This is a genomic window from Rhizobium sp. YIM 134829, from assembly GCF_046546455.1.
Genome location: NZ_JBKHKI010000006.1, coordinates 57,672 through 280,984 on the forward strand (window position 1 = coordinate 57,672; position 223,313 = coordinate 280,984).

The window sequence follows — 223,313 nt, forward strand, 5'->3', positions numbered from 1 at the left end:
TCGCCGCGCTCGATATAGCCGGCCCAGGCGACGATCGACAGGGCGCCTTCGCCCTTGCCAAGTTCCTTCAGCGGTTCCTGAGCCATGGCAGCGGTCGTAAGGCTCAAGGAGAGGGCAAGCACAGTGCAGGATTTGAGGATGGTCTTCATCGGTCGGCTCCCGGTTTGGCGGCCGCTTTGCGGCTCGTTCGTTCCCGAGAGGAAAGGTGCCTCGCTTGCCGAGCCTTCGCAAATTCATTTAACAGAACGGCGATATCGGAAAAACCGAAGGATCAGCGCGCCCGCCCGCTGCGCAGTGCCTCTGCGACGCCGATGAAGTCGCGGGCGGATTGCGGCAGGCTGGAGCCCTTGCGCCAGACCATGCCGACCTGGACGACCGGCAGGGCGCCGGAGACGTCGCGGCTCTCGATCCGGTCGCCTTCGAGCGACCAGGGGCGATAAACGAGGTCGGGGAGCAGCGCGATGCCGGCGCCGGTCGCGACCAGGCTGCGCACGGCCTCGACCGAGCGCGTGCGGAAGGCGACATGCGGACGGGCGCCGAGCGCGGTCAAGAGCTTGCCGGTGTTCTCCTCAATCTCGTCGACGGTGAGCATGATCAGGGGCTCGCGCGCAACATCGGCGATCGAGATGATGTCGGCCGAGACAAGCGGATGGCCGAGCGGCAGCCAGAGCCGGTAGGGCGAGGTCTCGATGATTTCGGCCTGGAGCGCCATGCGGTCGCGCAGGTTGGAGATGACCATGACCGCGACGTCGAGCTCGCCGCCGACGAGGAGATGTTCGAGATAGGAGCCATTGTCCTCGATGGCGCTGACATCGACCGCCGGGCAGGCGCGGCGGAAGCGGGCGAGGAGATCGGACAGCACATAGCCGGCGACGAGCGAGGTGACGCCGAGATTGAGCCTGCCGCCCTCGGCGGTGGCCTCGACCGTGCCGAAGGAGCGCCGCGCATCCTGCACGCCGGCAAGGATCTTCGTCGCGTGGCGCAGGAACTGATGGCCGTTATGGGTGATGTGCAGGCCGCGCGGATGGCGCTCGAACAGCGCCACTCCCAGATCGCTCTCCAGCTCCTTGATCGCCTCGGTGATCGAGGATTGGGAGATGGAGAGGCTCTGCGCCGCGCGCGTCACCGACCCCTGTTCGGCGACGGCGACGAAATATTGCAGCTGGCGAAGTGTGAAGGCCATCGCCGCTTATCACAAGCCCGCGCAGGGCCGGCAAGGTCTCGGGGCGCGCCCTCCCATCAAAAAGCGCCGCCTCTTCGGCGACGCTGATGATGGCCTGCGCTTTCGGCAAGACGTGACGCGTTCGTTCAGGACGACTCAGCGCGGCCCGAGTTGGGCGACATTGGCACCGATCTTGCCGGCCACCGCCTTCGGCATCGCAGTCGGATCGACTCGGGCAATATGGCGGTAGCGGGCCTCGATCAGGCTGTAGGCACCGAAGGCGAAGAGGCCGAGGGCGGCGAGGGCGTAGAGGATGCCGCCGAAGGGCAGGCCGCGCACCCAGTCCATGGCATCGGCCAGGCTGCCGGCCTGGCTCGGGTCCACCCGCCAGGCGGCATAGAGGAAGAAACCGCCGGTGATGAGGAAGACCGCGCCGCGGGCGATGAGCCCGAAGGTGCAGACCGGCTCGAGGAAGCGGCGCTTGTCGAGCGGGATGGAGATATATTTGCTGTAGCCCTTCTTCACGCCTTTGGCGATCTGGGCGATGCCGGCGCCCAGAATAGCGAGACCTGCAAGCAGCGCCAGGATACGGCCGAAGGGCTGGCTCATCAGCCAGGCGGCCAGGCTCTGTTCGCCACTGCCGCCGCCATCGGCGCCGAGCGAGAGGGAGAGCGCATGGCTGGCGGCATAGAGCGCCAGGCTGAGATAGGTGATGGCGCTGACGGCGAGCCCGGCACGAATGGAATAGCCCTTCGAACTGTCCGGCTGGCGGTCGGGATTGTAGACGGCCTGGACCACGCGCCAGAGCACGAAACAGAGAAGGCCGACCGCGACAAGGCCCAGCCAGATCCAGCCGAGCGGCTGTTCGAGAATCACATCGAGCGCGGATTTCGAATCGACCTGCCGTCCGCCGCCGATCGATCCGAACAGCGCCATGGCACCGACGAGCAGATAGACGATGCCGCGGGCGCTGTAGCCGAGCTTGGCCAGCATCTCGGCCTTGTGCATGTGAAGGGGGTTCATGGCAGTCTCCAGCTTCCACCGGCGGGTTCAAACCGGCTCAACGAAACGTGATCGCAGCGGCTGGGTTCCCGATGCGCAGCGTCAATCGCCGCTAACACGTAAGAATCGCGCAAGGCTCCAGCCTCGGGCAGGGAAGGGAGTTTAATTCTTTGTTAACCATTCGATCCCTAAAACAAAGCAACGATTTCTTAACCTCGATGAACGAAGTGCTAACAGATCCCCGCTCCATCCGTATCAAGGGCCGTTCTTTCCTTGCGGTCGTCCTGTCTCCGGATTTGCCGCTGGATCAATGGCTTGTGCGCCTCGATGACCTTGCGGCCCGCTCGGCCGGCTTCTTCTTCGGCCGTCCGGCGGTGCTCGATGTCGCCGATCTCCAGCTCGACAAAGCGGGTCTGAAGGCGCTGCTTGCCGAACTCGCGGCCCGCAATGTCAGCATCATGGGCATCGAGGGTGCGCGGCCTTCGCTGATCAGCCCCGGCATGCCGCCGGCGCTGAAAGGCGGCCGCCCGGCCTCCGATTTCGAGGTGAAGCAGAGCGATCCCGCCGAGCCGGCAGGGGCCGAGGAGTCGCCGCGGGTGATCGAACCGCCAGTATCCGAGATGCGGACCAGCACCCCGTCACTCGTCATCAACGAACCCGTAAGGTCCGGGCAATCCGTGATCTTTACAGAAGGAGACGTGACCGTGATCGGGTCCGTCGCCTCGGGCGCCGAAGTGATCGCCGGCGGTTCCGTCCATATTTACGGCGCGCTGCGCGGCCGGGCCATGGCGGGATCGATCGGCAATGCCGGAGCGCGCATCTTCTGCCGCAAGCTCGAAGCCGAGCTGGTGGCGATCGACGGAGTCTACAAGGTGGCCGAGGATATCTCGCCCAGTCTGCGCGGCCAGCCCGTGCAGCTCTGGCTGGAAGACGACGCCATCAAGGCAGAACAACTCAATTGAGCCGAAACGGCCAGCAACAGGAGAGCAAGATGGGGAAGGTTATTGTCGTGACTTCCGGCAAGGGCGGGGTTGGCAAGACAACCTCGACGGCCGCGCTCGGCGCAGCGCTTGCGCAAAGGGGCGAGAAGGTCGCCGTCGTCGATTTCGATGTCGGCTTGCGCAATCTCGATCTGGTCATGGGTGCGGAGCGCCGCGTGGTCTATGACCTCATCAACGTCATCCAGGGCGATGCCAAGCTGCCGCAGGCGCTGATCCGCGACAAGCGCGTCGACACGCTGTTCCTGCTGCCGGCCTCGCAGACCCGCGACAAGGACAATCTCACCCAGGACGGTGTGGAGCGCGTCATCGGCGAGCTCAAGGAGCACTTCGACTGGATCATCTGCGACAGCCCGGCGGGCATTGAGCGCGGTGCGACGCTGGCCATGCGCCATGCGGATGTTGCGGTGGTCGTCACCAATCCGGAAGTCTCCTCGGTGCGCGACAGCGATCGTATCATCGGCCTGCTCGATTCCAAGACGATGAAGGCCGAGCGCGGCGAGCGCATGGAGAAGCACCTGCTTCTGACGCGCTTCGACCAGGCCCGCGCCGAGCGCGGCGACATGCTCAAGGTCGAGGACGTGCTGGAGATCCTGTCTATCCCGCTGCTCGGCATCATTCCGGAGAGCATGGACGTGCTGCGCGCCTCCAACCTCGGCGCTCCGGTGACAGTGGCCGACGCCCGCTGCGCGCCGTCGATGGCCTATTTCGAAGCCGCGCGCAGGCTGGCCGGCGAAACCCTGCCGGTGACCATTCCCGGCGAGAAGCGCAGCCTGCTCGGCAAGATCTTCGCACGGAGGGCCGCATGAACATTTTTCGCCTTTTCGGCAAGCAGCAATCGGCGCCGCAGGCGCGCGAGCGCCTTCAGGTGCTGCTTGCCCATGAGCGCGCTTCGGCGGGCTCGGATCTCGTTGCCATCCTGCGCGAGGAGATCCTCGCCGTCATCGCCAAGCATGTTCAGGTCGACGCAGACCGTGTGCGGGTGAAGATGGACCGCGACGAGCATATGTCGATCCTGGAGATCGACGTGGAGATCCCGCTCGGCGCGCTGTCGCAGGCTGCCTGATCAAGAGGCCGCGTCATCAAGGCTGGCTCGCCTCGCGGACCGTATCGACGGAGACCGGGCTTCCTGCCCGGTCTTCGTGTTTGATCTGACCGGCTGAAAGCCTGAAGTGACCACGGTGCTGGCGGACGGCGGACAGAAAAACGCCGGTGGGGCGCAGCGGATTGCCTCCGCGTGCCTCACCGGCGAACCGCCATTCCGCGCTTACTATGCGGATCGCAGCGTCACACCATTCCAGTCTTCCATGCAGTGCAGATTCGTTCGGGCGGACCTCCTCCCGAACCCGCCTCAGCAATGTCCCGCTTTTTCGGTCAAAAGCAGGGCAACCTGATCCTCGGGGATCACAGGACCCAGTTCCTTGCTGAGGTCAGCCACAAGGGCAATCAAGGCTGCTTCCAGATGATGAACCGTAGCCGTGGCCTGTGCATCTCTGGCACCGTCTCGAGCGTAGGTAATGACGCGGATCAGGCCAATCAATTCATCGCGACGGCTGTCCTGCATGCTCTCGATTGCGTCCACTCAACTCCCCCTGTCCTGACAAGCATCTTTAACCACGCACTGTCAGAAAAATCCCGTTGCATCGCCGTTGCACACGCGGAACGGGTTCGCCACAAGGCGCGCTCATCTTCAGGATATGGAATCAGTCCGGTTCAGGCAGAACCTGAAGGGTCCAGTCAACAAGCCCTTGATTAAAAGCCGATCTTTTTAGGGCCAGCTCATTTAGGAGGGTTAGCGCGTCTTCACGTTTTGGATCGACAGCGTGTGGGAGGATGCGTTGCATGAGTTGAATTCGCGTTGCATCGAGTTGTTCGGCGATTCGGCGCCAGCTGCGTTCCTTGAAGTAGACCGCGCGCGCAGCAAGCGCGACGAGGGCAGCCTCGCGAGCATCGATGGCGCCGGCTGCTTGCGCGGCAGCGAGCGTCGCATCGACCGTGACGAGCGGGACGCTCAAGGCCGGATAGCCGAGTTCGGCTGGTCCGTGGCTCAGCGCGACATCGCCATCGTCGACACGGTGACCACCGCGATAGGCCTCGAAGATACGGCCGATGCCGCGCATGCCATAGGCTTCGCATTCGACGGCCCGCAGCGCACCGAGGCTTGCGGCGCCAAGCACGGGGATGCCGCGCGACAGCGCCAGAAGGATCTCCTTGTGCCAGACCGAGGGGACCTCGTCGAAATAGCCATCGACGAGCCCGATCGCGCGTGCTCCGTCTTCCACCGCGCGGCGAAGGTCGCCGCGTCGCGCCGGTGGTCGGATCTCGATCCCTGCGTCCGGCCAGGCGGCGGCCAGCGCGGCAGCATCGGGAAGGCTGGGGCCGACGAAGACGACCTTCATGACAGGACCTGCCGCAGGGCACGCGACCCGAACGTCTGCCGCCGTGCACCGGGCGGGTTTTCGAGCGCGGGGACGATGACCTTGACGACCGCCACCGGCAGGCGGCCATCATCGAGCCGCACGGTGTAGACATCACGGATACCGGCGCGCCGCACTCTGTCGAGAACAAAGGGCAACCGCTCGGCTGCGACCTTCGGCGCGGAGTCGAAGACGGCTGGCTCGCGCGCTTCGATCGGCCTGCGCAGGATCTGGCAGAGATCCTCCGGCGCCGGCTGCGTGAACATGGCGGCCGGGACATCGTCGCGGGCGCCGCCGATGAAGGTAAGGCGAGACTGGGCGGCCTCGGTGATCGCCCGCAGCGCGGCTGCCTCAGCGGCAAGATGGGCACCGCTGCCAAGTGTCAGCTGGACATGGCGCACCGGTCCCCCCTTCAGCACCGCCCGGGGCGCGATCAGGGCCATGAAGCAGGGCAGGCCGAGGTCGGAGGTGATGTCGAACAGCCGCAGGACGAGACCCGCCGACTCGATCCGCGCGATGAGGCTATCGATCATGTCGGAGCGGAGCAGGGCGGGGTCGAGCGCCGCCGTCCGTCGAGTGGCCGGCGTCACCTGCCAGAGCGTCAGCGCATCCCGTTCGACGCGTTCGAGCAGGCCGTGTAGCACGGCTTCGTTCCAGCTGTTGCCGGAGGCCAGACCGTCGGACGAACGCCAGTAACGGGGATCGGGCAAGGTTCGATCGAGATGCACGGCGTCGAAGGGAAGGTGGACCGGCTTGCCGTCCAGAAGATGGTCGGCCACGACCCATTCGAGCGCTTCGTCCGGGGAAGGGGCCGAGGCGTTCGGGCTGAGCAGCATGTCGAGGTCGTCGGGCCGGCCTCCGGCGGCCGCGATCTGCGTTTTCGATAGGGTGTGGCGAGGGCAGGAGGGAGCGGAGGCGATGGCCCGCTCGACCGCTTCCATGACGGCCGAGGCCCTGGCGTCGTCGTCCGTCACCCCTTTGCCCTGAGCAATGGCGATCGCCCGGGCATTGGGCGTCACGGCAAACCAGACGGGAATGCCGAGACGATCGAGCCCTGTCTGGCAGCCGACCCGGGTGATGCCGAGGGCTGCCAGGTGAGGCGTCATCATGGAGACGGTCTCGGCCGGATCACGCGACCGATAGGGATCTCCCGTCATCGCGCATCAAGCGCGCAGGTCGTCGCAGTCTGCAAGCCGGCCTCACCGACCTTCGTAGTGGCCGGCAGCCGCCTCGGAGACCGAGGAGATGGCGACTGCGAAGTCGACGCCTTTGGCCACCATGCCGGTGCGGCTGGCTGTGGCGCCGGCGGCCAGCGCCCCGGCGGTCTTATCCTTGAAGGGGGTCACCGTGCCAGCGCCGAGATCGGCGATCCAGAGTCCCTCTTCACCTTCCAGTCCGAGAATTACAACCTGGGCCATGTCAGTCTCCATGCTAAAACCCGGCCTTGCGCAAGCCTTCTCGATAGAGTTCACGCTGCCAAGCTTCCCGGTTGGGAACCAGCTCGAGCCAGCGCTCCAGCTCGAAGTCGGGATGTTCCTGCAGAACACGCTGTCTATATACACGCGCTTGCCGTGTATTGCCAAGCATTCCCCAACTCGCGGCCGCCAGTCTGTCGGCCGGGCGCGGATTGTCCATTCGCTTGATGTAGGCGAGCGCGGAATCATAGTCGCCGAGGAAGTAGCAGGCACCGGCAGCCGACCATAAATAGCTGTCCGGACACAGGGGGTTGAGGTCGATCGCGCGGGTGATCTTCTCCAACGCCTCACGCGGCCGTGCGCCGTGCACCAGCGTATCGGCATGGCTGTAGAGCACATCGGCATAATGTGGGCTGATCGTCTCCGCCTTCTGAAGCGCTTCCAGGCTCTCATCCAGGCGGCCGCGGTAGAGGGCGACAACGCCCAGTTCCCGATAGGCGGAGGCGAGGCCAGGATCACTCTGAACGGCGCGAAGCGCCTGTCGCTCCGCCGCGAGCAGCAGGTCCTTGTCGCCCCGTGCGGTCAGAAGCCATTCCGTCACCAGTGCGCGTGCCATGCCTGCCATCGCCGGCGCGAAGCCGGCATCGAGCTGCAGCGTTTCGCGCATCATCCGTCGCGCCTTGCGGATGTCCGCCAGCTCGAGACTGCCGAGATGCTGGGTCCCCTTCAGATAGGCGACATAGGCATCTGGCCGGCGCTGATAGTCGAGATGGCTGGCCTTGCTCTGCTCGAGGCGGTCCGTCGTGTTCTCGATGATGCCGCGGGCGATCGCGACGCGCTGTGCGGCGAGGCTCTCCGAGGTCAGCGGGAAGCGCGCCGCCCAGATGATCTCGTCACCCGGCACGAAGATCAGCTGCGCATAGACGCTGTCGTAGGAGCGGCGCGTGTCGAGCGTATAGGTCACACCATGCCGCTCGAGGAGAGCCGCCTTGTCGGCCGAGGCGCGGTAGCGCTCGGCGGTGAACGGGGCCACCACCGAGACGCTGCGCAGCGAGCAGAGGCCGATGGTGACGTCCTCGATCAGCGCATTGGCCAGCGCGCCTGCCTGGCGCGTTTCCCGCGCCGTGTCGGGCGGCAGCAGAGCGAGACGGGGCAGGACGGGCCGTGGCGGTCGAGCTATCGGCAGATGAGCCTCCGCCTGCGCCGCCGCAGTCGCTTGGGGACGTGAGGGCTCGGCCGGTTCGAACCCGCCGCCTGTGGGAACGATCGGCGACGAGGGGCCAAGACCGGGATAGACGAAGGGGAGGACGGTCGCCGAGGGAGCGGCGGGATCATCAGGCGCAACGGACATTGCCACGGTGCCTGGCGGCGCAAGCGGGCTGCGGACCGGCACGGCGCTGGCGCTCAAGCCCTGGAGCGCCCGGCGCACCTCCTCATCGGCAGGGTCGTGAACAAGCAGCGACACGGCGGCCGCTTGAAGCACGTCATCGCCGGCGGCTGCACGGTGCGCCCCGTAGCAATGGAAGAAGGCTGCCCTCAAGAGCAGGCGATGGGTGGCGCGGACGCCGGCAATCCAGTGTTCGATCGCAGGCGTGTGACGAAGATCGCGATCAAGGAAGCCGCGCGCAACGGCGGCCGTCAGCCAAGTGAGCTGCGCGACCGGGCGCTCGGAAGGCGGAACGGCATCGAGATCGCAAAGGAGCGCAACGGGATTGCGCCGCAGCGCCGTTCCCTCGCTTAGGAGGAGCGGCGCATTGCGAACGGCCAGACGCATCCGACGAAGGGCCGACCTGAGATTGGTGTCGGCCGCTTCGTCCGGTGCATCCGGCCAGATCAGATTGGCGAGATCGCGCCGATTGCGGGCGCCATCCGGCTGCGTTGCGAGGAAGGCGAGCAGCAGCAGGACCTTATCGGGGCAGCTGACCGCAACCCCGCTCTCGTCCTTAAGCGTCAGCTCCCCGAGCGTGATCAGCGTGAAGCTCGTCGCCGGTGGATCTGCGACGCTGGTCATCTTCAGCTCCTCCCATGCTGCTGGCGAGCGACTTGGTCAGCGCGACAATCGACTGGCGAACCTTGGTATCGGTAATCGCAAAGAAGGCGCGATTCAACTCCATGCCTTCCTTGGTGCTGACGAAGCCGGCGACATCCTGCGCCTCGCCCAGTCCGCCTTCCTTTTCCGGCTCGCCGCCATTCTCGAAGAAGAAGCTGATCGGCACCTTCAGGACGTCGGCAATGTGCTGCAGACGGCTGGCGCCAACGCGGTTGGCCCCCTTCTCGTACTTCTGCACCTGCTGGAAGGTGACGCCGAGCTGGTCGGCCAGCTTGGTCTGGCTCATGCCGAGCATCAGACGGCGAAGGCGAATGCGGGAACCGACATAGACGTCGATCGGATTACCGGGAATGAGTGGCATAGGGGCCTCTGTGGGTTCTGTCAGAACGCGGTGATGATGCGGGAGCGGATCAACTTATGCAATTGGAGCTCCCCCTCTCCCCGGGTTGTAAGACTAGTTATTTTTACTAATTCTAAAATTGTAGCGGGTGTCGATCTCGTGTGATGCCAAATGGAATGGGCAGTTCCCTCCAGCCAGTTATTTTTTTCAGTATATGCGCATTCTTGCAGGCTACAGTCTGAGTTGCACAAACCGGTCGGCTTGTCAAAAGGCACGTCGGCTTCTCTGAGAAAGTTAAAATAGCACTTACCAATTCACGTTTATAGAGGTCTCAACCTGTCCATGTGGTGTCGAGGTTGCAAAATGCACGGTCAGGGATGGTGTGGGCGTCGTCTCGTCGCAGGGAACACGCAGAGGCTGCCGATTCCGTACCGATGCCGTGATGGGTAAAATGCGTCGCCCCCGGGGGCGAGCGCCCATGCGGGTGCCGATGAGGGATTGATTGGCTTGACTGTCCGATTGCTACAACAGGCCACGACACGACCGGGCGTGGGTCGAGGCGTCAAGCAGCCTCATGACCGCAATGCGGATCGTGGCTCACGCGAGGAGGGGCAGAGCGTCGATCCTGGCCGACACCGCCGGTTGTGCATCAGACCATGAGCCGGGGAAACAGGCTGGTCGTCAGGCGCCTCAGTGGCTGGTTCCCTGACGGGCCTCGCGGATGGCGGCGAGGATCTTTTCGCCCGGCTTGGCGGAGAGTGCTGCGACGCGGACGCGCATCTCCTCGCGTGCTGCCTCGGCCCGCCGACGCGATGCCTCGCCCTGGGCGAGAAGCATGCGCACACTTTCACGGATCTGGATCTGCTCTTCCATCGCGACCTCGCTTCCTGCTGCCGATCGGCGGCTCATCCGGCCGATCGTCTGCCATTCCTCGTCGGCGCCGCCACCTCGGGCTGGCCGGTGACCTGTGAGCCCCCTTCGCACTGGGATGGTGCGAAACGAACGCAGTGATTTGTTCTCTATATGTTCTGTTATCCACAGCTTGTCAACAGGAGCAAGGATCGGTAGGGGGCGGAAGTCCGATCCTGCTCTGACTGGTTGTAATGACACATCAACCAATCTTTGAGATCGCACGGTTTGGTAGGGAATGCGAAAGAACCGCCGTCATAGGGTCTTCTTCGAAACCTGGAACTTTCCAATGCCGCTCAGTCTTCCCACCCTCTTTGCCGTCGGCCTCGGCACGCTTGCCGTTGCGGCCGTCATGACGTTCTGGGAGCGGCGATTTAACGCCGAACGGGCCCGGGAGCTGATGTGTTGGACGGTCGGCTATATCCTGATGGCGATCGGGTGCGGAATCTTCCTCGGCCGCGCCAGCCTGCCGCTCATCGTGGTGCAGGGCGTCACAAACATCCTGATGGTCGGCGGCTATTGGCTGCTTCTCTTGGGCGCCATGCCCTTTGTCGGCGTGCGGCTGCCGCGCAAGACGCTGGTGTTCGCGCTCATGGCTGCCACCGTCTGGCTCCTGATCGGGCCCAATCTCTCCTATGCGATCTGGAGCGCGGTCGGCAGTTTCTTCATCACCATCCCCTGTTTCGCGCTCGCTTTGATGCTGGTGCTCAACGGCACCACCGGCCCGACCCGTTCCTGGGTTCTCGCCGCCGTCGTTTTCGGCCTGCACGGCATGGTTTATCTGGCCCGCGTCGTCGTCATTCCCTTCGCCTATTCGCTGAACCAGGACGGGGTGCTGGACGCCATCGCGCTCTTCACCATGTTCGAGGGCGTGGTTTTCTCCATGGCGGCGCCGATGGCGCTCCTCTCGCTGACGCGCGAGGAGAGCCGGCACCAGCTGCTGCGCGCCTCGCAGACCGATTTCCTGACCGGGCTCGACAACCGCCGCGCCTTTACACAGCGCGCCACCCCGGTCATTGCCGAGCGGACGGAAGAGCTCGAGCCGGCGCCGCTGCTCGTTCTCTTCGATCTCGACAACTTCAAGCAGATCAACGACGACTATGGCCATGATGCCGGCGATCAGGTGCTGAAAATTTTCGGCCGCGTGGCTCGCAGCATCTTCGGTCCGCAGGATTGTGTGGCGCGCATGGGCGGCGAGGAGTTCGCGGCGCTGCTGATCGGGCGTGAGCATGATGAGGCCAAGCAGCTGCTTCGAGCGGTCTCGGCGCGTTTCGCTGTCGAAGTCCTCGCCGAAACGGCGATCACCCGCCACGTCACCTTCAGCGCCGGCCTCGTGGCGGTCCGCCCGGGCGATACGCTGCGGGCGCTGATGACCACGGCCGACCATCTGCTCTACCGCGCCAAGCAGGCCGGGCGAAACCGGGTGGAAACCGATCTCGACGTGGCACCCGCGCCGGCCTCCGTTGTTGCCGATGACGACGAACCGCACGCAAGGCCCACCCTCGCCAGGGTTGCCTCGCGCTCGGCATAGTCCTCACGGCTCGCTTCTTCGAAGCGCGAAGCCGATCATGACTCCTACCGCGTGTCACACCGTCTCGATCCGCGCTTCGGCTGTCACAGCGGCTGGATCGACGGTCGTGAGACGGTCGAGGAACCGCCAGGCGAAGGAGCCGGCGCCGTCGGCCTGGGCTCCGGCCTGGCTGCCGGCCACGGCGAACAGCGCCAGGGCGCCGGTGGTGGCTTCAAAGGGATCGTCCGGGCGCGCGGCGGCATAGGCGCCGATCAGGCAGGTCAGCGCGCAGCCGAGCGCGGTCACCTGTGGCATCAGCTCCGAGCCTCCATGAATGCGCCGCGCGCGGCGCCCGTCGGTCACGAAATCGACGCTGCCGGTCACGGCGACGACCGCTCCGCTCGAATGGGCGATGCGCCGCGCAGCATATTCGGCCACGGCGACCGGGTCGCCGCTATCGGCGCCTTGGCCACGGCTCGCAGCACCGGACAGCGCCAGGATTTCAGAAGCATTGCCGCGGATGATGGTCGGGGAGAGCGCCATCAGCGACGCCGTCACCTCGCTGCGATAGCGCGTCGCCTGGTGAGCGACCGGGTCGAGAACCCAGGGGCGGCCGGCGGTCGTGGCGCCGCGGATCGCGCGCCGCATGCCGTCTACCCAGGGCGCGGATAAAGTGCCGATATTGATCGTCAGCGCACCGGCGAGCGCTGCGAATTCCTCCGTCTCCTGCTCGGCATGGACCATGGCCGGCGAGGCGCCGGCCGCCAGCAGCACATTGGCGGCGATCGACATGGCGACGTAATTGGTGATGCAGTGGACGAGGGGGCGCGCCTGCCGCACCTCGTGCAAAAGCTGTCCTGTGAAATGATCCTGCGTCATGGTGCTCCTCAGGCGACGGAGCGGACGCGACTTGAAGGGAAGGGCGGTGATCGCCGCCAGGACCGTCCCCCAAGCGACTCCCTCCGCCGGCATTATCCGGTTCAGGTTCAAAGGGTGCTTCTCAGCCCGCCTCGCAGCGAGCGCCCCTGTCTCTCAAGCAGATCCATCTTGCCGATCGGGGCGCGCTTGTCACGCGGAAAAGCGAGGCACTGGCCCCTCGCGGGGTCACGCAAGGGCTGGCCTGATCGCCACGGTTGACAGGACAGGCATTTGCCGTCACTGCTTGGCCATTCCGAGGGGAGCACCGCACGGTGCTGAGATGGGCGTGGAGCCCGGACCCTTGAACCTGATCCGGGTCATACCGGCGTAGGAACGGAAACGGGTCGCCCGCCAGTGCGCCTTCCCCTTCTTCGCTTGCTCGGATCTCCATGATGATTGTCAGGAGATCGCCATGTTGCCTACCCGCTCTTCTCTCGCCTCCCAGCTTGCGGCGCCGGCGTCCGCCGATTGTGAGCCGTTGATGGTGCGCTCCGGCGGCCTGCGGTAGGGCGGCTGCTGCATGCAGACGCGCCATGCGGCGCTCGGCCTCTTCGGCGTCCTTTTGCTCTGGCAGGGCGCCGTGGCGGCCGCGCTTCTTCCCCTCTACGTCCTGCCGACACCGGCCGCCGTGCTTGCCGCTCTCTGGCGCCAGCGCGCCTTTTTGCTCGACCAGACCACCGTCACGCTGGGCGAGATCGTCGCCGGCCTTGTCCTCGGCAGCCTGTTCGGCGCGGCGATCGCCTTTCTACTTGCCGCCTGGCCGCGGCTTGGGCGGCTCGCCTGGCCGATGCTCCTCGTGCTGCAGGCCTTCCCCGTCTTCGTCCTGGCGCCGATCCTCGTCCTCTGGCTGGGCTTCGGCATGGCGTCCAAGGTGGCGATGACGGTGATCATCATCTTCTTTCCCGTCGCCTCTGCCTTTGCCGATGGCTTGAACCGGACCCCGCAGGACATCGTCGATGCCGCGGCGCTGACGCCGGCCAGCCATTGGCAGATCCTGACGCAGATCCGCGTACCCCTTGCCCTGCCGCAGCTGGCCACCGGCCTGCGCGTCGCCGCCCCGCTCGCTCCGCTCGGCGCGGTGGTCGGCGAATGGGTCGGCGCTTCCGGCGGGCTCGGCTTCGTCATGGTGCAGGCCAATGCGCGCATGCAGTCCGACATGGTGTTTGCCGCCATGGTGCTCCTCGCCATTCTCGCTGTCGCTCTGCGCCTGCTCATCGACCGGCTGACCCGGCCCTTCGCGCCCTGGGCGCGCACCCGTCCCCCTGTTTTCGATTGACCGTCTGGAGAAACCCATGATCCGATCCCTGTCCCGTTTCCTCGCGCCCCTGCTGTTTCTGGCGGCGGCCCTGACCGGCCCTTTTCCGGCGGCTGCGGCCGACCGGTTGACGGTGATGCTCGAATGGTTCGTGAACCCCGACCACGCGCCCCTCGTGATCGCGGCGGAGAAGGGCTTCTTTGCCGAGGAAGGGCTGGACGTGACGCTCGTGCCGCCGTCCGATCCCTCCTCCGTGCCGCGGCTCGTTGCCGCCGGCCAGGCCGAGATCGGCCTGCACTACCAGCCGAGCCTTTATCTCGACCGCGAGGCCGGCCTGCCGCTCAAGCGCTTCGGCACGCTGGTGGAAACGCCGCTCAATACGCTGACCGTCTTGAAGGACGGACCGATTGCCGGCATTGCCGATCTCAAGGGCAAGACGATCGGCTTCTCGGTTTCGGGCTTCGAGGATGCGCTGGTCAAGCGCATGCTGACCTCAGCCGGGGTCGATGCCTCTTCCGTTACCTTCGTCAATGTCAATTTCGCCCTGACCTCCTCGCTGATCGGCGGCAAGGTCGATGCGACGATCGGCGGCTACCGCAATTTCGAGCTCACCCAGATGCGGCTCGAAGGGCATGAGGGGCGGGCCTTCTTTCCCGAAGAGCATGGTGTGCCGGCCTATGACGAGCTGATCTACGTCACGCGCGATGATTTGATCGACGATCCCCGCCTGCCGCGCTTCCTCCGAGCGGTCGAGAAGGCGACGATCTTCCTCACCAATCATCCGCAGGACGCGCTGGACGTCTTCATCAAGGCGTACCCCTCGCTTGACGATGCACTGAACCGCCAGGCCTTCGCCGATACGCTGCCGCGCTTTGCCAAGCGCCCGGCGGCGCTCGACCCGGGACGCTACCAGCGGTTCGGCACCTTCCTGGCGGAAGCAGGGCTCCTGAAAGCGCCTCTGCCGGTGGAGAGCCTCGCCGTGGAGCTTCATCCATGAGCATTGGTTTCGACACCTGCGGCTTCACAGGGGACCGGGCCGCGGAGATCCTCCAGCGGGTGCGCCAGCGCCGGCCGCGCGTCCATTGCCTGATGAACACGGTCGTCCAGAAGTTCACCGCCGATGGCATCACCGCCATTGGCGCGATCCCCTCCATGACCGGCTCGCCGGAAGAGATCGCCGATTTCGTCGACCGCGCCGATGCGCTGACCATCAATCTCGGCACGCTCGATGCCGGCCGGCGCGCGGTGATCGAGACGGCGGTCGAGCGGGCGGCAGCGCGCGGCATTCCCTGGGTGATCGATCCCGTTCACTGCGACTATTCCCCGACCCGGCTCGCCTTCGCCCGCGCCTTGATGGCGCGCAATCCGACGGCGGTGCGGGGCAATCGGGCGGAGATGGCCCTGATCGGCGAGCGCGAGGCCGGTCTCACCATCGTCACCGGACCAGCCGACCTCCTGAGGGATGGCGACCGTACGCTGACAGTGCGCAACGGTCATGCACTGATGGCCGCCGTGACCGGCACCGGCTGTCTTTCAGGCGGCGTGATTGCCGCCTTCATGGCAGTCGAGCCCGATCCTCTGCTCGCCGCCGGCGCAGCGCTGGCGACGACCGGGGTCGCAGCGGAGCTCGCCGCCATCGGGGCGCCGGGGCCGGGCAGTTTCGGCATGTCTCTGCTCGATCGACTCTACGCGCTGACGGCGGCGGACCTTGCGGCCCACGCCCATTTCGACGGAAAAGAAGGACGATCCGATGACCAAGGTTGATCTGCGCTTGAATGCCATCGTCGACGCGTCGCTTGCCGATGTCGCCGACTTGCCGCTGCTGGCGGCCCAGGCGGTAAGGGGCGGTGCGACGCTGCTGCAATATCGCGACAAGACCGCCTCGACGCGGCGCATGGTCGAGCAGGCCATGGCGATCATCGTCGCGATCGCCGGCAGCGGCGTGCCCCTGCTTGTGAATGACCGGGTCGATGTGGCGCTGGCTGCGGGTGCGGATGGCGTGCATCTCGGCAGCAGCGATCTCGATCCTGAAACGGCGCGCCGGCTTCTGGGACCGTCTGCCATCATCGGCCTTTCGGTCAAGACCGCCGAGGAGGCGCACCGCGCCGCGCTCGCGCCAGCCGATTATGCCTGTATCGGCGGCGTCTTTGCGACGACGTCGAAGGACAATCCCGGTCCGCCCCTTGGCATCGACGGCTATCGCCTGCTCCGCAAGCAGTTGCACGCCGACCGGCCCACGCTCCCCGTCGGCGCCATCGCCGGTATCACCGAAGCACGCATTGCGCCACTGATCGCCGCCGGCGCCGATGGTGTCGCGGTGATCGCCGCCCTCTTCCGATCAGGCGACGTGATTGGCACCGCTCGGGCCTTTCGGAGCGCCGTCGATGCCGCCCTTTCGGAGCGCAGCGCATGACGGCGATCGCTCTCACCATCGCCGGTTCCGACAGCGGCGGCGGCGCCGGCATTCAGGCGGATCTCAAGACCTTTTCCGCGCTTGGCGCCTATGGCGCGAGCGTGGTGACGGCGATCACGGCGCAGAACACGCGCGGCGTTCGGGCGGTGGAGGATGTCTCACCGACAATGGTCGCTGCACAGATGGCAGCTGTCTTCGAGGACCTCGCCGTCGATGCGGTCAAGATCGGCATGGTCTCGCGACAGCAGACGATCGAGACGATCGCAGCCGGGCTCGCCCCCTATCATGGGTCGGTCGTCCTGGATCCGGTGATGGTTGCAACGTCGGGCGATCGGCTGCTGCAGGCCGATGCGATGGACGCCCTGCGCAGCTTGCTTCTGCCGCGCGCGGCGCTGGTGACGCCCAACCTGCCTGAGGCGGCGCTGCTGACCGGCCTGCCGATCGCCGAAGACGAAGCCGGGATGGTCGCCCAGGGTGAGGCGATCCTGAGGGCCGGGGCGAAGGCGGTGCTGGTCAAGGGTGGGCATGGCCGCGGACCCGAAAGTACCGATCTGCTCCTCACCGATGGGGCCTTGCACCGCTTGACTGCGCCCCGCATCGAGACGCGCCATGACCATGGCACCGGCTGCACGCTGGCTGCGGCCATCACCGCCGGTCTCGCCCGCGGCGAAGCGCTCGCCGCCGCCGTCTCTGCCGCCAAGACCTATCTCCACCAGGCGCTGGAGGCGGGGCGGACGCTGGGGGTCGGCAAGGGCCGGGGGCCGGTCCATCATTTTCATGCCTGGTGGCGACCGGATTGAGTGTCTGCCGGGCGGTTGCTCGGGCGCGCGACGCCGCATCTTGCATCTTGCTGCGGGGGCATCGGGCACTGTAGCGTCCCGGCCGGTCGAGCAGCGGGGAGATGAGCATGGCGGACTATGGCGCGCAGGATATGATCGAGACCCTGGCACGGGTCCTGATGCGCCGGCCCGCGCGGCGCGCGGCGAAGACCGTCGATCAAGCGGTTTCGGCCGAGCCAGACCCGGACCGGGCGGTGGCGCAATATGAGCGCCTGGCCGGTCTGGTCGCCGGCTCGGGCGCCGAGATCCTCTGGCTCGACGATCGGGACGATGCTCTGACCGATGCACATCACGCGGCCGACATCTCCCTGGTGACGGCTGCGGGGGCGGTCCTACTGTACCCGTCGAAACCGGGACGCAAGAAGGAGATCGCCCTCCACGAGGCGGCCTACCGAAGGGCCGGTGTGCCCATCCTCGGCCGGATCGAGGCGCCTGGAACGCTGGAGGGCAGCGATTGTCTCTGGCTCGACGCCCGTACTCTGCTCGTTGGCCGGGGATTTGGCACGAATGAGGAGGGCGTGGTGCAGCTGGCCGAGTTGCTCGGGCCTCAGGACATCGACGTGCTGAGCTATGATCTGCCCTATTGGAAGGGGGAGGCGGCCAGTCTCACTCTCCTGTCGCTGATCAGCCCCGTGTCGCGTGACACGGCGCTCGTCTACCTGCCGCTTCTGCCCGCCGCGCTCTACCAGTTCCTGGAGGAGTGGGGCGTCGCCATGGTGGAGGCGCCGGAGGACGAGTTCGTGGAGAGCCAGGGCCTCAGCCTGCAGGTGCTGGCCCTGAGCCCGAAGAGGGTAATTGCGGTCGAAGGCTATCCGAAGACCCGAGCCGTCCTGGAGGAAGCCGGCTGCACCGTTTCCACCTTCAGCGGCGATGCGCTCTGTGCTCCGGGCCCCGGCGGGCCGCCTCGCCTCGTCCGGCCGGTCCTGCGCGAGGGCTTGTAGGACTTCGTGATCCTCTGCCGCGAGCCGCAGGTCGGTTCGCCAGTCGTGTCGCTGTAAGTCCAAGCGGACCGAAGGTCCTGACGGGCCTGCGGCGTCCAAACTTCGCTAACTATGCTCACAAAGGTGATCGCTTCTTAACATTGACGTAGCCCCTTTCCGCCATGATCGAGAAAACGGAGGCGCCCAGCCCATCATGTCGCAACTGTCGAAGTTTTTCGCATGGCTGATGATTGATCCGCGTCAGACCGATCTTGCTGCCGCGCAGCTGATCGAGCTGCAACGGCAGGTTCCGCTCCTCTATCTTCTTTTGACCGTCAATGCCGTCGCGGTGGCCTATACGCATCGGGGCGTTGCGCCCTGGTCGCTGACGGTTGCGGTTCCCTGCGTCCTCGTCGGCATTTGCGTGCTGCGCACGCTCGTTTGGCTGCTGCGCCGCCACCAGAAGACCGATCCGTCCGAGGCGGTCACGAAACTGCGCCGCACCGTCCGCCTCGGCGGGATCATTGCCGTCGCCTATATCACCTGGTCGCTGCTGCTCAACGAATATGGCGGCCCCTATGAACAGGGGCATGTGGCAATCTTCATCGCCATCACCGTCATCGGCTGCATCTTCTGTCTGATGCATTTGCCGCAGGCGGCCGTCACCATCACGCTGCTCGTCACCATTCCCTACGTCGTCTACTATATCCACCTCGGCAACACGGTCTTCTACGCCGTTGCGCTCAATATCCTGCTGGTGACGGTCGTCATGCTGCAGGTGTTGCTCAACAGCTTCTACGGCTTCACCCGGCTCATCCAGTCGCAGGGCGCGCTTGCGCAGAAACAGGCGGAGACCGAGCGGTTGGCCGAGGAAAATGCGCGGCTCGCCCATACCGACATGCTGACCGGTTTGCCGAACCGGCGCTATTTCTTCAACCGCCTCGACCAGATGATCGAGACCTCCGCCGCCTCCGGCGAGGTCTTCACCGTCGGCACCATCGATCTCGACCGTTTCAAGCCGGTCAACGACACCTATGGGCACCTGGTCGGCGACCGGCTGCTCGATCAGGTGGGCTTGAGGCTCGGCAGCTTCGCCAGTTCCGAGATCGTCGTAACCCGCCTCGGCGGCGACGAATTCGGCTTTCTCATCGCAAGGCCCGGGCCCGAAGCCCAGCGCATGTCCCAGGAGATCTGCGACCGGCTGTCCGAACCCTACCAGGTTGGCGCGATCACCCTGTCGATCGGCTGTTCCTGCGGCCTGGCCTCATATCCCGAGGCCGGCGATACGGCGCACATGCTCTTCGACCGCTCGGACTATGCGCTCTACAGCTCCAAGACGGCGCGCATGGGCAAGGCGACGCTCTATTCGGTCGATCACGAGAACAAGATCCGCTCGGGCCAGGCGATCGAGACCGCGCTGCGCGCAGCAGATTTCGATGCAGAGTTCTCCGTCGTCTTCCAGCCGATCGTGGCCGGGCGCAGCAACATGGTCTTTGCCGTCGAGGCGCTGGCGCGTTGGGACCATCCCGAGCTCGGCCGCGTCGCGCCCGATCAGTTCATCCCCGTCGCCGAGCGCACCGGCCTTGTCCATCCGCTGACGCTGGCGCTGTTCCGCAAGGCGCTCCGCGAGATGGAGAAGCTGCCGCCCGGCATCAAGCTCTCCTTCAACCTCTCCGCCAACGACGTCACCTCCACTTCCACCATCCTCTCCCTCGTCAACGCAATCGGCGAGGGACGGATCGATGCCCGGCGGATCATCTTCGAACTGACGGAAACCGCGGTCATCCGCAATTTCGAGACGGCGGTCGAATCGATCAATCTCCTCCGGCGCCTCGGCTCGCAGGTCGCGCTCGACGATTTCGGCACCGGCCAGTCCAGCCTCGGCTATCTGCACCGCTTGCCAATCGATGAGGTCAAGATCGATCGCAGCTTCGTGGCCGGGCTCGAAAATCTTTCCGGCCGCAAGATCGTCGCTTCGATCCAGGGCCTCTGTCGCACGCTCGACATCGAATGCATCATCGAAGGTGTCGAGAATGGCGAACAGCTGCGCGTGCTGAGCGCGCTTGGCTGCGAAGCCTATCAGGGCTACTTCTTCTCGCGTCCCTTGCCGATGGATGAGCTGGTCGACTGGATCGCCGCGCGCATGATGGATGCCCCACGCGTCGCCTCGCCCTGGCGCTGAGGCGCCGTCCAAATCGCTGCTGCCTGTTGCCTTCCTCCCCCTTCATCCGGCATGAGGGACTTACGAAACCGGTGCCCGCGGCGCCGGTCGATGATGGAAGGAAGGAACGACCATGCTGACCGGTGACCTCTTGATCGGCGGACGGGCCGTGCGCGGCACGAACGGCGAGATCTACGGCCTTAACGCCGCGACGGGCGAGCGCCTGCCAACCAGCTTCGGTGGCGCGAGCGAGGCCGATCTCGATCAGGCTGCGGCGCTCGCCTGGGACGCCTTCCCGCTTTATCGCGAAACCGCGCTCGAGGCCCGTGCGGCCTTCCTCGAAAAGATCGCCGAGGAGATTCTCGCGATCGGCGACGATCTCATCACCCGTGCCATGGCCGAGACCGGCCTGCCGCGCGGACGGCTGGAGGGGGAGCGCGGCCGCACCATGGGCCAGTTGCGCCTCTTTGCCTCGGAACTGCGCGCCGGCCGCTTCCAGGATGTGCGCATCGACCCCGCCGATCCGGAGCGCAAGCCGGCGCCGAAGCCGGATCTGCGTTTGCGCAACATCGCTATCGGCCCGGTCGCGGTCTTCGGTGCGTCCAACTTCCCGCTGGCTTTCTCGGTCGCCGGCGGCGATACGGCCTCGGCGCTCGCGGCCGGTTGCCCGGTCATCGTCAAGGCCCATTCCGCCCATCCCGGCACCTCGGAACTGGTCGGCCGTGCCGTCCAGAAGGCGGTGGCCGAGAGCGGTATGCCGGAAGGCACCTTCGCGCTCCTTTATGACAGCGGCCTTGCGATCGGCCAGGCACTGGTTGCCGATCCGCGCATTCGCGCGGTCGGGTTCACCGGCTCGCGGGCCGGCGGGCTGGCGCTGATGGCGGTGGCCGCCAAGCGCAAGCAGCCGATCCCCGTCTATGCCGAGATGAGCTCGATCAATCCGGTCATCCTGTTCCCCGAGGCGCTGCAGGCGCGGGGCAGGGCGATCGGCACGGCCTTTGCGGGCTCGCTGACGCTCGGCGCCGGCCAGTTCTGCACCAATCCAGGCCTGCTGCTGGCCTTGGAAGGGCCGGGTCTGGACGATTTTCTGGCCGGCGCCAGTGAGGCGCTCTCGACGATCCCCGCCCAGACCATGCTGACCGCCGGCATTGCCAAGGCCTATGCCGAAAACCGCGCCCGGCTTGCCGGACACGAGGCGGTGAAGTTGGTGGCGGAAGGGCAGGAGGGTGAGGGTGCCCAGGGTCGCGCCGGCCTCTTCGAGACCGACGCCGCGCAATTCCTGGCCGACCATGCGCTGCAGGACGAGGTCTTCGGCGCCACCGGGCTTGTCGTTCGCTGCCGCGATCTCGGCGAGCTCGAACAGGTGCTCGACGCGCTGGAAGGTCAGCTGACCATCGCTCTCCACATCAGCGATGGTGACGAGGCGGACGCCCGCCGGCTTCTGCCGAAGCTCGAGCTGCTGGCCGGCCGCATTCTCGTCAACGGATTCGGTACGGGTGTGGAAGTGTCGCCGGCCATGGTGCATGGCGGGCCCTACCCGGCAACCTCGGACGGGCGCTCGACCTCGGTCGGCACCCGCGCCATCGAGCGCTTCCTGCGCCCCGTCTCCTACCAGGATCTGCCCGAAGCGCTGCGGCCGGCAGCCCTTCGCTAATCGACCCCTCCGGGCAGGGTCGCGCGACGCGCCTGCCCGGTCGACCCTATGGACAGTCTCGCCGAATGCGCACATCCGCGAAACCGTCCTCGGCGACCTCGGTGCAGAGTGCCTTCCATTCGCAGCCGGTGCAGGCGCGGCGGAGGCTTCCGACGCGGAAGGCGCGTCGCAGCGCGGCCAGACGCTCCCGCGTGATGCGCAGGCGCGTCCCGGCCTCGATCTCCACGCCGAGCAGCGCGCCGGCATCGAGGGCCGCGCGCGTGTCGCGCTCCGTCACGCTGTCGAAGCGGCAATGCGAACCGGGCGCATCCGCCACCGGCCCGCAGATCTCGTCCGGTCCCTCGACGATCACGATCTCCTCGCCGGCCGAAAGTCGTTCGGCGATCCCATCGTAATTCTCCACGAAGGCCGGGCTATAGCCCTTGCCGACATAGGTCAGCATGCAGAGCAGATGATGCGGGCGAAGCCGGACGGTCATGCGGTCAGGGCGCGGCGGGCAGTGGCAGCGGCTTGGCGTCGGAGACAAGGCAGCTGCGGTCGAGTTCGGAGAGCGACTTGACGCCGGTGAGCGTCATCGCCACGCGCATCTCCTTTTCGAAGAGGTCGAGCAGGGTGGTCACACCCTCTTCGCCGGCCGTCGCCAGCGCATAGAGGAAGGCGCGTCCGATCAGCACCGCATCGGCACCGAGCGCGATCATCCGCACGACGTCGAGGCCCGAGCGGATGCCGGAATCGGCGAGGATCTTCAAATCGCCCTTCACCGCATCGACGATCGCCGGCAGGGCGCGGACAGAGGAGAGAACGCCATCGAGCTGGCGGCCGCCATGGTTGGAGACGACGATGCCATCGGCGCCGAAGCGCACGGCGTCGCGCGCATCATCGGGATCGAGAATACCCTTGATGACGATTGACCCCTTCCAACTGTCGCGGATCCATTCGAGATCCTTCCAGCCGATCGAGGCATCGAAATTCTTGGCGAGCCAGCCGATATAGTCGGCGAGGCCGGTCGGCTTGCCGAGATAATGCGAGACATTGCCGAGATCATGCGGCTTGCCGTGGATGCCGACATCCCAGGCCCAGCGTGGATGCATCATCGCCTGCAGCACGCGGCGCATCGGCCCGTTCTTGCCCGACATGCCGGAATGCGCATCGCGGTAGCGCGCGCCGGGGGTCGGCATATCGACGGTGAAGACCAGCGTGGTGATGCCGGCCGCCGCCGCCCGCTCCAGCGCCTGTTTCATGAAGCCGCGGTCGCGCAGCACATAGAGCTGGAACCAGATCGGCGTCGAGACCTTGGACTGCACCTCCTCGATCGGGCAGACGGAGACGGTCGAGAGCGTGAAGGGAATGCCCTTCTTGGTCGCCGCGCGCGCGGCCTGCACCTCGCCGCGCCGCGCATACATGCCGGTGAGCCCGACGGGGGCCAGCGCCACCGGCATCGACATGCGCCGGCCGAAGAGCTCGGTCTCGAGGCTCAGGCCCTCGACGTTGCGAAGGACGCGCTGCTTGAGTGCCACTTCCGAAAGGTCGGCGACATTGCGATTCAGCGTATATTCGGAATAGGCGCCGCCATCGGCATAGTGGAACAGGAAGGGCGGTAGCCGCCGGCGCGCAGTCTCGCGAAAGTCGGTGGGCGCGGAAATGATCATCGGTTTCCCCCTCATGTCTCTGAACGCCGTCTTTTCAGCCCTCCACAGGCTGCTGCGGCTCGCTCAAGGGCTCGTAGCAGACCTCTTGGCAAGCGTCGAGATCGACGGATGTCGCGTAAGTGGCGCCTTTGATCTTGCGTCGAGGGGCGGGCTGTGGTGCCTGTTGGCCCCGCGACTCTGCTGACAGGTGCCTCATGCCGCTCGACGATTCCCGCCTCGACCATCTCGATACGCCCGCCGTGGTCGTCGATCTCGACATCGCGCGGCGCAATATCGAGCGCTTCCAGGCCTATGCCGATGCGCATGGCCTCAAGGTGCGCCCGCATATCAAGACCCACAAGCTGCCGGCCATCGCCGAACTGCAGCTCGAAGCCGGCGCGATCGGCATCACCTGCCAGAAGGTGTCGGAAGCCGAGGCGATGGTGGAGGGGAGCGCGGCAATCCGGGACGTGCTGATTACCTACAACATCCTTGGCGCCGAGAAGCTTGATCATCTGGCCGACCTGGCCCGCCGCGTCCGCCTGGCCGTCGTTGCCGACAGCGCGGCGGTGGTGGATGGGCTTTCCACCCGCTTCGCCGGCGAGCCAGAACCGCTTCGCGTCTTCGTCGAATGCAACACCGGCGCCAATCGCTGCGGCGTGCCGACGCCGGACGTGGCAGCGGACCTGGCCGGGCATATTGCCAGCGCCCCCGGCCTGACTTTCGCTGGGCTCATGACCTATCCGCCTGGCCGCGGCGAGGCCCGCGTGCAGGCCTTCATGACGGAGGCCAAGGCGCTGATCGAGGCGAAGGGGCTTGTCGTCGAGACCATCACCTCTGGCGGCTCGCCGACGATGATGACGGCGGCCGAGGCGCCGGTCACCACCGAATATCGCCCGGGCACCTATGTCTATAACGACCGCTCGCTCGTCACCTACGGCACCTGCGGCTTCGAGGATTGCGCCTTGACCGTGGTGGCGACCGTCGTCTCCGTTCCGGCGGAAAACCGGGCGATCATCGATGCCGGCTCCAAGGCGCTCACCTCCGATCTCCTGGGCCTGACAGGCTACGGCCATGTGCTCGGCCGTGACGATCTGTCGATCGACCAGCTCTCCGAGGAGCATGGCCGGATCGTCAGCGAGGGGCCGATCGGGCTCTCGGTCGGCGACCGTGTGCGCATCGTGCCGAACCATGCCTGCGTCGTCACCAATCTCGTCGATGCCGTGCATGTGGTCGGCGGCGGGCGGAACAGGCCGGAAGCGTGGCCGGTGGTGGCGCGCGGACGCATTGTCTGAACCTTTTGAGAAACTGAGTCCGGTATTCAGCTGCAAGCCGATGATGGACAAGGATTTCTTGTCTTAAAGTACTGCATGAGACGCTCTGGGAGGAGCTGGATGGAAAACACGTCGCGACGCTTCGTTTCGGTCGGCGAATGTATGGTGGAGCTGACCGGGAGCGGTCCGGACCTGTTGCGCAAGGGCTATGCCGGGGACACGTTCAACGCCGCCTATTACGCCCGCCTGGCGCTGCCTGATGACTGGTCGGTCGATTACGTCACCGCGCTCGGCACGGATGCCGTCTCGGATGAGATGATCGCCTTCATGCGGTCCAAGCACATCAACACGGAACAGATCCAGCGACTGCCCCACCGCCTGCCGGGCCTCTATATGGTCCATGTCCATGAGGGAGAGCGCAGCTTCTCCTACTGGCGCTCGACATCCGCGGCCCGTCAGTTGGCCGCCGACGAGGCCGCACTGTCGTCAGCGCTCGAAGGCGCGGAGATCCTGGTCTTCTCCGGGATTACGCTGGCGATCCTCGAGGGCGATGGGCGGCAGCGGCTGATCGAAGCCATGCAGCGCGCCAGGGGAGCGGGTGCGCAGGTCGTCTTCGACCCCAATATCCGCCCGAGACTCTGGGAGGATGCCGAGACCATGCGAAAGACCATCATGGACGGGGCGGGGGCGGCAACGCTGCTGATGCCGAGCTTCGACGACGAGGCGACCCATTTCGGCGATGCGGATGTGACGGCGACGATCGCGCGCTACCGCGCGGCGGGCGTGCCGAATGTCGTGGTCAAGAACGGGGCGGACGGCGTGACGCTCGCCTTCGGCGGCGAGACGATAGAGGTAAGCTCGCAGCCGGTCGAGACGGTGGTCGACACGACCAGTGCCGGCGACAGCTTCAACGGCTCGTTCCTGGCGCATCTCGCCGTTCACGACAATCCGCGATTGGCAGCGCAATTCGCCGCCAAGGTCGCGGCCCATGTTATCCAGCATCCGGGCGCCATCGTGGCGCATGACCTGCGGCCCTGAGGCCGCAGGTCGGTTTCTCGTCTCGCCTCAGGCCTGCGGCAGGCGGTCGATCAGCTTGTCGAGCGTGATCGGATAGTCGCGGACACGGATGCCGGTCGCATTGTAGATCGCGTTCGCCACCGCCGCGCCGACGCCGCAAATGCCGAGTTCGCCGACGCCCTTGGCCTTCATCGGCGAGGAGACCGGATCGTCCTCTTCGAGGAACACGACCTCCTGATGCGGGATATCCGCATGCACAGGCACTTCGTAGCCGGCGAGATCGTGATTGACGAAGAAGCCGCGGCGCTTGTCGATTGCCAGCTCCTCCATCAGCGCCGCGCCGGCGCCCATCGTCATGGCGCCGATCACCTGGCTGCGGGCGGACTTGGGGTTCAGGATGCGGCCAGCCGCACAGACGGCCAGCATGCGACGCAGCCGAACCTCGCCGGTGAGCGAGTCGACTCCGACTTCGACGAAATGCGCGCCGAAGGTCGATTGCTGGAACTTCTTGTCGAGATCGCCATACTCCATCTTGTCCTCGACCGTGAGGCCGTCGCCTGCCGCTTCAGCGAGCGGCACCGAGCGGTTGCCGGAGCGAACCTCGCCGTTCTCGAAGGTGACGTCTTCCGAATTGAAGCCGAGCTTGGCGGCAACGGCCTCGCGCAGCTTGACACAGGCGGCATAGACGCCGGCGGTGGAGGAATTCGCGCCCCACTGACCGCCGGAGCCTGCTGAGACCGGGAAGGAGGAATCCCCCAGCCGTACCTCGACCTTGTGCAGGGGCAGGCCCATCATCTCCGCCGCGGTCTGGGCGATGATCGTGTAGCTGCCGGTGCCGATGTCGGTCATGTCGGTCTCGACGGTGACCACGCCGCGATTGTCGAGCTTCACCCGCGCGCCAGACGTCATGACCATGTTGTTGCGGAAGGCAGAGGCGACGCCATGGCCGATCAGGAGCGTTCCCTCGCGCGTCGACCCAGGCTGCGTCTTGCGGGCACTCCAGCCGAAGCGCTCCGCGCCGATCTTCATGCACTCGACGAACTGGCGCTTGGAGAAGGGTCGTTCCGGCTTTTCCGGATCGACCTGCGTGTCGTTCAGGATCCGGAACTCGACCGGGTCCATCTTCAGCCGCTCGGCCATCTCGTCGATGGCGATTTCGAGCGCCATCATGCCCGGCGCTTCGCCCGGCGCGCGCATGGCATTGCCTTCCGGCAGATTGAGCACGGCGAGCCGCGTCTTCGTCATCCGGTCCTTGCCGGCGTAAAGCAGGCGGGTCTGGTTGACCGCGGTCTCCGGCTGGCCGTCCGGCAGGTCGCCGGACCAGCCCTCATGCGCGATGGCCAGGATCTTGCCGGCCTCGTCCGTGCCGATGCGGATGCGCTGGATCGTCGCGGGGCGGTGGGTGGTGTTGTTGGCCATCAGCGGCCGCTGCAGCGCCACCTTGACCGGACGCTTGGCCTCACGGGCGCCGAGCGCCGCCAGCAGCGTATCGGCGCGCAGAAACAGCTTGCCGCCAAAGCCGCCGCCGATGAAGGGCGACATAAGCCGCACCTTCTCCTTGTCGATGCCGAGCGTCTTGGCGAGATCGCCCTTCGTCCAGTTGATCATCTGGTTGGAGGTCCAGACGTTCAGCTGGTCGCCATTCCAAGCAGCGATGGAGGCATGCGGCTCCATCATCGCATGGGAGTGATCGGGCGTGGTATAGGTCTCGTCGAGCTTCACCGGCGCGGTGGAAAAGGCGGCGTCGAAATTGCCCGCCGCCGTGTCCGGATCCTCGCTGTCGGGCTTGACGGCCTGGTCCTTGACCGACTTCAGGTCGAAGGCGCCGTCTTCCGGCGCATAGTCGACCTTGACGAGATTGGCAGCGGCGCGGGCCTGCTCGAAGCTCTCGGCAACGACCAAAGCAACAGCCTGATGATAATGCTGGACGTCGGGGCCGGCCAGCAGGTGCGCCGTGTTCATCTCGCCCTTGTCGAGCTTGCCGGCATTTTCGGCAGTGACGATGGCGATGACTCCGGGCGCCGCTTTGGCCGCGGCGAGATCCATGCCGCGGATCTTGCCCTTGGCGATGGTGGCGCCGACGACATAGCCATAAGCCTGGTTGGGCACGACGTCGTGACGCTCATAGGCATAGGGCGCGCGGCCCGAAACCTTGAGCGGCCCGTCGATCCGGTCCGTCGGCTTGCCGACGACCGTCATGCGGTCGATCGGGTTCATGGTGGCGGGGTTCTCGAACTTCATGGGCTTAGCCTCGCGCTTCTTCGAGGACGGCACCAATGGTGCGCTCGACCAGGGTGATCTTGAATTCGTTGTCTTCCTGCGGCCGGGCATCCGCCAGCAGCTTGGCACGGACGGCGCTGGCCCCGTTCGGCAGTTCGGCATCGGCGGCCTCGACCCGCCAAGGCTTGTGCGCCACGCCGCCGACGGCGAGAACACCGGTCTTGTCGTCCTTGATGATGGCGGCGACCGAGATCAGGGCGAAGGCATAGGAGGCGCGATCGCGGACCTTTCGGTAGATCTGCTTGCCGCCGACCGGCTTCGGCAGGGTGACGGCGGTGATGAACTCGCCCTCTTCCAGCGCCGTCTCGATATGCGGTGTATCGCCGGGCAGGCGGTGGAAGTCGGTGATTGGGATCGCGCGGGTCGAGCCGTCTGCCTTCACCGTTTCGACCGTCGCGTCGAGTGCCCGCATGGCGATCGCCATGTCGCTTGGGTGGGTGGCGATGCAGGCATCGCTGACGCCGACGATGCCGAGCTGGCGAGCGAAGCCGCCAATGGCGGAACAGCCGCTGCCGGGCTGGCGCTTGTTGCAGGGTTGGGCCGTGTCGTAGAAATAGGGACAGCGGGTGCGCTGGAGCAGGTTGCCCGCTGTGGTCGCCTTGTTGCGCAGCTGGCCGGAGGCGCCGGCGAGCAGGGCCCGCGAAAGGACGCCATAGTCGCGGCGCACGCGCATGTCGGCGGCGAGGTCGGTATTGCGCACCAGCGCGCCGATGCGCAGCCCCCCCTCCGGCGTTTCCTCGATCGTGTCGAGCCCGAGCCGGTTGACGTCGATCAGATGCGTCGGCGTCTCGATCTCGAGCTTCATCAGATCGAGCAGGTTGGTGCCGCCGGCAATGAAGCGGGCGCCGGGCGTGCGGGCAACCAGCGCCGCGGCTTCGGCCGGCGAGGTGGCGCGCTCATAGGTGAAGGCTCTCATGCTTTCCTCCCGGCGACTTCGGTCATCGCCTCGACAATGTTCGAGTAGGCCCCGCACCGACAGATATTGCCGCTCATGCGCTCGCGAAGTTCCATCTCGGATAGCTCCGGCGCGACGGTGATGTCGCCGCTGACATGGCTGGGGATGCCGGCCTTGATTTCCTCGAGCACGGAGACGGCGGAACAGATCTGGCCCGGCGTGCAATAGCCGCACTGATAGCCGTCGTGCTTGATGAAAGCGGCCTGCATCGGGTGCAGATTGTCCGGCTGGCCGAGGCCCTCGATCGTGGTGATCTCGTCGCCGTCATGCATGAGCGCGAGCGACAGGCAGGAGTTGATCCGCCGGCCCTCGACCATCACCGTGCAGGCGCCGCATTGGCCGTGGTCGCAGCCCTTCTTGGTGCCGGTAAGGTGCAGATGCTCGCGAAGCGCATCGAGAAGTGTGGTGCGGGTGTCGACGTCGAGCGTTTTCTGCTCGCCGTTGACGGTGAAGGAGACTTGAGACAAGACCGGTGCGCCTTCCTTTGAGCCTGGTGATGTTCCGGCGGGCGTTGCCGCGCCGGCCCCCGAGGCAGTGCCGGCCGCGACCGATGCCGCGGCTGTCGAGATAAGAAGATCGCGTCGCGTCAGTTCCATCAATGTAGGAGGGTGCATGTCTCTCTCCGTTCCCGATCAGGGGCTTGGTCCGAAAGCGAACGAAGTAGGGCGAAGGGATCCGACGGCCAGAGCTTACACATTTTCGTGTGCCGGACGGTTGTGGCGAGGGTCGCTTGAGCGAGGGGCTGGAAGCCCATGCGGAACGACGATGCGCGTCAACGTTTTCGTGGAACCAGCGGATCGTGCCTTGGTTAGTCGACTGCAACATTAAGCCGACTGCAACATCAGGAAACCGGAGTATCCCCATGCGTGCGCTTAATCTTCTCACCCTGCTGCTGATCATCGTCGGCGGCGTGAACTGGCTCTTGGTCGGGCTGGCGAATTTCGATCTCGTGGCCGCGATCTTCGGCGGTCAGGACGCGGCGCTGTCCCGCATTGTCTATGTGCTGGTCGGCCTCTCGGCTCTCTGGCAGCTCATGCCCTTCTCGCGTGCCTTTTCGATCGGCGAGCCGGCTGCGGAAGCCAATGTCATTCATCGCTAAGCCAAAGGCGATGTGACCCTGACAGAGACCAGGCGCTGCCCGGCGGGCGGCGCCTTGTCTCGTTCGCTCAGCCGAAAGGCCGGGTCGGACTTTCACAGGGTGGGGTAAACCAATGCGGCCCGTCCTCGGCCATGTAGATGTGGTCCTCCAGCCGGATGCCGAAGCGGTTTGGATGGACGAGCATCGGCTCGTTAGAGAAGCAGTGACCGGCCATGAGCGGTGTGCGATTGCCGCGCACGATATAGGGCGCTTCGTGGATCTCAAGGCCAAGACCGTGGCCGGCACGATGCGGAAGGCCGGGAAGGCGATAGTCGGGCCCGAGCCCGTTTTTGAGCAAAACCATTCGGGCCGCGTCGTCCAGCGCATGGCAAGGTGTGCCGAGCCGGGCCGCCTCGAACACAGCCTGCTGCGCTGCGCGCTCCACAGCCCAGGCTGCGGCATAGTCCGGCTCCGGCTCGTCCAGCATATAGCTGCGCGTCAGGTCGGAATGGTAGCCGTCGATCCGCGTGCCGGTATCGACGAGGATCGCATCGCCCGGCGCCAGCACTTGGTCGCCTTCGGCCCCATGGGGAAGCGCAGTCGCGGCACCGAAGGAGACGATGCAGAAGGTGGAGCCGCGCCCGGCAAGCCGCCGATGCTCGGCATCGATGAAGCGCACGACATCGGAAGCGCGGATCCCCGGCTCCAGCATGGCATGCGCGCGCCGATGCACCTCCAGCGTGAGCCCCATCGCATAGCGGATGATAGCGATTTCGGTCGGCGACTTCACGGCGCGAAGCGGCCCGATGAGCGGGCCGCCATCGACGAGCCGTTCGGGTCCGAGAGTGGCCGACAGAGCGTGATAGACGAAGAGGGGCAGCGCCTCGTCGAGCGCGAGCCTGCCCGCTGGCGCAAGCAGCGTGGCGATGAGCGCGGACGGGCTCTCCTCCTCCTGCCAGACCGCGATCCGGCCGGGGAGATGCGGCAGTGTCTCGACCCGGCTCTCCTCGAAAGCGGGGACGATGTAGGTGAGCGCCTCCGCCGTCACCAGCGCGCCGAGCAGCCGTTCGCTTGCATGCCAGACGAGACCGGTGAAATAGCGCAGGCTTTCGCTGGAACCGAGCAGAACACCGGCAACGCCAGCATCCTCCATCGCCAGTCGGAGCTTCGACAGGCGGGCGGCGCGCTCGGCATCGGTGATCGGCGGAGGCGGGGCGAGATCGGTCATCGGCAGATCCTGGGCGTTGTCATAAGGTCACTGCTCTAGACGCCCCGCCGGCGCTTGTCGACGTGCTGCCGGCGTCCATCGGCGGGCGACCTAACGCGGTGCTCAAGGATCGAATGTTCGCCCATGCCGACATAGGCCATTCCTCGGGGCTTGACGCTGGAGGCGGGCTCGGCGATCCATGGGGCACGCAGGACCGGGACGCGCGACGGGCCCGTGCCATGTGTCCCTCCGCGCCCATCGAGCCCCAATTTTGATGATCGAGCATACACCGCTGGTGGTCGCCGTCGCGGTCATCTCCGCCTTTCTGGTTGGCCTGTCGAAGGGTGGGCTGCCTTCGGTCGGGGCAGTGGCCGTGCCGTTCCTGGCGCTGGTCATCTCGCCGGTGACTGCCGCGGCCCTGCTGCTGCCGATCTTCGTGGCCAGCGACATGGTCGGGCTCTATCTCTATCGCCGTGAATTCTCGGCCCGCAATCTTGCCATCCTGACACCGGCTGCGCTCCTCGGCGTCGGCATAGGCTGGGCCTTCAGCGCCCATGTCTCGCCGGTCTTCGTCGGCTTTCTCGTCGGACTGTCGGGACTGGCCTTCTGCCTCAACGCCTGGTTCGGCGCCCGCTTTCGGGGTGACGCGCCAAGACGGGCCGAGGTGCCGTCTGGTCTTTTCTGGGGCACGCTCACCGGCTTCACGAGCTTTGTCTCCCATTCCGGCGCGCCACCCTACCAGATGTATGTGCTGCCGCAGCGGCTGGAAAAGATGGTCTTTGCCGGCACCTCCACCATCCTCTTCGCCATCGTCAACGCCGCCAAGATCGTGCCCTACTGGGCGCTGTCGCAGTTCGAGCGTTTCGACACGTCGCTGCTGGCCTTCCTGGCACCCGCTGCCATCCTCGGGACGGTGGTCGGCAAGCGCCTGACGGTGATGATCCCGGAAGTGCTTTTCTACCGCCTGATCCAGGCAACGCTGTTCCTGCTCTCGATCAAGCTGATCGCCGACTATCTGCAGACCCTGTAACCTGCCTCTCCAAACACGCCCTCCCGCCGGAACTGCGATGGGCGGTCTCCGATCACGCGTCCGTTATTCCTGAAACGCGAATTGGGATCGGCCGCGCCTTGCCGTGCTGCAGTGCAGCACTTTATGGTGCCGGCGTCTTTGTCAGTCAGGAGTGTCGCATGGAAGATCTTGTTCAGAGCATGATGCAGAATTTCGGTGCGTTCGGCATCGCGCTTCTGATGTTCCTCGAACATATCTTCCCGCCGATCCCCTCGGAACTCATCATGCCGCTTGCCGGCTATCGTGCCTCGCAGGGCGACATGTCGATCGTCACCGTCATCATCGCCGGGTCGATCGGGTCGCTGCTTGGGGTGATGCCCTGGTACTATGCCGGGCGGTTCCTCGGCGAGCAGCGGCTCAAGAAGTTCGCCCGCAAGCACGGCCGCTGGCTGACGTTGACGGAAGAGGATGTACACACCGCCAACCAAAAGTTTCGCCGCCATGGGCCGGTCGCAATCCTGATCGGCCGGCTGATCCCGACGGTGCGCACGCTGATCTCCGTGCCAGCCGGCGTCGCCCAGATGCCGCTTCTGACCTTCACCCTGTTCTCCGCCATCGGCACCGTCATCTGGACGGCGGGGCTGGCGCTCGCCGGCTATCTGCTCGGCCAGGCCTATGATGTCGTGTCGCATTATGTCGATCCGGTCTCCACCGCGATCGCCATCGGGCTGGTGTTGTTCTACGGCTATCGCGTCGCCACCTTCAAGGACGAGAAGGTCCGCTCTTGATCGCGTCCGCGCGAGCGGCTTCGGCCACTCTGATGCGCGAGGCTCTGGACAGGCCGGATGGGCGCGCTATGGTCTGCGCCGTCGAAGACCTTGAGTTTGAGAAAGGCCCCGCGTGGCATCCTCCGATATTGCCGATCTGATCGCGCGCGTCGCCCTGCGCGACCGTGCGGCGCTTTCGGCGCTGTACCGCCAGGCCGGCCCGAAACTTTTTGCAATCTGCTTGCGTATCTTGAAAGACAGGACGGATGCCGAGGATGCTTTGCAGGAAGTCTTCGTCAAGATCTGGCGGCGTGCGGATGCTTTTGCGCTGACGGGCGGCAGCCCGCTCGGCTGGCTCTCGGCCATCGCGCGCAATCATGCGATCGATCTCGCCCGGGCCCGGCGGCCCTTCGGCATGGCCATTGACGTGGACGGGCTGGAGATTGCCGATTCCGCGCCGGATCCGGAAGCCGCGGCAATCGTTCGCGGGGAGGGCCGGCGGATCGACCGCTGCATGGCCGAACTGCCGCCGGCGCGCGCTGAGGCGGTGCGCAGTGCCTATGTGGAGGGCCTGAGCTATCAGGACCTTGCGGAACGCCATGGTGTGCCGCTCAATACGATGAGAACCTGGCTGCGCCGCAGCCTTTTGAAACTGAAAGAGTGCCTGGACCGATGACGATGCCGGACGAGAGCGGGGAGGATCGCGCCCGCGACGAGCTTCTTGCCGCCGAATATGTTCTCGGCGTCTCGTCGCTTGGCGAGCGAAAGCAGGCGGAGCTGCGAATCCGTCGCGATCAGCGCTTTGCCGCGCTTGTCTCCAGCTGGGAAGAACGGTTCCTGTCGCTCGACGACACCGGCGAGGAACCGGTGACGCCGGAGCTCTACGACCGCATCGAGAAGCGCCTCTTCGGCGCGAAAACGGCCCCGGTCAGAGCCACTGGCGGCTGGTGGCAGTCGGTCGCTCTTTGGCGCGGCCTTGCCGCCGCCTGCTTCCTGGGCCTTGTCGTCTCGCTCGGCCTGCAGCTGCGGAGCGTGACGTCCGCCCAGTCGACGGCGCCGCTGGTTGCTACCATGTCCGGCGCCGACCCGGCGCTCTCCCTGCTTGCCCGCTATCAGCCGGAGGATGGCCGCTTCACCGTGACGCCGGTGGCGGCAAAGGCGGAACCGACCCATTCGCTGGAGCTCTGGGTAATCCCGGGCGCCGATGCCGCGCCGATCTCGATCGGCGTCCTGCCGCAGAGCGGCGAGGGCAGCTTCGAGGTGCCGGCAGAGCTGCGGCCGAAGCTCACCGAGGGTGTGACGCTCGCGGTCACCTTGGAGCCCTTCGGCGGGTCGCGTGACGGCCGTCCGAGCACCGCGCCCTTCGCCGCTGGACCAGTGATTCGTCGCTGAACCTCAAATTTCCACGTGTTCACAATTATTTAAGATTTTTCTCCTCTATCGACAGGTGCATCTGAAACTCTTCTCGAGAAGCGCTCGTCTCTTGCCCGTCACCAGGATGTGACCAGCCTCGCAACCAGCGCGACGCGCGCCGGGCGAGGCCAACCAAGAAGGATGAGGAGCTTATCATGTTTAAGTTTGCACTTCGCACCGTCACTGCTGCTGCCCTCGTTTCCGCTGCGGTCGTCTCCGCACAGGCTGCCAACCCGAAGGTCGGTGGCGCGGCCATGTATGAGAACAAGAACATCATCGAGAACGCCGTCAATTCGAAGGATCACACCACGCTCGTGGCTGCCGTCAAGGCTGCCGGCCTGGTCTCGACGCTCGAAGGCAAGGGCCCGTTCACAGTCTTCGCACCGACCAACGAAGCCTTCGCCGCCCTGCCGGCCGGCACCGTCGACACGCTGCTGAAGCCGGAAAACAAGGCGCAGCTGACCAAGGTGCTGACCTGCCATGTCGTGGCCGCCGATGCCATGTCCATGGCCATCGCCAAGATGATCAAGGACGATGGCGGCGAGCATGACGTGAAGACCGTCGGTGGCTGCGTGCTGAAGGCCAAGCAGAAAGGCAAGATGATCACGCTCACCGATGAGACCGGCGGCGTCGCCACCGTCACCATTGCCGACGTCAAGCAGTCGAACGGCGTGATCCACGTCATCGACAAGGTGCTGCTGCCGAAGTCGTAAGTACGGCACCAATCGGCCGGGATGACCGGCCATCCTCCCGAGCCGGCCCGCCTCGCGCGTGGCCGGCTTTTTGTCTTTGTCAGCCGCTCTCTCCTTCCGACAGCCGCATCGGCCAGAGCCTGCGCCGGACGGCGTCCGGATAATGGGCGGCGTAGGCTGGCATGGTGGAGAGCAGGCTTTCGGCAAGCGCGATGCCAAGGTCGCGCAGCGAGAGTTCGAAACAGGTGAGCCGCGGCGAGAGATAGCGTGCCTGCGGATTGTGCAGGCCGATGACGGCGATCTCCTTGCCGGGCGTCAGCCCCGCCGCGTCGAGCCCATGATAGAGCCCGTTGACCGTGCCGTCGTTCAGAACGACGACCGCGCTCGGCCGCTCCGCCATCGCCGCAATTGCCTGAGCTGCGCGATAGCCGCCCGCTTCGCTTGGCAGCGCCTTGATGACCAGCTCGTCCGGAATGGTGAGACCATAGCCTGCAAGGGTCTCCCGGCATTTCTCCAGGAAGACAGGGCCGAGATTGAGGTCGTCGACCGGTCGCAGAAGGGCGATGCGGCGATGCCCCCTGCCTGCCAGGCGATGCATGGTGATCTCCGCCATCCCCTCGAAATCGAGGTCGATCCAGGGCTGGCCGACATCGATCAGGCTGCGGCCGAGCGTCACGAAGGGGATCTTCCGCCGGTCGAGAAGTTCGAAGCGATGGTCGATCCGCCGGGTGGCGGAGAGCATCATGCCATCGGCAAAGCCGCGCGCCACCACCCGCTTCAGATAGGCGTCCGGGTCCTCATCGGATGAGCAGAGGAGGGCGACGAGGTCGAGGCCGTGGCGGGCAAAGACCGTCTGTACACCGTCGAAGACGCTCATGAAGAAGGTGTCGCCATGGCCGGTGATCTCGTGACCGGTCTGCATCATGAAGCCAATGACCCCGGTCGCGCCCTTTCGTAGCGCCCGGCCGGACTGGTTGGCAACATAGCCGAGCTGCTCGGCCGCATCGAGCACCCGGCGCCGCGTCTCCTCGTTCACGTCCTTCTTGCCGTTCAGCGCGCGCGAGACCGTGCCGATCGAAATGTCCAGATGCTCGGCCAGCTGCCTTATGCCCTTCACGACGCTCATGATTTCCCGTGCCCGCTCAATTCTCTCCCAGACTATTGACATGTCAGACCATCTGTAAATAGGATCGTAAACGTTTACGGGGCCGGGTTGAGGAGCTTTTGCCCCGTTCAGGAGGATTCATTCGTGACCTATAGGGCCGTTTTGTGCGGGTGCGGAGCTATGGCCAGAGGCTGGCTGAACGCGCTCCTGGAGAAGCCGGAGTTGAAAGAGCGGGTCGAGATCGTCGGTCTCGTCGATCTCGATGCGTCGGCTGCCCGCGCCCGGGCCGAGGAGTTCGGCCTGAGCCGGGCGGAAATCGGTACGGATCTCGGCGAGATGATCGAGCGCACCGGCGCCGAGCTCGTCTTCGATATCGTCGTGCCGGCCGCGCGCCGGGCCGTCGTGGCACTGGCGCTGTCGCGCGGCTGCCATGTGCTCAGCGAAAAGCCGATGGCGGCCTCGCTCGAAGAAGCGCGCGAACTGCTGGCGCTTTCGCAGAAAGCCGAGCGCATCCATGCCGTCGTCCAGAACCGCCGCTACATCGACGGCGTCCGGCGCATGCGCCGTTTCGTCGAGAGCGGTGCCATCGGCACGCTGACCGGCGTCCACTGCGATTTCTTTCTGGCGCCGCATTTCGGCGGCTTTCGCGAGCAGATGGACAATGTGCTGCTGCTCGACATGGCGATCCACACCTTCGACGCAGCGCGCTTCGTCTCGGGCAGGGTTCCGGAAACGGTCTACTGCGTCGAGACCAACCCGGAAGGCTCCTGGTACGCCCACGGCGCAGCGGCGAACGCCATCTTCACGCTGTCGGGGGGCGCGGTCTTCACCTATCGCGGCTCCTGGTGCGCCGAAGGCGAGCGGACCAGCTGGGAAAGCGCGTGGCGCCTCGTCGGCTCCAAGGGAATGCTGACATGGGACGGCGCCGATCGTTTCGAGGCCGCCGTTGCCGGCAGCGACGCGGGGCTTCTGCGCGGCGCGGAGCTGATCGACGTGCCGCCGGCCGAGGACGAGACGAAGACGCACGGGCACGCCAGCGTGCTGATCGACTTCCTGCGCGCGATCGAGACGGGCGAGGGGCCCGAAACGGTCGGCCACGACAATATCCACAGTCTCGCGATGGTGTTCGGCGCCATCGAGAGCGCCCGCACCGGCCAGCCGGTTTCCCTGACAGCATAAGGACGATCCCAGCGTGAGCACGCCCGCCACCTCCATCCGTATCGGCACCATGATCAGCGCCAGCGCCGGCAAGGCGGCCGAGCGGATCGGCCAGATCGCTGATCTCGGCTTCGAAAGCTTCGAGCCCTTCTTCTGGCAGACCACCAACGGCCAGGATCTCGCCGAACTCGGCCAGCGCTGCCGCGAAGCGATCGGCGATCGCGACATCACCATCTCGACGCTCGGCATGTTCGGCAATCCGCTGGAGGGCGAGGATCTCGATCTGCAGACGCTGCAGGGCTGGAGGGATTGCATCGACAACGCCCATCATTTCGGCGCCACCTGCGTCGCCGGCTTCACCGGCCGGGTGCGCGGCAAGCCGCTGCCCGACAGCCTGCCGCGCTACAGGGAGATCTGGAGCGAGCTCGCAAAACGGGCGGCCGACAAGGGCGTGAAGATCGCCTTCGAGAATTGCGCCATGGACGGCAACTGGAAGACCGGCGACTGGAACATCGCCCACAACCCGGATGCCTGGGAGCTGATCTTCAACGAGACGCCGGACGATCATATCGGGCTTGAATGGGAGCCCTGCCACCAGATGGTCTATCTGATCGACCCGCTGCCGCAGATCCGCAAATGGGCGCCCAAGATCTTCCACGTGCATGGCAAGGACGCGACCATCCGCTGGGACGTGATCCGCGAGCACGGCATTTTCGGCAAGCTGCCCTTCGTCTTCATGCGCACGCCGGGCTTCGGCGACAGCAACTGGACCGACATCATCTCCGAGCTGCGTCTCGCCGGCTGGTCGGGCTCGATCGATATCGAGGGCTGGCATGACCCGGTCTATCGCGATGCGCTGGAGATGACCGGCCAGGTGCATGGCCTGAATTACCTCAAACAGTGCCGAGGCGGCAGCTTCGTCACCGATCCGAGCTGAGCGCGCGTCTGCGTGGTTCAAGACTGCCGGCTGGCATCGGGAGGATGCCGGGCGGATCGACGAAGACCATTAAAGGAGGAGAACATGATGATGAGGACATGGCTTGCCGCCGGCGCGCTGGCGCTGGCAACCGTTTCGAGCTTCGGCCTTTCGGCCCGGGCCGAGGACGTCAAGATCACCGTCTGGTCGCTCGACCGCGCCATCCAGCCGGCCCCGAACCTGATTAAGGATTACAATGCGATGAAGACCGGTATCACGGTCGAATATCGCGAGATCCAGTTCGATGATGTGGTGAGCGAGGCGATGCGCGCCTTTTCCACCGGCCAGGCGCCGGACATCATCGCCGTCGACAATCCCGAGCACGCGCTGTTTTCCTCGCGGGGCGCCTTCCTCGACTTGACCGACATGATCAAGGGGTCGAGCGAGATCAAGACCGAGAACTACTATCCCGGCCCGCTTGCCTCCGTCATGTGGGACGGCAAATATTACGGCGTGCCGAAGGCGACCAACACGATCGCGCTCTACTACAACAAGGACATGTTCAAGGCGAAGGGGCTGGACCCCGACAAGCCGCCGCAGACCTGGGCCGAGCTGCTCGACGCGGCGCGCAAGCTGAATGACCCCGCCAAGAACGTCTATGGCCTCGCCTTCTCTGCCAAGGCCAGCGAGGAGGGCACCTTCCAGTTCCTGCCCTGGGCGCAGATGGGCGGCGGCTCCTATCAGGCGATCAATGCGCCGGGCGCGGTCAAGGCGCTCGAGACATGGAAGGCGATCATGGACGAGAAACTCGCCTCGCCCGATACGCTGACCCGCGGCCAGTGGGATTCGACCGGGACCTTCAACTCCGGCAATGCCGCCATGGCGATTTCCGGCCCCTGGGAGCTCGATCGGATGAGCGAGGAGGCCAAGTTCGACTGGGCGGTGGCGCTGCTGCCAGTGCCGGAAGCGGGTGCCGAGCGCTCCTCCGCCATGGGTGACTTCAACTGGGCGATCTTTTCGAACACGCAGCACCCGCAGGAAGCCTTCAAGGTGCTCGAATATTTCGTGTCGCAGGACAAGCGGATGTTCAAGGATTTCGGCCAGCTGCCAGCTCGCTCCGACATCGCCATTCCGCCGACCGGCAATGAGAAGAAGGATGCGGCGCTCAAAGTGTTCGAGGAACAGCTGAAATATGCCAAGCCTCGCGGCCCGCATCCCGAATGGCCGAAAATCTCCAAGGCGATCCAGGGCGCCATCCAGGCGGCGCTGACCGGCCAGATGAGCGCGCAGGAGGCGCTCGACCAGGCGGCGGAGAAGATCAAGGCCGTGCTCGGCTGATCGCCGACGCGCCGAAGCAGGCAAAAGAGCTTTCCTCCCAGGAAGCGAACCTGGGGCGGGTGCCGGGACGACGGAACGTCCAACCGGCGCCCGCCTGCAGGGTCGGCTCGAGGAGCAGCCTTGTCCGGTTAGGCCCGAGTGGCCGCACCGCCCTTCGACCGAGAGGCCCCGCCGCCCGAAAGGGCTCCAGCGACCGAGATCACGGGATCGATCCATGAAACGCGTCATCGCCAGCATTGCAGATGGAAAAGGCTTCGATCTCGTCCTGATCGCCTTTCCCTTCGCCTATCTGCTCGTCCTGTCGGGCCTGCCGCTCGCCTATAATGTGCTGATGAGCTTTCAGGAGGTCGACATGTTCAGCCTCGGAACGCTGATGCGGCCCTTCGTCGGCTTCAAGAACTACGTGACGCTGTTCTCGCAGCCCGAGACCTGGCCGATCCTGAAGAACACCGCGATCTTCGTCGTCGCGTCGATCGCCGGCCAGTTCGTCATCGGCTTTTCGCTCGCTCTGTTCTTCTGGACTAATTTCCCCGGCGCCTCCTGGCTGCGCGGGCTGTTCCTCGTCTCCTGGGTCATGCCGGGGCTGGTGGTGGGCGCGATCTGGAACTGGATCCTGTCCGGCGATTTCGGCATCCTCAATTTCATCCTCAACAACCTCGGCCTGATCGACGGCAACATCTTCTGGCGCTCGGATCCGAACTATTCGCTCTTCGCCGTCATCATCGCCAATATCTGGCTCGGCACCTCTTTCAACATGATCCTGCTCTCGGTCGGCCTTTCGGCGATCCCCAAGGATCTCTATGAGGCCGCCGAACTCGACGGGGCCAATGCCCTCCAGCGGTTCTGGACCATCACGCTGCCGATGATGCGCTCGACCATCGGCGCCATCATCTCGCTGGGTCTGATCTTCACCCTGCAGCAGTTCGACCTCTTCGCCGCCATCACCTCGGGTGGGCCGAACAATTCCTCCAACGTCACGCAATATTGGGCCTGGGATCTCTCCTTCCGCCAATATGATTTCGCGGCCGGCGCCACCATTTCCGTGGTCATGATCATCTTCGTCATGATCGCCTCGGTGGTCTATGTCCGCTCGACCAGGCATGAGGTGCGCGGATGAGCGAGACCACCCGCCACCGTCTGATGTTCGCGATCGCGCTGGCGCTCGCCGCCATCTATCTCTTCCCGCTCTACTGGATGTATGTGACGGCGCTGAAGACCGGCTCCTCCATGTTCGCCACCCCGCCGGAGCTTTTCCCGAGCGAGCCGCAATGGGGCGTCTATGCCTTTGTCTGGGAAAGCCGGAACATGGGCCGCTATCTCTGGAATTCGCTCCTCATCGCAGTCGGCGCGGTGACGCTGGTCACCGTGCTCGGCACAGGCTGCGCCTATGTGCTCGCGCGCTATCGCTCGCGCTGGGTAGATGCCGGGCTGTTCCTGATCCTGATGCTGCAGGTATTGCCGGCTTCGCTGATGATCACGCCGATCTTCGTCGGCTTCTCGCAGATCGGGTTGATCGCCAGCCCGCGGCTCGCCGTCATCATCGCGATCGCCGCCAAGGCCATGCCCTTCTTCGTCGTCCTGGTGCGGGCCACCTTCATGAGCGTGCCGATGGAGCTCGAGGAGGCGGCACTCGTCGACGGCAATTCCCGCATCGGCGCCTTCTTCAACATCGTGCTGCCGCTCGCCCGCAATGGCATCTTGGTCAGTGCGATCCTGATCTTCATGCAAGCCTTCGGCGAGTTCGTCTATTCGAAGTCGATGATCCAGACCATCGAGCTACAGCCGGCGAGCGTCGGGCTCAACAGCTTCATGGGGCCGAACACCAATGAGTGGAACAACATCATGGCCTTCGCCACGATCTATGTGACGCCGATCCTCGCCCTCTTCGTCCTCCTCCAGCGCCGCATCGTGTCCGGCCTCACCTCAGGAGCCCTCAAGTGATGAACCAGATCGAGCTTACGGGCGTGAACAAGCATTACGGCGCCTATCACGCGCTGAAGAATATCGACCTCAAGATCCGCAAGGGCTCGTTCGTCGCGCTGGTCGGCCCCTCCGGCTGCGGCAAGTCGACCCTGCTGCGCTCCATGGCCGGGCTGGAGCGGATCACCAGCGGCGATCTGCTGATCGCCGGCGAGACCATGACGAATGTGCCGCCGCGCAAGCGCGACCTTGCCATGGTCTTCCAGTCCTATGCGCTCTATCCGCATATGACGGTGGAGGAGAATCTCACCTACAGCCTGCGCATCCGCGGTGTACCCAAGGCCGAATGCCGCAAGGCGGCCGAGGAGGTGGCGGCGACCACGGGATTGACCCCCTTGCTCAAGCGCTATCCGCGCGAGCTCTCCGGCGGCCAGCGCCAGCGGGTCGCCATGAGCCGGGCGATCATCCGCCACCCCAAGGCCTTCCTGTTCGACGAACCGCTCTCCAATCTCGATGCGGCGCTGCGCGTTCATATGCGCAAGGAGATTCGCGCGCTGCACGACCGGCTGGGTGCCACCTCGGTCTATGTGACGCATGACCAGATCGAAGCCATGACCATGGCCGACCATGTGGTCGTCATGCGCCAGGGCGTGATCGAACAGCAGGGCGCGCCGCTCGACCTCTACGACCGCCCGGTCAACCGCTTCGTCGCCGGCTTCATCGGCTCGCCCGCCATGAACTTCGTGCCGGCGACCGCGGGCGCCGACGGGCGTTCGCTGGTGCTCGATCTCGGCACGCCGCAGACGATCCCGCTCGATCGCGCCGTGCCCGCCGGGCGGCCGCTGATCGCCGGCCTTCGGCCGGAACATTTGACCGTGGTGCCGGAGGGGGAGGGGACGATCCGCTGCCGGGTGGCGGCGGTGGAGAGCACCGGCTCCAACAGCTACATCACCACCGACAGCCGCCCGGAGATCGTCCTCGTCACCAATGGCCGCAGCCCGGCCGCGGTCGGCGACGTGATCGCGATCGCGATTCCGCCGGGGCAGATCCATGTCTTCGATGCGGAAAGCGAGATGCGGATCGATGCGGTGCCACAGGCGGTCGCGGCCACGCCGGCCATGGCCTGATCGCCCCGCGATGGGCCGGATCGTCGCCAGCCTGTCAGATCATAGAAAGCTTTCAGATCCCTTAAGAGTGCATATCGAAAAGCACTAAAACGGTTTAGCCATGCGGTCGCCGCATGGGTGCCGTGAGGGCTTCGCGCTGGTTGTGGACCGTCGTCCTGCGTATAACAGTCTCAAGAAAGCGGGACAGACAGACGCAAGGTCGGGACCGCGAGATTAGCACAAGCTCAAGATCAAAAAGGTGATCACAATGAACGTCGCACGCACGCTGAACAACTGGGTCAAGTATCGCCAGACCGTTCTCGAACTCGGCCGCATGTCGAACCGCGAACTCAACGACCTCGGCATCGCCCGCTCGGACATCCGCACCGTCGCCCGCGCTGCAGTCCGCTAAGACCGCAGCCGGACATACTTTCCGGCTTCGGCTGGAAAGGCCCCCAAACGCCCGCACTTGCCGCGGGCGTTTCGCGTTTCAGGGGTACTCTCGGGTCCGGCCGGGTCGGAAACGGGTCGGGCCCGCTGCGCGTGGCAGACGGGCCCGGTCCGCGATGGCTGGGAGGGGGCCTTCTGGTCTCAGGTCAGAGATTGGCGAGCAGGTCGTTGACGCGGCTCTCCATGTCGCTCAGCGCCGCATCGACATCCTTCTGTCCGGTGACGGCCGAGTTCATCTCCTGGCCAATAATGTCCTGGATGGCGAACTGGCGCTGCACCGTGCTCGGCAGGGACGTGCCGAGGTCGGCGATGGCGGCGACCGTGTCGCGATGCGGCAGGGCCTTGAACTCGGCGCTGTCGAACACCGCCTTGACCGACGGCAGATGGCCGGTGCGCGACCATTCAAAATCATTGTCGGCGAAGAATTTCAGGAACTTGCCGATCGCCGCCGTCTGCTCCTCGGTGCGGTCCTTCTGCGAGACGGCCCAGGCATGGCCGTCGGCATATTGCGCCTTCTTACCGGGGAAGAGCTGCGGGTAGGGGTAGACCGCATAGCCGCCTTTGTTGAGGGCCGTGCCGGGCGTTTCCGACGAGGCGTTGTAGTCGCCGATCATCCAGGTGCCGTTCAGATGCACGCCGCCTTCGCCGGCGAGGAAAGCATTGATGCCGCCGGCATAATCCAGGTCCTTGGTCGTATCGCCATTGTCATAGATCGCCTTGTACATCTCGACGACCTTCTTGGCCTCCGGCGTGTTGAGCTTGACCTTGACTGGATCGGCGAAGAAGTCGGAATCCTGCTGGAAGAGATAGGTATAGAGATTGCGCGTGTAGAGCGCCGTCTCGTTGGCGAGGTTCTGGACGAAATAGGGCTTGCCGGTCTTCTCGCGGAACTGCTTGGCGTCAGCCATCAGTTCGTCGACGCTGGTCGGCAGCTTCGGCGTGCCATCGGCATTGACCAGCCCGGCCTGCTTGAAGAGGTCCATGTTGATGTGGAAGAGCATGGTCCAGTTGTCGATCGGCAGGCCATAGAGCTTGCCTTCCTTGGTCACCCCGTTGCGGCTCGCATCGGTGAACTCCTCGGGTTTCACGCCCGCGGCGGAAAGCACGTCGTCGAGCGGCATCAGCAGGCCCTTCGACTGATAGTCCGACAGCACCGAATGGTGAATGGTGACGATATCCGGCGGATCGCCGGCGGCGAACTGGGCGGTCAGCTGGTCATAGCCCGGCCATTCCACCGTCGTCACCGAAACCTTGATGTCCGGATTGTCAACGCTGAACTTGTTGATCAGCGAGGTGATGATCCCGCATTCGCCGACGGCCTTGCGGACGTCGGTATTGCTGCCGAAATCGGCGTCGCAGGCGCCGAAGAAGCGTTGGACGGTCAGTTCCGTCGCCGCGAAGGCCGGGCTCGCGCAGCTGATCGCGATCAGCGAGGCGGCCGCCAGGACTGTGTGTCGAAAGGCATGCATCATCGGGTCGTTCCTCCTGTTTATGGGTATCAGCCGGTTCTCCTCAAACCGGATGTCGTGATCGTCCCCGGATCAGCGCATCGCTGCGCCGGATACCGCTTGGACGATGTATTTCTGGAAGAAGAGGTAGAGGATCAGGATCGGCGCGCCGGCGAAGACCGCCTGCGACATCAGAAAGCCGAGACCCTCGGATTGCGCGAAGTTCGTCTGAGTCGAGGCGATGCCGACGGTGAGCGTGTACATCTCCTTCTTGGTGCCCGAGATCAGCGGCCAGAAATAATCGTTCCAGGTCCCGAGGAAGGTGAAGATGCCGAGCGTCGCCTGGGCGGGGAGCGTCAGCGGCAGCAGCACCTTCCAGAAGATCTTCAAGCGGCTCGCATTGTCGAGCAGCGCTGCCTCGTCGAGCTCCTTCGGGATCGCGCGGAAATATTGCGTCATCAGGAAGACGCCGAAGGGGGCGGAGAGACCGGGAAGGATCAGGCCCTGATAGGTGTTGTGGAACTTCAGCCAGGAAAAGATCTGGTGGCGGGCGATCAGCACGGCCTGCTCCGGCACGGCGAGCCCCATCAGCACGATGATGAAGAGCGCGTTGCGGAAGGGAAAATTGAGCCGCGCAAAGCCGTAGCCGGCCAGCGAGCAGAGGATCAGTGTGCCGATCGTCACGCCGCCGGAGACGATGATGCTGTTGAGGATCCAGCGGAACACCGAGGAGGTCGCCAGGATATTGATGTAGTTCTGGATCGTGTAGGGCGCCGAAAAGACGGCGTTCATGCTGACCATCAGCTCCTTGTTGTCCTTCAAGGAGAGGCCGATGACCCAGAGGATCGGCGCCATCATCAGGAGCGCGCCGAGCATGGTGAGGCCAAGGATCACGCGGTCGCCAGAGGAGCGGCCGACCATCCGGCCGGCGCCGGTCAGAACGGGGGCGGGCGCGCTCATGCATCTTCTCCCTTCCGGCGCGAGACGAGAAACTGGGCCATGGCGGCGATCAGGATCAGCACGAAGAGCACTTCGGAGGCGGCGGCGCCGAGGCCGAGATCCCATTTCCGGAAGGCGGCTTCGTAGATGTAGAAGACCAGAGGCATGGAGGCGTTATTCGGGCCGCCATTGGTCATCAGCCTGGCTTGGCCGAAGAGCTGGAACTGCAGCACGATCTGGATGACGATCACCAGCACGAAGGTGCGTTTGATCGAGGGGAGGGTGATGTGGCGCAGCGTGCGCCAACGGCTGGCATTGTCGAGCGCGGCCGCCTCGTAGATATCCGGCGGGATCTGCTGGAGGGCGGAGAGGAACAGCATCATCGGCAGGCCGATGCACCACCAGATGGTGGCAATCGCAATGGCGATCAGCGCCAGATCGGGATCGGACAGGAAGGCGGGCGCAGTGGCGTCGAACCAGCCATAGATGGTGGTGAGCAGGCCGAAATTGGGGATGAAGACGATCCGCCAGATGAGCGTGACGATGGTGACCGAGAGCACCGAGGAGGCGAAGAACAGGGCCCTGAGCGACGCCGCCGTCTTGCCCGGCCGATTGAGCGCCAGCGCCAGCGCGAGGCCGATGATCGCAAGCGGCGGGACGGTCATGAGAACGAAGGTGAAGGTGTTCCAGATCGCCTGGAGAAAGATGCGGTCGTTGAAGAGGCGAATGTAATTGCCGATCCCGACGAAGCGCCCCGTGCCGAAGGCATCCGCCTTGTGCAGGCTGAGCCAGATGCCCCAGACGAGGGGGAAGGCGAGCAGGGTGACGAAGAAGAGGAGATAGGGCGCGACGAAGAGGGCATTGCGCCAGTCCGGCGCGCTGACATCGACGCGGCGGATCTTGACGCGGGCGGCCCCTGCGGCGGCCTGTTCGGTGAGCATCGCATCAGCCATGGCCGGCGCCCTCCGCATGATGGGCCTGGCCATCGGCCTCGAACAGATGGGCGCGGCTGCCGTCGATGGCGAGCGGCACCGTATCGCCGATCGCCGCCCGGCTGGCGCCGGCATCTTCGGCGACCACCAGGCTGCCATCGGCGAGCCGCGTGTAGAGCAGTGTCCGGTCGCCGAGCCGCTCCAGGACCTCGATTTTGCCGGAGGTGACGGGCGCCACGCCATCGCGCGCTGGCCGCACGGCTTCGGCGCGAATGCCGAGTTCCAGCGCGCCGGAGAGCGCCGGCGTGGTGCGGATGGCTGTCGGCAGGACCGCGCCATCGGGCAGGGTTGCGACCGCGGCACCGCCCGAGCCGCCGAGCGTGACCGGCAGGAAGTTCATGGCGGGCGAGCCGACGAAGGCGGCGACGAAGCGCGTCGCCGGCCGATCATAGATCTCCATCGGCGTGCCGATCTGCTCGATCCGGCGATTGTTCATCACCACCACGCGGTCGGCGAGCGTCATGGCCTCGATCTGGTCGTGGGTGACGAAGATCATGGTGGAGCGCACGCGGTTGCGCAGCTGCGCCAGCTCGACGCGGGTGCGGACGCGGAGCGCGGCGTCGAGGTTGGAGAGCGGCTCGTCGAACAGGAAGGCCTTCGGCTCCTTGACGATCGCCCGACCGATCGCCACGCGCTGGCGCTGGCCGCCGGAAAGCTGGCTCGGCTTACGCTCCAGAAGATGGCCGATCTCCAGCATGCGCGCGGCTTCTGCGATGCGGGTAGCGATCACATCTTCGCCGATGCCGATATTGCGCAGGCCGAAGGCCATGTTATCGGCGACCGTCATATGCGGGTAAAGCGCATAGGACTGGAAGACCATGGCAATGTCGCGCTGGCCGGGCGGCAACGTGTCGATGCGCGTACCGTTGATGGCGATCGTGCCCTCGTCGACGCTTTCGAGCCCGGCGATCATGCGCAGAAGCGTCGATTTTCCGCAGCCGGAGGGCCCGAGGAAGACCATGAACTCGTTGGCCTTGACCGAGAGCGAAAGATTCTCGAGCACGGTGAGCGCGCCATAGCGCTTGGTGACGCGGTCGATCTCGATCTGCGCGGTCATGGGCGAGCCTCCGCATGGAATGCGGTGCGCACGGCGATGGCTGATCCTGTCATCGTTCCTCCCAACTGTCTTCTTGACGGCGACACCTCCCCGTGTCGCCGGCCTGCCTCGCTTATGCCTTCAAGCGGATCATCCGATAGCTGAGCGGCGCGATGCTGGCCGTCAGCCGCCCTTCCTGCGCCGCCGCCCCTTCGCCCCTGACCGGCTTCACCGCATCCGGGTTTTCGGCGGTGTTGGTGATGGTGAGGTCCGGGTGGGTCATCACCTGGTCGTCGACGACCGAGAGCGCGCCGAACTCGATCAGCGTTACGTCAAGATCGAGCGCCTCGGTCAGATGGCGGTTGACGATGAAGAAGGTGACATGGCCGCTCTCCGCATCATGCACGGCGGAGACGTCGAGATAGGGAACCGCGCCGACATCCCGGGCTACATAGTTCGGGCTATCGACCATCAGCTTCAGCGCCGTGCCGCGACCGAAGACAGAGGCGAAATAATAGGGATAGAAGATAGTCTGCCGCCAGGCCGGCCCGCCGGGCACGGTCATGATCGGCGCGATGACGTTCACGAGCTGCGCCAGGCAGGCGATCTTCACGACGTCGGAACGGTTGATGAAGGTATTGAGGATCAGGCCGACCTGCAGCACGTCCTCGAAATTATAGTCATCCTCCAAAAGCGGCGGCGCCTCCGGCCAGCCGGACCCGCCTTCGAGGATCGCGCGGTCTCGCTCCTTGGAATGATACCAGACGTTCCACTCATCGAACGAGATGTAGACGTCTTTGGTCGAGCGCTTCTTCGCCTTCACATAGGCGATGACGCCGGCAACGGTGGCAATATAGGTGTCGAGCTCCAGGCTGCGGGCGAGGTAGTTGGCCGTGTCCTTGGCCCGGTTCTCGAAATACATATGCAGCGAGATATAGTCGACCTCGTTATAGGTATGCTCGAGGACGGTCGCCTCCCATTGCGGATAGGTCGGCATATGGGCGTTGGAGGAGCCGCAGACGACGAGCTCCAGCCGGCTGTCGAAGGCGCGCATGGCCTTTGCGGTCTCATGCGCCAGGCGGCCATATTCGTCGGCGCTCTTGTGGCCGATCTGCCAGGGGCCGTCCATCTCGTTGCCGAGGCACCAGAGCCGCACGTCGAAGGGCTTCTCACGGCCATTGGCGCGACGCTTGTCGCTCCAGGCGCTGCCGCCTTCGTGATTGGTGTATTCGAGGAAGTTGCGGGCCTCGTCCAGCCCGCGCGAGCCGAGATTGACCGCCAGCATGATCTCCGTGCCGACACTGTCGCACCAATCGGCAAATTCATGCAGGCCGACCTGGTTGCTCTCTGAGGTGTGCCAGGCGAGATCGAGGCGGACGGGGCGCTCGTCCTTCGGGCCGACGCCATCCTCCCAATTATAGGCGGACACGAAATTGCCGCCGGGATAGCGGACGATCGGCACGTTGAGCTCCTTGACGAGGTCGATCACGTCGCGGCGCATGCCATTCTCATCGGCGGTCGGGTGGGTCGGCTCATAGATGCCGGTATAGACGGCACGGCCGAGATGCTCGATGAAGGACCCATAGAGTCTCGGGTCGATCGTCGAGATCGTAAACCCCTTATGCGCGACCACCGCTGCCTTCATGCCTGCCTCCCAACTGTATCGTCTTTTGTGATTTGTATCACGAATTAAGATCAATAAAGCGGAGGCCACTCTTGTGGTCAAGCAGATTGTGTTGTGCGTTGCGGTAAGACGAAATCGGGCCGAGGCTGCCTAACGCGTCTTTACCCGTAGCAGGATATCCTGGTCGTAATTGCCGAAGCCGCGGCCGAAAATGTTGATCCCGCCAGGATGTTTGGCATCGTCCTTGACGCCGATCCGCAGGCGGATCGAGTGATGGTCGCCGAGCTTGAGGTCGCCGAGCGTCACGTCCGACATGCGCAGGCCATCGACGAAGGTGCCTTCGGCGCCGACGCGGAAATTCTTGAGCTTGCCATATTGCGAGCCCTTCAGCTTCCACCAGTCGGGCGTGTAAACCCCTCTTTTGTCACCGAAATCCCCCGGCGAGGTCCAGGTCGCGACCTCGATGCCGTTGACGGCGAGGGTGATGTCGGAGGGCCAGTCGGCGCTGGTGCCGGGCACTTCGGAGCTGAGCTCCAGCACGAACTCGATCTCGCGGATCTCGGCATTGGCGAGCCGGGCATTGTTTGGAAACTGATATTCGAGATGGCCGCGGGTGAACCAGATCAGCCCGGCCTTCATCCGGTCCGGATCGAGGAAGGTGCTCGGCACGTCGAGCAGGCCGATAATGCCTTCGGGCGAGCAGAGGCCGCAGGGTGCGGAGACCTCGAAGCTCGTATAAAGCCCGAGCGGCATCGAGACTTCGATCGCGTCTTCTTCCGTTTCCTTGATATCGCTCTTCAGCACAACGAGGATCTCGTCGTAAAGCGGGTGGCAGACCTTCTGATTGCCCTTGCGCGCCTTGACCGTCTCGGTGCGGATCAGCCCCGCATCCTGCAGCGCCTGCACATTGATCGAGACGCTCGACTGCGGCAGCGCCAGAAGGTCGGTAAGCTCGTTAACATTGGTCGGGCCGCGGCTGTGCAGGAGTTTGAGGATGGAAGCCCGGGCCGGTGAGGCGAGGCCCTTGAGCACCGCCATATCGGTTTCGGGATCGACGACGAGGAAATTGCGGCTCATGACGGCTCACGGAGAAGGAGGGTCTCTCGTTCATATCGAAGTTCCTGATCCGGTCAATCACTTCCTTCGTCGGCTGTCTATAAGAAAAGGCCCCCGCTCTTGCGAGCGGAGGCCTGATCGGCCTTGCGGCCTGCGGGTCTTGGGAGACCTATTCTGCCGCCTGGAGGACCGGGGCGGGGGTCGGCTCGACGGCGAGCGGTGCGCCGCCCAGCGCCGCATCGAGCTGCGCCTTGTCCAGCTCGTTTTCCCAGCGGGCGACGACGACGGTGGCGACCGCATTGCCGACGAAGTTGGTCAGCGCGCGGCATTCCGACATGAAGCGGTCGATGCCGAGGATCAGCGCCATGCCGGCGACCGGAACCGAGGGGACGACCGAGAGCGTGGCGGCGAGCGTGATGAAGCCCGCGCCGGTGATGCCGGCCGCGCCCTTGGAGGAAAGCATGGCCACGAGCAGCAGCAGGATCTGGTCGCCGAAGGAGAGCGGGATATCCGTCGCCTGGGCGATGAACAGCGCGGCCAGCGTCATATAGATATTGGTGCCGTCGAGGTTGAAGGAATAGCCGGTCGGCACGACCAGGCCGACGACCGAGCGCTTGCAGCCGGCCCGTTCCATCTTGGCCATCAGGCCGGGCAGGGCGGCTTCGGAAGAGGAGGTGCCGAGCACCAGCAAGAGCTCTTCCTTGAGATAGCGGATCAGCGCCAGGATCGAGAAGCCGTTGTAACGGGCGACCGCGCCGAGCACGACGAAGACGAAGAGCAGCGAGGTAAGGTAGAAGGTGCCGATCAGCATGGCGAGGTTGGCGATCGAGGCGATGCCATACTTGCCGATGGTGAAGGCCATCGCGCCGAAGGCACCAATCGGTGCGGCCTTCATGAGGATGGCGACGAGGCGGAACATGGGGGCGGTGACGGCATTGAGGAAATCCGTCACCGGCTTGCCACGCTCGCCGACCATGCCGAGCGCGATGCCGAACAGTACCGAGAAGAACAGCACCTGCAAGATGTCGCCATCGGCGAAGGCGCCGACGATCGTCGTCGGAATGATGTTCATCAGGAAGCCGATGACGGTCGAATCATGCGCCTTGGCGGCATAGGTCTCGACCGCGGAGGCATCGAGCGAGGCCGGCGAGATGTGCATGCCGGCGCCGGGCTGCACGACGTTGGCGACGACGAGGCCGATCGCGAGCGCCAGCGTCGAGAAGGTGAGAAAGTAGAGCATCGCCTTGCCGGCGACGCGGCCGACCTTCTTCAGGTCGCTCATGCCGGCAATGCCTGTCGTCACGGTCAGGAAGATCACCGGCGCGATGATCATCTTGACGAGCTTGATGAAGGCATCGCCGAGCGGCTTCAGCTGCGTACCGAGCTCGGGGTAGAAATGGCCGAGCAGGACGCCGGCGACGATCGCCGTCAGAACCTGGACGTAGAGATGGCGATAGAAGGGCAGCTTCGCCGTGGGCGCGCTGCTTTCGGGAATGGCATGCATAGACGTCTCCTCCGGTAAGTGCGCCTCTCGTCAGTTCTCCCGAGGCGCCGTGTCATCCTGCAGACCTCTGTGCAACCCGCATGCCAGATATGCGCCATCGACATAAGTGCCTGTTTTTCGGTCGGTTTCAGCGACGGCCAGCGCTTAGGGGAAATCGCCTAAGCCCGGTTTGTGCGGATCGTCGCACATTGTGATTTTCCTTCTGTGCGGAAATCTGCACAGTGTCGTTCATGGATGCCATCACAGACCAGGTTGTTTGGGAGACGCGGGACGCCATGGGTCAGCGTGGTGCGCGGAGGATCTGGCTCGCCTTCCTCCTCGCCGCTCTCGCGCTCGTTGCGGTCGCCTGGGTCGCAGCCGGGGTCATGGCGCGGGGCGATGCGCTCGACACGCTTGCCACCCAGGCGAAGACCGATGCGAGCCTCAAGGTCGCGCACCTGCGCGCCGTCCTCGAACGGCCCCGGGCGCTGCCCTTTCTCCTGGCGCAAGACGGGCAGGTGGCAGAGGCGCTGGGGAGCCGGAGCCAGGCCGTGCACGAGACGCTCTCGGCCAAGCTCGCCGCCATCGTCGCCGGCACGGAGGCCTCGGTCATCTATGTCGTCGGCAAAGACGGCGTCGCGATTTCCTCTAGCAACTGGCAGGACGCGACGAGCTTCGTCGGCAACGACTATTCCTTCCGCGATTATTTCATCCGCGGCATGGCGACCGGTAAGGCCGAGCATTTCGCGCTCGGCTCGGTCAGCAAGCGGCCGGGGCTCTATCTCTCGCAGCGTGTCGAAGGCCCAGGCGGCCCGCTCGGCATCGTCGTGGCCAAGGTCGAGTTCGACCAGATCGAGGCGGACTGGCAGGCGGCGCGCCGGCCGACCTATGTCACCGACGAGAACGGCGTGGTGCTGATCACCAGCCTGCCGTCCTGGCGCTTCATGGCCACCGAAGCCCTGTCGACGGAGAGCGTGGCCGCAATCCGTGCCAGCCTCCAGTTCGGCGATGCGCCGCTCACGCCTCTGCCCTTGACGGTAACGGAGGCGCTGGGGCCGGGCGTCGACCGGCTGCGCGGCGTGCTGCCCGGCGGGCGGGAGAGCGAGTTCCTGCGTATCGCGACAACCGTTCCATCCACCAGCTGGCAGCTCAATTCGCTTGTCGAGACGCAGGCAGCGGTCAATGCGCTGGTGCGGGAGCGCCGGCTGCTGGCGCTGGCCGGCATCGCCCCGGTCATCGCGCTCGCCGCACTGCTGCTCGCCCGCCGTCAAAGTGCCGCGCGTCGGCTCGCCCGCGAGCTCTCGGCGCGGGAAGAGCTGGAGGCCCGGGTCAAGGCCCGCACCGACGATCTGCTGCGGGCGCGCGATCGGCTGGAGAGCGAGATTGCCGATCACCGCGCCACCGAGGCGAAGCTGCAGGGCGTGCAGGACGATCTCGTCCATGCCAACCGGCTGGCGATCCTTGGCCAGGTGGCGGCCGGTGTCGCCCATGAGATCAACCAGCCGCTCGCCACCATCCGTGCCTATGCCGACAATGCCCGCATCTTTCTCACGCGCGAGCAGCGGGCCTCCGTCGACGACAATCTACAATCGATCGCCTTGCTCACCGAGCGGATCGGCGGGATCACCGACGAGCTGAAGAGCTTCGCTCGCAAGGGCCGCGCGCCGGCCGAGACCGTGGCGGTCGCTGCCTTGATCGACAGCGTCATCATGCTGCTGAAAAGCCGCTTTGCCGGCCCGCTCGATCGCGTGCGCATCACGCTGCCCGATCCGAGCCTCACCGTGATCGGCAACCGGTTGCGGCTGGAGCAGGTGCTCATCAACCTCGTCCAGAACGCACTGGAGGCGGTGGCGTTGCGGCCGGCGGGGTCGGTCACGGTTACGGCGCTGTCCGATGGAGAGGCGGCGACGATCGCGATCGCCGACAATGGCCCCGGTATAGAAGCCGGCATCCTGGCGCAGCTCTTCAAGCCCTTTAACACGTCGAAGGAGAGGGGCCTCGGCCTCGGCCTGGTGATCGCCAAGGACATTCTTGCCGATTATGACGGCACCCTGTCGGTCGAGACAAGCGAGACCGGCACCTGTTTCACCATCCGCCTGCGTCGCGGCCACAGGGAGGAGAAGAGCCGTGGCTGAGCCCGGATCCGTCATCTTGGTCGATGACGACCACGAGCTGCTGAAGGCAACCCGCCAGACGCTGGAGCTTGCGGGCTTCACGGTGACCACGGCCAGCGGCGCGCTCGACGCGCTGGCGCTGATCGACCGCGACGTCTCCGGCGTCGTCGTCACCGATATCCGCATGCCGCAGATCGATGGCCTCGAACTCTTCGCGCGGATCCGGGCGCTGGACGAGGATCTGCCGGTGATCTTCATGACAGGTCACGGCGATATCCCGATGGCGGTCAAGGCGATTCAGGACGGTGCCTATGATTTCCTGCCGAAACCCTTCGCGAGCGACAGGCTGGTGCAGAGCGTGCATCGCGCGGTCGAGAAGCGCCGCCTGGTCATGGAGAACCGGGCCTTGAAGGAGCAGGCGGAGGAAGCACAGGGCGCAGGCCTGATGATCGGCCAGACCCCGGTCATGGAGCGGCTGCGCACCACGATCCGCCAGATCGCCGATACCGATGTCGATGTGTTGATGCTCGGCGAAACCGGCAGCGGCAAGGAGGTGGTCGCCACGCTCCTGCATCGCTGGAGCCGGCGCGCCAAAGGCCATTTCGTCGCGCTCAATTGCGGTGCCTTGCCCGAACAGGTGATCGAGAGCGAATTGTTCGGCCACGAGGCCGGCGCCTTTACCGGCGCGCAGAAGAAGCGGGTCGGCCGCATCGAACATTCAAGCGGCGGCACTCTGTTCCTGGACGAGATCGAGAGCATGCCGCCCGCGACCCAGATCCACATGCTGCGCGTGCTGGAAATGCGTGAGGTGACGCCCCTCGGCACCAATGAGGTTCGCCCTGTCGATTTGCGCGTGGTGGCCGCCGCCAAGGTCGATCTCGGCGATCCCGCGGCGCGTGGCGATTTTCGCGAGGACCTCTATTACCGGCTGAACGTCGTGACGCTGTCGATCCCGCCTTTGCGCGAGCGGCGAGACGATATTCCGCTCCTGTTCCGCACTTTTGCGGAGCGGGCCGCGCGCCGCTTCGGGCGGGAGGTGCCGCCGCTGTCGGATGCGGTGCGCCGCCACCTTCAAGACCATGCCTGGCCCGGCAATGTCCGCGAGCTCTCGCACTTCGCCGAACGCACCGTCCTCGGTGTGGCCCCACCGGAGGGGAAGGCGGAGGTTCGCCTGCCGGAGGGCGGCACGCTGCCGGAGCGTCTGGAGCGGATCGAGGCGGAGATGATCCGCGAAACGCTGAAGGAGACCGGCGGCGACGTGCGCCGCACCATCGAGGCGCTCGGCATTCCCCGCAAGACTTTCTATGACAAGCTGCAGCGCCACGGCATCGTCCGCAGTGCCTTCCGCGATCCCGATCTTTCTCCGTAACAACTTGCTTACCATGGCGCACGGGCATGACCCGATCTTAAGGCCTCCGCAAGGAACAAACTTGCATGGTCGCCGCGCAGATCGCTGTCCCCTCGCGGGATGGAGATCGCTTCTAAGGCATAATGGAAAGCGCAGCGATGATCAGGGTGGTGACGTGTCTGTTCGGGGAGCATGATCTGCTCCTCGTTGCCCTGGCGGTCCTGCTCTGCCTGATCTCCTCGCTCGCCACCTTTCTGCTGCTCGCCCGGGCTCGCCAGACCGAGAAGCTGGCGCGCGCCACTTGGATCGTCAGTGGCGGCATGGCCGGTGGCTTCGGCATCTGGGCCACGCATTTCGTCGCCATGCTCGCCTATGATCCCGGCCTGACGCTCGGCTATCACGCCGGGCTGACGCTTGCCTCACTCGCTATCGCGATCATTGGCACCGCCACCGCGCTTGTAGCGGCGACCCTTGGCGCGGGCGCCGTGAGTGCCTGTGCGGCTGGTATCATCTTTGCGATGGCGACCTCGGCCATGCATTTCGTCGGCATGGCCGGCATCGACCTTCAAGGGGTGATCGTCTGGGAGCGGGAGCTCGTGGTCGCCGCGATCGTGCTGGCCGCTGTGTTCGCCATTCCTGCCTTTCTCCTCGCCGAGCGCGGCGCGCGCGGCTTGCGCGGCGTCGTGCCCTCGGCCCTCCTGATGCTCTGCGGCATTGCGAGCCTGCATTTCACCGCGATGGGGGCGGTCACGCCGGTGCTGCTGGCCGATGCGCTGCCGCCGGCGGAAACCCTGTCGCGCCCCTCCATGGTGCTGATGATCGCCACCGTTGCCTTCTCGCTGCTCTTTTCCGGTCTCGCCGCCGTGGTACTGGCGCGACGGGCCGAGCGCCGGGCGCTTGCCGGCGAGCGCGCCTTCCGGCTGCTGGTCGCCAACATCACCGATTATGCCATCTACCTGCTCACGCCTGCGGGGATCGTCGCCAACTGGAATGCCGGTGCCGAACGGACGAAGGGCTACAAGGCGGAAGAGGTCGTCGGTCAGCATTTTTCTACCTTCTATCCCGCCGAGGATCGGGCCGCCGGCCTGCCGCAGCACAGCCTCGACACCGCCCTTCGCAAGGGCACCTTCGAGGCGGAAGGCTGGCGCCTGCGGAAGGATGGCAGCCGCTTCTGGGCCCATGTCGTCATCGATCCCGTCTATGACGAGGAGGGGCGGCATCTCGGCTTCGCCAAGATCACCCGCGACTGCACCGAGCGCATGCAGGATGCGGCACGGCTGAAACAGGCCTCCGACAATCTGTCGATCGCGCTCAACACCATGAACAACGCGATCTGCCTCTATGACGCGGAGGAGCGGCTGATTTTGCACAATGAGCGGTTGCGCAAGATTTTCGGCATCCCGGCATCGGTCGTCCTCACCGGCCGCACCTTCCGCGAGCTCTGCCACGCCCGCTACGAGCAGGACTTCTCCAGCGATGTCGGTTCGGAAGAGTTCTACCAGCAGCACCGCGCGCTCTTCACGCGGGCTGGCGGTGGCGAACACCTCTGCACGACCGCGGGCGGCAAGTTCATCCGCACCGTCCACTCGCCGACCGGCGACGGCTCCTTCGTGACGACGGTGGAAGACATCACCTCGCAGGTGAAGTCGGAAGCGCAGATGGCCTTCATTACCCGTCATGACGGGCTAACCGGCCTGCCGAACCGCCTTGCCGTCTGCGAGAAACTCGACACGGCTCTCCCCGGCATCGGCTCTGACGAGCGCATGGCCGTGTTGAGCATCGATCTTCACGGCTTCAAGGACATCAATGACGGCTACGGCCATGGCTGCGGCGATACGATTCTGCGAATGATCGCCGAGCGCATCCAGGCGGCCGCCAAGCCGCAGGATGTGTTCGGACGCATCGGCGGCGACGATTTCGTCGTCGCGCGCATTGTGCGCGGCGAGGCCGAACTGACCGATTTCATCGCCCGCATGTCCGACCTCTTCAAGGCGTCGTTCTCGGCTGGCGATGTCGAGGTTCAGGTCGGCGCGAGCTTCGGCATCGCGGTCTATCCGGATGACGCGCCCGATCGGGAGAAGCTCCTGAGCAATGCCGATCTGGCGCTCGCCCGTGCCAAGGCAAAGCTCGAGGAGAGGATCTGTTTCTACGAGCCCGCCATGGATGAAGCGGCGCGCAACCGCCGTTTCCTCCAGCGCGATCTCTGGAGGGGGCTCGATGAATCCCAGTTCCACCTTGCCTATCAGGTGCAGCGGGATACGGCGGGCGAGCGGATCAGCGGCTATGAAGCCCTGTTGCGCTGGCGCCATCCGACCCGCGGACCGATCGGCCCGGATGTCTTCATTCCGATCGCCGAGGAATGCGGCGCCATCATCGGTCTCGGGGAATTCGTGATCCGGCAGGCCTGCCGCGATGCCATGGCCTTCGATCTGGTCAAGGTGGCGGTCAATCTTTCGCCGCTGCAGCTGGGCTCGATCAAGATCCTTGATACCGTCCGCAACGCGCTGACCGAGACCGGGCTCTCGCCGGATCGGCTGGAGCTCGAGGTGACGGAAAGCGCCGTGATCGGCGACCGGCGCCAGGCCATCTATATTCTCGGCCAGCTGAAGACGATGGGTGTCACCATCGCCATCGACGATTTCGGCACCGGCTATTCCTCGCTCGAGACGCTGCGCTCCTTCCCCTTCGACAAGGTCAAGCTCGACCGCAGCTTCCTGACCGGGATCGACGGTGTGCAATCGCGCGCCTTCGTGCGGGCCATGGTCGCGCTTGGCAAGAGCCTCGGCGTGGCGGTGCTGGCAGAGGGCGTCGAAACCGCCGAGCAGTTCCAGGTGCTGGTCGGCGAAGGCTGTGACGAGGTGCAGGGCTACCTGTTCGGCCGGCCCATGCCCATCGGCGAGCTCGGCCTTCCGCGCATCGCCGCCCAGGCCTTGAGCGCTTGAGCGACGGTACCTCCGCACGGCGAGAGACAGGATGACAGGCGTGCGGACAGGGACCTTCAGTCTCGGCACCAAGCCAGGCGAGCAGACAACAAAAGGCCGGAGGATGCGCACATCCTCCGGCCTTTTGTTAGTCTCGATCTGATCAGGCGATGCGGCGCTCGTCCTGGCGGAAGGCCGGTGCGAGGGCGGCGTCGGAGCCGGGCTCGCGTCGGCGGGAGCGGCGGTTCAGCTTGAACTGGCCGACGAGGCCGGTCAACGTCACCGCGCCTTTGGCCAGCGTGTGGCTGAGCTCGGTCGTCTGGGCCACCATGCTCGCGTTCTGCTGCGTCATCTGGTCGAGCGTGCCGACGGCCGAGGCGATTTCGCCGAGACCGGTGCTCTGCTCGGACGCGGCGGTGGCGATCGCATCAATGTTGGAGTTGATCTGCTCGACGAAGGCCTCGATCTCATGCAGCGCCTTGCCGGTATCGCCGACCAGGCGAACGCCTTCCAGCACCTGGTTGGAGGCATTGCCGGTCAGAGCCTTGATCTCCTTGGCCGCGCCGGCGGAGCGCTGTGCGAGTTCCCGCACTTCCTGGGCCACGACGGCAAAACCCTTGCCCGCTTCCCCGGCGCGGGCTGCCTCGACGCCGGCGTTGAGCGCCAGCAGGTTGGTCTGAAAGGCAATTTCATCGATGACGCCGATGATCTTGCCGATCTCCGTCGAAGCCTGCTCGATGCGCTGCATGGCAGCCACCGTATCGCCGACGACGGCGACCGAGGAGGTGGCGGCGGTGCGCGTCTGCTTGACCAGGTTGCGGGTGTCATGCACCCGCTCGGCCGAGCTGCGCACGGTCGAAGTGACCTGGCTCAAGGCCGCGGAGGTTTCCTCCAGTGCGCCCGCCTGTTGTTCGGCGCGATGGGCGAGCGCATCCGATGTGGTGCGCAGCGTTTCGCTATGGTGGTTCAGCGCCTGGGTCTGGGCGAGCACCTTTTCCAGCGTTTCCTGAAAGGTGCCGATCGAGGTGTTGAAGTCCGAGCGGAGCTTCTCGAATTCCTTGGCGAAGGGGGTGTCGAGCGTCTCACGGATATTGGCCTCTGCCAGCCGGCCGAGCCCGGCGCCGATCTCCTCCATGGCCCGCATGCGCTCGGTAATGTCGGTTGCGAACTTCACGACGCGGATCACCCGGCCGCGATCGTCGAGGATCGGATTGTAGGAGGCCTGGATGAACACCTTGCGGCCGCCTTTGCCGAAACGCAGGAACTGGTCGGTCGAATATTCGCCGCGATTGAGCGCCTCCCAGAAGCGTCGATAGGCGTCCGAGCGGGTGTAGTCGGGGTCGCAGAACATCGAGTGATGCTTGCCGACGATTTCGTCGATGCGGTAGCCGAGCGTCGTCAGGAAATTCTCGTTCGCCGCCAGGATCCGACCTGCCGTATCGAATTCGATGACCGCCTGGGCGCGCGACAGCGCTTCGAGCTTGCCAGCCTCGGCGAGGGCCCGCAGCTTCGATTCCGTGATGTCGGTCGCGAACTTGACGATCTTGAAGGGTTTGCCGTGGCGCATGACCGGGTTGTAGGAGGCTTCAATCCAGACCTCCCTGCCGCCCTTGGCCAAGCGACGATATTGCTTCTGCTGAAAGGTGCCGCTTGCCAATAGCCGCCAGAACTCCGCGTAATCGGGCGAGGCCGCTTCGGCCGGATCGACGAAGAGCCGATGGTGCTTTCCGACGATCTCGTCCAGCGAATATCCCATCGCTTTGCAGAAATTCTCATTGGCACGCAGGATCTTGCCCGTCAGGTCGAACTCGATGATAGCCTGAGACTGATCGAGGGCACGCAGGGTCGCGGTGTCGGCGCTGGAAAAAATGTTCATAGGAAATCCAATACGAATGTGCTTGCATCTGAACATAAAAGGGAAACCTTTAACTGTCGGTTATCCCTAACAAGTTCGGCCCGGAACGGTATGCAAGCGTACACAGGATGACGGTCGAAACCTGCCACCTGCAGAGGGTGGGGACCCGCCTTCTACGACCGGGCCGGGAGGATTGCCGAACAAAGGCACCAATTCCCCACCTCCGGGCGGAGTGATCAAAAAAACTTGACCAGCCTCTTAAGATGAAGGCGCAGCTTTCCTACCTGACCTGTTGTGTTCATTGAACAGAAAGAGACCGTGAGATGGTTGCAGCAGCTGAGACCTTTACCCGCACCGGTGAGATCATCCCGCCGGCAGAGCGGCTCCTGCGTCTGCGCCGGCTTGCCAAGGTCGCGCGGCTGATGGATACGGCGGTCGGCATTCCCGGCACCCGCTTCCGGTTCGGTGCGGATTCCGTTCTTGGCCTGGTTCCGGTCGTGGGAGACGCAGCCGGTGCCTTGGTCGGTCTTGCGATTGTCAACGAGGCACGTCGGCTTGGCCTGCCGCGTCACAAGATCGCAAAGATGGTCACCAATGTCGGCGTCGATGCCGCCTGTGGCTCGGTGCCGCTACTGGGGGATGTCTTCGACTTGTTCTTCAAGTCGCACCGCCGCAATCTCGCGATCATCCTCGACCATTTCGGGATGACGGAGCGCGACCTCGACCAAAAGCGGTGATAGCCGCCAATGCCATGACGATGCCGCCGTAACGGCATCGTCTCGCCTGATTTATCGCAAATCTTGATCAAGCCCATGGAACCGATCTTCGGTTCGGGCATTGCGAACGATTCCGTGCTTTCGAACCAAAGGAGCAACCAATGCGCTCAGCCGCAGGACAACTTCCCGTGACACCGCCCCATCATCATGTCGTTACCGCCCGGGAGGCGCTGGAACCGCTCTATTTGCGGCTGGCTCTCGAAGCTGAAGCGCGATTGATCAAGGCAGGCGTCGAGGCCGGGTGGTCAGCGGATGATGTGGTGGACGCTCTGGATGCTCTGCGTCGTGAGGGCGACCAACCGCGTCACTGAGTTTGAGCCCGGATGGGCCTTGCCGCACGTGAAACGCGGACAAAGAAAAAGGCCGGGCTGTTAAACCCGACCTCTCCAGATCGTCTCGACGGCATTGTGCCAGTACATCCGTGGTCACTACCGGAAACGAATTCGTTACGCTTTAGATGGGGTGCCTCTTTCGAATATCAAGAGGCGCCGACATCAATGTGCCGCTCCGCTCGTCGGCTCGGTATACTCCCAGTTCTCGCGGGCGAACTGAACGGCAGCGCGCTCGGCACTTTCCTTTGTGCGGAAACGTTCCGCCAGAACATGGCTGCGGTCTCTGCACTGCAACAGCACGGTGCCGCTACGGAAGTCATATTGAACGCGCAGATGATCAGTGGCTTGCATGGCATGTCCTCCCAGACCCGCTCCGTTTGGTGCATTTGAGCGGTGATAGGAATGTAGGCCTAAATGCGTCAGTTTCAATCGGACTTAACGGTTAAGTGAACGTGCGATTGCATTCGGTCCGTTCCGTACCGTCACAGGTGACCTGCGCAGCGTGCAGGGCCGCCACTCTATACAAAATCGGTCCGCTGGGGTAAGAAAGCGCATGAAGCGGGCCCCGGATGGGCTCGATGACCGCCGCTCTTCCCACTGCGGACTTGTCGCGCGGCACCAGATTTCCGAAAGACGGATCCATGACCGAATTCGCAGGCGTCGTCCCCGCGATCGCCGAAGCGTTGACGAAACGCGGTTATACCACCTTGACGCCGGTCCAGCAGGCGATGATCGACACCGAGATGGATGGCCGTGACGCGCTCGTCTCGGCCCAGACCGGCTCGGGGAAAACCGTTGCCTTCGGTCTCGCCCTGGCGCCGACCCTCCTCGGCGACGCAAACCGCTTCAAGGCGGCCGGCCTGCCGCTCGCGGTGGTCGTCGCGCCGACGCGCGAGCTGGCCATGCAGGTCAAGCTTGAGCTGGAATGGCTCTATGAGATGACCGGCGCCGTCATTGCCTCCTGCGTCGGCGGCATGGACATCCGCTCCGAGCGCCGGGTGCTGGAGCGCGGCGCCCATATCGTCGTCGGCACGCCGGGCCGTCTCTGCGACCATATTCGCCGCAATGCGCTCGACCTGTCGCAGACGCGCGCGGTCGTGCTCGACGAGGCCGACGAGATGCTCGACCTTGGCTTCCGCGAGGATCTGGAGTTCATCCTTGAGACGGCACCGGCCGACCGGCGCACACTGATGTTCTCGGCCACCGTGCCGAAGACCATCGCGGCGCTCGCCCAGAGCTACCAGACCAACGCACTGCGCATCTCTACCGAGGCTGAGAAGGCCCAGCATGTCGATATCGAATATCGCGCGCTGGTCGTCGCCCCCGCCGACCGCGAAAACGCGATCATCAACGTGTTGCGTTATTACGAGGCGCGCACCGCGATTGTCTTCTGTTCGACGCGCGCAGCCGTCAACCACCTGACAGCGCGCTTCAACAATCGCGGCTTTGCCGTCGTCGCCCTGTCCGGCGAGCTCAGCCAGAGCGAACGCACCCATGCGCTGCAGGCCATGCGCGACGGACGTGCCCGGGTCTGCATCGCGACCGACGTCGCCGCCCGCGGCATCGACCTGCCGGGCCTGGAACTGGTTGTTCATGCCGATCTGCCGACCAATCCGGACACGTTGCTTCACCGCTCCGGCCGCACCGGGCGCGCCGGCAACAAGGGCGTCAGCGCGCTGATCGTTCCCACCTCGGCCCGTCGCAAGGCTGAGCGCATCCTCCGCGAGGCCCGCATCGAGCCCGTCTGGGCCAAGCCGCCGACTGCCGAGGAAGTTCTCACCCGCGATGACGAACGGATCCTCAGCGACGCGGCTCTGACCGATCCGCTGATCGAGGACGAGGCCGAGTTCGCCGCCAAGGTTTTGGCGCGCTACAGCCCCGAGCAGGTGGCCGCTGCCTTCGTGCGGCTCGCCCGCGTCGGCCGTTCGGCACCGGAAGACATCATGGAGATCGAAGTCTTCACGCCTGGCAAGCGCGCCGAGCGCAGCGACCGGCCGGAGCGCGGCGAGCGTCCGGACCGTGGCGAAACGCGGGCCCCGCGCGGCGATTTTGGCGATAGCATCTGGTTCTCGCTGTCGGCCGGCCGCAAGCAGAATGTCGAGCCGCGCTGGCTGATCCCGGTCATCTGCCGGATCGGCCATGTGACGAAGCAGGAGATCGGCGCGATCCGGATGATGCCGGACCATACCTATCTCGAAATGACCCGCGATGGCGCCGATGCGCTGAACGAGGCAATCGGCGGTAAGCGCGTGCTCGAGAAGGGCATCGTCGTCACCCAGCTCGACAGCCCGCCGGATCTCTCCTCGCCGGCCCGCTCGCCGAAACCCTTCGCTCGCAAGGATGGCGATGCCAAGCCGCGGTTCAACAAAGAGGGCGAGGGCAAGCCGAAATTCAACAAGGACGGCGGCAAGCCGGAACGCAGCTTTGCCGATCGCGGCGAGCGCGCCGAGGGCAAGCCCTGGGCCAAGGGTCCCGGCAAGCCCAAGTTCGCCAAGCCCGAGGGCGGGGCGGCCAAGCCATTCAAGAAGCCGTTCAAGAAGAAGGCGAACTGAGGCGCAGCCTCGCCGACCAATCCGATTGACACCCAACGGAGCGCGTGGCGCTCCGTTGTTATTTCAGGGTAATGGATCGGAAGCGGGTTGGGAGTCTTTGACGTCAGTCGTCCGAATAGCGCTGTTCGCGCCAGGGGTCGCCCAGCATGTGATAGCCGTTCTTCTCCCAGAAGCCGGCGCGGTCGGCCCCGAGGATCTCGATCCCGGTGATCCATTTGGCGCTTTTCCAGAGATAGAGGTGCGGCACGATCAGCCGCACCGGGCCGCCATGCTCGCGCGTCAGCGGTTCGCCCTCCCAATGGGTGGCGAGCAGCGCATCCTCGCTGGCGAAATCGGCAAGCGGCAGGTTGGTCGTGTAGCCGTCATAGCTCTTGAGCATGACGAAGGCGGCCTCGGGCAGGGGATGGACGAGATCGAGGAGATCACGCGTCAGCACGCCCTGCCAGTGATTGTCATAGCGCGACCATGTCGTGACGCAGTGGATGTCGGAGAGGGTGCGGCTCGTCGGCAGCGCCTGGAAGGCCGTCCAGTCGAAGCGTTGCGGAGTTTCGACCAGCCCGCCGATGGCGAGCGACCAGCTCAGCGGATCGATGATCGGATGCTGACCGAGATCAAGCACGGGCCAGTTCTTCACCAGATGCTGGCCGGGGGGGAGCCGATCAAACTCGGGGCGGGAGATGCGCCCGGTCAGGAAACGGCCTTCATCGGCCCATTTCCGCTTGGTCGCTGTCAGCTTGGTTTCAGGGCTCTGATCCTCGGCCATCCACGCTCGTCCTTGCTTGCGCGCCACGATCAGGCATCGCGTCGCTCGCTCCTTCTACCGTCAAATGACGGAAGCGGCAATTGAGGGCTGTGGTGTCGCGGCAAAGAGAAGGGACGTGTCAGGCGCGGGCCGCGCCGACATCGGCGGCCACCATGCCGGCCCGCTGGACAGCGGCGACGAAGGAGGCACGGGCTTTCTGCGGGCTCAACAGCCCATCCAGTGCATCGAGGCAATGCTGCAGGGCGATGCGGAAGGCCTTGAGACGCTCGCCGCCGGGCAGACGCCGGATGAACTCGATGGCTTCGAAGGCCGTGGCGACGATGAACTCCTTGCTCCCTTCAAGGATGACGCGGACCGGCCGCAGAAAACGCTTGTCACTCATACTCGCCTCGACACCATGCAGATTATTGCGGGCGATGAACGCGGCGGCGAGGCAAGGGTTCCGCGAGATTTCCAAAAAATTTGAATGAATTGCGTGAGCGTGCGGAGATGGCGGTGCAGCGGCGTTCAGAGCCGCAGCGCCTCGCGCAGATCGCCGGCCGTGCGCTGGCGCAGATCGAGGTCGGCCTCGATATGAGCGATATGGGCGATCATCAGCCTGCTCCCCTCGGCAACGTCGCCGCGGGAGAGCGCGTCGACGATCGCATGGTGCTCGTGATGTCCACAGCTCGACACCGTCGACTGTCCGTAGAGCGCGATGACCAGCGAGGAGCGGGCGACGAGTTCGTCCATGAAGCGCTGAAGCACGGCATTGCCGGTCATTGCGGCAAGTGCCAGGTGAAAGTCGCCAGAGGCCTTGATCTCGGCCCGGCGGGCGGTGTGCCCGCGCCTGTCGACCAGTCCGCCTTCCAGATCGAGGAGCTGATGCAGGCGCGTGAGATCGGCGGGCGTCATCCGCCGTGCCGCCTCCGCCAGCATGCCCGGTTCGATCATCCGCCGGGCCTCGAAGATCTGCCGCGCCTCTTCCGGAGAAGGGTTGGCAACGAAGGCACCGCGGTTGCGCTCCATGGTGACGAGCCCCTCATGAGCGAGCGCCTGCAGGGCGCCGCGCACCAGCGTGCGGCTGACCTTGAAGAGCGCGCCGACCTCGACCTCGGTCAGCTTCGTTCCGGGCGCGAGACGCCGGTCGACGATGGCGTCGCGGAGGACCTCGCGGATCGCCGGCTGCCCGCCGGCATCGCCCTCATCCAGGAGAGGCGACAGCGTGTTGTCGGTTTCGCGAAAGGAGTCCTCGGTCATGCACCGATCTTACCCGCAGATCGGCCGCAGGAAAAGCAGGCATTGCCGACAAGAGCTGCGGCAATTGTATACCGTTTGAGGCAGTATCGAATGCACTCGCTCAAGAATTAGGCATCAGCTCTGCTCGCGTAATTGCCAGGCGACAGAGTTTCCGCGTGTTCCGCGATGATTTCAAGCAGGACACGTGGCCTGGATGGGGTTGGCACGGTTGATGCATTGTCGTCATCAACAAGGGAGCCATCATGTCCAAAGCCTCTGAGATCGACATCGTCTCCGTCTCCAAGACCTACGGCACGACGACGGCGGTGCATGCGATCAGCCTCAAGATCCCCTCGGGCAGCTATTGCTGCTTCCTCGGTCCTTCCGGCTGCGGCAAGACCTCGACGCTCCGGATGATCGCCGGGCACGAGACCATCTCGTCCGGCGATATCCGCCTCGGCAATACGGTGGTCACGGACCTCCCGCCAGCCAAGCGCGGCACGGCGATGATGTTCCAGTCTTACGCCCTGTTCCCGCATCTCGACCTGATCGACAATGTCGCCTTTAGCCTGAAGATGAAGGGGGTCGAGAAGGAGGAGCGCCGCGCCAAGGCGCTCGCCATGCTCAAGCTCATGCAGATGGAGCCTTACGCGACGCGCCGGCCGGCGCAGCTCTCGGGCGGTCAGCAGCAGCGTGTGGCCTTGGCCCGTGCGCTGATTACCGATCCGGAAGCGCTGCTGCTCGACGAGCCGCTCTCCGCGCTCGACCCCTTCCTCAAGATCCGCATGCGGGCGGAGCTCAAGAAGCTGCAAAAAAACCTCGGCATCACCTTCGTGCATGTGACGCACAGCCAGGAAGAAGCGATGGCGCTCGCCGATCTGATCGTCGTCATGAATGACGGGCGGATCGAACAGGCCGCGACGCCGCGCGAGGTCTTCGAGCGGCCGGCCACCGCTTTCGTCGCCCGCTTCATGGGCGACCACAATGTTCTGAGCGGCCGGGTCGTGTCGGCCGAGGGCGGCCTGGTCCGGCTCGACGTGGCCGAGGGGCAGGTCTTTGCCGTGCGCGGCGAGGAAAGGGAGGTCGGCGCGCCGGTCGATATCGGCATCCGCACCGACCGCGTGCGCGTTGCCACCCCCAATGATCCCGATCTCGGCTTCAACGGCGTCGTCACCAACATCGAATATCGCGGCGCCTCGGTGAAGCTCACCGTGCTTGGCGCCGGCTCGGAGGATTTCACCGTCATCCTCAGCGATGCCGATTATTTCGCCAAGCCCGTCAGCGTCGGCGATGCCGTGGCGCTGAGCTGGGCGCTCGACGACGCCGTGCTGCTCGGCCGTGTCAACTAGAGCACGGCGCGTGCTCGCCGCCATCCATCATCCTGCCAAAACATAAAGGGGAAGCAGACATGACCGAGACTACGAAGAGCCAGACGAGCGGGCTGACACGCCGAAGCCTTCTCAAGACCGGGGCGGCAGCCGCCGGTGCGATCGCCGGATCCGGCGCCATCACCGGCTTCCCGACCATCTGGGCGCAGAACCCCATTACGCTGCGCCAGTTCGGCACCGGCGTCTCGAACATCAACGCCATCGCCCAGAAGTGCAAGGAAGACCTCGGCATCACGCTCGAGATGACAGCCACCGATTCCGACGCAGCCGCCCAGCGCGCCGTCACCCAGCCGGACAGCTACGACATTGCCGATATCGAATACTGGATCCTGAAGAAGGTCTTTCCGGCCGGCGTGATCCAGCCGATGGAAATCTCCAAGCTGAAATATTACGACCAGATCGTGCCGCTCTTCAAGACCGGCAAGCTGAAGCCCGACAGCGTGATCGCGCAGGGCACGGCGCCGCACACGGTCGGCTTCGTCGAGAAGGCCGGCGACAAGACCTTCGCCAAAGGCGAGACCGGCCTCTTCACCATGGTGCCGACCATCTACAATGCCGATACGCTCGGCATCCGTCCCGACCTCGTTGGCCGCGACATCACCTCCTGGGCCGACATCATGGACCCGGCCTTCAAGGGCAAGACCTCGATCCTCAACATCCCCTCGATCGGCATCATGGATGCCGCGATGATCATGGAAGCGCTCGGCAACATCAAATATGCCGACAAGGGCAACATGACCAAGGAGGAGATCGACGCCACGATCGACTTCCTGATCAAGGCCAAGCAGGACGGCCAGTTCCGCGCCTTCTGGAAGTCCTTCGACGAGTCGGTCAACCTGATGGCGTCGGGCGAAGTGGTCATCCAGTCCATGTGGTCGCCGGCCGTCGCCGCCGTCCGCTCGAAGGGCATTGCCTGCAAGTATCAGCCGCTGAAGGAAGGCTACCGCTCCTGGGGCGGCGGTCTCGGGCTCGCCTCGCATCTCAAGGGTGCGCAGCTTGATGCGGCCTATGAATATATCAACTGGTACACCTCGGGCTGGGTCGGCGGCTATCTCAACCGCCAGGGTTACTATTCCGCCGCCATGGAAACGGCCAAGAAGTTCATGACCGCCGACGAATGGGGCTACTGGATCGAGGGCAAGCCGGCCCAGGGCGACATCCTCTCGCCGGAAGGCAAGGTCATGGAAAAGGCCGGCGCCGTGCGCGATGGCGGCTCCTTCGAGGACCGCATGGGCAAGGTCGCCTGCTGGAACTCGGTCATGGACGAAGACCGCTACATGGTCCGCCGCTGGAACGAGTTCATCGCCGCCTGACCATCGGCTTCCGGCGGCGCGTCTTGGGGCGCGCCGCCTTGCTTTTCTCCGGCGCGCCGTGTCGTGCGCCGGAGAAGTCGACCGCCCGGGCTGGCCCGGAACCCGGCAGAGGATGAGAGACAATGGCGAGCATCGCATCGACCGCCGCTGAGGCGAAGGGGGAGGGCAAGGCCGCCCGCAGGCTCCGCCTTGGGCCGGGCATGATCTCGGGCCTTGAGGCGACGCCGCTTATCGCCATTCTCGGCTTCTTCTTCCTGCTGCCGATCCTGATGATCGCGGTCGTCAGCTTCTGGGACTATGACTTCGCAGGGCTCTATCCCGATTTCCTTACCATGAACTACGAAGAAACGCTCGGCTCCTGGGTGACCTGGAAGACCTATCTCAACACGCTCAAATATACGGTGATCGTCTGGGCTCTGACGGCGGTGATCGGCTTCTGGGTCGCCTATTTCCTCGCCTTCCACATCCGCACCACCACCATGCAGATGGTGCTCTTCCTCGTCTGCACCGTACCCTTCCTCACCTCCAACATCATCCGCATGATCTCCTGGATCCCGGTGCTGGGACGCAACGGCCTGGTCAATTCGACGCTGATCGAGATGGGCCTTATTCCGGCGCCGATCGAATGGCTGCTCTATTCGGAATTCGCCGTCGTGCTCGCCATGGTGCATCTGAACACGCTGTTCATGGTCACGCCGATCTTCAACACGCTAATGCGCATCGACCGGTCGCTGATCGAGGCAGCGCGGGATGCCGGGGCGTCGGGATGGCAGATTCTCTGGAATGTCATCCTGCCGCTCGCCAAGCCCGGCATCGCCATCGGCTCGATCTTCGTCGTGACGCTGGTCATGGCGGATTTTTCCACCGTGCAGATCATGTCGGGCGGGCAGAGCGCTTCGGTGGCGCTCATGATGCGCAACCAGATGTCGCTGCTGCAATATCCGGCCGCCGCCGCCAATGCGGTGGTGCTGCTGGTCGTCGTGCTGCTGATGGTCGCCGCCATCCTGCGCGTCGTCGATATCCGCAAGGAGCTCTGACATGCACCACGAGAAACGGAACCTCGAATTCTACCTGCTGGCCGGCTTCTTCGCCCTCTTCGTGCTCTTCCTTTACGGCCCGCTGTCCGCCGTCCTCATCCTGTCCTTCCAGGGGCCGAATGGCGGGCTCACCTTCCCGATGAACGGCGTCTCGCTGCGCTGGTTCGCCAATCTGTTCGAGCAGCAGGCCGTCGGCGATTTCGGTGCTTCCTTCACCCGCTCCTTCACGCTCGGGCTGATGGTAATGGTGGTCAATGTCGTTGTTTCGCTGCTGGCGGGGCTCGCCTTCCGTCGGCGTTTTCCGGGCTCGACGCTCCTTTTCTATGTGACCGTCGCGAGCCTTGTCGTGCCGTCGATCATCATCTCGCTCGGCATCGGCGTCGTCTTCCAGCAGTTGGGACTGAAGCCCGCCTGGTATTCCTCCGCCTTCGGCGCGCATCTCACCTGGACGCTGCCCTTCGGCGTGCTGATCATGTTCGCCGTCTTCAACCGCTTCTCGCCGAGCTATGAGGAGGCCGCACGCGATCTCGGCGCCTCCTCCTGGCAGACCTTCCGCCACGTGCTCCTGCCGATGATCGCGCCGAGCCTGATCGGCGTCGGCCTGTTCGGCTTCACGCTCTCCTATGACGAATTCGCCCGCACGCTGATGACGGCCGGCACCTACAACACGCTGCCGCTCGAAATCTACGGCATGACCACCAATGTCACGACCCCGGTGCTCTATGCGCTGGGCACGGTGACGACGCTTTTCTCCTTCACCATCATCCTGCTCGCCCTCGGCACGATCATGATCCTGCGCCGCCGGCAGGCCAAGCTGAGCTGATCCCACGCATGCGCATTCTCATCGTCAATCCGAATACCACCGCCTCGATGACCGACAAGGCGGCCGCGGCCGCGCGCCAGGTCGCAGCCGCGGGCACCGAGATCCTGCCCATGACGTCGAGCATGGGGCCGGCCTCGATCGAAGGGCACTATGACGGGGCGCTGGCGCTCCCGGGCCTCATGGCTGCACTCCGGCGCGGCGAGGCTTTGGGCGCGCATGCGGCCATCGTCGCCTGTTTCGACGATACCGGGCTCGACGCCGCCCGCTCGCTCGCCTCGATTCCCGTGCTCGGCCTTTGCGAAAGCGCTTTGGTCACCGCAGGCTTTCTCGCCCAGCGATTCTCGGTCGTTACCACGCTGGAGCGCTCGCGCGTGTTGCTCGAAAATCTGACACGGCATTATGGCTTCGGCAGCCGGGTCAAAGTTCGAGCCGCCGATATTCCGGTGCTCGACCTCGAAGAGGAGGGCTCGGGCGCGCTCGACAAGCTGCGCAGCCAGATCGAGCGGGCGTTGCATGAAGACCAGGCGGAAGCGATCGTGCTTGGTTGCGCCGGCATGGCCGATCTTGCCTATGAGCTGCAGCAGATCTACCACGTCCCGGTCATCGATGGCGTCTCGGCAGCGGTGAAACAGGCCGAAGCCCTGGTCTCCCAGCGACTGACCACCAGCAAGCGCGGCTCCTATGCGGCGCCGCTGGCCAAGCCCTATGCGGGCGAGATGGCAGCTTTCGCGCCGGGCTGAGGCCAGCGCCCGCGAGTGGAACGGTCAGCAACGTTCGAAGAGGGGCTTGGAACTGGTGGCAGGCGACGAGCGGGTGCTGCCGTTCGGCCAAACGAAACGCTAGCAAAGCCTGGATCTTGCTCATGCTATCTGTCGTCCAGCCGAGAACCATGACCGGTCCTGTTCGAAGGATGAGCTTCGGCGTGATCAACGCCGTCCGATAAACATGATGGTCGGGCCCAAGGGGATTGCCTCCACCTCCTGCAGTCCGCGTGCCTGTAGCGCTCCGCTCAGTTCCTCCGCGGTCCAGGGATAGCCGCCGGCCCGCAGCAGCCGCAGGCGGCCGATGGCCGCGCCCGCAGGATCGGCAGGAATGGCGAAGGTCACGGTGACCAGCCAGCCATTTGGCTGCAGGGAGACGACCAGGCGATCGAGAGCCGCCTCCGCGACCGGGCGGGGCATGAAGGGGGTGGGGAGCCAGGCGAGCGTGTAGGCGGACGTTTCCGTCAGCGCCGTCACATCCTCGTTGCGCAGCTCCAGCCGATCGCCATACGGGCTCTCGCGCCGCCGTGCTTCGGCTTCCGCCAAGGCTTCCGGCCAGATGTCCAGACCGACAACCTGAAGGGTCGGCTCGAGAGACAGGGCTTCGAGCGCCAGCGCGCCGATGCCGGTTCCGACATCCAGCATCCGCCCGCGCAAGGCGGCGGCCAGGCCGGGGCGGGTCGCCGCTAGCGCATGCATATGATGGGGAACCATGCGCGACGCCTCGCCCATGGCATGCATCAGCGGAGAGACGACCTGCGACCATCCAGGTCCACGATCCGGCTTTGCGAGAAAGTCTTGAGCCTCTGCCAGGCGCGCGATGATCAGCTTGCTGAGGAAGCCTGCGGTCTTTGGATCGACCTCTTCCACGCCGCTGGGCACCAGATGTTGAAGGGCAGTTCGGAGGGGCACATCCGGATGAGGATCCGCCCCGAGAGCGTGAAGCTTCAACGCGGCGCCCAGAGCCGCTATCGCATCGACGCCGCGCAATAATGTGCCGAGTTCATCCTGAAAAGACGCCATCGCAACGGTCCAGACCCATCCCGTGATCAAGGGATCTCTAATGGATTGGGGTCGGAACGTCAATGAGACGGGCTGTCTCTGCCCGCCGCAGACGCATGCCGAGTTCGGCGAAGGCTCGCGTCTTTCAGCCTCGCGCTTGGGTTCGGGCGACAGTTTCTGAGGCGTCAGCCCTGGGCCGATTTAAGTTGAGTGAAAAAGTCACCATTTCGCTTTTCTTGTGGCAAAAACTTGATAAAACGAGTCGTCTTTCATTCTATCCCGGACCCGTCGCGCATGCCTTTCCCCGTTTCTCGCCCTTCCTCCCGCCTGGTTCTCGCCACCGGTACTTCGCTCTTCGTCCTTGCTCTTACTGCAAACGCGCAGGAGCCGACCGAGCTCGATGAGCTGGTCGTGAAAAGCGGCAGCGGCGGGGTCATCACCGCGGAGGGCTATGTCGGGACGGCGAGTGCCACCGGTGCCAAGGTCGATACGCCATTCCTGGAAACGCCGCAGTCGATCTCCTCGGTCACGAAGGCGCAGCTCGAGGACCGCAACCCGCAGACGCTGTTGGAAACGCTCAGCTATACGCCCGGCACCCGCATCGGCGCCTACGGCTTCGATCCGCGCTTCGACAGCTTCACCGTGCGCGGGTTCGACGTCACCTATAGCGGCATCTTCCGCGACAATCTGCGCCAGCCGGGCGCCGGTTCGTCCCTGTTCAAGACCGAGCCCTATGGTCTCGAAGGCGTCTCGATCCTGCGCGGCCCGTCCTCGGCCCTCTACGGCGCCTCCGGTGCCGGCGGCCTCTACAATCTCATCACCAAGCGGCCCACGGCCGATGCGTTGAACGAGGTGCAGATCCAGTACGGGACGCATGCGCGAACTCAGGGCCAGTTCGACTTCTCCGGCCCGCTCGACGAGGAGGAGGCGGTCCTCTACCGCATGACGGGCCTCCTGCGCAGCGCCGACACGCAGCAGATCTCGGTCGATGACGACCGCGCCTATATCGCTCCCGCCATCACCTGGAAGCCGGACGAGGACACGACGCTGACCATTCTCGGCGAATATTCGCGCACCAAGACCGGCGGCACGGCGGCTTACTACTACGACGCCGCCAACAATGAGGTGACCGACTATTTCGCCGGCAACCCGGCCTTCAACGACAGCGTCCAGCACCAGGGACGCATTGGCTACGAGTTCGAGCACCGGCTGAACGAGGTCTTCACCTTCCGCCAGAATGCTCGCTTCTCCTCGCTCAACACGGATGCGGACTGGGCCTTCGCCTATGCGCCGAACGCCACAGACCCGCGCCTGATCGACCGCAGCGCCGGCACCTTCGACGAGCGGCTGAACGCCGGGGTGATCGACACGCAGATCGAGGCGAAGTTCGACACCGGCCCCCTCGACCACACCCTGCTGGCCGGGATCGACTATACCCAGCTGCGCTATAATTCGCTGAACGGCAACGGCACCTCGCCGCCGCTGGACCTCGACGATCCCGATCGCGGCGATCCGGTGGACGAGATCCCCTTCCAGATCAAGGTCCGGCAGGACCAGTCGCAGATCGGCACCTATGTGCAGGACCAGATCCGCTACGATGCCTGGACGCTGACGCTCGGCGGGCGCTACGACTGGGTCGATACGACGACCCGCAGCACCGATCTCGCCACCGATGCCGTGACCCGCACCGAGCAGAGCGACAGGGCCTTTTCCGGCCGTATCGGCCTCACCTATCAGTTCGAGAACGGCATTGCGCCCTATGCCAGCTATTCGACCGCCTTCTCGCCCAATGCCGGCGTCAGCCAGGAAACGGGGCAGCCCTTCAACCCAACGAAGAGCGAGCAGGAGGAGATCGGCGTCAAGGTGCTGCTGCCGGACAGCAACACGCTCCTGACCGCCTCGGTCTTCAACATCGACCAGAAGGACGGGCTCTATTACGAAGTCGTCGACCTGCCGACCGGCCCGGCCAATATCCAGGTCCAGCGCGGCAAGCTGCGCTCTCGCGGCTTCGAGCTGGAGGCTGTCACCAGCCTCGACAACGGCCTCTCGCTGACGGCCGCCTACAGCTACACGCATATGAAGATCATCGAGGGGCCGGAGACGACGATCGGCAACTTCGTCTCCTCCGTGCCGCTGCACACCGCCTCCGTCTATGCGGATTATACGCTGCAGGCCGACGGCGCCTGGTCGGGCCTCGGTTTCGGCGGTGGTGTCCGCTTCATCGGTTCGAGCTACGGCAATGACGAGAACACGCTGAAGAACGGCACGCGCGCGCTGGTCGATGCGGCGATCCATTATGACTTCGCCGCGCTCGATCCGAAATATGACGGACTGCGCCTGCAGGTGAACGCCACCAATCTCTTCGACCGACGCGACCCTGTCTGCTCGGCCGGCTTCTGCTACCGCGACCAGGGCCGCACGGTCATCGGCTCGCTGAAATATAGCTGGTGAGCGCGGTGGAGAGCGCAGGCCCCATGACCGTCGCCACCGTCTTCGACCCGCCGGGCCTGAAGACGGTGTTTGCCGGCGAGCATGCTTGGTGCGGCGAGAAGATGAAGGTCACGGCGGCGCTCGAGGGTGCCGTCCCACTGTCGCAGTTCTTTGCGAGCGGCGCCTTTGAGGCCGCGTTGCAGCGCTATGGTGAGGCGCATCCTGGCGGCGATCGGCGGGCGATCGTCTCCATGTGGTCGCTCTATTATTTCTCGGCGCTTGCCATTCCCTTCATCGTCGCCCGCCGCGCCGAGCGCCTGTTGCCCGTTTCGCTGGGGACGATGACGATCGCGCTCGCCGAGGATGGCCTGCCGCGGGCTTTCGGTCTTATCGATGAAGGCGTGTGGAGCGATGAGGGCGGAGAGGATCTGGCTCGGGCGGTCGTGCCGCTGCTGCGCGGCCATCTGGAACCGGTCGTCGATCGGTTGAAGAGCCGTGCCGGCATGGCGCCGAAGCTCGCATGGAACAACGTGGCCGTCTATCTCGACTATGCCTTCAATGCGACCGCGACGACCGCCGATGCCGAAACCTGGCCCGCCCGCCCGCTCTTCGAAGCCGATCGTCTTGCCGACGGCGGCGTCAATCCCTTCAAGGGATGCCTGAAGCGGGAGTCGGACGAGATGGGGCCTGAACCAGGTCGGCTCGTCTGTCGGCGCAAGGTCTGCTGCCTGCGCTACCTGCTGCCGGGCATTCCGAGCTGCGGCGCGCTCTGCGCCTTGCCCGCCCAGCGCCATTGATCGATGTCATTCCAAGGAGCCCGCGATGATCCGGCTGCTCACGCTTCTCTGTCTTCTTCTCATGCCGATGAGCGCATGGGCCACCACCTATCCCGTCGAGGTCACGGATTCGCTTGGCCGCCGCGTCACCATCCCCGCCCGGCCGGAGGCGATCCTGCTCGGCAGCGGCTTCAACCTCGTGGCGCTTTCGCTCATCGAGAAAGATCCTGTCAGTCGCCTGGCCGGCTGGTCGACCGACATGAAGGGCGACAATCCGGAGCTCTATGTCGCCTTCGCCGCGAAGTTTCCGGCTATTGCCGATCTGCCGGTGATCGGCGACGGCACGGGCGGCGGCCTCTCGCTCGAAACGATCCTGACGTTAAAGTCCGATCTCGCCATTCTTGCCAATTGGCAGGCAGAGACGGAGGAGGGCAAGCGGCTGATCGCCATTCTCGAAGAAACCGGCGTGCCGGTGATCGTCGTCGATTTCAACAGCGATGCGATCCGCAACACGCCGTCGGCCATGCGGCTGCTCGGCCGGGTTCTCGACCGGGAGCAGGCGGCGTATGATTTTGCCCGGTTCTATGAAGAGCGCCTCGCACGAATCCGCGACCGCGTGGCCGCCGATGCCAAGCCAGGGCCAAGCGTGCTGATGGACGCGTTCCCCAATGTCGAGAAGTGCTGCTACGCCTATGGTACCGGCGGTCTGGGCGCCTTCATCACCCTTGCCGGCGGGCGCAACATTGCGGACCGCAATCTGCCGCCGCAGGGTGGCGTCGTCTCCAGCGAATATCTGATTGCGGCCGAGCCAGAGATCTATATCGCGACCTCCTCGCCAGGTGGCGCCTACAGCCCGTTCTCGATCGGTCCGGGTGTGGCGGAAACGGAAGCACGTGCAGGATTGGCCGGGGTGACCGCCATGCCGGTGCTGTCCAGCCTGAAAGCGATACGGGAGAGGAAGGTGCACGGCCTTTGGAACTTCTTCAACGCCGTGCCGCTGAACATCGTCGCGGCCGAAGCCTTCGCGACCTGGATCCGGCCCGAGCTTTTCGGCGATGTGGACCCGCGCGCGACCCTTCAAGAGATCAACCGACGCTTTGCCGCCGTGGCCTTCGAAGGGGCGTACTGGGTCAGCCTGCCACCCCGAGAATGACTGAATCGGCCGGAGCGCTGTCCGGCCGACGACTTCTAGGGAGAACCGGCATCGACGGGAGATGCCGGTGGGAGTGCCTTGCCTCAGGCGGCCTTGCCGAGGGCAGTCTTGTTGACGGCCGATTCTGCGAGCTGCGTCAGAAGTTCGTCCGTCTTGCCTTCTTCCTGCAGCGTCTCGTCGAGAAGCTTGACGGCTTCATCGAGGCCAAGCAGGCCGGCCCAGGTCTTCAGCGTGCCGTAGCGGGCGATTTCGTAGTGTTCGACAGCCTGGGCCGTTGCCAGCAGGCCGGCATCGATGGCGGGCGAGCCCTTGAATTCATCGAGAATTTCTTCGCCTTCCTCGATGATGCCTTCGATCGCGGCACAGGTCTTGCCGACGGCGCGCTTGCCGAAGATCTCGAACACCTTCTGCAAACGTTCAATCTGGCCTTCCGTCTCCTCGCGATGGGTTTCGAAAGCCTGCTTGAGCTTCGCATCCTGTGCGCCGCGGGCCATCTTCGGCAAGGTCTTGGCGATCTTGCGCTCGGCGTAGTAGACATCCTTCAGCGTGTCGTAAAACAGATCTTCGAGGGCCTTTTGAGCCATGGGTTCGATCCTTTCTCGGATGGAGTGGATATGTTCGACGCCTTCAAAACCACGCCTCCGGCGCTTTGTTCCGACTCGCAATGCGGGAATCTCCCATCACCTCTTCGCGCTTTGACCGTGACGGCGTGAGCCCTATAGTGGCGGCAGGAGGACGATGGATGGTTCTATTGCTGCTCGCCGCTGCGGGCCTGACGATCGTGTTTTTCGCCGCGCGCTTCACCCGCTTCCGGCGACTGGCCGAACCGGTTCTCTCCGTTCTCGTTGCGTTGCTTTTGATCTCCGCTTTCGTCGTCTGGCTCAAGGATGGCTCTGCCAAGCAGGTCGATCCGGCGCCGCCGCTGGCGCCTGCGCGCGCCAAGGTCGAGATCGCACCGGCCGAGATTGCGCTCGATGATCTGACATTCACGCCCAGCCAGCCGGCCGGCAGCTATGTCGCCACCGGCACGGTGCGCAATGACGGCGCCGCCTTCCTCGATTATTTTGACCTCGAAGTGACGCTGGAAGACTGCGCCGCCGATCCTTGCCGCGCAATCGGCAATGACGAGGCGCTGGTGATTGCGCGGCTGCCGCCGGGCCGGTCGGTGCCGCTGAAGGTGACGCTGGTCTTCCCCTTTCGCCAGGGTGAACCCCCGCAGGCGCCGCGCTTCAACGCCGTTGCCGGCAACATTCGCGCCGTACCGGTCGCCCGCTAGAAGCGAGATGCAGCTGCGCTCTTCGGATCGACATCGCTAAAGGAGAAAGGGCCGACATGAGCACCGACGCAAGCGAATTCGAACTCGTCCTCACCTGCCTGATCGACGCCACGCCGGAAGCGCTGTTCCGCTGCTGGACCGAGCCGGCATTGATCGAGCAATGGTTCGTGCCGAAGCCCTGGACGGTCAGCGAAGCCGTGGTCGATCTCCGCCCCGGCGGGGCCAACCGCATCGTCATGCGCAGCCCGGACGGTGTCGAGATGCCCAATCGCGGCGTCTATCTCGAGGTCGTGCCGAACCGCAAACTCGTCTTCACCGATGCCTATATCGAGGCATGGGTCCCGTCGGAAAAACCCTTCATGACGGCGATCATCAGCTTCGAGCCGGAGGAGGGGCAGACCCGCTATACGGCGCGCGTGCGTCACTGGTCGAAGACCGACCGCGATGCGCATGAGCAGATGGGGTTCCAGGAGGGTTGGGGAACCTGCGCCGATCAGTTGGCAGCGCTCGCACGCAGGCTTTGATGGCCCATGGCAAGTGCGGGCGATTGACAGAATGCCATCGCCGCGTCACATCATGATGCATCGAACGGTTCCCCGGCTGCTGCCGTATCCGGGGAGTAAACGGGAACGTGACAGGTGGACCTAGGCCAGGCACCGAAATCACGGCCGACCCCGCGACTGTAGAGCGGTCAGGGATCGTCAAGCCGGCATGCCGGCTGAAGCCACTGCATCGAAGGGCCCTGGGCCCGACGATTTGGGAAGGCGAGACGATCCTGCCGGCGATGTGCGAAGGCGCGTCGCCTGAGGCCGCGAGCCAGGAAACCTGCCGGGCGATAGGGGCATCGGGCCCCGAGGCGGGATCTCTCCCGCACACGCCATCACGGAGGTTGTCATGGCTCATTCGCGTTCCACCGTTGCGGCTCTGCCGCTCAATGACCGGCTCGTCGCCGGTGTTCTCGCTCTCTTTCTCGGAGCCGCGCTCGTCTTTGGCGCTGGTCTGGCCAATTCTACAGCGCTGCACGACACAGCGCATGATGTGCGCCATTCCTTCGGCTTCCCCTGCCACTGACAGGGTCGCCCTGACGCCGCGTCGCCTTTGCTGCTGGTCTTCGACCGGTGGCAGCTTGGCGACGTGGCCGGGCGATGAGAGGAGACCTCACTGATGATTCTTCGTACACTTCTGGTCGCCCTGGTGGCCGGGCTGATTGCCGGTGTCTTCATGACCGGCGCCCAGCATCTGCGCGTCGTGCCCCTGATTCTCGAAGCCGAGGTCTATGAACAGGGTGCGGCTCATGCAGACCATGCCGGCTTGCGATCTTCGGGTCCGGGGCTCTTCGCGCAGCTCTCGCCGGTAAGCCCTGCCTATGCCCATGACGCCGAGGGCGCGCATGGGGAAGAGGGCGGGCTGCTCTTCGGCCTCAACCGCTTCTCCGGCACCCTGCTTGCCAATCTCGTCGCGGGGGCCGGCTTCAGCCTGCTGCTGATGGGCATTGCGCTCGTCACCGGAGAGGGCGTCACGGCCCGCAACGGGCTGATCTGGGGCGCGTTCGGCTGGCTGGCCGTGCACCTGCTCCCCTCGCTCGGCCTGCCGCCGGAGCTGCCGGGTTTCCCGGCGGCTGAACTTTCGGACCGCCAGCTCTGGTGGATCGCGACTGTTCTCTTCTCGGCCGCCGGGCTCGGGCTCCTTGCCCTGCGTCGCGAGACCGCGGCCCGGATCGGCGGTCTGGTGCTGATCGCGCTGCCGCATCTTTGGGGTGCGCCGCAGCCGACCGATCTCGCCAGCCCGGTGCCGGCCGTTCTCGGAGCGGAATTCGCAGTCGCGGCGCTGGCGACGACGCTGGCCTTCTGGCTGGTGCTCGGTCTCGTGCACGGTTTGCTGAACGACCGCGCCGCCCGCGCAAGCTGATCCCAAACCTCAGGCTGGCGGCTCATGTTTGACATGGGCCGCCAGCCTCTGCCGGCGTGTCGCCGGCGGGTGCAGGCCGCAATTGTCGCACAGCCCGCCGCCCGGCGCCTGATAGGCAAGGCAGCACCCGGCCCGCTCCAGGAAGTAGTGCGCGCGCCCGTCGCCCTGACCGATGATCCGCACGAAACCGGTCTTCGGCGAGAAGAGAAGCGACCGGACATCATTCAGAATGGCGAGCCCCGCCTCCCGTCCTTCGGACTCCATGCCAAGCGCCCGCCCGCTCTCCAGAAAGGCGAGCGCCAGACTGTCAGCCACCAATTTCCATTGCGCTGTTGCAGCCAACCCGGTCTCACCCTCGATCGCGATGATAAAGGGCGCCGCCCAGCCGGCCAGTCGTTCGCCGACCTCGGCCATGTCCGAAATCGGGACCAGCCGGGCGAGGCGGAGATGCAGCTTTCGCTCATCTCCTTCCGCCCAGAGGAGACCGGCCGCATCCGCCTCGGGTGCCGCTCCGAGGCGCGCATCGAGTGCTAGGAGGGCGAGGATGCCCGCCAGCTGATAGCTGAGGAAGGCGATGGCATGGGCTCCGCGGGCCTTCAGCGGCAGACCGGGCGCGACCGCCTCGGGCAAGGCGAGAAGCGGGCCGAGCAGCCCCGGGTCCTGTGCCGCGGTGGCGAGCCGCAGGAAAGGCGGCGCGATCGGACCGAGCGTCAGGCCAATGTGCCGGGCGCGGGCTGCCGTACGCGTGACTGCGTCGCGCGATCGGCTTTCGGTCGGCGCGGAGGAGGAGGGCGGCGAGGGTGGGGTCTCAGGCAACACCCGACCGGCTTAGCTCAAAGCCAGCCGCCGGAAAAGCCCGCGCGCTGCAGCCCACGCCGCAGGACCGTGTTCGAGCGCATCAGCTGCCAGAAGAAGCCGGTGCGGTAGTTCTCGATCATCATGATCAAGAGGCCCTGGTCGAGGCCGATCCGCCGGCGGTTCTTCCAGCCCTCCGGGTCTTTGCCGGAGATGCTGGGATTGAAGCTGCCGATGAAGCCGCCATCCTCGACGGTGCCGGGATAGGCGGCGAGGATATGCCGCAGCGAGGCGAGCGCCTCCTCCGGAGCGAAGGGCAGGCAGCTCGCCGCAATCCAGGGGGCAAGGGTGCCATCATCCGGACCGAAGGGAGCGCCGCGGGCGAGATAGCCGGAAAAGGCCTGCTGGCGCCCGTCGCGCAGGCGCCGGGGGCGCTCCGGCCCATCGCAGGCCGTCAAGCCCCAGACCTCGCTGCCATAGCCGGTGAAGCCATGCGGATTGCGGATCGCATAGTCGCGATGCACGGCGATCGCCCGCTGGGTGTTGATGAAATAATCGCTGTCCTTCTCCCGCATCCCCGCATCCTGAATGCCGCGGAAGTCGATGAAGGCATGCGAGAAGAGGTGGATGAACAGCGGGCCGGCATAAAGGAAGGGCTCGCCGTCGACATCCATCCAGCCGCACTGCCGGGAGAAGCTCTCATAACTCTCGGGCGGCACGGGATAGGAGCGCGAGCCGAGCGCCAGTGCATAGAGGATGATGGCCTCGCTATAGCCCTGCCAGCGATAGGGAAGGAACCCGCCGCGCGGCTTCCAGCCGAGCACCAGCGCATCGGATGAATCCAGCGCCCAGGCCCAGTTGGCGCGGGCATAGAGCATGTCGGCAAGGTCGCGGATCTCGCGCTCCTCCGGCCGGTCCTCGTTAAAATAGGCGGCGGCGGTCAGCATGCCGGAGAGCAGCAGCGCGGTGTCGATCAGCGACAGCTCGCTGCGCCAGGCGCGCTTGCCCGTCTCCATGTCCAGGAAGTGGTAGTAGAGACCGCGATAGCCGGTCGCCGCGCGTTCGCGTGATTGTTCGCTGGTGCTGAAGAAGCAAAGGGTCGTCAGCACCCGCTCCGCCGCCGTCTGCCGCGGCAGCCAGCCGCGCTCCGCCGCCAGGCAGAGAACGGAAAGGCCAAAACCGGTCGCGGCGATGCTGGCAGGAATGTTCGGCTGGGAGGCGTCGGCAATCAGTCCCGTCGTATCGCTGCGGTATTCGTCAAAATAGCGGAACGCACCCTGCTGCAACTGGTCAAGCAGGATGGTCTGGGGAGTATCGGCAACCAGCATAAAGGGGTCTTTTCCTTCTACCTGCGCCGGGGCAGGTTTCACCGAGTGTTGACCGGGAAGCGGCTCTTGTCGGTCGCGTCAAATTCCGGTCTGATCTATCGTTGCGGCGGGTCGATCGCCGCGTGTCGGATCTGCCTACGATTGAACGCCGGGATTGGATGACATGATCTTTGCTGCGCTCTCGATGATTTTTGCTCTGACGGCCACCGCCGAGCCGGTCGCGGTGGCGAAGGGCGATCAAGTGGATGTCGAGCTGGTGCTCGCGGTCGATATGTCAGGATCGATGGACATTGAAGAGGCGCGAGTTCAGAAGCAAGGCTATATCGAGGCGCTGCGCCATCGCGAATTCGTCGATGCGGCGACCGGAGGCCTGACCGGACGGATCGCCATCAGCTATGTCGAATGGGCGGGCAGTGTCGACCAGTCCTCGCTCGTCGGCTGGCGCGTGATCGCCAATGCCGCGGATGCGGAGGCTTTTGCGAGCGAGATCGACGCGCGGCCGACTGCCACGCGCCGGGGAACCTCGATCTCCAACGCGCTCGATTTCGCGACACGGCTGATCGTCGACAATGACTATGCGGGCCTGCGCCGTGTCATCGACGTCTCCGGCGACGGGCCGAACAATCTCGGGCCGCCGGTCACGCCGGCGCGCGATGCGGCGGTGCGCAGCGGTGTGATCGTCAACGGTCTTGCCATCATGATCCGGCCCTCGGGTAGTGGTGCCGGACCTTCGCTCGACCGCTACTACGCCGATTGCGTGATCGGCGGCCCGGGCGCCTTCGTGCTGCCCGTGCACCAGGCCGAGGATTTCGCCGTCGCGATCCGGCAGAAACTGATCATGGAGGTCAGCGGACTTCAGCCCGCCCCGGCACCGAGCGTGATCCCGATCGCCGATATGGGCGTCAGCGACTGCCTGATCGGCGAAAAGCTGCGGCCCGGTTTCCTCGACCGATAGAACGGGAACCTTAAGCGTGTAAGCTGTGAGGCGCTCGTCCGTTCAAGCTCGAATCGTGTGTTGCGCTTGACTCAGCTGGCCGTTGCCGCCCTCTCGTTGGACCCAGACAAGGCCGAGGCGGCGCGTTCGGCCGCTTCCTCGCCGGCGATGATCGCGCCTTCGATATAGGTCGGGAAACTCGGGGAGAGTTCCGACGAGGCGAAGGTGATCTCCGCCGTCCCCGCCCGCAGGCGGTCTTCGGCGCCGCGCGCGGCCGCGTCGATGATCACATCGCTATAGCCGCCGCCGCTCCACCGATCGTCGATCCAGTCGCGCACAAGGAAAGCCGTCGGCTCCGCGCCTTGCGGGCCAAGCACAGCCGAGAGACGACCAAGGATTTCGGCGCGCATGAACCCCTCGTCGCGCTGATGCCAGTCGGCGGCCAGCGAGCCGCCGATGAAGGCGATGAAGCCGGCGCGCGCATCGTCGATGCTGCCGTCATAGAGGAACAGGCCCTGGCGGTCGCGCCACATCAGCCCCGAGGACAGGCTTTCCGGCCAGAAGCGGCGGCGATAGAGGATGAGAATCTTGATGACCATGCCGCTCCGCCAGGCCGAAAGCGCGGTGGCGAGCGGCGAGGGCAGGGGCGGCGCATAGGTGATCGCGCGCGCCTTGACCGGTGGGACGGCGACGATGACGTGCCGCGCCTCGATCCGGCCCCGGCTGCTGTGGATCGTGACCCCGCTGCCGTGGGTTTCGATTCGCGCCACTGGCGTGTCGAGCGAAAGGGCCGCGCCGAGATCGTCCGCCATGCGTTCCGCCAGCGTCGCCATGCCGTCCTTGAGGAAGAATTGCAGCTCGCTGTCTTCCGCCGTGTTGCGCTGGTCGCTTTCCGCCAGGTGCCAGAAGGGGATGATGTCGGGCGGCAGGCACCAGAGGCCCTGCACCATGCTGGCGAAACGCCGCTTCGCCTCGGGCGATTCCTCGCGCCTTGCCAGCCAGTCGGCGGCACTGAGCCCATCGAGCGCGGGATCGGCGGGGTCGATCTCGTCCAGAGCCTCGAACAGCGCGTCCAGATCCTCGCAGCCATCTTCCGCGCGGGGAGCGGGAACGATATGGGGCTCGCCCTGCCAGCGCGTTTCGACCGTCTCCAGCCCATAGCATTTTGCGCGCGCCATCAGCTCCGGCATGTCCGTGCAGAGGAACTGGCCGCCGGCATCCCAGCGCTGGCCACCAGGTCCTTCGATCGGCTCCACGCGCCCGCCGACGCGGGACCGCGCCTCGAGAACCCGCAGGCTGAAGCCGCGGGCCTTCAGCGACAGAGCGGCGGAGAGGCCTGCAAAGCCGGCGCCCACGACCACCACATCCACCTGCTCGCCTGCCATGCCCGTCGCTCCACTTCTGTCCTTCCCGGACATAGAGCGTTTTGCGGCGGAAGGGCAGGTGGCGGACGCGAAATAGGCTGACGTGGGCAAGCCGCACGGAAGGGCGAGCGGCCATCATGGAGAAGGCGCTGGGTTCAACCTCTCGCCTGGGAAACCAGAGCCGGCTTCTCGGCATAGAGGCCTTGGAAAAGGCTCTTCAGGTTCCCGATCTTCGGCAGGTCGTTATAGACGATGTAGGGGTAGGTCGGGTTCAGGGTGAGGAAATCCTGGTGATAGGCCTCGGCCGGGTAGAAGCCGCGCAGGCCCGAGACCTTGGTCACCACCTTCTCCGGAAAGACGCCCGCCTTGTCGAGCTGGGCGACATAGGCCCGGGCGACCTTTTCCTGCTCGGGCGTGACGGCGAAGATCTCCGAGCGATACTGCGTGCCGTGGTCCGGCCCCTGATAGTTCAGCTCGGTCGGGTTGTGGGCGACGGAGAAGAAGACCTGCAGCAGCTGGCCGTAGCTGACCTTGGCCGGATCATAGGTGACCTCGACGGATTCGGCATGGCCGGTCGTGCCGGAACTGACCGTCTCGTAGCTGGCCGTTTCCCGGCTGCCGCCGGCATAGCCGGAGACTGCATTCTTGACACCCGCCACATGCTGGAAGACGCCCTGAACGCCCCAGAAACAGCCGCCGGCAAAGACCGCCTTGGCGGTGCCGCCTTCGGCTTTCGCATCGACGGCCGGTGGCGGGATCACGACCGCCCGTTCCGCCGCGGTGGCGAGCGGCATGGTGAGGACGGCAGCAACAAGGCCGGCGCCGAGAACGAGACTGGACAGGAGAAGACGGGGACGTGCCATCATGACGAGAGCTCCGAAAGGGCGGCCGCGGAAACGGGTCGCACCCGACCGCGCAGCAAGCTGGCGGAGTCTGGCCGAAATGCAGGCGGCGCGTCAAATCGCAACTGCGTGTTCGCCGCTCGGCGGACGGACAGGCGCTGGGGAAGGGGATGCTGGGAGACGGTCGAGATGCCGCCATCGCCCAGCGGCGCCTAGTCCCGCACGATGAGCAGGTCGCCAGCGGTGAAGCGCAGGGTCACGGTGTCACCGATAGCCGGCGGCACGAGGCCGGGGCTGTTGAACATGTCGAAGGAGATCGGGCTGTCCCCGACCGAAATGCGCGTGCGGATGACCGAGCCCAGAAAATTGGTGGAGACGACCGGGCCGGTCAGCGCCGTATCGCCCTTGGCGCCTTCGGCGATCGAGCCCGCTTCCGGGCGCAGCGCCAGCGACACCGTGTCGCCGGCCTGGACGGGGCCAAGCCGTTCCTTGAGCGTGACGCCCTGGTCGCCGATCGTCACGCGATTGGCGGCCGGGTCCAGCACCTTGGCCTCGATCAGGTTGAGCGTGCCGACGAAGGAGGCGACGAAGCGGGTGGCCGGACGATTGTAGATCTCAAAGGGCGTGCCGATCTGGTCGGCGCGGCCGGCATTCATGATCACGATGCGGTCGGAGATCGACAGCGCCTCTTCCTGGTCATGGGTGACGAAGACGGTGGTGATGCCGAGTTGCTGCTGGATGAGGCGGATTTCCTCGCGCAGCGAGACGCGGATCTTGGCGTCCAGCGCCGAGAGCGGCTCGTCGAGTAGGAGCACCTGCGGCTTCGGCGCCAGGGCACGGGCGAGCGCCACGCGCTGCTGCTGGCCGCCCGACATCTGGTAGGGATAGCGATCCGCCAGATGGTCGAGGTTGATGAGGCCGAGCATCTCCTTCACGCGCTTGCCGATCTCTTCCTTGCCGGCGCCGGCGATCTTGAGGCCGAAGGCGACATTGTCGAAGACCGTCATGTTCGGGAAGAGGGCATAGGCCTGGAAGACCATGCCGATATTGCGCTGGTTGGGTTTCAGTGCGCTCTGGTCGCGGCCGTTGATGGTGATCGTGCCGGCGGTCGGCGTCTCGAAGCCGGCGACCATGCGCAGGATGGTCGTCTTGCCGCAGCCCGATGGCCCGAGGAAGGAGATGAACTCGCCCTTCTCGATGGCCATGTTGAAGTCATGCACGACATGAACCGGGCCGAAGGACTTCTTGATGTGGGTGAGGGTCAGGAAGCTCATAGGAGGTCAAACCTTGGGCGGGGCAGCCTTCTGGAGGCGCGAAACAAGTTGGATGAGGCCGAGGCAGCCCCAGGTGATGGCGAAGGCGATGACGGCCAGCGCCGCCGGCTCATAGGCCCTGTTGGCGCCCAGCAGCTGCATATAGGGACCGAAGGCCGGGCGGTTCAAAAGCGCAGCCATGGTGAATTCGCCAATGACGATGGCGAAGGTTAGGAAGGCGCCGGAAAGCACGGCGAGCAGCACATTGGGCAGAATGATGCGGGCGAGAATGGTCGCCCAACCGGCGCCGAGGCTCTGGGCGGCTTCGGTCAGCGTCGTGACATCGATGGTTCGCAGGCCGGTGTCGACGGCGCGGTACATATAGGGCAAAGCGAGCGTCGTATAGCCGAAGATCAGCAGCAGGTTGGTCCCGGCGGAGGTGCCGGTCAGCGGCAGCCAGCTCGCCGTGTTGTACAGCCGGATATAGCCGAACACGATGACGATGGCCGGAATGACCAGCGGCAGCAGCGTGACAAATTCCACATAAGGCCGCAGCCAGGGCAGCTTCAGCCGGATCCAGTAGGCTGTCGGCACCACCAGCAGCACGCCGAAGATGATGGTGGCGAGCGCCATGACCACGGAATAGGTGAAGGTCGCCTGGAAGGCGGGATCGGCGAAGACCTTGGCATAGGCGTCGAAGGAATAGACGCCGCGCCGCATCTTCAGCGAGAAATTGGTCATGCCGATGAGCGGCAGGAAGAAATAGAGCAGGCCGATCGTCAGCGCGCCCCAAGCCCAGAGCTTTCTCATTTGAGCCACCTTTCGCTGCGGGCGCGCAGCCAGATGTAGATCGCATTAGCGATCCCTGTGACGACGACCATGCCGAAGGCCAGCGCGTAACCCAGATGCGGATCTCCGAGCACGTCGCCGCGGATCTGGGCATAGAGCAGGATCGGCGCGATGTTAAGCGAGGAGCCGGTCAGTGCGATCGCCGTGGCGACGGCGCCGAAGGCATTGGCGAAGAGCAAGGCGAAGGTGCCGAGCAGCGAGGGCGTTAGGATCGGCAGGGCGACCATCCGCCAATATTGGAACCCGCTCGCCCCGAGGATCGAGGCCGCTTCCTTCCATTCCCGCTTCAGCCCGTCGAGCGCGGGGGTGATGATCAGGATCATCAACGGGATCTGGAAGAAGAGATAGGTCAGCGTCAGGCCCCAAAAGGACAGCAGATTGAAGCCGAGCAATCGCAGGTCGATGCCGAGCTCGGAGCGCAGGAAGACGGTGATCATCCCGGCCGGCCCAAGCGTGGCGATGAAGGCGAAGGCCAGCGGCACGCCGGCAAATTGCGAGGCGACCCCGGAAAAAGTCAATAAGAGCGAACGGATGCGGGCTGGCAGGCCACCCAGAACCAGCGCGGCGGCAACCGCGAAGCCGATGAGGCAGCCGAGCAGCGCCGAGGCGACGCTGATGCGAATGGAAATCCAAAAGGCTGAAAGTATTGAAGGCGTGAAAAGCGCAAAGATATTGGCGAGTGTCGGGGTGCCATCCGGTGTTTGAAAGGCGCCCAGGACGATCTTCATCGTCGGCAAAATGAGAAAAAGCAGAACGAAGAGGCCGAAGGGAAGAACGCCGACCCAGGTCAGGGGAAGGCGCCGCAGCTTTGGCTGCGTCGGCGCGGTCGTTCCGTCAGCGGTCATGGCTGGCGGCATGGTCAAGTCCCTCTCTGCGCCGCCCCCGGCGCATCGTCATGGGTCGTGTCTGCCGCCCGGCGCCTCATGCACCGGGCGGCAGAACGGCATGAATTACTTCACGTTGGCGCCGACGACGCTGTCCCAGCCGGCGGTGACGGCCGCCTTGTTGGCGTCGACTTCCTCGAGCGTCGGGAAGTAGGCCTTTTCATAGGACGCTGCCGGCGGCAGGGCGTCGATCAGGTCCTGCGGAACCTTGCCGGCCTTGACCAGGGCATTAAAGCGGATCGGGTGGCAATAGCCCTTCAGCCAGCCGATCTGGCCTTCGTCCGAATAGAGGTGCTCCATCCACAGCTTGGCTGCGTTCGGGTGCGGCGCGTAGGCCGAGATGCCCTGAACGTAAACGCCGGCCAGAACGCCCTTTTCCGGAACGACGACTTCGACCGGCGGGTTGTCGGCGAGCGTCTTCTTGGCGGAGAGCGCGTTATAGTCCCACATGACGACGATCGGAGTCGCGCCCTGGGCGAGCGTGCCGGACTTGCCGATCGTGGGGACGAGGTTGCCGGCCTTGTTGATGTCGGCGAAGAGCTTCAGACCGGCTTCGCCGGCGTCCTTGCCAGACTTGGCACCGCTGGCGAGACCGGCGGCGAGGATCGCGAGGATCGCCTGGTTGGATGCGCGCGGGTCGCCGGCCAGAGCGACCTGATTGGCGTATTCGGCCTTGGTCAGATCGGACCAGTCCTTCGGCGGGTTGGACACGAGGTCCTTGTTCACCAGGAAGGACATGACGCCGTAATAGTCGCCATACCAGTAGCCTTCGGAGTCCTTCACATTGTCCGGGATCTCGTCCCAGGTGGAGACCTTGTAAGGCTGCAGCAGGCCTTCCTTCTTCATCTGCGGACCGAAGGCGAGGCCGACATCGACGACGTCGGGGGCCTGCGGGCCCTTATTGTCCTTGTTGGCCTTGATGGCTTCGACCTCGTCGGCAGAGCCCGCATCCGGATTCAGCTCGTTGACAGTGATCTCCGGATACTTAGCCTTGAAGCTGGCGATGACATCGCCATAGCCGCACCAGTCATGCGGAAGCGCGATGGTGGTCAGCTGGCCTTCCTTCTTGGCGGCGGCGATCAGCTCTTCGCTCGGCGCGGCCGTCGCGACCGCGCTGGAGGCGATCAGGATGGCGGTGGTCAGTGAAAGTAGGCGTTTGGTCGTCGACAGCACGTTTCTCTCCTTGGGTTTTTGAACGTCATGGCCAGCACTCACCGTGCCGTTCCAATCGATCGTAGATGCTAATACGGAGCCCATGTAACGCTTGCATGACAGCTATGTTTGCATATGCGAATAAACTCATGTGTCCGGTTTGCGCCGTTTGGTGCAAGATGCGCGGCGCGGCTAAGGGCCCTCCCTGTATGGCTTGCGAAAGAGGGGCGTGGCATCGAACAGCGTTTCGAGCGCCTTCATGCGCTGGCTGGCCTCGGGCCAGATAGCGGCTTGCACGGCCTCGATCAGCGCCTCGACCGTGAAAAGCGTGACGACAGAGGAATCCCAGGCCGAGGGAGCCTCGATCTGCAGCCGAAAGACCTGCCGCGCGACAGACGCGATCGGCGAGGCCCAAGGGTCCGTAAACAGGATGATGTCGGCGCCGCGCTTCTTCGCGGCGCGCGCCAGCGTCTCCATCTCGCGCTCGTAGCGGCGGATGTCGAAGACAACGAGCACGTCACCCTTCTTCATGTCGAGCACATGATGCGGCCAGGGGCTGGTCCCGGTCGCGATCAGCGTTACCCCAGGGCGGATGACCTGGAGGTGGGTGTGGAGGTAATCGGCGAGCGTGCGGGTGATGCGGCCGCCGACCAGATAGACCCGGCGCCTGGGATCGGCGAGCAGCGTTGCCGCGCCATCGAAGTCGCGCGGGTCGATCTGGGCGAGCGAGGTGCGCAAGTTTCCGATGATCGCATCGGCAAAGCGGTTGAGGACATGGGCCGTCGGCGCCTGGGAGGCGAAGCGGTCATGTTTGGCGATCGGGTTCTGGATCGTCGCCTCGAGTTCGCTATGCAGCCGGGCCTGGAAATCCGGGAAGCCGCGAAAGCCGAGCTTCTGTACCATGCGCGCGACCGTCGGCGTCGAGACGCCGGCACTCTCTGCCACCGTCGTGATGCTGCCGAGGCCTGAGACGGGATAGTTGTCGAGCAGCGTCTGTGCCAGCTGACGCTCCGCACGCGTCAGCGCCGCAAAATTGGCAGCGATCACCTCGGACACGGTCATGTCCCTGGCAGCCGTGGCAGACGGCAGTGCACCCATTCTCGCCCAGTCCCCTCAAGGCCGATCTCTTGCCAGCCCTTAAAGCCGAGTAAAGAACGGTCAGCGAGGGGTGTCAAACGATATTTGAAGAGATCGTTTCAGTGTGGATTGACACTCTCAGTTTTGTGAAGAATTCTCTTCAAAAAAATCGCGTGGGCTTCAAGGCTGCCATGAGGGCAGCTCGTCCCGCGGCAGAATGCAGCGTGATGCTGATGATGAGGGAGCAGAGGCCTATGGGGGCGCTTCTGACGACAGGGGACGGCGCGGCGGTTGCCGAGGAAAGACCCGAGGCCAAAGGCCCGGTCATCCTCGTCTGCGAACATGCCTCGGCAACCCTGCCGGAGCGCATCGGCACGCTTGGCCTGACAGAAGCGGCGCTTTCGAGCCACATTGCCTGGGATCCGGGCGCGCTTGCCGTCTGCCGCCTCTTGAGCGAAGCGCTCGATGCCACGCTCGTCTTCCAGCGCTTCTCGCGCCTGGTTTATGATTGCAACCGCCCGCCGGAGGCAGTCAGTGCCATGCCGCCGGTGAGCGAGGTCTTCGAGATCCCCGGCAATCAGGGCCTGACGCCTAAGGAGCGTCTGGCGCGCACGGAAGCGCTCTATTTTCCGTTCCGCGACCACCTCGCCCGGCTCGTTGCAGCGCGCAAGGCGGACGGCCGGGCGCCCGTGCTCGTCACCGTTCATTCCTTCACCCCCATCTATTTCGGCAAGCCGCGCGAGGTCGAGCTCGGCATTCTGCATGACAGCGATAGCCGGCTTGCCGATGCGATGCTGGCGGCGGGCGAGGGCGAAGCGGGGGTCGTGATCCGCCGCAACGCGCCTTACGGGCCGGCAGACGGGGTGACGCATACGCTCATCGAACATGGCGTGAAGGCGGGGATCGCCAATGTCATGATCGAGATCCGCAATGATCTGATTGCAGAGGAGAGCGGCCAAAGGGTCATGGCTGCACTTCTTGCAAGGCTGCTCGGCTCCGGCCTGGCGGCGCTTGCGAATGAAAACAACAAAGACCCGGGGAGCGGCATGTCCGCGGATGGGGCGCGGCGCTGAGAGGCGCCATGCCGACACAAGGGTTTCCGGCAATTCCGCCGGAGCCGGGACAATCAGGGGAAAACCATGTCGGATTACAACGACGTCGACAAACATGCGGATCTGCAGATCCTGCATTCCATGGGTTACGCGCAGGAGCTCGAGCGGCGGATGAGCTCGTTCTCGAACTTCGCTGTCTCCTTCTCGATCATCTGCATCCTCTCGGGCGGCATCAATTCGCTCGCCCAGGCGACCGCGGGCGCCGGTGGGGCGGCCATCGGCATCGGCTGGCCGATCGGCTGCCTGGTCTCCGCGGTCTTCGCCGTCGCCATGGCGCAAATTTCCTCGGCCTATCCGACCGCGGGCGGCCTCTATCACTGGGGCTCGATCCTCGGCAACCGCTTCACCGGCTGGCTCACCGCCTGGTTCAACCTGCTCGGTCTCGTTACCGTGCTCGGCGCCATCAATGTCGGCACCTATTATTTCTTCATGGGCGCCTTCGGCACGCCCTATTTCGGGCTGGCCGACACGACCACCTTCCGCATCCTCTTCCTGGTGGTCATCACCGGCGCCCAGGCGCTGGTCAACCATATGGGGATCGGGCTCACCGCCAAGCTGACCGACTTCTCCGGCTATCTGATCTTCGCGACCGCCATCCTTCTGTCGCTCGCCTGCCTGATCGCCGCCGATAGCTATGACGTTGCCCGTCTCTTCACCTTCGCCAACTATTCGGGTGCCGCCGGCGGCAATGTCTGGCCGGAAACCTCCAGCGGCTGGGTGTTCCTGCTCGGGCTCTTGCTGCCGATCTACACCATCACCGGCTATGATGCCTCGGCCCATACGTCGGAGGAAACAGTGAAGGCCGCCACCTCCGTGCCGCGCGGCATGATCTCCTCCGTGCTCTGGTCGGCGCTGTTCGGCTACATCATGCTCTGCTCCTTCGTGCTGATGATCCCGAATGAATCGACGCTTGCCGATGGTGCCGTCGTCGATGGCATGACGGCAGCGGCCGCGCAGGGCTGGAACGTCTTCTTCTGGGCAATGGATACCCAGCTCAACTGGGTGGTGAAGGATCTGCTCTATCTCGCCATCTTCGCCAGCCAGTGGCTCTGCGGTCTCGCAACCGTCACCTCCGTCTCGCGCATGATCTTCGCCTTCTCGCGCGATGGCGGCCTGCCGGCGTCCAAGGCGCTGGCGAAGGTCAGCCCGAAGTACCGCACGCCGGTCGCGGCCATCTGGACCGGGTCGATCCTCTCCGTGCTCTTCGTCTGGGGCTCCTCGCTGATCTCCATCGGCGAAACGCCGGTCTATACGATCGTCGTCTCCTGCACGGTCATCTTCCTGTTCTTCTCCTTCGCCATCCCGATCACCCTCGGCCTCTTTGCCTATGGGACCTCGAAATGGCCGAAGATGGGCCCCTGGAACCTCGGCCCGGGACTGTTCAAGCTGTTTGCCGGCCTGACCGTGCTGGCCATGATCCTGATCTTCGTCCTCGGCGTGCAGCCGCCGAACGGGGCAGCGCTTTATGTCACCGTCGGCTTCCTGGTGCTCACCGGCATCATCTGGTTCGGCTTCGAGCAGCGCCGCTTCCGCGGTCCGCCGATCGGCGACGAGGTGGCCAAGCGCGCCGCCGAGATCGCCGCCGCCGAGCGTGCCGTCGGCCAGGCCTGAGCCTGATCCTCGAGACCAGCGGGCGGGCGCGACCGGATGCGCCCGCCTTTTCTCCCTTGCGCTTTACCGGCCGCGCCTGCCGGCCAGACACAGGACCTGCCCCATGACCGCGCCTTACACCTTCGATGCCCTGAAGACCGATGTGGAGGAGGGGCGGATCGACACCGTGCTCGCCGTCCAGGTGGACATGCAGGGGCGGCTGATGGGCAAGCGGTTCCAGGCGGAATATTTCGTCGAGAGCGCTTACGAGGAAACCCACAGCTGCAACTATCTGCTGGCCACCGACATGGAGATGGAGACCGTCTCAGGCTACAAGTCGACCAGCTGGGAAGCCGGCTATGGCGACTATGTGATGAAGCCGGACCTTTCCACCCTGCGCCGCATTCCCTGGCTCGAGGGGACGGCGCTGGTGCTCTGCGACGTGCTCGACCACCACACCCATGAGGAGGTGCCGCATTCCCCGCGCGCCATCCTGAAAAAGCAGGTACAGCGGCTGGAGGCCATGGGGCTCAAGGCCTTCATGGCGACCGAGCTCGAATTCTTCCTCTTCGACCAGAGCTACGACGATGCGCGCGAGAGCAGCTATCGCGACCTGCGCCTCGCCAGCGGCTATAACGAGGACTACCACATCTTCCAGACCACCAAGGAAGAGGATGTGATGCGGGCGATCCGCAAGGGCCTGCAGGGCGCCGGCATCCCGGTCGAAAATTCCAAGGGCGAAGCCTCGGCCGGCCAGGAAGAGATCAATGTCCGCTATGCCGATGCGTTGAGCATGGCCGACCGGCATGTGATCATCAAGAATGGCTGCAAGGAGATCGCCTGGAGCCGCGGCAAGGCCATCACCTTCCTGGCCAAATGGCACTACAACGCCGCCGGCTCCTCCTCCCATATTCACCAGTCTCTCTGGAGCCTCGACGGCAAGACGCCGCAGTTCTTCGACAGCCAGGCGGAGCACGGCATGTCGGAGACCATGCGCCACTATGTGGCCGGGCTTCTCACCCATGCGAGCGAGATCACCTATTTCCTGGCGCCCTACATCAATTCCTACAAGCGCTTCATGGCCGGCACCTTCGCGCCCACCAAAGCCGTCTGGTCCAAGGACAACCGCACCGCCGGTTACCGGCTCTGCGGCGAGGGCAGCAAGGGCATCCGCATCGAATGCCGCGTCGGCGGCTCCGACCTCAACCCCTACCTCGCCATGGCCGCGCTGCTGGCCGCCGGCATCGCCGGCATCGAGGGCAAGCTTGAGCTCGAGGCGCCGTTCGTCGGCGACGCCTATGGCGGCAAGGACATCCGCGAGATCCCGAAGACCTTGCGCGACGCCACCCGCCATATGACCGGCTCGACCATGCTGCGCGAAGCCTTCGGCGACGATGTCGTCGATCACTATACGCGGGCGGCCGAGTGGGAGCAGGAGGAGTATGATCGTAGGGTGACGGATTGGGAGGTGGCGCGGGGGTTCGAGCGGGCGTGAGCAGAGTTGCCGACACTGAGCGGGCGATGATATAATCTCGGTGCTTGTGGAGATTTTCTCATGATCGACAGCGCCTGGTTCTATGAGCAGCTCGCCTCCAATGGCCGCTCTGTGCGTGATTTAGCCCGTTTTCTCGATCTCGATCCGAGCTCGGTCTCGCGGATGTTGCGAGGCGAAAGGAAGATGAGCGCCGAGGAACAGGACGGCGTTGCCAAGTATCTTGGCCTACCGCTCGCGGACATCGTCGCCCGCCGGCGTGGCGAGGCGGTGGGATTGGGAGAGCGCGGGCTGGAGCCACTGGTGATGGACGAGACTGATTTCGAGGTGCGGGAGCGCGGCGCTGTCCGTCGTGCGGTCGCAGGCCTGAGCTTCTATGATCGCGTGCGCGGCTGCATGAAGGGGACGATCAGCGTCGCGCCGGGCGTGGATCTGAGTGCGCCGACGGATCCGGACTGGGCGAAGGTTTATGACGACTGATCGCTACCTGCTCGACACCTGCGCAATGCTCTTCATTGCGCGCGACGAGCCGGTGTCGAGGCCGGTTGCAAGCTTGCTGGGGGCCCTGCCATCCTATCCCACCGAGATCGCTCTGTCGGCCTTTTCTGCCTGGGAGATAGGACTGCTCGTTGCAAAGGGGCACCTGACGCTGGAGCGCGATCCGCTGACGTGGTTTCGGATTGCGGCATCGCGATTTGATGTGGAGGTCTTGGTGCCGACGCCAAGCGTTCTGGTTGCCGCGTCCTTCTTGCCGGAGCCGATGCATGGCGATCCCGCCGATCGCATCCTCATCGCCACGGCGCGGGAGAACGATTTGACGATTATCACCCGCGACCGCGCCATCCTGGCCTATGGCGCAGCGGGGCATGTGAAGGTACTGGCCTGCTAGGCAAGCGCGCCTGGGGCCGAAGGAGACGGATGATGACGACCATTCAATGTATTTCGCCGATCGACGGCTCGGTCTATGCCGAACGTGAGGCGGCGAGCTTCGAGACGGCGAAGGCCGCGATTGCGCGTGGCCGCGCCGCGCAGAAGGATTGGGCACGCCGCCCGCTGGAGGAGCGCGTCCAGCTCGTGCTGAAGGGCGTGGCCCGGCTGAACGAGATGGTCGACGAGGTGGTGCCGGAGCTTGCCTGGCAGATGGGCCGGCCGGTCAAATATGGCGGCGAGTTCAAGGGCTTCAACGAGCGGTCCAATTACGTGGCGACGATCGCCGCTGACGCGCTGAAGCCGATGATCGTGGAGGAAAGCGACCGGTTCGAGCGGCGCATTGCCCGCGAGCCGCATGGCGTCGTCTTCGTCATCGCGCCTTGGAACTACCCCTACATGACGGCGATCAACACGATCGCGCCGGCCCTGATGGCCGGGAATGTCGTCGTGATCAAACATGCGAGCCAGACGCTGCTGGTCGGCGAACGCATGGTGCGTGCCTTCAACGAAGCGGGCGTGCCGCAAGAAGTGTTTCAAAACCTCTTCCTCGACCATGACACCACCTCGGCGCTGATCGCAGCGCGCAGCTTCGACTTCATCAATTTCACCGGCTCCGTGGAGGGCGGCCGGTCGATCGAGCGGGCCGCGGCCGGCACCTTCACCGGGCTCGGCCTGGAGCTTGGCGGCAAGGATCCCGGCTATGTGATGGAGGATGCCGATCTCGAGGCGGCCGTCGATACGCTGATGGACGGCGCGACCTATAATTCCGGCCAGTGCTGCTGCGGCATCGAGCGCATCTATGTGCACGAGTCGCTTTACGACGCTTTCGTGGAGAAGTCGGTCGCCTGGGTCTCCAACTACAAGCTCGGCAACCCGCTCGATCCGGAGACGTCGCTCGGTCCGATGGCCAACAAGCGTTTCGCCAGGACCGTGCGCGAGCAGATTGCCGATGCCAAGGCGCGCGGCGCCAGGGCGCTGGTCGATCCGGCGCTCTTTCCCGCCGATGACGGGCAGGGCACCTATGTCGCGCCGCAGATCCTCGTCGATGTCGACCATACCATGCCCTTCATGCGCGACGAGACCTTCGGTCCGGCCGTCGGCATCATGAAGGTGTCGAGCGACGAAGAAGCGCTGGCTCTGATGAACGACAGCCCCTATGGCCTCACCGCCTCGCTCTGGACGAAGGATAGCGAGCGGGCAGGCCGCATCGGCGCCGAGATCGAAACCGGCACCGTCTTCATGAACCGAGCCGACTATCTCGATCCGGCGCTCTGCTGGACCGGGGTCAAGGAAACCGGGCGCGGTGGCGCGCTCTCCATTATCGGCTTCCAGAACCTGACCCGGCCGAAATCCTACCACCTGAAGAAAGTCACCGCATGACCATCACCGCAAATTGGAGCTACCCGACCGCCATCAAGTTCGGCGCCGGGCGCATCAAGGAACTGGCCGATCACTGCAAGGCGAACGGCATCCGCCGTCCGCTGCTGATCACCGATCGCGGCCTCGCCGCCCTGCCGATCACCGCGCAGGCGCTGGATATTCTCGATGCGGCGGGTCTCGGCCGGGCGATCTTCTCCGACGTCGACCCGAACCCGAACGATGTCAATCTCGATGCTGGCGTCGCCGCCTTCAAGGCCGGCGACCATGATGGCGTCATCGCCTTCGGCGGCGGTTCGGGGCTCGATCTCGGCAAGGCCGTCGCGTTCATGGCCGGGCAGACGCGGCCGGTCTGGGATTTCGAGGATATTGGCGATTGGTGGACACGGGCGAGCCTTGAGGGGATCGCGCCGATCATCGCCGTGCCGACCACGGCCGGGACGGGCTCGGAGGTCGGGCGTGCGAGCGTCATCACCAATTCCCAGACACATACCAAGAAGGTGATCTTCCACCCGAAATTCCTGCCGGTGGTCACGATATGCGACCCGGAACTGACCGTTGGCATGCCGAAGGTGATCACGGCCGGCACCGGCATGGATGCCTTTGCCCACTGCCTGGAGGCCTATTCTTCGCCCTTCTATCATCCGATGAGCGCCGGCATCGCGCTGGAAGGCCTGCGGCTCGTCAAGGAAAACCTGCCGCGCGCTTATGCCGATGGCAGCGATATCGAGGCCAGGGCGAACATGATGTCGGCAGCCGCCATGGGGGCGGTCGCCTTCCAGAAGGGGCTGGGCGCGATCCACTCGCTTTCCCATCCGGTCGGCGCGATCTACAACACACATCATGGCATGACCAATGCCGTCGTCATGCCGCCGGTGCTGCGCTTCAACCGTCCGGCGATCGAAGCCAAGATCGCCGCGGCGGCGGCCTATCTTGGGATTTCCGGCGGGTTCGACGGTTTTTATGACTATGTCCTGGCGCTGCGGTCCGAACTCGGGGTGCCGGATAAGCTGTCCACGCTCGGCGTCGGGACGGACCGGATCGACGAGATGGCGGAAATGGCGATCGTCGACCCTACCGCCGGCGGCAATCCGGTGGAACTGACCCTCGACGCAGCGAAGACCCTCTTTGCCGAATCCATCTGATTGATGCGTCGGATCCCTCCCTGTGCAAACGGGGAGGGAGATTTCACAGTAAAATCGCGACGAAGCTTGCGTGGAGCTGAAGACTTCATCTCCCTGTCATCAGCAACGGGAGCAGCGATCTGCGCGTGACGAGTTTCCGTTTGCAAGACGGAAGATGAATTTGACCGATTAGCATGATCGATGCGCAGGTTGGTTCTGCTCGATCCCTGTTGTTTTTCCACATTTATTTAGATTCTCTTTTGTCAATCTGCGACCTTGGGTGATTCGAAGGGCTCGGCGCAAACAAGCCCGGACTACTTCGTCAAGTCCCGCATGGGTGCAGGTTCTACCATATTGCTTTTTTCTTGCTCTTGGCCTCTCTGTGGAGCTGTTGGATCGAAGCCGCTAATATTTGAGGCGGGTTGCGGCGGGCGCGATCTCAATTTGAACCGGGGGCTTCATGGCAGTTATCACTTTCGCGAACACCAAGGGCGGCGCTGGGAAGACGACCGCGGCTCTGATCCTGGCAACGGAGCTGGCGCGTGGCGGGGCGCGGGTCACCGTGCTCGACGCGGATCCGCAGCGTTGGATTTCCTCCTGGCACGGCTTGTCCGGCGCCATCCCGAACATCGAGGTGATCTCGGAGATCACGCTGGCCTCGATCCAGGGGCATATTTCCGAGAACCGGCGGACGACGGACTATTTCGTCATCGACCTCGCCGGCGCGCGCAACAGTCTGCTGGCCACGGCGATCGGTCTGTCTGATCACGTGCTGATTCCGATCCAGGGCTGTTCGATGGATGCCAAGGGCGGTGCGCAGGTCCTGGAACTGCTGGGTGAGATCAGGCGCACGTCGGGTATCGAGATCGATCATTCGGTGGTGCTGACGCGGGTCAATTCGCTGGTCACGACCCGGGCGCTGCAGGTGGTCAAGGATCTCTTGGCAACCCGTCAGGTGCGGGTGCTCAACACGCCGATCATCGAGCGCGCTGCCTTCCGCGATATTTTCGACTGGGGCGGTACTTTGCAGACGCTCGATCCGCAGCGTGTCAGCAATCTCGACAAGGCGCGCGAGAATGCGCGGTTGTTCGGCGACGAGGTGCGTCGCCTTGTGCCGATGCGCCGGGCGCCGAGCCGCTTCAGCCGTGCTGCCTAAGGGCGGTCGACCGACACGCAAGGCGAGCGCAGTCTCTCGTCTCAGATCCGCCGGTCGATGAAGTGCTTGGCCTGCGCGCCGGCATGGAAGAAGGCGGATTTGAGTTGGCGCAGACGGTCCGGGACGATCGGCGTTTCGGCGAGCGGCAGGGCCTGCGGCTCGCCGGCAATGTGGGCAGCCAGCGCGCGGCCGAAGACCGTGCCGGGCGCGATGCCGCGACCGTTGTAGCCACCGACCGAATAGACGTTGGCTGCCAGCCTGTGCAGTCTTGGAAGCGCATCGACCGTCATGCCGATCCGCCCATCCCAGCCGTGCTCGAACTCCGTCGCGCCGATCTGTGGGAAATGCGTTCGTAGCGCGCGTTGCGCGTAGGCACGATGGGTGCCGGCGGCGATGGCGTCCAGTCGGCCGATGCTGCCAAAGATCAGCCGGTTCTGCTTGTCCATCCGGAAGGAGGTCATCACCGTTCCGGTATCCCAGCAGCCCTGACGCTCTGGCAGGATGCTGCCGGCGAGATTGGCCGAGAGAGGCCGCGTGGCAAACTGGAAATAGGGTAGGATGGTGAGTTCCTGCGTATGGGCGGTGAACGGCATGCCGTCGATCATCCGGCCATAGGCATCGGTGGCCACCACCACCGTCTTCGCCCGTACCTCGCCCTGCGGCGTCATCAGCCGCCAGCCGTCGCCTTCCTCGGCCGCTCGGACGACCGGGGAGTGGGTGTAGATCCGAGCGCCTCGGTCCAGCGCAGCCCGCGCCAGGCCGCGGACATAGGAGAGCGGCTGGATCGTCCCCGCCCGGCGGTCGAGCAGGGCGCCTGTAAAGCCTTCGGCCCCCGTCAGCGCTTTTGCCGCGGTCTCGTCCAGTGTTTCCACCGGCGCGCCGTGACGTTTCCATTGCGCCTGGCGTGCGCTGATTTCGGCGACGCCGGCCGAGCCGATGGCCAGGTGAAGCGTACCGTTTCGAACAGCCTCGCACTCGAAGTCGAACCGCTCGATCAGGTCGAAAACCAGCGACGGTCCGTTCCCGAGAGCCGTCAAGAGTCTCTCGCCGGCCTCCTGCCCCAGAGTGGCGATGAGATCGTCGGGCATGGTCCACATGCCGGCATTGACGAGGCCGACATTGCGGCCCGAGGCGCCGAAGCCGATCATCTCCGCCTCGAGCACTGCCACCGTTGCGCCGCGCTCGGCGAGATGGAGCGCGGTAGAGACGCCGGTGAAGCCGCCGCCGATCACCGCCACGTCCGCTGACGCTGTATCCGTAAGCGGCGTCGTCTCCGGCGCCGGCTTGGCACTGGCATGCCAGAGGTTGGAGTGGGAGCGGTCGGTGGTCATGGGCGGATCCTGCAGGGCGCAAAGCTGATCCATAAGATGAGTTCTCGCCGAATTACAGAGCCCCGTCATGACTTTATGCCATCGGTTCATTCCATCGGCGGAGGCAGATGAGGCAGGCCAAGCCCAGCTTCGCGAATGGCTGCGATGGAAAGACCAGAAAGACGCGAGGGCCGCAGCCGGTTGCCCGGCCGCGGCCCCGTCGGCTAACGCCGAACGAGCGCAGTATCACTGGTGCGCGCCGGAGAGGCAGCGCTTAAGCGCAGGGCTCTAAGACAGGGTTCAATAAGTGGCGGAGCCGGCGAAATACGGGGTCAAGCCGGCGGGCTTGCATTCTTTAGAGATTCATTATGACTGTTTTATGGCGAGCGCACCGGTATGTTTTCTGTCATCCAAATATTACGCATCTCGGCCAGAAACGTAACTGTTAGCTAACATATCGACTCAATCGACGAACTCCACAACCGTGCCGACGCTCACCATCTTGGCGAGTTCGGTCGCGTCCCAGTTGGTCAGGCGAACGCAGCCGTGGCTCTGGGTCTTGCCGATCTTTGAGGGTTCGGGTGTTCCGTGAATGCCGTAGGTGGGTTTGGAGAGCGCGATCCAGACGGTGCCCACCGGCCCATTCGGCCCGGGCTGAAGGGTCAGCACCTTGTCATTGTTGCCCTGCTTGAAGTTGATCTTCGGATTATACGTATAGCCCGGATTGAGCGCGATGCGATCCACCTGGACGGTTCCAGACGGCGAGGGGGTATCGGACGACCCGATCGTTGCCGGATAGGCCGCGACCAGGCCGCCATTGGCATCATAGGCGAAGACCTGCTTTCGGGCCTTATCGGCCAGGATGCGGGTGACCGTGCCAGTCTTCGGCGCGCCGGGATTGATGACCTTCACGATCGTGCCGGGGATGGTGAAATCGACGCCCGGGTTCATCGCGCGCAGATAGGTCTCGTCCATGTGGAACTTCTCGCCCAGCATCTCCGGCACCGAGGTGAAGGAGAGATGTGGCAGCTCCGCCTTATGCGCATAGTCTTCGGGGATCGACGCGACATAGGGGCCGGCGGCATCGGCGGCGGTGATCGTATAGGTCGTGAAGGGCAGGCCGCCGCTCAGCCGCAACCGCTCCAGAATATCCTCGGTATTGTTCGGATCCAGCGTCTCGCCGGTCGCTTGCTGCCAGGCCTCGATCGCCTTGGTGACGTTCGATCCGGTCTTGCCGTCGATCACGCCCGGCGAGAAGCCCTCGCGATCGAGGAAGACCTGCAGGGCGGTGATTTCCGCGCTGGTCTTGCGGGTGATCGCGGCGGCCGGCGGCAGCTGGATGCGCGGCTCGGACATCGATGAATCCGGCGGCAGCGCCGCCATGTCGTTTTCGTCCTGTGGGAAGCCATCCGCCGGCGGCAGCGAGTCGGCGGGTGGCAGGCCACTCTGAAACCCATCGCGCGGCAGGCCCGATGGCAGCGCGCTGCGCTCCACGCCCGGCGGCACCACGCTGCGGAAGCCCGGATCGGCGCCAGTGCCATAGCGGTAGTTCGGATCGCGGTAGTCGCGAACGGCGCCGGTGACGCCCGAATCGAAGCCGTTGCCCGATGCCTCTTCGCCATAGCCGCCCGGCGCTTGGCGGCGCGCTGCGCGCCGGCGGTCGCCCATCACCGTGCCCACAACCTGACCCCAGTCGTCGACGAGCACCGTGCGTCCCTGGCGATCGCGCATGACGCGCACTGCGCCGCTATCGGGAATATAATCCAGCACTTCGCCCTGCGGCGTGACGATGACGGCGTCGGGCGCAAGGCGGTAGGTGGACTGCGCCAGTGCCGGCGGCGTGCCGGCGAGCAGCGTGATGCATGCCAGGCCGGCGGCCAGGAGACGGGAGAGGCAGCGGTGAGATGCGATGATCACGAAACAAACCTGTTGACGGGCAGACACGCGCGAGCGCTACAAGCGGAATTCGACGGTAATATGGAAAGATTGAATTGATCGTAAAGACTTCGCTAACGGCGAGGGTAAGGCGCGGTTTTCTGCATGGGCCCGTGCCGGAACGAGGACGATGGAAGGCAGGATTTCGCGAATGCGCATGACGATGACGCCCGGCGCGGCTGAGATGACGCCCGGCGCGGCTGAGGGGCATCTCCTGCTCGATCCGTCCTCAGCGCTTGATCTTGCAGCCTTTGTGGTGGACGGGGTCGATCTTTCGCCGGGCTCGGCGATCCCCTCGGATGGCGATCCGCGGATCGACCATGCGCTGAAGGGCTTTCTCTTCACCTGCGGCCCGGAGCATATCCGCCATCCCGAGCCGATCGCCGCCGGTCGCGGGTCCGACACGGGCGCCTATCCGCTGCATGGGTCGCTTGCCGGAACGCGGGTAGCGGAGCGGGACATTCTTTCGACGCCGACCGCATCGGAGGCACGTTTTTCGTGCCGGCTCGCCGATGGCGGAGAGGCGGAGATCTGGCGACGTTGGTCGATCGGAGCCGGCGGCTGGGTCCATCTGGACGATCGCATCACCAATATTGGCAGCAGCGCCTTTCCGGCCATGTGCATGTACCACGTCAATCTCGGCGGCAGCCTGCTTGGCGCCGAGACGCGCGTGAGCGGCGGGATGCTGCCGGAAGGCGGGTTGCCCTGGCGCTTCGGCGAGGGGGAGAGCGCACATGTCTGTCTCCCGGCCGCCTCCTCAAACGGCGAGGCGCAGGTCCGTCTCGGCCCGATCCCGGCTCTTGGGCAGCGGTCGCTGGAGCTCCGTTTCGCGACGGACAGCCTGCCCTTCTTCCAGATGTGGCGCTGCCAGCGGGGAGGGGCGGATGTGCTAAGTCTCGAGCCGGTCTCGCACCGGATCGCCAAGCGGCCCGCGCTCGCGGAGGCTGGCGAACTGCCGGCGCTTCTCCCCGGTCGATCGATCTCCTATGCGCTCGCCTTCCGCGTCGCCGCCGCTGAAGCGTGATCTCTCGGCCGGGCGCATCGGTTGACGGGCCGGGCAGCCACGTCCTACATCAAGACGATCGATTGGGTGGCAGCGCCACCCGCGCCGGCCAGCATGGCGGCGACGCTGATGAGGAGATGAGCAGGATGGATATTCGCAAGATCGATGACACCTATTCGGTGACCGGCCAGATCACGCCTGCCGATCTCGACCAGATCAAGGCTCTGGGCTTCAAATCGATCGTCTGTCACCGGCCGGACCAGGAAGCCGCCGACCAGCCGCATTTCGCCGAGATCGCCGCGCGCGCCAAGGAACTTGGTCTCGAAACCAAGCATATTCCGGTGGGCCCCGCCGGAGTCACGGCCGAGGCCGTTCATGCGATGGTCGATGCGCTCGACGAATTCGAGCGGCCCATGCTCGGCTATTGCCGCTCCGGCGCGCGCTCGACCGCCGTTTACGAACAGACCCGCCACATCCGCGGCTGAACTTCAGCGCCGGCTGGCTTCGACGAGGCGCAGCGCCCAGGCGGCGAAATCTTCGATCGCCGCCTCCCGGCCGTGGTCGTTGAGCGTCTCATGGCGCGCCCGCGGATCGATGCGCAGGGTCACGTCCGACAGCCCCGCCCGGCGAAGACGGTCCGCCAGACGGCGGACAGCGACGCCATGGTCGGTCGCCGGATCTTCGCCGCCGCCGGCCAGATGAATCGGCAGGCTGTGCGGCAGCCGGGCCACGCTCTCCCGCGACACGCCTGCAAAGGCCAGCTGGAACAGCGCCTGCCAGAGGCCGACAGTGGCGGGGAAGCCGCAGAGCGGATCGGCCAGATAGGCTGCGACGACGGCCTCGTCATGCGAGAGCCAGTCGAAGGGCGTGCGGGCGCCGGGCACCGCCTTGCCCCAGGCCTCGAAGGTCAGCCGCGGCAGGAGAACGCTCGGGACATCGGAGCCAAGGCGCATCCGCTCCATCGCCAGTACGCCTTGGGCGAGTCGGCCGGCAATACCAGGGAAAAAATTGCTGTTCCAGACAGCGAGGCCGTCATAGGGCGTCTCGGCCCGCGCGGCGGCGTTCAGCGCGATCAGCCCGCCCATCGAATGGCCGAAGAGCAGGACCGGCAGGCCCGGCTCGGCGGCACAGGCATGCGCCCGCAACGCTTCCAGATCGTCGAACACCGCCGCCGCGCCGCCTCTGCCGAAACTGCCGAGGGGTGCATCCGGCGCCCGCGTCGCCCCATGGCCGCGATGGTCGAGTGCATGCACCGAAAAACCCTTTGCGGACATGGCACCGGCGAAGGCCGCATAGCGGCCGGAATGTTCGGCCAGTCCGTGGCTGATCAGAAGAATGCCGCGTGCCACGCCTTCGGCAGGCCAGTGGCGGATCGAAAGCGCGGCGCCGGTCGGGCTCGCGAGCAAAGCGGGGGAGAAAGGTGGCGTCGTCATGGCGGGATCCGGTGTGGCGATCAGGTGAAATCTAGCCGACGCGCGCAGCGCGCGCAGCATCTATTTTCCTTGAGAGGTCGCGCATATTCCCCTTGCAATGTTCACGTTTCTATCGTGTATTAGACATGTTTTGTTCTCATGGAGGCTCGCATGATCCGCCGCATGCCCGCAAATTTCTCCATTCTCTCGCTGCTGGTTCTCGCACTCACCGTCCTTCTCTCTCCTGCACCGGCCGAGGCGGCGCAGAAGAAGCCTCCCTATGTTCTGGGGATCGGCTGGCAGAACGCCTATTGCGAGACCAAGGCCAAGCGGCCCGAATGTCAGGGGGAGGGTGAGGGGGCGCTGTTTTCACTTCAGGGGCTGTGGGTGCCGGGCGAGCGCTTCTGCCATGTCGAGGAAGCCGATCGGCAGCGTGACACGGCGCGCGACTGGCTGGGGCTGCCGGCCGTTGCCCTGCCGCCGGAGCTCGATCAGCGGCTGAAGACCGCAATGCCCGGTGCGGTCTCCGGCCTCGATCGGCATGTCTGGCTGATGAACGGCACCTGCCAATCGCGGACGCCGGCCGATTACTTCGCCCTGCAGCTGCGCCTGCTCGACGAAGTCAACGGTTCGGCGGTGGCGCGGCTGTTCAAGGCGAGGATCGGACAGTCGGTCGATCGGGCCGCAGTCACCGCCGCCTTCGCCGAAAGTTTCGGCCCGGACAGTGCATCACGGGTGAAGATGCGCTGCCGCAAGATCGGCGGGCGCCAGCTCGTCACCGGTCTGACGATCGGCCTTGGCGGAGAGCTGGACAAGGCGCCGCTGAAGGAGGCGATCGACGCGGCGCCGGCCACCCGCTTCGGCTGCGAAAGCGGCATTGTCGATGCAGCCGGCTCGACGCCGAAATCCCGCTGAGGCTCCAGCCCTAGGCTTTCATGCGTGGCCGGAAGGCTGACGGGCGACATTGCTCCGCGGGCGCAATTCGCCTACATAGCGGCCACTTTCATTCCCGCGGGAGCACCCATCGACCATGGCGCGTCAATTCATCTATCACATGGCCGGACTGAACAAGTCCTATGGCACCAAGAAGGTGCTCGAAAACGTCCATCTCTCCTTCTATCCCGATGCCAAGATCGGCATCCTCGGCCCGAATGGGGCCGGTAAGTCGACAGTGTTGCGCATCATGGCGGGGCTCGACAAGGAGTTCACCGGCGAGGCCTGGGTCGCCGAAGGGGCGACCATCGGCTATCTGGCGCAGGAGCCGCAGCTCGATGCGAGCAAGACCGTGCTCGAAAACGTCATGGAGGGCGTGGCCTCGAAAAAGGCGATCCTCGACCGCTATAACGAGCTGATGATGAACTATTCCGACGAGACGGCGGACGAGGGCGCCAAGCTCCAGGATGTCATCGACAGCCAGAACCTCTGGGATCTCGACAGCCAGGTGGAGATGGCGATGGATGCGCTGCGCTGCCCGCCGGGCGATGCCGACGTGACCGCGCTCTCGGGCGGTGAGAAGCGCCGCGTCGCGCTTTGCCGCCTGCTGCTCTCGCAGCCGGACATGCTGCTGCTCGACGAACCGACCAACCATCTCGACGCCGAGACCATCGCCTGGCTCGAGAAGCACCTGCGCGAATATCCGGGCGCCGTGCTGATGATCACCCACGACCGCTACTTCCTCGACAATGTCACCGGCTGGATCCTCGAGCTCGACCGCGGTCGCAGCATTCCCTACGAGGGCAATTATTCCGCCTATCTGCAGGCCAAGGCCAAGCGCATGCAGCAGGAAGGCCGCGAAGAGGCCTCGCGCCAGAAGGCGCTCACTCGCGAGCAGGAATGGATCGCCTCCAGCCCCAAGGCTCGCCAGGCCAAGTCGAAGGCCCGCATCCGCGCCTATGACGAGCTGGTCCAGGCGGCAGCCGATCGTCGCCCCGGCGACGCGCAGATCGTCATTCCGGTCGGCGAACGGCTCGGCAATACGGTCATCGATGTCGAGGGCGTCTCGAAGAGCTATGGCGACCGCCTGCTGATCGACAATCTGACCTTCAAGCTGCCGCCCGGCGGCATCGTTGGCGTCATCGGCCCGAACGGCGCCGGCAAAACCACGCTATTCCGCATGATCACCGGCCAGGAAAAGCCGGATGCCGGTGACGTCGTGATCGGCGAGACCGTCGATCTCGGCTATGTCGACCAGAGCCGCGATGCGCTCGACGGCAACAAGACCGTTTGGGAAGAGATCTCCGGCGGGCTTGAGGTTATCAAGCTCGGCAAGCACGAGATGAATTCCCGCGCCTATTGCGGCGCCTTCAACTTCAAGGGTGGCGACCAGCAGCAAAAGGTCGGCACGCTTTCGGGCGGCCAGCGCAACCGCGTGCATCTTGCCAAGATGCTGAAAGCCGGCGGCAACGTCATCCTGCTCGACGAACCGACCAACGACCTCGACACAGAAACGCTGTCGGCGCTCGAAGATGCGCTGGAAAACTTCGCCGGCTGCGCCGTGATCATCAGCCACGACCGCATGTTCCTCGACCGCCTCGCCACTCATATCCTCGCCTTCGAGGGGGACAGCCATGTCGAATGGTTCGAGGGCAATTTCGAGGACTACGAAAAAGACAAGATCCGCCGCCTCGGCCCGGATTCCGTCAACCCGAAGCGCGTCACCTACAAGCGCTTGACGCGATAAAGGACACAGCCGCGGCGGAGGGCGCCTTCGCCGCGGTTTCTGGGCCATGAGGGTGCGGTGTGGTGTGCGCCAAGCCTTGTGCTCAGCTGATCGAACCCGTGCTCAGCTCACATGTGCACGGTGTCGTTGCGACGGGGATAAGGCTGCCCACTGGTGCGGCAAAGCCCCCCTCTGGCCTGCCGGCCATCTCCCCCACAAGGGGGGAAAGACCCAGCCGCGAGCGATCAGCACAAGCTACTGGCTTGCCGAGAACAGCCTGTAAGAGATCGGCTTGAGACCGGGAGCGTGCCCCACGGTCTCGCCCTTGTGGGGGAAATGGCCGGCAGGCCAGAGGGGGAATTCGTTGACGATGCCCCGCCTTGTCCTCTCCGTCGCGTCCAAGCCCATAGTACCTTTCAAATCTCCATTCATCGAAACCTTCTTGCACCCGTTCCCAAAATCATATAAACATATCTTTATGTCTTGATGAGGGGTGTTATGGCGGAGCAGAAGCTGCGGCTGGATGAGGCGGTGGATGTGTTGAAGGCAGCGGGCGAGCCGACGCGCCTGCGTCTCCTGCTGCTGCTTGCGGGCGGCGATCTGACCGTCACCGACCTTACCGAGATTCTCGGCCAGTCGCAGCCGCGCATCTCGCGCCACCTGAAGCTTCTGGGCGAAGCCGGGCTGATCGACCGGTATCAGGAAGGCGCCTGGGCCTATTTTCGCCTGCGCGGTCAGGGGGAAAGCATCGCCCTTGTCCGCGCGATTCTTGGGGCGGCCGATGGCGGCGATCCGGTGCTGGAGCGCGACAGCGCCCGGCTGAAGGCGCTGAAACAGACCCGCTCGGAGCGCGCCCAGGATTATTTCGCCCGCAATGCCGCCGAATGGGATGCGCTGCGTCGCCTCCATGTCGGCGAACAGGAGGTCGAGGACGCGCTGCTGGATGCGCTCGGCCGCACGCCGGTCTCGCGCCTCCTCGATCTCGGCACCGGCACCGGTCGCATGCTGCAGCTGCTCGACGGGCTCTATGAAGAGGCGACCGGGGTCGACGCAAGCCGCGACATGCTGGCGGTCGCCCGCGCCAATCTCGATCGGGCCGGCGTCTCGCGCGCGGCCGTCCGGCTCGGCGATATCTTCAATCTGCCGCTCGAGGCCGAGAGCTTCGATCTCGTCACCATTCACCAGGTGCTCCATTTCCTTCAGGAGCCGGAAGCCGCCGTGCAGGAAGCGGCGCGGCTGCTTGCCGATGGCGGACGCTTGGCCATCGTCGATCTCGCCCCGCATGCGGTCGAGGACCTGCGTGACGAACATGCGCATCTGCGCCTCGGCTTCTCGCATGCGCAAATGCTGTCCTGGCTGGAACAGTCGGGCTTGAGCCTCACCCGCGTCGTCGATCTGACGCCGAGCACGGCGGCCAACAGGCCGTTGACCGTGACCATCTGGATTGCGACCAAGGGTGTTGCGCACGTGTCGCCGCCGGTGGATGTCGGCCAAGCCGCCCAACCGCTTGCTGCAGGAGCCCGCTAATGTCCGACCGCACTCTCTACCCGGCCGAACGCGGCGATCTGCGCCTGTCCTTCGAATATTTCCCGCCGAAGAACGAGGAGATGGAGCAGCAGCTCTATGACACCGCCTCGGCGCTCGATGTCTTCGCCCCGGGCTTCGTCAGCGTCACCTATGGTGCCGGCGGCTCGACCAAGTCGCGCTCGCTGACGACGGTCAAGCGCCTGATTCAAGAGTGCGGCATGGCCGGCACCGCGGCGCATCTGACCTGCGTCGGGGCGAGCCGGTCGGAGGTAGACCAGGTGATCGAGGATTTCGCCGCTGCCGGCGTCCGCCATTTCGTGGCGCTGCGCGGCGATCCGCCAGGCGGCATCGGTGCAGCCTATACACCCTTTCCGGGCGGCTACGAAAACGCGGCTGCGCTTGTCTCCGGCCTCGCGCGCAGCGGCCGGTTCGAAATCTCGGTGTCCGCCTATCCGGAGAAACATCCGGAAAGCCAGACGGTCGATGTCGATATCGACATGTTGAAGCGCAAGGTCGACAACGGCGCGACGCGGGCGCTGACCCAATTCTTCTTCGACAATGATGATTTCGAGCGCTATCTCGAGCGCGTGCGCGCGGCCGGGATCACCATTCCGGTCGTGCCCGGCATTCTGCCCATCAATAATTTTGCGCAGGTGACCAAATTCGCCGGCCTCTGCGGCGCGCGCGTTCCGGACGTGCTGGCCACACGGCTTGCCCATCTCGACGACAAGCCCGAGGAGCGGTTCAAGGAGGCGACCCACATCGCGGCCGAACAGATCGCCGATCTCGCGCGGCGCGGGGTCCGCGACTTTCATCTCTATACGATGAACCGCACCCCGCTGATCGCCGCCGTCTGCGACCTCGTCGGCTTCCCGCGGCGTCACTCCGCCGAAACGGCGCTTCCGCAGGGTGCCGCGGCCTGAGAAATTCCGATCGCCATCCGGTTCTGGCCCGGCGCGATCGGGCATGGAAAAAGCCCCCGAGGGTTCCACCCGGGGGCTTCATCGTCCGCCAATCTCGTCGCTCATCATCCGCGGACCTGAAGCCCGCGATGGGTGAAAGTTTGGCTTTGTTTTGCTGATCCGATTGCTGCGGAACGATCTTGCTCCATCACCGGCCATCGAAGGCGACTGACGCCCTTCCCAGTCCCACGTCCCGCCGACCCTTCTTTTCGAGGTCGCGCGGGCTGCTCATCATCTCCTCAAATGAAGAGCATCATCGCAACGAAAGCGAAGGCTGCACCTATCATGACGACATTCAGCGAACGCGTGATACCCATGTCCGGCCCTCCTGGCGTTAACGATTGAAACATAGGGTGAAAATGCCACACCGCAAAGGAAATTTTGTGCTGCAGCGCGGTGGCGCAGACCGTGGCAGGGATTGTCCCCAGGGTTAAGCTGTTGAATCCGTTGTTAGTCGAGCAATTTGATCGCGTCTTTCGATTTCCTGCCGCATGTCGCGCTGACAGTCGTAATTTGGCCTGCTTGTGCACTGCGATGCGCCGCCATGCGACCTTCATCGTGATCGCCGTGCCACCGCGTTAACCAGCCGCCCGTCGAGGATCGCCAGGCCCAGAAAGATCAGTGCCATGCCGGCGATCTGATTGAGACCCAGCGCCTCTCCCAGAAACAGGATGCCGAAAAGGATGGCGCTCGGCGGAACGAGCAGCGTGACAAGTGTCGTGTTGGTCGCGCCTGCACGCACCATGATGCGGAAGAAGAGGATATAGCCGAAGGCGGTCGAGATGAGAGCGAGGGCCAGGACCGCGAGAATCGTCCCGAGCGGCGGGAGCGGCAGGGCCAGGGGATCATCGAAGACCAGCATGACCGGCAGCATGATCAGGGTCGAAGCGGTCAGCTGGCCGGTGGCGGTCACCGGCGCGGCGAGGCCGCGAAAGCGCCGTCCATAGATCGCCGCCACGCCGTAGCTCATGGCGGCGCCGATCGGCAGCAGCAGCGCCCAAAGCGGAATCGTCTCGCCACCATCCGCAAGGCGGGAGAACGCGCTCGGGCCGATCAGGACAGCGGTGCCGGTCAGTCCCAGCAGCGTGCCGGCGATCTTGTTGGGGGTCATCCGCTCATCGCTGGTCGACAGATGTGCGAAGATCACGGTCCAGATCGGCGTGGTGGCGTTGAGAATGGCGGCAAGCCCGGCGCCGATCTGCGTCTGTCCGAGAAAGATCAGGCTGTGCGGTAGGGCGTTGTTGACGAGGCCCAGCAGTAGGAAGCGCAGGGCATTCTCGCGCAGCGCGGGGTAGAGCCCGTGGCGGCCGTGCAAGAAAAGATGGAGCGCGAGCGCTGCGATCGAGACGCGCAGGAAGACCAGGGTGAAGGCCGGCACATGGGCAACGGCCACCCGACCGAAGAAGTAGGAGGCGCCCCAGATGAGGCCGAGCAGGCCAAGGAGCCCCCAGGTTACAGCGGTCATGCGATGTTCGGGTGCAGGGGCAGGGGATTGCATGGGTAGACCTCGCGCTCACTGACGGGGTCCTAACAAGTGGCCCTTGCGCCGGCCACCCGAAAAACGAGGGGGTGGCCGGCGGCTGATCGATCAGAGGCGGTCGAGCACGGCCTGGGTTGCCCAGCCATCGGCGGGTAGGCCGAGCCGCTGCTGCTCCTTCTGCAGCGCCGCGCGCGTGCCGGCGCCGAGGATGCCATCGATCTTGCCGACGTCGTGGCCGAGCTCGTCAAGCCGCGTCTGCAGCCGCTTCATCGGCTCGTCGGCCAGGCCCGGCTCCGGGTTGCGGGGGTCATAGGCCGGCGCGCCGGCAAGCCGCGTGGCAAAATAGGCGGCCGAGGTCGTATAGATGAAGGACTGGTTCCATTCGAGATAGATGTTGAAGTTCGGATAGGTCATGAACGCTACGCCCTTGCGCCCCTGGGGGATGACCACCGAGGCCGGCAGGCTGGAAAATTGCGTGTTGCCGTCGCGCGGCTTGACGCCGAGGGCGAACCAGTCGCCAGCGGTCATGCCGTCCTGCAGCCCGGTCTTTTCCCAGGGCAGGTTGTCCGGCAGGCTCACTTCCTGGATCCAGGGCTGGCCCGCCGTAAAGCCAAGGCTCTTGATGAACTTCGCGGCGGTCAGGATGGCATCCGGAGCGCTGGTCTTCAGCGTCACATGGCCGTCGCCGTCACCATCCACACCTTGAGCGATAATGTCCTCGGGCAGCATTTGCACCTGGCCGATCTCGCCCGCCCAGGCGCCGGTGGTGGTGGCGGGGTCGAGGTCGCCATGCTGCACCATCTCGATCGCGGCGATCAGCTGCGGACGGAACATGTCCGGCCGGCGGCAGTCATGCGAAAGCGTCACCAGTGCGTTGCGGGTGTTGAAGTCCCCCTGCACGGCGCCGAAATCGGTCTCCATCGCCCAGAAGGCGGTGATGACCGGTGCCGGCACGCCGAATTCCTGCTCGGCGCGGGCGAAGACCGCCTCATACTCCTTCATCTTCTTGGCGCCGATCGAGAGCCGAGCCTTGCTGACCGTGCGCGTCGAGAACTCCATGAAGGTCTGGCGGAAGACGCCCTGGGCGCGGTCGCGCGAGAGAACCTTCTCGTCGATCTGAGCACCGGCCAGCGCCTTGTCGATCGCCGCGGCCGGGATGCCCTTGGCAAGCGCCTCCTCCCGAACGCCGGCGAGGAAGCTCTGCAGGTCGCCGCCGCAGGGCGCAGCGGGCTGCGCTGGCGTAGCGGCTGCCGGGGCGATTTGGGCCGCTGCGGTGCCGCTCATTACGGCCAGAACACTCAAGGAAAGAAGCAGATGCCGGGGGGCTCGGATCATGGTGGGTCCTGTCCAGTCAGAGGAAGAGCCGCAGACACTGCGGCTCGAAACGGGTTCGCGCCCGCCTGTTTCCACGCCATTGGGGCGGAATGAAGAAAGCGCACAATTTGCCGGGAATCAGGGGCTGGAGCGCTTGAAGCGTCCGCGAAGCGCAGCGCCACTCCGTCAGTTGGCAGCGATTTCCTTGGGCTGGGAGACAGCCTTCACCCATTTGCGCCAGTTCTTCTCGGAGCCCGCGAAGACGTTGATGTCCGTATTGCCCTTCACGCCCGGCACCTGGCCGGTGCTCGTATATTGCCAGAAGGCCCAGCGGCGGTTCTCGTAGATCTCGGTCGGGTGCTTGGCGACCGAGCGGACCCAGAAATGATAGTCGTTGAACTGGCCGACCAGATTGTCGCGGTGGAAGTCCACCGAGGTGTAGATGATCGGCCGCTTGCCGTAATAGGCTTCCAGCCTGTCCATGAAGCGCTTCATCTCGCTCTGGACGGTGAGTGGTGAGGGACGATAGCGGCAGGTCTTCGATTCGCCGTTCCATTCCACATCCAGCACCGGCGGCAGATAGACCGCGCTCTTCGGCACATTGGCGATGAACCAGTCGGCCTGCTCGTCGGCCGAGGAGCAGAAATAGTAGAAGTGATAGGGCGCGTAGGGCAGGCCCGCGGCGCGGGCGCGCTGCCAGAATTCCGGGAACTTCGTGTCCACGACATCCTTGCCCTCTGTCGCCTTGATGAAAGCGAAGGAGACGCCGGAGGCCTTGACCTGCTGCCAGTCGACATCGCCCTGCCATTTCGACACGTCGATGCCGTGAATGCTGTGATGATGCGGCGTGCGCGCGCCAAAATCCTGCGGGTCCTTGTCGGCGAAGCGCGGCGGGATCGATGCGGTGTTGACCAGATCGTAATCGGTCGACGTGCAGCCCCCCAGAAGCGAAACAAGCGGAAAAAGGGCCAGAAGCAGCCGACGCATGGGGACTCCGATGCCAATCGATAGGTCGATTCGCCTCACCCGTGACTGCCCATACGTGCTGACCCCCCGGAGGCATGAACCTCATCTTCGCCATATCAACGTAAAAATTGAGTTAGTTTCAAGCGCAATCGACGGGGGTCGGGTGAGCGGAGCCATCACGAAGACGTAAGTCACCGTGAACCAGCGAACCTGTGCGAGGCAGACCTGCCGGATGGCTCAAGGCCGCCGGCAGGTGACCAGCCAGGCATAACCACCGCCGATCGCACGCGTTTCGGTCCACATGCCGCGCAGCGCCGCCTTGCGGCGCACCGTCTCCATCAGGCTCGCGCGCGGAGTGACGTGGAAGCGGGCGAGCCAGGCGAAGATCAGCTTGCGGCAGAGCGGAGGCAAGCTCTCCGACTGGCCGAAATCGGCGATCGCCAGCACGCCGCCCGGCACCAACGCATCGAGCGCCGCGTCGATCGCCTTCTCCCATTCCGGAATCATCGACAGCGCATAGGAGATGACGATCCGCTCGAAGCCATCCTCGCCGAAATGGGCCGGCGCGAAATCGGTCGCATCGGCGAGGCGCAGCACCGGTTGGTCGTTACAGGACAAGCCGCGGCGGCGGGCCAGCGAGCGCTCGGCCGAGGCCAGCATTTCGGCTGATATGTCGAGGCCGAACAGCCGCGCCTCAGGGTAGCGACGGCCGATCAGCGCCAGATTGCGGCCCGTGCCGCAGCCGACTTCGAGAACCCGGCCACCGGCGGGCACGTCGAGCTCGGCGATCAGGCGGTCGCGGCCGAAGAGGTAGTATTTGCGCGTCAGGTCATAGATGTGCCGCTGGTGGCGGTACATCGCATCCATCAGGCGCTGGTGCTCGCGGCTGTCGATCCGGGTCTCGGTCATGGCTGGAGCCTGTAGAGGTGGAAGCCGCCATAGATGGCCGAGCGGTCGCGGGCGTGCAGCGCGCGGGACTGGTCGCGTTCGTAAATCCAGCGTGACAGGAGCGCCGGTGACAAGCGACCATCGAGAATGCTCTCCTCCGCCGCGGTGCGGAAGATGACGACGGCGCCGGGGGCGGCCGTGCGGGTGATCTCGCTCCACAGCGCATCGAGCTGCTCGGGGCGCATCCAGTCCTGGGCGTCGAGCAGCACGAAGCGATCGACGGAGCCGGCGGCCTTCTTCGCCAGGAGATCGGTGAAGCTCATATGGTGGACGTGGACGCGACCCGTCTCGGCGCGGATCGCGTCGTAGCGCTCGGGCTGGAGATAGGTCGGCAGACAGCCTTCGCCGCTGCGCGCATAGCGGCGGCCAAAGGCCTGCCAAGCGAAGTAGTTGTCGCGAAGCGGGAAATGGCAGCAGAGCTTTTCCAAGCGCTGGCGCAGGACGGGCGCGATGGAGCGGCGGTCGGAGAGGCTGGCCAGCTCGTCGAACTGCTGCGGCGGAATGCCGAGACCGAAGAGCGAGCTCTTGCGGCTGGTCAGCCAGCGGATCACCGGCTTGTCAAACAACGGCGCCACGCGCGCATCGAAGAAGTGACGCTGTTCGCGCAGCGACCGCGCTTCGGTGAAATCACGCGGGTCGAGACCGTGCAGCCGGGCGATCAGATGGCTGAGGCCGATGAAGCGGCCGAGCAGGCCTGTGCGGTAGATATTCTTCTGGAACACAGCGATGCGGCGCTGGCCGTTCAGCTGCCGGCCTTCCCAGTAGCGTCGCGTGGAGCTGTCGAGATGCGGGGCCACGAAGCGGTCATAGGCCTGAAGATTTGTCGCGAGATTGGGTTCGGCCAGGAACCGCACCACATCGCCATGGGCCGGGAGATGGCGGAAGAGGGCGAGCTTCAGGCGGTTGAGCGCGACATGGTGACGGTTGAGGTCGACGACATCGATGCGCTCGGGCCGGGCCGAGAGATAGGCGAGCATGTTGCAGCCGCCCGATCCGATCGTCACGATATGATGCTCCGGCTTGAGCGCCATCGCCTCCATATCCACCTCCGGGTCCTCCCAGATCTGCGGATAGACCAGACCGGAGAACAGCAGGCCGAACAGGCGCTCGGAGAGACCGGCAGCCGAAAGCGGACGGTGTTGCAGAAGTGCCTGTTTCAACGCTGCATTGTTCCGGCTGGTGCCGGTATGTGGGGCAAGATCCGAAAGGGGGAGATCTGTCATGAGAGTGTGCCGCCCGTTGGAGATGGGCGGCTTTTAAGACATTGCCGCAACAGTTTCGTGACGCACGCTGTGGGTGGAGAGTGCCATATTAAGGTTGCGTTCAGCCTCTTGCCGCGCGAGCGGCAGCCTTCACCACTCGTTAAAGAGCGCTGCCTATTTTACTCCTCGATTACGGAAGACCGTCCGATGGGGGGACGGTCACTTGCTTGTGGCGGATGCGTAATGTCGAGCCGATCCTTGATGATGATCCTGCCATCCCTGGCCGCGCTGATGCGCTCTCGGCGCTTGCCATGGCAGGGTGCCGAGGCGGCAGGCGAAGCGGGCGCATCGGAGCCGCAGGCGCTGGTCGATCAGGCCGCGCGGATCGATCCGCTGACCGGCCTCGGCAACCGGCTGGCGCTCGAAGAGGCAGTGGCGACCGGCGAATCCGTCGGCGCACTGCTGCTCCTCAATCTCGATCGCTTCCGCTTCGTCAACGCGACGATGGGTAACCGCGCCGGCGATGAACTCCTTGTTCAGCTGTCCGATCGGCTGCAGACCTGTTTCAGTGCTGCCGGCGACGTCTTTCGTCTGGGCGATGACGATTTCGCCATGCTTGTCCGCGGCCGCCCCTCCAAGGGCAAGATCGAAGATCTCTGTGACACGGTTCGGGCTCTGTTTGCCAAGCCTTTTCCGCTCACGCTCGGCGAATTCTGGATCAATGCCAGCATCGGCGTCGCGCCCGCAGAGCCGCGGGAGCGTGATCTTGCCGCCCTCGTCAGCCGGGCGTTGACGGCGCTGCACAAGGCGAAGGCCGTGCCGGGAACGGTGCATGTCCTCTATTCGCCAACGCTGATGACGGAGGCCGACGCGCTCAGCGAACTCCAGTCGCGACTTGCAAGCGCGCTGGAGAATGGCGAGCTCTATCTCGAATACCAGCCTATCCTCTCCTTGAAGACCGGCGTGATCGCCACCTTCGAAGCGCTGCTGCGCTGGAACCTCCCGGAGGAGGGCGAGGTCGCGCCGGAACGCTTTATTCACCTGGCCGAATCGACCGGCCTGATCGTGCCGATCGGACGATGGGTGCTGCAGACGGCGTGCCGCGAAGCGATGGACTGGCCGGACAGCGTCGGGGTCGCGGTCAATATTGCCGGCGACCAGCTGCGCGACCCGAATTTCCTCGGCCATGTCGAGGCCTGTCTGCGCGAGACGGGGCTCGCGCCGCATCGGCTGACGGTCGAGCTCACCGAATCGATCTTCTCCGTCGATCCCGACGTCGTGTCCGCCTCCCTCGGCGTCCTGCGTCAGCTCGGCGTGCAGGTCGCGCTCGATGATTTCGGCCGCGGCTTTTCGTCCATCCATTATCTTCGCAGCTTCTCGCTCGACAATCTGCAGATCGATCGCTCCTTCACGAAGGAGATGGGCGAGGCGGGTCATGATGGCCGGACAGCCGAGCTCCTGCAGCGGCTGGAGAGCACGCTCGATCTCGCCACCACCATCGAGGGGGTGGAGACGGACGCGCAGTTCGAACAGGCAAGGGCGCTCGGCGCCAGCGCGGTGCAGGGCTTCCTGATTTCCAGACCGATGGCCGCGCGCGACGTGCCGCTGATGCTGGCCGGCCGCGGGCGCGAGAAGAGGCGGCGGAAGGCCTGATGCCCGGGCAGGACCGGTCCTGCTCTGAGCGCAAATCGCGACCCTCCTCATCCGGCAGCAGGCCCTGCACCCGAGGCGATTTCCGCCTGCGCCTTGGCTTCACCGTCCAAAGCAGCCATAGTGGCGCCGTCGAGGCGGCTGTTGCAAGGTGCGGAAGACGAGGCATGCGGACACGGACGATCTTCATGACGGTGGCGGGCGCAGTGGTCGCCGCCGTTGCGGCGGCGGCGTCCTGGCTGGTCGTCGCGCCACCTGATCTGCTTCGCCTCGGCGATGCCTATGCCGCCAAGATGGTCTGCTCCAATCTGTTCCTGGCCGGGCGCGGCGCCGGCCGGGTTCTGGACGAGGATGTGCAGGCACCGGGCCATCCGCTGCTGCGGCTCGTGCGCGTTTCCGTCGATGAACAGCGCAAGACCGTGACGGCCCGCATGTTCGGCTTCGCCGCCGCCGGCCATGCCATCTTCCGGGATGGGCTTGGCTGCTCCAATGTGACGGAAGGCGGCTTCGGCGCCTTTCCGGGCAACAAGTCGCTGCGCCGGCGCGGGCCGTCGCAGGACGATCCGGCGCCTTGGCCGGATGGCGGCGGGGCGGAAGTGAGTCCACCGATCCAGGCGCTGGTCGATGATGATGCCATGGCCGGCGAAGGCGTACGCGGCATCGTCGTCGTCAAGGACGGGCGGATCGTCGCCGAACGCTATGGCGAGGGCTTCTACACCTCGACGCCGCTGCTCGGCTGGTCGATGACCAAGACCGTCACGGCCGCGCTGGTCGGCATTCGTATCGGCGACGGCCAGATGGCGCTCAACGCTTCCGATCTCCTGCCGCAATGGCGCAACGACGAACGCAGCCGCATCACGCTCGCCGATCTTCTCAGCATGCAGAGCGGGCTGCAGTTCAACGAGAACTATGGCAGCGTGACCGACGCGACCCGCATGCTGTTCCTGGAAAACGACATGGCTGCCTATGCCGCCTCCCGGCCCCTCGAGGCATCACCCGGAACGCGGTTCGCCTATTCGAGCGGCACGTCGGTCATCCTCGCGCGGCTGTGGATGAACTCCTTCTCCAGCCCGCGCGAAGCGCTGACCTTTCCGCGCACCCGACTGTTCCGGCCGCTCGGCATGCAGAGCGCCATCCTGGAGCCCGACGCGCACGGCACCTTCGTCGGCTCGTCCTATATGTATGCGACAGCGCGCGACTGGGCGCGCTTCGCGCTGCTCCTCCTGCAGGACGGCAAATGGAACAATGAGCAGATCCTACCGGATGGCTTCGTTCGGATGATGCGAACGCCGACGGCCGCCTCGGGGGGGCGTTTCGGCGGCGGCCAGGTCTGGACGAGAGCCGGCGACGAGGAAGCGGATTTTCCGCTCGGGACCTATTTCATGCGTGGCCATGACGGGCAGTCGATCATGCTGGTGCCGTCGATGAACCTTGCCGTGCTGCGCATGGGCCTGACCCCGCGCCGCAGCGGCTATGACGTCGCGATCCTGCAAAAGGCGGTGATCGCCGCCATCGCGCAACGCGACGCTTCCGCTTCGCCTCCTGCCCCGGCGAAGTAAGACAGATCGTTTGAGAGGGACGAATGCATCAGGGGGAGGGGAAGAGCCGCTTCGGCCACAGCGCGGCCGTCGCGGACATTGCCCTGCAGCCAGGCACGCGAAGACGCGTGCGACCTAGCATGTGATGACCGGGTTTCCGGTGGGAAAGAGCGGCGGCGGCATGCGCTCGCCGGTGCGGCTCACCGCATGTTCAACGTGTCGAGCAGGCCCTTGCGCTTGGCGGTATAGTAATAGCCGCTGGCATAGAGGCGGACGGCGTGGTCGTTCTTGTTGTCGGCCACCATCCAGGCGCCGCGCAGATATTGCGTGGCATATTTCAGGTTCGTTTCCGCGTCGAACAGGCCTTCCGGCGGCCCTTCATAGCCGAGGCTCTTGGCCGTGTTGTAGCGGATCTGCATCAGCCCGTAATTGCCATTGTGATAGGCGCGGGGATTGTAGGTGCTCTCGCGCTTGACGACGCGGTGCACCAGTTCCTCCGGAATTTCGTTCAGCTTGGCATATTGCGCGATGAGGCGATCGAGTTCGGGACGATTGCTGGTGGGTTTCGGTCGCCCGAGCAGCGAGGTTGCCGCATCTTCAACCTTGGCATAGGCGGCCGAGATCATATTCGGCTTCGGGCTGGGGACGATCATCCGGTTGACGACGAGATTTTCGAGACCGACTGGCTCGCCCGTGTCGAAATCGGAGTCCATGCCGCGCATCGAGAGGCTGGCCATGGAGAAGGGCACCTTGACCGTATCGACCGTGACGATCGCCTGGGTCGAGGCGGGGAGGGGCTCGGCCGTCGCGTCGGTCATGACAGCGCCCGGACGGGCGCCCTTGACGGCGAGCGACGCCATCTGCACCTCGCCACCCGCGGGGAGGGGGGCTGGCGCCGGCTGGAGAGTGGCAGCCTGGAGAGAGGCGGGGCCGGCCTTGGCGTTCGGCGTCGGGGCGAGAGCCAAGGCGGTGGGGGCGTTTGAGGCAGGGACGGCCGACGTTGCGGCGGCTTGCGCGGTCTGTTCGGCGGCAGCGCCAGTCGTGCCCGGCGTCATCATCGCCGTCTCGGCGGCGAGTGCGGCTGCGGTGGAGGTTGCGGCGCCGTCCGGGGTCGGAAGGGCGTAGGCGGTCATTTCCGTTCCGGGCTTGGCGATCGGCGTCACTGTCTGCGCCGCGGTCAACTGTTCGAGGGGCGTCCGCTCGACGCTGGAACAGGCTGCCAAGGAGGCCACCGAGAGAAGAGCACAGGCTTTGAGGGCCGGCTTGCTCAAGGAAAAACGGAAATCTGCCATGCTGTCGCTTTCATGAATGCGGCCCCGCAGCCCCTCGCGTGAGGAGTGTTCAGACCCGCCCAGCGCGCATCTTCATTAACCTATCGTCCCCGCCCTCGCAAGCTGGCGCCGGATTTCTGGCCGATTCTGGTCAGCTCCGCGCCAGCGAAAGGCCCGCAAAATGCCGGATTCTCGGGCTTTTGCGGGCCTTCGGAATTTCTTCACATTTCTTAATGCGCGGCCTTCCAGACCTGCCCGATGTCCTCCATCAGGCTGGCGAACCAGGGGGTGGTGAGATCGAAATGCTTGCCGCCGCGAATGCGTGGAAACTCGATCGTCCGCAGCCGACCGCCCTGATCCTCATCATGGCCGGTGACGCCGGAGACGCCCGACAGCGCACTTTCGACGGCCAGATCGACCATGCCCTTGATGAGGCGCAGATCCTCGACATTGGCGGGGGCGGAGCGGGCGAAGTAGCCGGACTTCTGCACGAGCGCACGCTCGGCCCCGATAAGATCGGCGAACTGCCTTGAGAACCAGTTGCCCACATTGATCGTGTCGAGCTTCACATGACCGAAGGCGTCGCGCTTGACCGTCTCGCCGGCCGCCTCGCGCTCGGCAACGATCGTCTCGAGGCCCGCGCCTTCGCTGACGAACAGCGTGACCGATCCGTTGCTTGCCATAACGTCGCGCAGGCGCTCGGCTTCCGCCTCGAGGTCGAACCCGGTCTCGGGCAGATAGAGCCCGTCGATCCGCTTCAGCGTCGGGTTCATCAGGAGGCCGTCAATGAACTCCGTGCCCTGCAGGCGCTTGAGATAGGCCTGTGCGGTGGCGGCGGTCAGCCAGCCGCAATGGCGGCCCATGACTTCATGGACGACCAGGGTCTTCGGCGCCGCGGTCTGCTCGTTGGAGACATTGTCGAAGAACAGCGCACCATATTCCGCGGCCGTCCAGGCCCCGAGCGACTGGCGAATCGGCACGACATCGTTATCCACCGTTTTCGGCAGGCCGACGACCGTCAGGTCGTAGCCATTGGCGCCGAGATAGGCAGCGAGATCGGCGGCCGTCGTGTTGGTATCGTCACCGCCGATCGTGTGCAGAATGGTGACGCCATCAGCGGCAAGCCGGTCGGCGGCCACCTTCAGCGGGTTCTCACCCTCTTTGACCAGGCCGCGCTTCACGCAATCGGCGGTGTTGGTCAGCTTGACGCGGCTGTTGCCGATCGGCGACCCGCCGAAGCGGTGCAGGAGACCGGCCTTTTCCCGCATCTCCGGCGTGATGTCGATCCGGTCGCCGAGGAGCAGCCCATGATAGCCGGACCGATAAGCGGTGAGCTCGATCTCGGGCGCGATGTCGGTGTAGCGCTCGATGAGCCCGCCGACGGCCGATGACAGGCAGGGCGCGAGCCCGCCCGCGGTCAGCATTGCAACTTTCTGTTTGGCCATGGATCCTCCTCGGAAATGCCGGTGGGATAGGGGGCGCGCGACTGCGTGCTCCTTGAGTCGTCGAACCGTCGGAGGGGCAACGGCCCTCACCGCACGCCCCTCGCCACTGACCGTCCTAGCGCAGTTTCCCATCAAGCGAAATGACAAGCAGACCAAGAACAGGCCATGGCCGCCGACCGGCGGCGAGCCCGCTATCGCCCGCCATCGAAATTTATTGAGGGACCATCACAAATCTGTTATGGAGGCTGCTGCGTCGCATCCAATCCTCTTGCGCGGCGCAGGTCCATCTGATCAACATGCCGTTTTCATGCGGGACCGGCAGAGGATCGGCGGACGCATCCAGCAACCTTCCTGCGCCGTAGGACTTATCGGCTCGGAAGTTCACCGTCATCAGCGGAAAGCGAAGGCTTATGTCGATCTGGGATCGCCTTGTCGGGATCGTGACTGCCACGGGCAATGCGCTTGCCGGCGTGGTTGAGGCATTGCGGACTTTGTTCGAGGGCGACCCGGAAACGCGGCGCAAGGTCGCCTTCTCCGTGGCGATGATCGCCCTTTCGGCCAAGATGGCCAAGGCCGATGGAATCGTCACCGAAAAGGAAGTCGCCGCTTTCCGCGATGTGTTCAAATATCCGGAAGACCAGGCGCAGAACGTGGCACGGCTCTACAACCTCGCGCGCCAGGACGTGGCGGGCTACGAGGCCTATGCCGAGAAGCTCTCGTCGCTCTGTGCTTCGGGCGAGGAGAATTGCCCGGTGCTCGAAGACATCATCGACGGCCTCTTCCACATCGCGACGGCCGATGGCGCGCTGCATGACAAGGAACTCGCCTTCCTGCGCCGGGTCAGCGAGATTTTCAGGCTGAGCGAGGCGAAGTTCGAGCGGATCATGAGCCGCTACGTCATGTCCTCCGGCATTGACCCCTACCAGCTGCTCGGCGTCTCGCGGAAGGACGACTTTTCCACCATCCGTCATCGCTACCGGCTCCTGGTCTCGCAGACCCATCCGGACCGACTGCTGGCCTCGGGCGCGCCGGCCGAAGCCCATGCCGAGGCCCACGACCGGATGGCGGCGCTCAACGCGGCCTATGAGGCGATCGAGAAGGAACGCCGCGCCGCATGAGTGCCCTTCATTGGGATTACCCCAAAGCGCAGGTCATTCCCTCGCCCAATCATGGCGAGCGCATCGGCACCGACCGGCCGGATATTCTGCTTCTCCACTATACGGGGATGCCTTCGGCCGAGGGCGCGCGCGACTGGCTCTGCACGCCGGAAGCCCAAGTCTCCTGCCACTATCTCGTCTATGAGGACGGGCGGGTCGATCAGCTCGTTCCCGAGGCGCGCCGCGCCTGGCATGCAGGCAAGAGCCTGTGGCAGGGCGAAAGCGACATCAATTCTCGCTCGATCGGCATCGAAATCGCCAATCCCGGCCATCCGGGCGGCCTTCCGCCCTATCCGGACCGCCAGATCGCTGGCCTGATCGAATTGTGTCAGTTCTGTGTCAATCGCTGGTCGATCCCCCCGGAACGGGTGCTTGCGCATAGCGATGTGGCCCCCATTCGCAAGGTGGATCCGGGAGAAGTTTTCCCCTGGAAGATCTTGTATGAGAAAGGGGTTGGTCACTGGGTGGCTCCCACGCCGATCTCCGGTGGGCGCTTCTTCCAATTGGGCGATGTCGGCCAGCCGGTGGAGGCGATCCAGTCCATGCTGTCGCTTTACGGCTATGGCATTGAGATCGATGGACATTTCGGGCCAAAGACCGCGGGCGTCATAGAGGCTTTCCAGCGCCATTTCAGGCCGGCGCGAATCGATGGGATCGCGGATATCTCGACGCTCGACACGCTTCATCGTCTGCTGGCATCTCTGCCAACGTTCTCCTCCTGATTGTGCCGTCGTTTTGCCGCGCTGCGGTCGGTTTGCCGCATTGCCACAGGATGACCATCTTCGCCCCGGATTTTAAGGGGGTACCGACCGCACGACACGCTGTATCGCGTTTTTGATTGTTGTTTGCGGGTGACGAAGACGTGGTGCGATCGGCCGGGCGGGGCGCCCGTGACGCCGTTCTGCACCCTAGCGGAGACATCCTCATCCATGAGACGACCGACTGTCGTTCAGGCAGCCGCCTGCTTTTGCATGCTTCTTTCCGGGGTTCAGACTTCCTTTGCGGGCGATGACGCCCAGACGATCACGGCATCCTTGCCGGACGTGACGCGGATGTCCGGCTATCCCATGCCGGTTCCAGAACCGCTCAGCACGCCCTATGCGCCGCTGATCGAAACCTATGCCGAAGCCTATGGCGTTCCGGTTGACCTTGCCCAGGCGGTGATCCGCGTGGAAAGCAATTACAATCCGAAGGCCAGAGGCAGCGCCGGCGAGATCGGCCTGATGCAGATCAAGCCGGCCACCGCGCGGATGATGGGCTATGACGGTGGGCGGGCCGGCCTCTTCGATCCTGAAACCAACATCAAGTTCGGCATGAAATATCTGGCCAAGGCGCATACGCTTTCCGGCGGTTTCACCTGCGGCACCATCCTGCGCTACAATGCCGGCCATGGCGCCACGCGCATGAACCCTGTGTCCCGCCGCTATTGCGGGAAGGTGCAAACCCTCCTCGATTCGTGATAGCGCTGCGGCCTCACCCGCCGCAGCACGCCGCCTGCCGCCCAGGTGCAGGCGGCACATCATCGAGGATCATCCATGGAGACAGGATTCGACGTCGTCGTCGTGGGCAAGGGCATGATGGGTGTCGCGGCCGCCCGCCACCTCGCCCTTTCAGGCGCACGCGTTGCCTTGGTTGGCCCGGACGAGCCGAAGGACTGGGCGGCGCATCGCGGCGTCTTCTCCAGCCACTACGACAATGGCCGGATCACCCGCACCATCGATCCCGATGCTGACTGGGCGAAGCTCGCCCGCCGCTCAATCGCCCGCTATGGCGAGATCGAGGCGCGCTCCGGCATCCGCTTCTACAGCGAGGCCGGGTGTCTGATCGTTGCGCCGGAGGGGCATGACGACCTCAAATCGACGATGCAGGCCGCGCGCGCTCTCGGCGTTGCGGCCGAGGCGCTCCTGGGGGCGGAGTTGCGAGCGCGCTTTCCCGCGCTTTCTTTCCAGGCCCGCGATGCCGGCATCTTCGAAGGGCAGGGGGCGGGCCACATCAATCCGCGCGCCTTCGTCGCCGCCTCGCTTGTCTGCGCGACCCTGCTCGGCGTCACCATCCTCTCCGAGGAGGTTCGTACCGTCACGGAGATCGAGGGGGGCGCTGTCGTCGAGACCCTCGGCGGCCGCAGCCTGAAAGCGGAAAAGGTGTTGATCGCCACGGGCGCCTTCGCTTTGGCGACGGCGCTCACCCAGGTGCCGTTGGCGCTCTCCGTCTATGGCCGCACCGTGCTCTTTGCCGAGGTGGGACGGGAAGACGAGGCGCGGCTGGCAGACCTGCCCTCGCTGATCCGCCATGGGCATACGGATGCCGAGAGCTATTATGTGCTGCCGCCGATCCGCTATCCCGACGGCAAGCTCTACATCAAGATCGGCGGCGACCCCGTCGACCTGCCTTTGACCGAGGAGGGCGAGGTGCGCGCCTGGTTCCGCGGCGGCGGCAGCGGCGCCGCGGCTGAACATCTGAGGGCCCACCTCGGCGCCCTTCTGCCCGATTTCGAACCCGCCTCGCTCCACCACGCGCCCTGCGCGGTCACCAAGACCGTGCACGACCGCCCCTATATCGGCTTCGTCCGCTCCCCCCGGATCGCGATCCTGACCGGCGGCAACGGCAAGGCCGCCAAGAGCGCCGACGAAATCGGCCGGTTGGGCGCGGTGATGATGGCGAAGGGCTCGCTGACGGGGGAGGGCTATGCGGGGGATTTTGCGCCGGTGGTGGAGTGACGCTTGCCGTCAACTCACCTTCGCCAGAACGCGGTCCAGATGAGCCATGAAGGGCTCGACGGCGATCGCCCATTCGGCAACGGTATAGGATTGCGGCTCGACCCAGCCGAAGTAGCGCAGGCCCCGGACGACGCAGAGCCGCGCATAGTTGAAACGCAGACGATAGCTTCCGTCGCGGATCGGCAGGATCTCGACGATCGTCGTTGCCGGGCGGGCGTGCATGATATGCGACAGTCCGGCCCCGTGCGGCGCGACGATGACCTTGGCGCCATGGGTCAGCGCGATCTGATCGGCGACCGAGAGTTCCGACAGGATACAGATGTGGAAGCCCTTGGCGGCCAGGCGCCGTTCGAGCTCGAGCTCGTTGACCATCTTGCGGCCGGCGGCGTCGCGGCGTGAAATATAGATCTTCTCCGCCAGCTTGACCTTCGACTGGCGCTTCGCAGAGTCCACCACCGTGTCGTAGAGGCGGGAGGCCAGCGCCCAATCCGCGAGGCCATCGAATCCGATACGCGGGCAAACGAGGCGTTCGACGAAGGCGGATTCGGTGACCCGCACGACATCGCTTTCCCCAAAGCCCAGCAATTCCAGTGTCTGCATTTCGAATTTGGGCGCATGCCCGGACATCAGGATCTTCGGCCGAGCGATGTCGGTGTTGAGAAGCCATGCGAGCTTCGGCAGCACGTCGACATACCAGTGATAGAAGCCCTTGGTACCCCGCAAGAGATCGATGCCGACCTCGACATGCGGCACGTCTTCGGTCGGTGGCACGGGAATGGGACGGCCAACGGTTTCGACGATCCCGCCCGACTGGGTCCACTTCTGGCCGTAGCGATCGGTGAACAGGTTTTCGTATTCCTCGATGCGCGGCGGCGCCAGCGTCTGGATGTCCTCGACGAAGCGCTCATATTCGGCCTGGAATCGGGCGACATGGCGAGGATCGACCGCCGGGCTGCCGACGAGTTCGACCGTGCCGCGCGGTGGAGAGAGAGCATCCGAGCGACCGAATTGGAAGGCAGAGGGCTTGGCTCTGACGCTGCCGCCGTCCTTGGTCAGCCGATCGAGGACGGCAGAGATTTCGCGACGAATTTTCGGGTCCTTGATCCCGGAAAGGATCACGCGGCCGGTGCGCAGGAAATTCGGTAGCTCGAAGCAGCTCGGATCGGCGGAGATGACCCGCCATGCATCGAGATGCTTGCGGGTTGCGGCGAGATCCATGGCGATCCGCGTCCGCATGGACGGCACGAGTTTCGCCTGGACCGCAAGATCCGCCACCTCCACCATCACGGCGTCGTTAAAGGTGGCGCGCGCGGCGGTCAGCCTGAGCTTCAGCATGCGGGGATGTTTCAGCAGGCTCTTGTGGCTGCGCGTGCTCTGCAGGATCTTCGCCCAGTCCTCCTCGGGCAAGGCTGCCGCGCCGGATGTCTTGCCGAGGCTTGCGACCGCGTTTCGCAGCTTCGACCAGGCGAGGGTGGCGGTCGTGCGAAGATCGAATGCAAGCAGGGCCATCTCTATCTCTTAGCTGGTCGTCAAAAAGTGGGCGGTTCGTAGCAGATGTCCCCAGGAGCCGCAACGAGAGCGCCTGATGGCCGGTTGTGCTCTGTTCACAGTCACCGCTTCGCACTCGCCCTTTCCTCTGGCCAATCCCTCCGCCTTCCGCTATTGCCCGCTTGCCAGTCGGCCGGGCAGCCGCGCTCCGCAAGGGCCGAAAGGCTGCGGGGTGAGGAAAGTCCGGGCTCCACGGAAAAACGGTGCCGGATAACGTCCGGCGGGGGCGACCCCAGGGACAGTGCCACAGAAAGCAGACCGCCCGCGCTTGCGTGGGTCAGGGTGAAAGGGTGGGGTAAGAGCCCACCGCGTCTCTGGCAACAGAGGCGGCACGGTAAACCCCACCGGGAGCAAAACCGAATAGGGATGACGCGGATGCGGCTTTCGGGCCGTGCCGGCCTTTTCCGGGCCAGTCATCCGGGTGGGTTGCACGAGGCGGCGCGCAAGCGTCGTCCCAGATGAATGGCTGCCACGTTCCGGTCCTTCGACCGGGGCCATACAGAACCCGGCTTACAGGCCGACTGGCGTTTTTCTCCCTCCTTTCATGAAGTGAAAGCGGCCCTCTCGGGCGCCTGGGCAACCGCCTGTTTCTCCTTGCGTTTTTTCTGACACAGACGTCTGTCGACCCACTGGTCGACGGATCGGATTCCCAAATGTTAACAGCCGGTTAGGGACGCGATCGTAACGTTTTGTTAAACTTAACAGTCTATCAATCTTCGCTGGACAGACGCCGTTCCAACCGCCAAATCCCATTGACCCCCATATGCTCCCATGATATCCCAAACCTGCACTGCACGAGGGTCGACTGAGACCCAATCATCGCGAGTTTGGTGGTTGTCCCGAATGGGGCTTTGGAACGGGTTTGCCGCCCGGCGGTGTTTCTTTGTGTCTTGTTTCGGGGATCGGCGCGGCGTTACGAGGCGTGCGCGCCGGATGGAAACGGCTGTCTCGCGTCATGAACCGCTTTCTTTCGCATGCCACGAACCGGATCGATGCGAAGGGCAGGGTTTCCGTGCCAGCGCCGTTTCGCACGGTGCTGGCGAAGCTCGACATCCGGGAGCTCTTTTGCTTCCAGGATTTCGTGTTTCCGGCGATCAGTGCCGGCGGGCCGGACCTGCTCGAGCGATTCGAGCGGCAGATTGCGGACGAGGATCCGTTTTCGCCGCATGCGAACGAGATGTCGCTCCTCATCCACGGGGGCGGGGTCTTTATGAAGCTCGACCAGGAGGGTCGGCTGATGGTCACGGATTTCATCCGCGACTTCACCGGCATCACCGCGGAGGTGACCTTCGTCGGACGGGCGGATCACTTCCAGCTCTGGTCGCCGCAGGCATTTCAGGATGCCCAGGCGGCGGCGCGTCAGTCGCGGCGGGTTCACGCGTCAAGACCGACAGGGGTTGGCGATTAGCATGGAGAACTGGAATGGCGGCGGATCAAGGCGCAGGGTCACCTGAAGCCGATGGCGGACCGGTCCGCCACATTCCAGTTCTTCTTCCCGAAGTTCTGAAGGCGCTGAATCCCGCGCCGGGCAAGGTCATCCTCGATGGCACCTTCGGTGCCGGCGGCTACAGCCGCGCGATCCTGGAGACCGGTGCCCATGTCATCGCGCTCGACCGCGATCCGACCGCGATCGAAGGCGGACAGCCTTTGGTCGTTGAAATGCAAGGCCGGCTGAAGCTGATCCACGACCGATTCTCCGCACTCGCCGTCCATGGCCCTGACAAAGGACTCGACGGCGTGGTGCTGGATATCGGCGTGTCCTCCATGCAGATCGACGAGGCCGAGCGTGGCTTCTCCTTTTCCAAGCGCGGCCCCCTCGATATGCGGATGTCGAGTAGCGGCGTCTCGGCTGCCGATGTCGTCAACCGCGCGAAGGTCTCCGACCTCATTCGCATCTTCGGTTTCCTGGGCGAGGAGCCGCAGGCCGGCCGCATCGCCCGCGCCATCGAAAAGCGCCGTGCTGAGCAGCCCTTCGAGACCACGCGCGATCTGGCGGGCCTGATCGAGGTGGTGACGCCGCGCAAGGCGAAGGACCGCATTCATCCCGCTACCCGTGTGTTCCAGGCGCTGCGCATCTTCGTCAATGACGAGCTCGGCGAACTCGGGCGTGCGCTGTTTGCGGCAGAAGCCTCGCTCAAGCCCGGCGGCCGCCTGGTTGTCGTCACCTTCCATTCGCTGGAAGACCGCATCGTCAAGCGCTTCTTCCAGGATCGTGCCGGCAAGGCCTCCGGCTCGCGTCACCTCCCCATCGCCCAGTCGCGTGCGGCAACCTTCGCACCAGTCGGTAAGGCGATGATTGCGGCTGACGAATCCGAATCACTCCTCAATCCCCGCGCCCGCTCTGCCAAGCTGCGCGCCGGGGAGCGAACACATGCCCCTCCTGAGGCCCATGACATGTCGATTTTCGATCTGCCTGACCTAGCCGCTCTTGCGACGATGGGGGGCTGATCCATGCTGCGAACGCTCGATATCGTGCTGATCGTCATCATGACCGCCGCGGCGACCGTTACCTATACGATCAAGCACAAGGCTGAAAACAAGCTCGAGGAGGTGCGCCGTCTCGATGCGGCCATTAAGCTCGAGGAGGACACGATCGACCTCCTGAAGGCCGACTGGGCGCTGTTGTCCCAGCCGAACCGACTGGAACGGTTGGTTACCGCCTATCAGCAGGATCTCGCGCTGCAGCCGACCGCGCCGACCCAGCTGATCCGGCCGGAAGAGCTGCCGATGCTCAAAGCCGACGTTCCGCCGCCCGAAGAGGTGGCCGACACCAAGGCAAAGGGCAAGACGAAGCCGCCGGCGGCGCCCGCCGCCGACACGATCGCAACAGGTTCGGTGGCGCGCTGATGTCCTTTCTCTCCCGCATCATGGTCGTCAAGAGCAAGGCGCACTTCTCCGCCGGCGGCAACAACCATCCAGGTGATGCCGGCGGTCGCTTCGAGGGCACGCGCAAGCGCAGCGGCACCCAGGCCCGCAGCCGCGTCGCGATCATGATGGGCGGCTTCGTGCTTGCCTATTGCATCATCGGCGGTCGACTCATCCAATATGGCATCGCCCAGCCGGAATCGGTGTCGAGCATCGGGCGCGCCGACAATCTGATGGCGTCGCGCCCGGATATTCTCGACCGCAACGGCGAGGTCCTGGCAACCGACATTCGCACCGTCTCGCTCTTTGCCGAGCCGCACAAGATCGTCGATGCCGACGAGGCGGTCGAGCAGCTCGCGACGGTGCTGCCGAACCTCAATGTCGCCGACATCTATAACAAGCTGAAGTCCAAATCCCGCTTCCAGTGGCTGCGTCGCCAGCTGACGCCGAAGCAGCAGAGCGACATCTTGGCGCTCGGCATTCCCGGCATCGGCTTTCGGCCGGAAAAGCGCCGCTTCTATCCGGGCGGCGTCACGGCTGCCCATATCGTCGGCCATGTCAATGTCGACAATCGCGGCATTGCCGGCATGGAGCGCTGGATCGATAGCCAGGGTCTGGCCGATCTCGCCGCCATCGGCATGACCAGCGATGCCAAGCTCGAGCCGGTGCGCCTGTCGATCGATCTGCGCGTGCAGAACATCGTGCGCGAGGTGATCGATCACGGCATGAAGGAATTCCAGGCGATCGCCGCCGGCGCCGTCGTGATGGATGTGCACACCGGCGAGATCCTCGCCATGGCTTCCGTGCCGGATTACGATCCGAACAATCCGGCCTCCGGCGGCGAGGAAGGCTGGATGAACCGCATGTCGAACGGCACGTTCGAGATGGGTTCGACCTTCAAGTCCTTCACGACGGCCATGGCGCTCGATTCGGGCAAGGTGACGCTGAAGGACAGTTTCGACGCCCGTTTCCCGATTCGCATCGGCGGCTTCACCATCAAGGACTTCCACGGCAAGCACCGCGTGCTGAGCGTGCCGGAAATCTTCCAGTATTCCTCGAATATCGGCACGGCCAAGATGGCCGATCTCGTCGGCATCGATGCGCATAAGGAGTTCCTGACCCGGCTCGGCCTGCTGACCAAGCTGCCGACCGAGCTGCCGGAGGTGAAGACCCCGAGCCAGCCGCGCGTGTGGAAGAAGATCAACTCGATCACCATCTCCTTCGGCCACGGCGTGTCAACGACGCCGTTGCAGACGGCGGTGGCCGGCGCTGCGCTGATCAATGGCGGCAAGCTGATCGAGCCGACCTTCCTGCCTCGCACCCGCGAAGAGGCGGATCAGAGCGCCGTGACGGTCATCAAGAAATCGACCAGCGACGACATGCGCTACCTCTTCCGCTGGAACGGCACGCATGGCTCCGGCAAGAACGCGCTCGTGCCTGGCTTCAATGTCGGCGGCAAGACGGGGACGGCCGACAAGGTGGTCAATGGCCGCTATTCAAGCGAGCTGAACTTCAACGCCTTCCTCGCCGGCTTCCCGATCGACGATCCGCAATATGTGGTGCTGGCGATCATCGATGCGCCGAAGACCGGCGAGAAGGGCATTCGCACCGCCGCCGGCAATGCCGCTCCCCTGGTCCGCGACATCATCGCCCGTTCGGCCCCCATGCTCGGCGTGGAGCCGAAATTCGGGCCCGACGGTTCCGCCTTGCTCGTGTCGTATTGAGGCGTAAGACGGTCCGGCAAGGCATCCGCCGGATGCGTGAAGAGGGGTACACATTTGCCAAGTCTGACGATCAGCGACCTCATCGGTCAGGATTTCCCGGAAGCCGCCGTCGTGGCCGCGCAGGATCTGCGCGTCAGCGCCATCACTGCCGATAGCCGCCAGGTGGTGCCGGGCAGCGCCTTCGTCGCTGTCGCCGGGACCAAGGCTGATGGACGCCGCTACGTCGCCGATGCGCAGGCCCGCGGCGCAGCCCTGATCGTCACCGATGGCGCGCTCGATCTGGAGACCGATGTCCCCGTGTTGAAGATCGACGCGCCGCGCCGGTTCCTGGCGCTGGCCGCTGCCCGGCTTGCCGGCGCGCAGCCTGAGGTGATGGTGGCGGTGACCGGCACGGCCGGCAAGACCTCGGTCGCCTCCTTCACGCGCCAGATCTGGGCCCATGGTGGGCTTGCCGCCGCGATGATCGGCACGACCGGCGTCGTCGCGCCCGGGCGCAAGGATTATGGCTCGCTGACCACGCCCGATCCGGTCTCGCTTCATGGCCTGCTCGCCGAGCTTGCCGAGGCGGGCGTCACCCACGCGGCGATGGAGGCTTCGAGCCATGGCCTCGACCAGCATCGCCTCGACGGCGTGCGCCTTTCGGCCGCCGCCTTCACCAATCTCGGCCGCGACCATATGGATTACCACCCGACGGTCGAGCATTATCTCGCCGCCAAGATGCGGCTCTTTACCGATCTGCTGCCGAAGGGCGCGCCGGCGATCATCTTCGCCGATGGGGAGTATTCGGACCAGGCGATCGCCACCGCGCGTGCGGCCGGCGCCGACCTGCGCACCGTCGGTCGCAAGGGCGAGTTCCTGACGCTGAAGCGCGTCGAGCATTTCCGCCACAAGCAGATTGCGGAAATCCACGCCGACGGCACGATCTTCGAGGTCAACCTGCCGCTCGCCGGCGACTTCCAGATCGCCAATGCCCTCGTCGCCGCCGGCCTCGCCATGGCGACCGGTGTGGCGGCTCGGGATGTGATGGCGGCGCTCGAGAAGCTGGAAGGCGCCTCTGGCCGCCTGGAACTGGTCGGCCAGACGAAGGACGGCGCGCTCGCCTATGTCGACTATGCTCACAAGCCCGATGCGCTCACCCATGTGCTGACCTCGGTGCGCCCCTTCACCACCGGCCGCGTCGTCGTGGTCTTCGGCTGCGGTGGCGATCGGGACAAGGGCAAGCGCCCGCTGATGGGCGAGATCGCCGCCCGGCTCGCCGATGTCGTCATCGTCACCGACGACAATCCGCGCTCGGAACTTGCCGAAACCATCCGCGCCGAGATCCTCGCCGCTGCCCCCGGCGCAACCGAGATCGGCGACCGCGCCGAGGCGATCCGCACCGCGGTCGCCATGTTGCAGCCGGGCGACACGCTGATCGTGGCGGGCAAGGGGCATGAGGAGGGTCAGAAGGTCGGCAGCGTGACCTTGCCCTTCTCCGATCATGCAGAGCTGCGCAAGGCGCTGCAGGCCCAGGCGGCTCGGGCACCGGCGACGGGAGGGCAGACGGTTTGAGCTATCTTTGGACCAAGGCGGATCTTCTGGCCGCCATGCACGGACGCCCGGTCGGCAATCTGCCCGAGGGCATCAACGGCATCTCGATCGACAGCCGCTCGATCGGCAAGGGCGAGGCCTTCTTCGCCATCAAGGGCGATCGCGTCGACGGGCATGATTTTGCCGGCATCGCGCTCGCCAACGGTGCCTCGCTTCTCGTCGTCAGCGAAGGCAAGCTGCCGGCGCTCGGTCGGCTGATCGCGCCGATGATCGTCGTCGACGACGTGCTGGAGGCGATGATCCGCCTCGGCTGCGCCGCACGCGACCGCTCCGCCGCCAAGATCATCGCCGTTACCGGCTCGGTCGGCAAGACGACGACCAAGGAGATGCTGCGCCATATGCTTCAGGCCTCCGGGCGGGTGCATGCCTCCGTTGCTTCTTATAACAACCACTGGGGCGTGCCGCTGACGCTCGCCCGCATGCCGGAAGCGACCGATTACGGCGTCTTCGAGATCGGGATGAACCATCCGAACGAGATCCGCCCGCTGACGCGGATGGTGCGCCCGCATGTGGCGATCATCACCACCATCGCGCCGGCCCATCTCGGCAATTTCCGCGATCTCGAGGAGATCGCTGCCGCCAAGGCGGAGATCATGGAAGGCCTGGTCGATGGCGGCCATGTGCTGCTCAACCGCGACAATGCGCAATATGCCGCGCTGGAGCAGGCGGCCTCCAAGCTCGGCGTCACCAATGTCCATACCTTCGGCACCGAACAGCGCGTCGACTATCGCTTGATCGAATATGCGAGCGCGCCCGACGGCGGCACGCTCTGGGCCGGCATCGGCGGGCGGACGATCGAGGTGAAGATCGGCGCGCCCGGCCGCCATATTGCCGAGAATGCGCTCGCCGCCATCGGCGCGGCGACGCTGGTCGGCGCGGATCTCGAGCGCACCGTCGATGCCTTGGCGACGCTCTCGCCGGAAAAGGGCCGCGGCGAGCGACATGTGCTCAACGTCGGCGGCGGCCAGCTGACCCTGATCGACGAGAGCTACAACGCCAATCCGGCCTCGATGCGCGCGGCGATCGCGCTTCTGGCGGAGGCTGAGCCGGGTTCGGGGCACGACGGACTGCCGGGGCGGCGGATCGCCATTCTCGGCGACATGCTGGAAATGGGCGTCCATTCGGCTGACGTGCATGCCCGCCTTTCCGGGACGCTCGCGGAGCAGGGGATCGAGACCGTCTGGCTGGCGGGGCCGGAGATGAGCCATCTGCGCGACGCGCTGCCGGAGACGGTCGAGGTCGTCTATCGCAGCTTCGTCGACGAACTGCTCGACTATGCGCTTCGCCATGTGCGCGCCGGCGATGTCGTCATGGTCAAATCCTCCAAGGGGACAGGCTGCGGGCGGATCGTTGCGGCCTTGCTTGACAAGTATCCGGCATTTGCCGAGACGGAGCGCGCTGAATAGACCGGGCTGGACCGGCGGGACGACGCGAGCCGCCCTGACGCTGCGCTCGCGAAGGCTTTGGCGGTTCGCCGCTACGGACAATTGAATTTTGCAAGTGCCGCAAGGCAGGCGCCCTCGGGCGCATCACCTTTGGGGAAAGGTCCCTCATGCTCATCTGGCTTGTCGAACTGGCCAATCATTTCCAGTTTTTCAACCTGTTCCGCTACATCACCTTCCGGACAGGCGCGGCACTCTTCACCTCGGCGATGATCGTCTTCCTGTTCGGGCCGACGATGATTTCGTCGCTGCGCGTGCGCCAGGGCCGCGGCCAGCCGATCCGGGCCGATGGGCCGCAGACGCATTTCAAGAAGGCCGGCACGCCGACCATGGGCGGGCTGATGATCCTGACAGGGATCGTCGTTTCGTCGCTGCTCTGGGCGGATCTCTCCAGCGTCTATGTCGTCTCGACTCTCTTGGTGACGCTCGGCTTCGGCGCGATCGGTTTTTATGACGACTATCTCAAGGTGACCAAGCAGTCGGACAAGGGCTTTTCCGGCCGCGCCCGCCTCGGCATCGAATTCGCCATCGCCGCCATCGCCGTCTTCTTCATGATGCGTGCCGCGCTTTCGGCGGGGACCTCCGGCTCCACCTTCGGCTCGTCGCTGACCTTCCCCTTCCTGAAGGACTTCACGCTCAATCTCGGCTATTTCTTCGTTCTGTTCGGCGGCTTCGTCGTCGTCGGCGCCGGCAATGCCGTGAACCTGACGGATGGGCTCGATGGCCTGGCGATCGTGCCTGTGATGATCGCGGCGGCGGCCTTCGGTCTCATCGCTTATCTCGCCGGCAATGCGGTCTTCGCCAATTATCTGCAGATCCATTTCGTGCCGGGAACCGGCGAACTTGCCGTCATTCTCGGCGCGGTGATCGGCGCCGGTCTCGGCTTCCTCTGGTTCAACGCGCCGCCGGCCGCCATCTTCATGGGCGACACCGGATCTCTGGCCCTGGGCGGTCTGATCGGCACCGTGGCGGTCGCGACCAAGCACGAGATCGTCATGGTGATCATCGGCGGCCTCTTCGTCATGGAAACGCTGTCGGTCATCATCCAGGTCGGCTGGTTCAAGCGCACCGGGCGCCGCGTCTTTTTGATGGCGCCGATCCACCATCATTTCGAGAAGAAGGGCTGGACGGAAAGTCAGGTCGTCATCCGCTTCTGGATCATCGCCGTCATCCTGGCGATGATTGGCCTCTCCACGCTCAAGCTGCGGTGAGACGGTCATGATCCCGGTCACCAGCTTCAAGGGACAAAGGGTGGCGCTCTTCGGGCTCGGCGGCTCGGGGCTTGCCACCGCGCGGGCGCTGGTTGCCGGCGGCGCCGAGGTGTTGGCCTGGGACGACAATGCCGAGAGCGTTGCCAAGGCGGCTGCCGAGGGAATCGGCACCGCCGATCTGCGCACGGTGGACTGGAGCGGGATCGCCGCGCTCATCCTTTCACCCGGCGTGCCGCTCACCCATCCGCAGCCGCATTGGTCGGTTCTGCTGGCGAGCCCGCTCGGCGTGGATATCATCGGCGATATCGAGCTCTTCGCGCGCGAGCGCCGGGCCCATGCGCCGGACGCGCCGCTGATCTGCATCACCGGCACCAACGGCAAATCGACGACGACGGCGCTGATCGCCCATATCCTCAAGACGAGCGGCCGCGACACGCAGCTCGGCGGCAATATCGGCACGGCGGTGCTGACGCTCGCCCCGCTCACGCCCGAACGCTTCTATGTTGTCGAGTGCTCGTCCTACCAGATCGATCTGGCACCCTCACTACACCCGTCTGCCGGTATTCTCCTTAACCTGACGCCCGACCATATCGACCGACACGGCACGATGGAGAACTACGCCGCCGTCAAGGCGCGGCTGGTCCTCGCCAGTGAGACGGCGATTGTTGGTGACGACGACGACTTCTGCCGCGCGATCGCAGCGGATCTTGAGACCAAGGATCGGCGCGTCCTGCGGATCTCGCGCGATCATAGGGTCCCGGCTGGCCTCTACGCCCTGGGCACAATCTTGCACGAGAGCGGAGACGGCGGCGACGCGATCGTCACCGACCTTGCCGGCATCGAGACCCTGCGCGGCAGCCACAATGCGCAGAATGCCGCCGCCGCCATCGCCGCCTGCCTGGCCGTCGGCCTGAGCAGGGACGAGATCCTTGCCGGCCTTTCCTCCTTCCCCGGCCTCAAGCACCGCATGCAGCCGATCGCGCGGCGGGGCGCGGTGACGTTCGTCAATGACAGCAAGGCGACCAATGCCGATGCGGCCGCACCGGCGCTCTCGAGCTATGACCGCATCTACTGGATCGCCGGAGGGGTGGCGAAAGAAGGCGGCATCGAGCCGCTCCGCCCCTTCTTCCCGAAGATCGCGAAGGCCTATCTGATCGGCCAGGCGGCGGAGGCCTTTGCGGCGACACTCGGCGATGCGGTGCCGTTCGCGCGTTCGGGCACGCTGGAGGCAGCGGTTGCTGAGGCGGCTGCCGATGCCGAACAGGCTGGCGAGCCGGCGGCCGTTCTTTTGTCTCCGGCTTGCGCAAGCTTCGACCAGTACAAGAATTTCGAGATGCGCGGCGATGCCTTCGTCGGCCATGTGGCCGGCCTGGCAGGCGTCGCCATGCTGATTTAACGGACAGCCACGGCGCCACGCGCCAGTTTGACGAGGGACGACAGCAATGGTGAGCCGTGCGGAACGCGGGCCGGTGGCCGACTGGTTCTGGACGATCGACAGGTTCTTCCTGGCGACGTTCATCCTCTTGATGGGGATCGGCTTCATGCTGTCCTTCGCCGCTAGCCCCGCGGTGGCGGAGCGGCTGAACCTCGACAGTTTCCACTTCGTCAAGCGCCACGCCGCCTTCCTGCTGCCGGCCATCGCCGTGATGATCGGCATCTCCTTCCTCACGCCCCGCCAGGTGCGGCGCACGGCCATCATTCTGCTGATCGTCTCGCTCGGCATGATGGTGCTGGCGCTGCTGTTCGGCACCGAGATCAAGGGTTCGCGCCGCTGGTTCTCGATCGGCCCGATCGGCATCCAGCCGTCGGAGTTCATGAAGCCCGCCTTTGTCGTCGTCTGCGCCTGGCTCTTTTCCGAACATGCCCGCCAGCCGGAAATTCCGGGTAACCTCTTTGCCATCCTGCTCTATCTGATGGTCGCGGCCCTGCTCGTCGCGCAGCCAGACCTTGGCCAGACGATCCTCACCACCGCCGTCTGGGGCGGCATGTTCTTCATGGCCGGCATGCCCTGGCTGTGGATCATCGTGCTCGGCGGCTCGGCCGTGGGCGGCCTGGTCGTCGCCTATACGATGCTGCCGCACGTGGCCGGCCGTATCGACCGATTCCTCACCGGCGAGGGCGACACCTTCCAGGTGGACACCGCGCGCGAGGCGATCATCCGCGGCGATTGGCTGGGGCAGGGGCCGGGCGAAGGCATCGTCAAGCGCATCATCCCGGACAGCCATACCGACTTCATCTTCTCCGTCGCGGCGGAAGAATTCGGCATCATCTTCTGCATGGTGATCGTCGCCATCTTCTCCCTGCTCGTCATGCGCGGCCTGCGCCATGCGCTGCGCGAGCGCAACGACTTTACCCGCTTTGCCGTCGCCGGCCTGGTCTTGCAGATCGGCATCCAGTCGCTCATCAATGTCGGCGTCAATCTTGAGCTTCTGCCGGCCAAGGGCATGACGCTGCCGCTGATTTCCTATGGCGGCTCGTCGATGATCGCCATCTGCGTCACGGCCGGCTTCATCCTGGCGCTCACGCGTCATCGCCCGGAGCAGCGCGCGCTCGAACGGAGCCTCTTCCGTCCCGGCGCGGCCGTTCCGGCAGAGTAAGGCGGCCCGTCCGCCCTCATCGGAGGTATTGCGTCATGACCAAGGGCATCGCCATGCTCGCCGCAGGGGGAACCGGCGGCCATCTTTTTCCGGCCGAGGCCCTGGCTCACGAGCTCAAGGCGCTCGGCTTCACCGTTCATCTGGTGACCGACAGTCGCGCCGAGCGCTATGCCGGCCGCTTCCCGGCCGACGAGATCCATGTCGTCTCCTCGGCCACGATCGGCTCGAAGAACCCGATCAAGGTCGCTTCGTCGCTCTGGACGCTCTGGAGCGGCATGCGCGAGGCCAGGCGCCTGCTGCAGCGGGTCAAGCCGCAGGTGGTCGTCGGTTTCGGCGGCTATCCGACGGTGCCGCCGCTGCTCGCGGCCACCAAGCTGCGCATTCCCTCTATGGTGCATGAGCAGAACGCCGTGATGGGGCGAGCGAACCGCATGCTGGCCCCCCGCGTCATGGCGATCGCCGGCGGCTTCCTGCCGGAAACCGGCGGCCGCTTCGCCGCCAAGACGGTGACGACCGGCAATCCCGTGCGCCCCGCCGTTCTGGAAGCCGCGCAGAACCCTTACGTGCCGAGCCGCATCGGCGAGCCCTTCCGCCTGGTCGTCTTCGGCGGTAGCCAGGGCGCGCAATTCTTCTCCAAGGCTCTGCCCGCCGCGATCGAGCGCCTGCCCGACGCGCTCCGCCAGCGGCTGCATCTGACGCAGCAGGCGCGGCCGGAGGATCTCGACGGCGTGCGCAGCGCGGTCGCGAAGCTCAACCTCTCCGGCGATATCTCACCGTTCTTCACCGATATGGTGGAGCGGATCGGCGCGGCCCATCTCGTCATCTGCCGCTCCGGCGCCTCGACGGTCTCCGAGGTCGCCGTCATCGGCCGCCCGTCGATCCTCGTGCCCTATCCCTACGCACTCGATCACGACCAGGCGGCCAATGCCGCGGCGCTCGCCGCCAATGGCGGGGCCCAGGTCATCGCGCAGGCCGATCTGACGCCCGAGCGTCTGGCGGCAATTCTCAGGCAGGCGATGGAAAACCCGGACGATCTCGCAGAGCGCGCCGCTCGCGCCCGCGCAACCGGACGCCCGGATGCCGCGCGCTTGCTTGCCGCCATGGTTGAGGCTATTGCGGGCGGTTCACCGATCAGAGACTTCAAGGAAAGACGCTCATGAAACTGCCGCAGACGATCGGCCTCGTCCATTTCATCGGCATTGGCGGCATCGGCATGAGCGGCATCGCCGAGGTGTTGCACAATCTCGGCCATCGCGTGCAGGGGTCGGACCAGTCCGACAGCGCCAATGTCCAGCGGCTGCGTGCCAAGGGCATCGAGGTCTTCGTCGGCCACAAGGCTGAGAATATCGGCGAGGCCGAGGTCGTCGTCGTCTCCACCGCCATCAAGAAGACCAATCCCGAACTGATCGCCGCGCGCGAAAAGCTGCTGCCGGTGGTGCGGCGCGCCGAAATGCTGGCCGAACTCATGCGCTTCCGCTCCTCGATCGCGATCGGCGGTACCCATGGCAAGACGACGACCACCTCGATGGTCGCCGCGCTGCTGGAGGCCGGCGGGCTCGACCCAACTGTCATCAACGGCGGCATCATCAATGCCTATGGCACCAATGCCCGCATGGGCGCCGGCGAGTGGATGGTGGTGGAAGCCGACGAATCGGACGGCACCTTCCTGAAGCTTCCCGCCGACGTGGCCGTGGTCACCAATATCGATCCGGAACATCTCGATCACTACGGCCACTTCGATGCCGTACGCGCCGCCTTCCGGCAATTCGTTGAGAATGTCCCCTTCTACGGCTTCGGGGTCATGTGCCTCGACCATCCCGAAGTCCAGACCATGGTCTCGCGCATCGAGGACCGCAAGGTGGTGACCTACGGCGAAAACCCGCAGGCGGACGTGCGTTTCTTCAACATCCGCATGGACGGAGCAACGTCGATCTTCGACGTCGTCATCCGCCGCCGTCGCACGGGCCAGACGATCGAGCTGAAGGATCTGCGCCTGCCGATGCCGGGCCGCCACAACGTCTCGAACGCCACCGCTGCCGTGGCCGTGGCACAGCGCCTCGGCGTCAGCCCGGAAAACATTGCCAAGGGGCTCGCGGCCTTCGGAGGCGTCAAGCGCCGCTTCACCTTCACCGGCGAGTGGAACAATGTCCGCGTCTATGACGACTACGGCCACCATCCGGTCGAGATCAAGGCCGTGCTCAAGGCCGCGCGCGAGGCCTGCCAGGGCCGGATCATCGCCGTCCACCAGCCGCATCGCTATACGCGCCTGCAGAGCCTGTTCCAGGACTTTTCCGCCTGCTTCAACGATGCCGACACCATCCTTCTCTCGCCGGTCTATTCGGCAGGCGAGGAGGCGATCGAGGGCGTCAATTCGCAGGAGTTGGTCGCCCGGATCAAGGCCGGCGGCCACCGCGATGCCCGCTATCTGGACGGCCCCGACGCGCTCGCGCCGATCGTTTCCGCCATTGCACAACCCGGCGACTTCGTGGTTCTTTTGGGAGCCGGCAGCATCACCTCTTGGGCTGCCGCTTTGCCGGGAGATCTGGCGCGCGTGTCGGGACAGAGTGCATGAAACAGGTGGATGGACTGAAGCTTCTCTCTTCGCTCGGCGAAGGCGTGAAGGATGTGCGTGGGCGGCTGACCCCGGACGCGCCGATGGATCGCGTCACCTGGTTTCGCGCCGGCGGTCTGGCGGAGCTGATGTTCCAGCCGCATGACCGCGACGATCTCATCACCTTCCTCAAGCTCCTGCCCGAAGAGGTGCCGGTTCTGGTGGCCGGCGTGGGGTCCAATCTACTGGTGCGCGATGGCGGGATTCCGGGCGTGGTGATCCGCCTTTCGGCCAAGGGGTTCGGCGATCTCGAACTCGTCGGCGAGAACAGGGTGATGGCGGGCGCGATCTGCCCCGACAAGAACCTCGCCGCCATGACGCTCGATCATGGCATCGGCGGCTTCGCCTTTTACTACGGCATTCCCGGTACAGTCGGCGGGGCGCTGCGCATGAATGCCGGCGCCAATGGCGGCGAGACGCGCGAGCGGGTCGTCGAGGTGCACGCGGTCGACCGCAAGGGCGAGATCCACGTGCTGACCAACGAGCAGATGGGCTACAGCTATCGCTCCTCGACCGCGCCGAAGGACCTCATCTTCACCCACGCCATCTTCGAGGGCTATTCGGAAGACAAGGCGAAGATCCGCGCCGACATGGACGCGGTCCGCCAGCATCGCGAGACGGTCCAGCCGATCCGCGAGAAGACCGGCGGCTCGACCTTCAAGAACCCGGACGGCCATTCCGCCTGGAAGCTGATCGACGAGGCCGGCTGCCGTGGCATGATGATCGGCGGGGCGCAGATGTCGCCCATGCATTGCAACTTCATGATCAACACCGGCCAGGCCAGCGGCTACGAGCTCGAATATCTCGGCGAGACCGTTCGCCAGCGGGTCATGGAAACCTCGGGTATCAAGCTCGACTGGGAGATCAAGCGCATCGGCAATTTCATGCCGGGCTACGAGGTGCGTGAGTTCCTCGGACGGGCGACGGTGTGATGAAGCGCGCGCCGGCCAACACGCTGGTGCACAACGAGCGGCTAAAGCTCGCCGCAAACTCGATTGACCGCTTGGCGACGGCATCCATTGCTGCCGGGTTCATCACGCCTGTCGTGCCCGTCGCGAACGGCCAGGTCGTCTTCAGATTCTCGACTCCGCTGGCGATCTCCACGACGACTTGGCTTCTGGCGGCGCTCGCATTACATTTGGCTGCAAGACATCTGCTGGGAAAGCTCAGGCCATGACCTTCGGAACGATCTTCTATCTGTATCTGCTTCCGGCCACGCTTGCCGGATCGGTCTGGGGCGCGATCTGGATCGGCGAATGGCGTACAGCGCGGCGTCAGAAGCTTCATCCCGGCGAGTAGCACTGGCGCATCCGCATCGTTCGAAACGAAAAAAGCCCTGCCAGGCGAATCGCTTGGCAGGGCTTTTTGATCTTCAGAGTCAGGTTCAACTTACACTTCGTCGCGGCCTGAGAGCAGGATGCAGACGAGCGTGATGACGGCGGCGACGGCGAGGTAGTAGCCGACATAGGTCATGCCGTAGGTCGCCTGCAGATAGGTGGCGATATAGGGCGCCAGCGAGGCGCCGAAGATGCCGGCGAAGTTGAAGGTGATCGACGAGCCCGTATAGCGGACATTGGTCGGGAAGGGTGCGGCGAGCGCCGTGCCGATCAGGCCATAGGTCACGCCCATCAGCGCCATGGCGATGACGACGAAGACGATCACGTTCATCTCGCCGCTGGTCAGCAGCGGGCCGAGGAAGAAGGAAAAGAGGCCGATCAGCACGGTGACGCCGATCAGGATCTCCCGCCGGCCGAAGCGCTCGGCGAGCTTGCCGGCGACGGGGATGAAGAGACCGAACAGCACCGAGCCGAGGATCTGGATCTCCAGCGCGTCGAGGAAGGGCAGCTTCAGGACCTTGACGTTGTAGGAGAGAAGATAGGCCGAGCCGATATAGAAGAGCACGAAGGTGGCGAGTGCCACGAAGGTGCCCAGTACCAGCGAGCGCTTGTGATGACGGAAGAGTTCGGCAACCGGCACCGCGACCCGCTCATGCTTGTCGATCGCCTTCTGGAAGGCCGGCGTCTCGGTGATCGACAGACGCACCCAGAGACCGACCGCGATCAGCAGGATCGAGGCGATGAAGGGAATGCGCCAGCCCCAGCTCAAGAGCGCATCCTGCGAGATGACATGCAGCAGCAGCCAGAAGATGCCCGACGAGAGGAAGAGGCCTACGGGTGCGCCGAGCTGCGGGAACATGCCGTACCAGCTCTTCTTGCCCTCGGGCGCATTCTCGGTCGCCAGCAGCACGGCCCCGCCCCATTCGCCGCCGAGGCCGAAGCCCTGGCCGAATCGGCAGAGCGCCAGGAGGAGCGGCGCGACGACGCCGATCTGCTCATAGGTCGGCAGCAGGCCGATGATGACGGTCGAGATGCCCATCGTCAAAAGGGCGGCGACCAGCGTCGTCTTGCGGCCGATGCGATCGCCGTAATGGCCGAAGACCACGGCGCCGAGCGGGCGGGCGAAGAAGGCGATGGAGAAGGTTGCAAACGAGGCGAGGAGGGCGGTGGTCGGATCGCTGTTCGGGAAGAACAGCGTCGGGAAGACCAGGACAGCCGCCGTCGCGTAAACATAGAAGTCGAAGAATTCGATCGTGGTGCCGACGAGGCTCGCCAGAAGCACGCGGGCCGGGGAGTTCGTCGCGCGTGCGTCCAAAACGTCTGCCGCCGGCGATCCGGAAGGTATCGCTTTGCTCATGGTTCTGTCCGTTGAGTTGAGGGGGCGGCTTGCTTTCAAGCCGACTGTCAGAGCGGCTATTACGGCAAGTTCCTTTCGGAATAAAGCACAAAAACGCAAGATTATAATGGCTTAGAACATCCTGTTGAAAAGACGTATGATGGAACTGCATAGCTCGCCGGAGCTCTGCAGGAAATCTGCCTAAAAACAGTTCGTCCGGCTCCATGCATCGACCGGACAGTTCGCTCGGACAGGGCTCGGCGAAGCTGTTGCTGAAAAACCGCAGGCATCGCGGCGCGTGGCGTCCGGCCGAGCGAAAGCGGCCAAACCCGAGACGGGTTAACGAAAGTAAACGGTTCATTAACCTTAATGGCTCTTAAGTGCTCTCCAGCGGACGGCGCGACTCGCGAGATGCAGGCGGGAGAGGCGGTCGGCACTGTGTTTCAAGGCAGAGCGTCGAGGGTAACATGAGCGGCAAACACGTGGCGGTGCTGATGGGCGGCTTCTCGTCCGAGCGGCCGGTGAGCCTGTCCTCGGGGGCTGCCTGCGCCGAGGCGCTCGAGGCGGAGGGCTACCGTGTTACCCGCGTCGATGTCGACCGCTCGGTCGCGACGGTGCTTGCCGCGCTGCGTCCGGATGTCGCCTTCAATGCGCTCCATGGTCCCTATGGCGAGGATGGCTCGATTCAGGGCATTCTCGACTATCTGGAAATTCCCTATACCCATTCCGGCGTGCTTGCCTCGGCTCTGGCGATGGACAAGGCGCTGGCCAAGCATGTCGCCAAGGCCGCCGGCATCCCGGTCGCCGAGACGCTGATCCTCGATCGCCATGCGATCGGGTCCGAGCATCCGATCCCGGCGCCCTACGTCGTCAAGCCGGTCCGCGAGGGCTCGAGCTTCGGCATCGTCATCGTCAAGGAAGACCAGTCCCACCCGCCGCAGATCCTCTCCTCCAGCGAATGGCGCTATGGCGACCGGGTCATGGTCGAGCGCTACATTCCCGGCCGCGAGCTGACCTGCGGCGTCATGGGCGACGTGGCGCTGGGCGTGACCGAGATCATTCCGCTCGGCCATGCTTTCTACGACTATGATGCAAAATATGTGAAGGGCGGCTCTGAGCATGTGCTGCCGGCGCAAATTTCACCAGATATTTACCAAACTATTCAAAGACTGGCCGTCACGGCGCATCAGGCGTTGGGATGCCGCGGCGTCAGCCGTTCCGACTTCCGCTTCGACGAGCGATCCGGGGAATTGATCTGGCTCGAGATCAACACGCAGCCGGGCATGACCCCCACCTCTCTGCTGCCCGAGATGGCTGTCCATGCCGGCTATCGTTTCGGTGAATTTCTGAGCTGGATGGTGGAGGACGCGTCGTGTTTGCGTTGAGAGGTCGAAAGGCCAGAGTGCCGACACCCGTGGAGTTCGCCGAGCGCGACGGACCGATCGTCCTGCCGCGCCCGTTCCGCCGACTCACCCGCTTCCTGGTCAATCTGGGGACGGGCCGCATCCATTTCGCGCCGCATACCGGCACGCTTTCGGTCATCGCCCTCTATACGGCGACCGGGCTCTACGGCATGTCGCTCGGCGGGCATGGGCCGGAGGTCGCCAAGGCTGCCACCTCGGCCGCCGGCTTCGCGATCGAGGATGTGAAGATCTCAGGCAACGACCAGACCTCTGAGATCGATATCCTCCAGCAGCTCGGCCTCGACGGCGCGACCTCGCTTGTCTCGCTCGACATTGATGTCGCGCGCAAGCTGATCGCCGAAATGCCTTGGGTGCAGGAAGTGCGCATCCGCAAGGTTTATCCGAACACGGTGGAAATCACGCTCAAGGAACGCAAGGCCTTCGGCATCTGGCAGCATGGCTCGGATCTGTCGCTGATCGAGAAGAGCGGCAGCGTCATCGCGCCGCTGCGCGACAACAAATATGCGGCGCTGCCGCTCTTCGTTGGCCGGGATGCCGAAACGGCCGCCGCCGACTTCTACGCCCGCTTCTCCGACTGGCCGGAGATCCAGAAGCGCGTGAAGGCCTATGTCCGGGTGGCCGGCCGCCGCTGGGATCTCGTCCTCGACAATGGCGTCGTGGTGAAGCTGCCGGAACATGATCTCGACCGCGCCATGCAGGTCCTCTCCACCATGGAGGAGGGGCAGCAGCTTCTCGAGCGGGATATCGCCGCCGTCGATCTCCGTCTTGAAGATCGCACCAGCATTCAACTGACCGCCGGCGCCGCGGAGCGCCGTCAGGTCGCACTCGAAGCCCGTACAAAGCAGCTCAAGAAGATCGAGCAGCAAGAGGACAGTCTATGAGCCTTTTCGGTTCATCCCATTTCGGCATGCCCCGCCTCAAGCCGCTTTCGGCCAAGCGCTCGCACGTCGTCTCGGTGCTCGACATCGGCTCCACCAAGGTGGTCTGCATGATCGGCCGGCTGACGCCGCGTGCGGAAAGCCAGATCCTGCCCGGCCGCACCCATGCGATCGAGATCATCGGGCTCGGCCACCACAAGTCGCGCGGCATGAAGAACGGCGTCATCGCCGATCTCGACGCAGCCGAAAGCGTGGTGCGCCTGGCGGTCGACGCCGCGGAGCGCATGGCGGGCCTCACCATCGACAGCCTGATCGTCAACATCTCCGCCGGGCGCCTGCAGAGCGACATCTACACCGCCACCATCGATCTCGGCGGCCAGGAAGTGGATGGCAATGATCTTCGCCGCGTCCTTGCCGCTGCCAACCAGCGCTCTCAGCGCCAGGACCGGCTGATTCTCCATTCGCTGCCGACCGGCTTCTCGCTCGACGGCGAGCGCGGCATCCGCGATCCGCTGTCCATGTATGGTGATGTCCTTGGTGTCGACATGCATGTGCTGACCGCCGAGCGCGCGGCGCTGAAGAACATCGAGCTCTGCATCAACCGCGCCCACCTCTCGGTCGAAGGCATCGTGGCGACCCCCTATGCCAGCGGCCTGGCAGCACTCGTCGACGACGAGGTCGAGCTCGGCTGTGCGGCGATCGACATGGGCGGCGGCACCACCACCATCTCGGTCTTCGCCGAAGGCAAGCTGATCCATGCCGACGCCGTCGGGCTCGGCGGCCACCATGTGACGACCGATCTCGCCCGCGGGCTCTCGACCCGCATCGAGGATGCCGAACGTCTCAAGGTGGTCCATGGCTCGGCCATGCCTAACGATGCCGACGAGCGCGAAATGGTCACCGTTCCGCCGATCGGCGAGGACGAGCGCGACCAGCCGACTCACGTGCCCCGCGCGCTGGTCTCGCGAATCGTGCGCGCCCGGATCGAGGAGACGCTCGAGCTCATCCGCGACCGCATCCAGAAATCAGGCTTCTCGCCGATCGTCGGCAAGCGCGTCGTGCTGACGGGCGGCGCCAGCCAGCTGACCGGTCTGCCGGAAGCCGCACGGCGCATTCTCGCCCGCAATGTGCGGATCGGCCGACCTCTCGGCGTCGCCGGCCTCCCGGCCGCAGCCAAGGGCCCGGCTTTCTCCACGGCGGTCGGGCTGATGATCTATCCGCAGGTGGCGGCGCTCGAAACCCATGCCGCCCAGGGCGGCATGCTCACCTCGCTCAATGGCGGAAACAGCCGCATCGCCCGTGTCGGGCAGTGGCTCAAGGAAAGCTTCTAGCTTCGCTCAAGCTAGGACAGGCATACCGGATATTTGTGATTTGGCCGGCTCGGCAAGGCGGCCAGAAACCAGGAAGGAACGGGTAACATGACCATCTCTCTGCAGAAGCCGGATATTACCGAGCTCAAACCCCGCATCACCGTCTTCGGTGTCGGTGGTGGCGGCGGCAACGCCGTCAACAACATGATCACCGCAGGCCTCCAGGGCGTCGACTTCGTCGTTGCCAATACGGACGCGCAGGCGCTGACCATGGCGAAGTCCGAGCGCATCATCCAGATGGGCGTTGCCGTCACCGAAGGTCTCGGTGCCGGATCGCAGCCGGAAGTGGGTCGCGCGGCTGCCGAAGAATGCATCGACGAGATCATCGATCACCTGAACGGCACGCATATGTGCTTCGTCACTGCCGGCATGGGCGGCGGCACGGGCACGGGTGCGGCTCCGGTCGTGGCGCAGGCCGCCCGCAACAAGGGTATCCTTACCGTCGGCGTCGTGACCAAGCCTTTCCACTTCGAAGGCCAGCGCCGCATGCGGCTTGCCGATCAGGGCATTGCCGAACTGCAGAAGTCGGTCGACACCCTGATCGTCATTCCCAACCAGAATCTCTTCCGCATCGCCAATGACAAGACGACCTTCGCGGACGCCTTCGCCATGGCCGACCAGGTCCTCTATTCGGGCGTTGCCTGCATCACCGACCTCATGGTCAAGGAAGGCCTCATCAACCTCGACTTCGCCGACGTCCGGTCGGTGATGCGCGAAATGGGCCGCGCCATGATGGGAACCGGCGAAGCATCCGGCGAAGGCCGCGCCATGGCTGCCGCCGAAGCGGCGATCGCCAACCCGCTGCTCGACGAAACCTCGATGAAGGGCGCTCAAGGCTTGCTGATCTCCATCACCGGCGGTCGCGACCTGACGCTGTTCGAAGTGGACGAAGCGGCGACCCGTATCCGCGAGGAAGTGGATCCGGACGCCAACATCATCCTCGGCGCCACCTTCGACGAAGACCTCGAAGGCCTGATTCGCGTCTCCGTCGTGGCAACCGGTATCGATCGTACGGCCGCGGAGGTGGCCGATCGCAATGCCAGTTTTCGCCCGGTAGCTAAGCCGACCGTTCGCCCGTCCGCCGCGATCCCGGCTGCCGCACCGGCTGCCCAGGCCGCCCCGGCACCCCAGCCGCAGCCGGCCGCCCAGCAGGCGGACGCGATTGCCGAAGCGATCCGCCAGGCCGAGATCGAGCGCGAACTGCTGATCTCCGCCCGCGCCGCCGAAAAGGCGCAGGAGGAAGCCTTCCGTCCGCAAAGCCGCCTCTTCACCGGTGCGGCGCCGGTCGAGGCCCCGCGTGCCGCCGCGCCGGTCCAACCGGCTCCGGTCCAGCATGCGCCGATGCAGCAGGCTCCGATGCACCATGCCCCGGCCCAGCCGGCGCCGATGCAGCCTGTTGCCGAAGCCCCGGTCTACCAGCAGCCGATGCAGGCCCAGCCGATGGCGCAGATGCGCCAGGAGCCGGTCGCGCCTGCCATCCGCCCGGCGGTCGACGTCTCTGCCCGCATGCCGAAGGTGGAAGATTTTCCGCCGATGGTGAAGGCCGAGGTCGAGCATCGTGGGGCACCGCCCGCCCATCACGAAGAGCGTGGCCCGATGGGCCTGCTCAAGCGGATCACCAATTCGCTCGGCCGCCGCGAGGAGGAAGACCACTCCGTCGCGTCGGACATGACTTCGGGTGCGCCGGCCGCTGCCTCGCAGCAGCGCCGTCCGCTTTCCCCCGAAGCGAGCGTCTACGCGCCGCGTCGCGGTGCGCTCGACGACCGCGGCCGCACCGTTCAGCAGCCGCGTGCGCATGAGGACGACCAGCTCGAGATCCCGGCCTTCCTGCGCCGTCAATCGAACTGATCGGACCCGTCTTCCACCTTGCCGGAATGCCTGGGCGAAAGCCCGGGCATTTTCCCATTTCCATTGCCTAATCCATGGGTTACGGAGCGGGGGCAAGCGTTACAAAGCGAAAGAAACAGTGATTTGAGCTGGAGGTTTCGCCGCCTTATCTTCACCCTACCAGCTCAGAGGCAATCGCTTGCGATCTCCGACATTGGAAGCGGAAACGAAACGGCGGCGGTCACGCCACCGAGGGACACGGACGCTCCAAGACAGTCGCAAGCCTCTGCTCAACGGAATTTCGGCGGCACTCCCGCCAGCGTGAATAAGGCGAATCATATGGCACTCGGTATCGGGCTTCTCGGTTTCCAGACGACGGTCGCACGGTCGATCAGCCTGAGCGGAACCGGCGTACATTCCGGCTCGGCGGTGTCGATCACCTTCCATCCGGCCGACGCCGACAGCGGCATCGTGTTCCAGCGCGTCGAAGCCGGTCGTGTCCTCTCCACCTACAAGGCAATCTCCTCCGAAGTCGGCAATACCGATCTCTGCACCATTCTCGGCACCAACCCCGCCACCTCGATCGCCACGATCGAGCATGTGATGGCGGCGATCTATGCGGTCGGCCTCGACAATCTGCTGATCGAAGTCCATGGCGGCGAAATGCCGATCATGGACGGTAGTTCGGCCCCCTTCATCGCCGCAATCGAGGAAGCCGGCATCAAGGCGCTCGCCGTCAAGCGGCGCATGATCCGCATTCTCAAGACGGTGCGCATCGAGCATGGTGCCTCCTGGTCGGAATTCGTGCCCTATGACGGCGGCATGCGCTTCGAGGTCGAGATCGATTTCGACACGCCGCTGATCGGCCGCCAGTCCTGGCAGGGCGACATGACAGCGTCGGTCTTCAAGGCCGAGCTCTCCCGCGCCCGCACCTTCGGCTTCATGCGCGATGTCGAGCGCATGTGGGCCGCCGGCCGCGGCCTCGGTTCCTCGCTCGAAAATTCGGTCGTCATCTCCGACGATCATACCGTCATCAATGTCGAGGGCCTGCGTTACGCCAAGGACGAGTTCGTCCGCCACAAGACGCTCGATGCTGTCGGCGACCTGTCGCTCGCCGGCGCGCCCTTCATCGGCTGCTACCGTTCCTTCCGCGGCGGCCATAAGATGAATGCGAATGCGCTGAAGGCGCTGTTCGCCGATCCGACGGCCTATGAGATCGTCGAAGCCACTGCACCGCGCCAGCGGGTCCCGATCGCCGCCGCCGCCGAACTGGCGCCGCGCCTGGCCTGATCGAAGCCTTTACGCGTCAAAGCCGGTCTTCGGGCCGGCTTTTTCATGGTCGATCTGCCACAAAATTGCGTCAATCGATCATCAAGACGTTGCGATATCCAGGGATGTTGAACTAAAACGCAGATCTTGGGCGAGGCGCCCGGACGGCGGGGCGGCCGTTCTTCGAGTGGGAAGTGGACATGGTGGTTGCAGACGGCTTCAAGTGGAAGGCCAAGGGACGGGTTGCGCTCCTGGCCTTGATGGTCTGCGGCGCCGGCATGGGCTTGACCGCCTGCCAGAACGATCCCGACATCGACATCACCAAGCTGACCGCCGAAACCGATCCGCCGGACGTGCTATACAATCAGGGTCTTGCCAACCTCAACGCCGGCAAGACGACCGAAGCCGCGCGCAAGTTCGACGCGATCGACAAGCAGCACCCCTTCTCCGAATATGCCCGCAAGGCGCTGGTGATGAAAGCCTTCGTCAATTATCGGCAGGGGCAGAACCAGGATGCGATCAACGCGGCCCAGCGCTACCTGAACCTCTATCCGGAATCGCCTGATGCGGCCTATGCGCAGTACATTGTCGGGCTTGCTTACTCCAAGCAGATCCCGACAGTGACGCAGGACCAGAAGGCGGCGATGAACACCATCGCAGCCATGCAGACGGTGGTCGATAAATACCCCGACTCCGAATATGTCGAGGATGCCCAGGCGAAGATCCGCTTCGCCAAAGACAATCTGGCCGGCAAGGAAATGCAGGTCGGCCGTTATTATCTCGAGCGCCGCGAATATCTGGCAGCGCTCACCCGCTTCCGCACGGTGGTGGAGCAGTATTCCAACACGAACCAGGTCGAGGAAGCGCTCGCGCGCCTGACAGAGACCTATTTCGCCATGGGGCTGACGAGCGAGGCGCAGACGGCGGCCGCCGTTCTTGGCCACAACTATCCCGACAGCCAGTGGTACGCCGATTCCTACAAGCTCCTGCAGTCCAACGGACTGGAGCCGCGGGAGAATGGGAATTCCTGGATTTCCCGCGCCGGCAAGAAGATCCTCGGCGTCTGATCTCAAAAGCTGAAGACCCATGCTCGCCCAGCTCTCGATCCGCGATATCGTCCTGATCGAACGGCTTGATCTTTCCTTCGACGCCGGCCTCTCGGTTCTGACCGGGGAAACCGGCGCAGGCAAGTCGATCCTGCTCGACAGTCTCTCGCTGGCCCTCGGCGGGCGCGGCGATGGCTCGCTCGTGCGCCATGGCGGCGATAAGGGTCAGGTGACGGCGGTCTTCGACGTCGGACCCGATCACCCGGCCCGCCAGCTAGTGCGCGACAATGGCATCGACGACGAGGGCGATCTGATCTTCCGCCGGGTCCAGTCGGCCGATGGCCGTACCAAGGCCTATGTCAACGACCAGGCGGTCTCCGTGCAGCTGATGCGCCAGGCCGGCCAGCTGCTGGTCGAGATCCACGGCCAGCACGACGATCGGGCGCTGGTCGATGTCAATGCCCACCGCCTGCTGCTCGACGCCTTCGGCGGCCTGACCGCCGAGGCGGAAACGGTCGCCACGCTCTACAAGACCTGGCGCGATGCCGAGCGCGGGCTGAAGCGTCACCGCGAAAAGGTCGAAGCGGCTGCGCGTGAGGCGGACTATCTGCGCGCCTCGGTCGAGGAGCTGGAAGCGCTCTCGCCGGAGGATGGCGAGGAGGACAGCCTGGCCGAGCGCCGCGCCACGATGATGAAGGCCGAGCGCATCGCCTCCGACATCAACGAGGCCTCCGAATTCCTGAACGGCAACACCTCGCCCGTACCGCTGATCGCCTCGCTGATGCGGCGGCTGGAGCGCAAGAGCCACGAGGCGCCGGGCCTCCTCGAGGAGACGGTGGCGCTGCTCGATGCGGCTCTGAACCAGCTCTCCGACGCGCAGATGGCGGTGGAAGCGGCGCTGCGCAAGACGGAATATGACCCCAAGGAGCTTGAGCGCGTCGAAGAACGTCTCTTCGCGCTGCGCGCCGCAGCCCGCAAATATTCCGTTCCCGTCACCGAGCTGCCGGCGCTTGCGGTTCGCATGATCACCGCACTCGCCGATGTCGATGCCGGCGAGGAACTGTTGAAGCAGCTCGATGGGCGCGTCACCATCGCCAAGGCCGATTTCGATGCCGCGGCCGCCGCCTTGTCCTCCAAGCGCCACAACACCGCCGCTGCACTCTCGGCCGCCGTCATGGCCGAATTGCCGGCTTTGAAGCTGGAACGCGCCCGCTTCACCGCAACCGTCGAGACCGATCCGGCCCAGCCGACGACCGATGGGATCGATGTGGTCGAATTCCATGTGCAGACCAATCCGGGCACGCGGCCGGGGCCGATCATGAAGGTGGCCTCGGGCGGCGAGCTCTCGCGCTTCCTGTTGGCTCTGAAGGTGGCGCTCGCCGATCGCGGCTCGGCGCCGACGCTCGTCTTCGACGAGATCGACACCGGCGTCGGCGGCGCAGTCGCCGATGCGATCGGCCAGCGGCTGAAGCGGCTTTCCGCCACGGTCCAGGTCCTCTCCGTCACCCATGCGCCGCAGGTCGCCGCACGGGCCGCGACCCATCTTCTCATCTCCAAGGGTCCCTCGGAGAAGCAGGCGGAAACGATCGCCACCCGCGTCGCCCGCATGGACGACAAGGCCCGCACCGAGGAGATCGCCCGCATGCTGGCCGGCGCTTCGATCACCGAGGAAGCCCGCGCGGCGGCCGCGCGGTTGCTCGCGGGGAACGGTTAGGCATTCCCGACCAGGCGTGCTGCCTCTGGTCAGACAAGACGATCAACGATCGATCCGTGGAGCATTCGGATGATCCGAGTTCCCAGAATTCATTGAGACTCCGCTGAAATACAAGAGATTCAAGAAAAGAGTGGCGTAAAGGCCTAATATTCGTTGACTCTTACATTTTTATAAAGCAACGTTGGAATTGTCCAGCCGGTCTTATTTCGTATCTGCTGGGAGCATGTCGCGAAAATTACCTCCTCAAATATGGAGATCGCCTTGCCAAATATTCCAACTGTTCCCGATGAAACGATTGATCGAGAAATCTCGCTCAGGGTGGCGCGACACAAGCTCGGTATACTGGAACTGCAAAACGCTAGTTCGAGGGATTTTAATTCGACTGACAATCGTCTTGACGCGAAGCTGGGGTTGAAGGTTGCACACCCTTTATGTCTCCTGGCCTTGGGCGACTCTTGGTTCGACTATCCGCTCCTCAACAACGGTCCAGTCCTGCAGGACACGGACATCATCGCGCAATTGAAGCATTACGGCTCTCCTCCGGCGCGCATCCTCAATCTCGCCCATTATGGCGATGCCTCGACGGACGCGATGTCCGCGCAGAAGCAGCGGCGCTTGATTGCCGCTTTGGCCGATAGTGGCAATTGGCTCGGCGGCAAACCGGACGCAATTCTCTTCTCGGCCGGCGGCAACGACGTTGCTGGCGATCAGTTTCGCACCTTTCTCAATCAGAACGAGGATGGGACTAAACCCATCAATGGGTCAGAATTCCGCAAAACTCTGAAGACGGTCGAGCAATCCTATCGCACGCTGTTCGATCTCAGGGACCGGTTTGCCGAAGGTGTGCCGATCTTTGCGCATACTTACGGCTTTGCGATTCCGAACGGCGTTCATCCCCGCTGTGCCGGGCCATGGCTTCAGCCATCCTTGACCGAGCGCGGTTGGACAGCACCTGAACAGGCGGCGGAAATCGTCCGGGAGATGCTAAAGCTGTTCCAGGACATGCTGAACGACTTACAGCATGAACGCTCGAACAATTTCCACGTCATCAGGTCGCATCAACTCATTGAACCGGAAGACTGGGCGAACGAGTTGCACCCGAAATATCTGGGGTTTCGAAAGGTCGTCAGACAGTTTGACAGCGTTCTGAGAGCCCTCAACCTCCAGAGCTAGACCATCGCCCCTCTCGCATGGTGGGACCCCCATCGCAGCAGCCAGAGCTACCTGCATATCGTTGTTTCTCAGATGCTTGCCGAGCTATGTGACGCTTCTGATTCCGCTTGAACGACACCATTTCGTCTTCTCATCGGCCTGATTTTCGCTACAAGGCTAGAACCCTCCGCATGCGGCTTCGGCGCTCTTGCCTCGGCGTCCGCTAATGAGACGAGAGGGTGGGCATGGGCGGAACTCCTGTTCGCCGGACATGCTCCGGCGAGCCTGGGAGTTGAGTGCCATGACCGATCGCAAGCCCGTGGACGCGCTGACCGAGGCCGATGCCGTGGAGGAGCTGGCTTTTCTGGCGGCCGAGCTCGCCCGGCATGATGCGCTCTATCACGGCAAGGACGCCCCCGAGATTTCGGACGCGGAATACGACGTGCTGAAGCGGCGCAACGAGGCGATCGAGGCGCGCTTCCCGGAGCTGCGGCGTCCCGACAGCCCGTCCGGCACGGTGGGGTCGGCGCCCTCCGGCCTGTTCCAGACCGTTACCCATGCCCGGCCGATGCTCTCGCTGGACAATGTCTTCACCGACGAGGACGTGGCCGACTTCATCGCCAGCGTCTACCGCTTCCTGGGTCGTCTGCCCGATGCTTCGATCGCCTTTACCGCCGAACCGAAGATCGACGGACTGTCCATGTCGCTGCGCTACGAGAATCGCCGGCTGGTCACGGCGGCGACGCGTGGCGACGGGACGACGGGCGAGAATGTCACCGCCAATATCCGCACCATCGCCGAAATCCCGCAGACCCTGCCGAAGGGAGCGCCCGACATCGTCGAGGTGCGCGGCGAGGTCTATATGGCGAAGAGCGACTTTCTGGCGCTCAATGCCCAGATGGAGGCGGAAGGCCGCCAGACCTATGTGAACCCGCGCAACACCGCAGCCGGCTCGCTGCGCCAGCTCGATCCGAATGTAACGGCGACGCGCAAGCTGCGCTTCTTCGCCTATGCCTGGGGCGAGTTGTCCGAGATGCCGGCCGAAACACAATATGAAATGATCCAGGTGCTTGGCCGCTGGGGCTTTCCGATCAACCCGCTGACCGAGCGCCTCTCCTCCGTCGACACCATCCTTGACCACTATCGCCAGATTGGGCTGGAGCGTCCGAATCTCGACTATGACATCGACGGCGTCGTCTACAAGGTCGACGATCTGGCGCTGCAGCGCCGCCTTGGCTTCCGCTCGCGCTCGCCGCGCTGGGCGACGGCCCACAAATTCCCGGCCGAGCAGGCCTTCACGACGCTGACCGCCATCGACATCCAGGTCGGCCGGACAGGGGCTCTCACCCCCGTCGCGCGCCTGGTGCCAATCACGGTCGGCGGCGTCGTCGTCACCAATGCCACGCTGCACAATGAGGACTACATCAAGGGCCTCGGCAATGCCGGCCAGCCGATCCGCGAGGGTCGCGACATCCGCATTGGCGATACGGTGATTGTCCAGCGGGCCGGCGACGTCATTCCGCAGATCGTCGACATCGTGACGGAGAAGCGAACGCCCGAGAGCAAGCCTTATCTCTTCCCGACGACCTGTCCGGTTTGCGGCAGCCATGCGGTGCGGGAGGTCAATGAGAAGACCGGCAAGGTGGACAGCGTGCGCCGGTGCACCGGCGGCTTCGTCTGCCGCGCCCAGGCGGTCGAGCACCTCAAGCATTTCGTCTCCCGCAATGCTTTCGACATCGAGGGGCTGGGCTCCAAGCAGATCGATTACTTCTTCGAGGCCGAGGACCCGGCCTTCTCCATTCGCACCGCGCCGGACATCTTCACGCTCGAACAGCGCCAGCAGGGCTCGCTGGCCAAGCTCGAAAATGTCGAAGGCTTCGGCAAAGTCAGCGTCCGCAAGCTCTTCGATGCCATCAATGGGCGCCGGCAGGTGGCGCTCTCGCGCTTCATCTATGCGCTCGGCATCCGCCATGTCGGCGAGACCACGGCCAAGCTGCTGGCCCGCTCCTATGGCACCTATACGGAGTTCAGCGCAGCCATGCAGGCGGCTGGGCGCGGCGAGGGGGATGCCTGGGACGATCTGAACCGGATCGAGGGGATCGGTGAGGTGGTCGCCCGTGCCATCGTCGAATTCTACAAGGAGCCGCGCAATGTCGAGGTGGTGGCCCGGCTGCTGGAGGCGGTGACGCCGCTCGACGAGCAGACGCCGGTTTCGACCGGCAGCCCGATCGCCGGCAAGACAGTGGTCTTCACCGGATCGCTCGAGAAGTTCACCCGCGACGAGGCGAAGGCGCGGGCGGAAAGCCTCGGCGCCAAGGTGGCGGGCTCGGTGTCCAAGAAGACCGATTATGTGGTGGCGGGACCAGGCGCCGGGTCAAAACTCGACAAGGCGCGCGAACTCGGCGTCACCGTCATGGATGAAGACGAGTGGCTCACCTTCCTCGGCGACTGACCGGCGCAGCCATTCTCGATTTGTCTTTCTGCAGCGCACAGGCTAGAGGAGCGCAGGCGGGGAAGGCATGCCGAAAAGGGCCGTCCCCGCATCTGTTTCTGCCGCAGCATCCGCCGTGCGGGGCCGAGGGTCCCGCTCCTGGCGGCAGCGGCGAAGCCGGGTTGATCGGCGGGAGGGCCGGATGAAGACGGTAAGCGGGATCGCGACGCTAAGGGCGCTCATTCTCGACCATCGCAGGCAGGGCCGCTCGGTCGGGCTGGTGCCGACCATGGGCTTCCTGCACGAGGGCCATATGGAGCTGGTGCGCCGGGCGCGCGCCGAGAACGACGTGGTCGTCGTCAGCCTGTTCGTCAATCCGCTGCAGTTCGGCGCCAACGAGGATCTCGCCCGCTATCCGCGCGATCTGCCGCGCGACCAGGCCATGCTCGAAGCCGGCGGCGTCGACTATCTCTTTGCGCCCGAGGTGTCCGACATGTATCCGCGGCCGATGGAAGCGGTGGTCGATCTGCCCATCCTGGGTGCCGAGCTCGAAGGCGCCGTGCGCCCCGGCCATTTCGCCGGCGTCGCCACTGTCGTCACCAAGCTCTTCAACATCGTCCAGCCGGATCGCGCCTATTTCGGCGAGAAGGATTACCAGCAGCTGCAGATCATCCGCCGCATGGTGGAGGACCTCGCCCAGCCGGTCACCGTCATCGGCGTCGAGACGGTGCGCGAGGCCGACGGGCTCGCCTGCTCCTCGCGCAATGTCTATCTGACGCCCGAAGAGCGTCGCGCCGCCGCCATCGTGCCGCGCGCGCTGGACGAGGCCGAGCGCCTGCTCCATGCCGGTCTGACCGACCCGGCCGAGCTGGAGGCGGCGGTGACCGCCTTTCTCGCGCGCGAGCCTCTGGCGGTGCCGGAGGTGGTGGCGCTGCGCGATCCCGAGACGCTGCAGCCGCTGGAGGGTCTCGACGGGCGGCCGGTGCTGCTGCTGCTCTTCGTCCGCTTCGGCCGGACGCGGCTCCTCGACAATCGCGTCTATGGCGCCCGCCTCGATCTGAAGAAAGTAGCCTGAGCATGAGCGTCGAGACGAAGCGCCGGCGCCTGAGCCCGGCGGCAATCCGTGGCATGAAGGGCGGGCGGCCGATCGTCAGCCTCACCGCCTATACGACGCCCATCGCCCGTCTGCTCGACCCGCATGTCGATCTGCTGCTCGTCGGCGATTCGCTCGGCATGGTGCTTTATGGGCTCGATTCCACCGTCGGCGTCACGCTCGAAATGATGATCGCCCATGGCCAGGCGGTCGGTCGTGGGGCAGGGCAGGCCTGCATCGTCGTCGATCTGCCCTTTGGCTCCTATCAGGAAAGCAAGGAACAGGCCTTCCGCAGCGCCGCCCGCGTGCTCAAGGAAACCGGCTGCTCGGCGATCAAGCTCGAAGGCGGGGCTGAGATGGCCGAAACGGTGGCCTTTCTCACGAGCCGGGGCATCCCGGTGCTCGGCCATGTCGGGCTGATGCCGCAGTTGGTCAACACCACCGGCGGCTATCGCTCGCTCGGCCATAGCGAGGCCGAGGCCGACAAGATCCGCCGCGATGCCGAGGCGATCGATGCGGCCGGCGCCTTCGCCATCGTCGTCGAGGGCACGGTGGAGACGGTCGCGCGCGAAATCACCGCCGCCGTTTCCGCCCCCACGATCGGCATCGGCGCGTCGCCGGCCTGTGACGGGCAGATCCTCGTTTCCGATGACATGCTCGGCCTCTTCAACGACTTCAAGCCGCGCTTCGTCAAGCATTTCGCCGAACTCGCCCCCCAGGTCTCCGCCGCCGCCAGCGCCTATGCCGAGGAAGTGCGCGCCCGCAGTTTTCCGGGGCCGGAACACACGTTCAAGGCCAAGCGCTAAAGGCTCGAACGTCGCGCCAAGCCGCCCCAAAGACCCCCTCTGGCCTGCCGGCCATCTCCCCCACAAGGGGGGAGAGACCGTGGGGCAGCCGCTCGCCTTATTCTCCGACGGTGCGATTTCTTGCGGTTGAGGCTGAGCGTTCCGGTGGCCGGTGTCAGTAATCGGTGGTTCTCGGTGGGGAGCGCGCCTCATGGTCTCTCCCCCCTTGTGGGGGAGATGGCCGGCAGGCCAGAGGGGGTTTTTTTGGCGGCGAGGGTGATGGTTCAAAGCAGCTTCCCCCATTCCCGGCATTGATCCGCCTATCAGCCCATTTCATTTGTGATGCGCTGCGGGAGACGGTAAGGGCTGCGGGTCGCATGTCCGGCGGCAGCAGGAAGGACGCATGACTTCTCCCGGGTTCTGGCATGGTGTGCGGCGGGGCGCGCCGATCGTGCTTTCGGTCGCGCCCTTTGCGGTGCTGTTTGGCGCACTCGCCGTCGACAATGGCTTCTCGACCTTCGACGCGGTGCTGATGAGCGCCACGATCTTCGCAGGCGCCAGCCAGATGGTCGGTCTGCAGCTGTTCGGCCACGAGATCCCGCCCTGGGTGGTGATCCTCTCGGTCTTTGCCGTCAATTTCCGCCACATCCTCTATTCGGCCTCGGTCGCCCCGCATATCCGCCACTTCACCTTCGCGCAGAAAGCCGTCGGCCTGTTCCTGCTGACCGATCCGCAATATGCGGAATCTGAGAAGAAGGGGGAGCGCGGCGAGCGGGTGGGTTTTGCCTGGTATATGGGCCTGGCGCTCAGCCTCTACCTGCCCTGGGTGGCGCTGACCGCGCTTGGTGCCGCCTTCGGCCAGATGATCGGCGATCCGAAGGCGATCGGGCTCGATGTGTTGCTGCCCATCTATTTCATGGCGCTGGTGCTGGGTTTCCGCAGCCGTGACCACTGGCTGCCGGTGGTCGCCGTCAGTTCGATCTCGTCGGTGATCGCCATGAAGACGGTCGGCTCGCCTTGGCATGTTAGCATCGGCGCATTGGCCGGCGTGTTGCTCGGCGCCTTCCTGCCGCTCAAATCCGAGCCGGAGGCGAAGCCATGAGCGACGATCTCCGCCTGCCGCTCATCATTCTCGGCGCGGCGCTCGCCACCTACCTCACCCGCATCGGCGGCTATGTGCTGATCACGCGGCTGAAAACGCTGCCGCCGCGGCTGGAAGCGGCGCTGAACGCCGTGCCCGCGGCGGTGCTCTCGACGCTGGTGGCGCCCGCCTTCGTCTTCGGCGGCGCCGATGTTTCGATCGCCATGCTGGTGGCGCTCGTCATCGGCCTGCGCGCCCCCTCGCTGGTCATGCTTCTCTGCGGCTGGCTCACCGTCATGGCGCTGCGGATGTCCGGGCTGTTCTAGAGCCTCGCTCGTGCTGTGCAGCCGCCTTTTAGAGCGGCTGCGTCGCGGCCTCCAGCCAGGCCCTGGCGGACGCGTCCTCGATCAGCGGCGTCAGCTTCTCGCGCGTTTCGGCGTGATAGGCGTCGATCCAGCGGCGCTCCTCCTCTGTCAGCAGGGCGGTCACGATCAGGCGGCGGTCGATCGGGCAGAAGGTCAGGGTCGCAAAGCCGAGCATGGGCGCATCGCCGCCCTCGATCGGGGCCGGCGGCAGGACATGGATGAGGTTCTCGATGCGGATGCCGAATTGGCCGGGCCGGTAATAGCCGGGCTCGTTGGAGAGAATCATGCCGGGCAGCAGTTCCTGCATGCCGGCCCGGGAGATGCGCTGCGGCCCCTCATGCACGGAAAGATAAGACCCGACGCCGTGGCCGGTGCCATGGGCATAGTCCGCGCCCGCCTTCCAGAGCGCGATGCGGGCCAGCGGATCGAGATCGACCCCGCGCGTGCCCTTCGGGAAGCGCGCGGTGGAGATAGCGATCATGCCCTTGAGCACGAGGGTGAAGAAGCGCTTCTCCTCCTCGCCCACTGGGCCGATCGCCACCGTGCGGGTGATGTCGGTCGTGCCGTTGACATACTGACCGCCTGAATCGATCAGGAACAGGCTGCCTGCCGCGAGCGGCTGGTCCGTCTTGTCGGTCACCCGGTAATGGATGACGGCGCCATGGCCGCCGGCGCCGGCAATCGTGTCGAAGGAAATATCGCGCAGCGGGTTCTGCATGCGCTCGCCCACCGTGCGGCGGAAGGATTCGAGCTCTGTCGTCGCGGCGATCTCCGTGACGCTGCCGGGCTTCTGCGCGTCCAGCCAAGCCAGGAACTCGACCATAGCGGCGCCATCCTGCAGATGGGCGCGGGTCGAGCCGGCGAGCTCGGCCTCATTCTTGACGGCGCGGGGAAGACGGGCGGGGTCGTCGGCCTCCACCACCGTTCCGCCCTCGCTGCGGATCCGTTCGGCAAGCGCGAAGGGCGCGTGGTCCGGGTCGAGCATCAGGCTGACGCCGGAGGCGGCCAGCGCCGCCACCCGGTCCTCGAAGCGGGAGGGCGGCAAGATTTGCGCCATTTGCGTGAGATAGGCTTCTTCCTCGATGCCGGTCTTCCTCTTGTCGAGGAAGATCTCCGCCGATCCATCGGCATGAATGATGCCGCGGGCGAGCGGATGCGGCGTGTGCGGCACATCGGCGCCGCGCAGGTTGAAGGTCCAGGCAATCGACGAGGGTTCGGTGAGCAGCACGGCCGCGGCGCCCGCCTTGACGGCGGTCTCGGCGATCATGGCGATCTTGTCGGTCGCGAGCCGGCCGGCATGGTCGCTGTGCTGGATCCTGACCCGGCCGAGCGGCGGCTCCGGCCGGTCGGTCCACAGCGGGTCGAGCGGATTGTCCTTGAGTACGATGAGCGTGCCGCCAATCGCGGCCAGCGCCTTTTCGAGCTTGCGGACCTCCGCCCCCGTATGCAGCCAGGGGTCGATGCCGAGCCGTAGTCCCTTCGCTGCGTGACGCTCGATCCACAGATGCGGTGGCTCGCCGACGAGATCGCCGCTGGTGAAAACGTCCGCATCGACCTGTTCGGCAAGCTGGGTGACATAGCGCCCGTCGACGAAGACCAGCGCGCGGTCGCGCAGGATCAGGGCTATGCCGGCCGAGCCGGTAAAGCCGGTCAGCCAGGAGAGCCGCTCGGCCGAGGCCGGCACATATTCGCCCTGGAACTCATCCGCCCGCGGCACGAGGAAGGCATCGATGCCGAGACTGTCGAAACCGGCGCGCAGGGCCGCGACACGGGCGGGACCGAATTCGGGGGTGGAGGTGACGTCGAAAGACTGGAACATGAGGCGGCTTCCTGCGGGATGGTCGTGCTATCCGACCATAAGCCGTGTCGGGAGGGAAGGGCAGGGTATCCGGCCAGCTTTTCCCGATTCGTATGACTTATGCGATCCGCGCATGGCACCCATGTGCGCTTCACTCTGGCCGACCCGGCACCAAAGCGCTAAAAGTTTTCTCAACGAACGGCTTCGAACGGCTGTTCCCGCAGCTGCCGGAAGGCAACTGTCTTCCGTGATAGGCGTTCGGCTGGCCTTCCTCTCCTCCTCCCTCCCGGGTGGCCCGCCTGCAGATCATGGAGATGTCCGCTTGAGCACTCCTCCTCCCAGGCTCGCGGACGGGTCGATCGGTTCGCCGGTCGATCGGCGATGCTTCGGCATCGCCCTTGTTCGAAAAGGCCGCCCCTCGCGCAAGCGTCGGGTGGCCTTTTTCGTTTCCGGCTCTCGCTCCCAGGCCGTCGTTCTCGGAGCTGCGCGGCTCGAGCTCCCTCAGGCTCGTCGGCTGTCGAGAAGGATCGTCACCCAGCCATTGCGCCAGAGCGTGCGGACATGGCGCAGGCCGAGCGCGTTATAGGCGGAAAGCACCTTCCAGCGCTGGGCGGCCAAGATGCCGGAGAGAATGACCGAACCGCCGGGGGCAAGGTGGGTGGAAAGCTGCGGTGCCATGCGCATCAGCGGGCGTGCCAGAATATTGGCGATGATGAGGTCGAAGGGCCCGTGCGCGGCGAAGGCGGGGGACTGGAACCCCGCCGCCGTTACGGCGGTGATGCCGGCGACGCCGTTGAGAACGCCGTTGCGGCGAATATTGTCGCGGGCCACGCGGGTGGCGACCGGATCGATATCGGTGGCGAGCACCGGGACTGCCTTGACCTTGCGCACCGCCAGCGCCAGCACGCCGCTGCCCGTGCCGAGATCGAGCACGCGCGTCACGGGCCGTGATCGTACCACGTCCTCGATCATCTCCAGGCAGCCCGCCGTCGTGCCGTGATGGCCGGTGCCGAAGGCCTGGCCGGCATCGATCTCGATGGCGATATCGCCCGGGCTCACCTTGTCGCGGTCGTGCGAGCCATGGACCAGGAAACGCCCGGCCCGGACCGGCGTCAGTCCCTCGAGCGATTTGGCGATCCAGTCGATATCGGGGATCTCCTCCCGCTCGATCGCCGCATCGGCAAAGAGCGGCGCGAGCACGGCGCGCAACCGCCCGGCCATCTCCTCCTCTTCGGCGAAGTCGAGATAGAGCGAGGCTTCCCAGATATCGCGCTTCTCGTCGATCTCCATCGTGGCGATCGCATAGCCCTCATCCTCAAAGGCATCGCTCATCAGGGCCAGCGCCTGCTCCGAGCCGGTCTCTGTGGTGGTGATGAAGAGGCGCAGATCGGCCAAGACAGCATTCCTTGCGGGTCAAGATATTGGGCGGCATCGCGGGTCGGGCTGCGGCTTTAGCATGTTCGGCCCACAAAGACAGCGTCAGCCCTTGGCCAGGTTCTCGAGCTTCTTGACCGCAGTGGCCGGATCCTCGCCATAGGCGATCGTGCCGCGGAAGCGACCCTCGGCGTCGAGCAGGAAGACCGAGGCGGTGTGGTCCATCGTATAGTCGCCGTCCGGCTTGGCTTCGTCGAGCGGCACCTTGCGCGCATAGACGCGGTAGCCCTTGACCATCTCCATCACCTTGTCCGCCGGGCCGGAAATGCCTGCGATGCGGTCCGAGACGTTGGCGACATAGCGGTCCAGCACCTCCGGCGTGTCGCGCTCGGGATCGACGGTGACGAAATAGGCCTGCAGCTTCGTCTTGTCGGGATCGACCTGCTTCAGCCAGCCGTCGAGCTCGAACAGCGTCGTGGGGCAAACTTCCGGGCAATGGGTAAACCCGAAGAAGAGGGCGGTGGGCTTGCCGCGAAAGGCGGCCTCCGTCACCGGCGCCCCGCCGCGCCCGGTGAGCGCAAAGGGCACGCCGAATGGCCCACCCTCCGCGGTCTCGGTCTGTGTGGTGATCTGATAGGTGGTCCAGCCGAGGGCAGCCGCGACGATGACGACGGCGATCCAGAGCACGAGGCGGAGTGTTTTCATGAGGCGGGTCTCACAGGCCGTGATGCCGGGACGGAAAGGGTTCAGAAGCAGAGGGACAGGCCGGCGGCATCGAGCGCCAGCAGCATTTCGCCGCCGAGCGACAGCCAGCCGATGAGGCCGGCAAGCAGGCAGAGCATGACGAGTCCGGCGCCGGCCAGCATGGCGGGCAGGCGCAGTCCGTTCGACGGTGCTTTCGCAGGGACGGTGCGATCGAGTGTCATGGCGTAAGCATAGACGATCGGGTTTGTTTCATGAAGGGTCGCTCTTATGAAAGGATTAAGCAGTTTGAAATAGAATCTTCTCTTATGGAAGTGGATGACCTCCAACCTTGGGGAGGTGGCGTGGTGCGGGCCCAAAGATCAGGACCGCCACGGCACTTGGACCCGGGGGTCAAGCATCATCCGAGTCGGCATGAAGCCGAGCGCTCACCATCCTGTTCTCACCGCTTGTTTCCATGGATCCTGCATCGATGACGACATCATCCTTGAAGCGCAGCATGTCCGTTTCCTTCCGTCTCGGCACCCTCGCCGTTGCCGCATTGCTCGGCTTCGGCGCTGTCATCGGCACCGGGTGGGTTCTCAACCACTCTGCGAGCCAGGCCGTGATCGAGGCGCGAGCGGCCGAACAGAGTATGGCCGATGTTTCCGCCACGCGCGACGCCAATCTTCGCGTGCTCCTGGCCGGCATGGATGCCATGGTCGACCGTGACAGCGGCACGATTGCCCCCGACCTGAAGAAGGAAACGGAAGAGAGCATCGCCGATCTGCAGGCGGGTCTTGCCAAGATCGCTGCCGTTGCCGAATCGCTCGGCGCCGCCGAACTCGGCCAGGGGCTCGACCAGGATGCCAGTATCGTCATCACAGGCGTCGGGACAGACCTGCCGAAATTCATCGAAGCCAGACAGAATGACGCCATCATGGCGCTCGACGACAGCGTCGACGAGGCCGGGGCGCGTCTTGTCGAACGGCTGGGAAAGCTCGGCGGCTTGGCCCATGAGATCGCGTCGGACCGCATGCACCAGGCCGATCTGCTCTCGCAGCGCGCCCTCTGGCTGCAGCTCGCCTGCGCCGCCGTGGCCATGCTGGTCATGGTTGGCCTGCTGCTCAACCACGGTGCGGTGATCCGCAAGGGTATCGTCGGCCTGCGCGACAGCATGCGCCGCATCCTCTCCGGCGACTATGCAGGCAGCGTTCCGGGCGCCGACAAGAATGACGAGATCGGCGAGATGGCGCGGGCGCTCGAGCAGTTCCGCGATGCGGCCGTCGCCAAGAATGAACTGGAGCGCCAGGCGGCGACGGCGCAGCGCGAGAGCGAGACCTCGCATGCGGCACGGGAAGCGGCTGCCGAGGCCCATGCCCGCGAAGTCGCCGCTGCCGTCACCGCGCTCGGGGCGGGCTTGAAACGACTTGCCGACGGTGATCTGAGCGTGACGCTCTCGGAACCCTTCCGTGCCGATCTGGAATCGCTCCGGCTCGACTATAATCAGGTTCTCGAGCGCCTGACCTCCCTGATGGCGAAGGTTCGCGACAATGCCGGCTCCATCCAGGCCAATGGCCAGCAGATGCGCACCGCGTCCAACGAACTCGGCCGGCGCACCGAGCAGCAGGCGGCATCGCTCGAGCAAACCTCGGCAGCATTGAACGAGATCACCAGCACGGTGCGCAGTTCCGCCGAACGGGCGGAGGAGGCGAGCCACATGGTCGGCGAGACCAAGGCCAACGCCGCCGAATCCGAGCGCATCGTCAGCGAGGCGATCGAGGCCATGGCCCGGATCGAGAACGCCTCGGCCGAGATCGGCAAGATCATCAACGTCATCGATGAGATCGCCTTCCAGACCAACCTGCTGGCGCTGAATGCCGGCGTCGAGGCAGCCCGGGCCGGCGAGGCCGGCAAGGGCTTTGCGGTCGTCGCCCAGGAAGTGCGCGAGCTTGCCCAGCGTGCCGCCATGGCCGCCAAGGACATCAAAGGCCTGGTCGGCCGTTCGAGCGGCGAGGTGGAGACCGGCGTCCGGCTGGTACAGGCAACCGGAACGGCGCTCGGCCGGATCGGCGACGATGTCGATCGGATCCACAGCCACATGTCGGAGATCCTCGTCTCGGCCCGGGAGCAGTCGACGGGCCTTGTCGAGATCAATACGGCCATCGGCCAGCTCGATCAGATGACGCAGCAGAATGCCGCCATGGTCGAGCAGACCAATGCGGCGAGCCAGATCCTGGCGCAGGACAGCGACGGTCTCGTCGAGGCGATCGCGCATTTCCGCATCGGCGAGCAGGCGAGCCAACGCAACCTCTATCAGGCCGGCGCCTCCTACGAGCGGTCAGGCGAGCACGCGCTGGACCGTCCTGCCGCGCGCGGCCCGCTCCATGAGCGGCCGGTTTCTAGAACGCCTGCAGCGTCGTCGGGAACACGTCCGGCCCTGAAAGCTGCCGAGAAGACCAGCCGACCCGCCCCGTCGCCGGCAAAGGCGCTGATGGGCAAGCTGACCGGCGCCTTCGGGCCCGCAACCACCGCCACGCACACGGCAAGCGCCGCCAAGCCGCGTGCGACCCCCTCCACGTCTGAAGAAAACTGGGAAGAGTTCTGACCATGGCTACCGTCATCAAACAGTCCGGCTCCGCAATGGAGATTGTCTCGTTCCATCTGGGCGAGCAGGAATTCTGCATCGACATCATGGCGATCCGCGAAATCCGCGGATGGGCGCCGGTGACCCCCATGCCGCACACGCCGGCCTATGTTCTCGGCCTCATCAACCTGCGCGGCGCGGTGATCCCGGTCATCGACATGGCTTGCCGCCTGGGAATGAACATGACCGAGCCCTCCGAGCGCTCGGCCATCATCGTCACCGACATCAACGGCAAGCTGGTCGGCCTGCTCGTCGAGCAGGTCTCCGACATGATGACCATTCGCGGCGAGGACCTGCAGCCGGCGCCGGAGATCATTCCGGAAGCCCAGCGCGCCTTCTGCCGCGGCATCGTGGCGCTGGAAAAGACCATGGTCTGCTTCCTGAACCTCGATACGGTCATCGCCGACGAGCTGGCGCAGGCGGCCTGATCCTGCGGGGCAGCACGGCAGGAGAGGAGCGACGAAGGCCGGTTGGCCTTCGCGTCCGCGCGGTCTATGGTTCCCGCGATTGCCTCAGGGAGCCTGCCGATGAAATGCCTGCTGCTCGTCGATATTCAGACCGGTTTTTGTCCCGGCGGCCATCTGGCCGTGCCGGAGGGCGACGCCGTGGTCGATGTCGCCAACCGCCTGATGCAGAAAGGCGGATACGATCTGATCGTTGCCTCGCAGGACTGGCACCCAGCCAATCACGGCAGCTTCGCCTCCCAGCATCCGGGCAAGGCGCCGTTCGAGATGGGGATGCTGAACGGCAAGCCTCAGATGATGTGGCCGGACCATTGCGTCCAGGGCACAGCCGATGCCGAATTCCACCCGCAGCTCGACACGTCCCGCATCGACCATATCCAGCAGAAAGGCCTTGACCCCCGGGTCGACAGCTATTCCGCCTTCCGCGACAATGATCAGGCGGCCTTGACCGGCCTGTCTGGCTACCTCATCGCCCAGGGGGTCACCCGGCTCGATCTTTGCGGGCTCGCGACCGATTATTGCGTGAAGTTTTCCGCGCTCGATGCCCGCGCCATGCTGCCCGCGGCGCAGATCCGCCTGATCGAGGACGCAAGCCGCGGCATCGACGCCGCCGGCGTCACGGCGGCGCTCGACGAGATGGCCGCCGCCGGCATCGCCATCGTCACCTCGGACACCGTGCTCGCCGAAGCGCGCAGCTGAACGAGGTCAGCGCGCGCCCTTATTGGGGCGCGCCGTTCTTCCAGGTGGCGTTCTGGTTAAAGAGCGGCACGGTGGAGATCGACATCTTCGCCGAGCCTTCGGTCAACTGGCGCGAATGGGCGAGGTAGATCAGCGTGTTGTTCTTGCGGTCGTAGATCCGGTTGACGACCAGCGCCTTCCAGATCAACGAGCGCCCTTCGCGAAACACCTCTTCGCCTTCCTTCGACAAATCGATGTCGCCGATGACCAGCGGCCCCGTCTGGCGGCAGGCGATCGAATTGTTGGAGGGATCCTCGAACCAGTTGCCATTCTTCAACCGGTCGAGCACGCCGCGGTCGAAATAGGTGACGTGGCAGGTGATGCCCTCGACCTTGGGATCGGTCAGCGCATCGACGAGAATATCGTTGCCCATCCAATCGACGCCGACCTCGCCGACCGTTTCGGCCCGTGCGGGAAGCGCACCCGCAGTGGTCAGGGCCGCAGCGAGCGCGCAGGCGGCGAAACGGAGGGATGCGCGGGAAAGGTTCATCGACGAGGCTCCATGGATGGGGCTGACATAAGAAAGATGTGATGGACATAAGAGCGCCGGCGGCCGACGCAAGGCAGCGCGTGAAAAAAGGCGCTGATGGCGAAGGATGTCACCAGTCTCGGCAATTTTCCTCCCGACGAGTTCGATTTTCCGGCTCTTCACCGTCTGTTGGAATCTTGTTCCTCGGAACCGCGGGTCGGCGACACTACGTAAGCCTCAACATACGGAGGCTTCCATGTCCGCTCTCTCCCCAACCCTCAGGCTGGCATCCGGCCTGCCGCCGCTCGGCCTGCCGGGCTCGCTGGCGCTGGCGGTGCTGGCGCTCGGCACGCTGGCGCTCGGCCTTGCCTATGGACCGGCGCAGGGCGCGCTGTTCCTTGTCGGCGGCGCACTTGGCATCGCGCTTTATCACGCCGCCTTCGGCTTCACCTCCGCCTGGCGAGTCTTCATCGCCGAAGGCCGGGGCCGGGGGCTGCGCGTGCAGATGCTGCTGCTCGCGATCGCCGTGATCCTGTTCTTCCCGCCGCTTGCCGATGGCACGCTGTTCGGCAATCCGGTGAAGGGATCGGTCTCGCCGGCCGGCCTCGGCGTCGTCTTCGGCGCCTTCCTGTTCGGCATCGGCATGCAGCTCGGCGGCGGCTGCGCCTCCGGCACGCTGTTTACCGCCGGCGGCGGCAATGCGCGCATGCTGGTGACGCTGCTGTTCTTCATCATCGGTTCGGTCGTCGCTACCCAGCATTTCGATTTCTGGACCAGCCTGCCAGCCCTGCCGCCGCTGTCGCTGACGCAGCTCGGCGCGCCAGGCGGCATCGTCGTCAGCCTTGCCCTTTTCGCCGCCATCGCCGGCCTCACCGTCCTCGTTGAGCGTCGCCGCAACGGGGCGCTGGAGCAGGCCCCGCCCGCACAGCGCGAGGGTTTTGCCCGGCTGCTGCGCGGTCCCTGGCCGCTCGTCTGGGGTGCGGTCGCCCTGGCGCTGCTCAATTTCGCGACGCTGGCGCTGGCCGGCCGGCCCTGGGGCATCACCTCGGCTTTCGCGCTGTGGGGTGCCAAGGGTGCCGCGGCGATCGGCTTCGATCCGGCCTCCTGGGCCTATTGGCAGACGCCCGCCAATGCCAAGGCGCTGTCGGAGAGCGTGTTTGCCGATATCACCTCCATCATGGACTTCGGCCTGATCGCCGGGGCCATGCTGGCGGCGGCGCTGGCCGGCCGTTTCGCGCCGAGCCTCGACATCCCGCTGCGCTCGATCCTCGCCGCGGTGATCGGCGGGCTGATGCTCGGCTATGGCGCGCGTATCGCCTATGGCTGCAACATTGGCGCCTATTTCTCCGGCATCGCCTCAGGTAGCCTGCATGGCTATGTCTGGGCCGTCGCGGCCTTCGCCGGCAACGTCCTCGGCGTCCGGCTTCGCCCTTTCTTCTTCGCGGAGACCCGAGCGATCCGCCGCGCCGACGGCTGACGCCACACAATCCGCAAATTCTTCCCCATTCTGCAAAGCCGCCCCGAAAGGGGCGGCTTTTTCATGCCGCGGGATGCGCGCGAACGACCCGCAATCAGCTTGGATTCTTCGTAAAGGAAATGGTTACCATGTTTTGCCATTCTTTGAACAAGCCGGCATGGTCTTAGGCGCGCCTGAACATTTCCGGCGCCTGGCGACCCCAAACTCCCGGCTCTGACGGCAAAGCGTGATCTTGCCGCCGGATAGCGTAACTGTCTTTGGGTACAGGGTTCCATGGCGCTTGCAGTCGAGACTACCAGTTCTCTCCCGAGCGGCCAGCGGCGCCGACAGGGATCCTTCCTCTCGAAGTCGGTGGTTTTGACCGGTGGTTTCGCAGCGAGCCTGCTTCTGGGCGGCTGGATGGTGGTAACGCTTGCCACGATGCATGGCATGGGCGGCGCGGTCGCCGAGAACGGCCTGCCGCGCTTCGAGACCTCGCTGCAGCTAAACGCCATCCCCCGCGCCACCCGCACCGAGCGCGTCGTCCATCTCGCCAAATTCTCGCGCCTCGTCAAAACGCCACTGATGGCGGTTGCCGATGCGGGCGCCCCCCGCCAGATGGCCGCCCGCGCCAGCGCCACCGGCGTGACGCTCGTCCGCCCGGCGATCACGCTCGCCGCGGCGACGCCCGTCCAGCCGCTGCCGCCCATGCCGGGCCTGCCGACCATCACCACGTCGAAGGTGACACTGCCCGCCACGGTCACGGCTGGCCTCGCGGCGCGCGACACAGGCGGCGTCACGGTTCCGCTGCGCGAGAACGCGATGGTCGAACCTGATGCCCGCTCCACCGGCGCTCTGCCGAAACCCTTCAGCCTCGTTCTGTCGAACGACGACACCGCTGAGCGCCTTCCGGATCTCGGACCCCTGCCGATGACGCGTCCGGGCGTCACCATCGAGCCGGAGGCAGAAGCCGAGGTCGCCCCGCCGGCGGCAGTGAAGGACAAGCCGGCCAAGCGCACGCTGCTCGCCTATGCCAAGCCCGACGTGTCGATGGACGACGACGAGGACGACGCGCCCGTCTCCCGTCCGCTGTTCGGCGGCCGCAAGGGCGTGGCGATCTACGACATTTCCGCCGGCGTCGTGCACATGCCGAATGGCGAGAAGCTGGAAGCCCATTCCGGCATCGGCGCCATGCGCGACAATCCCGACTATGTCCATGTGCCGATGAAGGGCCCGACCCCGCCCGGCACCTACAAGGTGACGATGCGCGAATCGCTGTTCCACGGCGTCGAGGCCGTGCGCCTCACTCCGGTCGATGGCGTCGCCCCGCATGGCCGCGTCGGCCTGCTCGCCCACAGCTATCTCCTGCGCAAGCGCGGCGACAGCCACGGCTGCGTCGCCTTCGCCAACTACCCGAAATTCCTGTCAGCCTTCAAACGCGGCGAGATCAAGCAGATGGTCATCGTCAAAAGCATGAAGGGCGGCTTCTCGAAGCCGGCGAAGACGCTGGCGTCACTGTTCTCGCGCAAGGGGTGAGGGAGCAGCGACTGGACTAGGCCCCCGCGTTGCCTCCGTCTGGCGCGCGGGTCTCCGGATTGACCTCTAGGGTTTCCTGAGACGCGATGGCGCTCCGGATTGCGTCCTCGATGAACTGCGTTTTCCCGCCGGTATAGACGTCCCAGTCGTCCGCAGCCTCGGCGGCAAGCCGTCGCTTCAGTTGCTCGTAGGCGCTCGCGACGCCTGGCTGCGCCCGCAAATAGTCCCGGAACAGAATGCGCCGCGCATGATCCGGATTGTCCGGCCCGCAGAGACTGAGCCTCAGACCATAGCCCTCCCGGCTCGCCGTAAAGCTCCACCGCCCGTCCTGATAAGGCGAGCCGTGGAAGCGGTAGGTTCCTGACTGTTGCATGACGGCGATTGCCAGAGGCAAGGCGGCTTCGCTCACCAGAACGATATCGATATCCAGCTTGGGTTTGGCCGCGAGACCTGGAACGGCTGTGCTGCCGATGTGATGAGCAGCCGCAAACCATGGTGCAAGCTGCCGTTCGAGCACGGAGGCCTCGGTAACAAAGCGGAGGGGCCAGTCAGGATCATAGGGGACAATGGTGATGGGCAAACTTCGCCCCCCTAGATCCGCTCCACGAACCCATCCAGCACTCGCTTCTGGCCCGCCCGGTCGAAGTCGATCGTCAGCTTGTTGCCTTCGATGGCGGCCACGTTGCCGTTGCCGAATTTGATGTGGAAGACGCGGTCGCCGAGGGTGAATTTGGAGGGGGTGTCGGCCGTGGACTTGGCGATCAGCTCGCCTTCGATCGTCCGGCTGCGGGGGCCGCTTTCGCCATAGCCGATGCGATCCACGGCGACGCCGGAGCGGTTTCCCCAATTGTCGCGCGTCGCATCGGTGCGGTTGGCCTGGGCGCGTTTCCAGCCGGGGGTCTGGTAGGTGTTGGAGAAGGGTTCCGACAGGCCGGCCGCCTTGTCGAAGCGCGACTGGCCATAGCCGCCGCGCCCATAGCCGCCCCCGCCATAGCCGCCATAGCTTTGGTCCATTTCGGAGACCTCGACATGGCCTTCCGGCAGCTCGTCGAGAAAGCGGGACGGGATGGTCGATTGCCAGAGCCCGTGGATGCGCCGGTTGGAGACGAACCAGATGTGACAGCGCCGCTTGGCGCGCGTGAGGCCGACATAGGCGAGACGCCGCTCTTCCTCGAGCCCAGCGCGTCCGCCTTCGTCGAGCGCGCGCTGATGCGGGAACAGGCCTTCCTCCCAGCCGGGCAGGAAGACCGTTTCGAACTCCAGGCCCTTGGCGGAGTGGAGCGTCATGATGTTGACGGCGTCGAGGGTCTCGTTCTGCTCGGCATCCATGACCAGCGAAACATGTTCCAGGAAGCCGCGCATGGATTCGAAGGCCTCCATGGAGCGGATCAGTTCCTTGAGGTTTTCCAGCCGCCCCGGCGCTTCCGCCGTCTTGTCGGCCTTCCACATGTCGGTATAGCCGGATTCCTCGAGGATCGTCTCGGCGAGTTCCGTATGCGGCGTGGTCTCCAAGAGACCCTGCCAGCGGCGGACCATGGTGACGACATCGAAGAGCGACTTGCGGGCCTTGGCCTTGATCTCGTCGGTCTCGATCAGCTCGGCGGAGGCGGCCAGCATGGGCATATCACGGGCGCGGGCATAATCGTGGATGAGCCGCACGGTCGTGTCGCCCAGGCCCCGCTTCGGCGTATTGACGATCCGCTCGAAGGCGAGGTCGTCGGCGCCCTGGCAGACGAGGCGGAAATAGGCCATGGCATCGCGGATCTCGAGCCGCTCGTAAAAGCGCGGGCCGCCGATGACGCGGTAATTAAGGCCGAGTGTCACGAAGCGATCTTCGAACTCGCGCATCTGGAAGGAGGCGCGCACCAGGATCGCCATGTCGTTCAGCGCGTGGCTCTTGCGCTGCAGCTGTTCGATCTCCTCACCGACGGCGCGGGCTTCCTCTTCCGAATCCCAGGCGGCATGGACCTGCACGCGCTCGTCTTCGGGGCTCGTGCGCTCGGTGAACAGCGTCTTGCCGAGCCGGCCTTCATTATGGGCGATGAGATGGCCGGCCGCGCCGAGAATATGGGCGGTGGAGCGATAGTTGCGCTCGAGCTTGATCACCTTGGCGCCGGGGAAATCCTTCTCGAAGCGCAGGATATTGTCCACCTCCGCGCCCCGCCAGCCATAGATCGACTGGTCGTCGTCGCCGACGCAGCAAATGTTGACTTTGGTCCCGCTCGCGCTGTCGCCGCTCTGCGGCTCGCTCCGCGAGGGCGCGCCATCGGACGCGACGGCCGCCTGGCCTTGCCGGCCTTCGGCCGGATTGGCGTTCGTCTCGTCCCGCCGCTGCACGGAACGCTGGGCGAGGAGCCGCAGCCAGAGATATTGGGCGGTGTTGGTGTCCTGATATTCGTCGACCAGGATATAGCGGAAGCGGGCGTGATATTCGCGCAGCAGGTCAGGGTTCTGGCGGAAGATCGCGATGGGATGCAGGAGCAGGTCGCCGAAGTCGCAGGCATTCAGGCTGCGCAGCCGCGCCTGATAGGCGGCGTAGAGCGTGCGGCCCTTGCCGTTGCCAAAGGCGCGGGCGTCGCCCTCAGGAATATCGGGCGGCGTCAGGCCCTTGTTCTTCCAGCCATCGATCATCTGGGCGAACTGCTTGGCCGGCCAGCGCTTGTCGTCGATCTGCTCGGCCTGCAGCAGCTGCTTGATCAGCCGGGTGACATCGTCGGTGTCGAGAATGGTGAAATCGGAGCGCAGGCCGGCAAGCTCGGCATGGCGACGGAGCAGCTTGACGCCGATCGAGTGGAAGGTGCCGAGCCAGGGCATGCCCTCGACCGCGCCGCCGACGAGCACGCCGATGCGCTCCTTCATCTCGCGCGCCGCCTTGTTGGTGAAGGTCACGGCCAGGATCTGGCTCGGATAGGCGCGGCCGGTGGCGAGGATATGGGCGATGCGTGTGGTGAGCACGCGGGTCTTGCCCGTGCCGGCGCCGGCAAGAACCAGGACGGGGCCGTCCAGCGACTCAACCGCCTCGCGCTGTTCCGGGTTCAGACCGGAGAGATAATCGCCGGAGGGTCCGGGTCCGCCGGAGCGCGCGGCCATGGCGCGCGCGGCGATGCCGCCGGCGGCCGGTGCATGCTGTCCTTCCGACTGGCCGGGCGGGATGCGACCCGCCGACCGGGGCTCCGGCTCGCTCCGGGCCGGGCGGCCGGGGCGGGTTGGCTCCTCGTCGAAGAAGGGAATATCGTCAAATCCGTTGCTCATGGCGCCCAATGTAGTGATTCGGGGTGGAAAGGCCAGAATACGTTCTGCTTTCATTCCCGTGTCATCGTTCACGATCATCCCGGCGGGGTAGCCCCTAGGGACGGACGAAACCGGCGTTCCGATCACAGTCTCGTGAAAATTGCCCTGAGATTACAATTAGGTAATAATGGGGCGCGTGCATTGATCGAACCGAATGGCTTAGCTAGGCTTTATCTGTGTCGGAAGCGTGATCCACGCCTCCGGCTGATTTTCCTCGGAGTGTTTCATGCGCATCTGGACACAGCTCGCTGTCGGTGTCGTCGTCCTTGCGGCGGGTGGCGCGGCCTTCATCCACTTCGTGCCCGCGGCCGGGCCGAAGCTGGTGGCGGCCGGCGTACCGCAGAACCTCGTTGCCATGCTTGCCCCATCCGAGGCCGAGAAGAGCGACGGCGCGCGCGGTGGCGGCGAGCGGCGCGGCCAGAACCCGGGGCGCGGCAACCAGACACCGCTCGTCGTCACGGAAGCGGCCGGCACGGCGCTGGTCAATGATCGGCTGAACGCGATCGGCAATGGCGAGGCGATCCTCTCCGTCACCGTCACCCCGCTTGCTACGGGGAACCTGACCGAAGTTCTCGTCAAGTCCGGCGATCAGGTCCGACAGGGCCAGGTGATTGCACGTCTGGACAATGAGGAGCAAAAGATCGCCGTCGACCAGGCCAAGGTGGCGCTGGCCGGTGCCAAGGATAAGGTCGAGCGCAACCGGCGGCTCGGCAATGCCGTCTCGATCGCCACGCTGCGCGAAGCCGAATTTGCCGAACAGGCCGCCGAACTCGCCCTGAAGATGGCCGAGCTCGATCTCACCCGGCGGGACATCGTCTCGCCCTCCAAGGGCATCGTCGGCATCATCACCGTCAATCCGGGGGACTATGTGACGACGGCGAGCGCGATTGCCGTCGTCGACGACCGGTCGCAGATCCTCGTCGATTTCTGGGTGCCGGAGCGTTTCGCCAACAAGATGACCGTCGGCCAGGATGTCGAGGCCGTGCCGGTCGCTGCACAGACGCAGACGCTCGAAGGGCAGATCTTCGCCATCGACAACCGGATCGACCAGGCCAGCCGGACGCTGCGCGTGCGTGCCAAGCTCGACAATCCGCAGGATGCGCTCAGGGCCGGCATGTCCTTCGCGGTCACCGCGCGCTTTCCCGGCGATGTTTTTCCGACTGTCAATCCGCTCTCGGTGCAATGGAGCGCCGATGGGTCCTTCGTCTGGCGGATCAATGGCGAGACCTCCGAGCGCGTGCCGGTCAAGATCGTCCAGCGCAATTCCGACAAGGTGCTAGTGGATGCGCCGCTTGCCAAGGGCGATCTCGTCGTCACTGAAGGCGTGCAGCGACTTCGCAACGGCGGCAAGGTGCAGATGGCCAACCGCGCCGCCCCGCCGGAACAGGAAGTCTCGCAGGCGGCCACGGCCGACGTGAATGCCGGAGGCGCGCGATGAGCGGCGGCACCAGCCATGGCGGCGGCACCAAGGGGCAGGCGGGTTTTACCGCGCTCTTCATCCGCCGGCCGGTCTTTGCCATGGTGGTCAATACGCTGATCATCGTCGCGGGTCTCGCGGCTCTCAACGGCGCCGAAATCCGCGAGTTGCCCGAGGTCGACCGCCCGGTCGTCTCGGTCAATACCCGCTTCGAGGGCGCTTCTCCGGAAACGGTCGATCGCGAGGTGACGTCGGTCATCGAAGGCGCGGTGTCGCGCGTTCAGGGGATCCAGGACATTTCCTCGACCTCGCAATATGCCCAGAGCCGGGTGACGCTGCAATTTTCCGATTCCACCGATATCGGGCAGGCCTCCAACGATGTCCGAGACGCGCTCGGCCGGGTTACCAATGATCTGCCTGAATCCGCCGATGCGCCGCAGATCGTCAAGGCGGATGCCGACAGCCAGCCGATCGTGCGCCTGGCGCTCACCTCCGATCTTCTGTCGATGGAAGATCTGACGCTGCTCGCCGAGAACGAGGTGACGGACCGGCTTGCGGCCGTCGAAGGCGTGGCGGACGTGCAGTTGAACGGCGATCAGGAAAAGATCTTCCGCATCGATGTCGATCAATCGAAGCTCGCCTCGCGCGGACTCACCGTCGCCGATCTCCGCAGTGCGCTCGCCTCGGCCTCGCTCGACGTGCCGGCGGGATCGCTGACCAGCGCGGATCAGGATATTTCGGTGCGCGCCACTGCCGATCTGCAGACGCCGGAACAGTTCGAGCGGGTGTTGCTCGGCGACAATGTCCGGCTCGGCGACGTCGCGACGGTGACGATGGGCCCCGATATCGGCACCTCGGCGCTGCGCTCCGGCGGCAAGCAGGGCATCGGGCTCGGCATCATCCGCCAGGCGCAGTCGAACACGCTCGATATTTCCGAGGGGGTCAAGCGGACCGTGGCGGAGATCCAGAAGATCCTGCCAGCCGGAACCGCGCTCACCATCACCAGCGACGATGCGGTGTTCATCCAGGGGGCGATCCACGAGGTGGAGATCGCGCTCGTCGCCTCCGTGCTGATCGTCACCATCGTCATCTACCTCTTCCTGCTCGACTGGCGGGCGACGCTGATCCCGACGCTGACCATGCCGATCGCGCTGATCGGCACCTGCGCGGCCATCTATCTCGCCGGCTTCTCGATCAACATCCTGACGCTGCTCGCCATCGTGCTCGCCACCGGCCTGGTGGTGGACGATGCGATCGTGGTGTTGGAGAACATCGTTCGACGGCGCAGCGAAGGCATGGGGCCGCGCGCGGCCGCCGTGCTCGGCACGACCGAGGTGTTCTTCGCCGTCATCGCCACCACGGCGACGCTTGCCGCCGTCTTCGTGCCGCTCTCCTTCCTGCCCGGCCAGACCGGCGGCCTCTTCCGCGAGTTCGGTTTCGTGCTGGCCTTCGCCATCCTGCTTTCCGCCTTCGTGGCGCTGACGCTCTGTCCGATGCTCGCCTCGCGCATGCTGAAGGCCCATTCGGACGGGCATGGGCATACGGGTGTGATGGGCCGCATCGGCAGCTTTGCCGCCGGCTTCTATCGCCGCACGCTGAACGCCTGCCTGAACGCGCCGCTGATCGTCTTCGTCGTCGCGGCCATGGTCGTGGCCGCGGGGGCTGGGGCGTTTACCACCATCACCTCCGAGCTGACGCCGACCGAAGACCGGGCGCGCGTTCTGCTTCGGATCCAGGCGCCGCAGGGGGTCTCGCTCGACTACACCCAGGCGCAGATGCGCCGGGTGGAGGAGGCGCTGCAGCCGATGGTCGAGCAGGGCGAGATCGCCAATGTCTATTCGGTCTCGGGGCAGGGCGGTGCGGTCAATTCCGGATTCATGGTCCTGACGCTTGCCGACTGGAAGGCGCGGGAACGCACCCAGCAGCAGATTTCGCAGGAGATCACCCAGCTCACCAACAAGATCCCCTCGATCCGCGTCTTCCCCGTGCAGCCGAACAGCCTCGGCATTCGCGGCGCCGGCAACGGGCTGCAGATCGCGCTGGTCGGCAACGACTACAAGAAGCTCGGCGATGCGGCGGCGTCGCTGGTGCGCGAGATGGAGGACAGCGGCAAGTTCCAGAACGTGCGGCTGAACTACGAGGCGAACCAGGCGCAGCTCTCGGTGACGATCGACCGCGAACGCGCTTCCGATCTCGGCATCGACATCACCGGCCTCTCCTCCGCCCTGCAGGCCATGCTCGACGGCAATTCCGTGCTCGACGTCTATGTCGAGGGCGAGGCCTATCCGGTGAAGCTGCTCTCCACCACCAATCCGATCAACGACCCGACCGACCTGCAGAACATCTATCTGAAGACCGGCGACGGGCGGATCGTGCCCATGTCGTCAATCGCCAGCGTCGCGGAGCAGGCGGTTGCCCCGCAGCTGCAGCGCGAGCAGCAGCTGCGCTCCGTCTCGCTCTCGGCGGGGCTCGCGCCGGGCGTCGGCTTGGCGGAGGCGCTGACCTATGCCGAACAGACGGCCGCGCCGCTCTTGCCGCCCGGTTCGCGCGTCATCCCGCTCGCCGAAGCGGCGACGCTGAACGAGAACTCCAACGGCCTGCTCATCACCTTCGGCTTTGCGCTGGTCATCATCTTCCTGGTGCTTGCCGCCCAGTTCGAAAGCGTCATCAGCGGGTTGATCATCATGTCGACGGTGCCGCTGGGGCTTGCCTGCGCAGTCTTCGCCATCATCCTTACCGGCAACACGCTCAATATCTACAGCCAGATCGGACTGGTGCTGCTCGTCGGGATCATGGCCAAGAACGGCATCCTGATCGTCGAATTCGCCAACCAGCTGCGCGACCAGGGGCAGGGGCTGAGAGAGGCGATCGAGAATGCCGCCAATATCCGCCTGCGGCCGGTGATGATGACGATGATCGCCACCATCGTTGGCGCCGTGCCGCTGGTCATGGCGAGCGGCGCCGGCGCGGAGGCGCGCATCGCGCTCGGCTGGGTGTTGGTCGGCGGCCTCGGTCTTGCAACCGTCGTGACCCTCTATCTCACCCCGGTCGCCTATCTTGTCATCGCGCGCTTCACCAAGCCGCAGGTCGATGAGGAACGCCGCCTGCAGCGCGAGCTGGACGAGGCCGAACGGCTCGGCGCGGACAGGGTCGCGACCCTGCCGCAAGCTGCCGAGTAGCAGGGATACCCACCGTCTGTGTCGTTCTGGCACAGGCGCGGCGGCCAATGGTCAGCCGCCATTTTCCCTCTCGCCACCGGGCTGTGCTCTGGCTGCGTCAAACCGCGCACAAAACCGGATGTGATGCACGAGATGCTGGACAAAGCGATTCCGGTACCTAGAGTAGCGCCTTGATATTCTTGCAAGACCGCCGGTGCCGCGCGCCCGCGGACGAAAGGCGCCGAAAGGGATGGGATTGAGTGCGATCAGGTCCGGCCTGCGCAACGAGACGGGCATTGCCGCTGCGCTCGAAACGCTCGCCACCCGCTTCGGCGACCGGTTGCAGACCGGCGAGGCTCTGCGTCGCCAGCATGCGCATTCGACCACCTATATCCCCGCCCAGCTGCCGGACGCTGTGATTTTCCCGGAGAGTGCCGCGGAGGTGTCGCAGATCGTCACGGTCGCCGCCGCACATCGCGTGCCGCTGATCGCCTTCGGCACGGGCTCTTCGCTCGAGGGCCATGTCAACGCGCCCTCCGGCGGCCTGTCGCTCGACATGAGCCGCATGAATCGCGTGCTCGCCGTCAACGAGGCGGACCTCGACTGCACGGTGGAGCCGGGCATCACCCGTGAGGCCTTGAATACCGAGCTCAGGGCGACCGGCCTGTTCTTTCCGATCGATCCGGGTGCCAATGCCTCGATCGGCGGCATGGCCTCGACGCGTGCCTCGGGCACCAATGCCGTGCGCTACGGCACGATGCGCGAGAACGTGCTGGCGCTGACCGTCGTGACGGCGGACGGCCGCGAGATCGCCACCGGACGCCGGGCACGCAAATCCTCGGCCGGCTACGACCTGACGCGGCTCTTCGTCGGCGCGGAAGGCACCCTCGGCATCATCACCTCGATCACGCTCCGGCTTCACGGAATTCCGGAGACCATCGCCGGCGGCGTCTGCAATTTTCCGGCTGTCGAGGATGCTTGCAATGCGGTCATCCTCACCATCCAGTCTGGCATTCCCGTCGCGCGGATCGAGCTTCTCGATGCGCTGCAGGTCAAGGCCTCGAACGTCTATTCGAACCTCTCTCTCCCCGAGACGCCGACCCTCTTCGTCGAATTTCACGGCAGCCCGGAGAGCGTCGCCCTGCAGTCGCAGGCCTTCGGCGAGATCGTCGCCGAGCTGGGCGGAACCGATTTCAGCTGGACCTCCAATGCCGAGGAGCGCGCCGTGCTGTGGAAGGCGCGGCACAATGCCTATTGGGCCCAGCGTGCCTTGGCGCCGGGCCTGTCGATCCTCTCCACCGACGTCTGCGTGCCGATCTCGCGGTTGGCCGAGTGCGTGACCGAGACGCAGGCGGATATTGCTGCCCACGGCCTGATCGCCCCGATCGTTGGCCATGCGGGCGACGGCAATTTCCATGTCGGCCTGCTGTTCGATGCGACCGATCGAGCGGCACTCGGCGGCGCGGAAGCCTTCGTCGAGCGGCTGAACGCGCGCGCGCTCGCCATGGACGGGACCTGCACGGGGGAGCACGGCATCGGCCAGGGCAAGATGCCCTTTCTCGAAGCGGAACTCGGCGGCGCGCTCGACCTGATGCGCCAGGTGAAGCGCGGGCTTGATCCGGACAATATCTTCAACCCCGGCAAGATCTTCCGCGCATGACGGGATCGGCCACTTTTCCTGTCGCCGCTCTCTCGCAGGCTTGCATCGGCAAGGCGGCGCCCGGCCATGGCCTGTGCAACCCCGCGCCGAACGGCCGGTGGGTACAGCGTGAAGACCGAGGCGCGGGCCGCAGGGTCCAGTTGTTTAGGAAGAAGGCGTAAGAGTAGGTGCTGGCACGGATCTTCGTCATTTTGGGTGGACTGGTGGTCTTGGCGCTATTTGGCGCCCTGATCGCGCCGCTGTTCATCGACTGGACGGATTTCCGCAAGGACTTCGAGCGCGAGGCGAGCCGCATTCTCGGCCAACCGGTCGTGGTGCATGGCAGCGTCGATGCGCGGCTGATCCCCTTTCCCTCCGTGACGCTCAGCGACGTGCGGGTGGGAGAGGCTGAGGGTGGCGAACCGCTGGTCCAGGTGGCGAAGTTTTCCATGGATGCCGAGCTCGCCCCGTTCCTGAGTGGCGAGGCGCTGATTTTCGACATGCGGCTGGAGCGGCCGCGGGCGCGCATGCAGCTCCTGCCGGACGGCACGCTCGACTGGGCGCGCGGCCGGCGCACGGCGATCCCGGCCAAGACCGTCGTGCTCGAGAATGTCGAGGTCACCGATGGCGAGATCATCTTTGTCGACGAACAGACCGGCCGCACCCGGCAGGTGACGGGGCTCAATGCCGATCTCTCCGCGCGCTCGCTTGCCGGACCCTGGCGGATCGACGGGCGTGGCGCGCTGGATGGTGAGGCCGGTGCTTTCTCGATCACCACCGGTGAGGCCGGTGACGAGGGCAGCCTCGCGCTGCGCGCGCGCCTCACGCCCGACAAGCGACCCTTCGGCGTCGATCTCGACGGGTCGCTGAAGATCGCCGATTTCCGGCCGCTTTATGCCGGCCGCTTCACGCTGTTCGAAATCCGGCAGGCGGAGACCGAGAAGGCCGAGGACCAGGCCGGCGCGCTGCGCATCAATGGTCAGTTCGAGTTGACCAACGAGCGCATCCGCGTGCCGGACTACCGTCTGGAAGTCGGCCCGCGCGACGATCCCTATCTCGTCACCGGCGAGGCGACGCTCGACACCGGCAAGGTGCCGGAATTCCTGCTTCTCGCCGATGGCCAGCAGATCGACGTCAGTCGCATCGGCAATCAGGGCGAAGCGGGCAAGACCGGGCGCGACCCGGCCATCTCCGTCCGCCAGCGTCTCTCGGCCATGCTGAACATCCTGGCCGAGATCCCGATCCCCCAAGTGCCCGGCCGCGCCAGCCTGAAGCTGCCGGCCATCGTCATCGGCGACACGACCGTGCGCGACGTCCGGCTCGAATTTCGCCCCGACGGCGCCGGCTGGCTGATCGACAATGCCGTGGCGCAGCTGCCCGGCCGAACGCAGCTTGAAGCCAAGGGCCGGCTGAACCTCACCGGCCAGCGCGCCTTCCGCGGCGATCTGCTGGTCGCCTCCAACCAGCCCTCGGGTCTGGCCTCCTGGCTGGCGGGTTCGGTGGACCCTGCCATCCGCCGCCTGCGCACGGCCGGCTTCTCCGCCACCGTCAACCTGACCGACACGCTGCAGCAGTTCGAGCGGCTGGAACTGGCGGCAGGACCCGCGACGCTCAAGGGCCGGATCGAGCGGCAATCGCTGAACGGCGTGCCGCCGACGCTCTCGATCCAGCTCAAGGGCAACCGGCTCGACATCGAAGCCCTGCAGGCGCTGACCGGGCTGGTGGCCGGCGACGCCTCCTACCAGACGCTGCTCGGCCATACGATCGCCGCCGATATTTCCGCCGAGACGCTGGTCGCCCTCGGTGAGGAGGCGCGCGATGTGCAACTGGTGGCGACGCTCAAGAACGGCCAGCTCCAGGCAGAACGCGTGGCGATCGGCGATCTTGCCGGCGCGCAGCTGGCGCTTTCCGGCCGCATGAGCGGCGCGCTCAACGCGCCGGCGATTTCTGCCCGAATGAAGCTCGCCGCCGAGGATATGACCGACTTTTTCGCGATGATCGGCCGCCATGCGCCCGACCATCCGGCCATCGCGCGGCTCGCCGCAAGCGGTGGCTATTACGGCAAGGCCGCCCTTGACGTCACGCTCACTGCTGGCGGCAACAATGGCACGGCGCCGGTAATCTTCGGCGTGATCGGCACGGCGGGCGGCTCGCGCGTCGCCGTCAACTATCAGGCGCCGAACCTCGCCCAAGCGGCCGCTGGGCAGGGCATCCTGCTCGAAGCCACGCTCGAAAACCCATCCAGCCTCGTGCTTCTCGGCCAGGCGGGCTTCGATCCGCTGCCCTTCGACACCGACAAGAATGGGTTGCTCTCAGTCAAGCTTCAGGGAACGGAGGGCGACCGTGCCAATGGGTCGCTGGTCTTCAACACCGAGCGCAGCAGCCTGAATGCCAGCGGCGAGGTGGACCTGTCGCGCGCCAACTTCCTGAACGGCCAAGGGAAGGTGACGCTGGAAACGCGGGATCTCGAACCCTTCCTGCTCGTCAAGGGCATCGCGCTGCCGCAAACGGGTACCGGTCTTCCACTGAACCTGAAGAGCGACGTGACGGTGACCGGCGAGGCCATCGCCTTCGCCAATCTCGAAGGGCGCGCCGACGGCAACGGATTCAACGGCCAGATTTCGCTCAATCGCCTCAAGCCCGGCGAGGGCAGCGGCCAGCTGGTGCTCGATACGCTCGATCTTCCCTATCTCGCCGAGGGTCTGCTCGGCCCGGTCGAGACGGCCGAGGGCGGCTTTTCCACCACGCCGCTTGTCGCGCCGGCTTGGCCGGAAATGAACATTGCCCTGGACCTGACCGTCAAGAAATTCTGGCCGGGCGTGTTCGACGCGGTCACGGACCTGAAGGGCAAGCTTAGCTGGACGGGCGAGCAGATCGACATGACGGAAGCAAGCGGCAGCTGGCTCGGCGGCAAGATTGCCGGGCGCCTGTCGCTCGGCAATGGCGGCGGCTCGGGCTTCTTCCAGTCGCGCTTCGACCTGACACAGGCCGATCTCGCCCAGCCGGTCTGGAAGAGTGAGGGTGCACCGGTCGCAACCGGCAAGGCGGATCTGACGCTTGCGCTCGAGGCCTCCGGCAAGACCGTGCGCGCCATGGCGGAGTCGATGAGCGGCTCCGGCTCGGCGACATTGAACGGGCTGACGATCAAGAACGTCAACACGGCCGCTCTGCCTTCCATCCTCGCTGCCGGCGACCGGCTGGAGGGCGAGATCACGGTCGCGCGGATCGACCCCCTGGTGCGGCCGCTGATCCTGAGCGGAGACGCGGCGCTCGGCACGGTCCAGGTGCCATTCTCGATCGCCGGCGGGACGCTTCGGGCCCAGAATGTCGCGGCCGCCGATGCGGCTGCGACGGTCACCAGCAGCGTCGAAGTGGCGCTGCCCGAACAGACCCTTAACGGCACGCTGCAGCTCTCCTACCGCCCGGGCGATGCGGCGCTGGCGGGCGCCGAGCCGCAGGCCGCTCTTTCGTTCGCCGGTTCGCTGGAAGAGCCATCCCTGACTCTCGATACCGCCGAGCTCGCCAATTTCCTGTCCCTGCGTGCCTTCGAGCGCGAGCGGCGACGGGTGGAGATCCTGCAGGCCAATGTCCTCGAAAAGCAGCGTCTGCGGCGCGAGACCGCGTTCTACAGGGAGCGCGAAGAGACGCGCGCCGCCGAGCGTCTGCGCCAGGCAGAAGAGGCGCGCCGTCGGCAGCTGGCGGCGGAGGAGGCCGCACGTCGGGAATCAGAGGAAAAGGCACGGCTAGAGGCGGAAGCCAAGGCAGCCGCGGCTGCGAGGGCTGCGGCGGCGGCCCGTGCCGAGGCGGAGGCCAAGGCGGCAGAGGCCCGTGACGCGGCCCGCGCCGCCTCACAGGCGGCCAAGACCGCAGCCGAGGCGCGCCGCGCCGCCGAAGAAGCGGCGCAGAACCCACAGCCCTCCGAGAGCCGCGAGCCGGTGTCGCCCGGCGAGCAGGTGGAGCGCGGCGGCACCCTGCCGCCACCCTTGAGCGTGCCCCCTCTGACAGCCCCCGACACGCCAGATGCGCCCAATCTGAACTTCAATCTGCCCGGCGTCGCACCGCAGGGCGGGGCAGGGCAATAGTCGCCAGGCGACCAAAGCGCAGGCGGCGATGCTTCACGGCTGTTGACCTCGGAAGCAGGCAGAATCGAGCACGATGCTGATGCGGGTCTGATAGGCGCATGCGGCCTCGAAGACAGTCTTCGCCCCGCAGGCTCCATTCGGCCTCTACGTGCCACTTCGCATGGGCAGGCAGCTCTGAGCACGGAAAGTTGGAAAGCATTGCGTGAGCACCGGGAACGTCGACGTTCAACCGCGTTCCGGCTCACGCTGCAGGCGGGCAGCCTCCTCCTTCAATGCGGCAAGCACATGGAGGCGGAGGGCTGAGGAGAGGTTCGTGGTCTCGTCGCGCAAATCGTCGATATCGGCGATCAGCCGCGCCAGCGCCAAGCCCCGCTCCCGCGCCAGCCGCTGCAGTTCGATCCAGAATGCATCTTCCAGCGTGATGCTGGTGCGGTGCCCGTGGAGCGTGGTGGAATGTTTCTTGAGCATCGTTAAGCGAGCGCTCTGGCCACTAACAGGCTTGTTTCAAGCGAGACGTGCCGAACGCGCATGGCGTGCGGTGGTAACGCAGGCCCGCGATCCGTGTACGCCACCCGAATGGTGGTCGAGGAGACATACGGAGCTAACCCCGCTCGTCATCAATCCTGAAGATCGTCGGGGCGCTCGCGGCGGCTCTGGTCGAGGCGTCGCTCGTCCTGCGCGTTCAGCGCCTTGGTCAGGCTTTTTTCCGCCTTGCTGCGGCCGAAGGTCAGGCGGTTCTGTTCGGCGGCGCGGTCCTTCTCGGCCCGCGCCTTCTGCTTGCGCGCCTGGCGGAGATTGACGACCTCGCCGCCCATCGCCAGCCTCAGTTCTTCTTGCGGAAGGCGTCGAGCGAGACGACGGAGGCGCCCGGCTTCTTGCCGTCCTCGTCCGTCTCGCCGGCGGGCTCCGCCTCGGTCTCTTCGCTACGCTCGACGGGCGCGACCGGATAGGCGGTCACCTCGGCGCCGGCCGGCTCTTCTTCCTCGAAGGCGGCAACGTCGAATTCCAGCTCGAAATTGACCGAAGGGTCATAGAAGCCACGAATGGCGTTGAACGGGATGACGAGCTTTTCAGGCGTGTCGGAGAAGGACAGGCCGATCTCGAACAGCGCTTCCGTTACCTTCAGCTCCCAGAACTGGTGCTGGACGACGATGGTCATCTGCTCGGGATATTTCGCCTTCAGATGCTGCGAAATGCGCACGCCGGGCGCCCCGGTCAGGAAGGTGATGAAGAAATGATGGTCGCCGGGCAAATGACCCGTCGCCGCGACCTCGCCCAGCACCTTCCGGATGACGCTGCGAAGCGCATCCTGCGCCAGAATGTCGTAGCGGATGTGATCCTGGCCCATTAGGTCCCCGTTTTTTGTCAAAGTTCATGCCGATGCGGACGCGACCCAAGCGGGCACCCTGCGTCATGTCACAAAGCATTTGCATTATTGATCGACGATTTCAAGGCAGAGCGCCGGAAGCGATGGCACAGCCGGGCCGGGTGTCGAAGTGGGGGGAGAAGTGAAGGCTTCTGTTGCCAGGTGCCTTCGAACCCCGCCCAAGAGTGCGACCCCTTAGGACTTGATTTGAAGTGTCACACCGCCATTAGGCAGCGAGACGAGCTTCCGCATAGTTGTCGTTTGCAACTACTATTTTAGCCCGATAACGGTGGTACAATGCCGAGCAAAAGTTCGATCTTTACGCCCTTGTCGATCCTATTTCGCCCCCATCAAAAGCCGGTCTCGAAGAGCCGACCGGTTTTTGGTGGAGGCGCCGGGTACCGCCCCCGGGTCCAATAGGTTTATTACACCGACAGTTTATTGCCATAGCCGGCCCGAAGACCAGCAGGAGAGATATAGGTCTTTTCGCCGCGTCTGAAAAGGGTGGGTCGCCCTTTATCCCATATTTCCAAGAGGTCGACCCTCGATCATGACGACATCAACGATCTGGAGTGGCTCTCAGTGCGAGAATCATGGACTCCCTATCGTCAGTCTCTATGTTGCCATTAACGAGCGCAGCGGACACGCGCGCATGCTCCGGAGTGCCTTCCATGAAGACCTATCTTGATCTGCTGTCCCATGTGCTGGAGCATGGCACCGACCGCGGCGATCGGACGGGGACGGGGACGCGCTCGATCTTCGGCTATCAGATGCGCTATGATCTTGCGGCCGGCTTTCCGCTGCTTACCACCAAGAAAATGCATGTCCGCTCGATCATTCACGAGCTGCTCTGGTTTTTGCGCGGCGACACCAATATCGCTTACCTCAAGGCAAACGGCGTCAGCATCTGGGACGAATGGGCCGATGAGAACGGCGATCTCGGTCCAGTCTATGGGGCCCAATGGCGCTCCTGGCCGAAGCCGGATGGCGGCTCGATCGACCAGATCGCCAATGTCGTCGAGGCGATCAAGACCACGCCCAATTCGCGCCGTCTGATCGTGTCTGCCTGGAACCCGGCTCTGGTCGACGAGATGGCGCTGCCGCCCTGCCACTGCCTGTTCCAGTTCTATGTGTCGAACGGCCGGCTCTCCTGCCAGCTCTACCAGCGCTCCGGCGACATTTTCCTGGGCGTGCCTTTCAACATCGCCTCCTATGCGCTCCTGACGCTGATGGTGGCGCAGGTGACGGGCCTCAAGCCCGGCGACTTCGTCCACACGCTCGGCGATGCGCATCTCTACAGCAATCACTTTGCCCAGGCGCGCGAGCAGCTGACCCGCACACCGAAGCCGCTGCCGACCCTGCATCTCAATCCGGGCGTCCGCGACCTCTTCGCCTTTCGCTATGAGGACTTCACGCTGACGGGTTATGAGGCCGATGCGCCGATCCGCGCGCCGGTGGCCGTCTGAGAATAGAATCCGCGGTTGCGAAACCCTCTGCACTTTGACATTTACAGGGCTCGAATAGAGCTCAGCGAAGGCCGCGTATTGTCCAGGAAATTACGAGCCAAAATGCCCTCGGCCGTATCGGTCGTGGCGCGAAGCTACCCCGATAGAATAATTGGGATCGAAAACCGGCTTCCTTGGCATCTCGGCACTGATCTTAAAAACTTTAAAAACTTGACGCAGGGTCACGCGATTATAATGGGCCGGAAGACCTTCGAGTCTCTCGGGCGCCCGCTTCCAAATCGTATTAATATTGTGCTTTCACGAGACGAAGTGCCCGATACGAAAAACGTCAAGTGGGTCCGTGACGTGCCTACGGCCCTACTCGTCGCCGATTTCCATTCGATTTGCATGTCGAGGAAACAGTTCTTTGTAATTGGCGGAGAAAAAATTTACTCGCTTTTCAGCGAATACATAAACAAGATTTTTTTAACGGACGTTTTTACTGGTCCTATCAATGGAGATGCAAAGTTCGACTTCGATTTTCCTGTGTCGGATTGGTTTTGTCGCTATGAACGAGAATTTCCCCGATCGGAAGTAGACGACTACGCGTTTCGCATTTCGTATTTTGACCGGCGGAGGTTTGAGCATCGCCAGCGCATGATAGATGAATTTAAACGGAGTAATCCACTTTACGAACTTGATTGGGCGCAGCTAGATCAATACGAGCGAACGACAGAGGACGAGGCAAAGACCGAGATTGAGCAGCTATCGTTCATCGATCGGTTGTAGTAGCTCACCATACTAAACGTTACGCCCGGGCGTCCAATATCGCAAATATTTCATGTCTAACGGCGATGTGAGAGTGACTCGCGTTGAAAGGGCATTTCCGGCTCCCTATAAAGTGAACACCTCGCCGGTCCCGACCTGCGGGTGGGGAGTAATCAACAAACGAGGTATGAATGCCCTGGAGCAATCAGAATGGCGGCGGCGGCCCATGGGGCGGCGGCGGCGGCAATGGTGGCGGCGGTAACAAGGGTCCTTGGGGCCAGGGACCGAACCGTCCGCGTGGCGGCGGCAATGGCCGTGGCCCGGGCGGCCCGCCGGACCTGGAGGAGATTCTCCGCCGGGGACAGAACCAGCTGAAAAACGTCATTCCGGGCGGCTTCAACGGCGGCGTCTTCGTCATCGTCGCGCTCTTGATCGTGGCCTTCTTCCTCGTCAACTCGATCTACACCGTCCAGCCGGACGAGCGTGGCGTCGAGATGCGCTTCGGCAAGCCGAAGGACGAGATCTCCATGCCCGGCCTGCATTTCCATCTCTGGCCGCTCGAGACGGTGGAGATCGTCAAGGTCACCGAGCAGCAGCAGTCGATCGGCGGTCGCGGTGCCGGCAGCGACGGCTCCAATGCCGGGCTGATGCTGACGGGCGACCAGAACATCGTCAACGTCCAGTTTTCGGTGCTCTTCTCCGTCACCGACCCCAAGGCCTATCTCTTCAATGTCGAGGACCCGGCCAACACGTTGCGCCAGGTTTCCGAAAGCGCCATGCGTGAGGTCGTCGGCCGTCGTCCGGCCCAGGATATCTTCCGCGACAACCGTCAGGCGATCGCCGAGGACGTGAAGACCACGATCCAGGTGACCATGGACGCCTATGGCTCGGGCATCTCGGTCAACACCGTCGCGATCGAGGACGCCGCGCCGCCGCGCGAAGTGGCCGACGCCTTCGACGAGGTGCAGCGCGCCGAGCAGAACGAAGACCAATATGTCGAGCAGTCGAACCAATACGCCAACCAGGTTCTGGGTGGCGCCCGCGGTCAGGCGGCCCAGCTTCGCGAAGAGGCGGCCGCTTACAAGAACCGGATCGTGCAGGAAGCCCAGGGTGAGGCCCAGCGCTTCATCTCGGTCTACAACGCCTATTCCCAGGCGCCCGACGTGACCCGCAAGCGGCTCTATCTCGAAACCATGCAGGGCGTGCTCGGCAAGTCGAAGAAGGTCATTCTCGACGAATCCGGCAATCAGGGCGTGCTGCCCTATCTGCCGCTTACCGAAATCGGCCGTCCGGCCCCCCAGACCGGCGGAGCCCAGTAAATGTCGAACCGTTTTCCCGCCATTCTCATCGCCCTCGGTGTTCTGCTGATCATCGGCTATTCCTCGATCTTCGTGGTCAACGAGCGCCAGCAGGCAGTCGTCGTCCGCTTCGGTCAGATCCAGGATGTGAAGACCGAGCCCGGCCTCTACTTCAAGCTGCCCTTCGGCTTCATGGATGCCGACCGGGTGCAATATGTCGAGGACCAGGCGCTGCGCTTCGACCTCGACAACATTCGCGTCCAGGTCTCCGACGGTAAGTTCTACGAAGTCGACGCCTTCGTCGTCTATCGTATCGCCAATCCCCGCCTCTTCCGCGAAACCGTTTCCGGCGACCGCGAGTCGGCGGAATCGCGGTTGCGCACCCGTCTCGATAGCTCTCTGCGTCGAGTCTATGGTCTGCGTGGCTTCGAGGCGGCGCTTTCGGAAGAGCGTGCGGCGATGATGCGCGAGGTGCGCACCGACCTGAAGCCCGATGCCGAGTCGCTCGGCCTCGACATTCAGGATGTCCGCATCCGTCGTACCGATCTCAACCAGGAGGTCTCGCAGCAGACCTACGACCGCATGCGCGCCGAGCGCCTGGCCCAGGCCGAGCTCATCCGCGCCCGCGGTAACGAGGAAAGCCAGCGCCGCCGGGCGATCGCCGACCGCCAGGTCGTCGAAATCGTCGCCGACGCCCAGCGCGATTCCGAGGTTCTCCGTGGTGAGGGCGAAGCCGAGCGCACGCGGATCTTCGGCGATGCCTTCCAGCGCGACCCGGCCTTCTTCGAGTTCTACCGCTCGATGACCGCTTATGCGCAGGCGATCGGCAGCCCGGACACGACGCTGGTCATTTCGCCGGATTCGGAGTTCTTCCGTTACTTCAACAGCTCGAGCGGCACGCCGACCCCGCCGGCCTCCGGGCCCGCTGCTGCCGCACCGCCGGCACCTCAGCCCGGCGCGCCGGCGCTGGCCCCAGCCAATCCGGCGCCGGCTCCGGCAAACTGATTTTAGAATGAGAAACAGACGTGAAAAGCCGGCCTTTGCGCCGGCTTTTTTCTTTTCTAATTTTCGCTGCCATGAAACTTGAACAGCGGAAATCCTGAACTAACTCATACAATAGGAGCTAAATTTAGGGGTATCCGTTATGCGGTTTATCATTGAGGAACTTCATCTCAGCGAGAGAAAGTTGAGGCGCTGCGAAATTGAGAGGGAAATTTCGGATCGTGAGGCGGAGCTGAAGGAAGAGAAAATTGACAGTCGACGAGCCTGGATTGAAAAAAAGTTGCAGGAGCTTCGCCAAGAACTCCGCCACTGGAAGTAACGCTCTCCATGTTTGTGATGGGCGTGGTCATTGAATGGCGAAATTCTCTCCGCGCCTGACACCCATCCGGGAAAAGGAAAGGCTTGAGGACCGATAAGCAGGCTGGTAAATGGCCTGCTGGCGCGAACGGCGCCGTGTAAGGTGTCGACGGTGCCGTGTGCCGCCGACGGGGCGCATTCCTTGCGAATGCGGCTCGCGCGAGGAAATTCATGTCACGCAAATTGCTGATCCGTCTGGTCGAAGCCGAATATGCGATCATCCGGCTCAATGTCGGAACGCCGATTCCGGAATGGCTGCCGGGGCCGGGCTTCTGGGCCGTCTCGAGTTCGCGCGAGGAGATGACGCTCGTCTGCCGGGCGGCGCGCGTGCCGACCAGCGTGATCTCGTCGAATGGCTGGCGCTGCCTGCGAATCGAGGAACATTTCGCCTTCGATATTCCGGGCATCCTTTCGTCCGTCCTGCAGCCGCTCTCGGCCGCGGGCGTCGGCCTTTTCGCCAACTCCACCTTCTCCACCGATTATGTCTTCGTGCTCGGCTCCGATGTCGAAAAGGCGCTCGCAGCGCTGAAGGCGCATGGTCATGAGGTCACGCTCTGAGGCACAGGCTTCCGCCTGGCTCATCCTGGCCGTCTCAGCGGCATAACGAAAAGATGACTGGACGGGGCAGGGCCTCGCCTTATCTTTGGCCCATGATGAGCGTGTTCTTCCGCATCGCGCGTCCCGGCGCGAGGACGTCGTCGGACGCAAGGGGCTGGGGCTTTCGCTTAGCGAGGCGTTTTTCTAAGCTGGTCCCTTGATCCGGATCGCGCCGCTGCATCATCTTCCGAACATGAGGACCCCATGGGATCGTCTTTCCGCCTGAGCTTCACCCGGTCGCTCGCCGCCGGACTTTCGGCCGCCCTCGCGGCCGGCACGGCCCTGCCGGCCTCGGCCCAGATGGCGCCGCCCGCCAATGTCGCGCCACCGGCTCCGGCGCCGGCCGCGCCGCCCGCAGCGCCCGAGGCCCTGCCGGCCCCGCCCTCGGCTGCCGCGCCGCAGATCAAGGTGCCGCCGGCGATGATGCAGGGGCCGGCGTCGGTCGCCGATCTCGCTGCCGGCCTGCTTGATGCCGTGGTCAACATCTCCACCTCGCAGAACGTCAAATCCGACGACGAAGCGCCGATGCCCAAGGTGCCGGAAGGCTCGCCCTTCCAGGATTTCTTTGACGAATTCTTCAAGGGCCAGGGTGGCAGCGGGCCGCAGAGCCGCAAGGTCGAATCGCTCGGCTCCGGCTTCGTCATCGATCCCGCCGGCTATATCGTCACCAACAACCACGTGATCGAGGGCGCCGACGACATCGAGATCAACTTCGCCAATGGCTCGAAGCTGAAGGCCAAGCTGATCGGCACCGACACCAAGACCGATCTGGCGCTGCTCAAGGTCGAGCCGAAGAAGCCGCTGACCGCGGTTCCCTTCGGCGACAGCCGCGCCATGCGGATCGGCGACTGGGTGATGGCGATCGGCAATCCCTTCGGCCTCGGCGGGACCGTGACCGTCGGCATCATCTCGGCCCGCGGCCGCAACATCAATGCCGGGCCCTATGACAACTTCATCCAGACGGACGCCGCCATCAACCGCGGCAATTCCGGCGGGCCGCTCTTCAACATGAAGGGCGAGGTCATCGGCATCAACACGGCGATCATCTCGCCTTCCGGTGGGTCGATCGGCATCGGCTTCTCCGTGCCGACGGAACTGGCGCAGAACGTCGTCGGGCAGCTGCGCGAATTCGGCGAGACCCGCCGCGGCTGGCTCGGCGTGCGCATTCAGCCGGTCACCGACGATATTGCCGAGAGCCTGAAGATGGACACGGCGCGGGGTGCGTTGGTCTCCGGCGTCATCGAAGGTGGACCGATCGCCAATGGCGAGATCAAGGCAGGCGATGTGATCGTCAAGTTCGATGGCCGCGACGTGGTGGAGATGCGCGATCTGCCGCGCGTCGTCGCCGAAAGCCCGGTCGGCAAGGCGGTCGACGTGGTGATCCTTCGCGACGGCAAGGAACAGACGGTCAAGGTCACGCTCGGCCGACTTGAGAACAATGAGGAAGCCGCCGCCGACGAGCCCACGACGCCCGGCGCCGAGGAAGGCACGGATCAGGCCGAACCACCGGCCGCGACCCTGCCGGCCGCCGATGTCGTGCTCGGCATGAAGCTCGCGACGTTGGATGATGCCAGCCGTAAGACCTATGAGATCGCGGCCGATATCGATGGCGTCGTCGTCACCGATGTCGCCACCGGCTCGCCGGCCGCCGAGCGCCGCATCGTGGCCGGTGATGTCATCGTCGAGATCGGCCAGGAAGCGATGAAGACGCCGGAAGATGTCTCGGCGCGGATCGAGGAGTTGAAGGGCGAGGGCCGGCGCAACACGCTGGTCATGGTCTCCAACAAGACCGGCGAGCTGCGCTTTGTCAGCCTGCGCCTCGAATAGGTCTCAGCCGCTCTGCCGCTCGGCCCAGTGCCGGGCGGTCATGGCGTGGAAAACATGGCGCTTGAGCGCCGGATGCGTGTCCGGCACGCGTGGGTGATCGAAATCCCGCGTCGGGTCCGGGCGAAAGCCGAGACGCTGCATGACGGCGAGCGAACGGTCATTCTCCGGCACGGCGAAGGAGACGATCTCCGGCAGGCCGAAATCCTCGAAACCGAGGCGCAGCAGCGCCAGTGCCGTTTCCGTCACATAACCTTTGCCCCAGAAGGGTCGCGCGAGCCGCCAGCCAATCTCGACCATGTCGGCGGGGAAGAGCGGCGTGAGATTGGCATCGGCCAGACCGCACATGCCAAGGGCCACATCGCTCTCCTTCTCCGCCACTGCAAACCAGCCGCGGCCGGTGCGGGCGATGGTCTCGTTGAGCCGGTCCATCATGGCGTCCGCCTCCTCTCGGCTGCGGCGCACGGCGAAGAAGGCCATGACCTCCGGGTCGCTGTTGATGTCGTGGAAGAGGGCGCGGTCGCCGTCAAGCCAGGCGCGCAGGCGCAGCCGCTCGGTCTCGATCATTCGACGAAATCCGTCTTGCGATAGCCCTGCAGGTAGAGAAGGGCCGTCAGGTCGCCATGGTCGATGCGGATCTTCGCCTGAGCGGCAACGGTCGGCTTGGCGTGCAGCGCCACGCCGGAGCCGGCAAGCTGGATCATGCCGAGATCATTGGCGCCGTCGCCGACGGCCATGGCATCTTCGGGCGCGATGCCAAGCCGCTCGGCGATCTCCTTGAGCGCATCCACCTTGGCTTGCTTGCCGAGGATCGGACGGGCGACCTCGCCGGTCAGAAGGCCGTCAGCCTCAAGCAACCGGTTGGCGCGGTTCTCGTGAAAGCCCAGCCGAGCCGCGATCGGGCCGGTAAAGACGGTGAAGCCGCCGGAGACGAGCGCGGTATGGGCGCCCTTGGCCTTCATCGTGGCGATCAGCGGCAGGCCGCCTGGGGTGAGCGTGATGCGCCGCTCGATCACCTCGTCGACAACTGAGGCCGGCAGACCTTTGAGCAGCGCGACCCGCTCGATCAGGGCCGGCTCGAACTCGATCTCGCCGTTCATGGCGCGGGCGGTGATGGCCGCCACCTGATCCTTGAGGCCGACTTCGGCCGCCAGTTCGTCGATACATTCCTGGCCGATCATGGTCGAATCCATGTCGGCGATCAGCAGGCGCTTGCGCCGGGTTTCGGCCTCCTGAACCGCCACGTCGATCGGCTGGCCTTCAACGGCGGCCCTCAGGGCCGCTTCAGCCCGGCTGGCATCCGTGCCGTCGCGCAGCGCGATGTCGCAGGCGATGCCATCGGCGAGCCAATAGAGGCCGGCGGCCTTCACAGCCTCGGCCGCGCGCGCGCCGAGCACGGGGCTCAGCGCCGGGTTTGACGGAGCGGCGACAAGCGTGGCAACGAGAGCCATGGCAATAGACCTTCAAAGCGGACAAGACGCGATCCTGATAACCGGGCCGACCGCCAGCGGCAAGTCGGCGCTCTCGCTCGATCTCGCGGCCCGGCATGGTGGCGTCGTCATCAATGCCGACAGCATGCAGGTCTACGACACGCTGCGCATCCTCACCGCGCGTCCCTCGGATGCGGAGATGAGCGGGATCGAGCACCGGCTCTACGGCCATGTGCCGGCCAGCGAGACCTATTCCACCGGCGCCTGGACCCGTGCGATGTCCGCGGTTCTCGATGAAGTGCGGGCGCGCGGGCAATTGCCGATCATCATCGGTGGCACGGGGCTCTATTTCAAGGCGCTGACGGGCGGCCTCTCCGCCATGCCACCGGTACCGGATGGGCTGCGCGAGACGCTTCGGGCGGCGCTGGCGGTCGAGGGACCTCAGGCCCTGCACGCACGCCTCGCCGAGGAGGATCCGGCCGCGGCTGCGCGGCTGCGCCCGGAAGATGGGCAGCGCATCCTGCGCGCGCTCGAAGTCTATCGCGCCAGCGGCCGCTCGATCCTTGCCTATCAGGCGGAGAGCGGGCCGGTGCTCGTCGATCCGAAACGCGCCCTGAAGCTGGTCGTGCAGCCCGAGCGCGAGATCCTGCGCCGCCGCATCGACCGCCGCTTCGCGACCATGCTGGAGGAAGGGGCGGTGGAAGAGGTGGAGGCGCTGCTTGCGCAACGGCTGTCGCCGGCGCTGCCGGCCATGAAGGCGATCGGGGTGCCGCAGATCGCGGCGATGCTGGCCGGAGAACTTGGCCGCGACGAAGTCATCGACACCGCCTCTGCCGCGACGCGCCAATATGCCAAGCGCCAGATGACCTGGTTCCGCAACCAGCTCGGTCCCGACTGGCAGCGGATTGATCCCGCTACTTCCGGATGATGCTGCCGAGCGGCTTCTTGAGCAGGCTCTCGCGCAGCGAGCCGGGGCGAATGGGCGGCGGGTCTGTCTCGACGGACGGAGCAGGACGATGCAGCGGGCGATCTTCCACGGTGCGCGTCGGCATGTCTTCGTTCAACAGCTGGCTGCGGATCTGATTGAACCGACCTTGCTGCGGGTGGGACGGCGGATCGCCCTGCGGCAGCAGATCATGACGGAAGATCTCCGGCCGGGAGGGTGCCATCAGAGGCGGCGTCGGTGCGCTCCGGGAGGGTTCGGCGATCGTCGGCGGGCCGGAAGGTGCGGGCGGCGGCTCCGGCTGGAAGGCGGAGATCTCCGGGGTGGAGATCGAACGCATCCGCGCGACGATGGTGCGCAGATCGACGGTCGCGGGCGTATCGTCGGAAAGCTTCATCGAGAAGCCGCTCGCCTTCGGCAGCTCGTTCTCCTTGACGCGGTTGAAGCGCATGCGCATCGGCACGGCCACCGCCTCGCCGAAGGCGATCGCCTCGCCATTACCGATCGAGGATATGAAGCTCGTGGTCGAGATCGAGGAGTTGGGGATCGCCGAGCGGATGATTTCCTGGTCGTGCTCGTTGGAGAGGCGCATGGCGAAGACGGTCGAGCACTGCGAGAGGATGGTCGGGTCGAGTTCGCCCGGCCGCTGGGTGATGATGCCCAGCGAAACGCCGTATTTCCGGCCTTCCTTGGCGATGCGCGCGATCGCTTGGCGGGTGGGCACAAAGCCGAGGGACGGATCGGCCGGCACGTAGCGGTGCGCTTCCTCGCAGACGACCAGCATGTGGACGCCGCCATTGCTCCACAGCCCGATCTCGAACGCCATGCGGCACAGAACGGAGGCGACGGAGTTCACGACCTCGGACGGGATGCCGCCAAGCTGGAAGGTGGTCAGCGGCCTCCCGTCGCCGGGCACCCGGAAGATCCGGCCGATCGTGTCGAGGATGGTATCGGTGATCGTGTTGGAGGAGAACATGAAGCCGTAGCGCGGGTCGTTGATCGCTGCGGTGATGCGCACTTTCAGCGAGCGCAAGCTCGGCTTTTCCGTTCGGCCTTCCAGACGCCCGATCCGCTCGTCGATCAGCGCCAGCACGTCGGCGATGCGGTAGGGGACCGGTGTATCGGCGGTGATCGAGCTCTTCTCAGTCGGGCGTCGCATCAGCGCGTTTTCGCCGCCACCCTTGAAGGCGCGTTTTGCTTCGGGAATGACATCGCGCAGGATATCGAGCTCTTCCGCCACCGGCGGCCGGCCGCGGAACACGACTTCGGCAAATTCGTCGAGCCGCATCAGCCAGAAAGGCAGGTCGAGCGTGTCGGTATCGATCACCACGGCTTCCGTCGGGAAGGCGGCGGCGAACTCGTTGTGCGGGTCGAGGATCAGGACCCGCAGCTTCGGATCGGCGGCCAGCGCCTTGCGCAGCAGCAGGGCCACCGCCGTCGACTTGCCGACGCCGGTGGTGCCGACGATGGCGAAGTGCTTCGACAGCATCGAGGGCACATGAATGGTCGCGTCGATCGTCTCGTCCTGTGTCAGCGTTCCGATCACGCAGCTGTCCATGCGGCCGCTGTCGTAGACGCGCGCAAGGTCGGCGGAGCGGATGCGATGAGCAATGGCGCCGAGATAGGGGAAGCGGCTGATGCCGGCGGAAAAGCGCTCCTCGCCCTCCGGGCTGACATAGACCTCGCCCAGCAGCTCGACCTCGATATGGATGATGTTATCCGCATTCTCGGCCCAGGCCTGGTCGTCGGTGCGCATCGAGTTGACGAGGGCTACGACACGGTTCGATCCGACACTGATCGAGATGAGCCGGCCGACCGACCAGAGCTCGGACATGGTGGTTTCGCCATTCTCGGCCGTGGCGGCAATGGTGGCGCGCGAACCGCTGCAGGCGATCACCCGGCCGAGAAATCGGTTGCCACGTGCGGCCATATCGCGACGGTCTTGCTCGCCAGCCTGGCTGGAAGTCTGGAGATCGGTATTGCGCACGAGGACATCCTTTGTGAGCCGCGATGATAGGGCAGGCGATTTAACAAGATGTTTCCGCGGTTTAAGATTGCTCTTCACCTCAACCCCTGGGGGAAGCGGCGCCGAAAGGCGTTGACGGCGCCTTTCAATCGCGTTAACACTGCCGGCTATGACGAAGATCGTTGCAATTCTTGTGGTGGGACGGCGCATGGGCAGGATGGTGTAACCATCCGGCGATAGCCACCCATGCGCAGACCAAGGCTCCTGACGGGGCCTTTTTTTATGCCTTCAAACCATGGACGACACAGGGCCTTGAAAGCCGGCAGGGCTTGAGACAAGAGGCCAAACAGGGCGGATGAGCAGGATGGATATGCAGACCACGGCCGCGGCGGGCGAGGAGACGAAGACCGCACTGGGCATGACGATGACGGGGGCGGAAATCGTTCTCCAGGCGCTGAAGGACAATGGCGTCACGGATATTTTCGGCTATCCCGGCGGTGCCGTCCTGCCGATCTATGACGAGATCCACCAGCAGGATGCGATCAACCATATTCTGGTCCGCCATGAGCAGGGCGCCGGCCATATGGCCGAAGGCTACGCGCGCTCGACCGGCAAGGTCGGCGTCATGCTCGTCACCTCCGGCCCCGGCGCCACCAATGCCGTGACGCCGCTGCAGGACGCGCTGATGGATTCGATCCCGCTCGTCTGCCTTTCCGGCCAGGTTCCGAGCACGCTGATCGGCTCCGACGCCTTCCAGGAATGCGATACGGTCGGCATCACGCGGCCCTGCACCAAGCACAACTGGTTGGTCAAGGACGTCAACGAACTGGCCGCCACCATCCACGAGGCCTTCCGCATCGCCCAGTCCGGCCGTCCCGGCCCGGTCCTGGTCGATATTCCGAAGGATGTTCAATTCGCGACCGGTACCTATACGCCGCCCTCCGCCGTCCGGGTCCAGAAGAGCTACCAGCCGAAGGTCCAGGGCGATATCAAGCGCATCGAGGAGGCGGTCGCGCTGATGAAATCGGCCCGGCGGCCGGTCTTCTATACGGGTGGCGGCGTCGTCAATTCCGGACCGGAGGCCTCGCGGCTGCTGCGCGAGCTCGTCGCGATCACCGGCTTCCCGATCACTTCGACGCTGATGGGGCTCGGCTCCTACCCGGCTTCCGGCCCGGCCTGGCTCGGCATGCTCGGCATGCACGGCACCTACGAAGCCAATATGGCGATGCATGATTGCGACGTCATGATCTGCGTCGGCGCCCGCTTCGACGACCGTATCACCGGCCGGCTCAATGCCTTTTCGCCGAATTCGAAAAAGATCCATATCGACATCGACCCCTCCTCGATCAACAAGAATGTCCGCGTCGACATTCCGATCCTGGGCGATGTCGGGAATGTCCTCGATGACCTCGTCCGCCTGTGGCGCACCTCGGCCGACAAGCCGGATGCGGCCAAGCTCGCGCCCTGGTGGGAGGAGATCACCCGCTGGCGAGCGCGCAACTCGCTCGCCTATACGCCGAGCAACGACGTCATCATGCCGCAATATGCGCTGCAGCGTCTCTACGAGCTCACCAAGGACCGCGATACCTACATCACCACCGAGGTCGGCCAGCACCAGATGTGGGCGGCGCAGTTCTATGGCTTCGAGGAGCCCAACCGCTGGATGACCTCCGGTGGCCTCGGCACCATGGGCTATGGCTTCCCCGCGGCGATCGGCGTTCAGGTCGCTCATCCCGACAGCCTCGTCATCGACATTGCCGGCGATGCGTCGATCCAGATGTGCATCCAGGAAATGTCCTGCGCCGTTCAGTATAATCTGCCGGTCAAGATCTTCATCCTGAACAATCAATATATGGGCATGGTCCGCCAGTGGCAGCAGCTGCTGCATGGAAACCGCCTGTCGAACTCCTATACCGAGGCGATGCCGGACTTCGTCAAGCTGGCCGAGGCCTATGGCGGCGTCGGCATTCGTTGCGAAAAGCCGGGCGAGCTTGACGATGCCATCCGCCGGATGATCGACAGCCCGGCGCCGGTCATCTTCGACTGCCGCGTCGCGAATCTTGCCAACTGCTTCCCGATGATCCCGTCCGGCAAGGCGCATAATGAAATGCTCCTGCCCGACGAAGCCACCGATGAAGCCGTCGCCACCGCCATCGACGCCAAGGGCCGCCAGCTCGTTTGATTGGGCGTAATGGGCGCGGTAGACTGTCGCGCCCTATTGCCGCTGGAGGTGAGGTCATGGCGAGAACGAGGATGTCGGAAACAGGAGAACTGCGGATCCCCGCAGATATTCGCTTGTCTCTCGGGCTCACGCCCGGTCGCGAGGTTGAGATTTCGCAGGAGGATGGGCGGCTCGTCGTCGCGCCGCTTGCCTCCTCTGTATCCGAGCAAGCGCAGCGAGGAAGCCTAACGTTCGAGCAGTTTCTTGCGCAGCGACTTCGCTATGTGGGGCCGCCGATCACCGATGAGATGATCGAAGATGCTGTGCTTCAGGAAGCGGAGCGTCGATGGGATCGCGTGAGGAGGCAGTGGGTCGAGGATGCCGATGAAGACACGGTCGATTGACACCAACATCCTTCTCCGCCTGTTCGTGGTCGATCACGACGAGCAGAATGCGATCGTCGAGCGGCTGCTGGCCACCTCCCGGTTCTTCATTCTCTGGACGGTTCTTGTGGAAGCTGAATGGGCGCTGAGGAGACTGGTGAGGGCCGACAGGGAGCAAATTAACCGCTTGTTTCGCTCGCTGCTCCTGGTCGAGTCGATCGAGATCGAGCGGGCGGATACGTTCAACCGCGTCCTCGACCTTCATGAAGCAGGTATGGATTTCGCCGATGCGGCGCATCTGTGCCTGACTGACGCAAACATGACTTTCACCACCTTCGATCGCAAGCTCGTGAGCCGCTCGAAGACACTGATGCCTGAAGCCAGCGTCGAGCTGGCCGTTTGACCTGAGAGGAATTACCGTGAGCGCCCATCTTCAGCCGACCGGCTCGGCCTATTTCATCGCCAAGGAGACAGAGACCGACGAGAAGCATACGCTCTCCGTGCTGGTCGACAACGAGCCCGGCGTTTTGGCGCGCGTCATTGGGCTGTTCTCCGGCCGCGGCTACAATATCGAGAGCCTGACCGTCTCGGAAACCGAACACGAGGCGCATCTTTCGCGTATCACGGTCGTGACGCGCGGCACGCCGCATGTGCTCGAGCAGATCAAGGCGCAGGTCGAACGGCTGGTCCCGGTTCATCGGGTGGTCGATCTCACGGTGCGCGCCAACACGCTTGGCCATGAGCGGCCGATCGAGCGTGAGGTGGCACTGGTCAAGGTCAAGGGCACCGGCGACAATCGCGCCGAAATGCTTCGGCTCGCCGATGCCTTCCATGCCAAGGTGGTCGATGCCACGGTCGAGCATTTCATCTTCGAGATCACCGGCAAGTCGTCGAAGATCGACCAGTTCGTGGCGATCATGAAGCCGCTCGGGCTGATCGAAGTCTGCCGCACCGGCATTGCCGCCATGAACCGCGGCGCGCAGGGCATGTGAGGAGGGCTAACCGGCTGGGACGTCCCGGCCGGTCGACCCGGCCCGTCAAATCATCTCCAGCGGGCGCTTGGTGGTCGGCGGCGGGAAGGCCGCGTCGAGTGCTGCGTGATGGGCGGGCGTCAGTGTCAGGCTGAGCGCGGCGTGGTTCTCCTTGACGCGATCGCGCGAGCCGGTCTTCGGGATGGCGATGACGCCGGGGCGGCTCAGCACGAAGGCGAGCGCCACCTGCGCCGGCGTGGCCCCGAGTTCGTCGCCGATCGTCGCCAGCGTCGGGTGCGAGAGCAGCCGGCCTTCGTCGAGCGGCGAATAGGCCATGATCGGCAGCGACCGTTCCGCCGCAGAGGGCAGGAGGTCGTACTCGATGCCGCGGCGGGAGAGATTGTAGAGCACCTGGTCGGTCGCGACATTGCCACCGGCCGGCAGGTCCGCCAGTTCCTCCATGTCCTCGAGATCAAAATTGGAGACGCCCCAGGCGGCGATCTTCCCATCGGTCTTCAGCTGCTCGAAGGCCGCGACCGTGTCCTCCAGCGGATGGTTGCCGCGCCAGTGCAGGAGGTAGAGATCGATCTGATCCACTTTGAGCCGGCGCAGGCTGTTCTCGCAGGCGCGGATCGTCTTGTCGCGGCTGGCATTGGAGGGCAGCACCTTGCTGACAAGGAAGGCCTCGGCACGGCGCGTGGCGATCGCCTCTCCCACCACCTCTTCCGATCCGCCATTGGCATACATTTCCGCCGTATCAATCAGGCTGAGCCCGAGATCGAGGCCGAAATTCAGGCTTCGGATCTCGGCGGCGCGATCAGCGCCTGCCTCGCCCATCCGCCAAGTGCCCTGGCCAAGCGCGGGCACGGTTCGTCCATTCGGGAAGGTGACTTTCGAAGGCTGGTCGGTCATGGCGTTTCTCCTCGGTTGGCGGAGAAGATAGACGTCGATCCCGCAAAGACCAGCGATCGTACGATACCGCCGGTTCAGGTGACGGGTGGCGTGCGGCCGGAGCGGGTGGCGACGAAGCGGGCGAGCGCCGGCCCGATGGCCGTCACCAGCAGCAATCGCGCTGTCTGAAGCGCCATGACGAAGGCGATGTCGACATCGCTGTCGGCGGCGATGATGGCGATCGAATCCATGCCGCCAGGGCTGGTGGCGAGATAGGCCGTCAGCGGATCGATGCCCGCCGTCCGCGTCAGCAGATAGGCGAGACCGCCGGAGATTGCCATGAGGACCAGGATGGAGGCAACCGTCGGCAGCAGCACGCGGCGCGCATGGCTCAGGATCCTGCGGGTAAAGCCGAGGCCGATGTTCCAGCCGAGCAGCGCATAGCTGATCGCGAGCAGCCATTCCGGCAGGTGGATGGTGACGAGGCCGGAGATGCTCATCAGGCCGCCGAAGAGAAAGGGCAGCAGCAGGACGCCGGCGGGGATGCGCAGCCGCCAGCCGAGCAGGCCGGCAAAGAGCGCGATCAGCAGCGTCTGGGCGAGCGAAAGCGGCTCGATCGGCGGAAACCAGACGATCGCCGGTGCGGCGCTGTCGATCCCCACCCAGAAGCGGGCGACGAGCGCGGCGGCGCCGGCCACGAAGACCACGCGCAGATATTGCATGAAGGCGACGAGCCGGGCGTCCGCGCCATAGGCCTCCGCCATCACCATCATGGTCGTCGCCGCACCGGCCGAACAGCCCCAGATGGCGGTAGTGCCGGGCAGGATGTTGAGCCGGCTGATCAGGTAGCCGCTGAGCGTGCTCATGGTGATGACGCAGACGACGACGCCGAGGAAGAGCGGCCAGTTGCCGAGGAATGTGGTGACGATGCCGGCATTGATGGACCCGGCAATCAGCGTGCCGATCAGCGCTTGCGAGCAGAAGACGAGGAGGCGCGGCAGGCGGATGCTGCCGCCATTCAGTCCGACGATGGCACCGGCCACCATCGGCCCCATCAGGAGCGCCGCGGGAATTCCAGCCAGTTCCATCAGCCCTGCGAGGAGGATCGAGAGGGCAAGGAGTGCGGCCCATTGCAGAAGCGGCGGCCGGCGGCCGAGCCCTTGAGCGGGCGCCGACGCGCTGTGTTCGTCCTCTCCCGGGCGAAGGACGGGGTGGCCGGAAGGGGCGAGGGGGGTAAGGGTCGACATGGCGGATCCCGGTGCATCCGACGCCGCTTCGAACGGCGAGAGGCGGGGTGGGAGATGGGGCCTTAGAAGCGGAAGGTGGCGGCGAAGTCAAGGCGCCGGATCTTGCAGGGGCACGTCCGGCCGAGCGCGCTTGGCCCGGCGAGGAGTGCGGCTGTATCGGTTTTGCTTGCGCCCTCGCGGCGAATCCTGTCAGTCGGGATCATGGAATTCGCACCACAGCAGGATGAAGCGCTGAAGGCCGTCAGCCAATGGCTGAAGGACAAGTCTACGCCGCTTTTCCGGCTGTTCGGCTATGCCGGCACGGGCAAGACCACGCTCGCCCGCCATTTTGCCGAACATGTCGATGGCGAGGTGCTGTTTGCGGCCTTTACCGGCAAGGCGGCGCAAGTGCTGCGCTCCAAGGGTGCCAAGAACGCCAAGACCATCCATTCGCTGATCTATCGCCCGCGCGGCGAGGAGGAGGTCTCCGACGAGGAGACCGGCAAGACCTCGATCGCGCCGATGTTCTCCATCAACCGGCAAAGCCCCGTCGCCAAGGCGGCGCTGATCATCGTCGACGAATGTTCCATGGTCGACGAGGCGCTCGGCCGCGACCTGATGAGCTTCGGCACGCCGATCCTCGTTCTCGGCGATCCCGGTCAGCTGCCGCCCGTCTCCGGCGGCGGTTACTTCACCAATGACGAGCCCGATTATCTCCTGACCGAGATCCACCGTCAGGCGCGCGACAACCCGATCATCAAGCTCGCCATGCAGGTGCGCGAGGGCAACGAGATCATGTATGGCGACTACGGCGCTGCCCAGGTGATCCCAAAGAGCGCCGTCACCCAGAGCCTCGTGCTGGAGGCCGATCAGGTTCTGGTCGGCACCAACCGGACGCGGCGGCGCTACAATACGCGGCTGCGCGAGCTGAAGGGCTTCGCCACCGAATATCCGCAGTCCGGCGACAAGCTGGTCTGCCTGCGCAACGATCCGGCCAAGGGGCTGCTGAACGGCTCCCTCTGGCAGGTCATGACCTCGTCCAAGGAAACGGTCAAACCGGGGATCAACCTGATGATCCGCCCGGAAGACGACGACATGGATCGGGGTGCTGCCAAGATCAAGCTGCTCAAGACCGCCTTCGAGGAGGTCGAGGGCGAGATACCCTGGTCGACGCGCAAGCGCTATGACGAGTTCGACTATGGCTATGCCCTGACCGTCCACAAGGCGCAGGGCTCGCAGTGGAACAATGTGGTGCTGTTCGACGAGAGCTGGGCGTTCCGCGACACGCGCGAGCGCTGGCTCTACACCGCCATTACCCGCGCAGCGGAGACGCTGACGATCGTGCGCTGAGCCAGGCGCCGCGCTTCCACGATACGAGCGGGCCCGCCGTCTACTTGACCTCGCTCACCGCCTTTGGAAGCGCGCCGGCACTGACCGCGAAAATGATCTTTCCGTCCGGGCCGGGAATAAGGCCCTGCTGGCAGTCGCGCATCTGGCGGAAGCTCTGGCGATCGGGAGAGAGGCGGAAGACGTCGGTCAGCCGCATGCAGCGCATCAGGTTCGATTCGATGCCCTTGCGGGCCGCATAGCGGAAGATCGCTCCGTTGGCCGTCAGGCTGTTGCTGGCAAGTTGGAGCGTCTCGTAGAGAAGGTCGTTCTCGTCGGCCATTTCCTCGTCTGGAACGAAGGACGAGAGAACGACGTCGTCATTCGCCGTGCTCGTGATGGTGATCTGCAGCCCGCTCGGCTGCTGCTGGTCCGTAATTGACACCTCGAAGCTCAGTTTCTCGTTCCCGCTTGGCAGCGCGCTGTCTTCGATCGTCGGCAGCTTGGCGGAATTGATCGTGCGATATTGCGCGAAGGCGGCACCAAGCAGCGAGGAGAACTGTTGCGCCCGCTCGCTTACCGCACCATCGAGGCGGAAGCGCAGATGGGGAAGGTCGCCTGCCACCGTCTCGGCGACGTTCGAACGCAGCATTGCCGAGGTCGGCACATGCACGCTCATCGCCGTCGAGGACAGCGGCAGCAGCATCAGCAAAGGCAGGATCGAGAGCGCCGCGAAGGGCGAAGGCTTGGGGCGCTGTTTGGTTGCTGGCGAGAAGGTGGGGCCGTGATGGGCGAGCGGGTTTTCACCCATCTGCCCATTCGCTGGTTTGGACGATGTCGCCGCCGGCGAATGAAGGGGCTGTTCGAGGAGACGATGGCTCGCCTCGCTCGCTGCCATCGCTCCAGGCGATGGCGGAGGGAGAGCGGACGTCCGGTCGTCGATCGTTTGCGCCTCGGGCAGCGCCGTCGTGATGGCAGCCTTGCGCCGGAAGATCGGCGTATAGCCGCCCTTGGGGATCTCGATCTGCCAGGGATCGTCGACGCCTTCAGTTTCGTAATAGTGAGTGAGAAGCTTGCGCAACTTGCCGGCATGGACGCGCACCAGTGGGTCGCTGTCGGCGTTGAAGTTCTGGGACCGGCCGAAGACGTCGATGGCGATCGTGTAGCCCTTGAGCTGCTGGGCTTCGCCCGCCAGTTCCTTTTCCACCACATAGGTCAAAAAGGCGCGCAGCCGCTCCGAGCGCGCGAAGACATCGCTTGCCAATACCGCCTCAAGCGCAGCCTGCTTATCGCTGGCGCATGGTTCCTGGTGGCTCATTTCTCTCCCTGCGATCCCAATCCTGTGGTCCGGTTCGCCTCCGCTTCTCCAACTGTCGCGCTGCGAACAGGTTCGCGCGAGGAAGGAAAAAACGGATCGAGATGTGCTTTGTCGCGGCGTCCGCCGACCGGTCGCCTCCGACTCATATCATTAAAGCGCAAAATTCATCATTTGTCAGCGACAAGTATCCAAACATATCATTATAACCGCAAAAAAGATCGAACGATTGAATGTTAGTCGCGGACAGACGGATCGTCTGCAACTTTTGATAAGGCGCGCTCCGGCGGGCGGGGCCCTCGCCACCCAAGCTACGTAGGCTCCGGAAAACTTTTTTTCTTAGCCGTCGTTTCGGGGCAGTTGATTCTCCAGTATGGCTCGGGCCGCGTCGTCGGCCTTTGTACGGCCGTGATCTCCATGCTCCCCGAGGTGTCCGCATGCCCGCCACGCTCTCCGTCAATCTCAACGCCATCGCCATGCTGCGTAATCGCCGCGATCTTCCCTGGCCGTCGGTCACCGAGTTGGGGCGCCTGGCGCTGGAGGCGGGTGCCGGCGGCTTGACCGTGCATCCGCGGCCCGATCAACGCCATATTCGCTTTTCCGATCTTTCGCCGCTTCGCAACCTGATCGACGACCTCCACCCCGAGGCCGAATTCAATATGGAAGGCTATCCCAACGCGGAGTTCCTGGAACTGGTCAAGGCGACCGAGCCAGAGCAGGTGACGCTGGTGCCGGACGATCCGGCGCAGGCGACCTCCGATCATGGCTGGGACTTTCGCGCCAGCCACGGGCTCCTGAAGGAGGTCGTCGGCCGCCTCTCCGGACAGGGCTTCCGTGTTTCGCTCTTTGCCGACGGCGTGCCGGACCGGGAAGCGCTGGAGCTGGCACGCGACACCGGCGCCGCGCGGATCGAGCTTTATACTGGCCCCTATGGCGGCTGCTACGACGATCCGGACCGGGCCGAGCAGATCGCCGCAGCGCTGGGGGAAACCGCCCGCATCGCCGATGAAATCGGCCTTGGCGTCAATGCCGGCCACGACCTCACCGTCGACAATCTGCCCCGGCTGGTGCGCCACATTCCCGCTCTGGCCGAGGTTTCGATCGGCCATGGTCTGACCGCCGATGCGCTGATCTACGGCATGACCGAGACCGTGCGCCGCTTCCGCCGCGCCTGCGGCCAGACTGTGTGAATGGTCTCACCGGCTGCGCAGCGTGATCGCTGCGCAGCCGGTGGCGAGCGCGTCAGGCGCCGAACGCGCCCTTGTTTGCCTCAAGGAAAGCCGTCAGCGAGGTCGGCGTGCGGCCGGCAAGGCGCGAAACGTCGTCGGTCACCAGGTCGAACTGTCCCAGCCGTGCGGCGCGGTCGAAGGAAACGAGCGTCGGGATGAAGGGGCCGGGCACGCCATGCGCCGCCATGCCCTCTGCCAGCTGCTCGTCGGTGACAGGGACCACGGTCAAGGGCTTACCCGTCGCGTCCGAGACCAGCGCCGCGACCTCTCCGACCGTATAGGCGACCGGACCCGTCAGCGTGACGATCTCGTTGCCGTGCTCGTCCGAAAGCAGGGCACCGGCGGCAGCCGCGGCGAGATCGGCACGGGCGACATAGGGGATGCGTCCGTCGCCGGCCGCGCTGTACCAGTGGCCGGAGGCAAGCGCCGATGGCAGCGACATGAAGAGGTTCTCCATGTACCAGCTGTTGCGCAGGATGGTGTAGGCGAGGCCGGACTCCTTGATCGCCTCCTCGGTGCCGAGATGATCTGGCGCGAAAGAGACGGCGGAGTTCTCCGCATTGGGCAGCGAGATATAGACGAGACGCGTGACGCCGGCCGCCTTCGCCGCCGCGACCGCGCGCCGATGTTGCGCCAGCCGCTTGCCCTCTTCGCCCAGCGCATCGGTCGAGATGATCAGCGCGGTGTCGATCCCAGCGAAAGCGGGCGGCAGCGTTTCATCCCTATCGAAATCGATGGTGCGAACCGCGACGCCCTTTTCGGCGACGTCGGACAGCTTTTCCGGGCTGCGGCTCGCGGCCACGAGATCGCTGGCCGCAACTTTGCCGGAGTTCAGCAGCGCGTCCAGCACCAGGCGGCCGAACTGGCCGGAGGCGCCGGTGACGAGAATGGTGGTCATGACCTTTTCCTTCGTTCAACGAGGGGCGTGTGATGCGACGATCGAGGCATGTTCCACCCACGCTTCGACCGTCGCTTGACGCGCGAGATTGCCGTTTTCCGCATTCGGAGCTATGGTTCCGAAATGAGACCAGCATGTCATTCTGCATTCTGGTGCCTGTGTAAAGGCGGCATGTTTTCGTACGCAAGTTACCTGGAGGGAACCGCCCATGAGCAACCGGAGCAAGACGGAAGGCGTCGTCAGCCCTGCGGCAGCGGAGCGGATGATCGTCATCAACGGCTGCAGCTTCTCGGCGGAGAACTGCCCGGTGCGCGATGTGCTCGGCAATCTTGCCGGCAAGTGGAACACGCTGATCGTACAGGCGCTGGCCGAGACGCCGATGCGCTTCTCGGCGCTTCGCCGCGCCATCCCCGATATTTCCCAACGCATGCTGACCCAGACGCTGCGCGATCTCGAGCGGGACGGCTATCTCGAGCGCACGGTCTATCCGACCAAGCCGCCCAGCGTCGACTATCGGCTGACGGCGCTCGGCCAGTCCTTCAACGCCGTGCTTGAACCCCTCGTGGCCTGGTCAGCGACCAACCATGCGGCGATCCGTGGGGCGCGGGAGCGGTTTGATAGCGCCGACGCATCGGGCCTGGGCTGATGGCGAAGGCGGCTCAGGCCGCCTCGCGCAGGTGATCGGCGAGCGCCAAGTCGACGGCGGTGTCGGCGTGGATGCGCGTCGAGTCGAAGCCGGGCAGGGAGAGGTGGTCGGGGTCGAGGATCAGGCAGATTTCCGTGCAGCCGAGGATGACGGAATCAGCACCGGCCGCCTTGCCGCGGACGATGATCTCCTCGAGCGCCGTGCGCGAGAGGGGATCGATCGTGCCGGCGCAGAGTTCCGTGAAAATGATGTCGTGCACCCGGGTCCTATCCTCCGCTTCCGGGATCAGCACGTCGATCCCGCGCGTCGCCATCCGATCGGCGTAGAAGCCGTGCTCCATCGTGTAGCGGGTGGCGAGGAGGAGGGGACGCTTGCAGCCGGCCGCGTTCAAGGCCGCGGCGGTCTCGTCGATGATGTTGATCAGCGGCACCTTGATCGCCGTCTCCACCGCTTCGGCCACCAGATGCATGGTGTTGGTGCAGATCAGCACGCAGGCGGCGCCGGCGGCTTCGAGCGACCGGGCCACTTCGGACAAGCGCTCGGCCGCTTCCGGCCAGCAACCGGCTTTTTGCAGGTCGACGATCGTCTGGAAATCGACCGAGTGCAGCAGCACCTCCGCCGAATGCAGGCCACCCAGGCGGCGACGCACGCTCTCGTTGATCATGCGGTAATAGACCGCCGAGCTTTCGAAACTCATTCCGCCGATCAGACCGATCTTCTGCATGCTTGCGTCTCCTGTCCGCCGAATCTCCTGGACCTCTACTGTGCCGCCACGTCTCCGCGATCGGCAGGCGTTGATACGCTGCGGGAGCCCGATCCGCGCATAAGATTTGCACGCCGCGCCACTTTTGTGCAAAACACTGGCGTCTAGGAGAATGGAGGCGCGCGGCTCATGCTGGATGATCGGGATCGCAAGCTGCTGGCGCTTCTGCAGCAGGATGCGGATATGGCGGTGGGGGAGCTGGCGGAGCGCATTCACCTCTCGGTCTCCGCCTGCTCGCGGCGGATCATGCGGCTGGAGGAGAGCGGCTATATCCGCCGCCGCGTCGCGGTGCTTGACCGCGAGGTGATGGGCGTGCCGACCACGGTCTTCGCACTGATCCGCACCGCGCATCATGCCGAGGAGTGGATGGAGGAGTTTCGCCGCGCGATCCGCGACGTCCCCGAGATCGTCGAGGTCCACCGGCTGACCGGCACCTATGACTATATCCTGAAAATCGTGCTGCCCCGCGTCGAGCATTATGACGTCATCTACAAGGCGCTGGTCCGCCGGATCGAACTCTTCGACGTCTCCGCCTCGATCTCCATGGAAGTCATGAAGGCCGGCGAGGCCATTCCCGTCGACTACGCGCGGTAGACGGCGCCGCACTGTGATCCGGCGCAGACCCTGTACGTTCCTGCGAATGCGCTCTTGACCGCCGGGAAATGATCGGCCATAAGCAGAACCGTACCGTACGGTACTCATCAGGGCCGCTTTTTCGTGTTGTCATCGTCGTCGCCACAAGCCGATTATTCGCCGCGCCAGAATGCCGTTCTGGACAGCGCGTTGCGGCTGCTCGTGAGCGGCGGCGAGAAGGCGTTGACCACGGCGGGCGTGGCGCGGGCCGCCAATTGCTCCAAGGAAAGCCTCTACAAATGGTTCGGCGACCGCGACGGCCTGCTGGCCGCGATGATTGGCTTCCAGGCGAGCAAGGTGCGCACCGAGATCGCCGAGACCGCGCCGCTCGACCGCGCAGCCTTCGCGGCCAGGCTGACACTCTTTGCCCGTGATCTGCTCGAGGTCTTGGCGAGCGACGTGTCGCTGGCCTTGAACAGGCTGGCGATCGGCCAGGCGAGCCGCGAAGGGTCGCATCTGGGCCAGGCGCTGGAGGAAAGCGGCCGGCGACAGATCCGCCGGCGCGCCGGCGCGCTCCTGGCCCGGGCGCGCGAGGCGGGGCTGATCGCCTATGAGAATGCCGACGAGGCCTATGAGACCCTCTATGGGCTGATCGTCACCGACCTGCATCTGCGGCTGCTGCTTGGCGCCGCGGCGGCGGGCGAGAAAGACTTCGGCGAAAGGGCGGGAAGGGCGGTTGCCGCCTTCCTGGCGCTTTACGGCCGTGAGGAGAAGGCGGGCCGCTAAAGCCCGCACAACACAAGCAACACCCAAGGGAAGGATATCTTACATGCGCGTCTATTATGATCGTGATGCCGATCTCAACCTCATCAAGTCCAAGAAGGTCGCCATCATCGGCTATGGCAGCCAGGGCCGCGCCCATGCGCTGAACCTCAAGGATTCCGGCGCGACCAATGTCGCGATCGCCCTCAAGGCCGGCTCCGCCACGGCCAAGAAGGCCGAAGCCGACGGCTTCAAAGTCATGACCGTCGCCGAGGCCGCCGCCTGGGCCGACCTGATGATGATGGCCACCCCGGACGAGCTGCAGGCCGACATCTACAAGGCCGAGATCGAGGGCAACATCCGCGATGGCGCGGCGATCGCCTTCGCCCATGGCCTCAACGTCCATTTCGGCCTGATCGAGCCGAAGAAGACGGTCGATGTCGTCATGATCGCGCCGAAGGGCCCGGGCCACACGGTGCGCGGCGAATATCAGAAGGGCGGCGGCGTTCCCTGCCTGGTCGCCGTTCATCACGATGCCTCCGGCAATGCGCTGGACCTGGCGCTCTCCTACGCCTGCGGCGTCGGCGGCGGCCGTTCGGGCATCATCGAGACCAACTTCAAGGAAGAATGCGAAACCGACCTCTTCGGCGAGCAGGTCGTTCTCTGCGGCGGTCTGGTCGAGCTGATCCGCGCCGGTTTCGAAACCCTGGTCGAGGGCGGCTATGCGCCGGAAATGGCCTATTTCGAGTGCCTGCACGAGGTGAAGCTGATCGTCGACCTGATCTATGAAGGCGGCATCGCCAACATGAACTACTCGATCTCCAACACGGCCGAGTGGGGCGAATATGTCACCGGTCCGCGCATCATCACCGAAGAGACCAAGGCGGAGATGAAGCGTGTCCTGAAGGACATCCAGACCGGCAAGTTCACCTCGGACTGGATGCAGGAATACCGCTCGGGTGCTGCCCGCTTCAAGGGCATCCGCCGCGTCAACGACGCCCACCAGATCGAAGAAGTCGGCGCCAAGCTGCGCGGCATGATGCCCTGGATCGCCAAGAACCAGCTGGTCGACAAGGCCCGCAACTGATCCCTGCCGGGTTTCGATAAACCATAACGATGCGGCGCGCCGGCTCCCGGCGCGCCGTTTTGCCATCAGGTTTCGCTTGGCGCGTCTCCGAGCACGCCTTCGATCCAGGCTGCGAAGGTTGCTGCCGCCGGAGAGAGCGCCTCGAAGCGGCGGGCGACGAGATGATAGGCGCCGGCGCTCAGGCGCCGATCGGACAGCAGGACCAGGCGACCATCGCTCAGCTCTTCTGCCACGGCCTTCTCATCCAGAAGCGCCACGCCCTGACCGCGCAGTGCCGCCTGCAGAACAAGCCCGCCATCGCCGAGCACGGATCCGCGCGGCGCGGGTGGCGCGACGCCGGCCTCCGCAAACCAGAGCGCCCATTCGCTGTGATTATACTCGTGCAGCAGCCGGAACGCGGCGAGATCGCCGGGTATGGTGAGGTTGTCGTGAGCGGCCAGAAACCCGGGCGCCGCGACCGCGCGCAGGAAGACAGGGTAGAGCAGCCGGCTCTCGCAGCCTTCCCAGCGTGACTGATCGAGGCTGTAGCGCAAGGCGAGGTCGGTGCCGCCGCTGCTGCGCAGATCCGCCAGCTTCGCCTCGCTCTCGATCACGAGATCGATGTCCGGATGGCGCGCGGAAAAATCATCGATGTGCTTGATGAGCACGGCGGAGGCGAGCGCAGGTTCGGCGCTGATCCGCACCGTGCCGCTCGCCTTGCCGCGCATGATCTGGCCCAGCGCCTCGGCCATGCTGTCGAAGGCGGCGCTGGTGCAGGCGAGCAGATGGTCCCCGCCCTCGGTCAGCCGGACGGCGCGGTGATGCCGCTCGAAAAGCGGCGTGCCGAGCAGGGTCTCCAGCGTGCGTACCTGCCGGCTGATCGCGGCCTGGCTCACGCGGAGCTCCTCCCCCGCGCGGGTGAAGCTCAGGTGCCGGGCGGCGGCCTCGAAGCAGCGCAGGGCAGACAGCGGCAGGCGGGCGCGGCGCATGCATAACCTCTTGTTATCCGAAGCCGACGCTAAGCTCGTTTGAAGCGAAGCGTCAAGCAGGGGAGAATTGGCGGGACAAGGAGCCCCGCCATGCGCAAGCAGATCGTCACCCTCTTCCGCGACGTCCTCGCCCTTATCGTCTTCCAGCCTCTAGCGCGGGAGCAAACTTGCCATCGTGTGCATCGCAAAAACATTCGCGACTGCGAACAAGACTTGGAATAGAATGCCCTATACTGCACGCCACGGAGGTTTCTATTGCCAATCCTCCCATGGGGGCGCATTCTCTCTTTGTCTTGAACACAGTCAAGGAGGAGTGTGTGATGGTAGGAGTCATGCAATATTTCGCCTGGTTCGACTTCGCGATCCTATGCGCCATCGGTGGTTTAATCGTCTGCAGCCTGTTCACCGGGGAGGCGTGAAGCCGTTCGGTGACATCGCCGTATTGGCCTCGGGAACCAGAATCGAAACAGTAAAGGACCGGCGCACAGCAAAGCCGAGCGATCGATAGACGCGGATGGCCGGTTCATTGTCTGCGAGCACGTGCAGGAACGGGCGTTCGCCGTTTGCAAGGCTCTGCGCAGCGCCGGCCGCGCAGAGCAGTTTCGCCAAGCCCAGCCCGCGCGCGTCCGGATGGGTGCAGACGCCGGAGATTTCCCGATATCCCGGCAGGTGCATGCGCTGTCCGGCCATGGCGACCAGGCGCCCGTCGATCCGGATGCCGTTGAACTGGCCGAGGCGGTGCGTCTGTGCTGCGAAGGGGCCGGGCGATGTCAGATGGGCGAGGGCCAGCATCTCCGGCGCATCCTCATCGCTGAGAGCGAGGATCTCATAGGTGCTCGGCAGGGCCTCGATGTCGGTCGCGACCATCTGAAGCAGCTCGGCCGTCCAGTCGGCCCGGCAGCCGACCGGGACAGCGACCGACTGGTCATTGCCGAGGATGAGGGCGCCACGATCCATCACGAGTTGCCCAAGATCGGCCAGCGCCTCCGGCGTGTCGTCACCGAGCGCTGCGAGTGGGCCGATCTCGGCACGATAGGCACGTGCGCGCGCTGTTCCCACCGAAAAGTCGCTCTGCAAACCGGAGAGAGCTTCCCAAATTGGACGATCAAGCAGCGTCATTCCTTCTTCTCCCGAATGCGGCTCGGCGTGCAACGCATGGCGGTGGCCGATCCCTGCGACCCGGATCGGTGTCCCCGATGCCGGAGAGACCGGCTCTATCGGCCTTCGTCCCTCGTTCTCCTTCCACGAAACTTGCAGCTTCTGCTCATTTAAGCAACAGTCATATGACTGCAGTCCGTTTCTCCTTTGTCAGCCAGCGCAAGCGAAGGCCGATGTCCTTATGAGGGTCCGCCACGCGAAAATTTAGGTCAGCATTATTGACTTATTTGCCCGCTCATGGTCAGGTCAGAGAAAAGCATCGTACGAGGAAACTTCCATGCTCGATTGGGAATCGATCTTCGCCACGCGCTCGTCGCGCATGCGCGCCTCTGAAATCCGCGAACTCCTGAAGCTGCTCGATCAGCCGGACATCATCTCCTTTGCCGGTGGTATTCCCGATCCCGCTCTGTTTCCGGACCAGGAGTTCAAGCAGGCTTATGCCGATATCTTCGGCGGGCCGGCCGTGTCCGCGGCGCTGCAATATTCGGTCAGCGAAGGCTATTTGCCGCTGCGCCAATGGCTGGTCGGCGAAATGGCCAAGATCGGCGTGCCCTGCGAGGCCGAGAACATCCTGATCACCTCCGGCTCGCAGCAGGCGCTTGATTATCTCGGCAAGCTGTTCCTTTCGCCGAACGACACGGCGCTCGTCACCTGGCCGACCTATCTCGGCGCTCTCCAGGCCTTCAACGCCTATGAGCCGACCTATGACCAGCTGTCGCCCGGCGGCAATCGCACGCCTGCGGCCTATCGCGAAAGCGCGGCCAATGCCGGTGGCGCGGTCAAATTCGCCTATCTCTCGGCCGATTTTTCCAACCCGACCGGCGAGACCGTCGACCGTGCAGGGCGCGAGGCGCTGCTCGATCTCGCCGAGGAGCTGGACATCGCGGTCATCGAGGACGGCGCCTATCAATATCTCCGCTTCGATGGCGAGCCGGTCGCGCCGATCCTGGCGCTCGACATCGCCCGCAAGGGCGGCATCAACGAGACCCGCACCATCTATAGCGGCTCCTTCTCAAAGACGCTCGCACCTGGCTTGCGCGTCGGCTATGTCGTCGCCGCCGCACCGGTCATCCGCAAGCTTGTTCTGATGAAGCAGGCCGCGGATCTTCACTCCTCTACCATCAATCAGATGGCGATCTGCCATGTCGCCGAGCGCGGCTTCGATCGGCAGGTCGAGAAAGTGCGCGGGGTCTACAGCCAGCGCCGCGATGCCATGCTGGCAGCGCTCGGCCGTCACATGCCGTCTGGCGTCTCCTGGACGGAACCGGAAGGCGGCATGTTCGTCTGGATCACCCTGCCGGCCGGCATGGATGGGGCGGCGTTGCTCGCCAAGTCAATCGCCTCGGTCAAGGTCGCCTTCGTGCCCGGCCGGGCCTTCTTCGCCGATGGCTCGGGCGCCAACACGCTGCGCGTCAGCTTCTCCTGCGCCAATGAGCAGATGATCGAGGAAGGCATTTCCCGCCTCGGCCGCCTGATCGCCGGCGAACTGGTCGCCAAGGTCGCCTGAAGCGACACGACGACGATCGAGACCCTTGAACGACACGGAATACCGGTCTGGCCGCCCCGAGGGGTGGCCAGCGCGCCGTTGGCGTGCCATGCAACAGGGGATCGATTATCGGCGCGGGTTCGGCCCGGCCTCCCTGAGGAGACGGGCGATGCAGTCCTATGACGCGGCGACGCAAAAACTGATCACCGAGTTCGCCCGCAATTTTGGCGTCAGCGATGAGGCGGTGGCTGCCATGCTCGAGGCCGTACGGCGTGGTCAGGGCAGCATGGCGCAGTTCAATATCCCCGAACTCGGCGGCGGCGGTCAGTGGATGCTGGGCGGGATGACCATGGTCGGCGACATGTTCAACCATGGCCTGAAGGCAACCGTCGACCAGCTCTGCCTCGCGCTGTCACAGGCGCTGCAGAACGGGCAGATCCCCGCCCACGCCGCCGCGCACGGCACGTCCGCCTGGCCGGCCGAGCTCGGCACGCCCTCGAGCGTCGGCGGCCAGAACGACAGCGCCTATGCGGTCTTCCCCTCGACACGGCGACTGGCGATCCGCGAAGGCGGCCGCCTGACGGTGTATGATACGGGCGATCACACGATCTTTGGCGTCGGCCAGCAGCAGGGCGGCAATGCCTCCCTGACCTTCACCAGTCAATATGGCTCCTTCTCCGTGGCAGGCCTGCGCCGCGTCGATGCGCCGGAGGCGGAGAGCGGCGGGCACGGGGAACGCAGCGCCGCGACGGTCGGCTCACAGGGTCACGGCTCCTTTCAGGACCAGTATCAAGGCGCCGCACCCTTTTCCGGTCAGAGCCAGTCGCAAAGCCAGGGCGCAGGGCCATTTGGATTTGCTCGCGATCAGAGCGCGGCGCGGCCGAGCTGGTCGGAGCCCACTGCAAAGCAGGCTCCGGACACTGCGGATGAGCCGACACATTCACCCGAGCCGACGACCTCTCCGATCGAGCCGCCACCCGTTGCCGCGACGCAGCCAACGGCACCAGGAGCTGCACCATCCGTGGATGGCCTGCAGATCATTACGCTGATCGAGAAGCTGGCGGCGCTTCGCCAGGCGGGTGTGCTGACGGATGAGGAGTTTTCCGCCAAGAAGGCGGAACTGCTCGCGCGGCTTTGACAGACCCCGTTTCTCCGTGTCTTGGACGTTCCCAGGCTGTGCGTTGTCCACCGCTGCTTTGAGGCGCTGGGCAGAACGGCACCTTTGCCAGGCATGAGCCGTCATGGGTACGTTGCAGGCGCAAGCAGACATCCGACGAGGGTCAAGATTTCGGCCGTGGAGACATGACGGAATAGATGTCCTCGAAGGGTGGCGGCCCAATCACCCTGGATCCGCCCCTTCTTGCAGCATCTTCGATCGCGGCGAGATCGCCTGCGTCGGCCGAACCGATCAGCCTGAATGTCTCTTCCGAATGACCGGGGGAGAAGATCACCAGCATCCGAAGCATTGCGTCATAGGGATTGCTCCAAGCATGGGGCGTGCCTCTCTGCACGGTCGCAGATTGGCCGGCCGAGAGCGTCAGGAACTCGGCGCCGTTCATGAGGCGAACTCTCCCTTCGATGACGACGAAATGCTCTTCCTCCCGGCTGTGGATATGAACGGGCACGCCATTGCGAGGCTCAGCCGTCAGCTCGATGGCCGTGTAGCGGCCCTCCGTATCCTGAACCGAGGCGCGAATGGCGAAATTCTCTCCGGGCGTGACTTCCCGCCACTGGTTGAGATAGGCGCTGCTCTCAGACTGAGCGTCGGCTGGATGATTCATCTGATGACCCTTGGTTCGTGTGTCTTGTGCAATCACAAGCGTCATCTCGACGATCTGCATGAGCTGGTCATTGCAGAGCGGCATGTGCAGGTTTCGATCGTCATGGAAGCGCAACGCGAAGCGCGCGGCAGTCACACGATCTGCCGTTCTTGGGTTTGCGCTGATGGTGATGCGGGCTGCCATCAGGCAACCCGCTCAAGAACCTCTCGGGTAGCCGCCTCAAGCCTGCTTGTCGAGAAACGGCGCGATCAGCGAGAGGTCGGCCTCCCCCAGGCGACCGGATGCGGTCTGCATCTGGTGCCAATAGGGATAGAGGAGGGGCGGGGTGCTGACCGCATCGAGCCGCGCGCGCTCTTCCGCCGTCAAGGCCAGATCGGCTGCGGCGAGATTGTCGCGGAACTGCGCTTCGGTGCGCCCGCCGATGATGACGGAGGTGACCGTCTTTCGGCCGATCAGCCAGGCGAGCGCCACCTGAGCGGCCGAGACGCCGCGGCTCTCGGCGATCCCGACCAGCACATCGACGATGCGCCACAGACGGTCGACGTCGCGGATCGGCGGCTCGGTCCAGCCGGCGGCTTGACGGCTGCCCTCCGGCGTATGGTCGCGCCGGTGCTTGCCGGAAAGCAGGCCGCCGGCAATCGGGCTCCAGACGAGCACGCCCAGCCCTTGGTCGATCGAGATCGGCAGCAGCTCATATTCGGCGTCGCGGGCTTCGAGCGTGTAATGGATCTGCTGGCTGACGAAGCGCTGCCGATGCTCCCGCTCGGCGATGCCGAGCGCCTTCATGATGTGCCACCCGGAGAAATTGGAGCAGCCGACATAGCGCACCTTGCCCTGGCGGATCAGCGTATCGAGCGCCTCCATGGTTTCCTCGAGCGGCGTCACCCCATCCCATTGATGCACCTGGTAGAGATCGATCACATCGGTGCGCAGCCGCTTCAAGCTCGCCTCGCATTCGCGGATCAGATGGTAGCGGCTCAAGCCCTCATTGTTCGGTCCATCGCCCATCGGAAAGCGCACCTTGGTGGCGATCAGCACGTCGTTCTTGCGTTTGCCGCCAAGCACCTCGCCGATAATCTCCTCCGACGCACCGTCCGAATAGGCGTTCGCCGTGTCGATCAGGTTGACGCCGGCATCCAGACAGAGGTCGATCAGCCTTTCGGCCTCGCTGACACCCTGGCTGCCGACCATCGAGGCCCAGCCTTTTCCGCCGACGGTCATCGTACCCATGGTGATGGTGGAGACTTTCAGGCCGGAGCGGCCGAGAACGCGGTATTCCATGTCTGTGCCTCGCTTCCTTAAGGGATGTCGTTGGTGCCGAACCTAGCGCATAGGGGCGCGCTTCCCATGGCTGCTTCCCAGAATTCGCCACATGCGAGCTCCGCGCCGGTTGCAACCTCGACCAGCGGAGGGGTTGCGGCGCGCCGCGCGGGTTGGCAAGGTCGCGCTTCCACTTCCCCGATCAGGAGACAAGCCGTGGCCCGACCCTATGCCATCTACGACGTGTTCACCGACGAGAAGCTCGCCGGCAATCCGCTGGCTGTGGTCTTCGAGGCTGATGGGCTGGACACGGCGCGGATGCAGGCGATCGCCGGCGAATTCAATTTGTCGGAAACGGTGTTCGTCTGCCGCCCGGACCATCCGACGGCTGCCGCCCGGCTGCGCATCTTCACGCCCGCGAGCGAGCTGCCCTTTGCGGGCCATCCGACCGTCGGCGCGGCCGTGGCGCTGGCCGAGGCGGCGCAGGCCGGCGAGGAGGTCGATCGTGATCTCGTCCATGTGCTCGAAGAAAATGTCGGCCCGGTGCGCTGCGCCGTGCGGCTGCGGCCGGGGCAGGCGACCTTTGCCGAGTTCGACCTGCCGCGCAAATCGCAGCGGCTGGCCGCCGAGCTTAGTTCGGCAGCCTTGGCCGATGCCCTGAGCCTGCCGGTGAGCGCCATCGGCTTCGAGAATCACCAGCCAGCGCTTTGGAGCGCCGGCGTGCCCTTCATCGCCGTGCCGATCCGCGATCTGGCTTCGATCGGCGCGATCGAGTTCGATCCCGCCCGCTGGGAGCAGCTGGCGCCGATGGCCGATGGACGCCTGGCTTCCGCCTATCTCTACTGCCGCGGCGGCGTGCACCATGCCGCCCGCTTCCATAGCCGCATGTTCGCGCCTGCCATGGGCCTCGGCGAAGATCCGGCAACCGGCGCAGCACTCGCCGCCTTCTCCGGCGCGATCCATGGCTTCGACCAGCCGATCGACGGGCACCACACCTTTCTCGTCGAACAGGGGATCGAAATGGGCCGCCCGTCTTACCTGCATCTCCATCTCGATATTGCCGGCGGCGAAATCGCCGCGGCCCGCATCGGCGGCCAGGCCATCCAGATCGCCTCCGGCACCCTGCTTCTCTAGCCGATCCACAGGCTTGCGCGGGCGCACCAAAAAAATGCTGCAAGAGCGCTTGCCATGTCCGCCGAAGGCCTTTATACGCCCCTCCAGACCGCAGCGCCGCCGCGGTCTCGGATGGGTGATTAGCTCAGTTGGTAGAGCAGCTGACTCTTAATCAGCGGGTCGTAGGTTCGAACCCTACATCACCCACCAAATATCTTCCTGTAATCTTTAGGTTATTTCGCCAATTACGGGATTTCCCCGTGATTGCGGTTTCCAGCATTTTGGAAACGGTTTCCAATTCACGTTCCGTTCCTGTTCCGAAATGCCGCCGGCTCGATCTCGCTCCACCGAGCCTCCATGAGCTTCATGGCATCCTTCGCCAAGCTCCTCAGAGCGACCTCCCTCCCGTAATGCTGGACCATCTGCGGCGACATGTTGCAGATCGCCCCGACCTGGTTCTCCGTGCATCCGACCTCGAGAAGGTTGATGACCGCGTTCTTCCGCAGCCCGTGGAAGACGATGCGCTCTTTCCGGAACCGGGCGAACTCCTCCCGCCTCATCAACTTCTGCCACTCGGTGCGAAACCCGTCGGCGCTGGTGTATGACGCAGCGCGGGCGCCGGCGTGCAGCATCACGCTGTCCGATGCGGGGATTCGGTCGATCCACTTCCGATAGGCCGAGTGGATGGGGATCCACACCGACTTCCCGGTCTTCTGCGCGCGCACCGCGATCGTGTTCTCGCCCTGCTTCGGCTTGAGCATCGCCAGGACGTCCCCCTGTCGCTGGCCAGTGAAGAAGGCAGACATGCAGATCATCTGCATATGGAATGGGCCGTGCTGGAAGAGCGTCTCGAAAGCCCAGTTCGGCCATGGCACCCAAGGCTCGCCGCCCGGTATCTTTTCCGTATGCTCGACCGGGTTACTGCTGGAGAAGCCGCGTGGGATGCCCCAAGCCATCAGGCGGGACAGAAAGGCGCGCAGCTGGTTCGCCTTCGCCGGGGTGGCGCCGAACTCGTCAATGATCTCCTGCGCGTCCACTGTGGTGAGCTGCGCCGGCAGGTCGAGGCCGATATACTCAACGATGATGTCGCCGGATGCCTTGTAGCCGCGGCGGGTGGAAGGCGACAGGGCTGTCCAGAACGGGTTGCTCTCGCTTTGAAACGCCTCGACCAGCGCTTTGAAGTCCTTCACGCCGTCTCGGCTGCGCCTGACATAGGCGGCCATCCCGGCTTCTGCCTCGGGCCAGAACTGCTTGTCTCGAAGATCCGGAAGCCGCTTCCCGCCAATCAGGAAGCCTTTCTCGTCACGCTCCATCGCCTCGCAGAGCGCAAGTCGGGTCAGGAAGTCGCGGTCGAGTGGCTCGGGCAGCGCGATCGATGGCCAAGCCTCCTTGGTGTTCCGAAACCGGGTATAGAACGTGTAGACGGTCTCGCCGCCCTTCCGCTTCTTCGTCACCCGGTGAACGTGCTTAGGAAGCGACACCGTTCCGCTTCTCCCTGATCGCTTCACGGAATCGGGCCCCTATGCCTGAGGAAGTTTCACCGGCGCCGATGTTCATGGCGCGGTCCAGATCGTCACGATACCAGAACCGTCGCCGGCTCGTGTCAACCACGCGCGGGAGAGGGTAGGTGCTGCCGACACGCTCAAGGAAGTCCTCGACATGCTTCTCGCCGCAGTAGCCGGCCGCTAATTCGGCGGTCATTCGCGGCGGCCAGCTGCCGGCGGGGATGGAGGAAGGGCGTCTGACTGTCACCGCTTGACCTCCCAGATGCCGTATCCCTTTCCGAACAAGGCGCCTGCGGCGAAAAGCATCACGCTGACGTCCGTTTGGGAAAGCGCGCTGGCAATAATCCCAACGATGCCGACTGCAGCGCCGATAAGCATAAGGCCGGCTGGGTTCATTCCCGTTCCTCCGAGCCGGAGCCAAGTTGTTCCTCCTCACGGGGTGGGGAGGGAGGGGTGGGGAGGGCAACTGTCTCCCGGATATGCTCGATCAGGTCTACATCTTCATCCGTCAGCTCGGCCTGAAGGTCGTGGTTGTCGATTAAATCAAGGAGCCACCGGCAATGCACCGTGACGGTGTGAGCTGTTGGGTTGTACTCCACGGCTTCCTGTAGCTTGCGAACATCCTGCTCGATTTCGGCGAGTTGCGTCGCCAGCTGGACGATGTCGTCCACAACCTCAAAGGCCGTCTCGACAGAAATCTCGATCGTATCGAAGCCCTTCGCGCGTGCTTTGCTTGCCCATGAATGCAGATCGTTGTGAGCGGAACTCATTGGTTTTCGTCCTCTTGTTCGATCTGAGGGGGAAGAGGCAAAGGCATCCAATGAGTGGCCGGCCAGAAACGCTCGTTGAAATTGGCCCAGCCGTCATACTGCTTGGTCCACCGATCGACCGCTATGATGCCCAAACGATGCTTCACAGCCTCGTCAGTCCTCATGCAGATGCAGAGGATCTTCGTCCCGTCTTTCGGCGCGGTCTCGATCGGCTGCCACCCCTCCACCCGCCCCGCATCCGGTTCGGGATGTGCGGGGAGGAGGGCGCCCTCAAGCACGTAGGCAAGGATGGCGGTTGCCTGCTCGGCGTCAATCGCGAGGCCATCCACCTCACCCTCTACCGCGGCAATCATGCGGTCGACCATTTCGTCGGTGACGGCGCTCATGCGTCTTCTCCTTTCAGGGCTTGGCGGGTGGCGCGTTCTTTGGCGAGCGCCGTATCAATCTGCGCTTTGATGCTGCGCATGAGGCTGTCGTGCTCGGGAAGGCCTTTAAGGTAGCCGGCCCATCCGTTGATGACGTCCATGACAGCGGTCATCGCACCCTCTGCGATCTGAGCTCGTCGGTGCATGTTCTGGTGCGCCCTCTGCATAACCTCCACCCGCTCTTTCATCATGCGATAGCGCTCATTGAATGCGGGCTGCTCTTTGAAAGAGGAGCGGAAGCTCGTCACCTCATTCATGAGGCTGTCGTTCTCAGACTGCAGGCGGGCCGCGATGTCCTTCCAGAACTCAGGCGGATTCCTGCCTGGGTCATCGACGCACAGTGCGTAGAAGTGATCTAGCTCCGTCTGCAGACGATCGCGTTCGGCTGTGAGAGCGTCGAGATCCTGCTCGGTGACATGCATCCGGCACTTACCGGCCCAGAAGATATGCACGTCCTCTGCGCCATCGGCGAAAGCTTCGCGCAATTCCCGGATGATGGCCGGCTCCACCTCGGCGCGGTCGTCCCGCTCGGCAGCCGGGGGAAGCGGTTGGGGTACGGGTGTCAAAGCCCGAATTCGTTCAGCGATGTTTTTCCGCTGCGCTTCCGCCATGTATTCCATATCGCTGCGATGTGGTCCGTAAGCCGGTGTGCGGTCTTCTTCGGCTATCTTGGCGGCTGCTTCCATAGCATCACGCCACGTCACTTGGGGTTGGGGCGCGGGGGTGTCGTCTGGCTGATCGCGGCCCGTCTTCGTTGCGTCATCCAGCAGGTTAAGAACCTCAAAACGGTCAACGATCCTCTGGATCATGGTCGCCGGG

Annotated in this window: 205 protein-coding genes, 1 tRNA gene, 2 other RNA genes and 3 riboswitches (2 of these 211 cut by a window edge); of the genes, 125 read left to right on the forward strand and 83 right to left on the reverse strand. The window is 64.8% G+C overall.

The features are described 5' to 3' along the window. The 3 genes from ACLE20_RS12140 to ACLE20_RS12150 form a co-directional block, all read right to left on the reverse strand. Positions 1-149 carry the 5' portion of an ABC transporter substrate-binding protein gene (locus tag ACLE20_RS12140; RefSeq protein ID WP_410940558.1) on the reverse strand. The gene continues 1,012 nt to the left of window position 1, outside the view, so 149 of the gene's 1,161 nt are visible here — the first part of the coding sequence; its start codon is at positions 147-149; its stop codon lies off the left edge, out of view. Between the two features lie 122 nt (positions 150-271). Further along, the gene (locus ACLE20_RS12145) at positions 272-1,183 is read right to left on the reverse strand and encodes a LysR family transcriptional regulator (protein ID WP_410940559.1); all 912 of its coding nucleotides are present in this window, start codon (positions 1,181-1,183) and stop codon (positions 272-274) included. 135 nt (positions 1,184-1,318) lie between these two features. After that, a complete protein-coding gene (locus ACLE20_RS12150) occupies positions 1,319-2,185 on the reverse strand; it encodes a DUF1206 domain-containing protein (protein ID WP_410940560.1) in 867 nt (288 codons plus the stop codon). A gap of 197 nt (positions 2,186-2,382) precedes the next feature. On the opposite strand from ACLE20_RS12150, the gene minC reads away from it, so the two are divergent. The 3 genes from minC to minE are packed head-to-tail and all read left to right on the forward strand — an operon-like array spanning position 2,383 to position 4,228. Next, a complete protein-coding gene (gene minC / locus ACLE20_RS12155) occupies positions 2,383-3,126 on the forward strand; it encodes a septum site-determining protein MinC (protein WP_410940561.1) in 744 nt (247 codons plus the stop codon). Between the two features lie 29 nt (positions 3,127-3,155). Next, on the forward strand, positions 3,156-3,971 hold the full coding sequence (minD, locus tag ACLE20_RS12160; protein WP_410940562.1) for a septum site-determining protein MinD: 816 nt from the start codon (positions 3,156-3,158) through the stop codon (positions 3,969-3,971). Then, positions 3,968-4,228 (forward strand): cell division topological specificity factor MinE, encoded by a 261-nt coding sequence (gene minE, locus ACLE20_RS12165; RefSeq protein WP_410940563.1) that lies wholly within the window; start codon positions 3,968-3,970, stop codon positions 4,226-4,228. Before minD ends, minE begins: the two co-directional genes overlap by 4 nt. Before the next feature lie 285 nt (positions 4,229-4,513). Here the strand turns inward: minE and ACLE20_RS12170 are convergent, their stop codons facing one another. The 7 genes from ACLE20_RS12170 to ACLE20_RS12200 form a co-directional block, all read right to left on the reverse strand. Next, the gene (locus tag ACLE20_RS12170) at positions 4,514-4,744 is read right to left on the reverse strand and encodes a hypothetical protein (protein ID WP_410940564.1); all 231 of its coding nucleotides are present in this window, start codon (positions 4,742-4,744) and stop codon (positions 4,514-4,516) included. Positions 4,745-4,865: 121 nt separating this feature from the next. Then, a complete protein-coding gene (locus ACLE20_RS12175) occupies positions 4,866-5,561 on the reverse strand; it encodes a TfuA-like protein (protein ID WP_410940565.1) in 696 nt (231 codons plus the stop codon). Next, the gene (locus ACLE20_RS12180; protein ID WP_410940566.1) at positions 5,558-6,736 is read right to left on the reverse strand and encodes a YcaO-like family protein; all 1,179 of its coding nucleotides are present in this window, start codon (positions 6,734-6,736) and stop codon (positions 5,558-5,560) included. The genes ACLE20_RS12175 and ACLE20_RS12180 overlap by 4 nt, the downstream gene beginning before the upstream one ends. Positions 6,737-6,778: 42 nt before the next feature. After that, complete coding sequence (locus ACLE20_RS12185; RefSeq protein WP_410940567.1) at positions 6,779-6,997, reverse strand: hypothetical protein; 219 nt, start codon at positions 6,995-6,997, stop codon at positions 6,779-6,781. A gap of 13 nt (positions 6,998-7,010) precedes the next feature. Continuing rightward, positions 7,011-9,005, reverse strand: coding sequence for a hypothetical protein (locus tag ACLE20_RS12190; RefSeq protein ID WP_410940568.1), 1,995 nt, complete (start codon positions 9,003-9,005; stop codon positions 7,011-7,013). Further along, positions 8,938-9,405: a helix-turn-helix domain-containing protein gene (locus ACLE20_RS12195; RefSeq protein ID WP_410940569.1), complete on the reverse strand. Its 468-nt coding sequence runs from the start codon at positions 9,403-9,405 to the stop codon at positions 8,938-8,940. Before ACLE20_RS12195 ends, ACLE20_RS12190 begins: the two co-directional genes overlap by 68 nt. 669 nt (positions 9,406-10,074) lie before the next feature. Next, positions 10,075-10,293: a hypothetical protein gene (locus tag ACLE20_RS12200; RefSeq protein ID WP_410940570.1), complete on the reverse strand. Its 219-nt coding sequence runs from the start codon at positions 10,291-10,293 to the stop codon at positions 10,075-10,077. A 289-nt stretch (positions 10,294-10,582) separates the two neighbouring features. On the opposite strand from ACLE20_RS12200, the gene ACLE20_RS12205 reads away from it, so the two are divergent. Then, positions 10,583-11,824, forward strand: a complete 1,242-nt coding sequence (locus ACLE20_RS12205) for a GGDEF domain-containing protein (protein ID WP_410940571.1) — start codon at positions 10,583-10,585, stop codon at positions 11,822-11,824. A gap of 54 nt (positions 11,825-11,878) precedes the next feature. On the opposite strand, the gene thiM is transcribed toward ACLE20_RS12205, so the two are convergent. Then, complete coding sequence (gene thiM / locus ACLE20_RS12210) at positions 11,879-12,682, reverse strand: hydroxyethylthiazole kinase (protein ID WP_410940572.1); 804 nt, start codon at positions 12,680-12,682, stop codon at positions 11,879-11,881. A 61-nt stretch (positions 12,683-12,743) separates the two neighbouring features. After that, positions 12,744-12,840: riboswitch (TPP riboswitch) on the reverse strand. A gap of 127 nt (positions 12,841-12,967) precedes the next feature. Continuing rightward, a riboswitch (TPP riboswitch) is annotated at positions 12,968-13,072 on the forward strand. A 169-nt stretch (positions 13,073-13,241) separates the two neighbouring features. Between thiM and ACLE20_RS12215 the strand changes: the two genes are divergently transcribed. The 8 genes from ACLE20_RS12215 to ACLE20_RS12250 all read left to right on the forward strand — a co-directional run bounded on the left by ACLE20_RS12215 (position 13,242) and on the right by ACLE20_RS12250 (position 21,963). Next, a complete protein-coding gene (locus ACLE20_RS12215) occupies positions 13,242-13,997 on the forward strand; it encodes an ABC transporter permease (RefSeq protein ID WP_410940573.1) in 756 nt (251 codons plus the stop codon). Positions 13,998-14,025: 28 nt separating this feature from the next. Continuing rightward, positions 14,026-14,973, forward strand: a complete 948-nt coding sequence (locus tag ACLE20_RS12220) for an ABC transporter substrate-binding protein (RefSeq protein ID WP_410940824.1) — start codon at positions 14,026-14,028, stop codon at positions 14,971-14,973. After that, on the forward strand, positions 14,970-15,740 hold the full coding sequence (locus tag ACLE20_RS12225) for a hydroxyethylthiazole kinase (RefSeq protein ID WP_410940574.1): 771 nt from the start codon (positions 14,970-14,972) through the stop codon (positions 15,738-15,740). The genes ACLE20_RS12220 and ACLE20_RS12225 overlap by 4 nt, the downstream gene beginning before the upstream one ends. Continuing rightward, positions 15,727-16,389: a thiamine phosphate synthase gene (thiE, locus tag ACLE20_RS12230; protein ID WP_410940575.1), complete on the forward strand. Its 663-nt coding sequence runs from the start codon at positions 15,727-15,729 to the stop codon at positions 16,387-16,389. Before ACLE20_RS12225 ends, thiE begins: the two co-directional genes overlap by 14 nt. After that, a complete protein-coding gene (thiD, locus tag ACLE20_RS12235) occupies positions 16,386-17,189 on the forward strand; it encodes a bifunctional hydroxymethylpyrimidine kinase/phosphomethylpyrimidine kinase (protein ID WP_410940576.1) in 804 nt (267 codons plus the stop codon). Before thiE ends, thiD begins: the two co-directional genes overlap by 4 nt. A gap of 107 nt (positions 17,190-17,296) precedes the next feature. After that, positions 17,297-18,169, forward strand: coding sequence for a dimethylarginine dimethylaminohydrolase family protein (locus ACLE20_RS12240; RefSeq protein ID WP_410940577.1), 873 nt, complete (start codon positions 17,297-17,299; stop codon positions 18,167-18,169). Positions 18,170-18,362: 193 nt separating this feature from the next. Next, the gene (locus tag ACLE20_RS12245) at positions 18,363-20,330 is read left to right on the forward strand and encodes a putative bifunctional diguanylate cyclase/phosphodiesterase (RefSeq protein WP_410940578.1); all 1,968 of its coding nucleotides are present in this window, start codon (positions 18,363-18,365) and stop codon (positions 20,328-20,330) included. Between the two features lie 112 nt (positions 20,331-20,442). After that, entirely contained in the window at positions 20,443-21,963 is a 1,521-nt protein-coding gene (locus ACLE20_RS12250) for an aldehyde dehydrogenase (NADP(+)) (RefSeq protein ID WP_410940579.1), read from the forward strand. A 46-nt stretch (positions 21,964-22,009) separates the two neighbouring features. On the opposite strand, the gene ACLE20_RS12255 is transcribed toward ACLE20_RS12250, so the two are convergent. Next, complete coding sequence (locus ACLE20_RS12255; RefSeq protein WP_410940580.1) at positions 22,010-22,441, reverse strand: DUF1284 domain-containing protein; 432 nt, start codon at positions 22,439-22,441, stop codon at positions 22,010-22,012. 4 nt (positions 22,442-22,445) lie between these two features. Next, positions 22,446-23,612 carry an FMN-dependent L-lactate dehydrogenase LldD gene (gene lldD, locus ACLE20_RS12260; protein ID WP_410940581.1) on the reverse strand — a complete coding sequence of 389 codons (1,167 nt, stop codon included), beginning with the start codon at positions 23,610-23,612 and terminating at the stop codon, positions 22,446-22,448. Positions 23,613-23,806: 194 nt separating this feature from the next. On the opposite strand from lldD, the gene ACLE20_RS12265 reads away from it, so the two are divergent. Together ACLE20_RS12265 and ACLE20_RS12270 are read left to right on the forward strand one after the other, a co-directional pair. After that, positions 23,807-24,886, forward strand: coding sequence for a D-TA family PLP-dependent enzyme (locus tag ACLE20_RS12265; RefSeq protein ID WP_410940582.1), 1,080 nt, complete (start codon positions 23,807-23,809; stop codon positions 24,884-24,886). Between the two features lie 99 nt (positions 24,887-24,985). Further along, complete coding sequence (locus tag ACLE20_RS12270) at positions 24,986-25,903, forward strand: sugar kinase (RefSeq protein WP_410940583.1); 918 nt, start codon at positions 24,986-24,988, stop codon at positions 25,901-25,903. Positions 25,904-25,930: 27 nt separating this feature from the next. Here the strand turns inward: ACLE20_RS12270 and paoC are convergent, their stop codons facing one another. Genes paoC through paoA form a run of 3 tightly spaced genes read right to left on the reverse strand, consistent with a single transcriptional unit; the run spans position 25,931 to position 29,731 of the window. After that, on the reverse strand, positions 25,931-28,123 hold the full coding sequence (gene paoC, locus ACLE20_RS12275) for an aldehyde oxidoreductase molybdenum-binding subunit PaoC (RefSeq protein WP_410940584.1): 2,193 nt from the start codon (positions 28,121-28,123) through the stop codon (positions 25,931-25,933). 4 nt (positions 28,124-28,127) lie between these two features. Then, positions 28,128-29,078 carry an FAD binding domain-containing protein gene (locus tag ACLE20_RS12280; RefSeq protein ID WP_410940585.1) on the reverse strand — a complete coding sequence of 317 codons (951 nt, stop codon included), beginning with the start codon at positions 29,076-29,078 and terminating at the stop codon, positions 28,128-28,130. Beyond that, positions 29,075-29,731, reverse strand: coding sequence for an aldehyde dehydrogenase iron-sulfur subunit PaoA (paoA, locus tag ACLE20_RS12285; protein ID WP_410940586.1), 657 nt, complete (start codon positions 29,729-29,731; stop codon positions 29,075-29,077). The genes ACLE20_RS12280 and paoA overlap by 4 nt, the downstream gene beginning before the upstream one ends. Before the next feature lie 248 nt (positions 29,732-29,979). Here paoA and ACLE20_RS12290 point away from each other — a divergent pair, with 248 nt between their 5' ends. After that, positions 29,980-30,216: a DUF378 domain-containing protein gene (locus ACLE20_RS12290; RefSeq protein ID WP_410940587.1), complete on the forward strand. Its 237-nt coding sequence runs from the start codon at positions 29,980-29,982 to the stop codon at positions 30,214-30,216. Positions 30,217-30,283: 67 nt separating this feature from the next. Here the strand turns inward: ACLE20_RS12290 and ACLE20_RS12295 are convergent, their stop codons facing one another. Then, a complete protein-coding gene (locus ACLE20_RS12295; RefSeq protein ID WP_410940588.1) occupies positions 30,284-31,423 on the reverse strand; it encodes a M24 family metallopeptidase in 1,140 nt (379 codons plus the stop codon). A gap of 253 nt (positions 31,424-31,676) precedes the next feature. Here ACLE20_RS12295 and ACLE20_RS12300 point away from each other — a divergent pair, with 253 nt between their 5' ends. The 5 genes from ACLE20_RS12300 to ACLE20_RS12320 all read left to right on the forward strand — a co-directional run bounded on the left by ACLE20_RS12300 (position 31,677) and on the right by ACLE20_RS12320 (position 35,304). Further along, positions 31,677-32,432 (forward strand): sulfite exporter TauE/SafE family protein, encoded by a 756-nt coding sequence (locus ACLE20_RS12300; protein ID WP_410940589.1) that lies wholly within the window; start codon positions 31,677-31,679, stop codon positions 32,430-32,432. 158 nt (positions 32,433-32,590) lie between these two features. Then, positions 32,591-33,199 carry a DedA family protein gene (locus tag ACLE20_RS12305; RefSeq protein ID WP_410940590.1) on the forward strand — a complete coding sequence of 203 codons (609 nt, stop codon included), beginning with the start codon at positions 32,591-32,593 and terminating at the stop codon, positions 33,197-33,199. Between the two features lie 112 nt (positions 33,200-33,311). After that, the gene (locus tag ACLE20_RS12310) at positions 33,312-33,854 is read left to right on the forward strand and encodes a sigma-70 family RNA polymerase sigma factor (protein ID WP_410940591.1); all 543 of its coding nucleotides are present in this window, start codon (positions 33,312-33,314) and stop codon (positions 33,852-33,854) included. Further along, positions 33,851-34,570, forward strand: a complete 720-nt coding sequence (locus ACLE20_RS12315; protein WP_410940592.1) for an anti-sigma factor domain-containing protein — start codon at positions 33,851-33,853, stop codon at positions 34,568-34,570. The genes ACLE20_RS12310 and ACLE20_RS12315 overlap by 4 nt, the downstream gene beginning before the upstream one ends. A gap of 176 nt (positions 34,571-34,746) precedes the next feature. Beyond that, complete coding sequence (locus ACLE20_RS12320; protein WP_410940593.1) at positions 34,747-35,304, forward strand: fasciclin domain-containing protein; 558 nt, start codon at positions 34,747-34,749, stop codon at positions 35,302-35,304. A 79-nt stretch (positions 35,305-35,383) separates the two neighbouring features. Here ACLE20_RS12320 and ACLE20_RS12325 read toward each other — a convergent pair whose 3' ends face one another. Continuing rightward, complete coding sequence (locus tag ACLE20_RS12325; protein WP_410940825.1) at positions 35,384-36,400, reverse strand: LacI family DNA-binding transcriptional regulator; 1,017 nt, start codon at positions 36,398-36,400, stop codon at positions 35,384-35,386. A gap of 132 nt (positions 36,401-36,532) precedes the next feature. Here ACLE20_RS12325 and ACLE20_RS12330 point away from each other — a divergent pair, with 132 nt between their 5' ends. The 7 genes from ACLE20_RS12330 to ACLE20_RS12360 all read left to right on the forward strand — a co-directional run bounded on the left by ACLE20_RS12330 (position 36,533) and on the right by ACLE20_RS12360 (position 43,238). Further along, positions 36,533-37,567 carry a Gfo/Idh/MocA family protein gene (locus ACLE20_RS12330; RefSeq protein WP_410940594.1) on the forward strand — a complete coding sequence of 345 codons (1,035 nt, stop codon included), beginning with the start codon at positions 36,533-36,535 and terminating at the stop codon, positions 37,565-37,567. A gap of 13 nt (positions 37,568-37,580) precedes the next feature. Further along, complete coding sequence (locus tag ACLE20_RS12335; protein ID WP_410940595.1) at positions 37,581-38,483, forward strand: sugar phosphate isomerase/epimerase family protein; 903 nt, start codon at positions 37,581-37,583, stop codon at positions 38,481-38,483. An 84-nt stretch (positions 38,484-38,567) separates the two neighbouring features. After that, positions 38,568-39,800, forward strand: a complete 1,233-nt coding sequence (locus ACLE20_RS12340) for an ABC transporter substrate-binding protein (protein WP_410940596.1) — start codon at positions 38,568-38,570, stop codon at positions 39,798-39,800. Between the two features lie 214 nt (positions 39,801-40,014). Continuing rightward, positions 40,015-40,917, forward strand: coding sequence for a carbohydrate ABC transporter permease (locus ACLE20_RS12345; RefSeq protein ID WP_410940597.1), 903 nt, complete (start codon positions 40,015-40,017; stop codon positions 40,915-40,917). Further along, on the forward strand, positions 40,914-41,741 hold the full coding sequence (locus tag ACLE20_RS12350) for a carbohydrate ABC transporter permease (protein ID WP_410940598.1): 828 nt from the start codon (positions 40,914-40,916) through the stop codon (positions 41,739-41,741). The genes ACLE20_RS12345 and ACLE20_RS12350 overlap by 4 nt, the downstream gene beginning before the upstream one ends. Continuing rightward, a complete protein-coding gene (locus ACLE20_RS12355) occupies positions 41,738-42,847 on the forward strand; it encodes an ABC transporter ATP-binding protein (protein WP_410940599.1) in 1,110 nt (369 codons plus the stop codon). The genes ACLE20_RS12350 and ACLE20_RS12355 overlap by 4 nt, the downstream gene beginning before the upstream one ends. A gap of 247 nt (positions 42,848-43,094) precedes the next feature. Continuing rightward, complete coding sequence (locus ACLE20_RS12360; protein ID WP_410940600.1) at positions 43,095-43,238, forward strand: DUF1127 domain-containing protein; 144 nt, start codon at positions 43,095-43,097, stop codon at positions 43,236-43,238. A gap of 184 nt (positions 43,239-43,422) precedes the next feature. Here the strand turns inward: ACLE20_RS12360 and ACLE20_RS12365 are convergent, their stop codons facing one another. From ACLE20_RS12365 to ACLE20_RS12395, 7 genes are all read right to left on the reverse strand, one after another. Further along, positions 43,423-44,748: an extracellular solute-binding protein gene (locus ACLE20_RS12365; protein WP_410940601.1), complete on the reverse strand. Its 1,326-nt coding sequence runs from the start codon at positions 44,746-44,748 to the stop codon at positions 43,423-43,425. Between the two features lie 69 nt (positions 44,749-44,817). Beyond that, positions 44,818-45,684, reverse strand: a complete 867-nt coding sequence (locus tag ACLE20_RS12370; RefSeq protein WP_410940602.1) for a carbohydrate ABC transporter permease — start codon at positions 45,682-45,684, stop codon at positions 44,818-44,820. Then, complete coding sequence (locus ACLE20_RS12375; RefSeq protein WP_410940603.1) at positions 45,681-46,616, reverse strand: carbohydrate ABC transporter permease; 936 nt, start codon at positions 46,614-46,616, stop codon at positions 45,681-45,683. Before ACLE20_RS12375 ends, ACLE20_RS12370 begins: the two co-directional genes overlap by 4 nt. Then, on the reverse strand, positions 46,609-47,712 hold the full coding sequence (locus tag ACLE20_RS12380) for an ABC transporter ATP-binding protein (protein WP_410940604.1): 1,104 nt from the start codon (positions 47,710-47,712) through the stop codon (positions 46,609-46,611). Before ACLE20_RS12380 ends, ACLE20_RS12375 begins: the two co-directional genes overlap by 8 nt. A gap of 112 nt (positions 47,713-47,824) precedes the next feature. After that, positions 47,825-49,336, reverse strand: a complete 1,512-nt coding sequence (locus ACLE20_RS12385; protein ID WP_410940605.1) for an alpha-N-arabinofuranosidase — start codon at positions 49,334-49,336, stop codon at positions 47,825-47,827. Positions 49,337-49,465: 129 nt separating this feature from the next. Then, entirely contained in the window at positions 49,466-50,392 is a 927-nt protein-coding gene (locus tag ACLE20_RS12390) for an ArsR/SmtB family transcription factor (protein ID WP_410940606.1), read from the reverse strand. A gap of 148 nt (positions 50,393-50,540) precedes the next feature. After that, positions 50,541-51,875: a dicarboxylate/amino acid:cation symporter gene (locus tag ACLE20_RS12395; protein WP_410940607.1), complete on the reverse strand. Its 1,335-nt coding sequence runs from the start codon at positions 51,873-51,875 to the stop codon at positions 50,541-50,543. 230 nt (positions 51,876-52,105) lie between these two features. Between ACLE20_RS12395 and ACLE20_RS12400 the strand changes: the two genes are divergently transcribed. From ACLE20_RS12400 to ACLE20_RS12410, 3 genes are all read left to right on the forward strand, one after another. Continuing rightward, entirely contained in the window at positions 52,106-53,989 is a 1,884-nt protein-coding gene (locus ACLE20_RS12400) for an ATP-binding protein (protein WP_410940608.1), read from the forward strand. Then, positions 53,982-55,337, forward strand: a complete 1,356-nt coding sequence (locus tag ACLE20_RS12405; protein WP_410940609.1) for a sigma-54-dependent transcriptional regulator — start codon at positions 53,982-53,984, stop codon at positions 55,335-55,337. The genes ACLE20_RS12400 and ACLE20_RS12405 overlap by 8 nt, the downstream gene beginning before the upstream one ends. 137 nt (positions 55,338-55,474) lie before the next feature. Then, positions 55,475-58,258 carry an EAL domain-containing protein gene (locus tag ACLE20_RS12410; protein WP_410940610.1) on the forward strand — a complete coding sequence of 928 codons (2,784 nt, stop codon included), beginning with the start codon at positions 55,475-55,477 and terminating at the stop codon, positions 58,256-58,258. Positions 58,259-58,400: 142 nt separating this feature from the next. Here the strand turns inward: ACLE20_RS12410 and ACLE20_RS12415 are convergent, their stop codons facing one another. Further along, positions 58,401-60,113: a methyl-accepting chemotaxis protein gene (locus ACLE20_RS12415; protein ID WP_410940611.1), complete on the reverse strand. Its 1,713-nt coding sequence runs from the start codon at positions 60,111-60,113 to the stop codon at positions 58,401-58,403. A gap of 302 nt (positions 60,114-60,415) precedes the next feature. On the opposite strand from ACLE20_RS12415, the gene ACLE20_RS12420 reads away from it, so the two are divergent. After that, entirely contained in the window at positions 60,416-60,829 is a 414-nt protein-coding gene (locus ACLE20_RS12420; protein ID WP_410940612.1) for a DUF4112 domain-containing protein, read from the forward strand. 140 nt (positions 60,830-60,969) lie between these two features. Further along, a complete protein-coding gene (locus tag ACLE20_RS12425; RefSeq protein ID WP_410940613.1) occupies positions 60,970-61,179 on the forward strand; it encodes a hypothetical protein in 210 nt (69 codons plus the stop codon). 183 nt (positions 61,180-61,362) lie between these two features. Here ACLE20_RS12425 and ACLE20_RS12430 read toward each other — a convergent pair whose 3' ends face one another. After that, complete coding sequence (locus ACLE20_RS12430) at positions 61,363-61,551, reverse strand: hypothetical protein (RefSeq protein ID WP_410940614.1); 189 nt, start codon at positions 61,549-61,551, stop codon at positions 61,363-61,365. Between the two features lie 290 nt (positions 61,552-61,841). On the opposite strand from ACLE20_RS12430, the gene ACLE20_RS12435 reads away from it, so the two are divergent. Beyond that, positions 61,842-63,752, forward strand: a complete 1,911-nt coding sequence (locus ACLE20_RS12435) for a DEAD/DEAH box helicase (RefSeq protein WP_410940615.1) — start codon at positions 61,842-61,844, stop codon at positions 63,750-63,752. A gap of 103 nt (positions 63,753-63,855) precedes the next feature. Here the strand turns inward: ACLE20_RS12435 and ACLE20_RS12440 are convergent, their stop codons facing one another. The 3 genes from ACLE20_RS12440 to ACLE20_RS12450 all read right to left on the reverse strand — a co-directional run bounded on the left by ACLE20_RS12440 (position 63,856) and on the right by ACLE20_RS12450 (position 65,754). Beyond that, complete coding sequence (locus ACLE20_RS12440) at positions 63,856-64,515, reverse strand: sulfite oxidase-like oxidoreductase (RefSeq protein ID WP_410940616.1); 660 nt, start codon at positions 64,513-64,515, stop codon at positions 63,856-63,858. A 118-nt stretch (positions 64,516-64,633) separates the two neighbouring features. Beyond that, entirely contained in the window at positions 64,634-64,897 is a 264-nt protein-coding gene (locus ACLE20_RS12445; protein ID WP_410940617.1) for a DUF982 domain-containing protein, read from the reverse strand. Between the two features lie 125 nt (positions 64,898-65,022). Further along, a complete protein-coding gene (locus ACLE20_RS12450; RefSeq protein WP_410940618.1) occupies positions 65,023-65,754 on the reverse strand; it encodes a GntR family transcriptional regulator in 732 nt (243 codons plus the stop codon). A 242-nt stretch (positions 65,755-65,996) separates the two neighbouring features. On the opposite strand from ACLE20_RS12450, the gene ACLE20_RS12455 reads away from it, so the two are divergent. The 5 genes from ACLE20_RS12455 (at position 65,997) to ACLE20_RS12475 (ending at position 71,034) form a co-directional block, all read left to right on the forward strand. Further along, entirely contained in the window at positions 65,997-67,082 is a 1,086-nt protein-coding gene (locus ACLE20_RS12455; protein WP_410940619.1) for an ABC transporter ATP-binding protein, read from the forward strand. A gap of 59 nt (positions 67,083-67,141) precedes the next feature. Then, the gene (locus tag ACLE20_RS12460; protein WP_410940620.1) at positions 67,142-68,434 is read left to right on the forward strand and encodes an ABC transporter substrate-binding protein; all 1,293 of its coding nucleotides are present in this window, start codon (positions 67,142-67,144) and stop codon (positions 68,432-68,434) included. A 131-nt stretch (positions 68,435-68,565) separates the two neighbouring features. Next, positions 68,566-69,471 (forward strand): ABC transporter permease, encoded by a 906-nt coding sequence (locus ACLE20_RS12465; protein WP_410940826.1) that lies wholly within the window; start codon positions 68,566-68,568, stop codon positions 69,469-69,471. Position 69,472: 1 nt separating this feature from the next. After that, entirely contained in the window at positions 69,473-70,294 is an 822-nt protein-coding gene (locus tag ACLE20_RS12470; protein WP_410940621.1) for an ABC transporter permease, read from the forward strand. Between the two features lie 8 nt (positions 70,295-70,302). Beyond that, complete coding sequence (locus tag ACLE20_RS12475; RefSeq protein WP_410940622.1) at positions 70,303-71,034, forward strand: aspartate/glutamate racemase family protein; 732 nt, start codon at positions 70,303-70,305, stop codon at positions 71,032-71,034. Positions 71,035-71,220: 186 nt separating this feature from the next. Here ACLE20_RS12475 and ACLE20_RS12480 read toward each other — a convergent pair whose 3' ends face one another. Continuing rightward, positions 71,221-72,078: an SAM-dependent methyltransferase gene (locus tag ACLE20_RS12480; protein WP_410940623.1), complete on the reverse strand. Its 858-nt coding sequence runs from the start codon at positions 72,076-72,078 to the stop codon at positions 71,221-71,223. A 255-nt stretch (positions 72,079-72,333) separates the two neighbouring features. Between ACLE20_RS12480 and ACLE20_RS12485 the strand changes: the two genes are divergently transcribed. Genes ACLE20_RS12485 through ACLE20_RS12495 form a run of 3 tightly spaced genes read left to right on the forward strand, consistent with a single transcriptional unit; the run spans position 72,334 to position 76,416 of the window. Continuing rightward, complete coding sequence (locus tag ACLE20_RS12485) at positions 72,334-74,508, forward strand: TonB-dependent siderophore receptor (RefSeq protein ID WP_410940827.1); 2,175 nt, start codon at positions 72,334-72,336, stop codon at positions 74,506-74,508. Between the two features lie 23 nt (positions 74,509-74,531). Continuing rightward, a complete protein-coding gene (fhuF, locus tag ACLE20_RS12490; RefSeq protein WP_410940624.1) occupies positions 74,532-75,284 on the forward strand; it encodes a siderophore-iron reductase FhuF in 753 nt (250 codons plus the stop codon). Positions 75,285-75,309: 25 nt separating this feature from the next. Then, positions 75,310-76,416, forward strand: a complete 1,107-nt coding sequence (locus tag ACLE20_RS12495; RefSeq protein WP_410940625.1) for an ABC transporter substrate-binding protein — start codon at positions 75,310-75,312, stop codon at positions 76,414-76,416. A gap of 83 nt (positions 76,417-76,499) precedes the next feature. Here the strand turns inward: ACLE20_RS12495 and ACLE20_RS12500 are convergent, their stop codons facing one another. Then, positions 76,500-77,000, reverse strand: a complete 501-nt coding sequence (locus ACLE20_RS12500; RefSeq protein ID WP_410940626.1) for a ferritin-like domain-containing protein — start codon at positions 76,998-77,000, stop codon at positions 76,500-76,502. 158 nt (positions 77,001-77,158) lie between these two features. Here ACLE20_RS12500 and ACLE20_RS12505 point away from each other — a divergent pair, with 158 nt between their 5' ends. The 4 genes from ACLE20_RS12505 to ACLE20_RS12520 all read left to right on the forward strand — a co-directional run bounded on the left by ACLE20_RS12505 (position 77,159) and on the right by ACLE20_RS12520 (position 79,600). Next, positions 77,159-77,692, forward strand: a complete 534-nt coding sequence (locus tag ACLE20_RS12505; protein WP_410940627.1) for a hypothetical protein — start codon at positions 77,159-77,161, stop codon at positions 77,690-77,692. A gap of 56 nt (positions 77,693-77,748) precedes the next feature. After that, the gene (locus ACLE20_RS12510; RefSeq protein WP_410940628.1) at positions 77,749-78,216 is read left to right on the forward strand and encodes an SRPBCC family protein; all 468 of its coding nucleotides are present in this window, start codon (positions 77,749-77,751) and stop codon (positions 78,214-78,216) included. Positions 78,217-78,272: 56 nt separating this feature from the next. After that, a riboswitch (cobalamin riboswitch) is annotated at positions 78,273-78,540 on the forward strand. A 46-nt stretch (positions 78,541-78,586) separates the two neighbouring features. Continuing rightward, on the forward strand, positions 78,587-78,763 hold the full coding sequence (locus ACLE20_RS12515; RefSeq protein WP_410940629.1) for a CbtB domain-containing protein: 177 nt from the start codon (positions 78,587-78,589) through the stop codon (positions 78,761-78,763). A gap of 93 nt (positions 78,764-78,856) precedes the next feature. Then, on the forward strand, positions 78,857-79,600 hold the full coding sequence (locus ACLE20_RS12520; RefSeq protein WP_410940630.1) for a CbtA family protein: 744 nt from the start codon (positions 78,857-78,859) through the stop codon (positions 79,598-79,600). Between the two features lie 9 nt (positions 79,601-79,609). Here the strand turns inward: ACLE20_RS12520 and ACLE20_RS12525 are convergent, their stop codons facing one another. Together ACLE20_RS12525 and ACLE20_RS12530 are read right to left on the reverse strand one after the other, a co-directional pair. Beyond that, a complete protein-coding gene (locus ACLE20_RS12525) occupies positions 79,610-80,419 on the reverse strand; it encodes a (2Fe-2S)-binding protein (RefSeq protein WP_410940631.1) in 810 nt (269 codons plus the stop codon). A gap of 14 nt (positions 80,420-80,433) precedes the next feature. Further along, entirely contained in the window at positions 80,434-81,723 is a 1,290-nt protein-coding gene (locus ACLE20_RS12530; RefSeq protein WP_410940632.1) for a glucoamylase family protein, read from the reverse strand. 166 nt (positions 81,724-81,889) lie between these two features. On the opposite strand from ACLE20_RS12530, the gene ACLE20_RS12535 reads away from it, so the two are divergent. Beyond that, positions 81,890-82,678: a DUF1194 domain-containing protein gene (locus ACLE20_RS12535; protein WP_410940828.1), complete on the forward strand. Its 789-nt coding sequence runs from the start codon at positions 81,890-81,892 to the stop codon at positions 82,676-82,678. A gap of 71 nt (positions 82,679-82,749) precedes the next feature. Here the strand turns inward: ACLE20_RS12535 and ACLE20_RS12540 are convergent, their stop codons facing one another. From ACLE20_RS12540 to ACLE20_RS12570, 7 genes are all read right to left on the reverse strand, one after another. Next, on the reverse strand, positions 82,750-84,042 hold the full coding sequence (locus tag ACLE20_RS12540; RefSeq protein ID WP_410940633.1) for a flavin monoamine oxidase family protein: 1,293 nt from the start codon (positions 84,040-84,042) through the stop codon (positions 82,750-82,752). Between the two features lie 134 nt (positions 84,043-84,176). Beyond that, the gene (gene msrA / locus ACLE20_RS12545; RefSeq protein ID WP_410940634.1) at positions 84,177-84,887 is read right to left on the reverse strand and encodes a peptide-methionine (S)-S-oxide reductase MsrA; all 711 of its coding nucleotides are present in this window, start codon (positions 84,885-84,887) and stop codon (positions 84,177-84,179) included. A gap of 188 nt (positions 84,888-85,075) precedes the next feature. Continuing rightward, on the reverse strand, positions 85,076-86,137 hold the full coding sequence (locus tag ACLE20_RS12550; RefSeq protein ID WP_410940635.1) for an ABC transporter ATP-binding protein: 1,062 nt from the start codon (positions 86,135-86,137) through the stop codon (positions 85,076-85,078). 6 nt (positions 86,138-86,143) lie between these two features. Continuing rightward, entirely contained in the window at positions 86,144-86,926 is a 783-nt protein-coding gene (locus ACLE20_RS12555) for an ABC transporter permease (protein ID WP_410940636.1), read from the reverse strand. Then, positions 86,923-87,822: an ABC transporter permease gene (locus ACLE20_RS12560; RefSeq protein ID WP_410940637.1), complete on the reverse strand. Its 900-nt coding sequence runs from the start codon at positions 87,820-87,822 to the stop codon at positions 86,923-86,925. Before ACLE20_RS12560 ends, ACLE20_RS12555 begins: the two co-directional genes overlap by 4 nt. A 93-nt stretch (positions 87,823-87,915) precedes the next feature. Beyond that, positions 87,916-89,022, reverse strand: coding sequence for an ABC transporter substrate-binding protein (locus ACLE20_RS12565; protein ID WP_410940638.1), 1,107 nt, complete (start codon positions 89,020-89,022; stop codon positions 87,916-87,918). Between the two features lie 171 nt (positions 89,023-89,193). Further along, on the reverse strand, positions 89,194-90,063 hold the full coding sequence (locus ACLE20_RS12570; RefSeq protein WP_410940639.1) for a MurR/RpiR family transcriptional regulator: 870 nt from the start codon (positions 90,061-90,063) through the stop codon (positions 89,194-89,196). A 269-nt stretch (positions 90,064-90,332) separates the two neighbouring features. Here ACLE20_RS12570 and ACLE20_RS12575 point away from each other — a divergent pair, with 269 nt between their 5' ends. From ACLE20_RS12575 to ACLE20_RS12610, 8 genes are all read left to right on the forward strand, one after another. Then, positions 90,333-91,151 carry an N-formylglutamate amidohydrolase gene (locus ACLE20_RS12575; RefSeq protein WP_410940640.1) on the forward strand — a complete coding sequence of 273 codons (819 nt, stop codon included), beginning with the start codon at positions 90,333-90,335 and terminating at the stop codon, positions 91,149-91,151. A gap of 66 nt (positions 91,152-91,217) precedes the next feature. After that, positions 91,218-92,801, forward strand: a complete 1,584-nt coding sequence (locus ACLE20_RS12580) for an amino acid permease (protein ID WP_410940641.1) — start codon at positions 91,218-91,220, stop codon at positions 92,799-92,801. A gap of 103 nt (positions 92,802-92,904) precedes the next feature. Beyond that, a complete protein-coding gene (locus ACLE20_RS12585) occupies positions 92,905-94,275 on the forward strand; it encodes a glutamine synthetase family protein (RefSeq protein ID WP_410940642.1) in 1,371 nt (456 codons plus the stop codon). A gap of 60 nt (positions 94,276-94,335) precedes the next feature. After that, entirely contained in the window at positions 94,336-94,752 is a 417-nt protein-coding gene (locus tag ACLE20_RS12590; RefSeq protein WP_410940643.1) for a helix-turn-helix domain-containing protein, read from the forward strand. Then, a complete protein-coding gene (locus ACLE20_RS12595) occupies positions 94,742-95,161 on the forward strand; it encodes a type II toxin-antitoxin system VapC family toxin (RefSeq protein ID WP_410940644.1) in 420 nt (139 codons plus the stop codon). Before ACLE20_RS12590 ends, ACLE20_RS12595 begins: the two co-directional genes overlap by 11 nt. Before the next feature lie 32 nt (positions 95,162-95,193). Beyond that, positions 95,194-96,582 (forward strand): aldehyde dehydrogenase family protein, encoded by a 1,389-nt coding sequence (locus tag ACLE20_RS12600; protein ID WP_410940829.1) that lies wholly within the window; start codon positions 95,194-95,196, stop codon positions 96,580-96,582. Next, a complete protein-coding gene (locus ACLE20_RS12605; protein WP_410940645.1) occupies positions 96,579-97,724 on the forward strand; it encodes an iron-containing alcohol dehydrogenase in 1,146 nt (381 codons plus the stop codon). Before ACLE20_RS12600 ends, ACLE20_RS12605 begins: the two co-directional genes overlap by 4 nt. Positions 97,725-98,163: 439 nt before the next feature. Beyond that, complete coding sequence (locus ACLE20_RS12610; RefSeq protein ID WP_410940646.1) at positions 98,164-98,859, forward strand: AAA family ATPase; 696 nt, start codon at positions 98,164-98,166, stop codon at positions 98,857-98,859. A 41-nt stretch (positions 98,860-98,900) separates the two neighbouring features. Here ACLE20_RS12610 and ACLE20_RS12615 read toward each other — a convergent pair whose 3' ends face one another. Both ACLE20_RS12615 and ACLE20_RS12620 read right to left on the reverse strand, forming a co-directional pair. Continuing rightward, positions 98,901-100,190: an NAD(P)/FAD-dependent oxidoreductase gene (locus ACLE20_RS12615; protein ID WP_410940647.1), complete on the reverse strand. Its 1,290-nt coding sequence runs from the start codon at positions 100,188-100,190 to the stop codon at positions 98,901-98,903. Positions 100,191-100,631: 441 nt separating this feature from the next. Beyond that, positions 100,632-101,999: a L,D-transpeptidase family protein gene (locus ACLE20_RS12620; RefSeq protein ID WP_410940830.1), complete on the reverse strand. Its 1,368-nt coding sequence runs from the start codon at positions 101,997-101,999 to the stop codon at positions 100,632-100,634. A gap of 256 nt (positions 102,000-102,255) precedes the next feature. On the opposite strand from ACLE20_RS12620, the gene ACLE20_RS12625 reads away from it, so the two are divergent. Continuing rightward, the gene (locus ACLE20_RS12625; protein ID WP_410940648.1) at positions 102,256-103,128 is read left to right on the forward strand and encodes a DUF4432 family protein; all 873 of its coding nucleotides are present in this window, start codon (positions 102,256-102,258) and stop codon (positions 103,126-103,128) included. 125 nt (positions 103,129-103,253) lie between these two features. Then, positions 103,254-103,592, forward strand: a complete 339-nt coding sequence (locus ACLE20_RS12630) for a TIGR01244 family sulfur transferase (RefSeq protein WP_410940649.1) — start codon at positions 103,254-103,256, stop codon at positions 103,590-103,592. 3 nt (positions 103,593-103,595) lie between these two features. Here ACLE20_RS12630 and ACLE20_RS12635 read toward each other — a convergent pair whose 3' ends face one another. Beyond that, a complete protein-coding gene (locus ACLE20_RS12635) occupies positions 103,596-104,540 on the reverse strand; it encodes an alpha/beta fold hydrolase (protein WP_410940650.1) in 945 nt (314 codons plus the stop codon). Between the two features lie 150 nt (positions 104,541-104,690). On the opposite strand from ACLE20_RS12635, the gene ACLE20_RS12640 reads away from it, so the two are divergent. The 4 genes from ACLE20_RS12640 to metF all read left to right on the forward strand — a co-directional run bounded on the left by ACLE20_RS12640 (position 104,691) and on the right by metF (position 109,628). Then, on the forward strand, positions 104,691-105,434 hold the full coding sequence (locus ACLE20_RS12640; protein WP_410940651.1) for a ribonuclease T2 family protein: 744 nt from the start codon (positions 104,691-104,693) through the stop codon (positions 105,432-105,434). 115 nt (positions 105,435-105,549) lie between these two features. Then, a complete protein-coding gene (ettA, locus tag ACLE20_RS12645) occupies positions 105,550-107,199 on the forward strand; it encodes an energy-dependent translational throttle protein EttA (protein WP_410940652.1) in 1,650 nt (549 codons plus the stop codon). A 477-nt stretch (positions 107,200-107,676) separates the two neighbouring features. After that, positions 107,677-108,705 carry an ArsR/SmtB family transcription factor gene (locus ACLE20_RS12650; protein WP_410940653.1) on the forward strand — a complete coding sequence of 343 codons (1,029 nt, stop codon included), beginning with the start codon at positions 107,677-107,679 and terminating at the stop codon, positions 108,703-108,705. Continuing rightward, positions 108,705-109,628 (forward strand): methylenetetrahydrofolate reductase [NAD(P)H], encoded by a 924-nt coding sequence (gene metF / locus ACLE20_RS12655; RefSeq protein ID WP_410940654.1) that lies wholly within the window; start codon positions 108,705-108,707, stop codon positions 109,626-109,628. Before ACLE20_RS12650 ends, metF begins: the two co-directional genes overlap by 1 nt. Before the next feature lie 278 nt (positions 109,629-109,906). On the opposite strand, the gene ACLE20_RS12660 is transcribed toward metF, so the two are convergent. From ACLE20_RS12660 to ACLE20_RS12685, 6 genes are all read right to left on the reverse strand, one after another. Beyond that, positions 109,907-110,224 carry a hypothetical protein gene (locus tag ACLE20_RS12660; RefSeq protein ID WP_410940655.1) on the reverse strand — a complete coding sequence of 106 codons (318 nt, stop codon included), beginning with the start codon at positions 110,222-110,224 and terminating at the stop codon, positions 109,907-109,909. Then, a complete protein-coding gene (locus ACLE20_RS12665; protein ID WP_410940656.1) occupies positions 110,221-111,165 on the reverse strand; it encodes a DMT family transporter in 945 nt (314 codons plus the stop codon). The genes ACLE20_RS12660 and ACLE20_RS12665 overlap by 4 nt, the downstream gene beginning before the upstream one ends. A gap of 90 nt (positions 111,166-111,255) precedes the next feature. Beyond that, positions 111,256-112,431 carry a lytic murein transglycosylase gene (locus tag ACLE20_RS12670; protein ID WP_410940831.1) on the reverse strand — a complete coding sequence of 392 codons (1,176 nt, stop codon included), beginning with the start codon at positions 112,429-112,431 and terminating at the stop codon, positions 111,256-111,258. 216 nt (positions 112,432-112,647) lie between these two features. Further along, positions 112,648-113,448 (reverse strand): GH25 family lysozyme, encoded by an 801-nt coding sequence (locus ACLE20_RS12675; protein WP_410940657.1) that lies wholly within the window; start codon positions 113,446-113,448, stop codon positions 112,648-112,650. A gap of 216 nt (positions 113,449-113,664) precedes the next feature. Further along, a complete protein-coding gene (locus ACLE20_RS12680) occupies positions 113,665-114,336 on the reverse strand; it encodes a class I SAM-dependent methyltransferase (protein ID WP_410940658.1) in 672 nt (223 codons plus the stop codon). Beyond that, positions 114,333-115,598 carry a DUF3419 family protein gene (locus tag ACLE20_RS12685; RefSeq protein ID WP_410940659.1) on the reverse strand — a complete coding sequence of 422 codons (1,266 nt, stop codon included), beginning with the start codon at positions 115,596-115,598 and terminating at the stop codon, positions 114,333-114,335. The genes ACLE20_RS12680 and ACLE20_RS12685 overlap by 4 nt, the downstream gene beginning before the upstream one ends. Before the next feature lie 222 nt (positions 115,599-115,820). Here ACLE20_RS12685 and ACLE20_RS12690 point away from each other — a divergent pair, with 222 nt between their 5' ends. Further along, positions 115,821-117,230 (forward strand): putative bifunctional diguanylate cyclase/phosphodiesterase, encoded by a 1,410-nt coding sequence (locus ACLE20_RS12690; RefSeq protein ID WP_410940660.1) that lies wholly within the window; start codon positions 115,821-115,823, stop codon positions 117,228-117,230. Positions 117,231-117,394: 164 nt separating this feature from the next. Next, positions 117,395-118,786, forward strand: coding sequence for a serine hydrolase domain-containing protein (locus ACLE20_RS12695; RefSeq protein ID WP_410940661.1), 1,392 nt, complete (start codon positions 117,395-117,397; stop codon positions 118,784-118,786). 179 nt (positions 118,787-118,965) lie between these two features. Here the strand turns inward: ACLE20_RS12695 and ACLE20_RS12700 are convergent, their stop codons facing one another. Then, positions 118,966-120,057 carry a transglycosylase SLT domain-containing protein gene (locus tag ACLE20_RS12700; protein ID WP_410940662.1) on the reverse strand — a complete coding sequence of 364 codons (1,092 nt, stop codon included), beginning with the start codon at positions 120,055-120,057 and terminating at the stop codon, positions 118,966-118,968. Between the two features lie 209 nt (positions 120,058-120,266). After that, positions 120,267-121,481, reverse strand: coding sequence for a pyrophosphate--fructose-6-phosphate 1-phosphotransferase (locus tag ACLE20_RS12705; protein ID WP_410940663.1), 1,215 nt, complete (start codon positions 121,479-121,481; stop codon positions 120,267-120,269). A 410-nt stretch (positions 121,482-121,891) separates the two neighbouring features. Between ACLE20_RS12705 and ACLE20_RS12710 the strand changes: the two genes are divergently transcribed. From ACLE20_RS12710 to ACLE20_RS12725, 4 genes are all read left to right on the forward strand, one after another. After that, complete coding sequence (locus ACLE20_RS12710) at positions 121,892-122,599, forward strand: TerB family tellurite resistance protein (protein ID WP_410940664.1); 708 nt, start codon at positions 121,892-121,894, stop codon at positions 122,597-122,599. Next, the gene (locus tag ACLE20_RS12715; protein ID WP_410940665.1) at positions 122,596-123,360 is read left to right on the forward strand and encodes an N-acetylmuramoyl-L-alanine amidase; all 765 of its coding nucleotides are present in this window, start codon (positions 122,596-122,598) and stop codon (positions 123,358-123,360) included. Before ACLE20_RS12710 ends, ACLE20_RS12715 begins: the two co-directional genes overlap by 4 nt. Positions 123,361-123,567: 207 nt before the next feature. Further along, a complete protein-coding gene (locus ACLE20_RS12720; RefSeq protein ID WP_410940666.1) occupies positions 123,568-124,098 on the forward strand; it encodes a lytic transglycosylase domain-containing protein in 531 nt (176 codons plus the stop codon). A 75-nt stretch (positions 124,099-124,173) separates the two neighbouring features. Next, positions 124,174-125,355 carry an NAD(P)/FAD-dependent oxidoreductase gene (locus tag ACLE20_RS12725; protein ID WP_410940667.1) on the forward strand — a complete coding sequence of 394 codons (1,182 nt, stop codon included), beginning with the start codon at positions 124,174-124,176 and terminating at the stop codon, positions 125,353-125,355. Between the two features lie 9 nt (positions 125,356-125,364). Here the strand turns inward: ACLE20_RS12725 and ACLE20_RS12730 are convergent, their stop codons facing one another. Further along, positions 125,365-126,864 (reverse strand): glycosyltransferase family 61 protein, encoded by a 1,500-nt coding sequence (locus ACLE20_RS12730; protein WP_410940668.1) that lies wholly within the window; start codon positions 126,862-126,864, stop codon positions 125,365-125,367. Between the two features lie 164 nt (positions 126,865-127,028). Here ACLE20_RS12730 and rnpB point away from each other — a divergent pair. The 15 genes from rnpB to ACLE20_RS12805 all read left to right on the forward strand — a co-directional run bounded on the left by rnpB (position 127,029) and on the right by ACLE20_RS12805 (position 142,242). Then, positions 127,029-127,432: RNase P RNA component class A (rnpB, locus tag ACLE20_RS12735), an RNA gene on the forward strand. 426 nt (positions 127,433-127,858) lie between these two features. After that, entirely contained in the window at positions 127,859-128,311 is a 453-nt protein-coding gene (gene mraZ / locus ACLE20_RS12740) for a division/cell wall cluster transcriptional repressor MraZ (protein ID WP_410940669.1), read from the forward strand. A gap of 14 nt (positions 128,312-128,325) precedes the next feature. Beyond that, positions 128,326-129,351, forward strand: a complete 1,026-nt coding sequence (gene rsmH / locus ACLE20_RS12745; RefSeq protein WP_410940670.1) for a 16S rRNA (cytosine(1402)-N(4))-methyltransferase RsmH — start codon at positions 128,326-128,328, stop codon at positions 129,349-129,351. 3 nt (positions 129,352-129,354) lie between these two features. Further along, positions 129,355-129,750 (forward strand): hypothetical protein, encoded by a 396-nt coding sequence (locus ACLE20_RS12750; protein ID WP_410940671.1) that lies wholly within the window; start codon positions 129,355-129,357, stop codon positions 129,748-129,750. Continuing rightward, positions 129,750-131,492, forward strand: a complete 1,743-nt coding sequence (locus tag ACLE20_RS12755) for a peptidoglycan D,D-transpeptidase FtsI family protein (RefSeq protein ID WP_410940672.1) — start codon at positions 129,750-129,752, stop codon at positions 131,490-131,492. The genes ACLE20_RS12750 and ACLE20_RS12755 overlap by 1 nt, the downstream gene beginning before the upstream one ends. Positions 131,493-131,555: 63 nt before the next feature. After that, entirely contained in the window at positions 131,556-133,043 is a 1,488-nt protein-coding gene (locus ACLE20_RS12760) for a UDP-N-acetylmuramoyl-L-alanyl-D-glutamate--2,6-diaminopimelate ligase (RefSeq protein ID WP_410940832.1), read from the forward strand. Continuing rightward, positions 133,040-134,488: a UDP-N-acetylmuramoylalanyl-D-glutamyl-2,6-diaminopimelate--D-alanyl-D-alanine ligase gene (locus tag ACLE20_RS12765; protein ID WP_410940673.1), complete on the forward strand. Its 1,449-nt coding sequence runs from the start codon at positions 133,040-133,042 to the stop codon at positions 134,486-134,488. The genes ACLE20_RS12760 and ACLE20_RS12765 overlap by 4 nt, the downstream gene beginning before the upstream one ends. Before the next feature lie 146 nt (positions 134,489-134,634). Continuing rightward, positions 134,635-135,735 (forward strand): phospho-N-acetylmuramoyl-pentapeptide-transferase, encoded by a 1,101-nt coding sequence (gene mraY, locus ACLE20_RS12770; RefSeq protein ID WP_410940674.1) that lies wholly within the window; start codon positions 134,635-134,637, stop codon positions 135,733-135,735. A 7-nt stretch (positions 135,736-135,742) separates the two neighbouring features. Further along, positions 135,743-137,131, forward strand: a complete 1,389-nt coding sequence (gene murD, locus ACLE20_RS12775) for a UDP-N-acetylmuramoyl-L-alanine--D-glutamate ligase (protein WP_410940675.1) — start codon at positions 135,743-135,745, stop codon at positions 137,129-137,131. A gap of 46 nt (positions 137,132-137,177) precedes the next feature. Further along, positions 137,178-138,332 (forward strand): putative lipid II flippase FtsW, encoded by a 1,155-nt coding sequence (gene ftsW / locus ACLE20_RS12780; RefSeq protein ID WP_410940676.1) that lies wholly within the window; start codon positions 137,178-137,180, stop codon positions 138,330-138,332. Positions 138,333-138,367: 35 nt separating this feature from the next. Continuing rightward, positions 138,368-139,492: an undecaprenyldiphospho-muramoylpentapeptide beta-N-acetylglucosaminyltransferase gene (gene murG, locus ACLE20_RS12785; RefSeq protein ID WP_410940677.1), complete on the forward strand. Its 1,125-nt coding sequence runs from the start codon at positions 138,368-138,370 to the stop codon at positions 139,490-139,492. Next, a complete protein-coding gene (gene murC / locus ACLE20_RS12790; protein ID WP_410940678.1) occupies positions 139,489-140,904 on the forward strand; it encodes a UDP-N-acetylmuramate--L-alanine ligase in 1,416 nt (471 codons plus the stop codon). The genes murG and murC overlap by 4 nt, the downstream gene beginning before the upstream one ends. Further along, complete coding sequence (murB, locus tag ACLE20_RS12795) at positions 140,901-141,875, forward strand: UDP-N-acetylmuramate dehydrogenase (RefSeq protein ID WP_410940679.1); 975 nt, start codon at positions 140,901-140,903, stop codon at positions 141,873-141,875. The genes murC and murB overlap by 4 nt, the downstream gene beginning before the upstream one ends. Then, positions 141,875-142,120 (forward strand): hypothetical protein, encoded by a 246-nt coding sequence (locus tag ACLE20_RS12800; RefSeq protein ID WP_410940680.1) that lies wholly within the window; start codon positions 141,875-141,877, stop codon positions 142,118-142,120. Before murB ends, ACLE20_RS12800 begins: the two co-directional genes overlap by 1 nt. Next, complete coding sequence (locus ACLE20_RS12805; RefSeq protein ID WP_410940681.1) at positions 142,117-142,242, forward strand: hypothetical protein; 126 nt, start codon at positions 142,117-142,119, stop codon at positions 142,240-142,242. Before ACLE20_RS12800 ends, ACLE20_RS12805 begins: the two co-directional genes overlap by 4 nt. Positions 142,243-142,332: 90 nt before the next feature. Here ACLE20_RS12805 and ACLE20_RS12810 read toward each other — a convergent pair whose 3' ends face one another. Further along, positions 142,333-143,637 (reverse strand): MFS transporter, encoded by a 1,305-nt coding sequence (locus ACLE20_RS12810; RefSeq protein WP_410940682.1) that lies wholly within the window; start codon positions 143,635-143,637, stop codon positions 142,333-142,335. Positions 143,638-144,083: 446 nt separating this feature from the next. Here ACLE20_RS12810 and ACLE20_RS12815 point away from each other — a divergent pair, with 446 nt between their 5' ends. The 13 genes from ACLE20_RS12815 to ACLE20_RS12875 all read left to right on the forward strand — a co-directional run bounded on the left by ACLE20_RS12815 (position 144,084) and on the right by ACLE20_RS12875 (position 160,012). After that, complete coding sequence (locus ACLE20_RS12815; RefSeq protein ID WP_410940683.1) at positions 144,084-145,001, forward strand: D-alanine--D-alanine ligase; 918 nt, start codon at positions 144,084-144,086, stop codon at positions 144,999-145,001. Then, positions 144,989-145,921, forward strand: a complete 933-nt coding sequence (locus ACLE20_RS12820; RefSeq protein WP_410940684.1) for a cell division protein FtsQ/DivIB — start codon at positions 144,989-144,991, stop codon at positions 145,919-145,921. The genes ACLE20_RS12815 and ACLE20_RS12820 overlap by 13 nt, the downstream gene beginning before the upstream one ends. After that, on the forward strand, positions 145,918-147,249 hold the full coding sequence (ftsA, locus tag ACLE20_RS12825; RefSeq protein ID WP_410940685.1) for a cell division protein FtsA: 1,332 nt from the start codon (positions 145,918-145,920) through the stop codon (positions 147,247-147,249). The genes ACLE20_RS12820 and ftsA overlap by 4 nt, the downstream gene beginning before the upstream one ends. Positions 147,250-147,336: 87 nt before the next feature. Further along, complete coding sequence (gene ftsZ, locus ACLE20_RS12830; RefSeq protein WP_410940686.1) at positions 147,337-149,136, forward strand: cell division protein FtsZ; 1,800 nt, start codon at positions 147,337-147,339, stop codon at positions 149,134-149,136. 318 nt (positions 149,137-149,454) lie between these two features. Further along, positions 149,455-150,405: a UDP-3-O-acyl-N-acetylglucosamine deacetylase gene (lpxC, locus tag ACLE20_RS12835; protein ID WP_410940687.1), complete on the forward strand. Its 951-nt coding sequence runs from the start codon at positions 149,455-149,457 to the stop codon at positions 150,403-150,405. Positions 150,406-150,644: 239 nt separating this feature from the next. After that, on the forward strand, positions 150,645-151,451 hold the full coding sequence (locus ACLE20_RS12840; protein ID WP_410940833.1) for an outer membrane protein assembly factor BamD: 807 nt from the start codon (positions 150,645-150,647) through the stop codon (positions 151,449-151,451). Positions 151,452-151,470: 19 nt separating this feature from the next. Next, entirely contained in the window at positions 151,471-153,144 is a 1,674-nt protein-coding gene (gene recN / locus ACLE20_RS12845) for a DNA repair protein RecN (protein WP_410940688.1), read from the forward strand. A 261-nt stretch (positions 153,145-153,405) separates the two neighbouring features. Then, a complete protein-coding gene (locus ACLE20_RS12850) occupies positions 153,406-154,317 on the forward strand; it encodes an SGNH/GDSL hydrolase family protein (protein WP_410940689.1) in 912 nt (303 codons plus the stop codon). A 280-nt stretch (positions 154,318-154,597) separates the two neighbouring features. After that, positions 154,598-156,748 (forward strand): NAD-dependent DNA ligase LigA, encoded by a 2,151-nt coding sequence (gene ligA / locus ACLE20_RS12855; RefSeq protein ID WP_410940690.1) that lies wholly within the window; start codon positions 154,598-154,600, stop codon positions 156,746-156,748. A 181-nt stretch (positions 156,749-156,929) separates the two neighbouring features. Next, the gene (gene panC / locus ACLE20_RS12860; RefSeq protein ID WP_410940691.1) at positions 156,930-157,802 is read left to right on the forward strand and encodes a pantoate--beta-alanine ligase; all 873 of its coding nucleotides are present in this window, start codon (positions 156,930-156,932) and stop codon (positions 157,800-157,802) included. A 2-nt stretch (positions 157,803-157,804) separates the two neighbouring features. Next, entirely contained in the window at positions 157,805-158,626 is an 822-nt protein-coding gene (panB, locus tag ACLE20_RS12865) for a 3-methyl-2-oxobutanoate hydroxymethyltransferase (protein ID WP_410940692.1), read from the forward strand. Between the two features lie 382 nt (positions 158,627-159,008). Then, positions 159,009-159,707, forward strand: a complete 699-nt coding sequence (locus ACLE20_RS12870) for an AzlC family ABC transporter permease (protein WP_410940693.1) — start codon at positions 159,009-159,011, stop codon at positions 159,705-159,707. Next, positions 159,704-160,012: an AzlD family protein gene (locus ACLE20_RS12875; protein ID WP_410940694.1), complete on the forward strand. Its 309-nt coding sequence runs from the start codon at positions 159,704-159,706 to the stop codon at positions 160,010-160,012. The genes ACLE20_RS12870 and ACLE20_RS12875 overlap by 4 nt, the downstream gene beginning before the upstream one ends. 28 nt (positions 160,013-160,040) lie before the next feature. Here the strand turns inward: ACLE20_RS12875 and ACLE20_RS12880 are convergent, their stop codons facing one another. The 4 genes from ACLE20_RS12880 to ACLE20_RS12895 all read right to left on the reverse strand — a co-directional run bounded on the left by ACLE20_RS12880 (position 160,041) and on the right by ACLE20_RS12895 (position 164,149). Further along, on the reverse strand, positions 160,041-161,870 hold the full coding sequence (locus tag ACLE20_RS12880; protein WP_410940695.1) for an aminopeptidase P family protein: 1,830 nt from the start codon (positions 161,868-161,870) through the stop codon (positions 160,041-160,043). Between the two features lie 480 nt (positions 161,871-162,350). After that, positions 162,351-163,244 (reverse strand): 50S ribosomal protein L11 methyltransferase, encoded by an 894-nt coding sequence (locus ACLE20_RS12885; RefSeq protein WP_410940696.1) that lies wholly within the window; start codon positions 163,242-163,244, stop codon positions 162,351-162,353. An 84-nt stretch (positions 163,245-163,328) separates the two neighbouring features. Then, positions 163,329-163,928 (reverse strand): SCO family protein, encoded by a 600-nt coding sequence (locus ACLE20_RS12890; RefSeq protein WP_410940697.1) that lies wholly within the window; start codon positions 163,926-163,928, stop codon positions 163,329-163,331. A 41-nt stretch (positions 163,929-163,969) separates the two neighbouring features. Continuing rightward, complete coding sequence (locus tag ACLE20_RS12895; RefSeq protein ID WP_410940698.1) at positions 163,970-164,149, reverse strand: hypothetical protein; 180 nt, start codon at positions 164,147-164,149, stop codon at positions 163,970-163,972. Between the two features lie 275 nt (positions 164,150-164,424). Between ACLE20_RS12895 and ACLE20_RS12900 the strand changes: the two genes are divergently transcribed. The 3 genes from ACLE20_RS12900 (at position 164,425) to pncA (ending at position 167,714) form a co-directional block, all read left to right on the forward strand. Next, complete coding sequence (locus ACLE20_RS12900) at positions 164,425-166,512, forward strand: methyl-accepting chemotaxis protein (protein WP_410940699.1); 2,088 nt, start codon at positions 164,425-164,427, stop codon at positions 166,510-166,512. A gap of 2 nt (positions 166,513-166,514) precedes the next feature. Further along, positions 166,515-166,979, forward strand: a complete 465-nt coding sequence (locus ACLE20_RS12905; protein ID WP_410940700.1) for a chemotaxis protein CheW — start codon at positions 166,515-166,517, stop codon at positions 166,977-166,979. A 99-nt stretch (positions 166,980-167,078) separates the two neighbouring features. Beyond that, positions 167,079-167,714 (forward strand): bifunctional nicotinamidase/pyrazinamidase, encoded by a 636-nt coding sequence (pncA, locus tag ACLE20_RS12910; RefSeq protein WP_410940701.1) that lies wholly within the window; start codon positions 167,079-167,081, stop codon positions 167,712-167,714. Positions 167,715-167,733: 19 nt separating this feature from the next. On the opposite strand, the gene ACLE20_RS12915 is transcribed toward pncA, so the two are convergent. Next, positions 167,734-168,243 carry a CreA family protein gene (locus ACLE20_RS12915; protein ID WP_410940702.1) on the reverse strand — a complete coding sequence of 170 codons (510 nt, stop codon included), beginning with the start codon at positions 168,241-168,243 and terminating at the stop codon, positions 167,734-167,736. 235 nt (positions 168,244-168,478) lie between these two features. Between ACLE20_RS12915 and ACLE20_RS12920 the strand changes: the two genes are divergently transcribed. Together ACLE20_RS12920 and ACLE20_RS12925 are read left to right on the forward strand one after the other, a co-directional pair. Continuing rightward, positions 168,479-169,699, forward strand: coding sequence for a YeeE/YedE family protein (locus tag ACLE20_RS12920; protein ID WP_410940703.1), 1,221 nt, complete (start codon positions 168,479-168,481; stop codon positions 169,697-169,699). A gap of 273 nt (positions 169,700-169,972) precedes the next feature. Next, positions 169,973-171,214, forward strand: coding sequence for a tlde1 domain-containing protein (locus tag ACLE20_RS12925; RefSeq protein WP_410940704.1), 1,242 nt, complete (start codon positions 169,973-169,975; stop codon positions 171,212-171,214). A 16-nt stretch (positions 171,215-171,230) separates the two neighbouring features. Here ACLE20_RS12925 and ACLE20_RS12930 read toward each other — a convergent pair whose 3' ends face one another. After that, on the reverse strand, positions 171,231-171,794 hold the full coding sequence (locus tag ACLE20_RS12930) for a GrpB family protein (protein ID WP_410940705.1): 564 nt from the start codon (positions 171,792-171,794) through the stop codon (positions 171,231-171,233). Positions 171,795-171,805: 11 nt separating this feature from the next. Next, complete coding sequence (locus ACLE20_RS12935) at positions 171,806-174,466, reverse strand: ATP-dependent helicase (protein WP_410940706.1); 2,661 nt, start codon at positions 174,464-174,466, stop codon at positions 171,806-171,808. A gap of 265 nt (positions 174,467-174,731) precedes the next feature. On the opposite strand from ACLE20_RS12935, the gene ACLE20_RS12940 reads away from it, so the two are divergent. The 4 genes from ACLE20_RS12940 to ACLE20_RS12955 all read left to right on the forward strand — a co-directional run bounded on the left by ACLE20_RS12940 (position 174,732) and on the right by ACLE20_RS12955 (position 184,801). Beyond that, positions 174,732-175,943 (forward strand): efflux RND transporter periplasmic adaptor subunit, encoded by a 1,212-nt coding sequence (locus ACLE20_RS12940; protein ID WP_410940707.1) that lies wholly within the window; start codon positions 174,732-174,734, stop codon positions 175,941-175,943. Then, positions 175,940-179,101, forward strand: coding sequence for an efflux RND transporter permease subunit (locus ACLE20_RS12945; RefSeq protein ID WP_410940708.1), 3,162 nt, complete (start codon positions 175,940-175,942; stop codon positions 179,099-179,101). Before ACLE20_RS12940 ends, ACLE20_RS12945 begins: the two co-directional genes overlap by 4 nt. 229 nt (positions 179,102-179,330) lie before the next feature. Further along, positions 179,331-180,740, forward strand: coding sequence for an FAD-binding oxidoreductase (locus tag ACLE20_RS12950; protein WP_410940709.1), 1,410 nt, complete (start codon positions 179,331-179,333; stop codon positions 180,738-180,740). A gap of 167 nt (positions 180,741-180,907) precedes the next feature. After that, positions 180,908-184,801, forward strand: a complete 3,894-nt coding sequence (locus tag ACLE20_RS12955; RefSeq protein WP_410940710.1) for an AsmA-like C-terminal region-containing protein — start codon at positions 180,908-180,910, stop codon at positions 184,799-184,801. Positions 184,802-185,026: 225 nt separating this feature from the next. On the opposite strand, the gene ACLE20_RS12960 is transcribed toward ACLE20_RS12955, so the two are convergent. The 4 genes from ACLE20_RS12960 to ssrA form a co-directional block, all read right to left on the reverse strand. Further along, positions 185,027-185,269, reverse strand: coding sequence for a ribbon-helix-helix domain-containing protein (locus ACLE20_RS12960; protein WP_410940711.1), 243 nt, complete (start codon positions 185,267-185,269; stop codon positions 185,027-185,029). Between the two features lie 149 nt (positions 185,270-185,418). Further along, positions 185,419-185,616: a DUF4169 family protein gene (locus ACLE20_RS12965; RefSeq protein ID WP_410940712.1), complete on the reverse strand. Its 198-nt coding sequence runs from the start codon at positions 185,614-185,616 to the stop codon at positions 185,419-185,421. 8 nt (positions 185,617-185,624) lie between these two features. Further along, the gene (locus ACLE20_RS12970; protein WP_410940713.1) at positions 185,625-186,149 is read right to left on the reverse strand and encodes an SspB family protein; all 525 of its coding nucleotides are present in this window, start codon (positions 186,147-186,149) and stop codon (positions 185,625-185,627) included. A 159-nt stretch (positions 186,150-186,308) separates the two neighbouring features. Then, positions 186,309-186,673, reverse strand: a transfer-messenger RNA (tmRNA) gene (ssrA, locus tag ACLE20_RS12975). Positions 186,674-186,838: 165 nt separating this feature from the next. On the opposite strand from ssrA, the gene ACLE20_RS12980 reads away from it, so the two are divergent. From ACLE20_RS12980 to ACLE20_RS13005, 6 genes are all read left to right on the forward strand, one after another. Further along, positions 186,839-187,633 carry a thymidylate synthase gene (locus ACLE20_RS12980; RefSeq protein ID WP_410940714.1) on the forward strand — a complete coding sequence of 265 codons (795 nt, stop codon included), beginning with the start codon at positions 186,839-186,841 and terminating at the stop codon, positions 187,631-187,633. Between the two features lie 102 nt (positions 187,634-187,735). Continuing rightward, positions 187,736-188,401 carry a dihydrofolate reductase gene (locus ACLE20_RS12985; protein ID WP_410940715.1) on the forward strand — a complete coding sequence of 222 codons (666 nt, stop codon included), beginning with the start codon at positions 187,736-187,738 and terminating at the stop codon, positions 188,399-188,401. 170 nt (positions 188,402-188,571) lie between these two features. Beyond that, on the forward strand, positions 188,572-189,699 hold the full coding sequence (gene hflK, locus ACLE20_RS12990) for an FtsH protease activity modulator HflK (protein WP_410940716.1): 1,128 nt from the start codon (positions 188,572-188,574) through the stop codon (positions 189,697-189,699). Next, positions 189,700-190,683: a protease modulator HflC gene (gene hflC, locus ACLE20_RS12995; RefSeq protein WP_410940717.1), complete on the forward strand. Its 984-nt coding sequence runs from the start codon at positions 189,700-189,702 to the stop codon at positions 190,681-190,683. It begins immediately after the preceding gene. Between the two features lie 525 nt (positions 190,684-191,208). Then, positions 191,209-191,595 carry an ACT domain-containing protein gene (locus ACLE20_RS13000; protein ID WP_410940718.1) on the forward strand — a complete coding sequence of 129 codons (387 nt, stop codon included), beginning with the start codon at positions 191,209-191,211 and terminating at the stop codon, positions 191,593-191,595. Positions 191,596-191,838: 243 nt separating this feature from the next. Continuing rightward, positions 191,839-193,461 carry a DegQ family serine endoprotease gene (locus ACLE20_RS13005; protein WP_410940719.1) on the forward strand — a complete coding sequence of 541 codons (1,623 nt, stop codon included), beginning with the start codon at positions 191,839-191,841 and terminating at the stop codon, positions 193,459-193,461. 3 nt (positions 193,462-193,464) lie between these two features. Here ACLE20_RS13005 and ACLE20_RS13010 read toward each other — a convergent pair whose 3' ends face one another. After that, entirely contained in the window at positions 193,465-194,025 is a 561-nt protein-coding gene (locus ACLE20_RS13010) for a GNAT family N-acetyltransferase (protein ID WP_410940720.1), read from the reverse strand. Next, a complete protein-coding gene (serB, locus tag ACLE20_RS13015) occupies positions 194,022-194,909 on the reverse strand; it encodes a phosphoserine phosphatase SerB (protein ID WP_410940721.1) in 888 nt (295 codons plus the stop codon). Before serB ends, ACLE20_RS13010 begins: the two co-directional genes overlap by 4 nt. On the opposite strand from serB, the gene miaA reads away from it, so the two are divergent. Then, positions 194,908-195,816, forward strand: coding sequence for a tRNA (adenosine(37)-N6)-dimethylallyltransferase MiaA (gene miaA / locus ACLE20_RS13020; protein ID WP_410940722.1), 909 nt, complete (start codon positions 194,908-194,910; stop codon positions 195,814-195,816). The two genes, serB and miaA, sit on opposite strands and share 2 nt — an antisense overlap. Here the strand turns inward: miaA and ACLE20_RS13025 are convergent. Then, on the reverse strand, positions 195,803-197,761 hold the full coding sequence (locus ACLE20_RS13025) for an ATP-binding protein (protein WP_410940834.1): 1,959 nt from the start codon (positions 197,759-197,761) through the stop codon (positions 195,803-195,805). The two genes, miaA and ACLE20_RS13025, sit on opposite strands and share 14 nt — an antisense overlap. Before the next feature lie 406 nt (positions 197,762-198,167). Between ACLE20_RS13025 and ACLE20_RS13030 the strand changes: the two genes are divergently transcribed. Genes ACLE20_RS13030 through ilvN form a run of 4 tightly spaced genes read left to right on the forward strand, consistent with a single transcriptional unit; the run spans position 198,168 to position 201,333 of the window. Beyond that, positions 198,168-199,979 carry an acetolactate synthase 3 large subunit gene (locus ACLE20_RS13030; RefSeq protein WP_410940835.1) on the forward strand — a complete coding sequence of 604 codons (1,812 nt, stop codon included), beginning with the start codon at positions 198,168-198,170 and terminating at the stop codon, positions 199,977-199,979. Between the two features lie 56 nt (positions 199,980-200,035). Then, a complete protein-coding gene (locus ACLE20_RS13035; protein WP_410940723.1) occupies positions 200,036-200,362 on the forward strand; it encodes an AbrB/MazE/SpoVT family DNA-binding domain-containing protein in 327 nt (108 codons plus the stop codon). Further along, a complete protein-coding gene (locus ACLE20_RS13040) occupies positions 200,337-200,744 on the forward strand; it encodes a type II toxin-antitoxin system VapC family toxin (RefSeq protein WP_410940724.1) in 408 nt (135 codons plus the stop codon). The genes ACLE20_RS13035 and ACLE20_RS13040 overlap by 26 nt, the downstream gene beginning before the upstream one ends. A 16-nt stretch (positions 200,745-200,760) precedes the next feature. Then, positions 200,761-201,333, forward strand: a complete 573-nt coding sequence (gene ilvN / locus ACLE20_RS13045; protein ID WP_410940725.1) for an acetolactate synthase small subunit — start codon at positions 200,761-200,763, stop codon at positions 201,331-201,333. Between the two features lie 45 nt (positions 201,334-201,378). Here the strand turns inward: ilvN and ACLE20_RS13050 are convergent, their stop codons facing one another. Together ACLE20_RS13050 and ACLE20_RS13055 are read right to left on the reverse strand one after the other, a co-directional pair. Continuing rightward, positions 201,379-202,224: an aldo/keto reductase gene (locus tag ACLE20_RS13050; protein ID WP_410940726.1), complete on the reverse strand. Its 846-nt coding sequence runs from the start codon at positions 202,222-202,224 to the stop codon at positions 201,379-201,381. 74 nt (positions 202,225-202,298) lie between these two features. Further along, positions 202,299-203,450 (reverse strand): AbrB family transcriptional regulator, encoded by a 1,152-nt coding sequence (locus ACLE20_RS13055; protein ID WP_410940727.1) that lies wholly within the window; start codon positions 203,448-203,450, stop codon positions 202,299-202,301. A 201-nt stretch (positions 203,451-203,651) separates the two neighbouring features. Between ACLE20_RS13055 and ACLE20_RS13060 the strand changes: the two genes are divergently transcribed. Then, entirely contained in the window at positions 203,652-204,779 is a 1,128-nt protein-coding gene (locus tag ACLE20_RS13060) for an ATP-dependent RecD-like DNA helicase (protein WP_410940728.1), read from the forward strand. 40 nt (positions 204,780-204,819) lie between these two features. Here the strand turns inward: ACLE20_RS13060 and ACLE20_RS13065 are convergent, their stop codons facing one another. Beyond that, positions 204,820-206,073: a hypothetical protein gene (locus tag ACLE20_RS13065; protein ID WP_410940729.1), complete on the reverse strand. Its 1,254-nt coding sequence runs from the start codon at positions 206,071-206,073 to the stop codon at positions 204,820-204,822. Between the two features lie 434 nt (positions 206,074-206,507). Here ACLE20_RS13065 and ACLE20_RS13070 point away from each other — a divergent pair, with 434 nt between their 5' ends. Next, positions 206,508-207,260, forward strand: coding sequence for a pyridoxine 5'-phosphate synthase (locus ACLE20_RS13070; protein ID WP_410940730.1), 753 nt, complete (start codon positions 206,508-206,510; stop codon positions 207,258-207,260). A gap of 52 nt (positions 207,261-207,312) precedes the next feature. On the opposite strand, the gene ACLE20_RS13075 is transcribed toward ACLE20_RS13070, so the two are convergent. Beyond that, positions 207,313-208,197: an SDR family oxidoreductase gene (locus ACLE20_RS13075; protein ID WP_410940731.1), complete on the reverse strand. Its 885-nt coding sequence runs from the start codon at positions 208,195-208,197 to the stop codon at positions 207,313-207,315. Positions 208,198-208,405: 208 nt separating this feature from the next. Here ACLE20_RS13075 and ACLE20_RS13080 point away from each other — a divergent pair, with 208 nt between their 5' ends. Further along, positions 208,406-208,843, forward strand: coding sequence for a winged helix-turn-helix transcriptional regulator (locus ACLE20_RS13080; protein ID WP_410940732.1), 438 nt, complete (start codon positions 208,406-208,408; stop codon positions 208,841-208,843). Positions 208,844-208,856: 13 nt separating this feature from the next. On the opposite strand, the gene ACLE20_RS13085 is transcribed toward ACLE20_RS13080, so the two are convergent. Then, complete coding sequence (locus ACLE20_RS13085) at positions 208,857-209,567, reverse strand: aspartate/glutamate racemase family protein (RefSeq protein WP_410940733.1); 711 nt, start codon at positions 209,565-209,567, stop codon at positions 208,857-208,859. A gap of 168 nt (positions 209,568-209,735) precedes the next feature. On the opposite strand from ACLE20_RS13085, the gene ACLE20_RS13090 reads away from it, so the two are divergent. The 3 genes from ACLE20_RS13090 to ilvC all read left to right on the forward strand — a co-directional run bounded on the left by ACLE20_RS13090 (position 209,736) and on the right by ilvC (position 212,028). Beyond that, a complete protein-coding gene (locus ACLE20_RS13090) occupies positions 209,736-210,200 on the forward strand; it encodes an Lrp/AsnC family transcriptional regulator (RefSeq protein ID WP_410940734.1) in 465 nt (154 codons plus the stop codon). Positions 210,201-210,323: 123 nt separating this feature from the next. Beyond that, positions 210,324-210,965 carry a TetR/AcrR family transcriptional regulator gene (locus tag ACLE20_RS13095; protein ID WP_410940735.1) on the forward strand — a complete coding sequence of 214 codons (642 nt, stop codon included), beginning with the start codon at positions 210,324-210,326 and terminating at the stop codon, positions 210,963-210,965. A gap of 43 nt (positions 210,966-211,008) precedes the next feature. Next, positions 211,009-212,028, forward strand: coding sequence for a ketol-acid reductoisomerase (gene ilvC / locus ACLE20_RS13100; RefSeq protein WP_410940736.1), 1,020 nt, complete (start codon positions 211,009-211,011; stop codon positions 212,026-212,028). Between the two features lie 65 nt (positions 212,029-212,093). On the opposite strand, the gene ACLE20_RS13105 is transcribed toward ilvC, so the two are convergent. Further along, positions 212,094-212,996, reverse strand: coding sequence for a LysR substrate-binding domain-containing protein (locus ACLE20_RS13105; RefSeq protein WP_410940737.1), 903 nt, complete (start codon positions 212,994-212,996; stop codon positions 212,094-212,096). A 90-nt stretch (positions 212,997-213,086) separates the two neighbouring features. On the opposite strand from ACLE20_RS13105, the gene ACLE20_RS13110 reads away from it, so the two are divergent. After that, positions 213,087-213,218, forward strand: a complete 132-nt coding sequence (locus ACLE20_RS13110) for a hypothetical protein (RefSeq protein WP_410940738.1) — start codon at positions 213,087-213,089, stop codon at positions 213,216-213,218. 180 nt (positions 213,219-213,398) lie between these two features. Here the strand turns inward: ACLE20_RS13110 and ACLE20_RS13115 are convergent, their stop codons facing one another. Then, positions 213,399-214,115 carry a GNAT family N-acetyltransferase gene (locus tag ACLE20_RS13115; RefSeq protein WP_410940739.1) on the reverse strand — a complete coding sequence of 239 codons (717 nt, stop codon included), beginning with the start codon at positions 214,113-214,115 and terminating at the stop codon, positions 213,399-213,401. Between the two features lie 316 nt (positions 214,116-214,431). Between ACLE20_RS13115 and ACLE20_RS13120 the strand changes: the two genes are divergently transcribed. Both ACLE20_RS13120 and ACLE20_RS13125 read left to right on the forward strand, forming a co-directional pair. Further along, positions 214,432-215,661 carry a PLP-dependent aminotransferase family protein gene (locus ACLE20_RS13120; RefSeq protein WP_410940740.1) on the forward strand — a complete coding sequence of 410 codons (1,230 nt, stop codon included), beginning with the start codon at positions 214,432-214,434 and terminating at the stop codon, positions 215,659-215,661. Between the two features lie 148 nt (positions 215,662-215,809). Continuing rightward, positions 215,810-216,778 (forward strand): SHOCT domain-containing protein, encoded by a 969-nt coding sequence (locus ACLE20_RS13125; RefSeq protein ID WP_410940741.1) that lies wholly within the window; start codon positions 215,810-215,812, stop codon positions 216,776-216,778. Between the two features lie 142 nt (positions 216,779-216,920). On the opposite strand, the gene ACLE20_RS13130 is transcribed toward ACLE20_RS13125, so the two are convergent. Together ACLE20_RS13130 and ACLE20_RS13135 are read right to left on the reverse strand one after the other, a co-directional pair. After that, complete coding sequence (locus ACLE20_RS13130) at positions 216,921-217,421, reverse strand: cupin domain-containing protein (RefSeq protein WP_410940742.1); 501 nt, start codon at positions 217,419-217,421, stop codon at positions 216,921-216,923. 219 nt (positions 217,422-217,640) lie between these two features. After that, positions 217,641-218,702, reverse strand: coding sequence for an aldo/keto reductase (locus ACLE20_RS13135; RefSeq protein ID WP_410940743.1), 1,062 nt, complete (start codon positions 218,700-218,702; stop codon positions 217,641-217,643). Between the two features lie 195 nt (positions 218,703-218,897). Between ACLE20_RS13135 and ACLE20_RS13140 the strand changes: the two genes are divergently transcribed. Together ACLE20_RS13140 and ACLE20_RS13145 are read left to right on the forward strand one after the other, a co-directional pair. Next, positions 218,898-219,815, forward strand: coding sequence for a PhzF family phenazine biosynthesis protein (locus ACLE20_RS13140; RefSeq protein WP_410940744.1), 918 nt, complete (start codon positions 218,898-218,900; stop codon positions 219,813-219,815). Between the two features lie 113 nt (positions 219,816-219,928). Beyond that, positions 219,929-220,004: transfer RNA gene (locus ACLE20_RS13145), tRNA-Lys, on the forward strand. A gap of 89 nt (positions 220,005-220,093) precedes the next feature. On the opposite strand, the gene ACLE20_RS13150 is transcribed toward ACLE20_RS13145, so the two are convergent. The 6 genes in view from ACLE20_RS13150 to ACLE20_RS13175 are tightly spaced (at most 47 nt apart) and all read right to left on the reverse strand, a layout consistent with a single transcriptional unit that may run on beyond the window. Further along, on the reverse strand, positions 220,094-221,275 hold the full coding sequence (locus ACLE20_RS13150) for a hypothetical protein (RefSeq protein WP_410940745.1): 1,182 nt from the start codon (positions 221,273-221,275) through the stop codon (positions 220,094-220,096). Next, the gene (locus tag ACLE20_RS13155; protein WP_410940746.1) at positions 221,262-221,495 is read right to left on the reverse strand and encodes a hypothetical protein; all 234 of its coding nucleotides are present in this window, start codon (positions 221,493-221,495) and stop codon (positions 221,262-221,264) included. The genes ACLE20_RS13150 and ACLE20_RS13155 overlap by 14 nt, the downstream gene beginning before the upstream one ends. 47 nt (positions 221,496-221,542) lie before the next feature. After that, on the reverse strand, positions 221,543-221,695 hold the full coding sequence (locus ACLE20_RS13160; protein ID WP_410940747.1) for a hypothetical protein: 153 nt from the start codon (positions 221,693-221,695) through the stop codon (positions 221,543-221,545). After that, on the reverse strand, positions 221,692-222,069 hold the full coding sequence (locus ACLE20_RS13165) for a hypothetical protein (RefSeq protein ID WP_410940748.1): 378 nt from the start codon (positions 222,067-222,069) through the stop codon (positions 221,692-221,694). The genes ACLE20_RS13160 and ACLE20_RS13165 overlap by 4 nt, the downstream gene beginning before the upstream one ends. Beyond that, positions 222,066-222,455, reverse strand: coding sequence for a DUF551 domain-containing protein (locus tag ACLE20_RS13170; RefSeq protein WP_410940749.1), 390 nt, complete (start codon positions 222,453-222,455; stop codon positions 222,066-222,068). Before ACLE20_RS13170 ends, ACLE20_RS13165 begins: the two co-directional genes overlap by 4 nt. Further along, positions 222,452-223,313 carry the 3' portion of a hypothetical protein gene (locus tag ACLE20_RS13175; protein ID WP_410940750.1) on the reverse strand. Its footprint extends 407 nt past the window's final position, so 862 of the gene's 1,269 nt are visible here — the last part of the coding sequence; its start codon lies beyond the right edge, outside the window; its stop codon occupies positions 222,452-222,454. Before ACLE20_RS13175 ends, ACLE20_RS13170 begins: the two co-directional genes overlap by 4 nt.

What these genes read in the sequence shown, in the direction of transcription:
- ACLE20_RS12145 (WP_410940559.1), bottom strand. Translation starts at nt 1,183, where the DNA reads ATGGCCTTCACACTTCGCCAGCTGCAATATTTCGTCGCCGTCGCCGAA.
- ACLE20_RS12150 (WP_410940560.1), bottom strand. Translation starts at nt 2,185, where the DNA reads ATGAACCCCCTTCACATGCACAAGGCCGAGATGCTGGCCAAGCTCGGC.
- minC (WP_410940561.1), top strand. Translation starts at nt 2,383, where the DNA reads ATGAACGAAGTGCTAACAGATCCCCGCTCCATCCGTATCAAGGGCCGT.
- minD (WP_410940562.1), top strand. Translation starts at nt 3,156, where the DNA reads ATGGGGAAGGTTATTGTCGTGACTTCCGGCAAGGGCGGGGTTGGCAAG.
- minE (WP_410940563.1), top strand. Translation starts at nt 3,968, where the DNA reads ATGAACATTTTTCGCCTTTTCGGCAAGCAGCAATCGGCGCCGCAGGCG.
- ACLE20_RS12175 (WP_410940565.1), bottom strand. Translation starts at nt 5,561, where the DNA reads ATGAAGGTCGTCTTCGTCGGCCCCAGCCTTCCCGATGCTGCCGCGCTG.
- ACLE20_RS12180 (WP_410940566.1), bottom strand. Translation starts at nt 6,736, where the DNA reads ATGACGGGAGATCCCTATCGGTCGCGTGATCCGGCCGAGACCGTCTCC.
- ACLE20_RS12185 (WP_410940567.1), bottom strand. Translation starts at nt 6,997, where the DNA reads ATGGCCCAGGTTGTAATTCTCGGACTGGAAGGTGAAGAGGGACTCTGG.
- ACLE20_RS12190 (WP_410940568.1), bottom strand. Translation starts at nt 9,005, where the DNA reads ATGACCAGCGTCGCAGATCCACCGGCGACGAGCTTCACGCTGATCACG.
- ACLE20_RS12195 (WP_410940569.1), bottom strand. Translation starts at nt 9,405, where the DNA reads ATGCCACTCATTCCCGGTAATCCGATCGACGTCTATGTCGGTTCCCGC.
- ACLE20_RS12200 (WP_410940570.1), bottom strand. Translation starts at nt 10,293, where the DNA reads ATGAGCCGCCGATCGGCAGCAGGAAGCGAGGTCGCGATGGAAGAGCAG.
- ACLE20_RS12205 (WP_410940571.1), top strand. Translation starts at nt 10,583, where the DNA reads ATGCCGCTCAGTCTTCCCACCCTCTTTGCCGTCGGCCTCGGCACGCTT.
- thiM (WP_410940572.1), bottom strand. Translation starts at nt 12,682, where the DNA reads ATGACGCAGGATCATTTCACAGGACAGCTTTTGCACGAGGTGCGGCAG.
- ACLE20_RS12215 (WP_410940573.1), top strand. Translation starts at nt 13,242, where the DNA reads ATGCAGACGCGCCATGCGGCGCTCGGCCTCTTCGGCGTCCTTTTGCTC.
- ACLE20_RS12225 (WP_410940574.1), top strand. Translation starts at nt 14,970, where the DNA reads ATGAGCATTGGTTTCGACACCTGCGGCTTCACAGGGGACCGGGCCGCG.
- thiE (WP_410940575.1), top strand. Translation starts at nt 15,727, where the DNA reads ATGACCAAGGTTGATCTGCGCTTGAATGCCATCGTCGACGCGTCGCTT.
- thiD (WP_410940576.1), top strand. Translation starts at nt 16,386, where the DNA reads ATGACGGCGATCGCTCTCACCATCGCCGGTTCCGACAGCGGCGGCGGC.
- ACLE20_RS12240 (WP_410940577.1), top strand. Translation starts at nt 17,297, where the DNA reads ATGGCGGACTATGGCGCGCAGGATATGATCGAGACCCTGGCACGGGTC.
- ACLE20_RS12245 (WP_410940578.1), top strand. Translation starts at nt 18,363, where the DNA reads ATGTCGCAACTGTCGAAGTTTTTCGCATGGCTGATGATTGATCCGCGT.
- ACLE20_RS12250 (WP_410940579.1), top strand. Translation starts at nt 20,443, where the DNA reads ATGCTGACCGGTGACCTCTTGATCGGCGGACGGGCCGTGCGCGGCACG.
- ACLE20_RS12255 (WP_410940580.1), bottom strand. Translation starts at nt 22,441, where the DNA reads ATGACCGTCCGGCTTCGCCCGCATCATCTGCTCTGCATGCTGACCTAT.
- lldD (WP_410940581.1), bottom strand. Translation starts at nt 23,612, where the DNA reads ATGATCATTTCCGCGCCCACCGACTTTCGCGAGACTGCGCGCCGGCGG.
- ACLE20_RS12265 (WP_410940582.1), top strand. Translation starts at nt 23,807, where the DNA reads ATGCCGCTCGACGATTCCCGCCTCGACCATCTCGATACGCCCGCCGTG.
- ACLE20_RS12270 (WP_410940583.1), top strand. Translation starts at nt 24,986, where the DNA reads ATGGAAAACACGTCGCGACGCTTCGTTTCGGTCGGCGAATGTATGGTG.
- paoC (WP_410940584.1), bottom strand. Translation starts at nt 28,123, where the DNA reads ATGAAGTTCGAGAACCCCGCCACCATGAACCCGATCGACCGCATGACG.
- ACLE20_RS12280 (WP_410940585.1), bottom strand. Translation starts at nt 29,078, where the DNA reads ATGAGAGCCTTCACCTATGAGCGCGCCACCTCGCCGGCCGAAGCCGCG.
- paoA (WP_410940586.1), bottom strand. Translation starts at nt 29,731, where the DNA reads ATGCACCCTCCTACATTGATGGAACTGACGCGACGCGATCTTCTTATC.
- ACLE20_RS12290 (WP_410940587.1), top strand. Translation starts at nt 29,980, where the DNA reads ATGCGTGCGCTTAATCTTCTCACCCTGCTGCTGATCATCGTCGGCGGC.
- ACLE20_RS12295 (WP_410940588.1), bottom strand. Translation starts at nt 31,423, where the DNA reads ATGACCGATCTCGCCCCGCCTCCGCCGATCACCGATGCCGAGCGCGCC.
- ACLE20_RS12300 (WP_410940589.1), top strand. Translation starts at nt 31,677, where the DNA reads ATGATCGAGCATACACCGCTGGTGGTCGCCGTCGCGGTCATCTCCGCC.
- ACLE20_RS12305 (WP_410940590.1), top strand. Translation starts at nt 32,591, where the DNA reads ATGGAAGATCTTGTTCAGAGCATGATGCAGAATTTCGGTGCGTTCGGC.
- ACLE20_RS12315 (WP_410940592.1), top strand. Translation starts at nt 33,851, where the DNA reads ATGACGATGCCGGACGAGAGCGGGGAGGATCGCGCCCGCGACGAGCTT.
- ACLE20_RS12320 (WP_410940593.1), top strand. Translation starts at nt 34,747, where the DNA reads ATGTTTAAGTTTGCACTTCGCACCGTCACTGCTGCTGCCCTCGTTTCC.
- ACLE20_RS12340 (WP_410940596.1), top strand. Translation starts at nt 38,568, where the DNA reads ATGATGATGAGGACATGGCTTGCCGCCGGCGCGCTGGCGCTGGCAACC.
- ACLE20_RS12345 (WP_410940597.1), top strand. Translation starts at nt 40,015, where the DNA reads ATGAAACGCGTCATCGCCAGCATTGCAGATGGAAAAGGCTTCGATCTC.
- ACLE20_RS12350 (WP_410940598.1), top strand. Translation starts at nt 40,914, where the DNA reads ATGAGCGAGACCACCCGCCACCGTCTGATGTTCGCGATCGCGCTGGCG.
- ACLE20_RS12360 (WP_410940600.1), top strand. Translation starts at nt 43,095, where the DNA reads ATGAACGTCGCACGCACGCTGAACAACTGGGTCAAGTATCGCCAGACC.
- ACLE20_RS12365 (WP_410940601.1), bottom strand. Translation starts at nt 44,748, where the DNA reads ATGATGCATGCCTTTCGACACACAGTCCTGGCGGCCGCCTCGCTGATC.
- ACLE20_RS12370 (WP_410940602.1), bottom strand. Translation starts at nt 45,684, where the DNA reads ATGAGCGCGCCCGCCCCCGTTCTGACCGGCGCCGGCCGGATGGTCGGC.
- ACLE20_RS12375 (WP_410940603.1), bottom strand. Translation starts at nt 46,616, where the DNA reads ATGGCTGATGCGATGCTCACCGAACAGGCCGCCGCAGGGGCCGCCCGC.
- ACLE20_RS12380 (WP_410940604.1), bottom strand. Translation starts at nt 47,712, where the DNA reads ATGACCGCGCAGATCGAGATCGACCGCGTCACCAAGCGCTATGGCGCG.
- ACLE20_RS12385 (WP_410940605.1), bottom strand. Translation starts at nt 49,336, where the DNA reads ATGAAGGCAGCGGTGGTCGCGCATAAGGGGTTTACGATCTCGACGATC.
- ACLE20_RS12390 (WP_410940606.1), bottom strand. Translation starts at nt 50,392, where the DNA reads ATGAGCCGCAATTTCCTCGTCGTCGATCCCGAAACCGATATGGCGGTG.
- ACLE20_RS12395 (WP_410940607.1), bottom strand. Translation starts at nt 51,875, where the DNA reads ATGCATGCCATTCCCGAAAGCAGCGCGCCCACGGCGAAGCTGCCCTTC.
- ACLE20_RS12400 (WP_410940608.1), top strand. Translation starts at nt 52,106, where the DNA reads ATGGATGCCATCACAGACCAGGTTGTTTGGGAGACGCGGGACGCCATG.
- ACLE20_RS12410 (WP_410940610.1), top strand. Translation starts at nt 55,475, where the DNA reads ATGATCAGGGTGGTGACGTGTCTGTTCGGGGAGCATGATCTGCTCCTC.
- ACLE20_RS12415 (WP_410940611.1), bottom strand. Translation starts at nt 60,113, where the DNA reads ATGAACATTTTTTCCAGCGCCGACACCGCGACCCTGCGTGCCCTCGAT.
- ACLE20_RS12420 (WP_410940612.1), top strand. Translation starts at nt 60,416, where the DNA reads ATGGTTGCAGCAGCTGAGACCTTTACCCGCACCGGTGAGATCATCCCG.
- ACLE20_RS12425 (WP_410940613.1), top strand. Translation starts at nt 60,970, where the DNA reads ATGCGCTCAGCCGCAGGACAACTTCCCGTGACACCGCCCCATCATCAT.
- ACLE20_RS12430 (WP_410940614.1), bottom strand. Translation starts at nt 61,551, where the DNA reads ATGCAAGCCACTGATCATCTGCGCGTTCAATATGACTTCCGTAGCGGC.
- ACLE20_RS12435 (WP_410940615.1), top strand. Translation starts at nt 61,842, where the DNA reads ATGACCGAATTCGCAGGCGTCGTCCCCGCGATCGCCGAAGCGTTGACG.
- ACLE20_RS12440 (WP_410940616.1), bottom strand. Translation starts at nt 64,515, where the DNA reads ATGGCCGAGGATCAGAGCCCTGAAACCAAGCTGACAGCGACCAAGCGG.
- ACLE20_RS12445 (WP_410940617.1), bottom strand. Translation starts at nt 64,897, where the DNA reads ATGAGTGACAAGCGTTTTCTGCGGCCGGTCCGCGTCATCCTTGAAGGG.
- ACLE20_RS12450 (WP_410940618.1), bottom strand. Translation starts at nt 65,754, where the DNA reads ATGACCGAGGACTCCTTTCGCGAAACCGACAACACGCTGTCGCCTCTC.
- ACLE20_RS12455 (WP_410940619.1), top strand. Translation starts at nt 65,997, where the DNA reads ATGTCCAAAGCCTCTGAGATCGACATCGTCTCCGTCTCCAAGACCTAC.
- ACLE20_RS12460 (WP_410940620.1), top strand. Translation starts at nt 67,142, where the DNA reads ATGACCGAGACTACGAAGAGCCAGACGAGCGGGCTGACACGCCGAAGC.
- ACLE20_RS12470 (WP_410940621.1), top strand. Translation starts at nt 69,473, where the DNA reads ATGCACCACGAGAAACGGAACCTCGAATTCTACCTGCTGGCCGGCTTC.
- ACLE20_RS12475 (WP_410940622.1), top strand. Translation starts at nt 70,303, where the DNA reads ATGCGCATTCTCATCGTCAATCCGAATACCACCGCCTCGATGACCGAC.
- ACLE20_RS12480 (WP_410940623.1), bottom strand. Translation starts at nt 72,078, where the DNA reads ATGGCGTCTTTTCAGGATGAACTCGGCACATTATTGCGCGGCGTCGAT.
- fhuF (WP_410940624.1), top strand. Translation starts at nt 74,532, where the DNA reads ATGACCGTCGCCACCGTCTTCGACCCGCCGGGCCTGAAGACGGTGTTT.
- ACLE20_RS12495 (WP_410940625.1), top strand. Translation starts at nt 75,310, where the DNA reads ATGATCCGGCTGCTCACGCTTCTCTGTCTTCTTCTCATGCCGATGAGC.
- ACLE20_RS12500 (WP_410940626.1), bottom strand. Translation starts at nt 77,000, where the DNA reads ATGGCTCAAAAGGCCCTCGAAGATCTGTTTTACGACACGCTGAAGGAT.
- ACLE20_RS12505 (WP_410940627.1), top strand. Translation starts at nt 77,159, where the DNA reads ATGGTTCTATTGCTGCTCGCCGCTGCGGGCCTGACGATCGTGTTTTTC.
- ACLE20_RS12510 (WP_410940628.1), top strand. Translation starts at nt 77,749, where the DNA reads ATGAGCACCGACGCAAGCGAATTCGAACTCGTCCTCACCTGCCTGATC.
- ACLE20_RS12515 (WP_410940629.1), top strand. Translation starts at nt 78,587, where the DNA reads ATGGCTCATTCGCGTTCCACCGTTGCGGCTCTGCCGCTCAATGACCGG.
- ACLE20_RS12520 (WP_410940630.1), top strand. Translation starts at nt 78,857, where the DNA reads ATGATTCTTCGTACACTTCTGGTCGCCCTGGTGGCCGGGCTGATTGCC.
- ACLE20_RS12530 (WP_410940632.1), bottom strand. Translation starts at nt 81,723, where the DNA reads ATGCTGGTTGCCGATACTCCCCAGACCATCCTGCTTGACCAGTTGCAG.
- ACLE20_RS12540 (WP_410940633.1), bottom strand. Translation starts at nt 84,042, where the DNA reads ATGGCAGGCGAGCAGGTGGATGTGGTGGTCGTGGGCGCCGGCTTTGCA.
- msrA (WP_410940634.1), bottom strand. Translation starts at nt 84,887, where the DNA reads ATGATGGCACGTCCCCGTCTTCTCCTGTCCAGTCTCGTTCTCGGCGCC.
- ACLE20_RS12550 (WP_410940635.1), bottom strand. Translation starts at nt 86,137, where the DNA reads ATGAGCTTCCTGACCCTCACCCACATCAAGAAGTCCTTCGGCCCGGTT.
- ACLE20_RS12555 (WP_410940636.1), bottom strand. Translation starts at nt 86,926, where the DNA reads ATGAGAAAGCTCTGGGCTTGGGGCGCGCTGACGATCGGCCTGCTCTAT.
- ACLE20_RS12560 (WP_410940637.1), bottom strand. Translation starts at nt 87,822, where the DNA reads ATGCCGCCAGCCATGACCGCTGACGGAACGACCGCGCCGACGCAGCCA.
- ACLE20_RS12570 (WP_410940639.1), bottom strand. Translation starts at nt 90,063, where the DNA reads ATGACCGTGTCCGAGGTGATCGCTGCCAATTTTGCGGCGCTGACGCGT.
- ACLE20_RS12575 (WP_410940640.1), top strand. Translation starts at nt 90,333, where the DNA reads ATGGGGGCGCTTCTGACGACAGGGGACGGCGCGGCGGTTGCCGAGGAA.
- ACLE20_RS12580 (WP_410940641.1), top strand. Translation starts at nt 91,218, where the DNA reads ATGTCGGATTACAACGACGTCGACAAACATGCGGATCTGCAGATCCTG.
- ACLE20_RS12585 (WP_410940642.1), top strand. Translation starts at nt 92,905, where the DNA reads ATGACCGCGCCTTACACCTTCGATGCCCTGAAGACCGATGTGGAGGAG.
- ACLE20_RS12590 (WP_410940643.1), top strand. Translation starts at nt 94,336, where the DNA reads ATGATCGACAGCGCCTGGTTCTATGAGCAGCTCGCCTCCAATGGCCGC.
- ACLE20_RS12595 (WP_410940644.1), top strand. Translation starts at nt 94,742, where the DNA reads ATGACGACTGATCGCTACCTGCTCGACACCTGCGCAATGCTCTTCATT.
- ACLE20_RS12600 (WP_410940829.1), top strand. Translation starts at nt 95,194, where the DNA reads ATGACGACCATTCAATGTATTTCGCCGATCGACGGCTCGGTCTATGCC.
- ACLE20_RS12605 (WP_410940645.1), top strand. Translation starts at nt 96,579, where the DNA reads ATGACCATCACCGCAAATTGGAGCTACCCGACCGCCATCAAGTTCGGC.
- ACLE20_RS12610 (WP_410940646.1), top strand. Translation starts at nt 98,164, where the DNA reads ATGGCAGTTATCACTTTCGCGAACACCAAGGGCGGCGCTGGGAAGACG.
- ACLE20_RS12615 (WP_410940647.1), bottom strand. Translation starts at nt 100,190, where the DNA reads ATGACCACCGACCGCTCCCACTCCAACCTCTGGCATGCCAGTGCCAAG.
- ACLE20_RS12625 (WP_410940648.1), top strand. Translation starts at nt 102,256, where the DNA reads ATGCGCATGACGATGACGCCCGGCGCGGCTGAGATGACGCCCGGCGCG.
- ACLE20_RS12630 (WP_410940649.1), top strand. Translation starts at nt 103,254, where the DNA reads ATGGATATTCGCAAGATCGATGACACCTATTCGGTGACCGGCCAGATC.
- ACLE20_RS12635 (WP_410940650.1), bottom strand. Translation starts at nt 104,540, where the DNA reads ATGACGACGCCACCTTTCTCCCCCGCTTTGCTCGCGAGCCCGACCGGC.
- ACLE20_RS12640 (WP_410940651.1), top strand. Translation starts at nt 104,691, where the DNA reads ATGATCCGCCGCATGCCCGCAAATTTCTCCATTCTCTCGCTGCTGGTT.
- ettA (WP_410940652.1), top strand. Translation starts at nt 105,550, where the DNA reads ATGGCGCGTCAATTCATCTATCACATGGCCGGACTGAACAAGTCCTAT.
- ACLE20_RS12650 (WP_410940653.1), top strand. Translation starts at nt 107,677, where the DNA reads ATGGCGGAGCAGAAGCTGCGGCTGGATGAGGCGGTGGATGTGTTGAAG.
- metF (WP_410940654.1), top strand. Translation starts at nt 108,705, where the DNA reads ATGTCCGACCGCACTCTCTACCCGGCCGAACGCGGCGATCTGCGCCTG.
- ACLE20_RS12660 (WP_410940655.1), bottom strand. Translation starts at nt 110,224, where the DNA reads ATGAAGGTCGCATGGCGGCGCATCGCAGTGCACAAGCAGGCCAAATTA.
- ACLE20_RS12665 (WP_410940656.1), bottom strand. Translation starts at nt 111,165, where the DNA reads ATGCAATCCCCTGCCCCTGCACCCGAACATCGCATGACCGCTGTAACC.
- ACLE20_RS12670 (WP_410940831.1), bottom strand. Translation starts at nt 112,431, where the DNA reads ATGAGCGGCACCGCAGCGGCCCAAATCGCCCCGGCAGCCGCTACGCCA.
- ACLE20_RS12675 (WP_410940657.1), bottom strand. Translation starts at nt 113,448, where the DNA reads ATGCGTCGGCTGCTTCTGGCCCTTTTTCCGCTTGTTTCGCTTCTGGGG.
- ACLE20_RS12680 (WP_410940658.1), bottom strand. Translation starts at nt 114,336, where the DNA reads ATGACCGAGACCCGGATCGACAGCCGCGAGCACCAGCGCCTGATGGAT.
- ACLE20_RS12685 (WP_410940659.1), bottom strand. Translation starts at nt 115,598, where the DNA reads ATGACAGATCTCCCCCTTTCGGATCTTGCCCCACATACCGGCACCAGC.
- ACLE20_RS12690 (WP_410940660.1), top strand. Translation starts at nt 115,821, where the DNA reads ATGTCGAGCCGATCCTTGATGATGATCCTGCCATCCCTGGCCGCGCTG.
- ACLE20_RS12695 (WP_410940661.1), top strand. Translation starts at nt 117,395, where the DNA reads ATGCGGACACGGACGATCTTCATGACGGTGGCGGGCGCAGTGGTCGCC.
- ACLE20_RS12700 (WP_410940662.1), bottom strand. Translation starts at nt 120,057, where the DNA reads ATGGCAGATTTCCGTTTTTCCTTGAGCAAGCCGGCCCTCAAAGCCTGT.
- ACLE20_RS12705 (WP_410940663.1), bottom strand. Translation starts at nt 121,481, where the DNA reads ATGGCCAAACAGAAAGTTGCAATGCTGACCGCGGGCGGGCTCGCGCCC.
- ACLE20_RS12710 (WP_410940664.1), top strand. Translation starts at nt 121,892, where the DNA reads ATGTCGATCTGGGATCGCCTTGTCGGGATCGTGACTGCCACGGGCAAT.
- ACLE20_RS12715 (WP_410940665.1), top strand. Translation starts at nt 122,596, where the DNA reads ATGAGTGCCCTTCATTGGGATTACCCCAAAGCGCAGGTCATTCCCTCG.
- ACLE20_RS12720 (WP_410940666.1), top strand. Translation starts at nt 123,568, where the DNA reads ATGAGACGACCGACTGTCGTTCAGGCAGCCGCCTGCTTTTGCATGCTT.
- ACLE20_RS12725 (WP_410940667.1), top strand. Translation starts at nt 124,174, where the DNA reads ATGGAGACAGGATTCGACGTCGTCGTCGTGGGCAAGGGCATGATGGGT.
- ACLE20_RS12730 (WP_410940668.1), bottom strand. Translation starts at nt 126,864, where the DNA reads ATGGCCCTGCTTGCATTCGATCTTCGCACGACCGCCACCCTCGCCTGG.
- mraZ (WP_410940669.1), top strand. Translation starts at nt 127,859, where the DNA reads ATGAACCGCTTTCTTTCGCATGCCACGAACCGGATCGATGCGAAGGGC.
- rsmH (WP_410940670.1), top strand. Translation starts at nt 128,326, where the DNA reads ATGGCGGCGGATCAAGGCGCAGGGTCACCTGAAGCCGATGGCGGACCG.
- ACLE20_RS12750 (WP_410940671.1), top strand. Translation starts at nt 129,355, where the DNA reads ATGCTGCGAACGCTCGATATCGTGCTGATCGTCATCATGACCGCCGCG.
- ACLE20_RS12755 (WP_410940672.1), top strand. Translation starts at nt 129,750, where the DNA reads ATGTCCTTTCTCTCCCGCATCATGGTCGTCAAGAGCAAGGCGCACTTC.
- mraY (WP_410940674.1), top strand. Translation starts at nt 134,635, where the DNA reads ATGCTCATCTGGCTTGTCGAACTGGCCAATCATTTCCAGTTTTTCAAC.
- murD (WP_410940675.1), top strand. Translation starts at nt 135,743, where the DNA reads ATGATCCCGGTCACCAGCTTCAAGGGACAAAGGGTGGCGCTCTTCGGG.
- ftsW (WP_410940676.1), top strand. Translation starts at nt 137,178, where the DNA reads ATGGTGAGCCGTGCGGAACGCGGGCCGGTGGCCGACTGGTTCTGGACG.
- murG (WP_410940677.1), top strand. Translation starts at nt 138,368, where the DNA reads ATGACCAAGGGCATCGCCATGCTCGCCGCAGGGGGAACCGGCGGCCAT.
- murC (WP_410940678.1), top strand. Translation starts at nt 139,489, where the DNA reads ATGAAACTGCCGCAGACGATCGGCCTCGTCCATTTCATCGGCATTGGC.
- murB (WP_410940679.1), top strand. Translation starts at nt 140,901, where the DNA reads ATGAAACAGGTGGATGGACTGAAGCTTCTCTCTTCGCTCGGCGAAGGC.
- ACLE20_RS12800 (WP_410940680.1), top strand. Translation starts at nt 141,875, where the DNA reads ATGAAGCGCGCGCCGGCCAACACGCTGGTGCACAACGAGCGGCTAAAG.
- ACLE20_RS12805 (WP_410940681.1), top strand. Translation starts at nt 142,117, where the DNA reads ATGACCTTCGGAACGATCTTCTATCTGTATCTGCTTCCGGCCACGCTT.
- ACLE20_RS12810 (WP_410940682.1), bottom strand. Translation starts at nt 143,637, where the DNA reads ATGAGCAAAGCGATACCTTCCGGATCGCCGGCGGCAGACGTTTTGGAC.
- ACLE20_RS12815 (WP_410940683.1), top strand. Translation starts at nt 144,084, where the DNA reads ATGAGCGGCAAACACGTGGCGGTGCTGATGGGCGGCTTCTCGTCCGAG.
- ftsA (WP_410940685.1), top strand. Translation starts at nt 145,918, where the DNA reads ATGAGCCTTTTCGGTTCATCCCATTTCGGCATGCCCCGCCTCAAGCCG.
- ftsZ (WP_410940686.1), top strand. Translation starts at nt 147,337, where the DNA reads ATGACCATCTCTCTGCAGAAGCCGGATATTACCGAGCTCAAACCCCGC.
- lpxC (WP_410940687.1), top strand. Translation starts at nt 149,455, where the DNA reads ATGGCACTCGGTATCGGGCTTCTCGGTTTCCAGACGACGGTCGCACGG.
- ACLE20_RS12840 (WP_410940833.1), top strand. Translation starts at nt 150,645, where the DNA reads ATGGTCTGCGGCGCCGGCATGGGCTTGACCGCCTGCCAGAACGATCCC.
- recN (WP_410940688.1), top strand. Translation starts at nt 151,471, where the DNA reads ATGCTCGCCCAGCTCTCGATCCGCGATATCGTCCTGATCGAACGGCTT.
- ligA (WP_410940690.1), top strand. Translation starts at nt 154,598, where the DNA reads ATGACCGATCGCAAGCCCGTGGACGCGCTGACCGAGGCCGATGCCGTG.
- panC (WP_410940691.1), top strand. Translation starts at nt 156,930, where the DNA reads ATGAAGACGGTAAGCGGGATCGCGACGCTAAGGGCGCTCATTCTCGAC.
- panB (WP_410940692.1), top strand. Translation starts at nt 157,805, where the DNA reads ATGAGCGTCGAGACGAAGCGCCGGCGCCTGAGCCCGGCGGCAATCCGT.
- ACLE20_RS12870 (WP_410940693.1), top strand. Translation starts at nt 159,009, where the DNA reads ATGACTTCTCCCGGGTTCTGGCATGGTGTGCGGCGGGGCGCGCCGATC.
- ACLE20_RS12875 (WP_410940694.1), top strand. Translation starts at nt 159,704, where the DNA reads ATGAGCGACGATCTCCGCCTGCCGCTCATCATTCTCGGCGCGGCGCTC.
- ACLE20_RS12880 (WP_410940695.1), bottom strand. Translation starts at nt 161,870, where the DNA reads ATGTTCCAGTCTTTCGACGTCACCTCCACCCCCGAATTCGGTCCCGCC.
- ACLE20_RS12890 (WP_410940697.1), bottom strand. Translation starts at nt 163,928, where the DNA reads ATGAAAACACTCCGCCTCGTGCTCTGGATCGCCGTCGTCATCGTCGCG.
- ACLE20_RS12895 (WP_410940698.1), bottom strand. Translation starts at nt 164,149, where the DNA reads ATGACACTCGATCGCACCGTCCCTGCGAAAGCACCGTCGAACGGACTG.
- ACLE20_RS12900 (WP_410940699.1), top strand. Translation starts at nt 164,425, where the DNA reads ATGTCCGTTTCCTTCCGTCTCGGCACCCTCGCCGTTGCCGCATTGCTC.
- ACLE20_RS12905 (WP_410940700.1), top strand. Translation starts at nt 166,515, where the DNA reads ATGGCTACCGTCATCAAACAGTCCGGCTCCGCAATGGAGATTGTCTCG.
- pncA (WP_410940701.1), top strand. Translation starts at nt 167,079, where the DNA reads ATGAAATGCCTGCTGCTCGTCGATATTCAGACCGGTTTTTGTCCCGGC.
- ACLE20_RS12915 (WP_410940702.1), bottom strand. Translation starts at nt 168,243, where the DNA reads ATGAACCTTTCCCGCGCATCCCTCCGTTTCGCCGCCTGCGCGCTCGCT.
- ACLE20_RS12920 (WP_410940703.1), top strand. Translation starts at nt 168,479, where the DNA reads ATGTCCGCTCTCTCCCCAACCCTCAGGCTGGCATCCGGCCTGCCGCCG.
- ACLE20_RS12925 (WP_410940704.1), top strand. Translation starts at nt 169,973, where the DNA reads ATGGCGCTTGCAGTCGAGACTACCAGTTCTCTCCCGAGCGGCCAGCGG.
- ACLE20_RS12935 (WP_410940706.1), bottom strand. Translation starts at nt 174,466, where the DNA reads ATGAGCAACGGATTTGACGATATTCCCTTCTTCGACGAGGAGCCAACC.
- ACLE20_RS12940 (WP_410940707.1), top strand. Translation starts at nt 174,732, where the DNA reads ATGCGCATCTGGACACAGCTCGCTGTCGGTGTCGTCGTCCTTGCGGCG.
- ACLE20_RS12945 (WP_410940708.1), top strand. Translation starts at nt 175,940, where the DNA reads ATGAGCGGCGGCACCAGCCATGGCGGCGGCACCAAGGGGCAGGCGGGT.
- ACLE20_RS12950 (WP_410940709.1), top strand. Translation starts at nt 179,331, where the DNA reads ATGGGATTGAGTGCGATCAGGTCCGGCCTGCGCAACGAGACGGGCATT.
- ACLE20_RS12960 (WP_410940711.1), bottom strand. Translation starts at nt 185,269, where the DNA reads ATGCTCAAGAAACATTCCACCACGCTCCACGGGCACCGCACCAGCATC.
- ACLE20_RS12965 (WP_410940712.1), bottom strand. Translation starts at nt 185,616, where the DNA reads ATGGGCGGCGAGGTCGTCAATCTCCGCCAGGCGCGCAAGCAGAAGGCG.
- ACLE20_RS12970 (WP_410940713.1), bottom strand. Translation starts at nt 186,149, where the DNA reads ATGGGCCAGGATCACATCCGCTACGACATTCTGGCGCAGGATGCGCTT.
- ACLE20_RS12980 (WP_410940714.1), top strand. Translation starts at nt 186,839, where the DNA reads ATGAAGACCTATCTTGATCTGCTGTCCCATGTGCTGGAGCATGGCACC.
- ACLE20_RS12985 (WP_410940715.1), top strand. Translation starts at nt 187,736, where the DNA reads ATGCCCTCGGCCGTATCGGTCGTGGCGCGAAGCTACCCCGATAGAATA.
- hflK (WP_410940716.1), top strand. Translation starts at nt 188,572, where the DNA reads ATGCCCTGGAGCAATCAGAATGGCGGCGGCGGCCCATGGGGCGGCGGC.
- hflC (WP_410940717.1), top strand. Translation starts at nt 189,700, where the DNA reads ATGTCGAACCGTTTTCCCGCCATTCTCATCGCCCTCGGTGTTCTGCTG.
- ACLE20_RS13000 (WP_410940718.1), top strand. Translation starts at nt 191,209, where the DNA reads ATGTCACGCAAATTGCTGATCCGTCTGGTCGAAGCCGAATATGCGATC.
- ACLE20_RS13005 (WP_410940719.1), top strand. Translation starts at nt 191,839, where the DNA reads ATGGGATCGTCTTTCCGCCTGAGCTTCACCCGGTCGCTCGCCGCCGGA.
- ACLE20_RS13010 (WP_410940720.1), bottom strand. Translation starts at nt 194,025, where the DNA reads ATGATCGAGACCGAGCGGCTGCGCCTGCGCGCCTGGCTTGACGGCGAC.
- miaA (WP_410940722.1), top strand. Translation starts at nt 194,908, where the DNA reads ATGGCAATAGACCTTCAAAGCGGACAAGACGCGATCCTGATAACCGGG.
- serB (WP_410940721.1), bottom strand. Translation starts at nt 194,909, where the DNA reads ATGGCTCTCGTTGCCACGCTTGTCGCCGCTCCGTCAAACCCGGCGCTG.
- ACLE20_RS13025 (WP_410940834.1), bottom strand. Translation starts at nt 197,761, where the DNA reads ATGGCCGCACGTGGCAACCGATTTCTCGGCCGGGTGATCGCCTGCAGC.
- ACLE20_RS13030 (WP_410940835.1), top strand. Translation starts at nt 198,168, where the DNA reads ATGCAGACCACGGCCGCGGCGGGCGAGGAGACGAAGACCGCACTGGGC.
- ACLE20_RS13035 (WP_410940723.1), top strand. Translation starts at nt 200,036, where the DNA reads ATGGCGAGAACGAGGATGTCGGAAACAGGAGAACTGCGGATCCCCGCA.
- ACLE20_RS13040 (WP_410940724.1), top strand. Translation starts at nt 200,337, where the DNA reads ATGCCGATGAAGACACGGTCGATTGACACCAACATCCTTCTCCGCCTG.
- ACLE20_RS13050 (WP_410940726.1), bottom strand. Translation starts at nt 202,224, where the DNA reads ATGACCGACCAGCCTTCGAAAGTCACCTTCCCGAATGGACGAACCGTG.
- ACLE20_RS13055 (WP_410940727.1), bottom strand. Translation starts at nt 203,450, where the DNA reads ATGTCGACCCTTACCCCCCTCGCCCCTTCCGGCCACCCCGTCCTTCGC.
- ACLE20_RS13060 (WP_410940728.1), top strand. Translation starts at nt 203,652, where the DNA reads ATGGAATTCGCACCACAGCAGGATGAAGCGCTGAAGGCCGTCAGCCAA.
- ACLE20_RS13065 (WP_410940729.1), bottom strand. Translation starts at nt 206,073, where the DNA reads ATGAGCCACCAGGAACCATGCGCCAGCGATAAGCAGGCTGCGCTTGAG.
- ACLE20_RS13070 (WP_410940730.1), top strand. Translation starts at nt 206,508, where the DNA reads ATGCCCGCCACGCTCTCCGTCAATCTCAACGCCATCGCCATGCTGCGT.
- ACLE20_RS13075 (WP_410940731.1), bottom strand. Translation starts at nt 208,197, where the DNA reads ATGACCACCATTCTCGTCACCGGCGCCTCCGGCCAGTTCGGCCGCCTG.
- ACLE20_RS13080 (WP_410940732.1), top strand. Translation starts at nt 208,406, where the DNA reads ATGAGCAACCGGAGCAAGACGGAAGGCGTCGTCAGCCCTGCGGCAGCG.
- ACLE20_RS13085 (WP_410940733.1), bottom strand. Translation starts at nt 209,567, where the DNA reads ATGCAGAAGATCGGTCTGATCGGCGGAATGAGTTTCGAAAGCTCGGCG.
- ACLE20_RS13090 (WP_410940734.1), top strand. Translation starts at nt 209,736, where the DNA reads ATGCTGGATGATCGGGATCGCAAGCTGCTGGCGCTTCTGCAGCAGGAT.
- ilvC (WP_410940736.1), top strand. Translation starts at nt 211,009, where the DNA reads ATGCGCGTCTATTATGATCGTGATGCCGATCTCAACCTCATCAAGTCC.
- ACLE20_RS13105 (WP_410940737.1), bottom strand. Translation starts at nt 212,996, where the DNA reads ATGCGCCGCGCCCGCCTGCCGCTGTCTGCCCTGCGCTGCTTCGAGGCC.
- ACLE20_RS13110 (WP_410940738.1), top strand. Translation starts at nt 213,087, where the DNA reads ATGCGCAAGCAGATCGTCACCCTCTTCCGCGACGTCCTCGCCCTTATC.
- ACLE20_RS13115 (WP_410940739.1), bottom strand. Translation starts at nt 214,115, where the DNA reads ATGACGCTGCTTGATCGTCCAATTTGGGAAGCTCTCTCCGGTTTGCAG.
- ACLE20_RS13120 (WP_410940740.1), top strand. Translation starts at nt 214,432, where the DNA reads ATGCTCGATTGGGAATCGATCTTCGCCACGCGCTCGTCGCGCATGCGC.
- ACLE20_RS13125 (WP_410940741.1), top strand. Translation starts at nt 215,810, where the DNA reads ATGCAGTCCTATGACGCGGCGACGCAAAAACTGATCACCGAGTTCGCC.
- ACLE20_RS13130 (WP_410940742.1), bottom strand. Translation starts at nt 217,421, where the DNA reads ATGAATCATCCAGCCGACGCTCAGTCTGAGAGCAGCGCCTATCTCAAC.
- ACLE20_RS13135 (WP_410940743.1), bottom strand. Translation starts at nt 218,702, where the DNA reads ATGGAATACCGCGTTCTCGGCCGCTCCGGCCTGAAAGTCTCCACCATC.
- ACLE20_RS13155 (WP_410940746.1), bottom strand. Translation starts at nt 221,495, where the DNA reads ATGACCGCCGAATTAGCGGCCGGCTACTGCGGCGAGAAGCATGTCGAG.
- ACLE20_RS13160 (WP_410940747.1), bottom strand. Translation starts at nt 221,695, where the DNA reads ATGAACCCAGCCGGCCTTATGCTTATCGGCGCTGCAGTCGGCATCGTT.
- ACLE20_RS13165 (WP_410940748.1), bottom strand. Translation starts at nt 222,069, where the DNA reads ATGAGTTCCGCTCACAACGATCTGCATTCATGGGCAAGCAAAGCACGC.
- ACLE20_RS13170 (WP_410940749.1), bottom strand. Translation starts at nt 222,455, where the DNA reads ATGAGCGCCGTCACCGACGAAATGGTCGACCGCATGATTGCCGCGGTA.